A 219,274-nucleotide genomic window follows, 5' to 3' on the forward strand; every position below is an offset into this window, starting at 1 on the left:
ATCTCGACCGTCTCGCCGCCACTCAGCGCCTCGAGGTCGCCATTGGGCATGGTGACGAAGCATCCGTTCGGGCAGAACTCGACGGTCTCGCCCGCGCCAAGCGCCAGTTCCGACTTGCTGCCGCCCTCGGTGACGATGAGGGTGCGCGGCTCACTGTCGCGGTTGACCGCGCTCGCCGCCACGGCGGATGCCACGGCAGCCAGAAGCGCGCTTGTAACGACGATTGATCTCAACATATGTGCACCGGTGTTGCCACCGCCCCTATTTCCAGAACGGGCATCGGAGCCCTTGGTGAGACTCTATAGGGCAAGCAAGCTGAACGGCAACTGAATGCATCGTTCACCTACGGCCTGCCTATTCCGGATCGGGCTTGCGCGACCGGCTGCGGCTCCGGCGTGCCGGCGCGGCGGCCGCCGTACGGCGCTTGCGCTCAACCAGCGCCGCTTCCGCCTGGTCGTCGTCGGTCGGCCAGGGTGCCTTCGGCGCCGGGGTTCGGATGTTGAGATCGCGCTGCGGGAACGGAATCTCGATGTTCTCCTTGGCGAAGGCGTCGAGGATGCCGAAGCGCAGGTCGTTCTGCACGATGCCCAGATTGGTCACGTCGGCAAGGAAGACGCGTAGTTCGAAATCCAGCGACGAATCGCCAAAGCCGCCGAACAGCACGAAAGGCTCGGGGTTCTTCAGCACCAGCGGGTGTTCCTGCGCCAGCGTCATCAGGATCTCGTGCACGCGCCTGGCATCCGAGCCGTAGGCGACACCCACGGGCACCTCGACGCGGCCGAGCTTGTTGCGGTGTGTCCAGTTGCCGACCGCGCTGTTGATCAGGTCCGAATTGGGCAGGATCACCGTCTGGCGCTGAAAGGTCTCGATCTCGGTCGCCCGCACGCTGATCTTCTTGACCGTGCCGGAGAACTGGCCGGCCACGATCCAGTCACCCGCCTTGAAGGGCCGCTCGACGAGCAGGATCAGGCCGGAGACGAAGTTGGAGACGACGTTCTGCAGGCCGAAGCCGATGCCGAGCGACAGGCCGCCGGCGATCAGCGCCAGGTTCGACAGGTCGATGCCAGCCGACGAGATGGCGACGATGGCGGCGAGCGCCAGGCCGGCATAGCCGACGACGGTCTTGATCGAGTTGCGCACGCCGGCGTCCACGCGCCCGCGCGCCATGACAGATCCGTCGAGCCAGCCCTGGAACCAGCGGGTCAGGAAGTAACCGACCACGAAGACCGCGATGCCGGTCAGGATGCCCGTCGGCGAGAACCGGAACGTGCCGATGGTGAAGCCCGAGCCCAGCCTGTAGGCCCAGGCTTCGATGTCGCCGGTCTGGAAGCCCCACATCAACAGGATCAGCGGAAGGAAGATCAGGATGATCATCGCGTTGATCAGGAGGCTGACGACGAGGCCGAACTGGTCGAGCGTTGCATCGTCGGTATTTCCCTTCCGCGCCATCCAGCGGCCAAGAGAAGTCTCGGCAAAGCCGCCTTCCGCGCCGACGGCCCGCGACGACAGGATGCCGATATAGGCCGTGATCAGGATCGTGCCTGTCACGACGATCTGCAGCGAGATGAAGATCGCAAGCCCGATATAGCCGAGCAGCGCGACCAGAATGATGATGGCGCCAAGCGCGATGGACGTGTAGCGCAGCCATACCCGCCATGGCCGCCAGGCCCCCTCCTCGGCCTTCAACAGGCCGATCAGGATCAGCAGCACGCCGACGATGATGGCGGCGAAGAAGCTGCGGATGATGGTCAGCGACAGCGGCGACCCCATCTGGTCGTTGACCACGGTGAGGAAGTTGTTGAAGCCAATCACGATCGCCATTGCCGTCACCAGCAGAACCAGGCGACGCGCAGTACCGGAGCCGATCGACATCAGCCGCCAGTTGGGCAGGCTCGGCGAAAGCACGGCGCGGGCCAGCCGGTTGACGCAGAATACCACCCCGATGACGAGGAAGAGCGCGTTCAGGAAAACGCCGATATCCCCGCGCAATATGTTGAAATAGTTGAAGAAAAAGAGAGTGGAGGCGAGGAATGCGGCCACCGCTGCAGTGGGCAGCAATGTCGACCAGAAGGCGAGCGACAGCCGGCTGAGATAGGACGGGGCCTCTGCCAGCGGATCTGCGTCGAACACCCGGTTGAAGACGCGGCGCCCGCCAACCAACAGGACCGCGGCCGCAGCCAGCGCGAAGAACGTCGCCCCCAGGAAGGACTGCAGCTTGAACTGGAACACGAAGCGCAGCCACGAGGCGACGGCGCTGTAGAGGCTGGTCACCTCGGTACGGATATCCGCCAGCATCTCGCTGCCGAAGGCTTCGGTCAGTTCGTAGCGCTTGGTCAGCATGTTGCGGAACAGGTCGCTGCGCATCACGCCGATGCGGTCGATAAGGTTGCTGACCCTGATCGAGAGGGATTCGGCGACGCCGAGCACGGCGTTGATCTCGGCCTTTTCGGCAACCAGTTCCTGCCTCTCCGAGGCTATGATGTCAGGCTCGGCAGGCTGGCCCTCGGCAGGCGCCGGGCCGAGCTGTTCGAGCCGGGAGCTGATTTCCGCCAGACGCGGCCGGAAGGCGACGGCGGTCGACAGCAGGCTGCGCGACAACTCCTCCAGCTTCAGCCTGATCTCGACCAGGCGGGCATCGTTTTCGGCGTTGGCGACAACCCGCTTCTCGAACTCGTCCGTCTGCTTGGCGATTGCGTCGATGGCCTGGCGCTGGCTGTTGATCAGCGGCGACCCGGTGCTCCCGACGCCTTGCGCAACGGCCGCCATCGGCCAGGCCATGGTCATGGCCAGGAAAAGGACGGCAAGGAGGTTGCGCGGGCGGAAGTCCATTTTTCTCGGGCGACTCACATCGGTTCAGGGCGCAAAACGCGCGCGCCATTGATAGTGACCGCCACGGGAAGCGGCAAGCCGCCTTGCCCAATGCGGTCGGGCGTGCGACACGCGATGGCGCTAAAGTGGTCTTGGCGTGCGGACCTGCGCTATAGGTTTCGCCCGACGGCCAAAACGGACAATGGCAGCAATGCGGGAATACTCGGCGCTTTCTCTCATCAGGAACGCCTTCAGGGGCAACACCGACTGGAAGCCGGTCTGGCGCAAGGCCGAGCCCAAGCCGGCCTACGACGTGATCATCGTGGGTGGCGGCGGGCACGGGCTCTCCACGGCCTATTATCTCGCGAGCGAGTTCGGCATCACCAATGTCGCCGTGCTCGAGAAGGGTTGGCTCGGCTCCGGCAATGTCGGCCGCAACACCACCGCCGTGCGCTCCAACTACCTGCTGCCGGAGAACAACCGCTTCTACGAGTTCTCGATGGATCTCTGGGAGAACCTGTCGCACGAGCTCAACTACAACGTGATGTTTTCGCAGCGCGGCTGCCTCAACCTCGCGCACACGCCGGCGCAGCTCGACGACTACGCCCGGCGCGGCAATGCGCTCCGCCACGAGGGCATCGATTCCGAACTGATGACGCCGGCCGAAATCGCCCGCGAAGTGCCCGCCCTCGACATGTCGCGCAGCGCGCGCTTCCCGATCCTCGGCGGGCTGATGCAGCGCAGCGCCGGCACGGCGCGCCATGACGCGGTGGCCTGGGGCTATGCGCGCGGCGCCGACCGGCTGGGCGTCGACATCATCGAAAACTGCGAGGTGACGGGCTTCCTGCGCGATGGCGACCAGGTTACCGGCGTTCAGACCTCGCGCGGCGAGATCCGCGCCGCCAAGGTCGCGGTGGCAGTGGCCGGACACACTGGCGAAGTCATGAAGCTTGCCGGCATCGACCGCATGCCGATCGAGAGCCAGGTACTGCAGGCCTTCGTGACGGAATCGCTGAAGCCCTTTCTCGACACGGTGCTGACCTTCGGCATGGGGCACTTCTATGTCGCGCAATCCGACAAGGGCGGGCTGATCTACGGCGGCGCGCTCGACGGCTACAACAGCTACGCGCAGCGCGGAAACCTGCCGCTCGTCGAGGAAGTGATGAGCGAAATGCTGGCGCTGTTTCCGAGCCTTGCCAGCGTGCGGCTGCTGCGCTCCTGGGGCGGGGTCACCGACATGTCGATGGACGGCTCGCCGATCATCACGACCGGCCCCCTGCCCGGCATGTACCTGAACTGCGGCTGGTGCTACGGCGGCTTCAAGGCGACGCCGGCGTCGGGCTTCTGCTTTGCCCACACCATCGCGCGCGACGAACCGCACCCGCTCAACGCCGCCTTCTCGCTCGACCGGTTCCACCGCGGCGCCGTCATCGACGACAAGGGCCAGGGCGCGACGCCCAACCTGCATTAGGGGCAAAAGAGCGAGATGATCATCACCTGTCCCTATTGCGGCCCGCGCGACCTCTCCGAATTCGCCTACCAGGGCGACGGCAACCGCAAGCGCCCCGATCAGGCTTCGACCAGCCAGAAGGCCTGGAACGCCTATGTCTACGACCGGCTGAACCCCGCCGGCGAGCATAACGAGATCTGGCAGCATGCCGGCGGTTGCCGGCGTCATCTCGCCGTCACCCGCAACACGCTGACTCATGCAATCTCGAAGGTCGGATTTGCAGGCGCGGGCGCCACCAGGAAGCCGGCACCGCGCCGCAAGCCGAGGCAGAAATCATGAGCCCGCGCCGCACCGCCAGCGGCGGGCTGATCGACCGATCGAGGAGCATCCGCTTCAGTTTCGACGGCGATTTCTACACCGGTCATCCGGGCGATACACTGGCCTCGGCCCTGCTGGCGCAGGGCGTCACGTTGTTCGGCCGCTCGTTCAAGTACCACCGCCCGCGCGGCGTGCTGACGGCGGGGGTCGACGAACCGAACGCGCTGGTAACCGTGCTGCGCGGCGATACGCGCGAGCCCAACATCCCGGCAACCATGCTGGAGATCTACGACGGTCTGACCGTGGTCAGCCAGAACCGCTTTCCCTCGCTGGCCTTCGACGTCGGCGCGGTCAACCAGCTCGGCGGCAAGATCCTGGGCGCCGGTTTCTACTACAAGACATTCATGGGCCCGGTCTTCGGCCCGCTCAAGGGCACCCGCTTCTGGATGTTCTGCGAGCACTTCATCCGCCGCGCCGCCGGCCTCGGCCGCGCCGGCAAGGTTGCCGACCCCTCGCGCTACGAGCGCATGAACGCCTTTTGCGACGTGCTCGTCGTCGGTTCCGGCCCGGCCGGCCTGATGGCGGCGAAACAGGCCGCTTCAAGCGGCGCGCGCGTCGTGCTCGCCGACCTCGAGCCGAGGCTCGGCGGCTCGGCCAACTGGTCGGGCGAGAGCATCGACGGCACGGCCGCCGCCGAATGGGCGGCAGCGACGGTCGCCGAACTGAAGGCAAGGCCGAACGTCCGGCTGCTGCCGCGCACCACCGTCTGGGGCTATTACGACGACAACACGCTGTCAGCCCTCGAACGCGTCACCGACCACAAGCGGACCGCCCGCAAGGGCGAGCCGCGCCAGCGGCACTGGACGATCCGCGCCGGCCGCGTAGTGCTGGCAACCGGCGCCTTCGAGCGACCGATGGTGTTTCCCGGCAACGACCGCCCGGGCGTGATGCTGGCCGCTTCGGCGGCGCGCTACGCGACCGAGTTCGGCGTGCTGCCGGGAGGGAAGATCGCCGTCTTCGCCAACAATGACGGCGCCTACCGCTCGGCGCTGGCGCTGCGCGAGGCCGGCACCTCGATCGTCGCCATCGTCGACGTGCGGGCCGAGGTCTCGACGGCGGCACGCGAACTGGCCACGAAGGCCAAGGCCGAGATCCTGGCCGGACAGGCGGTCGTCGCCACCGAGGGCGGCAAGACCCTTTCGGGCATCAAGGTGCAGACTTTCGATGCCGCGACCGGTGTCGTCAGGGGCGATGCCCGCTCGATCGATGTCGATTTCCTCGCCGTCTCCGGCGGCTGGTCGCCGATCATCCACCTGGCAAGCCAGGCCGGCGCCCGGGCCGTCTGGGACGAGAAGGTGCAGGCCTTCATGTTGCCGCCCGCCACAGAGCGCTGGACCGGCGCCGGCGCCTGCGCCGGAGAGTTTTCGACCGGCGAGGCGCTTGCAGGTGGTGCCGCGGCAGGCTCCTGGGCCGCCGGAGGCGCCAGGGCGACCGACCCGGTACCGGAGGCCGGCGGCGCCGTGCTCGACATCGCCCCCGCGCCGGTCTTCGAAATCCCCGCCGGCGGCAAGGCCTTCGTCGACTTCCAGCACGACGTGACGGCCGACGACGTGCGGCTGGCGCATCGCGAGGGCTTCATCTCGGTCGAGCATCTGAAGCGCTACACCACGCTCGGCATGGCGACCGACCAGGGCAAGACCTCCAACATTCCGGGCCTCGCCATCATGGCGAACGCGCTCGGCAAGCAGATTCCCGAAGTCGGCACGACCCGTTTCCGCCCGCCCTTCGCGCCCGTCTCGGTCGGTTCGCTCGCCGCCGAACGCTATGGCGAAATCAGGCCCGAGCGGCTGACGCCGATGCACGACTGGCATGTCGACAACGGCGCGACGATGTATTCGGCCGGCCTCTGGCATCGCCCGATGATCTACGCCAAGCCTGGCGAGACCGTCGACCAGGCCTATGTGCGCGAGGCCCGCACGACGCGCGAAAAGGCCGGCATCGTCGATGTCTCCACCCTGGGCAAGATTGCCGTGCAGGGGCCTGACGCTGGTGATTTTCTCGACCGCGTCTACACCAACATGTTTTCCACCCTTCCGGTCGGCAAGGCGCGCTATGGCCTGATGCTGCGCGAGGACGGGTTTGCGATGGACGACGGAACCACCTGGCGGCTTGCCGAGGACGATTTCCTGATGACCACGACCACGGCCAATGCCGGCAAGGTCATGCAGCATCTCGAATATCTGCTCGACGTCGTCTGGCCCAATCTCAGGGTCCACCTCACCTCGGTCACCGACCAGTGGGCGGGCGCGGCAATCGGCGGCCCCAGGGCGCGCGAAATTCTCGCCGCCAGCGTCACCGGCACCGCGGTCGACAACGAGACCCTGCCCTTCATGGGCATCGTGCATGGCGAGATCGCCGGCGCGCCGGTCGTCATCTGCCGCCTGTCCTTCTCCGGCGAGATGGCCTTCGAGGTCTATAGCGGCGCCGGCCACGGCACCCATGTCTGGCAGGCGCTGATGAAGGCCGGCAAGCCTTTCGGCCTGGTGCCCTACGGGCTGGAGGCGCTGGGCACGATGCGCATCGAGAAGGGCCACGTGACAGGCGCCGAGATCGACGGCCGCACCACGGCACGCGACCTGCATCTGGACTGGATGCTGTCGAAGAAGAAGCCCTTCGTCGGCTCGATGATGATGGACCGCGAGGGCATGACGTCATCCGACAGGCTGCAGCTTGTCGGCATTGTCGCCCTCGACAACAGGCCGCTCAACGGCGGCGCGCATATCGTCGAGCGTCTCGACCGCGAGACGCCGCGCGATTCCATCGGCCACATCACCGCGGCCTGCTATTCGCCGGTGCTGCGCAAGCATATCGCGCTGGCGCTGGTGCGCGGCGGCAAGAGCCGCCACGGCGACCGTGCCTACGTCTCCGACCCGCTGCGCGACCGTTTCGGCGCGGTCGAGATCGTCAGCCACCACTTCTACGATCCGGAAGGGAAGCGCCTGCATGGTTGACCAGCTGTCGCCGCTCGAACCGGTCCTGCATTCGGGCCGACACGGTCACGTCGCCAACGGCGTCGGCGTGACGCTCTCCGAGACACGCCCGGGCTCGATCGTCCAGCTCGCCGCCTGGCCGGGCAAGGAAAAGGCGCTGATCAAGTCGGTGAAGCAGCTTGCCGGCATCGCCCTCCCCGATGGCGCCGGCGGCGGCATCGCGACCGAGGCGGCAAGCGCCTTCGGCATCGCGCCGGGCCGCTTCCTGGTTATCGGCGAGGAGGAAGGGCTGGCCGCAGCCTTCGCCGCGGCGGTTGCGCGGGACACCGGCACGGTGACCGACCTGTCGCACGGCCGCACCGCGATCCGCGTTGCCGGTCCGAAGGCGGAATGGGTGCTGTCGAAAATCTTCGCCATCGACTTCGCGCTGCCGGCCTTTCCGCTCGGCTCGGGCGTCTCGACGGTGCATCACGACATCTTCGCCCAGATCCAGCGCACTGGCGCCGAACGGTTCGACATCTATGTCTTCCGCTCCTTTGCCCGCTCCTTCTGGCACGCGCTCTGCCGCGCCAGCGAAGAGGTTGGCTACGAGGTCAGGTAACGGACCCCGGCCCAGGCTCGACAAGCAACGAGTCGCTGAGCGCACGCAGCAGCCAGGCTGCGTAGGCCGTCCGGTCAGTCCCCTCGACATTCCGCATCAGCATGAAGAGCTCGGGACTGGCGAGCCGCCAGATCGCCGCCGTGGCCTGCTCCTCGTCCTGTCCGTCGCGCAGCGGCGCGGTTGCCAGCAGCGCACGCGCAACGAACCCGAGATTGCGGCGGCGTCCGTCGTGGAACTCGCGGTAGAGCGCCTGCAGCCTCCGGTCCGTCGCCGCGCCTGCGCGCACCACGTCCATCAGCGGCGCCACCCGTTCGAGCACGCCCGCAATGTCTTCGGTGAAGATGGCAAGCTGGCGACGCTGGTCGCGTGACGCCGCGATGGCGCGCGGCGCCGCCTGTTCGAGCAGCGGCACCTCCGCCTCCGCTCCCCTGACCGCGGCGCGCAGCGTCTCGACCATCAGCGCGCTCTTGCTGCCGAAGGAGGCATAGATCGTCTCCGGCGAGACCCTTGCGCGGGCTGCGATTGCCGCGATCGTCGTGCCGCTCCACCCTTTGGCGACGAAGCAGGCGCGTGCCGCCTTCAGCACGGCTGCCCGCGTCTTCGCCGTGGCGGCGGCGCGCCTTGTCTGCCGGTAGCTTCGCGGGGACTTTACTTCATCCATATTTCGCTACAGTATCACTGTATTCAAATATTGCGCAACCTTCGGCCTTTGCCCCGGGCAGCCGTGGAGACGGATCCTATGGAAAGCTTGCTCAAGCCCACCTTGCAACTCCTGGCCATCCTTGCCGCTGCCATGGTCTCAGGCAGCGTGTTCGGCATCTGGCGGGGCTACGATCCGGCGGGCTATTCGCCGGCCGCCTTCGTCGAGGTTCATCAGGGCGCGGTGCGCGGGCTGAACGTGCTTCTGCCGGCGATCGGTCTCGCCACCATCCTTTTCACCGTGATCCTGACGGTCCAGGCGGGCCGCCAGTCGCGCGCATTTCCGCTCTATCTGCTTGCCCTGCTGGGCTTCCTCGCCGGCGGCATCGTCACCCGCTTCGGCAACCAGCCCATCAATGCCGTGATCATGCAGTGGACGGCCGCGTCCATGCCGGCGGACTGGCAGGCGATGCGCGACAGTTGGTGGACCTGGCACAAGCTGCGGCTCGCAGCCTCGGTCGGCGGATTGCTCTTCCTGGTGGCCGCTGTGCTTGCCGACCGGCCAGGCGCCGGCTAGTCGAGGAAGGTCACCCACTCTTCGAGCGGCGCACGGTCGGTGCGCAGGTCGTTTTCGGGCTTCGAGACGTCCTCGTAGCCGAGCGCCATGCCGCAGACGACGATCTCCTCGTCCGGGATGCCGAGCGCCGGCCTGATCTGGTTGTGATAGGGCGCAAACGCCGCCTGCGGGCAGGTGTGCAATCCCTTGGCGCGCGCCGCGATCATGATGTTCTGCAGGAACATGCCGTAGTCGATCCACGAGCCCTGGTTGAGGCGGCGGTCGATGGTGAAGATCATGCCGACCGGCGCGTCGAAGAATACGAAGTTGCGGTCATGCTGTGCCCGCATCTGGTCGACATCGCGCTTGCCGATGCCGAGATGGCCGTAGAGCGCATAGCCGACGGCGCGGCGCCGCCCGTAATAGGGCTCGAAGAATTTTTCGGGATAGTATTTGTACTCGTCCCACTTGGCCTTCTCGGCCCGGATGCCGGACTCCAGCACGGCGCGCGACAGCCGTTCCTTGGCCGCGCCGGTGGTGACGTAGACGCGCCAGGGCTGCATGTTGGTGCCCGAGGGCGCGCGCGCGGCGAGCTTCAGGATGTCGCTGATGGTTTCGGCATCGACGGGATCGGGCAGAAAAGCCCGCACCGACCGGCGCGAAGCGATAGCTTCCTCTACGGTCTCGGCAATATCGTCCTGTATTGCGTCTTTGTCTCGTGCCAGCATATTTCCCCGCCCGGGTACGGCTATTGCGACCGTGCCCAAGCCAAAGGCCGCATACGCTCACAGCCTTTGCACTGTCACCAACTGGGGGGCAAGTAAATCTTCCCGCGCGGATGAAAAGGAACTTGATTTTTTCAACCGCCTGCGCTCTCGTGAAATTCCAATCGATTTTTTCATGGAACCCGCCCTTTTGCCCGAGTCCGCATCATTCTCACCGGCGCACTGTCTTGATGGCGACCAGATCCTGGCACGCGACCTGCGCGCGCTGCGCAAGGCGCGCGGACTGACGCTGGCCGAAATCGGCGCCAGGCTGAAGCGCTCGGTCGGCTGGCTGAGCCAGGTCGAGCGCGGCCTGTCGGTTCCCTCGCTCGGCGACCTGCGCGCCTTCGCCGAGGTCTTCGGCGTGCCGGTCAGCCTGTTCTTCGGCCATGAGGCCGAAGACAGCGAGCGCGGCGTCGTGGTGCGCGGCGCGAGGCGTCGCTCGCTTGGTACCAGCGAATCCGGGCTGGTGGAGGAATTGCTCTCGCCCGATCTTGGCGGCAGTTTCGAGATGCTGCGCTCGGAATTCGCGCCCGGCGCCGCGCTTTCGGAAACCGCGCTGCGCCAGACCGAGGAGGCCGGCTACGTGGCGTCCGGGCGCTTCGACATCGAGATCGACGGTATCTGGCATCACCTCGCCGAGGGCGACAGTTTCCGCTTCGCGGCGAAGCCGTTCCGCTGGAAGAACCCGCATGCCGAGCCGGCGGTCGTCATCTGGGTCGTGTCGCCACCCGTCTACTAGAATTGCCTGCCCGACGGCAGGATTGGGAGAAGAAATGGCTGGAATTCCTTCGACGGCGCGGGTCGTCATCATCGGCGGCGGCGCGGTCGGCGTCTCGGCGCTCTACCATCTGGCCAAGGCCGGCTGGACCGACTGCGTGCTTCTCGAAAAGAACGAGCTGACCTCGGGCTCGACATGGCACGCCGCCGGCAACGTGCCGACCTTCTCGTCGTCCTGGTCGCTGATGAACATGCAGCGCTACTCGACCGAGCTCTATCGCGGCCTCGCCGAGGCGGTTGATTACCCGATGAACTACCACGTCACCGGCTCGCTGCGCCTTGCCCACACGAAGGAGCGCATGCAGGAATTCGAACGCGCCAAGGGCATGGGCCGCTACCAGGGCATGGACATCGACGTCATCGGCGCCGACGCCATCAGGTCGCGCTATCCTTTCATCGAGACGCATGACCTGAAGGGTGCGCTCTACGACCCCAATGACGGCGACATCGATCCCGCGCAGCTCACCCAGGCGCTCGCCAAGGGCGCCCGCGACATGGGTGCCAAGATCGTCCGCTTCTGCCCGGTGACCGGGGCGCGACGCGAAAACGGCGAATGGATCATCGCCACCCCGGAAGGCGAGATTCGCTGCGAATACGTCGTCAATGCCGCCGGCTACCGCGCCGCGGAGGTCGGAAGACTGTTCGGCCGGAACGTGCCGATGATGGTGATGAGCCACCAGTACATCCTGTTCGAGGAAATCCCCGAACTCGCCGCCTGGTCCAGGGAGGCTGGGAAGAAACTGCCGCTGCTGCGCGACGTCGACACCTCCTACTATCTGCGGCAGGAGAAGAACGGCATGAATCTCGGCCCCTACGAGCGCAATTGCCGCGCCCACTGGGCCGGCCACAACGACCCGATGCCGGAGGATTTCTCCTTCCAGCTGTTCCCCGACGACCTCGACCGGCTGGAGCACTACCTCAACGACGCCATTGCCCGGGTGCCGATCCTCGGCACCGCCGGCCTGTCCAAGGTGATCAACGGCCCGATCCCCTACACGCCGGACGGCAACCCGCTGATCGGCCCGATGCCCGGCGTGCCGAATGCCTTCGAGGCCTGCGTCTTCACCTTCGGCATCGCGCAGGGCGGCGGCGCCGGCAAGGTGCTCGCCGAATGGGTGACCGGGGGACAGACCGAATGGGACATGTGGTCCTGCGACCCGCGCCGCTTCACCGCCTTTGCGTCGGACCCGGACTATTGCGTCGCCAAGGGCATGGAGGTCTACGGCCACGAATACGCGATCCATTTCCCCCACCACGCCTGGCCGGCCGGCCGCGACATGAAGCTGTCGCCGATCCACGACCGCATCAAGGCGCTGGGAGCGCAGTTCAACGCCTATAACGGCTGGGAGCGCGCCACCTGGTATGCAAAGCCGGGCGACGACACCTCGGAGGAATCGACCCAGACCTTCGCCCGCTCAGGTCCATGGGAGAAGCGCGTGCGCGAAGAATGTCTCGCCGTGCGCGATGCCGCCGGCATTCTCGACCTGCCCGGCTTCTCGCGTTTCAACCTCGAGGGTCCGGGTGCTGCCGACTGGCTTGCAGAGCAGATCACCGGCCTCGTGCCGAAGGTCGGCCGTATCGGCCTTGCCTATTTCGCCGACGAGGGCGGCCGCATCGTCACCGAGATGTCGATCGTGCGCCACGAAGACAACCTGATGACGCTGATCACCGCCGCGGCGGCGCAGTGGCACGATTTCGAATGGCTGAAGTTGCATATGCCCGACAATGCCGGCTTCACGCTGGTCGACCGCACCGAGGAGTACGCGACGCAGATCCTCTCCGGGCCCAATTCGCGGAAGATACTCGCCGAGGTGTGCGATGCCGACCTTTCGATGCCCTGGCTGACGCATCAGGAGACCACCATCGCCGGGCGCTGGGCAAAGCTCCTGCGCGTCTCCTTCGCCGGCGAGCTCGGTTGGGAAATCCACACCAAGGTAGCTGACACGCCCACCATCTTCGACGCCGTGTGGGAAGCCGGGCAGAAGCACGGGCTGAAACCCTTCGGCATGTTCGCGCTGAATGCGCTCCGGCTGGAAAAGGGCTACCGCGCCTGGAAGGGCGACCTGTCGACCGACTACACCATCCTGCAGGGCGGGCTCGACCGTTTCGTCAAATGGGACAAGCCCGCCTTCCGCGGCAAGGCAGCACTCCTCGGCGAGAAGCAGCAGGGCGTGAAGAAGCGATTCGTGACGCTCGCGGTCGACGCCGGCGAGCATGATGCGCCCTACATGTCGACGCTCTGGCACGACGGCAGGATCGTCGGCGAGACGACGTCAGGAGGCTTCGGCTACCGGCTGGACAAATCGATTGCGCTCGGCATGCTCCGCGCCGATCTCGCTGAACCCGGCACGAAACTCGAAGTCGAGATCTTCGGCGAGCGCTTTCCGGTCACCGTCCAGCCGGACGAGCCGATGTGGGACGCCAAGAACGAGAGATTGAGAGCCTAGAATGCCGAAACCCTCGAACCGACTCTCCGGCATCCTGCCCTCCGGCAAGGATGGCTGGGAGGTACATTTCGCCGCCATGACCCGCAAGGAAGCCGGCGAAGACATCATCATGCTGTCGGTCGGCGACCACGATTTCGACACGCCGGAAGAGACGGTCGAGGCCTGCGTCCGCGCCGTGCGGGCGGGCTACCACCATTACACGCAACTGCCCGGCATACCGCGCCTTCGCGCGGCGATGGCGAAGATCTCGACCCGCTGCACCGGGGTCGAGACGGGTGCAGACAACATCATCGCCACGCCGGGCGGCCAGCTTGCGCTCTACGCCGCCGTGCAGGGCACCCTCGACAAGGGCGATCACGCGGTGGTCGTGGCGCCCTACTACGCCACCTATCCGGGCACCTTCCGCGCCGCGGAGGCCGACTTCACCGTCGTCGAGGCCGATGCCGCCGACGGCTTCCAGCCGCGCGCCGAGGCGATCGAGAAGGCGCTGAGGCCGAACACCAGAGCCATCCTGCTCAACACACCGAACAACCCGACCGGCGCGATCTATTCGCGCGAGAGCCTGGAAGGCATCGCCCGACTCTGCGTCGAACGCGACCTGTGGCTGCTGTCGGACGAGGTCTACTGGGCGCTCGCCGAGGGCCATCACGTCTCGCCCCGCGCCCTGCCCGGCATGGCCGAGCGCACGCTGGTCATCAACTCGATGTCGAAGAGCCACGGCATGACCGGCTGGCGCATCGGCTGGCTGACCGGACCCGAGAGCATGATCACGCAGCTGACCAGCCTCAATCTCGTGACCACCTACGGCCTGACCGACTTCGTCTCGCGCGCCGCCGCCGAGGCGCTGGAAAACGACTATGGCGTCGAACAGATCGCCGGCATCTACAACGGCCGCCGAAAACTCTTCCTCGACGCCATCAGGGGCGCTAACGAGTTCACGGTGCGCGGCTCTGAGGGCGGCATGTATGTCATGCTCGATGTCTCGGCGATCGAGCCCGACGACGAGAAATTCGCCTGGGGCCTGCTCGACGGCGAACGCGTCGGCGTGATGCCGGGTTCGAGCTTCGGCGAGGCCGCTGCCGGCCACATCCGCATCAGCCTCTGCCAGCCCGACGAGATCCTGCTGGAAGCGGCGGCGCGGCTGCGCCGCTTCGCCTCGGCCTACCGCAGCAAGGCCGCATAATCGTTCAACACTCCCCTCGCCCGGCCGCGACTTTGGCCAAGCCGGCCGAGGGCCTCTCTTTCCGGAGCACCGAGAGCCGATGGTAGAACTTCCCAAGAGGGCCCGCGCCGTCATCATCGGCGGCGGCGTATCCGGCTGCTCGGTCGCATATCACCTCGCAAAGCTCGGCTGGACCGACATCGTGCTGCTGGAGCGCAAGCAGCTGACGTCGGGCACGACCTGGCATGCCGCCGGCCTGATCGGCCAGCTGCGCGGCTCACAGAACATGACGCGGCTGGCGAAATATTCGGCCGACCTCTACGTCAAGCTGGAGGAAGAGACCGGTGTTGCCACCGGCATGCGCCAGGTGGGCTCGATCTCGGTGGCGCTGACCGAGGAGCGCAAGCACGAGCTCTACCGCCAGGCGACGGTGGCGCGCGCCTTCGACGTTGACGTGCGCGAGATCTCGCCCGCCGAGGTCAAGCAGATGTATCCGCATCTCAACACCGACGGCGTGGTCGGCGCCGTGCACCTGCCGCTCGATGGCCAGTGCGACCCGGCCAACATCGCCATGGCGCTCGCCAAGGGCGCCCGCCAGCGCGGCGCAAGAATCGTCGAGGGCGTCAAGGTGACCGCCGTTCACCAGAAGGACGGCCGCGTCAGCGGCGTGTCCTGGGCACAGGGCGGCGAAGAAGGCACCATCGACACCGACATCGTCATCAACTGCGCCGGCATGTGGGCGCGCGAGCTCGGCGCGAAATCGGGCGTCTCGATCCCGCTGCATGCCTGCGAGCACTTCTATCTCGTCACCGAGGCGATCCCCGGGCTCGGACGCCTGCCGGTACTGCGGGTGCCCGACGAATGCGCCTACTACAAGGAAGACGCAGGCAAGATGATGCTCGGCGCCTTCGAGCCGGTTGCAAAGCCCTGGGGCATGAACGGCATTTCGGAGGATTTCTGCTTCGACCAGTTGCCCGAGGACATGGACCATTTCGAGCCGATCCTCGAAATGGGCGTTAATCGCATGCCGATGCTGGCGACCGCCGGCATCCATACCTTCTTCAACGGGCCCGAGAGCTTTACGCCCGACGACCGCTATTATCTCGGCGAGGCGCCGGAACTGGCCGGCTACTGGATGGCGACCGGCTACAATTCGATCGGCATCGTCTCGTCGGGTGGCGCCGGCATGGCGCTGGCGCAGTGGATCAACGACGGCGAAGCGCCCTTCGACCTCTGGGAAGTCGACATCCGCCGCACCCAGCCGTTCCAGAAGAACCGCTCCTATCTGAAGGCGCGGGTGACCGAGACGCTCGGCCTGCTCTACGCCGACCATTTTCCCTACCGCCAGATGGCCTCGGCGCGCGGCGTGCGCCGCTCGCCGCTGCACGAGCATCTGAAGGCGCGCGGCGCGGTGTTCGGCGAAGTCGCCGGCTGGGAGCGCGCCAACTGGTTCGCCGGGGAAGGCCAGGAGCGCGAATACCGCTACTCGTGGAAGCGGCAGAACTGGTTCGACAACAACCGCGACGAACACCTGGCGGTTCGAAACGGCGTCGGCCTGTTCGACATGACCTCCTTCGGAAAAATCCGCATCGAAGGCCGCGACGCGCTGGCCTTCCTGCAAAAACTCTGCGCCAACGATCTCGACGTGGCGCCCGGCAGGATCGTCTACACGCAGATGCTGAACGCCCGCGGCGGCATCGAAAGCGACCTCACCGTCAGCCGCCTGTCGGAAACGGCATTCCTCGCCGTGGTGCCCGGCGCCACCCTGCAGCGCGACCTCGCCTGGCTCAGAAGGCATGTCGGCGACGCCTTCGCCGTCATCACCGACGTGACGGCCGCCGAAAGCGTGCTCTGCCTCATGGGACCGCGCTCGCGCGACCTGATTCAGAAGGTCAGTCCGAACGATTTCTCCAACGAAACCAATCCGTTCGGCACGTTCCAGGAAGTCGAGATCGGCATGGGGCTGGCGCGCGCCCACCGCGTCACCTATGTCGGCGAACTCGGCTGGGAGCTCTATGTGCCGACCGACCAGACCGCCCACGTCTTCGAGGCCATCGAGGAAGCCGGCGCCGACTTGGGCCTGAAACTCTGCGGCCTGCACGCGCTCGATTCCTGCCGCATCGAAAAGGCGTTCCGGCATTTTGGCCACGACATCACCGACGAGGACCATGTGCTTGAGGCCGGCCTCGGCTTCGCTGTGAAGACCGGCAAGGGCGATTTTCTCGGCCGCGACGCCGTGCTGAAGAAGCACGAAAAGGGGCTGGAGCGCCGGCTGGTGCAGTTCCGCCTGCGCGATCCCGAGCCGCTGCTCTTCCACAACGAAGCGATCGTCCGCGACGGAAAAATCGTCGGCACCATTACCTCGGGCAATTACGGCCACCATCTCGGCGGCGCCATCGGACTCGGTTACGTGCCCTGCAAGGGCGAAGGCGAAGCCGATGTGCTGGCCTCGTCCTACGAGATCGAGATCGCCGGCGAGCGCCATGCCGCCGAGGCCTCGCTGAAGCCGATGTACGACCCGAAGGCGGAAAGGGTGCGCGCCTAGGTGCGGTCGAAGGATGCGGGATCTCGCCGCCCGGCGCGATCCTCAAATCGGCGAGACATGCTCGCGCAGCCACGCTTCGAGAACCTGCTTCTGGAACGTGCCGGCTTCAAGGTGCTGGTAAATGAAGGCAATGACGTCGTCCGGCTCGGCTTCCAGCCTCGAACCGTTAAGGCCGAGAAAGATGTCCATGCAGGCAAAGGCGACGCGCTTGTTGCCGTCGACGAAACCATGATTCATGGCCAGGCTTTCCCACAGAGCAGCGGCCTCCTCGATGAGGTCGGAATAGTAGCCGGTCTGGGGACGAAGCAGTGCCGACTCTATCAAGCCTAGGTCACGAACGCCCTCCGCTCCACCAAAAAGCCGCAACTGTTCAGAGTGGATGTAGAGCGCATCCTCTAGCGCCAGGTAGTCCACCTACTGGGCCAAGGCCTTATAGACCTTCGTCCAACGACGGGCGCTGTCGGCGTGCAGCTTTCGCACGGCCAGGCTGACCTGGCCGCCGGCCGCATCCGACAGACGTCGGAATTCTTCCGGCGACAGCACGACAGCAACGTCCCGCCCCTGGCGCTGGACTCGCACAGGTCCAGACTGCGCCATGTCGATCATTTCACCGAAGCGGTTCTTTGCGTTTGATGCGGACAGGGTCTTCATGGGGGCTAATTTAGCCGAATTGTCTAAAATAGACAAGTCTCCATCTAAAACCTCGCCAGCCTGCGCTTCACCTTCTTCAGGAATGCCGCGCGGCTTTCCGCCGTCGAGCGGTCCATGTCGTAGTGCGCGAGGTAGAACGTCCGGCAGCGTCCGGCGCAGAGCGCCCGCAGGCCGCGCAGGATCGTCTTTCGCCCCGGCTGGCCGATCATCACCGACCACCACCACGGCGCGCCACAAGTGGTGACGATGCCAACACGACCGATATGCGGGACGAGCGAAACGATACGGCCGCCGTCGGCCGGGAGCTTGAAGGCAACGTCGGTCGCCCAGACGCGGTCGAGCCAACCCTTCAGCATGGCCGGCAACCCGTACCACCACGTCGGATAAACGAACAGGATCGCCTGTGCCCATTTGAGATTTTCGATATGAGGCGCGAGTTTCGGATCGGTCGGCGCGCGATCCATCTGGCGGCGTTCCTCGGCGCTGAGGACCGGATCGAATCCCTCGGCGTAGAGGTCGACCAGCCTTATCTCCCAGCCGCGATCGGAAAGCGCGGCGACGGCCGTATCGCGCAGCGCCGCACCGAAACTTTCCGGCACCGGATGGCAGTAAACGACGAGGCACCTCACTGGTGGCATCAGAAAGCGTCCATTTTCGCCGCCACCTTGGCCGTGAATTTTTCGCGTGTCTCCGGTGTGGAAAGATTCATGGAATAATGCGCCAGATAAGATACCGGTGCGCCTGGCTTCACGGTCAAGCGCAGCGTGCGGCTGACGAGCTTTTTCGGCGGATTGCCCATCAATACCGCACGAAACCAGCTGCCGCCATAGGTGGTGACGGCCGCAACCTTGCGAATGTTGTGAAGATTGGGTGTCGCCTTGCCGTCGACCATCCGGAACGAAACGCCGGGCAGAAACACGCGGTCGAAAAATCCTTTGAGGATGGCCGGAAACCCGTAGTTCCAGACGGGGAAGGAAAGCACCAGCGCTTCGGCGTCGAGCAGGCGGCGGACATAGGGATCGACCGCGTCTTGAGGCCCACGCGGATCATGATACGCGAGCCGCTCGGCACGGGTAAGGCGCGGATCGAAATCCTCAGCGTAGAGATCGCAATCGTCGACGCTGTGGCCGGCAGCCGTCAGCCTCTCGACGATCAACCGGTGCAGCGCCGCGTTGAAACTCGTCTCGACCGGGTGCGCGTAGAGAACGAGGATATTCATGCCAAAGCCACTAGGACGCCCTCTGCAGGCCCTTGAACAGGAAGGTCTTGCCCGTCCGAAAATCGTAGTCGGGGTTCTCCCAGGCAATCATCTTGCCAGGGTTGAGAAGGCCCTGCGGGTCGGCCTCCCGCTTGAAGGCTAGCTGCACCTCGTCGGTCTGCTTCATGCCGCCTTCCTCCAGCGTGTAGCGGTGCGGGTTGAAGATCGGGCAGCCATTCGCCTCGAAAGTGCGGATGATCTCGTCGAGACGCTCCTCCGTCGTGAAGCGGACGAGGTTGAGGCCGAAGCAGGTGATGTTGCCGTCGAAGCGCACGAATTCGAGATGCGAAAACACCTCACCGGGGAAGAGCCCGTCGATCTTCTCGACGAGTTCCATGTGGCCGGGAAACGGATAGAGCGACTGCAGGTAGGTCATGGCAGGATCGACGCGCAACGCCCTCAGCGTGGTGTGGTTCCAGGCAAGCTCGTAGGCCGGCGGCAGGCCCTTCCTGTCGGCGTCCGGGGCGGTGGCAGCGTTATAGAGGACGGCACCGCCCACGCGCCTTGTGAAAGCGAGGAAGGCGTCGAGCGAATGCGGCGCGACCATAACGGCGCAGATGCTCTGCCCCTCGCTGAGGAATTTCTGGTGGCGCTTGAAATAGAGCCAGGGCACGGGCGCGGCGATCGGTGTGATCAGCTTGGTCAAGAGCCCGTCCTGACAGGCCAGCGCATTGCCGTAGCGCGCGGCATCCATGAAGCTGTCGAAGCCGACGATCACGTCGACCCAGTCATAGGCGGCCGTCAGCGGCATCTCGACCTCGGTGATGATGCCGTTGGTGCCATAGGCATGCGTGACCTTGTGCAAATCCTCGCCGGTCAGGTCGAGCACCCTGGGTTCTGCCTCCATGGTGACGACGCGCAGCCTGAGCACGTTGCCTAAGTCGCGCAGGCCGCCGAAATTGATCGATCCGACGCCGCCCGAGCCGCCCGCGATGAAGCCGCCGATCGAGGCGGTGTGATAGGTCGAAGGGTGCATGCGCAGTTCCTGGCCCGAATGCGCCCGCGTCGCCTTGTCGATGTCTGCGATGATGGCGCCGGGACCGCAGGTGACGCGGCCGGGTGAAAACGCCGTTACCGAGTTCATGTCGGCGAGCGACAGCACGACGCCGCCCGACAGCGGCATGGCCTGGCCGTAATTGCCGGTACCGGTGCCGCGCGGCGTCACCGGCACGCCGTGCCGGTGACAGGCGGCGAGCACGCGGATCACTTGCGCCTCGTCCTTCGGCGAAACGACGATGTCGCCGGTGACGTTGTCGAGCTGGCGCTTCAGCACCGGGCTGTACCAGTAGAAGTCGCGGCTCTTCTGCTGCACGATCGCAGGATTGTCCTCGATCCTGATACCCTCGAGGTCCTGTTTCAGGGCGGCTACATCCATTCCGTCACACCATCAAATCGTCGAGTTCGGCATAGTCGGGTATCTCGCGCAGGATCGCCCGGCCGTCGCGAACGACGATGCGATCGGATTCGGGCCGCGACAGCAGTTCCGTCCAGCTGCGGCCGCGAAAGACGACGAAGTCGGCCGGCCCGCCCTCAGTCAGGATACCCACCCCGTCAAGTCGCATGATCTCGGCCGGCGTGGCGGCGACCGATCGCGGCCAGTCGGCCACAGGATGGTCGAAATGCAGGATGCGCGTCGCCATGCGGTAAACCTCCAGCATGTCGAGATCGCCATAGGCATAGAAGGGGTCGCGCGTATTGTCGGAAGCCACGGCGACAGGAATGCCGCGCGCCTTCATTTCGTGCAGAAGGGTCACGCCTCGCCAGCGCGGCGTCGTGCCGTCGGCGCGCCGGTCCTGCAGATAGAGATTGCACATCGGCAACGACACAACGCCGAGCCCGGCACGCGCCACCTTGTCAAGCGTGTCCAGTACCTCGCGGTCGGGCTGGCGCGCCAGCGAGCAGCAATGGCCGACAAGGATCCCGCCCTTGAACTCGTTCCAGATCGCCGCCTCGGCGATCTTCTTCAGCGATACCGCCGCCACGTCGTCGGTCTCGTCGGCGTGGAAATCGAGGTCGAGCCCGTGTTCCTTGGCGGTCGCGAAGACATGGTCGACCAGTTCGTCGAGGTCAGGCAGCATGTAGGTGACGACGCCGAGCACCCCCTTCGCAGCCGCCACGCGTTTCGCCAGCCTGGCGAACCACTTTCTGTCGCGCACGCCCTCGATGCCGAGCAGGCAGGCACCCTGCAGCTCGATCCGGCCGCGCCATTTCTCGCGCATCATCTCGAAGACCGGCCAGGAGATTTCCTCCTGCGGCGCCACGCTGTCGATATGGGTGCGCAGCGCCTTGGTGCCGTGCGCATAGGCCGAGCACAGCGAGAAATCCATCCGCCTTGCCACGTCGTCGGCGTTCCAGCGTGCCGCGCGGTCTTCGCCGGTCGCGTCGAGCGCGCCCATGAACGAGCCGTCGGGATTGGGCTTGCGCGGCCAGATATGGCCCTTGTCGATATGGGTATGGCAGTCGACGAAACAGGGCAGCACGATGCTGCCCTTCAGCGCAATGCCGGCGGACTTCGGATCATGCGGCGCGATGGAGGCGATCTTGCCGTCATCGACGGCGATGTCGGCAAGAAGGAATCCGTCGGCATCCCGCTCCGCCGTCAGTCCCGGCGTCAGCGAGCCATGCACGCGCGCACCAAGGAGCGTGTAGGAACCGCTTGTCGGAAATTCGAGCACGCTCACCCTCACCGCTCCTGCTTCAGCGCGCTTTCGTGCCAGCGACGCAGCACGAGATGCGAGATCAGCGACAGCACGAGAAAGATCACGATGCCGGTGAAGGAGATCAGGATCAGCGCCGCGAACAGCCGTGGCGCATTCAGCCGGTAGCCGGCCTCGATGATGCGCGATGCCAGCCCCGAGGACTGGCCGGTCGAGCCGGCGACGAACTCCGCCACCACCGCGCCGATCAGCGACAGGCCTCCGGCGATCTTCAGCCCGCCGAGGAAATAGGGCATGGCGGCCGGAAGTCTCAGATGCACGAGCTGTTGCCAGCGCGTCGCGCCGTTGAGCTTGAAGAGGTCGAGCAGGTTGCGGTCGACCGAGTTGAGGCCGAGCGTGGTGTTCGACAGGATCGGGAAGAAGGCGACGATCCAGGCGCACAGCAGCAGCTTTGCCGTCTGGTTGTCGACATAGATGTTGATCAGCGGGAAGATCGCCACGATGGGCGTCACTTGCAGCACGATGGCGAAGGGGAAGAACGACATTTCCACCCATTTCGACTGCGTGAAGAGCACCGCCAGCCCGACGCCACCGGCAACAGCCAGCGCCAGTCCGAGGAAGGTGATCTTCAGCGTCACCAGCAGCGAGCCGAACAGCAGCCCGGCATCGGCGTGGAGCGTGTAGAGCACCTCGCCGGGTCGCGGCAGGATGTAGCGCGGGATCTCGTTCCACACACAAATGCGGTCCCACAACCAGATCGCCACCACCATGATGGCGAGCGGCAGCAGCCATTTGCCGATGCGTTCGAAGCGCTGAGCGCGCACCCGGCGCGCCTCCTCCGGGTCGAGTGCGAGCGACACGGCGGGGCGATCAAGGGCGGTCATCGTCGGCCCTTGCGTTCATCGCGTCGACAAGCACCTGCGACGTGTCGCGGCAGAGCGCCGCGTAGTCGGGCGACGTGCGGAACGCCTCGTCGCGCGGATAGGCGGCATCGACCGCGATCTCGCCGAAGACGCGTCCCGGCCGCGCCGCCATGACGACGATGCGGTTGGAGAGGAACACGCTTTCGAAGACACTGTGCGTGACGAAGATCACGGTGAATTTTTCCTCCTGCCAGAGCTCCAGCAGGTCATGGTTGAGCCGGAAGCGGGTAATCTCGTCGAGCGCGGCGAAGGGCTCGTCCATCAGCAGCAGGCGGGGCTTGGTCACCAGGCCGCGGGCGATCGACACCCGCATCTTCATGCCGCCCGAAAGCTCGCGCGGCATGGCTTCTTCGAAGCCGGTCAGGTGCACCCGTTCGATCATCTCGCGGATCGCCGGTGTCGCCTCGGCCCGCGAGACGCCGCGCAGCCTGAGCGGCAGCCAGACATTGTCGAAGACATTCGCCCAGGGCAGCAGCGTCGGTTCCTGAAACACGAAGCCGGTGTCGAAGCGTCCGCCGGCACCCTCGCCGCGCCAGTCGAGCAAACCGGTCGTCGGCGTCGAAAGCCCAGCAATCAGCCGCAGCGCCGTCGACTTGCCGCAGCCCGACGGCCCGAGAAGGCTCAGGAAATCGCCTTCCCGGATCGTGAGGTCGACCCTGCCCAGCGCGGTGACGCCGTTGGAGAACGTCTTGCCGACGTCTCGCAGCATCAGGAGGGGTTTTCCCCCCGCGGCCTCGGCCGTCTTGGGCTCCATCGTCTGCAGCATGCGGCCGGGCTTACTTCTTCAGGTCGAGCCCGACACCCTTGTTGACGAAGTCGAGCGTGTAGGACTTCTTGATATCGATGCCCTCGGGCAGAACCTTCGCCTTGACCATCTTGTCGTAGAAGCTCTGCACGCGCTCGTCGGTCATGGCGCCGATGCCCAGCTTCTCGGTATCGCCGGAATCGACGATGCCGAACTTCTTCATCTGCGCAATGGAGAAGGCGATCTGCTCGTCGGTGATGTCAGGATTGTCCTTCTTGATCATCTCGTTGGCGGCGGTGTTGTCGCCGTAGAGGTAATTGTACCAGCCCTTGGCCGAGCCATCGACGAAGCACTGGACCACCTCAGGCCGCTTGTCGATCGTCTCCTGCATCGTCTCGATGGTCGTCGAATAGGTGTCGTAGCCATAGTCGGCGAGCAGGAACTGGTTCGGCATGAAGCCGGCTTCCTTCTCGATGGCATAGGGCTCGGAGGTCACATAGCCCTGCTGGATCGACTTCTTGTTGGCGATGAAGGGCGCCGGGTTGAATGTGTAGGGCACGCGCTTGGAAACGTCGAAGCCGTATTCGGTCGCCATCCACAGCAGGAAGCTCTGCACACCCTCGTCGGCGATGATGTATTGGTCCGCCTTGGGCAGGTCATCCCAGGTGTCGAGTCCCTCGCCCGGATGCGACATCACCACCTGCGGTTCCTTCTGGAAGGAGGCGGCGACGACGCGCAGCGGAATGTCCTGCGCCACCGCGTCGAAGGCCTGCTGCATGTTGCCGCCCATGTAGAAGTCGATCTTGCCGGCAAGCAGCAGCGGCCGCCCGCTGACCTGCGGTCCGCCCTGCATGATGGTCACCTCGAGACCGCAGTCCGCATAGGTACCATCGGCCACTGCCTGATAATATCCGCCGTGCTCGGCCTGGGCGAGCCAGTTGGTACCGAACGTCACCGGCTCGGCAAGAACGCTGGTCGCGGAGACCGCCGCAAGCGCTACAGCGCCGGCCGGGATCGTCAGAAACTTGTGCATCGACACCACCCTCAGTTTGTCCCTCGCTCCATGCGCGGGAAATGTTGTTCACCACCGATTTGCGAAGCAAGACGCGTGCCACCGGGCTCCCTGCCACGGGACGGCCCTCAGGCGATGTGCGGTGCCGAAACAGCCAACAGGCAAGCCGTTATCGTGCCTATTTTTTAATCTCCTGTCCACGCCGCAAAGATGCCTGGCGAACATCTTGAAGAGGTGGACGGTCCGGCCCTACGATGCGCCGATGTTCAAGTACCTCACGCCGAAATCGATCCGCCCTCCCTTCGCGAAATACAGCCATGGCGTGGAGGTGCCGGCAGGCAAGCGACTGGTGCTCTGCTCGGGCCAGCTCGGCGTCGGCCCCGACGAGGTGATCCCGGAGGATGCCGGTGCGCAGGCCGAGCTTTGTTTCGCCAACATCGCGGCGATCCTTGCCGAGGCGGGACTTGGGCTCGGCGACATCGTTCGCATCAACGCCTATGTCACCGGCCGCGAGCACCTGAAGCCTTACATGGTAGTGCGCGACCGGCTGTTTTCCGAACCGGCGCCGGCATCCACGCTGATGATCGTCTCGGGCTTCGCGCGGCCGGAGTTCAAGGTCGAGATCGAGGTGACGGCCGCCGGCTAGCGGCCTGCCGCCCTGCCACGATCGTTGCGTGACCGGCTGCGGCAATCTACAAGTCGGGCCTTGTCGGAGAGCAGAGCGTGATGCCCAGAAAAGTCTGGTGGGGCGATTACCCCACCACCGAATTTGCAGGGATCGACCCGGAGGCGACCATCGCGGTGCTGCCGGTGGCGGCGATCGAGCAGCATGGCCCGCATCTTCCGGTCTCCACCGACACCACGATCATGCATGGCATGCTCGACACGGTCATCGCCCGTCTGCCGGACGATCTCGACGTCAGGATCCTGCCGGTGCAGGCCGTCGGCAAGTCGAACGAGCATCTTCACGCGCCGGGCACGCTGACGCTGCCGGCCGCCACGCTGATCGATGCCTGGACTGAGCTTGGCGCCTCGGTGGCACGCGCCGGCGTCAGGAAGATTGTTGTTGTCAATTCGCATGGCGGCAACGAGGAAATCATGGGCATCGTGACGCGCGAACTACGCGTCCGCTTCGGCATGCTGGGGGTCAAGACCAGCTGGTCGCGCTTCGGCCGGCCGGCCGGACTCTACAGCGACATCGAGGACCGCTTCGGCATCCACGGCGGCGATTTCGAGACCTCGGTGATGCTGCATTTCCGCCCGGACCTCGTCGACATGACGAAAGCCGAGGATTTCGCCTCCAGCGTGCAGCGCGCCGAGCAGGAACTCGAACTCTTGAGGCCGACCGGCACGCATGCGTTTGCCTGGATCGCCTCGGACCTCAACCCGCATGGCGTGGTCGGAGAGGCCTCGCGCGCCACCGCCGAGAAGGGCCGGCTGACGGCGGAGTTCCAGGCCGACGGCTTCGTCCGCCTGCTTCAGGATGTCCGCAAGGCAAAACTCGCGGACTGGCTCGCCCCGACCGCCTGACTTGAAGGCTCAGCCGTCGATCGGCAGCGCGAAGGGCACGCCCTCGAAGGCATCGGCCCCGCGACCGATCGCCTTGATCGCCTCGACCATGCGACCCTGGCGCCCGAGCATGGCGTCGGCCAGCGTCACCAATCGGATGTTCGGCGTCGCCGAGGGCGACAGCCAGCGCAACGTCTTGGCCAGTTCCGCCTCGTCGCGCTTCGGTGCCAGTGCCGCCGCGATGATGTAGGCCGACGCGGTAGAGCGGCTGATGCCGGCATAGCAGTTGATGACCAGCGGCCGCTCGCGGTCCCACTCTCCCGCAAAGTCGAGCAGCGTTCGGACATGCGCTTCGCCGGGCGGCGTCATGCCCTCGCGCGGCTCGGCAATGTCGTGCAGCGACAGGAAAAGATGGTGCTCCTCCTTGATCGCGGCAGGCCGCGTCATCGCAGTGCCGGCGGCAAGCAGCGAAACCAGCCTCTCGGCCCCGGCCGATGCAACCGTCGCATCGACTTTCGACAGTGGACAGACATGGATCATCGCGAACCTCCCTCGCCGGCTGAAAATGCCGCAAGCCCGGCCTCGAGCCTAGCCCATTCCTCTTCCGAGCCAGGCAGGCCCGCGCGCAGCACGTTCGGGCGCCCGTCGAAGCTGCGGATCAGAATGCCCTGACTGCCGAGCGACTTGAACAGGGGCTGCGAGAGCGGCGTGGTGAGATGGCGGAACAGGTCGGTGCCGCCATCGACCTCGAAAGCGAAGGACGAAAATAGCGCGTCGAGCCGCTCGGCGCCCTTTCGTAGCCGCGCCCGCATCATGTCGGCCCAGGCCGCGTCGCCGAGCGCCGCGATGCCGTACTCGAGCGCCGGGCCGGCAACCGACCAGGGCCCTAGCCGCTCGTCGAGCTGCTTCGCCATGTCGGGAGATGCGACGGCAAAGCCCAGCCTAACGCCGGCAAGCCCGAAAAACTTGCCGAAGGATCTGAGCACGACGATGCCGCCCTCCCCGACATCGCCGCAGAGCGATTCTTCGCGCGGTCCGACATCCATGAAGGCTTCGTCGACGACCAGCAGGCCACCCTTGCCTTTCAGCACCGCGGCGAGATCCAGCAGGCGCGCGCGGGAAACGACCCGTCCGTCCGGGTTGTTCGGGTTGACGACGATGGCGAGGTCGGCCGCAGCCAGGTCCTCGAAGTCGGTTACCTCCTGCGCGTCGTGGCCGCAGAGCGCGGCCGCGCGGGCATGCTCGGCATAGGTTGGGCCGAGGATCAGTGCACACCCTGGCATGCGCAGCGCATAGACCAGCGGCAAAAGGATCTGCGTTCCCGGCGCCGCAACGACGTGCGCGGCGGAGGGCGCACCATAGGCGCGTGCCGCGATGGCTGCGAGTTCGCGATGGCGCGAGGGTTCCGGAAGCCGGGTCAAGGCGGTGGCGGGCAGGTCGAAAAGCGGATAGGAGTGCGGGTTGATGCCGGTGGACAGGTCTATCCATGGCTCGGGCGCATCCGGAAACAGCGCGCGCGCCCGGCCGAGGCTGCCGCCATGATCCACCACCGCCGAAATATCGCGCTTCGGGAACCCCATGTCAGTACTGCTTGCCTTCCTGTCGCTCGTGCTCGAGTCGCAAACCGGCTATCCCGACCGGCTCTACAAGGCCATCGGCCATCCGGTTAGCTGGATCGGCTGGCTGATATCCTGTCTCGACCGGATGCTCAACCGCGCCACCGAGAGCGACCGCAGGCGTCGTCTTTACGGCGTGCTGGCGCTGGTCGCCATTGTCGGCCTCCCAGCAGCCATTGCAGGCAGCCTGGAGTTCCTGCTCTCTCCCTATCACGCCGGGCTTGCCGTGCTGGTGATCGCCGGTAGCACGCTGCTGTCGCAGCAGAGCCTGGCCGAGCACGTCAAGGCGGTTGCCGAGGCGCTCGAAACGGACGGGCTGGCGGGTGGCCGCGAGGCCGTCTCGAAGATCGTCGGCCGCGACCCAGAGCAGCTTGACGAGGCCGGTATCTCGCGCGCTGCCATCGAGAGCCTGGCCGAGAACTTCTCCGACGGCATCGTGGCGCCGGCCTTCTGGCTGGCGCTCGGCGGGCTGGCCGGCGGCGTTGCCTACAAGGCCGCCAACACCGCCGATTCCATGATCGGGCACCTGACCCCGACCCACCGGGCCTTCGGCTGGGCCGCGGCCCGCTTCGACGACCTGATCAACCTACCGGCTTCGCGGCTGACGGCGCTGCTGCTGGTCGCCGCGGCCGCGCTGATGCCCGGCGCCAACGCCGGTGCTGCGTGGCAGGCCGTCCTGCGCGACGCCGGCAAGCACCGTTCGCCCAATGCCGGCTGGCCGGAGGCGGCGATGGCCGGCGCGCTCGGCCTCGAACTGGCCGGCCCGCGCGTCTATTCCGGCAAGATGGTCAGGGACGCCTTCATGGGCGAAGGCGGCCGGCACATCGCGACCGCCGCCGACATCAGGCGGGCGCTGAGGCTGTTCTGGCTGGCCGACATGCTGCTGATCGGCCTGCTCGGCCTCGTGACCTTGCTGTTCGCCGTCCTGTAGGCGCGCCGGCAAAGGCCAGGACTGCTAGAACTCGATGCCCTGCTGGGCCTTCACCCCGGCGGCGAAATGGTGCTTCACGGCGCCCATCTCGGTGACGAGGTCGGCAGCCTCGACGAGCGCCGGCTTGGCGTTGCGGCCGGTCACCACGACATGCAGGTCGGGCCGCCGCGCCTTGAGCGCCGTAACCACGGCATCGAGATCGAGATAATCGTAGCGCAGCGCGATGTTGAGCTCGTCGAGCACGACGAGGCTGATCGTCGGATCGCCGAGCAACTCCAGCGCCTTGGCCCAGGCGGCTTCGGCTGCCGCAATGTCGCGCTTCACGTCCTGCGTCTCCCAGGTGAAACCCTCGCCCATCGTGTGCCAGACGATGCGGTCGCCGAACGCCGCGAAGGCATCCTTCTCGCCGGTGTGCCATGCGCCCTTGACGAACTGCACGACGCCGACGCGCTTGCCATAGCCGAGCATGCGCAGCGCCAGCCCGAAGGCGGCGGTCGTCTTGCCCTTGCCCGGACCGGTGTTGACGATCAGCAGGCCCTTTTCGGCGACCGTCTTGCCGGCGACTTCTGCGTCCTGCACGGCCTTTCGCTTGGCCATCTTGGCGCGGTGCTTTTCTTCCGCTTCCTTGTCGATGTTCTTCATGTCACTTCACCTTGAGCGGCAGCCCCGCCACCATGAAAAGCACGTGGTCGGCGCGCGCCGCGATGCGCTGGTTGAGGCGGCCGGCCGCGTCGCGGAACCGCCGGGCCAGCCTGTTGTCGGGCACAATTCCGAGACCGACCTCGTTCGACACCACGAACCATGGCCCGCGCGGCGCGGCAAGCACGGTCTCGAGTTCGCTCGAAGCCGCATCGAGATCGTGTTCGGCAAGCAGATGGTTGCTCAGCCACAGTGTCAGGCAGTCGACCAGCACCGGATGCCCGTCCGGCACAGCGCGCAATGCCCCGGCAAGATCGAGCGGCGCATCGACGGTCGTCCATCCCTCGCCGCGCCGGTCGCGGTGAAGCGCGATGCGCTCGACCATCTCCTCGTCATAGGCCTGCGCCGTGGCGATATAGCGCCAGGGCGCAGGATGGGCGACGACCAGCGTCTCGGCATGCACGCTCTTGCCCGAGCGCGCGCCGCCGAGAACAAGGGTCAGGCTCGGGGCGTCAGGCAAAGCTCTTGCTGGGCCCGCCCGCCGTTGCGAGCAGGTGCTGACGAACCATGCCCACCATGCCGCCGAGCAGCACCCAGAATATCAGGCTGGTGACGGTCGCCGCGACGACGAACTGGTGATGCAGGCCATCCGGCAGCGGGGATTCATGGCTGGCCGGCTGCGGCGCGCCGATGAGGTGCGGCGTGACAATCAGTGCCACGCCGACCAGCGAGAACACGACAGACCCGCGAAACGCAATCAGCGCCAGCCCGCCGGCCGTTGCGGCGACAGTCGCGATCCACCAGACCTGCCGGTCCATCAGGTCGGCGGTCGGCATGGTCGGTAGTTCCGGCGGCAGGCCGAGGCCGGGCGCCAGAGTAAAGACGGCGAAGCCCGCAAAACCCCAGAAGACACCCTGGCGCCAGCCGGCGATGCCGCCGGCAAATTCCGAGGCTGCAACGAGAAGCAGCGCGAAGCCTATGCCGGTGACGATGTTGGCGAGCGCAGTGAAGGCGAAGCGCTCGAAGCCGTCGGCGGGCGCCCAGGCGCCGCCGTCATGATCCTCGGCGGCGGCCGGTTCAACCTGCGCCCCGGCAGTCGCTGCCGTCGCCGTACCATGGTGATGGCCCGACATGCCCGCGCCTTCGAAGGTCTCGGCCTGGAGAATCAGCGGCACGGTGGCGAAGGTCTGCATGGCCGTCATGATGAGACCCGCAAACAGCCCCGCGATCGCCGCGGCGAACACGGCGTTGCGAAACAGGTTCATGATGTCAGATCCCGTTTAGTGGCAGGGAAAAGCCATTGAATGCCGATAGTCGTGACCGGCATTGTGGACGATCTCGGCATGCGAGAAGCCGACGAAGCCGACGACGAAAAGGCCGAGCAGCGCAACGGCGCCAAGCTGGACGGCGCGCGAAGCCGAGGAGGTGGCCGTGGCGAGAGAAGAAGCAGCGGTATTCATCCAATTGTCCTTTCGCCCTCCACCCGAGGGCACCTCGTTGACTTCCGTCGCCGGCAGGTCTCCTGGCTCGCGGAGTGTCGCCCTACCCCGCCTTCCCGAGGCGGATGCCTCAGTGGCCTTTGGGGAGAGCTACCGCTTACAGTTGCGGGGGCAGCCACGGCTTTGGGCAACAGGCCCGCACCGCATTCCCTCTCGGTCCTTCCGGAACCGACGACAGCGGTGACTATAGAGGAGAATGAAAATCCCGGCAAACTAATTAACCGACAAACACGGCGCTCTGAATGTCGCAACCGGGGCATTCATCGGCTACTGGCGCCGCCGTCCAAGGGTACGAATCGTATGATCCGGATGCGGTGAGCGCGCGGGAATTGACAAATTATCCGCCCCCGTATCCCCTGCCAGGCAGGGAGTGTGGCCATGCAACACGACATCGCCGAAAGTGACCTCTATGCCGGGCTTCGCCGCGCCGAGGCGACGCTTCCAGCCAGCGCCTATCTCGACGCCGGCGCCTACCGGCGGGATCTCGAGGCGATCTGGTATCGCCGCTGGGTGCATGTCTGCCGCGAGGCCGAAATCGCCGAGCCGCTGGCCTACCGGGTCTTCACCATCGGGGACCAGGAAATTCTCGTCCTGCGCGACGAGACCGGCACCTTGCGCGCCTTTCACAACACCTGTCGTCACCGCGGCTCGCAGCTTTGCGCCGCCGAATCGGGCCGCCTGAAGGCCCGGCTTCTCACCTGCCCCTACCACGCCTGGTCCTACTCGCTGCGCGGCGACCTCGTCCGCGTGCCCTCCAAGGTCCTGCCGGAGGGGTTCGACAAGGCCGACTTCCCGCTGCACGCCGTTTCGCTGTCGGTCTGGCGTGGCTTGGTTTTCGTCAATCTCGACCCCGGCGCCACGGATAACGTGCAAGACACCTTCGACCGCGACTCCGCCGACCTGACGAACTGGCCGCTCGAAGACCTGGTCTCGGGCCACGTCTTCACGAAGGTGATGAACTGCAACTGGAAGATCTTCTGGGACAATTTCAACGAATGCCTGCATTGCCCGGGCGTCCACAAGCACCTGTCGCAGCTGGTGCCGATCTACGGTCGCGGCATGATGGCGAGGCACGACGACCCCGACTGGGCGCGCCACGCCGACAATGACGCCCCCGAGTTTTCCGGCCGCCTTCGCGCCGGCGCCGAGACCTGGTCGGCCGACGGTCACGCGCACGGACCGCAATTTTCCGGCCTGACCGACGCCGAGCGGGCCGTCGGCCAGTCCTATGCGATGAACCTGCCGTCGATGTTCATCGTCGGGCATGTCGACTATGTCCGCATCGTGCGCCTGCTGCCGCTCGGACCGGAAAAGACGGAACTGACGGCCGAATGGCTGTTTCCGGAGGCGCCGTCTGCCGAGGCGCTCGACAACATCGTCTCGTTCGGCACCCAGGTGCTTGAGGAGGACGCCGGCGTCTGCGAGATCAACCAGAAGGGCCTGCATTCGCGCCGCTTCGAAGCGGGCGTGCTGATGCCGGAGGAATATGAACTTTACCGCTTCCACGAGTGGGTGCGAACGCAGCATCGAGGCCTGGACGCTGTCACATCGACTTCGGCAGATAGCGCCAGGTGAGAAAGCCGCAGATCGCGGCGAAGACGCCGAGAGTCACGAACACACCGCCAAGCCCGAAGAAGGCCAGCACGATCGAATAGGCAAGCGGCGGCAACAGTTCGGAAAAGTCGAGATAGGTGCGGTAGACCGCCGACATCTGCGGCCGCTCGTAGGAGCGCACGGCGCGCATGAAGGCGGTCGAGCCGAGCGCGTCGAGCGCGATGGCAAAGCAGGCGCAGCAGAGCAGGAAGAAACCGGCGACGAGCGGAAACGGCTCGCCGCAGAGCCCGGCAGCCAACAGCGTCCCGGTCATGGCGAAGAAGGCCAGCGACATGATGTTTCGCGCGCCGAAGCGCTTTCCCGCCCGGCCCCAGAACACCGCCGTGAACAGCAGCGCATTGCCGGCCGAAACCAGCAGGCCGCCAGCCAGTGCGCCCTGCCCGGTCACCACCATGAGGATCGGCGAATAGACGAAGAAGGTCGTCCAGAAGCAGGACCGGCCGAAGGCGATCAGCCAGGCGAGCCTCAGCCGCGGCTGGGCGACGAAGCGCCCGATATTGGCGAGCGGGTTGGCCGGCCTTGTCTTGCCGGGCCGGATCAGCTTGTTGTCGCCGAGCCGGTAGTACCAGAACAGCGCCAGAAGCACGCTGCAGAAGGCGATGACCGCGGCGTGCGGCGCGATGATGCCGAAATGCGTGTAGAGCAGGATGCCGAGCGTCGGCCCAGCCGTCCAGCCGAGCATCGACCAGGCCATGCGCAGCGATTCGGAGCGCATGAACTCGGTCTTCTTGATGTGGTCCATGATGTAGAGGTTGAGCGTGATGCCGAGCGCGCTGGCGCCCATGACCCGCGACAGCATGCCGAGCAACTGCCCGGTCAGCGTGCCGGTCAGAAACAGCACCGAACCGAAGGCCAGCAATGCCACGCCGGCCGTATAGACCCAACGCCGCGAGAAGCGGGCGATCAGCATCGGCATGAACAGCGTCGCCGAAAGCCCGAGCAACGCCACCACCGTATAGAGGATCGAGACGCCCTGCTCGCTCTTCAGGATCTCATAGGCCTGGATCGGGATGACGCTGGCAATCGACGCGCGGGCGAAGGATTCCAGGCCATAGAGGCTGGCAAAGGTGCGCGCCCCAGCCGGCGGAACGGCGGGAAGCCAGATGGGATGCCGGACCTGAGTTGCCATGTGCCTGCGAGAATCGTGCGACCGGACAAGATATGCAGGCGCGAGCCCCGGCCGATAACAGGAAACCGACCTGAAAGCGGCGCAAATCCGGGCTGGCTATCGTTTGGTGCATTCTGGCCCAAGGCCCGGCGCAGAATTCAAGGCGGCGATCCCTTGCAGGCGCTCGCGCCCACCATCCATTTCCTGTATTTCGTTCTAGCCCGCTCGTGCTAACGGTGATTCAACAGATCAGCCGAATCCAGCAACTGCCGGATAGATAAGTCAAAGTGCCAGACAAGCCGCAGCCCAGACAGCGCATCAACGCCATCGACATTGCGCGCGGTGTCGCGCTGCTCGCCATGGCGGTCTACCATTTTGCCTGGGATCTCGAATTTTTCGGCTATGTCGATCCGGGAATGACGGCGGTTGGCGGCTGGAAGATCTTTGCCCGCTCGATCGCCTCAAGCTTCCTTTTCCTCGCTGGCGTCAGCCTGTTTCTGGCCCATGCCGACGGCATCAGGTGGCGTGGTTACTGGCGCCGGCTTGCGATGGTCGCCGGCGCGGCGCTGGCCATCTCGATCGCGACCTATTTCGCCACGCCCGACAGCTTCATCTTCTTCGGCATCCTGCACCAGATCGCGCTCGCCAGCGTGCTTGGGCTAGCCTTCGTCCGGCTGCCCGCCGTGCTGACCCTGGTTGCCGCCGGCCTGGTCGTCGCCGCGCCGCACTTCCTGCGCGCCGCCTTTTTCGATGCGCCCTGGTGGTGGTGGACCGGCTTGTCGGAGGCCTACCCCCGTTCCAACGACTATGTCCCCGTCTTCCCGTGGTTCGCAGCCGTGCTGGCAGGCATCGCAGTGGCGAAACTCGCCAGGAGCAGCGGCCTGCTTGACCGCCTCGCCGCGATCCGCAGCGGGCGCTGGGCTCAACCGGCGGCCTTTGCCGGCCGCCACAGCCTTGCCGTCTACCTGATCCACCAGCCCGTGCTGATCGCTTGCGTCTGGATCTTCGCGCAGGTCGCGCCGCCCGCTGTCGAAAGCCCCGACGTGCTGTTCCTGAGGTCATGCGAGCGCGCCTGCAATGACAGCCGCGACAGCGAATTCTGCACGCGCTACTGTGTATGCATGATCGAAAAGCTGCAGACCGAGGGGACTTTCGATAGGGTGATTGCCGGGGACGAGGACCCCGACCTGCGCTCCAGGGTGGAGGGTTCCGCGGAAGCCTGCACCGTCGAGACGGACAACGCCATGCCTGAGGGGGAGTTACGATGAGCGAAGCCGGCAAGAAGCCAAGCATCATCCCGTTGCCGCCGCTGATCTTCATGGCGGGCATCGCGGTCAGCCTGATCCTGCACGCCTTCTACCCCCTGCCGTGGTTCAACTCGCCCTTCTCCGACATTCTGGTCGGCGCGGGCTGGCTGTGCCTGCTCGGGTTCGCCGCGCTGTTCTACACGGCCGTGCGGACGATGATGCGCGCCAAGACGACGATCAACCCGAATGCGACGCCCGACCATCTCGTCATCAGCGGGCCTTTCTCGATCACCCGCAACCCGATCTATCTCGCCGACGCGCTGCTCCTCATTGGCGTCGGGCTGGTCTCAGGCATCGCCTGGTTCCTGGTGCTGGCCATCGTCTGCGCGTTCATCACCCAGAAGGTCGCCATCGAGCGCGAGGAAAGGATCCTGCTCGAGAAATTCGGCAAGCGTTTCCACGATTATTCGAAGCGGGTGCGTCGCTGGATCTGAACCGCGCCTGTCGGCTCAGGTATTGACGCCGAGTTCGGCAAGCCGCTCGACGCAGGACTCCTCGGCCTGGTCGAGTTCGGCCAGCGTCTCCTCGAGGTCGCGGCGTTTCTGGCGCAGGTCCTCGCGCTTTTCCTCGATCCGCCGGATCATCAGCTTGAGTTGCCCCACCTCGCCCGGCGGCGCCTTGTACATCTGGATGATTTCGCGGATCTCGTTGATCGAGAAACCGAGCCGCTTGCCACGCAGTATCTGCCGCACAAGATGCCGGTCTGACGGCTTGAACAGGCGCGTGCGCCCCCGCCGCACCGGCTGGATCAGCCCCTCGTCCTCGTAAAACCTCAGCGTTCGCGTCGATATGCCGAACTCACGGGTCAATTCCGTGATCGAATAATATTCCCGCATCGTGTTTCGTGTCCCCAACGTCCCCAGCGCGCGGACTTTGGCATTGCATTTACGTCAAAGTCAAATTTTGGGAAATTGCGCAATCGAATCCGTATGATGCGCTCAGCCTATGCCGAGCCACCAGCTCGCCAGCCCAAGGAAAGCGAAGAAGCCGACGACATCGGTCACCGTGGTCACGAAGACCGAGGAGGCGATTGCCGGATCGATACCGAAACGGTCGAGCACAAGCGGGATCAGGATGCCTGCAAGTGCTGCCGCCATCATGTTGATGATCATGGCCACGGCGATGATCTGCCCGAGGCTGGGGTCGGCGAACCAGAGGCCCGCGACGATACCGACGACGACGGCGAAGAAGACGCCGTTCAGCGCGCCGACGGTCGCCTCGCGGCGGATGATGCGGCTGGCATTGTAGATGTCGATGTCCTTGGTCGCCAGCGCGCGCACCGTGACGGTCATTGTCTGGGTGGCGGCGTTGCCGCCCATGGAGGCGACGATCGGCATCAGGACGGCCAGGGCCACCATCTGCTGGATCGTGGCGTCGAACAGCCCGATCACCAGCGAGGCGAGGATCGCCGTCGCCAGGTTGACGGTCAGCCAAGGCAGGCGCGCGCGCGAGGTCGTCATCACGGTGTCGGACAGTTCCTCGTCGCCGACGCCGCCCATGCGCATCAAGTCTTCTTCGGCCTCCTGCTGGATCACGTCGACGACGTCGTCGATGGTCAGCACGCCGACCAGCCGCTCATTCTCGTCGACGACGGCGGCCGACAGGAGATCGTACTGCTCGAATTCGCGGGCGGCCTCTTCCTGGTCCATCGTGGCCGGGATGGCATGCCTCGTCTCGTGCATGATGTCTTCGATCTTGACCGTGCGCTTGGCACGCAGCACCTGGTCTAGATCGATGGCGCCGAGCAGCTTGAAGGTCGGGTCGATGACGAAAATCTGGCTGAAGCGCTCGGGCAGGTTGTTGTCCTCGCGCATGTAGTCGATCGTCTGGCCGACCGTCCAGAATGGCGGCACGGCGACGAATTCGGTCTGCATGCGCCGACCGGCGCTCTCTTCCGGATAGGCCAGCGAGCGGCGCAGCCGGATGCGTTCCGTGAACGGCAGCTGCGCCAGGATCTCGTCCTGGTCTTCCTGGTCGAGATCCTCCAGGATGTAGACCGCGTCATCGGAATCGAGTTCCTGGACGGCCTGCGCGATCTGCTCGTTGGGCAGGTTGTCCACGATGTCGAGGCGGATGGCCTCGTCGACCTCGGTCAGCGAGGAAAAGTCGAAGTCCTTGCCGAGAAGTTCGACCAGCGCGCGCCGTTGCTCCGGCAGCAGCGCCTCGAGCAGGTCGCCGAGCTCCGACTGATGCAGGTCGCCGACATCCTGCTTGAGCACGAGGATGTCGCGGTTGGCGATCGCCGCGCCGACATGGGCCAGGAACGTGGCGAGGATGACGCCGTCTTCGCCATAGATTCCGGTATCGGGCGCCTCGGCCGTTTCGTCGGCGGGCGTCGTGTCGTGCTGTTCGTCCAACGGCGCCTCCCTGATCCGGATTCCGCGAAAGATTCGAGGTCAGGTCTAGCGCGCATACCGCCTGATTACCAAACGAAATACGCTCCAACAGGCAGCTGCGCGGGGCGACGCACGCCCTCGGGCGCGGCCGGACGCCGGTGCCCGTGGGGTCAGCGGGCGAAGATGACGAGGCTGCCCGAAGCGTCCATCTCGGCGGCCACGACGCCGGCCGGCGCAAGACCTCTTTCGGCGAGGACTTCTGACAGGCGGCTGTCATTGCGGACGGCTTCCCTAAGCCGCTCGATTTCGTCTGCATGGACGGCGAGCGAAGCGTTGATCACTGCCGCGTCTATGCCGTCGAACAGGATCGATATGTCGCGCACCTCGATGGACTGCGCCTCGCCCGTTTTCAGCCTGTCGGCCATCGTGCCCGCCGCGCCGATAGCGTCGACGATATGCCCGGCACTGTAGCTCGCAGCACTCTCCGGCGCCGCCTCGCCATTGCCGTTCCGGTCCTGCTGCTCTGGCAGTTCGGCCGGCGGAATCACCGGCGTTTCACCGACGTCGGGTGCCTGCTCAACCATGTCCGGATCGCCTACTGCAGGCGGCTTCAGCACGCCGTTGCATTCGTCGAGCGTGTCCGTCAGCGAGCCGCCGTCCGGTTGTTCTCCGGGCGTCACCTGGCAGGGTGAGCCGGGCGCCTCTTCGGTCGGTCCGGTCGTCTGTGCGGACGCCGACTGCACACAGGCCATCGACGCGAACATCATCGGTATCAGGGCGGTCTTGCTTAGAGACATGGGTCCTTCCTGTCATTCTCACTGTGCCTCCGGTCGGAGGTGCTTGAGAAAGCAACAGGTTTTCGGACCGAATGTTCCCGCAAAGCGCCACATGCTGGCCAAGAGATCCATCGCCTCGGGGCGAGACGGAACGGCCTGGCATCATGAAGGCCCCCGCTTTGGCGTCCACACGAACGCCAGCCTGCCCCTCCCGGCAGTGCCGGATGGCCGCTGAAACCTCTGAGGGAATGAGCTGGAAAAATGGTGCGGTCGAGAAGACTCGAACTTCCACGGGTTGCCCCACAGCGACCTCAACGCTGCGCGTCTACCAATTCCGCCACGACCGCACGTGGTAGGCCGGAACGAACCGGCTCGCGGCGTGTAGCAAATAGCATCCGGCGAAACAAGTGAGCATCCGGCATTATTCGGCGGGACGCGACAATGCGGCCCGCACCCGCCGCCCGGCGGTAGAAAAGCTGCAAAACTTTACCTTTCTGCGGCCCGTCGCCATATGATGACAACGCCACGGAGACCACCCCATGCAACGCAGCCAGATCGCGGCTTCCTTTATGCCGTCGCCCGGTTCCCACCCGGTCGAATGGCGAATCGAACCGGGGCTCACCGCCTATGCTGAAGCGCTGGCCTTCATGGAGGCGCGCGCCGACGCCATCCGCAAGGGCGAGGCCGGCGAGCTGGTCTGGCTGGTCGAGCATCCGCCGCTCTACACGGCAGGCACCAGCGCCCGCAGCGACGACCTCGTCGAACCCGACAGGTTCCCCGTGTTCGAGGCCGGCCGCGGCGGTGAATACACCTATCACGGCCCCGGCCAGCGGGTGGCCTATGTCATGCTCGACCTCAAGCGGCGGCGCGAGGACGTCCGCGCCTTCGTCGCCGCGCTCGAAGAGTGGATCATCGCCACCCTCGACCGCTTCAACGTCAGGGGCGAGCGGCGCGAGGACCGCGTCGGCGTCTGGGTCGTGCGGCCCGACCGCCCTGCATCACCGGACGGCTCGCCCGCCGAAGACAAGATCGCGGCGATCGGCATAAGGCTGAGGCGCTGGGTCAGCTTCCACGGCATCGCCATCAACGTCGAGCCCGACCTGTCGCATTTCTCCGGCATCGTGCCCTGCGGGGTCGCCGATCACGGCGTCACCAGCCTGGTCGACCTCGGCCTGCCGGTCACCATGGCCGACCTCGACCTGGCCCTGAAGTCGGCCTTTGCGGAGGTCTTCGGCCCGGCGCGGGAAACGGCGCCGTCCGCGGCCAGGAAGGCAGGCTAGCGGCATGATCAGACGGCTCGAAAGACTGTCCGCGCTGGCGGCACTCATCGCGCTCCTCGCCGGGCCAGCCGCGGCCCAGCAGGCCGCCGACGCCGTCGCGCCAGAGGCGCCCTCCGCCGTCACCGAGCGCCAGGCGGTCAAGGCCAGAAGCCATATGGTCGCCGCGGCCAACCCGCTTGCCGCAGAGGCGGGACTTGACGTGCTGCGCAACGGCGGCAACGCCGCAGACGCGCTGGTCGCCGTGCAGACCGTGCTTGGCCTCGTTGAGCCGCAATCCTCCGGGCTAGGCGGCGGCGCCTTCCTCGTCTGGTACGATGCGGCAAGCGGCACCGTCACCACCTTCGACGGCCGCGAGACCGCGCCGGCCTCGGCGACGCCCGACCTCTTCATGGGCCCGGACGGCAAGCCGCTCGGCTTCTTCGAGGCCGTCGTCGGCGGCCGCTCGGTCGGCGTGCCGGGCGTGCCGCGCCTGCTCGAGACGGTGCAGGCGAAATACGGCAAGCGCGACTGGGCCGGGCTGCTGCAGCCCGCTGTCGAGCTTGCCGAGAAAGGCTTTGCCGTTTCGGCGCGGCTCCACACGCTGATTGCGGGCGATGCCGGCAAGCTGGACAGCCAGCCCGCCGCCCGCGCCTATTTCTACGCTTCCGATGGCGCCCCCCTCGCCGAGGGGACGATCCTGCGCAATCCGGATTACGCTGCCACGCTGAAGGCCATGCAGGCGGGCGGCGCCGACGCCTTCTACAGCGGCGGGGTAGCCGACAGCATCGTAACGGCGGTGCAGGGTCACGAAACCAATCCCGGTGGTCTCTCAGCCGGCGACCTTGCCGCCTACCAGGTCAAGGAGCGCCCGGCCGTCTGCGCGCCCTATCGCGGCCTGTCGGTCTGCGGCATGGGTCCGCCCTCCTCCGGCGCGCTGACCATCGGCCAGATTCTCGGCATGGTCGAGCCTTTCTACCTGGCGGCACTCGGCCCGGACGATCCCGAGAGCTGGCGCATCATCGGCGACGCGACGCGGCTCGCCTTCGCCGACCGCGGCCGCTACATGGCCGACAGCGACTTCGTCTCCATCCCCAAGGGGCTTCTGAACGCCGGCTACCTGCAATCGCGCTCGGCCCTGCTGCGCCGGCCTACCGCCCTGCCCGACGAAGCGGTGACCGCCGGTTCGCCGCCCTGGGACAAGGCCGAGCTGCGCATCGACGGCGTCTCGCTCGACATGCCCTCGACCAGCCACTTCACCATCGTCGACGATGCCGGCAACGTCCTGTCGATGACAAGTTCGGTCGAGAATGCCTTCGGCTCGCGCCAATTCGTGGCCGGCTTCCTGCTCAACAACCAGCTGACCGATTTCTCCTTCGCGCCCGAGCAGGACGGCGAAGCCGTCGCCAACCGGGTGGAGCCCGGCAAGCGGCCGCGCTCATCCATGTCGCCGACCATCGTTCTGGCCGACGGCAAGCCGGTCTACGCGCTCGGCTCGCCGGGCGGCTCGAGCATCATTCCCTACGTCGCGACCACGTTGATTGCGCTGATCGACTGGAAGCTCGACATGCAGCAGGCGATCGCGTTGCCGCATCTGCACAACCGCTTCGGCACCTACGACCTCGAGGCGGGAACCTGGGCAGAAGGCCTCGCGCCCGAACTCGAGGCGCTCGGCTACAAGACGCGGATCGGTGACCAGAATTCCGGCCTGCACGGCATTGCCATCGGTCCGGACGGACTGACCGGCGGCGCCGATCCACGCCGCGAGGGCGTCGCTGTCGGCGACTGAGGCAGGCTCAGGCGATCTTCGAGACGGCCCAGATCAGGCCAAAGCCGTGGATGGCGAAGACGGCGAGCAGTGCTGCGCCGATGGCGAAGCGGTCGAACACGCCGATCGGCTTCAGTTCGTAGCGCGGCTTTATGCCGCCGCCCGCCGTCAGCAGGCTGAGGATCGCGAACACCGCGCCGACGGCGGCGATGAACCATGTCTGCATGCCGGCCCAGCTTGCTACCGCCAGGAAGCCGCCGAGCAGCAGGAACGAGGCGAGCGCCAGCAGCGGAGGGCTGGGGCAGATCTGGCGCAGCACCTGTCCGCCGTCGAATTTCCACACCGGGACCAGGTTGGCGATGTTGAACAGTGCCATGCAGCCGGCAAGTGCAGCGAGCAGCATGGCGGCAAGGCTCCATCCGGCGGCCGAGGCATAGCTGCTGGAGGCAATCGCCAGCGGCACGAGAAAGGCCGAAAAGCCCGCCCCCATCAGCGCGACGAAGGCCACCTCGAAGCGGCTGTCATAGGGCCTGCCGCCGATGGCGATGCCGCCAAGCAGCGGCAGGAAGATCATCCTCACCCGCCGGTGCCCCATCAGGCGGAAGGCCGCCATGTGACCGAGCTCATGCAACGCCACCACGCTGGTCATCACGAAGGCGAGCACCAGCCCGCCGGGCGTCAGGCCGAACAGCGGCCACAGCAGGAAGGCCGACAGCACGGCAAAGCCGACCTGGCTTGCCGGATGCTCGAACAGCCCGCCCGAGCGGTACTTGCCCGTCTCGGCCCAGATCTTCAGCTTGCGCATCTCGCGCCTCAGCGCGAAGTAGCGGAACACCAGAAAGGCAAGGCCGCGGTAGCGGTCGGTGCGCGTCAGCGTCACCAGCACGCCGTCGTCGCGCAGCGCAAGATCGGTTGTCTCACGGTAATTCGACCAGAAGGACGGGTCGAGCGAGCTGTCGTCGACCACGCGCATGGCAAACCGCCTGCCCTGCACGACATCCTCGAGCCTGACGGTGCGCTCGATCGGGCTGCCATCGCGGCTCTCCCATCTGAGCTTCAGGCGCGCGAGTCCGGAATCACCCTCGACCGGCTCCGCGCCGATATATTCGCCCGACCAGTCGGCATTGTCGCCGAGCGGCCAAAGCGCGCTCCACAGCCGCTCGCGGCCGACCGGAATGAGTTTTGATATCCTGAACGTCCTGACGCCGACGGGCGCCGCCAGCAACAGGAAAATCAGGCCTATGTTGAGCGCCACCAACAGCGCCGACACGAGAAGCGTCAAGGACATCACTCCGCAGGATCGCGGAAAACCTATCGGCGTCGGTGAGAAGAAAGACTTAATGACGGCGCAAGGGCGCGCGCCGTCCGAGGGCCAGAGGCCGTTTTAGAAGGCGCCAATCCACAGCGCGACAGAAACGAGGAAGGTGCTCATGCACACAAGCGAGACGACATCCTGGATCAGGTCGGTCATGGGAATCTCTCCTGTTGTTGATCTATTCCTTGTTTGTTCTCATTTTGTTCAAATGTCAAACGCTGCGTTAACCGCAGGGTTAAGCATTGGTTACCGGGCGCTTGAGGCCGCCGCGAGACGATCCGCCGTCCCGGTCATGTTTTCGTGATGGGAAGAATGTCGCCGGGCAACGAGCGCCAGGCGCAGGCGCTAGGCCTTTTCCAGCGGCACCACCTTGCCGTCCTGCAATGTCACGCGCCGGTCCATGCGCGAGGCAAGCTCGTGGTTGTGCGTGGCGATCAGCGCCGCCAGGCCCGATTGCTTGACCAGCGCCGCCAGTGCGTCGAACACGTAGGAGGCGGTGACCGGATCGAGGTTGCCGGTCGGTTCGTCGGCGAGCAGGATAAGCGGCGCGTTGGCCACCGCGCGGGCGATCGCCACGCGCTGCTGTTCGCCGCCCGAAAGCTCGGACGGCCGGTGATGCGCTCGCTTGCCGATCTGCATGTAGTCGAGCAGCTGTTCGGAGCGCGCCTTCGCCTCGGCCTGCGGCAGGCCCTTGATGATCTGCGGCATCATGATGTTTTCGAGCGCCGAGAACTCGGGCAGCAGGTGATGGAACTGGTAGACGAAGCCGATGTCGTTGCGCCGGATCGCCGTGCGCTCGTCGTCGGAGAGCCGCCCGCAGGCGCGTCCGGCCAGGATCACGTCACCGGCGTCCGGACGCTCCAGCAGGCCTGCCGTGTGCAGCAGCGTCGACTTGCCGGCGCCGGACGGCGCAACCAGCGCCACCATCTCGCCGGGCACCAGCGAAAAATCGGCGCCGTTCAGGATCGTCAGCTTGCGCTGGCCCTGCACATAGTGGCGCTCGACGCTCTTCAGTTCGATGATGGGGTCGCTCACTCGTACCTCAGTGCTTCGACCGGATCGAGCTTTGCGGCGCGCCAGGCCGGGAAGATGGTCGCGATGAATGACAGAACCAGCGCCATCAGCACCACCGACAGCGTCTCGCCAAGGTTCATCTCGGCCGGCAGCTGGCTGAGGAAGTAGAGTTCCGGATTGAACAGGATGGTCCCCGAAATCCAAGAGAAGAACTGGCGGATGGATTCGACGTTGAGGCAGATGACGATGCCGAGCAGCACGCCGGCTATCGTGCCGGTCACGCCGATGGCCGCTCCTGTCATCAGGAAGATGCGCAGTATGGCGCCGCGCGAGGCGCCCATGGTGCGCAGGATGGCGATGTCCCGCCCCTTGTCCTTCACCAGCATGATAAGGCCGGAGATGATGTTGAGCGCCGCCACCAGCACGATCAGCGTCAGGATCATGAACATCACGTTGCGCTCGACCTGTAGCGCGGAAAAGAAGGTCTGGTTGCGCTGCCGCCAGTCCGAGATGAAGACCTGGCGCTGCGTCGCAACCTCGACGTCGCCGCGCAGCGAGTCGACATCGTCCGGACGGTCGACGAAGACCTCGATGGTCTGGGCGCGGCCTTCCATGTTGAAATAGAGCTGCGACTCGGCGAACGGCATGAAGATGACCGAGGAATCGAATTCCGACATGCCGACGTCGAAGATCGCAATCACAGGGTAGCCCTTCACCCGTGGCGACGCGCCGAGCGGGGTGACGTCGCCGTCTGGCGAGATCAGCGTGATCGTGTCGCCGAGGATGAGGCCGAGATTGTTGGCCATGCGCTGGCCGATGGCGACGCCGCCCGAATCGTCGAAGCCGACGACCGAGCCCTGCTTGATGTTGCCCGACACCACCGACAGCTTGCTGAGGTCGTCGCCGCGAATGCCGCGCACCAGCGCGCCTGTGCCGGCTCCGACACTTCCCGAGGCCAGCACCTGTCCGTCGATCAGCGGGATGGCGTATTTGACGCCGGCCACGCCGTTGATGCGGTTTGCGATCTCGGCATAGTTCTCGAGCGGGGTGTCGAGCGGCTGCACGATCAGGTGACCGTTGATGCCGAGGATGCGGGTCAGGAGTTCCGTGCGAAAGCCGTTCATCACCGCCATCACGACGATCAGCGTGGCAACGCCCAGCATGATGCCGAGGAAGGAGATCGAGGCGATCACCGAGATCACCGTCTCCTTGCGGCGCGAACGCAGGTAGCGCCAGGCGACCAGCCGCTCGAAGGCGGAAAAGGGTCCGGCGCCGGCAGGCTTGGCGACAGCGCTCATTTCGTGCTGCCGAACCGCTTCGCCACGTCCGCGATCGGCAGCGTCTCACGCTCGCCGGTCTTGCGGTTCTTGATCTCGGCCTCGCCGGCGGCCGCGCCGCGCGGCCCGATGATGACTTGCCAAGGCAGGCCGATCAGGTCGGCAGTGGCGAACTTGCCGCCCGGCCGCTGGTCGGAGTCGTCGTAGAGCACGTCCTTGCCGGCTGCCGTCAGCGCGGCCTCGAGCTCGCCGCAGATGCGGTCGCACTCGGCATCGCCTGCCTTCATGTTGATCAGGCCCACATCGAAAGGCGCCACGGCTTCCGGCCAGATGATGCCGTTGTCGTCGTGGCTCGCCTCGATGATCGCCGCGATCAGGCGTGACGGGCCGATGCCGTAGGAGCCCATGGAGACGCTATGGTCCTTGCCGTCCGGCCCGGTCACCTTGGCGCCCATCGGCTTGGAGTACTTGTCGCCGAAGTGGAAGATGTGGCCGACTTCGATGCCGCGCGCCGACAGCCGGTCGTCGCCGGCAATGGTTTCCCACGTCGTCTCGTCATGCATCTCGTCGGTCGCCGCATAGGGCGTCGTCCAGGCGTCGACGATGCCGCCGATTTCCGCATCGTTGGCAAAGTCGGTGTCCTCGCCGGGCACCGGCAGGTCGAGGAAGGCGCGGTCGCAATAGACCTGGCTTTCGCCGGTGTCGGCCAGGATGATGAACTCGTGGCTGAGATCGCCGCCGATCGGCCCGGTGTCGGCCCGCATCGGTATCGCCTTCAGCCCCATCCGCGTGAAGGTGCGCAGGTAGGACACGAACATGCGGTTGTAGGCAGCCTTGGCGCCTTCGAAATCGAGATCGAAGGAATAGGCGTCCTTCATCAGGAACTCGCGAGAGCGCATCACGCCGAAGCGCGGACGGACCTCGTCGCGGAACTTCCACTGGATGTGGTAGAGGTTGAGCGGCAGGTCCTTGTAGGAGCGCACGTAGGAGCGGAAGATCTCGGTGACCATTTCCTCGTTGGTCGGGCCGAACAGCATGTCGCGGTCGTGCCGGTCCTTGATGCGCAGCATCTCCTTGCCGTAGTCGTCGTAGCGGCCGCTTTCGCGCCACAGATCCGCGCCCTGGATTGTCGGCATCAGGATCTCGAGCGCCCCTGCCCGGTTCTGTTCCTCGCGCACGATCTGGCAGACCTTGTCGAGCACGCGCTTGCCGAGCGGCAGCCACGAGAAGCTGCCCGCTGCCTGCTGGCGGATCATCCCGGCGCGCAGCATGAGGCGGTGAGAAACGATCTCGGCCTCGCGCGGATTTTCTTTCAGGATAGGCAGGAAGTAGCGCGAGAGCCGCATGATTGATCCGTCAGAAGGGGTCGAGAATGTTGCGCCGGAATCGGCAATGCCATGCGCGATGCATGCACGCGCTTCATAGCCATTTCGTGGCCGGTTGGAAACCCGCACAAAAGCGAGCCGGATCGGGATTTTCAGACTGTCCGTTTGGCAAGCATCTGCTGTCCAGAAATTGTGCAGTGCAGCACAATGAAGCCCCCAATGTGACAAATTTCCGCGTGACATTGCGCGCGGCGTTGGTCTAATGTCTGGCGATAAACGAGGGAGCGAAGCTCAATTTGCTCTCCTACGCGGTCAAAGTCTTGGGAGGATGCGATCTAGGCGCGTGAATTCGCTGCCGCCGGTTACCGGAAAACAGATCGGACGCGTTCATTTTGCAAGGCTTCGTGCCTTGCATTTTTTTTGTGCAATCAGATGTTTGCAGCCGCGATGTGACTCGTTGCGCGAGCTCGCCTGCTCAGAGGTCGGGCACCAGCCGCGGTATGTCGTCGAAGCCGTAGCCTAGCCCCTTGGTCAGGCCGTAGAAGACCCCGATCAGGATCGCCGTCACCAGCGTCGTCCACAGCATGGCACGCACCACATGCGGCCCGCGCGGTGCGCTCGACACGGTGCCGAGCGTCACGTCGTCTTCCTCGTGCTGCGTCTTCAGGCCGAAAGGCAGGATGGCGAACAGCACCAGCCACCAGACGACGAAGAAAAGCGCCGTCATCGATACCCAGTTCATTTCTGCTCCAGTTCGACCAGTGTGCCCATGAAGTCCTTGGGATGCAGGAAAAGCACCGGCTTGCCATGCGCGCCGATCCTGGGCGTTCCGTCACCCAGCACGCGCGCGCCCGCGTCAGCCAGGCGATCCCTGGCAGCCAGGATGTCGTCCACCTCGTAGCAGACATGGTGCACGCCGCCGGCAGGGTTCTTGGTCAGGAAGGCTGCGATGGGCGAGGCTTCGCCCAGCGGCTCCAGCAGCTCGATCTTGCTGTTGCCGGTATCGACGAAGACCACCGTCACGCCATGCTCGGGCAACGCCTGCCTGTCGCTGACGGCAGCACCGAGCGTGTCGCGATAGACCGCCGTTGCGGCCTCGAGATCAGGCACGGCAATGGCGACGTGGTTGAGGCGCCCGAGCATCAGATGGCCGGCGAAGGGTGAGTGGTGAACGGCGAATGGTCCGCGATCGCGCTTGTTACCGCGCGCCTGCGGCGACTCCGCCCGCTATCCTTCACCATCTTGCCATTCTCCATTCGCTGCTACCGCGTCACGAAGACGGTCACCAGCGGCTTCTTGCCCCAGGCTTCGTTGGCAGCACCGCGCACGGCGCGACGCACCGACTCCTGTACCAGGTCGAGATCTTTTCGCCTCTGGCGGGGTATGCTTTCAAATGCGCCAATCGCCGCATCCAGCATCACGTCTTCCATGTCGTCGCCCTTGGCATTCACCATCGCGACGCCGATCGCCACGATGTCGGGATCGCCGGCCAGCTCGTAGCGCTCGTCGAGCACCACGTTCACCGCCACATGCCCGGCAAAGGACAGCTTGCGGCGGTCGCGGATACCCATCGTTTCGTCGTCGCCGATCAGCCGGCCGTCCTTGTAGACCCGGCCGAACGGAACTTTGCGGAGAATTTCAGCCGCACCCGGCGCCAGCCGGAGCATGTCGCCGTCGCGCACCTGCGCCACCTGCCCGATGCCGGATGCCGACATCAGCGAACCTTGCGCGACGAGATGCGCCGCCTCGCCATGCACCGGCACGCCGATCTGCGGCCGGGTCCACTCGTACATCTTGCGCAATTCGCTGCGGCGCGGATGGCCCGAGACGTGCACCAGCGCGTCGCTGTCCTCGATGATCCTGATGCCCTGGTCGATCAGCTGGTTCTTGATCTCGAGAATCGCCTTTTCGTTGCCGGGAATGGTCCGCGAGGAAAACACGACCGTATCGCCGGGCGACAGCGCCACCGACTTCATCTCGTCGCGCGCCAGCTTGGCAAGTGCCGCGCGTCCCTCGCCCTGGCTGCCCGTGCAGATGACGACGAGGTTCTCGCGCGGGATGAAGCCGTAATCCTCTTCCGCGATGAAGGGCGGAATTCCCTCCATGTAGCCGAGTTCACTGGCCACTCCGATCATACGCTTCAGCGAGCGGCCGAGCACCAGCACCTGGCGGCCGCTGTCGCGTGCCGCCTCGGCGATCGAGCGCACGCGACCGACATTCGACGAGAAGGTGGTGATCGCTACCCGGCCCGCCGCCTTCTGGATGACGCCGCGCAGGCCCTCGCCCACCGCCTGCTCGGACGGAGATTCGCCTTCACGCATGGCATTGGTGGAATCGCAGATCAGCGCCAGCACGCCGGCGTCGCCGATGGCGCGGAAGCGCGCCTCGTCCGTCATCGGGCCGATCTCCGGCGCCGGGTCGAGCTTCCAGTCGCCGGTATGGACGATGGTGCCGAGCGGCGAGGTGATCGCCAGCGACATCGGTTCGGGGATCGAGTGGCTGACCGGAATCGCCTCGATCTTGAAGGGACCGACCTCGAACGTGTCGCCGCCGCGGTAGACAGTCACCGGGATTTTCGGCGCGCCGCTCTCGCCCTGGCGCTTGGCCTCGAGCAACCCGGCCGCGAAGGGCGTCATCCACACCGGCGCCTTCAGCTTCGGCCAGATGTCGAGCAAGGCACCGTAATGGTCCTCATGCGCATGCGTGATGACGATGCCGCGCAGATTTGGCAGCTGCTCCTCGATGAAGCGCGAGTCGGGCAGCACGAGGTCGACGCCGGGCAGTGTTGCGTCCGGAAAGGTCACGCCGACATCGACGATCAGCCATTCGCGCTTGTCGGCCGGCCCGTAGCCGTACAGCGCGAAGTTCATGCCGATCTCGCCGACGCCGCCGAGCGGAACGAAGACCAGTTCCGCGCCCTTGGATTTAGCCATGGATGTTCACCTTTCCTGGCGCCTCACGCAGCGCCGGCGGATGCGACCGCGCCGAAATGCACGTCGCCCGCTGCAATTTTCACGATGTCGCCACCGTTCGCCCTTATGACGAAGCGGCAGTCCTCGTCGATCGTCTCGAACACGCCGCGCACGACATTTCCGTCGACGCGCACGGCAACCTCAGAACCTAGTCCTGCCGCGCGAGAAAGCCAGCGCTGGCGGATGCGCGACAGGCCCTGCCCCCGGTCCCAGTCGCGGCTGTTGTCTGTCCAGGCGTCGGACAGCGCCAAAAACAGCGTCTCCGCGTCCACCTTCGCCCCGAGCGCCTTCAGCGACGTTGCCGGGTAAGGCACACCGTCGGGATGCGCCACGACGTTGACCCCGATGCCGATCGCCAGTGCGAAGCGCCCGCCGCCGATGAGCGAGGATTCGAGCAGGATCCCGGCGAGCTTTGAACCGTCGGCCAGCACGTCGTTCGGCCATTTCAGCTCGAAGCGTGCGCCTGCGCCGGCCCCCTGCCCGCCATCGACGCCGACCGAGATCCGCGCGTTGGGAATGACCGCGTTCAGCGCGTCCGACAGCGCCAGCCCGGCGACGAAGCCGAGTGTCGCGGCAAGTCGGAGATCGTGGCTGTCTACGACGAGAAGCGTGGCGGCGAGATTCCCGGTCGGCGTGTCCCAGGCCCGACCGCGCCGGCCACGCCCGCTTTCCTGACGGCTGGAAACCACCCAGAGCTTTCCGGGATCACCCGCCCGCGCATGCTCGAGTGCCAGCGCGTTGGTCGAGCCGACACTCTCATGCGCTTCGAGCCGGTATCCATCCGACAGGGCCGTCGGAGCCAGCGCGAAGCCCATCGCCTAGAAGAAGGTCCTTGCCGCGGCTTCTGCCATCGTGCCGATCGGACCGATGATCAGGACGTAGAACAACACGAAGGCGCCCGACACGCCGAGCACCAGCCGCAGCGAGCCCGCCATCGGCACGAAGCTGCCGGCCGGCTCGTCGAACCACATGAGCTTGATGATGCGCAGGTAGTAGTAGGCGCCGACCACCGAGGCCAGCACGCCGATCACCGCCAGCGCGTAGAGCCCGGCATTGATGGCGGCGAGGAACACGTACCACTTGGCCCAGAAGCCGGCGAGCGGCGGGATGCCGGCCAGCGAGAACATCAGGATCGTCAGGATCGTCGCCATGATCGGATTGGTGCTCGACAGGCCGGCGAGATCGCCGATCTGTTCGACGCTGCCTTCCTTGCGCCGCATCGCCAGGATGCAGGCGAAGGTGCCGAGCGTCATCACCAGGTAGATCAGCATGTAGATGACGACGCCGCGCACGCCGTCCTGGCTGTTGGCGGAAAGACCGACAAGGGCGAAGCCCATATGGCCGATCGACGAATAGGCCATCAGCCGCTTGATGTTCTGCTGCCCGATCGCCGCGAAGGAGCCGAGCACCATTGAGGCGATCGAGATGAACACCACGATCTGCTGCCAGTCGGCGGCGATCGGCTCGAAGGCCTGCATGGTGATGCGCACGATGAGTGCCATCGCCGCCATCTTGGGCGCCGCGGCCAGGAAGGCGGTAACCGGCGTCGGCGCACCCTCGTAGACGTCCGGCGTCCACATGTGGAACGGCACGGCCGAGATCTTGAAGGCCAGTCCGGCCAGCACGAAGACAAGGCCGAAGACAAGGCCGAGCTGGCGTTCGGCACCCGAGAGCGCGGCGGCAATCTGCTCGAAGCCGACGCTGCCTGTATAGCCGTAGACGAGGCTGATGCCATAAAGCAGCATGCCCGACGACAGCGCGCCGAGCACGAAATACTTCAGGCCGGCTTCCGACGAACGCAGATTGTCGCGGTTGAAGGCGGCAAGCACGTAGATGGCCAGCGACTGCAACTCGAGCCCGAGATAGAGCGCGATCATGCTGTTGGCCGAGATCATCAGCATCATGCCGAGCGTGCACAGCAGCACCAGCACCGGGAACTCGAACTTGTCGAAGTTGAGTTCCCTGGCGAAGACGCCAGACATCAGCAGCGCCGCGGCCGAGCCGGTCAGCGCGAGAATCTTCATGAAATGCGCGAAGGGATCGACGAGGAACGCACCACCGAAGGCCTCGCCGCTGCCGCCCTGCAGCGCCATCCAGCCGCCTGCGGCGATCAGGATGGCGATAGCCAGCCCGTTGATCATGCCGTAGGCGCGCGCGCTCGAGAACACGCCGATCATCAGCAGGGCCAGGGCGCCGATCACAAGGATCAGCTCCGGCATTGCGAGCGACAGGCTTGAGCTAAGTTCCGGCGTCATGGTTCGCCCCTAAATTCGCCACCGCGCTATGCGCGGCGTCGAGCGATATGCTGATTGTGTTGACGAGCGCCTCGACCGAAGTGGCCGTCGCGTCGAAGATCGGCGCCGGGTAGACGCCGAAGAAGATGACGAGCACGACCAGCGGATAGAGGATCAGCTTCTCGCGCGCGGACAGGTCGAGCATGCCCTCGAGGCTCTCCTTGGTCAGCGCGCCGAACACCACCTTGCGGTAAAGCCACAGCGCGTAGGCCGCCGACAGGATCACGCCGGTCGTCGCGAACAGCGCCACCCAGGTGTTGACCCGGAAGATGCCGAGCAGCGTCAGGAACTCGCCGATGAAGCCGCTGGTGCCGGGCAGCCCGACATTGGCCATCGTGAAGATCAGGAAGGCGACCGCGTATTTCGGCATGTTGTTGACCAGGCCACCATAGGCCGCGATCTCGCGGGTATGCATGCGGTCGTAGACGACGCCCACGCACAGGAACAGCGCGCCCGATACCAGGCCGTGCGACAGCATCTGGAAGATCGCGCCCTGCACGCCTTCCTGGTTCATGGCGAAGATGCCCATGGTCACGTAGCCCATGTGGGCGACCGACGAATAGGCGATCAGCTTCTTCATGTCCTCCTGCATCAGCGCCACCAGCGAGGTGTAGATGATGGCGATGACCGACAGCGCGAAGACCAGGGGAGCGAGGTCGATCGAGGCAAGCGGGAACATCGGCAGCGAGAAGCGCAGAAGGCCGTAACCGCCCATCTTCAGCATGATGCCGGCCAGAATGACCGAACCGGCCGTCGGCGCCTCGACATGCGCATCGGGAAGCCAGGTGTGCACCGGCCACATCGGCATCTTCACCGCGAAGGAGGCAAAGAAGGCGAGCCACAGCCATGTCTGCATGTTGGCCGGGAAGTCATGTGTCAGCAGCGTCGGGATATCGGTCGTGCCGGACTGGTAGAACATTGCCATGATGGCGAGCAGCATCAGCACCGAGCCGAGCAGCGTGTAGAGGAAGAACTTGAACGAGGCATAGACGCGCCGCTTGCCGCCCCACACGCCGATGATGATGAACATCGGGATCAGGCCGCCCTCGAAGAAGACGTAGAACAGCACGATGTCGAGCGCCGTGAAGACGCCGATCATCAGCGTCTCCAGCAGCAGAAACGAGACCATGTAGGCCTTCACGCGCTTGTCGATCGATTCCCAGCTCGCCAGGATGCAGAACGGCATCAGGAAGGTCGTCAGGATGACGAACAGCATCGAGATGCCGTCGACGCCGACATGGTAGGAGATGCCGGAATCCATCCAGTCGGCCTTCTCGACCATCTGGAATCCGGGATCGGCATTGTCGAAGCCGATCCAGATCAGCAGCGAGAGCACGAAGGTCAGGATCGTCGTCCACAATGCGATGGCGCGCATGTTGCGCTTGGCGCTCGCGCCGTCCTCCCGGATCAGCAGGATGAACAACGCGCCAGCCAGCGGCAGGAACGTGACCGTGGAGAGAATGGGCCAGTCGGTCATGGTCTAGAACGAGCTCCCGAACATCATCCAGGTGACGAGGCCGGCAACGCCGATCAACATGGCAAAGGCATAGTGGTAGAGGTAACCGGTCTGCAGCTTGACGACGCGGTTGGTCACGTCGACCACGCGCGCCGAGACGCCGTCGGGGCCGAAGCCGTCGATGATGCGGCCGTCGCCGGTCTTCCACAGGAAGCTGCCCAGCCGCTTGGCCGGATTGACGAACAGCATGTCGTAGAGCTCATCGAAGTACCACTTGTTGAGCAGGAACCGGTAGAGGAAGCGGTGCTGCGAGGCCAGCGTCACCGGCGTCTGCGGCGAGCGGATATAGAACTGGTAGGCCACCAGGAAGCCGAGCACCATGGCGACGAAGGGCGACAGCTTCACCCACATCGGCACCTCGTGGATGGCATGCAGAATGTGGTTGTCCGGCAGCGTGAACAGCGACGCCTTCCAGAACTCCGCATAATGCTCGCCGACGAAATATTCGTGGAACACGACGCCCGCAAAGAGCGCGCCGGCAGCCAGGATGAACAGCGGCACCAGCATCACCATCGGCGACTCATGCACGTGGTGCATCACGTCGTGGCTGGCACGCGGCGCCCCGTGGAACGTCATGAAGATCAGCCGCCAGGAGTAGAAGCTGGTGAACGCAGCGGCGATCACCAGCAGCCAGAAGGCGTAGAACGCCACGGTGCTGTGACCGGCGAAGGCGCCTTCGATGATGGCGTCCTTGGAGAAGAAGCCGGCCGTGCCGATGATCGTGCCCGGAATGCCGACGCCGGTCAGCGCCAGCGTGCCAATGATCATCATCCAGTAGGTCTTGGGGATCAGCTTTCGCAGGCCGCCCATCTTGCGCATGTCCTGCTCGTCGGAGACGGCATGGATCACCGAGCCGGAACCGAGGAACAAGAGCGCCTTGAAGAAGGCATGCGTGAACAGGTGGAAGATCGCCGCCGAGTAGAAGCCGAGGCCCAGCGCCACGAACATGTAGCCGAGCTGCGAACAGGTCGAATAGGCGATGACGCGCTTGATGTCGTTCTGCACCAGGCCGACGGTCGCGGCGAAGAAGGCGGTGATGGCGCCGACGCAGACCACGACGGTGAGTGCTGTATGCGACAGTTCGAAAATCGGCGACAGGCGCGCCAGCATGAACACGCCGGCCGTCACCATGGTGGCGGCATGGATCAGCGCCGAAACCGGTGTCGGGCCTTCCATGGCGTCGGGCAGCCAGGTGTGCAGCGGCACCTGCGCCGACTTGCCCATGGCGCCCATCAGGAGCAGCAGGCAGACGATCGTCAGCGCCGACTGCTTGTCGAGCGCGTAGCCGAGGAAGGTGAGGACCGCCTCGCCATGGGCGGCTGCTTCGGCAGCCACGCCCTCCGCGCCATGTCCGCCAGCCGGCAGGAAGGTCGACGCATTGGCGAAGATGGTGCCGAGATTGACCGAGCCGAACAGCACGAAGACACCGAAGATGCCGAGCGCGAAGCCGAAGTCGCCGACGCGGTTGACCACGAAGGCCTTGATGGCGGCGGCGTTGGCGGACGGCTTCTTGTACCAGAACCCGATTAGCAGGTAGGAGGCGAGGCCGACGCCCTCCCAGCCGAAGAACATCTGCACCAGGTTGTCGGAGGTCACCAGCATCAGCATGGCGAAGGTGAACAGCGACAGGTAGGCGAAGAAGCGCGGCCTGTGCGGATCGTGGTGCATGTAGCCGATCGAGTAGATGTGGACCAGCGTCGACACCGTGTTGACGACGACCAGCATGACTACCGTCAGCGTGTCGATCCTCAATGCCCAGTCGGCCTGCAGGCCGCCCGATTCGATCCAGCGCATCACCGGCACGACAAAGGCTTCGCCCTCGCCGAAGGCGACGGTGAAGAAGGCGATCCACGACAGCACCGCAACGACGATCATCAGACCGCTGGTGATGTACTCGGACGCCTTGGCGCCGAGCGAGTTGCCGAACAGTCCGACGATCAGGAACCCGACAAGGGGGAGAAAGACGATGGCCTGGTACATCTCAACCCTTCATCATGTTCACGTCTTCGACCGCGATGGAGCCGCGGTTGCGGAAGAATACGACGAGAATGGCAAGGCCGATCGCGGCTTCCGCGGCGGCCACCGTCAGCACGAACAGGGCGAACACCTGGCCGACAAGGTCGCCGAGCGCTGCCGAGAAGGCGACGAAATTGATGTTAACGGCGAGCAGGATGAGTTCGACCGACATCAGGATGACGATGACGTTCTTACGGTTCAGGAAGATGCCAAACACGCCGAGCGTGAACAGGATCGCCGACACCGTGAGGAAATGTGCAATATCAACCGTCATCGTCAGATGCCCTTGCCCGTCTCGACCTTCTTGACCTCGATCGCGGTGGCCGGCGTGCGCGCAACCTGGGCCGAGATGTTCTGGCGCTTGACGCCCGGCTTGTGGCGCAGCGTCAGCACGATGGCGCCGATCATGGCGACCAGCAGAACCAGTCCGGCGATCTGGAAGTAGAAGAGGTAGTCCGTATAGAGGATGTCGCCGAGTGCTGCCGTGTTGTGGCGCGTGGCGATGTCCGGGGTCGGCTGCGAGATCGTCGAGGCAAGCTGCGGCGCAAACGCGTAGCCGCCAGTTACCACGATCAGTTCTGCCGCCAGAATCAGCCCCACCACCGCGCCGATAGGCGCATATTGCAGCGCGCCGCTCTTCAGTTCAGCGAAGTCGACGTCGAGCATCATGACGACGAACAGGAACAGCACCGCCACCGCGCCGACATAGACGACGAGCAGGATCATAGCCAGGAACTCGGCCCCGGTCAGCAGGAACAGGCCGGCCGCGTTGACGAAGGTCAGGATCAGGAACAGCACCGAATGCACGGGGTTGCGCGCGGAAATGACCATGAAGGCCGATCCGATCGCGATAAAGGCGAAGAGGTAGAAAAATACCGCTTCCAGTCCGTTGAGCATGGGTTCCCCCGGTTATCCTGTTCGGTCAAGACGCGAAGCACGCCCTGTCCGTTTGTGGTCCTTGCCCCCGCCTCCGGTCGACAAAGCCGCGTGTTCCTTAGACGAGGCGTCCCGCCCCGTCCATCGTTCAAACTTCAGCGATACGGCGCATCCAAAGCGATGTTGCGCGCCAGTTCCCGCTCCCACCGGTCGCCATTGGCGAGCAGCTTGTCCTTGTCGTAGTAAAGCTCTTCGCGCGTCTCCGTCGCGAACTCGAAATTCGGCCCCTCGACGATGGCGTCGACCGGGCAGGCTTCCTGGCAGAAGCCGCAATAGATGCACTTCACCATGTCGATGTCGTAGCGCACGGTGCGACGCGTGCCGTCGTTGCGGCGCGGTCCGGCCTCGATGGTGATCGCCTGCGCCGGGCAGATCGCCTCGCACAGCTTGCAGGCAATGCAGCGTTCCTCGCCGTTCGGATAGCGGCGCAGCGCGTGCTCGCCGCGAAAGCGCGGGCTGAGCGGCCCCTTCTCGTGCGGATAGTTCAGCGTCGCCTTCGGCGCGAAGAACTGCCGCATCGACAGGAAGAAGGCGCCGACGAATTCGGCGAGCAGCAGCGACTTGGCGGCTTGTGCGAGTGCGCTCATTTGTCTGCTCCGAACAATATTGACCCACCATTCCATCCGACAACTGCCCCGGCACAAACGGCGGCGGCAACCAGATATTTGAAGTTTTGCCGCAGGTCATCTGCGGTGAGGCCGAAATTCATGGGCGCCCTGTCCAAAAGCTTCGTCTTGTGAAGCAGGAACCAACCGATCAAGGTGCCAAAGCCCAACCAGGCAGCGCCCAGAATGTTTGCGCTCATCAGGCAAGCCCCGTGATCTTGAGGAAGGCCGCGGTGGCGATGACCATGAACAGCGAGATCGGCAGGAAGACCTTCCAGCCCAGCCGCATCAGCTGGTCGTAGCGGTAGCGCGGCACGAAGGCCTTCACCATGGAGATCATGAAGAACACCATGCAGACCTTGAGCACGAACCAGATGACGCCCGGCACCCAGGTGAAGGGCGCGAAGTCGAACGGGGGCAGCCAGCCGCCGAGGAACAGGATCGTCGTCAGCGCGCACATCAGCACGATCGCCACATACTCGCCGAGGAAGAACAGCAGGAACGGCGTCGAGGAATATTCGATCATGTGGCCGGCGACGAGTTCCGATTCGGCCTCGACAAGGTCGAAGGGCGGCCGGTTCGTCTCGGCCAGCGCCGAGATGAAGAAGATGACGAACATCGGGAACAGCGCCAGCCAGTGCCAGTCGAGCAGCGTGTTGGGCAGGCCGAGCATGGTGCCGAGCCCGTCGCGCTGCGACAGCACGATGTCGGTCAGGTTGAGCGAGCCGACGCACAAGAGCACGGTGACGATGACGAAGCCGATCGAGACTTCGTAGGACACCATCTGTGCGGCCGAGCGCAGCGCACCGAGGAACGGGTATTTCGAGTTCGACGCCCAGCCGCCCATGATCACGCCATAGACCTCGAGCGAGGAGATGGCGAAGACGTAGAGGATGCCGACATTGACGTTGGCGATGCCCCAGCCCTCGTCGACCGGGATCACCGCCCAGGCGGCAAGCGCCAGCACGGCCGACACCAGCGGTGCCAGCAGGAACACGCCCTTGTTGGCGCCTGACGGGATGACCGGTTCCTTGAAGACGAACTTCAACAGGTCGGCAAAGGCCTGCAGCAGGCCCCAGGGACCGACCACGTTCGGTCCGCGGCGCAACTGCACCGCCGCCCAGATCTTGCGGTCGGCATAGAGGATATAGGCGACGAAGATCAGCAGGACGACGATCAGCACGACCGACTTCAACAGGATGATCAGTGCCGGCAGCACGTAGAATGAGAAGAAGGATTCCATCGACCTACTCCGCGGCCTGCTTGAAGCCGCCCCTGGCCAGGGCCGAGCATTCGGCCATGACCGCGGAAGCCCGCGCGATCGGGTTGGTCAGGTAGAAATCCTTGACCGGTGAAGCGAAGACGCCCTTGTTCAGGCGGCCGCCGGTGCGCGCGAGCCTGGCGATGTCGCCGCCCTCGCCTGCCGCGATCTGGTCGATGCGGCCGAGATGCGGGAATTCGCCGTAGAGCTTGCGCCTGAGTTCGGCAAGCGAATCGAACGGCAGCTTGTGGCCAAGCGCATCCGACAGCGCGCGCAGGATCGCCCAGTCTTCCTTGGCCTCGCCCGGCGCGAAGCCGGCTCGGTTGGTCTGCTGCACCCGGCCCTCTGTATTGACGTAGGTGCCGGATTTCTCGGTGTAGGCTGCGCCCGGCAGGATGACGTTGGCGCGGTGCGCGCCGGCGTCGCCATGCGTGCCGGTATAGACGACGAAGGCGCCGCCGGTCTGGCCCATGTCGACCTCGTCGGCGCCAAGCAGGAACAGCACGTCGCTGTCGCCCAGCATGCCGGAAACGTTCTTGCCGCCCTTGCCGGGCACGAAGCCGACATCGAGGCCGCCAACGCGCGCAGCCGCCGTGTGCAGCACGGCAAAGCCGTTCCACGCGTCGGTCACCGCTTCGACTGCCTGGGCGAGCTTCGCCGCCTGGCCGAGAATGGCCGCGCCGTCGGAGCGCGAGATGGCGCCCTGCCCGACGATGATCATCGGCCGGCTTGCCGCCTTCAGCTTCCTGAAGAAGCTGCCGCTGCCGTCTGCCAGCGTCTTCAGCGATTCAGGCCCGGCACCGAGCTGCTCGTAGTCGTAGCGCAGGTCGCCGACCTCGCCGATCACGCCGACCGGCAGGTCGCCCTGCTTCCAGCGCTTGCGGATGCGTGCATTGAGCACCGAGGCCTCGAAGCGCGGATTGGCGCCGATGATCAGCACCGCGTCGGCCTGCTCGATGCCCTCGATGGTCGGGTTGAAGATGTAGCTGGCGCGGCCAAGCGCCGGGTCGAGAGCGGCGCCGTCCTGCCGGCAGTCGATGTTTTCGGAGCCGAGCGACTGCATCAGCAGCTTCAGCGCGTACATTTCCTCGACGGTTGCGAGATCGCCGGCGATCGCGCCGATGCGCTCCGGCTTGGCCTTGCCGACGGCCTTGCGAATGGCGTCGAAGGCTTCCGGCCAGCTTGCCGGCACCAGCTTCGATCCCTTGCGCACATAGGGCCGGTCGAGGCGCTGCGAGCGCAGCCCGTCCCAGATGAAGCGGGTCTTGTCGGAAATCCACTCCTCGTTCACCTGCTCGTTGATGCGCGGCATGATGCGCATCACTTCGCGGCCGCGCGAGTCGACGCGGATGGCGGACCCGACCGCGTCCATCACGTCGATGGATTCGGTCTTGGTCAATTCCCAGGGACGCGCCTGGAATGCGTAAGGCTTGGAGGTCAGCGCGCCGACCGGGCACAGGTCGATGACATTGCCCTGCAGTTCCGACGTCATCGCGCTTTCGAGATAGGTGGTGATCTCGGCATCCTCGCCGCGGCCGATCAGGCCGAGCTCGGAAATGCCCGCCACCTCGGTGGTGAAGCGAACGCACCGCGTGCAGTGGATGCAGCGGTTCATGATCGTCTTGACCAGCGGGCCGATGTACTTGTCCTCGACCGCGCGCTTGTTTTCCTGGTAGCGCGAGGAGTCGACGCCGAAGGCCATCGCCTGATCCTGCAGGTCGCACTCGCCGCCCTGGTCGCAGATCGGGCAATCCAGCGGATGGTTGATGAGCAGGAACTCCATCACGCCTTCGCGGGCCTTCTTGACCATCGGCGTGTTGGTGAAGATTTCCGGCGTCTCGCCGTTCGGGCCGGGGCGCAGGTCGCGCACGCCCATGGCGCAGGAGGCCGCCGGCTTGGGCGGTCCGCCCTTCACCTCGACCAGGCACATGCGGCAATTGCCGGCGATCGACAGCCGCTCGTGGAAGCAGAAGCGCGGAATCTCCGCGCCCGCATCCTCCGCTGCCTGCAGCAGCGTGTAGTGATCGGGTACCTCGATCTCTTTCCCGTCGACCTTCAGCTTCGCCATATCGCCTCAAACCCCTGCGGTCAGCCCGCAAACTCCGTCACCGGGTGCCCGTCCGGCACCCGGAATGTCAATTCACTGCTTCGGTCCGGCCGCAAGCGCCTTCGCCTGCCCCAGCCAGTTGTCGCGGGCGATCCTGCCCTTGAACGAAAGATAGTCGTCGACCCAGGCAATCTCCGGCTCGCTCCAGCCGGCGATCTGGTCGTAGGTCCAGACGCCGAGCCCGTTCAGCACCGCCTCAAGCTTCGGACCGACGCCCGAAATCGCCTTCAGGTCATCCGGCGCCGCGGGCTTTTCCATCGCCTTGGGCTGATGGAAATCCTCCGGCATCAGTTCGGCCGCGGCTGCCTTCGCCTCGACCGGCACCTCGACCGTTCTGGTTTCGACATCGGCTGCCGGCTTCAGTTCCACGACGTCAGCGCCGCCGACGATCTCGTCCGCCGCCGAGCGCGCCTCGTCCATCATCTTCCTGGTCGTCGACTTCGCCTTGGTGGCGGGCGACCGTGGCTTGCCGGCGAACGACTTGGCATCGCCCGGCAGGTCGTCATAGATCGGCGAATAGAGCCGCTGTGCGGCTTCCGTCGCGCCCTGGAACGCGCCCATCCATACGCCGAGCGCATGGAACGCCAGCCCGGTCCCGAGCGCCGACATGGCGGCAGCACCGGCCATGGGATGCGCCAGCAGGTTGACTGCGCTGCTCATCTCCTTGGATAGCTTTTCCGACATTTCGCTTCTCATCGTCTCCAGCGTCTTCAATTCGCTCTGCAACTCATCGGGTGTGGAAAACATCGACATTGGTCTCTCCTCGTCGTGTTGGTTCCGTATCCCCGCCTTGCTTCGTTTCCAGATCGGACCTTGTGGCCCGCACTTTCGCTTATTCTATTCCGCCGCCACCAGAACCGGTTCGGCGTTGTGCGCGTTGCGCGAGAACTCGTCGATGCGCCGCTCAACCTCGCCGCGGAAATGCCGCATCAGGCCCTGGATCGGCCAGGCAGCCGCGTCGCCCAGCGCGCAGATCGTGTGGCCTTCCACCTGCTTGGTGACGTCGAGCAGCATGTCGATTTCGCGCTTCTGCGCCTCGCCGCGCACCAGCCGTTCCATCACCCGCCACATCCAGCCGGTGCCTTCGCGGCACGGCGTGCACTGGCCGCAGCTCTCGTGCTTGTAGAAGTAGGAGAGCCTGGCGATGGCCTTCACGATGTCGGTCGACTTGTCCATCACGATGACCGCCGCCGTGCCGAGGCCCGACTTCAGGTCGCGCAGCGCGTCGAAATCCATCGGCGCGTCGATGATCTGCTCGGCCGGCACCAGCGGCACCGAGGCGCCTCCCGGGATGACCGCCAGGAGATTGTCCCAGCCGCCGCGGATGCCGCCGCAATGCGTTTCGATCAGCTCGCGGAACGGGATCGACATCGCCTCCTCGACGGTGCACGGATTGTTGACGTGCCCGGAGATGCAGAACAGCTTGGTACCGACATTGTTCGGACGGCCGAAGGACGAGAACCATGAAGCGCCGCGGCGCAGGATGGTCGGCGCCACCGCGATCGACTCGACATTGTTGACCGTGGTCGGGCAGCCATAGAGGCCGACATTGGCAGGGAATGGCGGCTTCAGGCGCGGCTGGCCCTTCTTGCCCTCGAGGCTTTCCAGCAGCGCTGTCTCCTCGCCGCAGATATAGGCGCCCGCGCCATGGTGGACGTAGATCTCGAAGTCGTAGCCGTTGATGTTGTTCTTGCCGATCAGCCGCGCCTCGTAGGCCTCGTCGATGGCGCGCTGCAGCGCTTCGCGCTCGCGGATGAACTCGCCGCGCACATAGATGTAGGCCGCGACCGCGCCCATGGCGAAGCCGGCGAGCAGGCAGCCTTCGACCAGCGTGTGCGGGTCGTGGCGCAGGATGTCGCGGTCCTTGCAGGTGCCGGGCTCCGACTCGTCGGCATTGAGGACCAGATAGCTCGGCCGACCGTCGCTCTGCTTGGGCATGAACGACCACTTCAGGCCGGTCGGGAAGCCGGCGCCGCCGCGGCCGCGCAGGCCCGACGCCTTCATCTCGTTGACGATCCAGTCGCGCCCCTTGGCGACGAGGCCGGCCGTGCCGTCCCAGTGCCCGCGCGCCATCGCGCCCTGCAGCGAACGGTCGAACATGCCGTAGATATTGTTGAAGATGCGGTCTTTATCCTGAAGCATGATCGTTCCTCAGACCGGTTTCTTGCCGAAGACGCGGAGATATTCGTCTTCGCCCTTGGCGAGCGCATCAGCCTGCTTGACCCAGTCGTCGCGGTCGATGCGGCCCTTGAAATTCAGATAGCCGTCGACCCAGTCGCGCTCGGCCTTGGTCCAGGCGGCGACCTGCGCAAACGTGTAGATGCCGAGCGAATGGAGAATGCCCTCGAGCACCGGGCCTACTCCCGAAATCAGCTTGAGATTGTCAGGCGTGGCGGGCGCATCGATCTTCGGTGGACGGTTGGCGTCCGACAGCGACGGCTTGTCGCTCGCCACGGACTTCTTGCGGGCAGCGCCGATCGGCTCGCCGCGCAGCAGTTCCGGCGACTTGTGTGCCACCTCTCCCGACTTGGTGATCGGCGACTTGCGCTGCTTGTCGACCTTCTCGACGGCCGGCGACGCCTTGTTGGCGGCCACCGGGTCGAACAGCGGCGCTGCGACGCTCTCCTTCTTCTCGGTCTGCTGGTTGGCCTTGACCGGCGACGGGGACTTCACCGCCCCGTTGGTCTCGGCAGCACGCGTCTTCGGCTTGGCCGCCTTTGACGGCGGCACTGCGGCCGAATCCTCGGCGGCTGCCGGCTTCGCGGCCTTCGCCTTGCGGCCCTGCTTGGTCACGGCCTTCTCGTCAGTCAGCGACGTCAGGCCCGGCAGCGGCTCCGAAACCTTGCGGCCGCTCTGCGGTCCGACCGGCACGTGCACGCCCTTGCCCATCGCAAACTGGTCGATGATCTCTTCCAGCCGTTCCGGCGTCAGGTCCTCGTAGGTATCCTTGAAGATCATGACCATCGGCGCGTTGACGCAGGCGCCGAGGCACTCGACCTCTTCCCAAGACAGCATGCCACGCTCGTTGGTATGGAACTGCTCGGGATGGATCTTGCTGCGGCAGACGTCCATCAACCCTTCGGCGCCGCGCAGCATGCAGGGTGTCGTGCCGCAGACCTGCACATGGGCGCGCCGGCCGACCGGCTTCAGCTGGAACTGCGTGTAGAAGGTCGCGACTTCCAGCGCCCGGATGTAGGGCATGTCGAGCATGTCGGCGATCGCTTCGATCGCCGGCTTGGTCAGCCAGCCTTCCTGCTCCTGGGCGCGCATCATCAGCGGGATGACCGCCGACTGCTGGCGTCCCTTCGGATACTTCTTCACCGTCTCGGCAGCCCAGGTGCGGTTCACGCGGTTGAACGCGAAACCTTCAGGCTGTTCGGATGCATCTGCTAGTCGGCGTACTGACATTTAACGATCGACCTCACCAAACACGATGTCGAGGGAGCCGAGAACGGCGGAGACGTCTGCCAGCATGTGGCCGCGGCAGATGAAATCCATCGCCTGCAGGTGCGCAAAACCCGGCGCCCGCAGCTTGCAGCGATAGGGCTTGTTCGTGCCGTCGGCGACCAGATAGACGCCGAACTCGCCCTTCGGCGCCTCGACCGCGGCGTAAACCTCGCCGGCCGGCACGTGGTAGCCCTCGGTATAGAGCTTGAAGTGGTGGATCAGCGCTTCCATCGACCGCTTCATCGCGGCGCGGTTCGGCGGCACGACCTTGCCGTCGAGGTTGGATACCGGTCCGACCTTCTCCTTGCCGAGCAGCAGGTTGACGCACTGGCGCATGATCTCGGCCGACTGGCGCATCTCCTCGACGCGGATCAGGTAGCGGTCGTAGCAGTCGCCGTTCTTGCCGATCGGGATGTCGAAATCGAGTTCCGAATAGCACTCGTAGGGCTGCGACTTGCGCAGGTCCCAGGCAGCGCCCGAGCCGCGCACCATGACGCCCGAAAAGCCCCAGGCCCAGGCATCTTCCAGCGTCACCACGCCGATATCGACGTTGCGCTGCTTGAAGATGCGGTTTGGCGTCAGGAGATTGTCGAGATCATCGACCGTCTTGAGAAACGGGTCGATCCACTTGCCGATGTCCTCGACGAGCTTCTCCGGCAGGTCCTCGTGGACGCCGCCGGGGCGGAAATAGGCGGCATGCATGCGCGAGCCGGAGGCCCGCTCATAAAACACCATCAGTTTCTCGCGTTCCTCGAAGCCCCAGAGCGGCGGCGTCAGCGCGCCGACGTCCAGCGCCTGCGTGGTGACGTTGAGCAGATGCGACAGGATGCGGCCGATCTCGGAATACAGCACGCGGATCAGCTGGCCGCGCTTCGGCACGTCGATGCCCATCAGGCGCTCGATGGCGAGCGAGAAGGCATGTTCCTGGTTCATCGGCGCGACATAGTCGAGGCGATCGAAATAGGGGATCGCCTGCAGGTAGGTCTTCTGCTCGATCAGCTTCTCGGTGCCGCGATGCAGCAGGCCGATATGCGGATCGACGCGATCGACAACCTCGCCGTCGAGCTCCAGCACGAGGCGCAGCACGCCGTGCGCCGCCGGATGCTGCGGTCCGAAATTGATGTTGAAGTTGCGGACGGAAGTTTCAGCCATCACTGCTTCGCCTTCTCGTCGCCCGGCAGCACGTAGTCCGTGCCTTCCCATGGCGAGAGGAAATCAAAATTGCGGAACTCCTGCTTCAGCTCGACCGGCTCATAGACGACGCGCTTCACCTCGTCGTCGTAGCGGACCTCGACGAAACCGGTGAGCGGGAAATCCTTGCGCAGCGGGTGGCCGTCGAAGCCGTAATCGGTCAACAGGCGCCTGAGGTCCGGATGGCCCGAGAACAGGATGCCGTAGAGGTCGTAGGCCTCGCGCTCGAACCAGTCGGCGCCGGGGAATACGCCCGTCACCGACGGCACCGGCGTCTCCTCGTCCGTCATGGCCTTGATGCGGATGCGCGTGTTCTTGGTCGGCGACAGCAGGTGGTAGACCACATCGAAGCGCTGCGGGCGCGACGGGTAGTCGACGCCGCAGACGTCGATGATCGAGATGAAACGGCATTTCGTGTCATCGCGCAGGAAGGTCAGCACGGGAACGATGTTCTCGGCGCCCGCATGCAGCGTCAGTTCGCCATAGGCGATGTCGGCGCTGACGATCTTGTCGCCGAGCTTGCCGGTGATATGCGCCGCAAGGCTGTTCAGCACGTCGCTCATCCCCTCACCGCTCGATCGTGCCGGTGCGGCGGATCTTCTTCTGCAGCATCAGGATGCCGTAGAGCAGCGCCTCCGCGGTCGGCGGGCAGCCGGGCACGTAGATGTCGACCGGCACCACCCGGTCGCAGCCGCGCACCACCGCGTAGGAATAGTGGTAGTAGCCGCCGCCATTGGCGCACGAGCCCATCGAGATGACGTAGCGCGGCTCCGGCATCTGGTCGTAGACCTTGCGCAGGGCCGGCGCCATCTTGTTGGTCAGCGTGCCGGCAACGATCATCACGTCCGACTGGCGCGGCGAGGCGCGCGGCGCGATGCCGAAGCGCTCGGCGTCGTAGCGCGGCATCGAGATGTGCATCATCTCGACAGCGCAGCAGGCGAGGCCGAAGGTCATCCACATCAGCGAGCCGGTGCGCGCCCACGTGACCAGGGCTTCCGACGAGGTAACGAGAAAGCCCTTGTCGGACAGTTCCTCGTTGAGGTCGCCGAAGAAGCGGTCGTCCGACCCGATCGGCTTGCCGGTGGTCGGATCGATGATGCCCTTCGGCTTGGGGGCGACCAGCGTGTTGGGGCTCAATCCCATTCGAGCGCTCCCTTCTTCCATTCGTAGATGAAGCCGATGGTCAGCACACCAAGGAAGACCATCATCGACCAGAAGCCCAGCATGCCGATCTTCCCGAACGACACTGCCCATGGAAACAGGAAGGCCACTTCGAGATCGAAGATGATGAACAGGATCGACACCAGGTAGAAGCGCACGTCGAACTTCATGCGCGCGTCGTCGAAAGAGTTGAATCCGCACTCGTAAGCGGACAGCTTCTCAGGATCGGGATTGCGGTAGGCAACAAGGAAGGGCGCCGCGATCAGCGCGATGCCGACCACGAGGGCGACGCCGATGAAGATGACGATGGGCAGATATGAAACCAGAAGTGAATTCATGCCGCGGTTCCGTTGGTACCACTCCAACCTGATCTACAGCACGATACCCTAATCTGGAAGCGTGACAGATTACCCCTGGGGCAGGCCCAAGGGTTCATGCTGCATTGCGGCGAGGGTTAGCGCAGCGCTCCGGGTGAAGCAAGTCAAACCTTGTCCGAAATGGGACCTCGGCACGGCCGCCGCACGGCATTTTCGATAACGCACGCATTGGCGCTTTCTCTACAACCTTTTTCCACTTATCTCTCCTGACACATCCTTGCCGCGCCGCTGCTAGTCTCGGCGCCTCGGGAGGCGATTCTCCCGCGTCTCCGACAGCAGAACAGGTCCGATCCGAAAGCCCGTGCCGCCGATGAAGGAAACCCTCCCGCTCCCGCTCGTTCGCCGCATCGCGCTCGCCGCGCAGGGTTTTGGCGAAGCCCGACCGACCGGCGAGATCAACCGCCGCCACCTTAACCGCGTGCTTTCCCGACTCGGCCTGCTGCAGATCGATTCGGTCAGCGCCGTGGTGCGGGCCCACTACATGCCGCTCTTCTCGCGTCTCGGGCCCTACCAGATGGCCGTGCTCGACGAGGCCGCCATCGGCCGCAAGCGGCGTCTCTTCGAATACTGGGCGCACGAAGCCTCCTTCCTGCCGGTCGAGACTTGGCCGCTGATGCAGTGGCGCATGCAGCGCGCCGCCGGCAACGAGGGCATCTATGGCGGGCTGGCGAGATTCGGCCGCGAGCGCGCCGGCCTGATCGAAGAAATCTACCGCCATGTCGCCGACCGCGGACCCATGGCCGCTTCCGAGATCGACGGCGCGAAGGGCTCCGGCGGCTGGTGGGGCTGGAGCGACGAGAAGCACGCCTTCGAATGGCTGTTCTGGGCCGGCCGCATCACCACCCATTCGCGCCGCGGCTTCCAGCGCCTCTACGACCTGCCCGAGCGTGTCATCCCAAGGGACATCTTCGACGCCCCCGTCCCCGCCCCCGCCGACGCCCACCGCGAATTGCTGCGCATCTCGGCCCGGGCGCTGGGCATCGCCACCCACAGCGACCTGCGCGACTATTTCCGCCTCTCGCCGGCCGACATGAAGGGGCGGCTGGAGGAACTGGTCGAGGAAGGCGAACTCCTGCCAGTCGCCGTTAGGGGCTGGAAGCAGCCCGCCTACCTGCACAAGGATGCCCGCCTGCCGCGCAGGATTCGCGCCCGCGCCCTGCTCGCCCCCTTCGACCCGCTGGTCTTCGAGCGCTCGCGCGCTGAGCGCCTGTTCGATTTCCGCTACCGCATCGAGATCTACACGCCGGCGGAAAAGCGGCAGTACGGCTACTACGTCCTGCCCTTCCTGCTCGGCGACACCATCGTCGCGCGCGCCGACGTCAAGGCCGACCGCCCGGCCGGCGTGTTGCGCGTGCTCGCCACCTACGCCGAGCCCGGCGCGCCGCCCGAGACCGCCGCTGAAATGCTGGAAGAGTTCCGCCTGATGCAGGCATGGCTCGGCCTGGAACGCATGGAGATCGTGCCGAAAGGCGACCTCGGACCGGCGCTGGCGGCATTGGCCTAAACCGTCCACGGCCGGATTGCGATGTCCGAGGTCGCTTCCGCGCGTTGACACGCACGGGCCGCCAAGCCTAAATCCCTGATCGACGGTCTCCTCTCCGCAACGGGAGGAGCTAAGAGGGAATGCGGTGCGGGCAAACTGCCCAACGCCGCGGCTGTCCCCGCAACTGTAAGCGACGAGCCTGCGCCGAAAGCCACTGGAAAAGTTCCGGGAAGGCGGCAAGGGCTGAGACCCGCGAGCCAGGAGACCTGCCGTCAACGATACTGATCCGACCGTCCGGCGGGTGTCCCGGACAAGGAGCGCGTTTTGAAGATCGACCCGATTTCCCCGCAAGGGGTACCCGCAGCCGCATCCGCCGACCAGGCGGAGGTGACCATTGTCGTCTGCGCCTCCTGCCGCAACGAGACCGGCTCCGATGCCCACCCGCGCGCCGGCGCCCTGCTTGCCGAAAGCACGCTGGCCGCCGCCGACGAGAGCGTCACGGTGCGCCAGGTCGATTGCCTCGGCAACTGCAAGCGCCGGCTCAGCGCCGCCCTGCTGCGCGACGGCCACTGGAGCTATGTCTTCGGCGACCTCAACGCCGACAGCGGCCCGGACCTGATTGCCGGCGCAAAACTCTTCGCCACTTCCGATGACGGCCTTATCCCGTGGCGCGGCCGCCCCGATTCGCTGAAGCGCGGCCTCGTCGCCCGCATCCCTCCCCTCGACGCCCTCAAGGACATTTCATGACCGCTTCCACCGCCCGCGTTCCCTGCACCGTCATCACCGGCTTCCTCGGCGCCGGCAAGACGACGCTGATCCGCCACATCCTCGAAAATGCCGGCGGCAAGCGGCTTGCCCTCATCGTCAACGAATTCGGCGATGTCGGCGTCGATGGCGAGATCCTCAAGGGCTGCGGCATCGACGCCTGCCCGGAGGAAAACATCGTCGAACTGGCCAATGGCTGCATCTGCTGCACCGTGGCCGACGACTTCGTGCCGGCGCTCGACCAGATCCTGTCGCGCACGCCGAAGGTCGATCACATTCTTATAGAGACCTCCGGCCTGGCTTTGCCCAAACCGCTGGTCCAGGCCTTCCAGTGGCCTACGGTAAAGAGCCGCGTGACCGTGGACGGCGTCATCGCCGTGGTCGATGGCGCAGCCCTTGCCGACGGCAAGGTTGCTTCCGACATGGATGCGCTGACAGCCCAGCGCGCCGCCGACGAGTCGCTGGACCATGACGATCCGGTGGAGGAAGTCTTCGAGGACCAGGTCGCCTGCGCCGATCTCATCATCCTGTCCAAGAGCGACCTCATCGACGCCGCCGGCGCGGCGCGCGCCAATGCGATCATCGGCGAACATCTGCAGCGCGCCGTCAAGATCGTGCCGGCCTCGAACGGCATCATCGATCCCTCGATCCTGCTTGGCCTCGGCCTGGCCGTCGAGGACGACATCGAGAACCGCAAGACGCATCACGACGACGAACTCGACCACGAGCACGACGATTTCGACAGCTTCATCATCGACATTCCCTCGATTTCCAGCCCCGACGACCTCGCTTCGCGCGTCTCGGCGGCCGCCGAGCAGGAAAACGTGCTGCGGGTGAAGGGTTTCGTCGAGGTCGGCGGCAAGCCGATGCGCCTTCTCGTCCAGGCCGTCGGCCCGCGCGTCAATCACTATTACGACCGCGCCTGGACCGCCGCCGACGACCGCCGCTCGCGACTCGTGGTGATCGGCCTCAAGGGCCTTGACCGCCCGGCCATCGAGAAGATCCTGGTGGGGTGAACGGCGTGAGAGCCTGGCGCTCCTCCATACGCGATTGGCTGATCTCCCCCCTTGTGGAGGAGATGTCCGGCAGGACAGAGGGGGGCAACGTAAAGCGCGACCTTTCCCAACCCGGCATCCGAGCGGGGTGTCCATGCACATCCTGACCACTTCCTCCGCCTCGCTCGACGACCTCGCCGAACCCATCGACCTGCGCCAGACGCCGGCCGACATTCTGGCGCTCTCCTTCACTGACAGTGACCTTGCCGGCATGGCCGCCGCCTGGAACGCCGGCGCGGACTCGCTCCCCTCCATGCGGCTTGCGGCCCTGCGCAACCTGCGCCACCCCATGTCGGTCGATCTCTGGATCGACAGCGTCGCCTCGCGCGCCAAGGTCATTCTGGTGCGCATTTTGGGCGGCTATGAATGGTGGCGCTACGGCTGCGACCAGCTCGCTGCCGTCGCCCGCGCCAGGGGCATCAAGCTGGCCCTGCTGCCCGGCGAATGCCGCGACGAGGATCTGAGGCTGATCGAGGCCTCGACCCTGCCGCGCGCCGAGCTCGACGCTCTGCTCGACTATTTCCGGGAGGGCGGCCCCGACAACATGCGCGCGCTGGTCAACCGGCTGGCCGGGCTGGCGGGCACGGAGACTACCCCGGCAGCGCCCGTTTTGGTACCCAAGGCCGGCTTCTACGATCCCATGCACGGCGTGGTGGCCAAGGCTCCCGAGCCGGCCACGGGAAGCGCCATCATCCCCATCCTCTTCTACCGCTCGATGCTGCTGGCCGCCGACGTCGCCCCCATCGACGCGCTGGTCGCCGCGCTCCGCGCCCGAGGCCTCGTCCCGGTGCCTGTTTTCGTCGCCAGCCTCAAGGACCCCGCCTCGCTCGCCTTCGTCGAGCAGGCCATCGCCGTCCTAAAGCCCGCCGCGATCGTAACCGCCACCGCCTTCGCCACCGGCGCCGAGCCGGGCAGAGAGACGCTGTTCGACCGCGCCGGCGTGCCGGTCTTCCAGGTCATCGTCGCGACCACCCGCCGCGAGGCGTGGGAGGAGAGCCAGCGGGGTCTGGCGCCAGCCGACCTCGCCATGCATGTCGTGATGCCCGAACTCGACGGCCGCATCGTCGCCGGCGCCATCTCCTTCAAGGCCGAGAGCGAGCCGGACTCCGCTCTCGCCTTCCGCGCCATGGGCAACCGCGCCGAGCCCGACCGCGTCGAGCAGGTGGCCGCCCGCATCGCCGCGATGATCGAGCTGCAGCGCACGCCGCGCGCAAGCCGAAAACTCGCAATCCTGATCCCCGACTATCCGAGCGCCCCGGGCCGCACCGGTTATGCCGTCGGCCTCGACGTGCCGGCAAGCGTGCTCGCCATGCTGCACGACCTCAAGGAGCGCGGCTACGCCGTTGACGCGATTCCACAATCGCCGCGCGCCCTGCTCGATCTGCTGGAGACGCCGGGCCAGGGACTAAGCCTCGCCGATTACCGCGCCGGTTTGGAGAGCGTGCCCGCCGAATCCCGCGCGGCCGTCGAGGCTGCCTGGGGATCGCCCGCCAGCGTCGGGTCTGGCACACCCCCCTCTGGCCTGCCGGCCATCTCCCCCACAAGGGGGGAGATCAGCAGCTCCAGCCCCGGCGATCATTCGGCAACGTCGACAACTGGCGAGGCGGCCGATGACGAATCAATCTCCCCCCTTGTGGGGGAGATGTCCGGCAGGACAGAGGGGGGTGTCATGGAGCGCGACACTCACCCCCCCCACTTCCCCTTCCGCGCCGCCACCTTCGGCAATGTCACCGTCACGCTCGCCCCCGACCGCGGCCGTTCCGCCGACCGCCGTACCGACTACCACGACCCGACCTTGCCGCCGCGCCATGAACTCGTCGCCTTCGGCCTCTGGCTGCGGCAAGCAGTCGGCTGCCACGCGCTGGTCCATGTCGGCGCGCACGGCACGCTCGAATGGCTGCCCGGCAAGACGGTGGCGCTGAGCAGCGCCTGCTTCCCCGAAATCGTCGCCGGCCCGCTGCCCGTCGTCTATCCCTTCATCGTCAGCAATCCCGGCGAGGCCGCCCAGGCCAAGCGCCGCATCGCCGCCGTCACGCTCGGCCACCTACCGCCGCCGCTGACGGAGGCCGGCCTCGACGAGAACCAGCAGAAACTCGAACGGCTGGTCGACGAATATGCCCAAGCCGACGGGCTCGACCGCCGCCGCCGCGACCAGCTGGCCAAGCTGATCGTCGAGACGGCCGCAACAACCGGGCTCGCCAGCGAGGCCGGCGTCGGCCGGGCCGACGCGCCCGACGAGGCGCTGCGCCGCATCGACGCCTGGCTCTGCGACCTCAAGGATTTCGCAGTCAAGGACGGGCTGCACGTCTATGGCCGCACCGAAGCGGATGAACCGGACGCCATGCGCCGCCTGAGCGCCGGCAACGAGCGCGATGCGCTTCTTGCCGCACTCGACGGGTGCCACGTCGCCGCCGGCCCGTCCGGCGCGCCGTCGCGCGGCCGCACCGACGTGCTGCCGACCGGCCGCAACCTGTTCACCGCCGACCCGCGCACCATGCCGACGCCGACCGCCTTCGACATCGGTCAGGCCGCCGCCGACGAGGTGCTGCGCCGCTACCAGCAGGACAATGGCGACTGGCCGCGCTCGCTGGTCATCGACCTGTGGGGCTCGGCCTCGCTGCGCACCGGCGGCGAGGAGATCGCCCAGGGCCTGTCGCTGATGGGCTGCCGGCCGCAATGGGATGCCTCGACCGGCCGCGTCACCGGAATCGAGGTGCTGCCGCCCGCCACCGTCGGCCGCCCGCGCGTCGACGTCACCTGGCGCATATCGGGCCTGTTCCGCGACATGTTCCCGACCCAGATTGCCCTGATCGACGCCGCCGCCCGGGCTGTTGCCGCGCGCGACGAGGAGCCTTCCGAGAACCCGCTCGCAGACTCCGCCCGGCAGGCGGGCGCCATCCCGTCGCGCATCTTCGGCTCCTCGCCGGGCACCTATGGCGCGGGCCTGGAAGACCTGCTCGCATCAGGCGACTGGAGCGACCGCGACAAACTCGGCCGCGCCTATCTCGATGCCGCCTCGCATGCCTATGGCGGCGCCGGCGGCGAAGGCGTTGCGGCGCCCGGCGCCTTTGCCGAGCGCATCGCCGGTGCCGACCTGCTCGTCCATTCCGGCGACGATCCCGGCCGCGACATTCTGGAAGGCTCGGCCGACGTCGCCTTCATCGGCGGCTTTTCGGCAGCGATTGCCCTTCTGGGCGGCAAGGCCGACGTCATCGTCCTCGACACCACCGACCCCAATCGCCCGAGACCCCGCTCGGTCGGCGAAGCGGTCACCCGCGTCGTGCGGGCGCGCGCCGTCAACCCGCGCTTCATCGAGGGCCAGATGCGGCACGGGCCGCGCGGCGCCTCCGAATTCGCCGAGACGGTCGACCGACTGATCGGCTTTGCCGAGACCACCGCCGCCATTCCCGGCGCGCTGATCGAGGCGCTCCACGACGCCTATGTCGGCGACGACAAGGTGCGCGCCTTCATGCTGCGCGAGAACCCGGCCGCCGCGAAATTCGTCGCCGAGCGCTTTGCCGGCGCGCTGCGGCGCGGCCTCTGGCACCCGCTCAGGAACAGCATCGGCGACGACCTCGAGGCGCTGGTCGCCGAGGCGCGCGCCCTGCAGGTGGCGGCATGAGCGCGCTGGCCGCCAAGGCACCGCCACTTGCCGGCGGCTTCACGCGGCGCGGCGCCTGCCCGGCGCTGTCGGCGCCCATGCAGACCGGCGACGGCCTGCTGGTCAGGCTCAACCCGGTCGCTGGAGGATTGTCGCCCAACGCCTTGATCGGACTCTGCAAAGCCGCCTCGGCGCATGGCAACGGCATCATGGAGGTAACCGCGCGCGGCAGCCTGCAGATCCGGGGCCTGACGGAGAGTTCCGCCCAGCAGCTCGCTGCCGAGGTCGACGCGCTCGGCATCGCCGTGCGCACCGGCGTACCGGTCGCCACCGGCGCTCTGGCCGGTCTCGACCCCGACGAAATCGCCGACCCGACGCCGCTTGCCGAGCGCATGCGCGCCGCTATCGCTGCCGCCGGGCTCGACGGCAAGCTCGACCCGAAAGTATCGGTCGTCGTCGACGGCGGCGGCCGCTCCTGCCTCGATGAGGTTTCGGCCGATGTCAGGCTGACGGCCCGTCGGGCGGGCCCTGAGACGCATTGGCAGGTCGCCCTCGCGGGCGACGCCCGCTCGGCGACTCTTTTCGCGGTCGAGAACGAGCAACAAGCGCTTGAGACCGCAACCTCCCTCCTCTCCGCCATCGCCGCCCTCGGCCCGACTGCCCGCGCACGCGATCTGTCGCCATCGGCAAAGCTGCCGATCTCCCCCTTGTGGGGGAGATGGCCGGCAGGCCAGAGGGGGGTACTGACGCCGCCACCCTCCTCGGCATCTTCCCCCTCGCCGACGCCCGCATTGCCCTCGGCATCGCCCTGCCGTTCGGCCACGCCGACGCCGCCGAGTTGGTGGCCTTCGCCCAGCAGGCCGCATCCCTCGGCGTCGTCGACATCCGCCTCGCGCCGAAGCGCACCATTCTGGCACTCTGCCCCACCCACGAAGCCGCCGAGACGCTGCAGCACGCGGCCCGGACCCTCGGTTTCGTCGTCGCATCGACCGATCCACGCACCGCCATCTCCGCCTGCCCGGGCGCGCCTGCCTGCGCCTCCGGCCACATCGCGGCCAGGGAGCTTGCCGCCGCTGTCGCACCCGACCTCGCCGATCTCCTCGGCACCACGCTCCACCTCCACATCTCCGGCTGCGCCAAGGGCTGCGCGCATCCCGGCAAGGCCGCGCTGACCGTTGTCGGCAGCGAAATCGGGGCGGGAATTGTCGTTGACGGGACGGCGCGCGATCGTCCGCTTGCCTACACGGCTCCCGAGGGTGCTCGCGACGGTCTTGCCCGGCTGGCACAGGCGTTGCGGAAGGGCGGATCAACCTCCCGGATACGCGATGCAGAACAACTCGCCGAGGCGTTTGGAAAAGAATGACGATGACGGCTTACGACTACATCCACGACGGCAACGCGATCTACGAGCGCTCCTTCGCTATCATCCGCGCCGAGGCGGACCTGTCGCGATTCTCCGAGGCAGAGGCCGATGTCGCGGTGCGCATGATCCATGCCTGCGGGCTGGTCGAGGCCGCACAACACTTTGTCTTTTCGCAAGGATTTGTCGCGGCGGCGCGCAATGCGCTGCTCGCCGGCGCACCGATCCTGTGCGACGCCGAGATGGTGTCGCGCGGCGTGACGGTGGCCCGGCTGCCCGCCGGCAACGAGGTGATCTGCACGCTGCGCGATCCGCAAACCGCTGAAATCGCAAAAGAAATCGGCAATACGCGCTCCGCCGCCGCCATGCGGCTCTGGGGTGAAAAACTCGGTGGCGCGGTCGTCGCCATCGGCAATGCACCGACCGCGCTGTTCTACCTGCTCGAGATGCTGCGCGACGGCGCACCGAAGCCCGCGGCGATCGTCGGCATGCCGGTCGGCTTCGTCGGTGCCGCCGAATCGAAGGAAGCGCTGGCCGAAAGTGGGCTCGGCATTCCCTATGCCATCGTGCGCGGACGCATGGGCGGCAGCGCCATGACGGCGGCCGCCATCAACGCTCTTGCGAGGCCAGGCCTTTGAATACTTTGGCAAAAGGCCGTCTGGTCGGCGTCGGCACGGGTCCCGGCGACCCGGAACTGATGACGCTGAAGGCGGTGCGGGCGCTGAAAGAGGCCGACGTCGTGGCGCATTTCGCCAAGCGCGGCGCCAACGGCAATGCGCGCACGATAACCGGCGCACACTTTCGGCCGGGGTTGATCGAATTGCCCTTAATTTATCCGGTCACCACAGAAATAGACAAGAATAACAATGACTACCGCCAGGCGATCACCGATTTCTACGAAGAATCGGTACACAAGGTCGCCGAGCATCTCGAGTCAGGCAGAAATGTCGCCGTTCTCTCCGAAGGCGACCCGCTTTTCTACGGTTCCTACATGCATCTCCATGTGCGGCTGTCGCACCGCTATCCGACCGAGGTCATTCCGGGCGTCACCGCGATGTCGGGTTGCTGGTCGCAGACCGGCGTGCCGATCGTCCAGGGCGACGACGTGCTGACCGTACTGCCGGGTACGATGAGCGAGTTCGAACTGACGCGCCGTCTCGCCGATACCGACGCGGCGGTCATCATGAAGGTCGGCCGCAACCTGCCGAAGATCAGGAAGGCGCTCGCCACGGCCGGCCTGCTCGACCGGGCTATCTATGTCGAGCGCGGCACCATGGCGAATACGAGTTCGGTGCGGCTGGCGGAGAAGGCCGACGACGAAGCGCCCTATTTCTCGATCGTACTGGTGCCCGGATGGAGCGGCAAGCCGTGAGCGGCCATGTCGCCGTCATCGGGCTCGGACCCGGCAACGCCGATCAGGTGACGCCGGAGGCGAGCCGCGCTGTCGCGGAAGCCAGATGGTTCTATGGCTACGGACCCTATGTCGACCGCCTCGACCTCAGGCCTGACCAGGTCAAGGTCGCCTCTGACAACCGGGAAGAGATTTCGCGCGCCTCGGCTGCACTCGAAAAGGCGGCAGGCGGCGAGCGCGTCGCCGTCGTGTCGGGCGGCGATCCGGGCGTCTTCGCCATGGCCGCCGCCGTCTGCGAGGCGATCGAGGCGGGGCCGGCGGAATGGCGCGCCATCGACCTGACAATCGTGCCGGGCGTTACCGCCATGCTGGCGGTCGCCGCACGGATCGGCGCGCCGCTCGGCCATGATTTCTGCGCCATCTCGCTGTCCGACAATCTGAAGCCGTGGGAACTGATCGAGAAGCGCCTCGACGCGGTATCGGCCGCAGGCTTCGTCATCGCGCTCTACAACCCGATCAGCAAGGCACGCCCATGGCAGCTTGGCCGTGCCTTCGAGACGCTGCGCAAGAACCTGCCGGCGACGACGCCGGTGATCTTCGGCCGCGCCGCCGGACGGCCCGACGAAAGGATCGAGGTTTTCCCCCTCGCCGAGGCCGATCCCGAAAAGGCCGACATGGCGACCTGCGTGATGATCGGCTCGCGAGAGACACGCATCATCGAGCGCGGCGACAAGCCAGCGCTGGTCTATACGCCGCGCTTTTCGGCCGGAGCCAGCGCATGATCGACGAGCGCCAGGACTTCCGCGACGCTGGTCCCGGACGGCAGGTCCGGCAGCATGGGCCGGCGGAACAGAAACACGTCGATGCCGAGCTTTCGCGCCGCGGCGATCTTGCCATAGGTCGCCTGCCCGCCGCTGTTCTTGGCGACGATGGCGTCGATGCCATGCGTGACGAGCAGCGCCCGGTCGTCTTCTTCGGAAAACGGACCGCGCGCCAGAATGTAGGTCGCATCGGGTACGGCAAGCGGCGGCTCGACCGGATCGACGCTGCGGATGACATAGCCGTGCTGCGGCGCGGCCTCGAAGCCGGCGATTTCCTGCCGCCCGAGCGCCAGGAATACCTTCCTGCGCGCCGGACCCAGCGCCGCCACGGCTTCGCCGGCATTTTCCACCGTCGTCCAGCGGTCGCCTTCGACAGGTTCCCAAGCCGGACGGCGCAGCGCCAGCGCGGCGACGCCGGCAAGCCGGGCACCCTCGGCCGCATTGGCCGAAATCTGCGCCGCATAGGGATGCGTCGCGTCGATCAGCAGATCGACGCTTTTGTCTCTCAGATATCCGGCCAAGCCTCCGGCTCCGCCAAATCCGCCGCTGCGCACCGGCACGCCCTGCGCGACCGGGCTTTCGGTGCGGCCGGCAAGCGACAGGGTGATCGCACAATCGCCACGCGCCGCGAGCTTCGCAGCGAGTTGCCGCGCTTCCGTCGTGCCGCCGAGGATCAGGATAGTGTGGGTCATCATGCCTGCTGAAGCGCTCAATCACGCCGGCCGGCCATGGCTCTCCATCGTCGGCATCGGCGAGGACGGTGTAGCGGGCCTTGGCGACGAGGCCAAGCGCCGCATCGCCGGGGCCGAGTTCGTCTTTGGCGGCAGCAGGCATCTGTCTCTGGTGGAAACACTTGTCACCGGCGAGGCCCGCGCCTGGCCGAGCCCCTTCGACAGTGAAATGTGCGACGTGCTGGCGCTGCGCGGCAAAAAGGTCTGCGTGCTGGCGTCAGGCGATCCCTTCTTCCACGGCGTCGGCGTGACGCTGGCGCGCCATGTCGCGGCGGATGAGATGCTGGCGCTGCCCGCCCCCTCCTCCCTGTCGCATGCCGCCGCGCGGCTCGGCTGGGCCCTGCAGGAGACCGAAACAGTTTCGCTGCACGGCCGCCCGCTGGACCTCATCCGGCCGCTTCTGCATCCGAAGCGCCGCATCCTCGCGCTGACGTCCGACGCTGAAGGCCCGGCAGCAATTGCCGGACTGCTCGCCGAAAGCGGGTTCGGCGCTTCGCGGGTCACCGTTCTCGAAGCGCTCGGCGGCCCGGATGAACGCGTCAGGCAGGCGCGCGCCGACGCCTTCGACCTCGAAAACATCAATCCGCTCAACGTGCTGGCGCTCGACTTGGAATCATCCCGCGAGGCCAGGGTCCTGCCGTTGACGCCGGGACTTGCCGACGATCTCTTCGAGCATGACGGCCAGATCACCAAGCGCGAGGTACGCGCCGTCACGCTCTCGACACTGGCGCCGCGCCGCGGCGAACTGCTGTGGGACATCGGCGCCGGTTCCGGCTCGATCTCGATCGAGTGGATGCTGGCCGACCCGTCGATGCGCGCCATCGCCATCGAGGCAGACGCGGAGCGCGCCGCCCGCGCGGGCCGCAACGCATCGGCCTGCGGCGTGCCGGGCCTCAGGATTGTCGAGGGCGCGGCCCCCGCCGCCCTGACCGGCCTGCCTGCGCCCGACGCCATCTTCATCGGCGGCGGCGGCACGGACCAAGGCGTCATGGAGGCGGCGATTGCAGCACTCCCGTCAGGCGGCCGGCTCGTCGCCAATGCCGTGACGCTGGAGACCGAGGCGCTGCTGCTTGCCGAACAGGCGAAGCGCGGCGGCGACCTCGTCCGCATCGGCATTTCGCGCGCCGTGCCGGTCGGCTCGATGCAGGGCTGGCGGCCGGCGATGCCGGTGACGCAATGGTCATGGGTGAAGCCGTGATCGCGGCGGGCATAGGCTGCAGGCGGGGCGCCAGCGGCGTCGAGGTTTCGGCCGCCGTCGAGACCGCGCTGGAGACGCACGGGCTGGAGATGACGGCGCTCTCGGCGCTCGCCACCGCCCGCATGAAACAGGGCGAGGCCGGCATCATCGTCGCCGGCGCAGCCCTCGGCCTGCCGGTCATCCTGGTCGACGAAGCCGCCCTCAAGGAGATGGAGGCGAGGACGCTCAGCCAGTCGGCGCAATCGCTTGCCGCTGCCGGCACGCCGTCGGTGTCCGAGGCCGCGGCACTCGCGGCTGCCGGCGAAGGATCGCGCCTGCTCGGCCCGCGCATCGTCGTCGGCAACGTCACCTGCGCGCTGGCAATCGGCGGAGACGGCGCATGAGCGTGCACTTCATTGGCGCGGGTCCGGGCGCCGCCGACCTCATCACGCTGCGCGGCGCAAGACTGCTCGCCGCTTGCCCGGTATGCCTCTATGCCGGCTCGATCGTCGCGCCGGAACTGCTGAAACATTGCGGACCGGAGGCGCGACTGGTCGACACGGCACCGATGTCGCTCGACGAGATCGAGGCAGAATATCTCGCCGCCCACGCCGCCGGACAGGATGTCGCGCGGCTGCATTCGGGCGATCTGTCTGTGTGGAGCGCGGTCGCCGAGCAGATCAGGCGGCTGGAGAAGCACGGCATACCCTACACGATGACACCGGGCGTCCCTTCCTTCGCAGCGGCCGCGGCGGCGCTTGGGCGCGAACTGACCATTCCGGAGGTGGCGCAATCGCTGGTGCTGACGCGCATTTCCGGCCGCGCCTCGAAGATGCCGCCCGGCGAGACGCTGGCCGGTTTCGGCCGCACCGGCGCGACGCTGGCGATCCATCTCGCCATCCACGCCATCGACCGGATCGTCGAGGAACTGACGCCACTCTATGGCGCCGAATGCCCGGTCGCCATCGTGTTTCGCGCCTCGTGGCCGGAGGAACGCATCATTCGCGGCACACTGGCCGACATCGCCGAAAGGCTCGCCGCCGAGCCGGTCGAGCGCTCGGCCATCGTGTTCGTCGGCCCGTCGCTTGGTGCGGAGAACTTCCGCGAAAGTTCGCTTTACGACGCCTACTACCAGCGCCGCTTCAGGGGGCGCGACGGGTTATGACGCGCGCATCCGCACCCAGGATGGAATCGGGATCTGCCCTAACCGGTCGGCTTGAAATCCGCGTGGCCCATCAGCTCCCCGTCGCGGTTGAAGATCAGCACTTCGAGCTCGATTTCGGGACTCTTCAGCACGCCCGCCGCCGTCTTCCAAGCGCCCTCGGCGATTGCCCTGCCGACCGGAACGCCGGCCGCCGTCGCCTCGGCAAAGGCCTGCGCCACCGTGTTGGCGCCGCGTATGCTTTCGGCCAGCGCCGCGTCGGCTCCGGCCGAGACGGCGACCTCGGCCAGGGCGTCGAGATCGGCCGGGCCGCGCTTGGAGTGCAGGTCGAGCATGCCCTGCGCCAGCTTGGTCATCTTGGCGACGCCGCCGGCCACGGTGACGCGCGGCACGGGATGGTCGCGGATGTATTTCAGCATGCCACCGGCGAAATCGCCCATGTCGATGAGTTGCACCTCGTCGAGGCCGTAGCGCTTCTGCGCGGCGATCTCGGAGGCATTGCCGGTAGCGCCGGAGACATGGGTGTAGCCCATGGCGCGCGCCACATCGATGCCGCGATGGATGGAGTGAATCCAGGACGAGCAGGAATAGGGAATGACGATGCCGGTCGTTCCGAGGATGGAGATGCCGCCGAGAATGCCGAGCCGCGGGTTGAGCGTCTTGACCGCCATCTTCTCGCCGTCGGGCACCGAGATCTCGACCTCGAAATCGGCGCCCTGGCCCGCCACCTCGGCGATGGCCTGAGCGATCATCTGGCGCGGCACGGGGTTGATAGCCGGTTCGCCGACCGCGATGGGAAGGCCGGGCCGCGTCACCTCGCCGACGCCGGGTCCCCGCCTGAAGGTCACGCCGGAGCCGGGTTTGCCGGGCCGCACCGTGGCAATGACCAGCGCGCCATGCGTGACGTCGGGATCGTCGCCGGCATCCTTGACGATGCCGGCCATCGCCTCGCCGGCGCTCAAGTTCGACTGCGCCAGCGCAAAGCCGACGCGCTGGCCGGCGGGCAGCGTGATCTCGACCGGATCGGGAAATTCGCCTGCTACAAGCGCCGCGCAGGCGGCCTTGGCCGCTGCGGTGGCGCAGGCGCCGGTGGTCCAGCCGCGTCTGAGGGGACGGTCTTCTTCAATCATCAGCCGATCTATACGGCGGCTGCCGCAGCAAGTCATGAACGAAAGCGTCGCGCGTGAGTCTCGAACAGGCCATCGGCAACCTCAACTACCGGCAGAAGGAGCTGCAGCCCGGCCATGTCTGGCTGGTCGGCGCGGGTCCGGGCGATCCCGGCTGCCTGACCCTCGACGCGCTGTCGGCGCTCTCCCAGGCCGACGCGCTGGTGCATGACGCGCTGGTGTCGGATGAGATCATCGCGGTGGCGACGCAGGCCGAGAAATTCTATGTCGGCAAGCGTGGCGGCCGCCTGTCGATCCCGCAGCACGAGATCAACGCGCTGCTGGTGAAACTGGCGAAGGAAGGCCGCAAGGTGGTGCGCCTCAAGGGCGGCCACCCCTTCGTCTTCGCGCGCGGTGCCGAGGAAGCGCTGGCGTTGGTCGCCGAAAACATCCCCTACCGCGTGGTTGCCGGCATCACCTCGGCCTTCGGCGGCCTGACGGCGGCCGGCATTCCGGCAACGATGCGCGGCGTCAATGGCGCGATCATCCTCGCCACCGGCTTTGCCGCGACCAGCGACGACCGCCCGGACTGGGCAGCGCTGGCCCGCACCGGCCAGCCGATCGTCATCTATATGGGCCTGACGCATATGGCCAAGACCGTCGACAGCCTGCTGTCGGGCGGGCTGGCGCACGACACGCCGGCGGCGATGATCGAGAACGCCACGCATGCGCATGAGCGCACCGTGGTGGCGACGCTCGGCACGCTGGTCGAGGCGGCGGAGCGCGAGCACATCGTGTCGCCGGCGCTGATCGTGGTCGGCCACATCGTCGCCAAGCGCGAAAAGCTGCGGGGACCGGAATGACCGCCCGCGCCATCATCATCGGCGCACCGCGTTCGGGCTCGGGAAAAACCTCGGTGACCATCGGGCTGCTGCGCGCACTGGCGCGCCGGGGGTTGCGGGCACGCGGCGCGAAATCGGGGCCGGATTATATAGACCCCGGCTTCCATACGGCCGCCACCGGCCTGCCCGGCGTCAATCTCGACAGCTGGGCAATGGCGCCCGGCCTGCTCGGCGCGCTGGCCGGCGAAGCCGCGAAGGACACCGACATCGTCGTCATCGAAAGCGCCATGGGCTTGTTCGACGGCATCCCGGCCGGTCCGGGCCGCTCGGGGGCTGCCGCCGATCTCGCGCGGCTCTACCGCCTGCCGGTGCTCCTGGTGCTCGACGTGTCGGGGCAGTCGCAGACGGCGGCAGCGGTCGCCAAGGGCTTTGCCTGCTACGATCCGGCCGTGCGCATCGCCGGCGTCGTGCTCAACCGGCTGGGCAGCGAACGCCACCGCAAGCTGGCCGGCGAGGCTATTCGTGCGCTCGGCCTGCCGGTCGTCGGCGGCATCCTGCGCGACCCGACCCTGTCGCTGCCCGAGCGCCATCTCGGCCTGGTGCAGGCCGGCGAACATGCCGATCTGCAAAAGCATCTCGACCGGCTGGCCGACATGGTCGAAGCCTCGCTCGACATCGACGCCATTCTGGCGCTGGCAACGCCGCTCGAGCCGCCGCATGCCGATCTAAACAACGCCCTGCCGCCGCCCGGCCAGCGCATCGCGCTCGCCTCCGACGCCGCCTTCACCTTCCTCTATCCGCATCATGCGCTGACCTGGCGCGCCGTTGGCGCCGAGATCGTGCCCTTCTCGCCGCTTGCCGACGAGCCGCCGCCGCCGGATTGCGACGTCTGCTGGCTGCCGGGCGGCTACCCGGAACTGCATGCGGCGCAACTCGCGGCAGCGTCGAACTTTCGCGCCGGCGTACAAAAATTCGCGGAAACCAGGCCGGTCCATGGCGAGTGCGGCGGCTTCATGGCGCTGGGCGAAAGCCTCACCGACGCCGAGGGCGCGAGCCACGCCATGCTCGGCCTGCTCGGTCATTCGACGAGCTTCGCCAAGCGCAAGATGAATCTCGGCTACCGCCAGGCGACGCTGCGCGCCGACGGGCCGCTGGGCGTGGCCGGCAGCGTGGTGCGCGGCCATGAATTCCACTACGCGCAGATGACCGAAGCCGGTTCCGACGAGCCCTTCGCCGACCTCGCCGACGGCCTCGGCAATCCACTACCAGCCTCGGGCGGCCGGCGTGGCAACGTGTCGGGCACCTTCTTCCATGCCATCGCTAAGGGCTGAGCCATGACGCTGCCGCCGCTTCGCCAGCTCATGCAGGACATGGCGCTTGCCCTCGTCTTCTTCACGCGGCTGCCGCTGCCGCAATTCGATTTCGGCACCCGCACGCTGGCGCAGGCGATCTGGGCGGCGCCGCTCGCCGGGCTGGCAGTCGCGTTGATATCGGGCGTCGTGTTTGCGGTTGCCGGCATGGCCGGGCTGGCACCAAATGTCGGGGCGGCACTGGCGCTCGCCGCCGCCATGCTCGCCACCGGCTGCCTGCACGAGGACGGCCTGTCCGACGTCGCCGACGGATTCGGCGGCGGCAAGACGGCCGAACGAAAGCTCGAGATCATGCGCGACAGCCGCATCGGCGCCTATGGCGCCACGGCGCTGGTCATGTCGGTGCTGATCCGCTGGAGCGCGCTGTCGGAGATCGGCAGCTCCGATTTCGCCTTCTCCGCCCTCGTCGCCGCCCATGTCGGCTCGCGCGCGCTGATGCCGGCGCTGATGCACCTGACGCCGCCGGCGCGCAGCGACGGACTGGCCGCCGGTGCCGGCGGCGTGTCTCAGGAAGCGGCGATGGCGGCGGCGGCAATCGGCGCTGTCGCCCTGCTCTTCTGCCTCGGTCTCTCCGGCGCGCTTGTCGCCACCCTCCTGCTTGCCATGATCTTCTCGCTCTTCCGGCTCGCCTGCCTCGACCAGATCGGCGGCCACACCGGCGATACGGCCGGCGCCCTGCAGCAGGCCGGCGAAATCGCCATTCTCGTCACCGCTTCCGCCATTTTATCCTGACTCGTTTTCGGAGATTCTTCCCCATGGCCTTCAAATCCTTCGATGAACTGCGCGCCGCCTGCCAGAACCTGCAACAAGGCAGCGACAGCGCTGCGGCGACCGTCGCGCGCCGCCAGGATACGCTGACCAAGCCGCAGGGCAGCCTCGGCAAGCTCGAGACGATCGCCGCCTGGCTGGCCCGCTGGCAGGGCCGCGACATGCCGAAACTCGATCACGTGCAGGTCGTCGTCTTCGCCGGCTCGCATGGCGTCACCGCGCAGGGCGTCTCTGCCTTTCCGGCCGAGGTGACGCACCAGATGGTGGCGAACTTCTCGGCCGGCGGCGCGGCGATCAACCAGCTGGCACGCGCGGCGGGTGCCGAACTCTCCGTGGTGCCGCTGGAGGTGGAGCGCCCGACCGGTGATTTCACGCAGGAAGTGGCCATGGACGAGGCCGACTTCCTCGCCGCCGTGTCGGCCGGCTACGATGCCGTTGGCAAGGACACCGACCTGATCTGCTTCGGCGAGATGGGCATCGGCAACACCACGACGGCGGCGGCGCTTGCCGCAGCCCTGTTCGGCGGCGATACGGCAGGCTGGGTGGGGCGCGGCACCGGCGTCGACGACGAAGGCCTTAAGCGCAAGGTGACGGCCATCGACAAGGGCCTGGCGCGCCACAAGGACGCGCTCGGCGACCCGCTGAAGATTGCCGCTGCACTTGGCGGGCGCGAGCTTGCGGCGATCATGGGCGCGACGCTCGCCGCCCGTCATCAGAATGTGCCGGTGCTGCTCGACGGTTTTGTCTGCACCGCGGCGATGGCGCCGCTGCAAAAGCTTGACCCGACCGGTCTGGACCACGTGCTGGCCGCCCATGTCTCGGCCGAGGCCGGGCATCGGAACCTGTTGAAGGCGCTGGACCTCGCGCCGCTGTTCGATCTCGGCATGCGGCTTGGCGAAGGCTCCGGCGCCGCCCTCGCCATCAACATCGTCCGCGCCGCGCTCGAATGCCACGCCGGCATGGCAAGCTTTGAAGAGGCAGGTGTGTCAGAGGGGTAGTCTACATCCCCCACCGCAACGCCGCCGTGTGCACAGGCGCGTCCCAGAGTTTTTCCATCTCGGCGTCGAGCATGGTCAGCGTGATCGAGCAACCGGCCATGTCGAGGGAGGTGACGTAGGAGCCGACCAGCGAGCGGGCGACCGTGATGCCGTGCGCCTCGATGAATTTGCGCGCGCTGTTGTACATCAAATAGAGCTCGACTGCGGGCGTCGCACCAAAGCCGTTGATGAACAGCAGCGCCCTGCCCTCGGCGGCGCTGCCGAGGTCGCCGACGATTGCCGTGCAGATTTCCTCGGCGATCGCATCGGCCGGCTCGAGCTTGGCGCGGCGGCGGCCGGGCTCGCCGTGAATGCCGACGCCGAACTCCATCTCGTCTTCGGCGATCTCGAAATTCGGCTTGCCGGCGGCGGGCACCGTGCAGCTGGTGAGCGCCACGCCCATCGAGCGCGTCGCCTTGTTGACGCGGTCGCCGAGCGCCTTGAGGTCGGCGAGGTCCATGCCGGCCTCGGCCGCAGCGCCGACGATCTTTTCGACCACCAGCGTGCCGGCAACGCCGCGCCGCCCGGTGGTGTAGAGCGAGTCCTCGACCGCCACGTCGTCATTGGTGATGACGCTGAGCGTGCCGTCGGCCATTTCGGCGGCCATCTCGAAGTTCATCACGTCGCCCTCGTAGTTCTTGACGATGAACAGCACCCCGGCGCCGGTGTTGACGGCCTCGGCCGCCTCCAGCATCTGGTCGGGCGTCGGCGAGGTAAAAATCTGGCCGGGACAGGCGGCGTCGAGCATGCCGTGTCCGACAAGCCCGCCATGCAGCGGCTCGTGGCCCGAGCCGCCGCCCGAGATCAAAGCCACCTTGCCCTGCTTGAGTTCCTTGCGCTGGATGAACTTGTGGCCGCCGCCAAGCGCCAGGATGTCGGCGTGCGCGGCGGCAAAGCCGTCGAGGCTCTCGGTCAGCACGTCGTCGACGGCGTTGATGAATTTTTTCATGGAAATATCCTCCCGAGGCGATGGCTAGCTGCTTTTGCCGGTAATGCTGGTGATGCGCTGGATGAACTCGTTGACGGCGCGGTCGAGCGCGGCGTTCTGCTTGTCGTCGCCGAGATCCGGCACGGTGAGCGACAGGTGCCTTGTCTTGCGCATGCCCCCTGCTGCCGGAGTCTTGCCGGGATGCGCCACGTGGTAGGCGGCGAGGAACTGGTCGCGCTCCGCGGTGCTGAAATGGCAGACCGAAAAGATCTGCGGAAGATGCTTGGACGGGATCGCCATCGTGTAGGACGGGCTGCAGATCTGCGTCACGAAACTGCGATGTTTTCCCAGCGCATCGGCCAGCCGCTGCCGCATGCCCGACGGCCGCTGGTCGATCACCGCCGACAGGATGGTCTTGTAGGCGCGGATCGCCGCATCATTGTCGGACTCCGCCATGGCTAGACAGCCACCTCGGCGATGGCGGCCTTGGCCATCGCCAGTTGCGCCGGCGCGACCGAGAGGTCGCGGAGACCGGCTGCCAGCAACGCCGGGATCGCCGCCGGGTCGCCGCCCGCATCGCCGCAAAGGCTGACCGAAATGCCGTTGGCCTGGCCGAAGGTCGCCACCTCGCCGATGAGCCTCAGCACCGCCGGGTTGTGCACGGAGTTCAACGCCGCCACAGTGCCGTTGTCGCGCGCCGCCGCCATTACGTATTGCGTCAGGTCGTTCGAGCCGATGGAGAAGAAGGCGACCTCGGCGAAAAGCTCAGGCGCGATCGCTACCGACGGCACTTCCACCATGATGCCGAGCGGCGGCATCATGTGCGCCACCCCGGCAGCGGCGAGTGCCGCCGCCTCTTCCACGAACAGCGCGCGGGCGCGGGCATATTCCTCCGGCACCGCGATCATCGGGAACATCACCTTGAGCGTGCCATGCATGCCGGCGCGCAGCAGGGCCCGCACCTGCACCCGGAAGACATCGGGCCGCGCCAGCGACAGGCGAATGCCGCGCAAGCCGAGGAAGGGGTTGGTTTCCTCGACCGTATAGCCCGGCACGGGCTTGTCGCCACCGGCGTCCGCCGTGCGGATCGTCACCGGCTTGCCGCCGGCCCATTCCAGCACCCTGCGGTAGGCCGCGTATTGCGTTTCCTCGTCGGGAAGCACCTTGCCGAACAGGAATTCCGTGCGCATCAGGCCGACGCCGTCGCAGGTCGCAATGTCGATGCGCTCGACGTCGGACGGATCGGCGACATTGACCTGCACCCTGACCGGCACGCCGGACTTCGTCGCCGCCGGCCGGCCGAGGAAATCGCCGGCCTTCTCGCGGCGCGCCGCATAGGCCTCTGCAGCCGTCCTGAAACGCCGACGCTCGGCATCGGTCGGCGCAAAGACGATGCCGCCATGCTCGGCGTCGAGCAGCGCCTCGCCAGAAACCCCGTTTGCCGCTGGTCCCAGCCCGACCACCATCGGCACGCCGCGGGCGCGCGCCAGCATGGCGACATGGCTCGCAGAGCTGCCGGATTTCAGCGCGATGCCGCCGCCGGCGGACCAGTCAGTCTGCAAGAAGCGCGTCGGCGCGATGTCGTCGCCATGCAGGATGGCGCCGGCCGGAACGGAAGCGCCGCCTTCGGACACCAGCGCGCGAAACACCTGGTCGCGAATGTCGCGTATGTCGGCAGCGCGGGCGCGGAAATATTCTTCGTCGGAGGTCTCGTAGCCGGTGATTTCGGCGTCGAGTGCGCTGGTCCAGGCAGCATCGGCGGGCAGACCCGTTTCGATCGCCGCGAAGGCCGGACGTGTCAGCGCGTCGTCCTCGATCATCGCAAGCTGGAATTCGAGAATCTCGCCCGCCTCGCCCTCGGCGGCGGCGATCAGATCAGCCAGGCTTGCGCTGGCAGCGGCAATGGCGTCTTCGAGCGCGGCCTTCTCGGCCGCGGGAGAACCCTTGGCCGCATAGGCGCCGAGCGGCCGGTCGAGGTCGAACACCGGACCCGCAGCATAGCCCGGCGAGGCGGCAATGCCTTTCAGTTCAAGCGGTCCGGGCATGCACCCCGTCCTCGTCGAAATCGCGCTCGACAAGGGCTTTCAGCGCGGCGACTGCCTCGGCGGCGCCCTCTCCTTCGCCACGCAGATAGAGCGTCGTGCCCTTCGGCGCCTTGGCGGCCATCACTTTGACGATGCTCTTGGCGTCGAACCACGGGCCCTCGGCGGCGAGCGCCATCTCGACCCTGGCGGCGAATGTCTTGGCGAGCTTGGTGAACTTCACCGACGGACGCGCATGCAGGCCCACGTCGTGGGTGATCAGGACCGTCGCTTCCGCAGATGTCGTCATTCTCGCTTCCAATCTCCGGGCCATTCGGCCCGGCCTTTCAATCCGTTCCCGCCTGCGCCCCGATACCGAGGCCATGCGGTCTTGTCCTAGGCCGGCGACAGTTCCTGCGCCGTTGCCACCACCTGTTTGAGCGTCGCGCCGCCAGATGCCTCGGTGGCGGCCATCACCGCCCCCTCGACCACCGGCGCGTTGCAGATCACTATCCTGCCCGAGCGCGGCTCACCGATCATCTCGATCGCCATCTCGCTGTTGGTCTCCGCACCGCCGAGATCAACGAGGATCGCCACGCCCGCATCCGACCAAGCTTCCTCGATGGCATCCATGATCGCGCCGACCTGCGTGCCGAGCCCGCCTTCGGCGTTGCCGCCGCACCAGGCAAGCGGCACCTCTTCGCCGACCATCTGGCGTACCATGTCGGCGGTTCCCTCGGCCACCAGCGGCGAGTGCGACACGATGACGATGCCTACGTTGCTCATGCATTTCCCCCAAGCGCTTCAGCCACGCTGCGCAGCAGCAGCGCCGAGGAGCGCGCGCCGGCATCCATGTGCCCAATCGAACGGTCGCCGAGAAACGAGGCGCGTCCGCGCGTCGCCTTCATCGGCACGGTAGCCTCCGCCGCCTTGTCGGCCGCGGCTGCGATATCGGCGGCCGTGGAACCCGCCGCCAGCGCCTGCGCCACGGGGTAGAGCACGTCGAGCATCGTCTTTTGCCCGGCCTGCGATTTTCCCCGCGCCGCCACCGCATCGACCGCCTTGGCAAAGGCGGCGTTGAGTTCGGCCCTCCCCGGCTCGGCCGGCAGTTCCTTGCCGAGCGCCATGAAGAAGGTGCCGAACAGCGGGCCGGACGCCCCGCCGACCGTCATCACCAGCTTGGTGCCGATGGCCTTCAGCGCGTCGGGCAGCGGCTTGGCGGCGATTGCAGCCGCGTCGGCGCGCACGCCCTCCAGGCCGCGCCTCATGTTCAGCCCGTGGTCGCCATCGCCGATTGCCTGATCGAGCGCCGTCAGTTCGTCGGCATGCGCCGCGATCGTGTCGGCGCAGGCTGAAATCAAAGTGCTGAGGTCCAGTTGCTGCATGTCCGTCATTATCCCGAAATCCTGTTGCCGGCGCCGTCGAAGAACAGCGGCGCGCGGTAGCGCACGGTGACCGCATCGCCCTTGCGGAACGGCGTGTCGGTATCGGTCAGCGTGATCAGCTTGCGGTCCTTCACGGTGAGATGAAGGTGGTTCTGGTCGCCGAGATGCTCGACCCAGTCGATCGTCCCGTCGCCATGGCCGTTGGCCGATTTCTCGATGGTCAGATGCTCGGTGCGCGCCCCGATCGTCTTGGTGCCGGTCGGTACCGCCGCGTCGGGCAGCAGGCCGACGGGGATCAGGTTGATCGCCGGCTGGCCGAGGCGCGCCGCGACATGCAGGTTGGCGGGCTCCATGTAGATCGCCCGCGGCGACCCGATCTGCACCAGCACGCCCTCGGCCAGGATGCCGATGCGGTCGGCCATGGTCATCGCCTCGATCTGGTCGTGCGTGACGTAGAGAACGGTCGAGCCGAGTTCGGCCTGGATGCGCTTCAGTTCGAGCCTGAGCTCGGCGCGCAGCTTGGCGTCGAGCGAGGACAACGGCTCGTCCATCAGGTAGATCGCCGGCTTGCGGACCAGTGCGCGGCCAATGGCGACGCGCTGCATCTCGCCGCCGGACAGTTTCGTCGAGCGGTTGTCGAGCTTGTGGTGGATGCGCACCATCCTGGCTACTTCCTCGACGCGCCTGCGGATCTGGTCATCGGGCATGCGGCGCGCCGGGGAGCGCAGCGGAAAGGCGAGGTTTTCGTAGACGCTGAGATGCGGGTAGAGCGAATATTGCTGGAACACGAAGGCGACGTCGCGCTCGGCCGGCTCCAGCCTGGTGGCGTCGTGCCCGCCGATCTCGATGGTGCCGCTATCCGGCTTTTCGAGGCCGGCGACGAGCCTGAGCGTCGTCGTCTTGCCCGCACCCGTCGGCCCGAGCAGCACGACGAATTCGCCATCCGCGATCTTGAGGTCGAGATTGGCGACGGCCTGGTGGTCGTCGAACGCCTTGCTGACGCCGTTCAAGAATACATCAGCCATGCTGCTGGCCCCCGTCATGGATGGAGGAGCGCACGACGCGGCCCGAGGCCTTGTCGAAGATCGACAGCCGCGCGCCGTTGAGCGCCAGACCGACCGGCTCGCCCATCGCAAGCCGCATGTCGGCCGGCACGCGCGCCTTGATCATGCCGTCGGCGGTCTCGACCGCCACGATCTGCGTGGTGCCGAGATATTCGGTGCCATAGACCGAGCCGCGCAGCTTGGAATTCTCGTCGAAGCGTATGTGCTCGGGCCTGATGCCGAGCGCCATTTCGGCGGGCGCCATGTCCTCGCGGATTTCGGGCACCTCGACACCGGCGCCCTGCACGGTGACTTCGCGCGCGCCCCTGGCCAGTCCGCTCTTGAACGACAGAAAGTTCATCGGCGGCGAACCGATGAAGTCGGCGACGAACATCGAGGCCGGACGGTCGTAGATTTCCTGCGGCGTGCCGAACTGCTCGATCAACCCGTTGCTCATCACGGCGATCTTGTCGGCCATCGACATGGCCTCCATCTGGTCGTGCGTGACATAGACCGTGGTGGCGTGGATGCGGTTATGCAGCTCGCGCAGCTCGTGCACCATCAGGTCGCGGAACTCGGTGTCGAGCGTTCCCAGCGGCTCGTCCATCAAGAAGCATTTCGGCCGCCTGACGATGGCACGTCCGAGCGCGACGCGCTGGCGGTCGCCGCCGGCGAGCCCCGACACCGGCTTGTCGAGAAGATGGTCGATGCGCAGGAGTTTCGCCGTCTCCTCGACGCGCTCCTTGATCTCGGCACGCGGCATGCCCTGCGCCAAAAGCGGGAAGCCGATGTTCTTGCGCACATTCATGTGCGGATAGAGCGCAAAGAGCTGGAACACGAAGGCGATGTCGCGTTCGCGGGCGCGCCGCATCGAGACGTCCTCGCCGTCGAGCAGGATCTGGCCGGAGGTCGGCAGTTCCAGCCCGGCGATCATTCGAAGCGTCGTCGTCTTGCCGCAGCCCGACGGCCCGAGCATGACGAAGAACTCGCCATCCTCGACGGTGAAGGTGGAGTTCTGGACCGCGACGAACGATCCGAATTCCTTTCTGAGATTTTCGACCCTGATCTCTGCCATCGCCCTACTCCGGAAACTTCGAGACGATGATGAACATGACCGTGCCGACCAGCATGGTGATGAAGGAGTAGGTGTAGAGCACCAGGGCAAAAGGCTGGAACAGCATCAAGAATCCAAGTCCGATCAGCGCGATGGCGATGTTCTCGAGCAGGCCGCGGCGCAGGAAGACCGGCCAGTTCGACTTGCGTTTGACGATGGGCTGGTTGCTCATTTGCGCACCGCCCCGAACGTGATGCCGCGCAGCAGCTGCTTCCTGAGCAGGATGGTGAAGACCAGGATCGGCACCAGGAACACCGTCGTTCCGGCGGCCACCGCCGGCCAGTCCTGACCGCCCTCGCCGATGATGGTCGGGATGAAGGGAGGTGCCGTCTGCGCCGTGCCGGAGGTCAAGAGCGAGGCGAAGGCGTATTCGTTCCAGGCGAAGATCAGGCAGAATATCGCCGTCGCGGCAATGCCGGTGGTGGCCTGCGGCAGCACGACCTTGAAGAAGGACTGCATGCGCGTGTAGCCGTCGATCATCGCCGCTTCCTCGTATTCGCGCGGTATCTCGTCGATGAAGCCTTTCAGCAGCCACACCGCCAGCGAGACGTTGACCGCGGTGTAGAGCAGGATCATGCCAAGCGCGGTGTCGGACAGGCCGAGTTCGCGGTACATCAGGTAGATGGGGATCGCGACGGCGATCGGCGGCATCATGCGCGTCGACAGGATGAAGAACAGGAGGTCGTCGGCGAGCGGCACCTTGAAGCGCGAAAAGCCGTAGGCCGCCAGCGTGCCGAGAAACACCGCGCAGAAGGTCGAGCCGAAGGCGATGATCAGCGAATTGACGAAGCGCGGCAGGAAGTTGGACTGGCCGGCGATCACCATGTTGCGCTTGCGCGTTGTCTCGTCGCAGAAGGTCTCCGCAGGCGGCAGCGAGGCGATGTACTCGGCGGTCTGCCGCGTGCGCGTGGTGAACAGGTTGCAATAGCCCTCGATCGACGGCGTGAAGATCACCTTCGGCGGGTAGGAGATCGAGTCCGGCGGGGTCTTGAAGCTCGTGGCGAGAATCCAGAAGAGCGGGATCATCGACACGAGCGCATAGACCACCACAACGGATCCGGCGATGCGCCTGGAAACCTTGCTCGGCTCAACGACTGAGTGGGCCGTGGCGCTCATCGGTTCTTCACCTTGTTCAGCACTTTGACGTAGATGTTGGCGAGCCCGAAGACCGCGACGAAGAGGATGATGGCGAAGGCGGAAGAATAGCCGGTTCGCCACTTCTCGAAGGCTTCGCGTTTCAGCGTGATCGAGGCGACCTCGGTGGTCGAGCCCGGTCCGCCGCCGGTCAACAGGTTGACCATGTCGAACATCTTGAAGTTCTCGATGCCGCGAAACAGCACCGCCAGCATGATGAAGGGCAGCGCCATCGGCAGCGTGATCGACCAGAACTGCCGCCAGGGCGAGGCACGGTCGACCTCGGCCGCTTCATAGATGTAGTCGGGAATGGAGCGCAGCCCGGCCAGGCAGATCAGCATGACGTAGGGCGTCCACATCCAGGTATCGACGATGATGATCGACCACGGCGCCAGCGAAACGTTGGACAGCATCTCGATCTCGGTCGGCGGAATGCCGGTGAAGAAGGAGATGATGTAGGTGAAGAGGCCGATCTGCGGCTGGTAGAGGAAGCGCCAGAAATTGCCGACCACGGCCGGCGACAGCATCATCGGCACAAGAATGACGGTCGTCCAGAAGGCGTGGCCGCGGAACTTGCGGTCGATGAGATAGGCCAGCGTGAAGCCGATCAGCGTCTGCAGCGCGATCGTCCAGAAGACGAAGTGAGCGGTCGCCTGCATGGCGATCCAGGTGTCGGCATCGCTGAGGATGCGCGAGTAGTTCTGCAGGCCGATATTCTTGATATCGGCGTTCGGCCGGTTGGCGCGGTAATTGGTGAAGGAGAGCTGGATCGCCCAGATCAGCGGGAAGATGTTGATCGCCAGGAGCAGCAGGATCGTCGGCGCGATGAAGATCCACGCGACCATCCTGTCGGAGAGGCCGCGGACCTTCTTGGCCAGAGGCTCCGGCGTCGCGTGCGCCGCGGCAGTTGCCGCCCGGTCGAGTATCGATGAGTTGGTATCGGTCACGAGGGGCTTTCCGCTGGGCATGTCAGACATTGTTCGAGGTTCCGTCCCGCGTCGATATTACACGACGCGGGGCGGGCTTGGGAGGCGCGGGCCTGTCAGGCGCGCCGGTTCCCGGAAGGTGGTCCACCCTCCGGGATAGGCCGTCACATCTTGCCGTCGTCCTCGAACACTTCGGTCCAGTCGGCGACGAGCGAGTCGAGCGCTTCCTTGGCCGTACCCTGGCCGGCGACGACATAGTCGTGGAAGCGCTTCTGCGATGCCTGCAGCAGCGAGGCGTAGCTCGGCTCGGCCCAGAAATCCTTCACGATGGCCATCGAGTCGAGGAAGGTCTTGGCGTAGGGCTGGCTGGCCTCGAAGGTCGGGTCTTCGACCACCGACTTCAGGCAAGAGAAGCCGCCGAGCGACCACCACTTCTTCTGCACGTCTGTGGTGGCGAACCACTTGATGTACTGCAGCGCGGCGTCCTGCTTGTCGGAGTAGGCCACCACCGAGATGCCCTGGCCGCCAAGCTGTGCGAACTTATCACCGTCGGGACCCGCCGGGTTGGCGAAGAAGCCGACCTTGTCGCCGCCCACCGCCTCGTCCTTGTGCAGGCCGGGCCATGTGAAGGCGAAGTTCATGTGCATCGCCACCTGGCCGGATTTGAAGGCGTCGATGCCCTCGCCCATGTAGCTGTTGGATGCGCCTGGAGGCGTGCAGCAATCGTAGAGCGACTTGTAGAATTCGAGGCCGGCTACCGACTTGTCGGAATTGACGAAGCCTTCCATTTCGTAGGGCTTGTCCGGGTTCTCGTACTTGAAGCCGTAGGAATAGAGCACGTCCATGACGCCCATCGTGACGCCTTCGGAGCCACGCTCGGTATAGATCGACGCGCCATAGACGGTCTTGCCGTCGATCTCGCGCTTCTGGAAGAACTCGGCGATTTCCTTGAGCTCGGCAAAGGTCGCCGGCGGCGCGAGGTCACGGCCGTACTTTTCCTTGAACTCCGCCTGAATTTCCGGCTTCTCGAACCAGTCCTTGCGGTAGGTCCAGCCGACGACGTCGCCAAAGGCCGGCAGCGACCAGTAATTCGGCGTGTTCTTCGGCCACTCCGAATAGCCGACGACCGTTGCGTCGACGAAGTCGCTCATCTTGATTCCTTCCTTGTCGAAGAAATCGTTGAGCTTGACGTAGTGGCCGTTCTCGGCCGAGCCGCCGATCCACTGGCTATCGCCGATGATCAGGTCGCACAGCTTGCCCTTGGAGTTCAACTCGTTGAGGAAGCGGTCCGCATAGTTGGTCCAAGGCACGAATTCGAACTTCATGCCAATGCCGGTTTCGGTGGTAAAATCCTTCGACAGTTCGACCAGCGCGTTGGCCGGATCCCAGGCGGCCCAGCACAGCGTCAGGTCTTCGGCCTGCGCAACGCTGGTAATGGCCGTCGACGCGAACAGCGTCGATGCCAGCCCGATCGTCATCTTGGTCAGTGATTTCATGCCTACCTCCCATTTGCGAAACACGCCCCGATGGCGGCTTCAAAATAATTCGACCCCGCTCCTCCGGGGCACCAAACAATGCCGGCGCGCAGCCGTCGATTTGTTTAGTAACTTGTTTAGTGATGCAAAAATTACTAAACAACGCAAGGCCAATTTTTGCTGCAATGCAGCGCAAGCGCATTCGCAAAACCATCCCGCTTTAGACAGCATCCATGACATTTCTCGCGGTTTGTGGCGCAGATTCAACGAAATTTGCCGAAGTTGACGCCATGCTGCACTGCAACCTCTGCCGGTTCCGAAACCGGCGGATAAGGGCTCACAGCCGGATTCTTACTAAACAATCCGATGCTCCCTGCCTTGGCTCGGGGCGCCCGGGTCGGCCACTCGGCTCCACCCGCCCCCCTTCGCGCGGCCAGCCAGCTGCCACCCCTCCATGCCCTTCTCCCGGCAAGCCATCCCACCGGGGCCAACAGTGCCGACCGAACCGTCCCGCGCCCGGCTGCAATACGGCGCGGTTGCCAGAAGGATTCCGGGCGTATTCAATGCTGATTCAGGCAGGGAGCCCGACATCCATCTCGGCGGGGCGCCGCTGGCCGTTGCCGACTGAGAAAAACAAGAAACCAATGGAGGAAACCACAATGATGTTCACCCCACGCAGACTGGCCTTCGCCGCTGCATTGCTGTTGGCGACGCCCTTTGCAGGCAGCGCGCAGGCATTCGAGCCCGAGGCCACCGAATGCATCGCTCCGGCAAACCCGGGCGGCGGCTGGGACTTCACCTGCCGGCAGGTCGGCAAGGCCATGCAGGACCTGAAGCTTGTCGAAGGCACCGTACAGGTAACCAACATGGCCGGCGGTGGCGGCGGCGTTGCCTATGCCGAGGTCATCAACAAGCGCAATGACGACAACGGTCTGATCATCGCCGCCTCGTCCGCCACCTCGACGCGCCTTGCCCAGGGCGCCTTCCCCGGCAACACCATGGACCAGGTGCGCTGGGTCGCCTCGGTCGGCGCCGACTACGGCGTCATCGCGGTCGCCAAGGATTCCCCGATCAACACGCTTCCCGAGCTGATGGAGAAGATCAAGGCCGACCCGACCTCGGTGTCGGTTGCGGGTGGTTCGGCGGTCGGTGGCTGGGATCACCTGAAGGTGCTTATCGCCGCCCGGAAGGCCGGCATCGACGATGTCCGCCAGATCAAGTACGTGGCCTTCGATGGCGGCGGCGAGGCTGTCACGCAGTTGCTGGCCGGTTCCGTCCAGGCATTCACCGGCGATGCCTCCGAGGCCAAGGGCTTCGTCGATTCCGGTGACATCAAGGTGATCGCCGTCCTGGCACCCGAACGCATGCCCGGCGACTTCGCCAACTTCCCGACCGCCAGGGAACAGGGCATCGACGCCGTCGGCGCCAACTGGCGCGGCTTCTATGCGCCGGGCGGCATGTCCGAAGACGCCTACACCTTCTGGGTCGACACCATCGGCAAGGTCTACGATTCCGAGGAATGGAAGGGCATCATGGCCGCCAACGGCCTTGCACCGCTCGATCTTCGTGGTGAGGAGTTCCAGAAGTTCGTCGCCGAAAACGTCCAGGAAATCCAGGACCTGTCCAAGGAAATCGGCATCCTCCAGTAGGTCGCTTACTTCGCCATCGGCCCGCGCGCACAGGCTGCGCGGGCCGTCTACCGCGCCGTCTTGGGAGGGATTGCGATGAGTGACCGCATTTTGGGCGGCATATGCGTGGCGCTCGCCGCGTTCTACATCTGGGGTGCGACCCAGATCCAGCTGAGCTTCATCTCCGACCCGGTCGGACCGCGCACATTTCCGATCATCATCGCCGTGCTGGTCGGGCTTTCCGGCCTCGCCATCATGCTGCGCCCCGACCCCGAGCCGGAATGGCCGGCCATGGGCCGTTTTCTCGAGATCGCGGCCGCGGTGGTCGTGCTCGTCGCCTATGCCCAGGTGCTGCCCGAGCTCGGTTTCGTGATCTCCACCGCCTTCGCTGCCGCCTTCCTGTCATGGCGGCTCGGCGCCGGGCCGATCCAGGCGACCATCGCCGGCATCCTCATCGCGGTCGGCATCTATGTCGTCTTCCACCTGATCCTCGGCCTGTCGCTGGCCCGCGGACCCTTCGGCTTCTGAGGAGTGTGATCCATGGACGTGTTCTCCTCGCTCGGTGACGGATTTCTCATCGCCTTCACGCTGCAGAATCTCGGCCTTGCCCTGGTCGGCTGCTTCCTCGGCACCATCATCGGCGCACTGCCCGGACTGGGGCCGTCGAACGGCGTCGCCATCCTCATCCCGCTGGCCTTCACGCTCGGCCTGCCTGCCACCCCGGCGCTGATCCTGCTCACCTCGGTCTATTACGGCGCCATGTATGGCGGCCGCATCTCGTCGATCCTGCTCAACATCCCCGGTGACGAGCCGGCCATGATGACGACGCTGGACGGCTTCCCCATGGCCAAGAAGGGCCAGGCCGGCGAGGCGCTCGCCATTTCCGGCATCGCCTCCTTCGTCGGCTCCTTCTTCGCGACCTGGGGCCTGGTCTTCCTCGCGCCGCAGCTCGTCAAGGTCGCGCTGCTGTTCGGCCCCGGCGAGTATTTCGCGCTCTTCGCGCTGGCCTTCGCGACGCTTGGCGGCATGGCCAGCCGCAACCAGGCCAAGGCGGCGCTTGCTGCCGGTCTCGGGCTTGGCATCGCCATGATCGGCGTCGACGGGCAGACCGGCGTGCCGCGCTTCGCCTTCGGCGAGGTGCATCTCTATGACGGCATCGATTTCCTTGTCGCCATCGTTGGCCTCTTCGCGCTGTCGGAGGTCTTCCTCTTCATCGAAAGGCGCGGCACGCCCGAGGCCAGCGATGCGGCCGGCAAGGTCAAGATCGGCCGCATCACGCCGCCGATCGCCATGCTGAACCGCACCTGGTGGGCGATGGCGCGCGGCACCGTGGTCGGCTTCGTTGCTGGCGTGCTGCCGGGCGCCGGCGCCTCGCTCGGCTCGTTCATGGCCTATGCGCTGGAAAAGAAGGTCAGCGATAAGGACGGCACCTTCGGCAAGGGCGACCCGCGCGGCGTGGCCGCACCCGAAGCCGGCAACAACGCCTCGGCCGGCGGCGCGCTTGTGCCGATGCTGGCGCTGGGCGTGCCGGGCTCCGGCACCACCGCGGTGCTGCTGGCCATGCTGCTGGCACTCAACATCACGCCAGGGCCCCTGCTCTTCACCAAGAACCCCGATGTCGTCTGGGGCCTGATCGCCGCGCTCTTCATCGGCAATGTCATGCTGCTCCTGATGAACATCCCGCTGGTCGGCCTGTTCGTTCGCGTGCTTCTGGTGCCGACCAAATACCTGATGCCGGCCGTCGCCATGATCTCCTTCGTCGGCATCTACGGCATTTCGGGCTCGACCTTCGACCTGATGGTGATGATCCTCTTCGGCGTCGTCGGCTGGGCCCTGCGCAAGCTCGACGTGCCGCTCGTTCCCGTCATCCTGGGCGTGCTCCTCGGCAACCAGATGGAGGTCAATCTCAGGCGCGAGATGACGATCGCCAACGGCGAGTGGCTGGCGCTGTTCGATTCCTGGCTGTCCATCGGCCTGTGGACCTTCGCGATTGTCGGCTTCCTGCTGCCAATCGTGATCGGCAGGAGGGCCCGTTTCCGGCCCGCGCGCAGCACGGCGACAGAAGGCATCGATCCGGACTGACGGCGCATCCGCGCTGCTTGCGGGACATGCCGCCCACCCGCTACGGTGGGCGGGTGAAATTTCCCGAATCCGAACGTGATGGCCCCGACTTCGTGCCACGCCCGCATCAGGTCGCGGCGCGCGATGCGATTATCGCTGCGCGCCGGGCCGGAAAGCCGGGATTCCTGCTCGGCGACCTGACCGGGCTGGGCAAGACGCTGTCGGCCTGGCTGGCGATTTCGGCCATGCCCGATACCGAAGTGCTGATCGTCTGCCCGAAGGGCGCCATCCCTCAATGGCGGCGCACCATCGCCCGCTCGCCCGACACCGGCAAATCGGTGACCCTGATGAACTTCGAGCGCACCAAGACGCTGATGGCGCCGCCGGCCGTCAGCACGAGGCGCTCGACGCGGGCAAAGAACAACGAGCTGGCGCGGCACGGCGCGCCGAAGCGCACATGGCCGCTGGTGGTGATCGACGAGGCGCACCGCATCCGCAACCCGAACTCGCAGCAGGGCATGGTCTGCCGGCAGGTGGCGGCAGCTGCCGATTTCACCACCTACATGAGCGCCACGGCCGGACAGGCGCCGCACGAACTCTCCTACCTCGCCAATCTGCTGGCGCATGCGACGGGCGATCCGGGTGGCGGCCTCGACGCCTTCCGCGTCCTGATGAAGCGGCTGAAGATCGGCCGCGCCAAAGGGCGCTGGAAGAACTGGTCCTGGGAGCCCAACGACGCCGACCGCAAGATGATGTCGGACCTGCTCTACAAGGGCAAGGACGCCATCGGACTGCGCCGCCGCCCCGAAGACATTGCCGGCTGGCCGGAGGTGCAGCGCGAGCTGGCCCCGATCGGGCTCGATGCGCCGTCGCGGCGCCTTTACGACGCCACCTGGCGCGAGTTCCGGCGCGAGTTGGGCCTGGCCGGCGGCTCGACCCGGAAACCCGCCGGCTGGGCGGCCGACCTGCGCTTTCGCCAGAAAGCCAGCCTGCTCAGAACCGCAGGTACCGCCGACTTCGCCGACGATCTTTTGCGCAACGGCCAGCAGGTTGCCCTCTCCGTCGCTTTCCTCGAAACAAGCACCATGCTGTTGGAAAAGCTCGCGGCGCGCGGCTGGCGCGTCGGTGAAATCAACGGCACGCAATCGGGCGACCGCAACGAGGCGGTCCGCCTCGCCTTCCAGTCCGGCGAACTGGACGCCGTCATCTTCACCGTCACCGAATCGATCTCCCTGCACGAGGGCGAACTCGCCGGCGGCGAACGCGAACGCTCGCTGGTCGTGCATGACATGCGCCACAGCGCCATCCAGCTGCAGCAGATCGAGGGGCGCTGCCACCGCGACGGCAAGCGCGCGGTGATCTACTACGCCTACGCCGAGGACACGGTCGAGGAAAGGATCGCGGGCACGGTGGTCGGCCGCATGGCCTCGATGGAGGGCATGGCCGGCGACGACACCATGCTGCTCGACCAGATCGCCTCGGAGGTAGAGGCTTCGATCGGCAACGCCTGAGGCCTGTTGAAGCCCCCCGTCAGTTGACGATCGGCTGGCGGTAGCCGACGCGCGGGCAAAGGCCGTTGTCCACGGCATGGTAGCCGCAGGGCGGGCCATAGACGACGCCGCTGTCCGGCGGCGAGGCCGACTGGCAGCCGGCAAGCGGAACTCCGGCGAGCGCCAGGACGATCAGAAGATACCGCATCGCAATCTCCAGTTTGTGGCTCCGTGCCTACCATGGCGCACGCCGGGGCGCCACATCCGCGCCCGCCGGCGTCGTGCCTTGCCGACAGCTCAGCTTGCGAAGACCGACCAGTTCATCGTCCGGGCGAGCCTTTCCAGAGCGATCGAGCCGAGCTTGGAATTGCCGTTCTCGTTGAGCCCCGGCGACCAGACGGCAAGCGATGCGACGCCCGGCACGATCCCCATGATGCCGCCGCCGACGCCGCTCTTGCCCGGGATGCCGACCCGGAAGGCGAAGTCGCCCGAGCCGTCGTAGTGGCCGCAGGTCAGCATCAGCGCGTTGATGCGCCGCGCGCGCTGCGTCGAGACGACCGAGTGGCCGGTCAATGGGTTGCGGCCGTCGAAGGCGAGGAAGCGCGCCGCCTGCGCCAGCTGGCGGCAGGTCATGGCGATGGCGCAATGGTGGAAATAGACGCCCAGCGCCAGCTCCGCCTCGTGGTGCAGGTTGCCGAAGGAGCGCATGTAATTCGCGAGCGCCATGTTGCGAAAACCCGTCGCCCGCTCGGACGCCGCCACCTCGCGGTCGATGAAGACGCTGTCGTCATCGGCAAGGAACTGGATGAAGCGCAATATCTCGCCGATCGCCTCGCGCGGCTGGTGGCCGGCGAGCAGCACGTCCGAAACGACGATCGCGCCGGCATTGATGAACGGGTTGCGCGGAATGCCGTGCTCCATCTCGAGCTGCACGATGGAATTGAACGGGTTGCCGGACGGCTCGCGCCCGACCCGCTTCCACAGCGCGTCGCCGATCTTGCCGAGCGCCAGCGTCAGCGTGAACACTTTCGAGACGCTCTGGATCGAGAAGGCCTCGTCGGCGTCGCCGGCTGAGAGCACCTGACCGTCGGCCAGCGCCACGGCGATGCCGAACTTGCCGGCGTCGATCGTGCCGAGCTGCGGAATGTAGCTGGCGACAGCGCCGCGGTCGGTGCGCTCGGCCATCTCTGCCGCGAGCTCGCGCAACACGCCGTCGAGCTCGGCCATGCCCGCTACTTCAGCCAATTGCCGATCCTCTCGAGCGCCAGCTTCATGTCGTCATGGCTGCCGGCATAGGAAAACCGCATCGTGCGGTGGCCGGCCAGCGGATCGAAGTCGCGCCCCGGGGTCGCCGCCACATGCGCCTCGGCAAGCATGCGACGGGCGAATTCCATGCTGTCATTGGTCAGCTTCGACACGTCGCAATAGGCGTAGAAGGCGCCGTCCATCGGGGCGGCGAGCGTGAATCCGAGCGCCGGCAGCCGCTCCATCAGGAGTCCGCGGTTGAGCGCATAACGCGCCTTCACCGCCTCCAGCTCCGCCGTCGCGCCGAAGGCCTCGACCGCCGCGACCTGCGACAGTTCGGGCGCCGAGATGTAGAGGCTCTGCGCGATGCGCTCGACCGGCCGCACCAGCTTTTCGGGCAACACCATCCAGCCGATCCGCCAGCCGGTCATGCAGTAGTATTTCGAGAACGAGTTGATCACCGTCACGTCGCCGTCGATGCCAAGCGCGGTGACGTCGGCGCCCGCATAGGTCAGCCGGTGGTAGATCTCGTCGGAGATCACCGCGATGCCGAGCTCCCGCGCCGTCTCGATCAGGGCCCTGAGTTCCGTCTCCGGCACCACGGCGCCGGTCGGGTTGGCGGGACTGGCAAACAGCACGCCCTTCAGCGGCTTTTGCGCGTGCGCGTCGCGCAGGTGCCCGGCATGCAGGTAAGCATCGCCGGCAAGCTCGATCTCCACCACCTCGAGGCCGAGCGCGGCCATGATGTTGCGGTAGGCCGGGTAGCCGGGCGACGAGATCGCCACCCGGTCGCCGGGGTCGAACATCGCCAGGAAGGCCAGGTTGAAGGCCGCCGAAGAGCCGGTCGTGACGGCGATTCGCGAGGCCGGCACGCCAAGCCCGTAATGATGGAAGTAGTGTAGCGAGATGGCGCGGCGCAATTCGGCGATGCCGAGCGTGTCCGTGTAGCCGATCCTGCCCGCCGAGAGCGCCTGTCGGGCGGCCTCGCGCACCGCCTCCGGCGCCGGGTCGGACGGTTGGCCGACCGCCATCGAGATCACCGGGTGGCCCTGTGCCTTGAGGGCATTCGCCTCGGCCAAGATGTCCATCGCATGGAATGGCTCGATATTGCTGCGTCTGGAAATCGCTATGGCCAAATCAGTCCCCTCGCTTCCCGCGCCGCGGGTCTTGCGCCGCACAAATGCCCGAATGATGTGGGGATCACAAGTTCATGAACTTCCTGATGCCGCCTTTCCATCGCCTGTTTGCTCGTTTACCTGTGATTTCCACCATGCCAACCATGACCAGACCCCTTTCCGGCCACTTCCGCTCCGCGGCAACGCTGCTGCTCGCGCTGTTCGTCCTCTCGTCGACGGTCGTGCGTTCCTATGCCCAGAATATCCCCGTCGTGCGCGACGCGGAGATCGAGGCGCTGGTCGCCGATTACGCGCGTCCGATCTTCAAGGCCGCCGGCCTGTCGAAGTCGGGCATCGACATCATCCTGGTCAATGACGCGAGCTTCAACGCCTTCGTGGCGGGGCGACGCATGTTCATCAACACCGGCGCGCTGCTGCAGGCCGAGACGCCGAACGAGATCATCGGCGTCATCGCGCACGAGGCCGGGCACATCGCCGGCGGCCACCAGGACCGGCTGCGCCAGCAACTGGCGCGCGCCCAGACCATGACGGTCATTGCCACGCTTCTCGGCGTCGGTGCGGTTGTCGGCGGCGCGGCGGCCAACCAGAGCGGCCTCGCCCAGGCCGGCGCCGGCATCGCCGCCGGCGGTTCGGAGTTTGCCCGCCGCGGCCTGCTCGGCTACCAGCGCTCGGAAGAATCGACCGCCGACCGCTCGGCGATTTCCTATCTGGAGGCCACCGGCCAGTCGGCCAAGGGCATGCTGGCGACCTTCGGCCGCTTCCAGAATGCCCTGTCGCTGTCGGGCGCGCGCGTCGACCCCTACCAGGTCAGCCACCCGATGCCGCGCGACCGCATCGCCAACCTCGAACAGCTGGCCAAGAAGAGCCCCTACTACGACCGCAAGGACCCCGAGGCCCTGCAGCTGCGCCACGACATGATGCGCGCCAAGATCGCCGTCTACATGAAGGGCCAGGCCGCCGCCTCGCGGCTGTTCCGCAACGCGCCCAAGGGCCTTGCAGCGAAATATGGCGACGCCCAGGCGACCTTCCTGTTCGGCAACCCGAAGGCAGCGCTGAAGAAGGCCGACGCGCTGCTCGAGGCGCAGCCCAACAACCCCTATTTCCACGAGCTGCGCGGCGACATCCTGTTACGCGGCAACCGCCCCGCCGAAGCCGCGCAGGCCTATGCGCGCGCCGTGAAGCTCGATCCGGCCAAGTCCGGCATCCTGCCGATCGCCTACGGCCAGGCGCTTATAGCAACCGGCAAGCCGGACGAGCTCAAGCAGGCAGTCAGCGAGATCAAGCGCGGTCTCGGCCGCGACAAGGAGAACTTCAACGGCTACGCCTACCTGTCGCAGGCTTACAACCAGCTCGGCCAGGTCGCCGACGCCGAACTGGCAACGGCCGAAGGCTATTATTACAGCGGCAACTACCAGCAGGCGAAGATCTTCGCCATGCGCGCGCAGCAGAAGATGAAGCGCGGCTCCCCCGCCTGGGTGCGGGCGCAGGACATCGTCAACTACAAGGCGCCGAAGAAAAAGAACTGAACCTTTTCGGCGCGCATCGCGACACAGGGTCGACAATGCTGAAGGACATGAGGACGGAAACGAGATGAACAGGGCAATCTATTTGGGCGCGGCCGGTACGGTCGCCGCAGTCGCAATGCTGGCCGTCGGCTTCGGCGCCGGTCGGCCGCAGATCGCAAGCGCCAATGCGGCGCAGCAGCAGGTCGCAACGGCGGACGTCGACCGCTCCCAGATCGAGCTGATCATCCGCGACTATCTCGTCAACAATCCCGAGGTGCTGCTGGACATGCAGCAGGCACTCGAGGCCAAGCAGGCCGAAGAGCAGCGCGTCGCCCATCTGGAGGTCATCAAGGACGCCAAGCAGCAGATCTTCAATGCGTCCTACGATGGCTATGTCGGCAACCCCGACGGCAAGACCACCATCGTCGAGTTCTATGATTACAATTGCGGCTACTGCAAGCGTGCGCAGGAAGACATGCTCGCCCTCACCGAGGCCGACCCCGACCTGCGCTTCGTACTCAAGGAATTCCCCATTCTCGGGCCCGATTCCCAGAAGGCCAGCATCGTTTCGATGGCCGTCCGCACGCTGATGCCCGAGAAGCACGGAGAATTCCACAACCTGCTGATCGGCGCCCCCGGCCGCGCCAGCGAGGCGGCAGCCATCAAGATCGCACTGCAGCTCGGCGTCGACGAGGCAAAGCTGCGCGAGGAAATGAAGAACCCCGCCATCACCGAGGCCTTCTCCGAGACCTACGATCTCGCCAACAAGCTGCAGATCACCGGCACGCCCTCCTACGTCGTCGGCAACGAGGTCGTCTTCGGCGCACTTGGCAAGGAAGTCCTGGGCGAGAAGATCGCTGCGGCCCGCGCCTGCATGGCCGACGCCACCTGCTGACCGCGACATCCGCGACCCTGGCCGGCCTGTGGACAGAAAAAGAAGGCGCTTGCGCTCTTTTCGCAGCCGGTTAAGCCCACTATAGAGGTCGCGGCGCGCCGGAACTTGCCGGCGCGGGAAAAGGTGCACTTCTTGAAGACGGTATTCGTTCTGAACGGCCCCAACCTCAACATGCTCGGCAAGCGCGAGCCGGGCATCTATGGAACCGGGACGCTTGACGACATCGCAGCCAGCTGCCGCGCGGCCGCCGAGCCGCTTGGCCTGGAGGTCGACTTCCGGCAATCGAACCACGAAGGCGATCTCGTCAGCTGGATTCAGGAAGCGGGCGGGAAGGCCTTGGGCGTCGTGCTCAATGCCGGCGCCTACACCCACACCTCGATCGCCATTCACGACGCCATCCGCGCCAGTGCGCCCATGCCGGTCGTGGAGGTGCATCTCTCCAATATCCATGCGCGCGAGGAATTCCGCCATAAATCAATGGTCGCTCCCCATGCACTCGGCATGATCTGCGGCTTCGGCCCTCTCGGCTACACGTTCGCCCTGCAGGCGCTCGCTGCGCGGATCTGACGAACCGGACAATGAAAAAGGCGTTGAAATGACAACAAAGAAGACCGGCATTGACCAGCAGATGATCCGCGATCTCGCAGGGATCCTGAACGACACCAACCTGACCGAGATCGAGGTCGAGCTCGGCGACATGAAGGTTCGCGTCTCGCGCCAGTCGCAGGCAGTGCACGCCGTGGCCGCACCCGCGCCCTATGCGCCGCCGCCGGCCCCCTCGGCAGCCGCCGCGCCCGTCGCCGCTGCCGCAGCAGCCGCCGAGGTTTCCAAGAACGCCGTTTCCTCGCCGATGGTCGGCACCGCCTACATATCGCCCTCGCCCGATTCCAAGCCGTTCATCGAGGTCGGCCAGACCGTCAAGGAGGGCCAGACCCTGCTCATCATCGAAGCGATGAAGACCATGAACCAGATCCCGTCGCCACGTGCCGGCACGGTCAAGGCGATTCTGTTCGAGGATGCTCAGCCGGTCGAGTACGGCATGCCTCTCGTCGTGATCGAATAGCGCCGGGATAGCCAGCGCATGTTTCACAAAATCCTCATAGCCAATCGCGGCGAGATTGCCCTCCGGGTCCTGCGGGCCTGCAAGGAACTCGGCATCCAGACCGTCGTCGTGCATTCGACCGCCGACGCCGACGCCATGCATGTGCGTCTCGCCGACGAAAGCGTCTGCATCGGCCCCCCGCCGGCGCGCGACAGCTATCTCAACATCCACCAGATCGTCGCGGCCTGCGAAATCACCGGCGCCGACGCGGTTCATCCCGGCTACGGCTTCCTGTCGGAGAACGCCAAGTTCGCCGACATCCTGGCCGCCCACAACATCACCTTCATCGGTCCCTCCGGCGACCATATCCGCATCATGGGCGACAAGATCGAGGCCAAGCGCACCGCCAAGCGCCTCGGCATCCCGGTCGTGCCCGGCTCGGACGGCGCCATCACCGACGATGTCGAGGCGCGCCGCGTCGCCATCGAGATCGGCTTTCCGGTCATCATCAAGGCTTCCGCCGGCGGCGGCGGCCGCGGCATGAAGGTGGCGCGCACCGAAGAAGAGCTTTCCGAAGCACTCTTGACGGCGCGCTCGGAAGCCGGAGCCGCCTTCGGCGACGACGCCGTCTACATCGAGAAGTATCTCGAGAAGCCGCGTCACATCGAGGTCCAGGTGTTCGGCGACGGCATGGGCCGCGCCATCCACCTCGGCGAGCGCGACTGCTCGCTGCAGCGGCGTCACCAGAAGGTCTGGGAAGAGGCGCCCTCGCCGGCTCTCAACGCCGAGGAGCGTGAACGCATCGGCTCGACCTGCTCCAAGGCGATCGCCGACCTCGGCTATTCCGGCGCCGGCACGATCGAGTTCCTCTACGAGGATGGCAATTTCTACTTCATCGAGATGAACACCCGCCTGCAGGTGGAGCATCCGGTCACCGAGGCGATCACCGGCATCGATCTCGTGCACGAGCAGATCCGCGTCGCCTCCGGCGGCGGCTTGTCGGTGACGCAGTACGAGATCAAGTTCAACGGCCACGCCATCGAGTGCCGCATCAACGCCGAGGACGCGCGTACCTTCGTGCCCTCGCCAGGCACCATCACGCATTTCCACACCCCGGGCGGCCTGGGCATTCGCGTCGATTCCGGCGTCTATTCCGGCTACAGGATCCCGCCCTATTACGACAGCCTGATCGGCAAGCTGATCGTGCACGGCCGCAACCGCGTCGAATGCATGATGCGACTGCGCCGCGCGCTCGACGAGTTCGTCGTCGACGGCATCAAGACCACGCTGCCGCTGTTCCAGGACCTGGTCGGCAATCCCGACATCGCCAATGGCGACTACGACATCCATTGGCTGGAGAAGCATCTGGCAAAAACGGAGTAGCGCCCGCGCGCGTCAGCCGCCATGACCCGCCCTTACGCACCAGGCTACCGCATCCCGACCGAGCTGCTGCTCAAGGCCTATGCCTCGGGCGTGTTCCCGATGGCCGAGAGCGCGGCCGACCCTGAAGTCTTCTGGGTCCGCCCGGAAACCCGCGGTGTCATCCCGCTCGACGACTTTCACGTTCCCAAAAGCCTGCGCAAGGCGATCCGCCAGCGTCACTTCGAGATCCGCTTCGACCATGACTTCGAGGCGGTCATCGACGCCTGCGCCGAGAAGCGCGAGGAGCGCAGCTCGACATGGATCAACGCGCCGATCCGGGAAGCCTATGTCGAGCTTCACCGCCGCGGTCATTGCCACTCGGTCGAGGCCTGGCGCGATGGAACGCTTGTCGGCGGCCTCTATGGCGTCAGCCTGGGGCGGGCCTTCTTCGGCGAAAGCATGTTCTCGAAGCAGACAGACGCATCGAAGGTCTGCCTGGTGCATCTCGTCGAGCGGCTGCGCGAGCGCGGCTTCGTGCTGCTCGACACGCAGTTCACCACCGAGCACCTGAAGCGCTTCGGCGCGGTCGACGTGCCGCGCGGGCGTTACGAGAAGATGCTGGCCGAAGCGATCGGCGGCGAGCCCGTCACCTTCGCCTGACACGGGTCTGACGGCCGAGAGCCGTCACAGACCGTCGAGCATTGCCGGCAGGTCCGCAAGCATCGCGTCGCGCGCACCAAAGCCTGGCGTCAGCTCCTGCCGCCTCGCATGCTTCTTCATGCGCGCGAAGACGATCGTTCGCCCGTCCTTCTGCGCCCAGCCGACATACCAGCCGATCGGCCGGTTGCGATCCCGCTTGCCGTTGGCCTGGGACGCGAAGGCAGCGCCCGTCTTGCCGCGAACCGTCCATCCGCCCGGCAGGTTCGCGACAGGCAGGATCGCCTTCGTCATCTCATGGGCATGGGCACTGACCGGAAGCTCTCCCTTGACCAGCCCGGTCAGGAAGTCGACCTGTTCGAGCGGCGAGATCCTGAGCGACGAGCTCAGCCAGGCGCGTTCCAGCCCGTTATCCTTGCCGGCATCGCCCGACACGTCGGAATTGCCGTAGCCGAAGGCCGCCGCATAGCCCGCAAAGCGCGCCATGCCGAGCGACAGCGTCACCTGCTGCGAGTACCAGACCACCGAATCGCGCATCCAGACGGTCGGGCCGGTATCGGCGCGCCACGACTTGATCCAGTCGGCGTAGCCTTCCTTGAAGGACAGCGTCGGGTCTTGAGCGTCCTGCAGGATGCCGGCATCGTAGCCCATCAGGGCGATCGGGATCTTGAAGGTCGAGGCCGGCGGCACGCGCTCGTCGCAGATGCCTTCCTGCAGCAGCACCCTGCCCGTATCGGCATCGGCCAGCACGGTGCATTGAGTGTCGGCGGCAAGCGCCGGCATGGCCGACAGCGCAGCGATGGCCAGCAGCGACAGGGCGCCCGCCAGTCTGTTCACAACAGCCGGCAGCATCTAGGGCGTGACGCGCGTGCTCTTGGGCGCCGGGACGTCGGAGCTCTGCTTGCAGCTCTTCAGCCAGACGTCATAGACCGCGTGCTCGACGGCATTGAGCCCGGGACTCTCGGCGAACATCCAGCCGGAAAAAATCCGCCTGATCTTGCGGTCGAGCGTGATCTCGTCGACCTCGACGAAGGAATCCGTGCGCGGCGCTTCTTCGACCGGCCGCGAATAGCACACGCGCGGCGTCACCTGCAGAGCGCCGAACTGCACTGTCTCGTCGATATAGACGTCGAAGGTGATGATGCGGCCGGTGATCTTGTCGACGCCGGTGAATTCGGCGATCGGGTTGCTGACGCGCTCCGCCCGCGCGGGCATCAGCCCGGCCGCAAGGCCCGCCGCCAGCACAGCCGCGAGGCCCGCCATTCGCCTGATCCGACCTGTTCTATCGTTGAAAACCATACGGAAGGCACCGGAATATTCGCCCGCCCCTTTGGGGTTCGGGCATCTCGTCGCTAATGGAACAGCTACGCAACTAGATGGCAATTGTGGCGACATCAAAACCCGGCCACCCTGCCGTCGGCTTGCCGCAAACGCTAGTTTCCCGGCGTCCAGGCGTCGTAGTCTCCGGTCACCTGCGGCCGCTTGGTATCGCTCAGCACGGAGCCCTTCGGCCGGTAGGCGGCCGACGTACCCGTGTGATTCGGCTCGTGCGGCTTCTGCCAATCGCGCCGGCGGTAGTTTTCTTCTGTCGGTGCGACGTCGACCCGGTGGTGCATCCAGCCGTGCCAGCCGGGCGGGATCATCGAGGCCTCGGCATAGCCGTTATAGATCACCCAGCGCCGCGTGCGGCCTTCCGAATCCGTGCCGCCCTCGTAATAGACGTTGCCGAACTGGTCCTGACCGACCTTCGTGCCCTTGCGCCAGGTATGGAAGCGCGTGCCGAGCGTCTGGCCGTTCCACCAGGTGAAGAACTGGGTCAGGAAGGTTTTCATCGAGATCCTCTTGGCGGGCGAAGGGCGGTCGGCGCGGCCGAAATGACAGCGGCTGCGCGAACGGGGAACTTATGGCTTTCCGGGCGTTGCATTGCAAGGCCCGATGGCGGCCGGCAGCCCGTTCGCATGCGTCCTCATCCAGCGCCCGGCACCGCGCGCTCGAAGATCAGCGCCGGCAGGCCGGAATCTTCGGTGCCGCAATTGCTGGTCCGCCCGACCTCGACGAAGCGTTGCGACAGGTAGAAGCCGATCGCCTTCTCATTGGCCTCCTCGACCTCGAGGCGGAAGCGTTCCGCATCGGGAAAGCTCTCGATCACTTCATCAAGCAGCGCGCCACCGATGCCGCGCCCCTGCATGGCGGGCGCCACGTACAGCTGGTGCAGCATCACCGTCTTGCCGTCGGCCTTCGCTTCGGCATAGGCGACGCCGCCCAGCTGCTCGCCGTCGTCGGCCACGAGAAAATCCGAGTTCGGCACCGTCAGACGACGCTTCAGCGCGGCGATCGAATGCCACTCGTCGGTGATTTCCGTGACTTTGTCGGCGCCGTAGATCGAATCGTAGGTCGCGTGCCAGGTCTCGACCAGCAGCGCCCTGATGGCGTCGAGGTCGGGTTCGCTGGCGGTGCGGACGAACATCCGGACCTACTCCTCGATGCCGAGCTTGGCCTTCACCAGCTCGTTGACCGACTTCGGGTTGGCCTTGCCGCCGGTCGCCTTCATCACCTGGCCGACGAACCAGCCGGCCATGGTCGGCTTCGCCTTCGCCTGCTCCACCTTGTCGGGATTGGCCGCGATGATCTCGTCTACCGCCTTCTCGATGGCGCCGGTGTCGGTCACCTGCTTCATGCCGCGGCTCTCGACCAGTTCGCGCGGGTTCCCGCCCTCGTTCCAGACGATCTCGAACAGGTCCTTCGCGATCTTGCCGGAAATCGTGTCTTCCTTGATCAGGTCGATGATCTCGCCGAGCTGCTCGGGCGAGACCGGCGCCTCCTCGATGTCCTTGCCGGCCTTGTTCAGCGCGCCGAGCAGGTCGTTGATGACCCAGTTGGCGGCCGTCTTGCCGTCGCGGCCTGCCGCCACCTTCTCGAAATAGTCGGCGATCGCCTTTTCCGACACCAGGATCGACGCGTCGTAGACCGACAGGCCGAGGCTCTCGACCAGCCGCTGCTTCTTGACGTCCGGCAGTTCCGGCAGGCCGACCGCCAGCGCGTCGACATAGGCCTGGTCGAACTCCAGAGGCAGCAGGTCAGGATCGGGGAAATAGCGGTAGTCGTGTGCCTCTTCCTTGGAGCGCATCGAGCGCGTCTCGCCCTTTCCGGGGTCGAACAGACGCGTTTCCTGGTCGATCTTGCCGCCATCTTCGAGGATGGCGATCTGCCGCCGCGCCTCATAATCGACGGCCTGGCCGATGAAGCGGATCGAGTTGACGTTCTTGATCTCGCAGCGCGTGCCGAAATCCTCGCCCGGCCGGCGTACCGACACGTTGACGTCGGCGCGCAGCGAGCCCTCGTCCATGTTGCCGTCGCACGTGCCGAGATAGCGCACGATGGTGCGAAGCTTGGTGACATAGGCCTTGGCCTCGTCGGCCGAGCGCATGTCGGGCTTCGACACGATCTCCATCAGCGCCACGCCCGAGCGGTTGAGGTCGACATAGGAGAGCGTCGGGCTCTGGTCGTGGATCGACTTGCCGGCATCCTGTTCGAGATGCAGCCGCTCGATGCCGACCTCGATGTCCTCGAACGCGCCCTTCTTGTCGGGACCGACCGAGATGGTGACGGTGCCCTCGCCGACGATCGGCTGCTTGAACTGCGAGATCTGGTAGCCCTGCGGCAGGTCGGGATAGAAGTAGTTCTTCCGGTCGAAGACCGACTTGTGATTGATCTGCGCCTTCAGCCCGAGCCCGGTGCGGATCGCCTGGCGCACGCATTCCTCGTTGATGACGGGCAGCATGCCGGGCATCGCCGCATCGACCAGGCTGACATTGGAATTGGGTGCCGCGCCGAAGGAAGTGGACGCGCCAGAAAACAGCTTCGATTCCGACGTCACCTGGGCGTGCACCTCCAGGCCGATGATGATTTCCCAGTCGCCGGTGGCTCCGGGGATCAGGCGTTTCGGATCGGGTGTGCGTGTATCGATGAGCATGGCGGCCTGCATTCTGGCTCACGTGCGGCCACGTGAGCGACTGTCCGGGGTTCGCCCCTTCGCTAGTCCAAACCGCCAGGAGAGACAAGACCCGCGGCGCTGGCTGGATTCAGCAGGCCAAACCGGGGTAAAGGTCCCCATCCTTGGAGATTGGATGTTTAGTAGCGCTGAGACCCGGTAAGGCCCTGACCTCTCAGGAGGCAGGGCAGGAAACCTGAAACACCGTGCCGCGATCGCTCGCGGCGGCGGATTTCTGTGTTTGGCCGTCTGGCCATCTTTCCGGGACTTACACCAATGGACATATCGCGCGTCGAACAACGCGTTCTGCACCTGCTTGCCCAGGGCGGGTGGATTGAAGTCGAGAAGAACCACAAGAAGCGCATTGCCGAGGTCAGCTGTCGCACCCGCGACGGCTGGCGTTACCCAGGCATCGACCTCGAGCTTTTCAGGAAGCTGAGGCGCAGGAAGGCAGTCGCCTCCTGTCGTGGCGAGCCCTATCGCATCACGCGCCGGGGCCTCGAACTCGTGCGCTCGCAACTCGACAACAGGTAACGTCGAAGAAGGCCCCTTCGCCGGCCGTCGGCCGGCGGAGGGGCTGCGCGAGCGTGAGGAAGCGTCCCGCCCGCTTGATCCTGGTCAAGGCGGCGATGTTCCAGCATGGCAATCTCCCCCAAAACAGGGAACGGCATGATGGGAATTTTCGGCTTCCTGGCTTCCGGCGCTTCGTCCGGCGGCCTGATGCACCGCATGATGCAGGCGCTCGGCGTAGACCGGCAGCTGAAACTCCTGCCCGGCCATGGCGCGGTGGAAACCCGCGCAACCGAGCGCTGCAGCCGTTGCGAGCATGAGACGGAATGCGCGGGCTGGCTAGCCGCGAACGAGAATGCAAATCCCGACGAGCCGCCGGAATTCTGCGCCACCCGCGATCTCATCGCCCGCCTGAGCAAGCTGCCGCCAGCCCCCTGAAGGGCGGCAGCCGCCTTCTGCTACGCCGTGGCGATGTAACTGCGGATTTCCTCGGCTTCCCGCTCGACGTCCTCGATGCGCCGCTTGACCACATCGCCGATCGAGATGATGCCGTCGAGATGGCCGTCCTTTTCGACCGGCAGGTGACGAAAGCGTCCCTTGGTCATGATTTCCATCACTTCGTTGATGGTGTGGTGCTCGTTGCAGATCTTGACCTTGGGCGTCATTACCTGGCGCACGGTCTGGTCAAGCGAGGCTGCGCCGTCCTTGCCGATCACCCGCACAATGTCGCGTTCGGAAATGATGCCGACGATCTTGCGGTCGCCATTGGTGACGACAAGTGCACCGACGCGGTGCTCGGAGAGAATCCGGATGGCTTCGGACAGTGGTTCGTTGGGCCCGAGCGTGAAGACATCGTGCCCCTTGGTCTCGAGAATGGCTTTAACCGTCATGGCGTCCTCCTCCTGAACCGGTCGGGCGCCCACCTCCAGGGCGTCTGCCCGATCATTGCAGCAATGGTGCTACCGGAAGGGCCGCATTTCAAGTGACGAGTGGCAAATGCCGCGCCGCCGCGGTCGCGGCGCCTGTTTCAAGCGGCCCTGCGGCGCCGGTCGCGGTCGAACGCCGAGATGCCGAAGAATCCGAGCAGAAAGCCACCGATATGCGCCTCCCACGCTATCTGGCTGGTTTCCCCGGGCACCAGGCCGACCAGCCCGGTAATCAGGTTGATGACCATCCAGACGGTGAGGAAGGTCACCACGCCGCGCGACATCAGCACCACGCGCACCGGCAGCACCGGCCCGCCGAAGGCCGCGCGTCCGGAGCTGCGGTCGATCCGGAAGCCGAAGCGCGCCGCAGCGCCCATCATGCCTGAGATCGCGCCCGAAGCGCCGACCAGCGGCGACTGGTCCTGCATGTGCAACATGTAGTGCAGCGCCACCGCAGCAATCGAGGCGGCGACCCAGAACAGGACAAAGCGTGCCGTGCCGAGACGGTTTGCCAGCGGTGAACCGAAGGCGCCAAGCCAGACCATGTTGACGGCAAGGTGCGCGAAGCTGCCGTGCAGCAGCGAATAGGTGACCGGGCTGGTGAAGGTGTAGATGTCGATGGGCACCGCGCCGGAATAGCGGATCGGGATGAAGGCGCCCCGGATCAGTACGGCATAGTCCTGCGCCATCGTCAGGACGTGGAACTGCAGCACGTAGATGCCGACGCACACCGCGATGAAGAACATCACCACCCGGGGCAGGTTGAACACCGGCTCGCGGCGCGGCGGCGGCGCTTCCTGTTCGCTTTGTTCGGGTGCCGCGGGCGGCGGGGCATCTGTGTTGGTCATGGCGAGGCCTGTAGCCGACGCCTGCCCGAATCACAAAAAGAAAAACCGTCCGAAGTTTCCTTCGGACGGTTGGTCGAGCCCCCTGCTCTCCCCAAGATTTTGACTGAAGTGCTGCTCACTTCGTGCATTTGGTGTGCCACGGACCCATTTGGCGCGCAACGTATACCATTCGTTAACCTTAACGTACCCGCGCCGTGAACAACCCGAAACCGGACTGGCATGCATCCTGCTGCGGACCGCATGTAGGTCATCGGAGGGTGCGATTCTGTTCACCGATGGCACAGCAGAAACAGAACGCGGAGCCAGGTATTGTCATGTTGAAGGGATCGGTTGAACTTTTTCGGTACTGGAACCGCCTGCGCAATGGACGGCCGGCGCCCACCCGCACGGAAATCGAGCCGGCCGACATCAAGACGCTGCTTGCCGACACTTTCATCCTCGAGAAGGATACCCGCGGCGAAGCCGTCTTCCGGCTCGCCGGCACGCGGCTCTGCGCCGTCTACGGCCGCGAGCTCAAGGGGTTCTCCTTCCCTTCCCTGTGGCGCGAGAAGGACCAGCGCCTCGTAGCGAGGCTGGCGCACGGCGTTTTCGAAACCAAGTCCGTCGTCGTCATCGCCTTCGAGGGCATCAGCCGCAATGGCCGTTCGAACCCGTTTGAAATGCTGATCCTGCCGCTCGACGGCGGCGTCGCCAATCCGCGCTGCCTGGGTGTCATGTCGGCCGCCGCCAAGCCGTTCTGGCTCGGTGCCGATCCGGTTGAGGCCGCCGACATCGAGTCTGTTCGCGTCATCGATCCGGATCGCGAGGCGCAGGTTGTCGGAAGCCGTCAAGAGATTGATGTGCCTGCGCTTTCGCCGAACGAATTGCCACCGGAAGGCGAACGCCGCAAGATCGGCGGCTCGCGCCGCATTCGGCACCTCGTCGTGCTCGACGGCGGTCGCGAGGAGTAACCGCGAAAGAAGCCCCTCCGGGGCCTGCGGCTTACGCCTTGTTAACCTATTTGGGGCTAACTGAACTCGACACACTTCGTGCGTGGCGAAGATCTTTCAGCGAGGATACAGCAACGATGAGGTCAGCGGCGATCAATTATGCGCCGTCAACGGCTGAAAGGCGTAATTTTCAACGCGTCCGCGTGAAGATCTACGGCCGTTTCATGCTGGAGGATCGTACGGAGCACCCCTGCCAGGTGATGGACATGTCGCCCGGCAACGTGTCGCTTCGCACCGACCGCATCGGTCAGCCCGGCGAAAAGGTGATTGCCTATATCGACCATATCGGCCGTGTAGAGGGCGTGGTCACGCGCACCCTTCAGGACGGCTTCGCCATGACGGTCGTCGCCTCCGACCGCAAGAAGGACAAGCTGGCCGCCCAGCTGACCTGGCTTGCCAACAAGCACGAACTCGACCTGCCGGAAGACCGCCGCCACGAGCGCGTCGCGCCGCGCAATCCGACGAGCGTCCTGCAGCTTACCGACGGCCGCCAGTACGAGTGCCGCATCATCGACCTGTCGCTCTCCGGCGCCGCGATCGAAATTGACGTCAAGCCAGCACTCGGCGTCCAGGTCACGCTCGGTACCATGCGCGGCCAGATCGTGCGCCATTTCGAGGATGGCCTGGCGATCGAGTTCGCCGTCATCCAGCGACCCGAGACACTCGACAGCGAATTCAGCGGCGCCCCGCGTTCCTGACGTCCGCAAGGGCGGCGCTTCAGCTTCCAGTCAGGCCCGGTCTGCTTTGCAGCCGGGCCTTTTTCATGACCTGGCGCGACCTACCTGCCTGCGTCGCGCCGCAACCGCTGCGCACGCTTGCGCTTCCCGTACTGCCTGATCGCTAAAATTTTAGTCAAATGAGTTTTATGTTTTAGTCTTCTTTTCCGCAAACTAGACGCAGGTTTTACTCAACATCTACTGCGTAACTTTGCGTGACATAAATCGACCCGTGTCATTGTCTCCTCGAACGGGGAGACTTGCTATGACGCAAAAGAAGGGGACGTCATTGCTTCTGGCAGTGACCATCTGGCTCGGCGCTTGGGGAAGCGCTCATGCCGGACAGGCATTCATGCATACCGGTGGACGTACCACCCAGCCGATCGGCCACTACGAATTCTGCCAGCGCGAACCCATCGAGTGCCGCCAGAAGACGGCGCGCCAGGCGCCGACGGTCCTGTCGCGGCCGCTCTGGGCCGAGATCGTCTCGATCAACAACGCGGTCAACATGGCCGTCGCGCCGCGCACCGACATGGAGATCTGGGGCAAGGAAGAGCTCTGGTCCTATCCGACGAGCGTCGGCGACTGCGAGGACTACGTGCTGGAGAAGCGCCGCCGCCTGATGGCGCTCGGCGTTCCGGCCGGCGACCTCCTGATCACCGTGGTGCGCCAGCGCAGCGGCGCCGGCCATGCGGTGCTGACGGTGCGCACCAGCCGCGGGGAGTTCATTCTCGACAACCTCGAGACGCGCGTCCTGCCATGGGCCGATACCGAATACAGCTACCTGAAGCGCCAGTCGGAGGTGAACTCCGGCGCCTGGGTCGCGATTGACGACGGCCGCAGCGCTGTCGCGGTCGGCTCGGTCAACTAGGCGAGGCAAGAATCGAGGCTCCCTCAAGGGGGCCTCCAGTGAAAACCCGGTCGGTCCCCACCTCCCCGTCCCCAACGATCGGGTCCAGGAGCCGGTCCCTGTCCCCGGGGCCGGCTCCGCCTTTTTCAGGCCTGCCGTGCCTTGCCGGAAGCAGCAGGAACGTCGGCAACCTCCGTCAGCCCTGCCGTGAAGCGCCTGCCGTTCGCGGCATAATGCGCCGCCGACGCCCGCAGTCCTTCGATTGCCGCCTCGTCGAGCGTCCGCACCGCCTTGGCCGGGGCACCGACGATCAGCGAGTTGTCCGGGAATTCCTTGCCCTCGGTGACCAGTGCGCCGGCGCCGACCAGCGAATTTCGGCCAATCCTGGCGCCGTTGAGGACGATCGCCCCCATGCCGACCAGGCTGTTGTCGCCGATCGTGCAGCCATGCAGGATGGCCCGGTGGCCGATGGTGCAGCCGCGCCCGACCGTCAGCGGATAGCCCGGGTCGGTGTGCATCACAGTGTGCTCCTGCACGTTGCTGCCCTCGCCGATGGTGATCGCGTCATTGTCGCCGCGCATCACCACGCCGAACCATATCGAGACATCGCGCCCGATCGAAAGTTTCCCGATCAGCGTCGCGTCGGGCGCCAGCCAGTTGCTCGAGCGGTCGTCGAAATGCGGCGCGACGTCGTCGATGGCGTAGATCGGCATGTCAAGAATCCTTCCCTGGAGCGGTCAGGATAGGAGAGCGGCGGCGCGCTGCGCAAGGTCGACGGCCACGATGCCCGTCGCCAAGGCCCAGCCGCCGGCCAGCAGGATGCAGATCAGCATGAACAGCGTCGGCACGTGCTCGCGCCGCCAGGCGGCCAGCGCCTCGTTGACCAGCATGAAGGGCCCCGCCCCCGCCGTCGCCGCCAGCGAGCGCAGCACATGCCCGTTGGCCACGAAGGGCTCGCCGAAGGACACCCGGCGGCCCGTCACCAGTTCCAGTGTCGAGCCAACCAGCCCGCACAGCGTCAATCCGGCCAGAAACGTGAAGCAGATCGGCACCAGCGCCATCATCTTTACCATCCGTTTACCATGAAAAAGCAAAGTCGCTTTTGACGGGGCCTCGCAAGATGCGTGCCGCGACAGGCTGTGCCGGAGGGGGACACCGATGCCGGTCATGAGGGCGATGCGATGACGCACACCACGGGGGCGGAAGAGCCCACCTTCCGCACGGTCGATTCGTCGCTGATGATGAAGGTCTTCTACGCCTTCCTGGCGCTGGCCCTGCTGTCGGCGGGAATCAGTGCGGCGGGCAAATGGTACGGGCGCTCGATCGCGCTGGCCGGACACACCGATTCCACCGCGCTGCGCGAGATCGTGATCGGCAACAACGTCGTGTCGGCGCCCGAAAACATGATCCGCTTCGAGCGCGCCCGCCATGACGGCACCGCGCCGCGCCTCGACCTCTATCTGCGCTGGCCGGGGCTCGACGGCTACACCGACGCCGCGCGCGCCGACTTCAACCATGCCGGCGAGACGCGCCGCATCATCTTCTTCTCCTTCGAGGAGCGCATGATGACGCGCGACATGAGCGGTCGCCTGGCGCCGATCTATTCGCCGATGCTGGTCAAGCCCGGCAAGCCGGGGCCTGCCGGCATCACCTTCTATCGCTTCTCGGAAAAGTCGGGTTACCTGAACGAGGTGCTGGCCGTGGCGGCCGAGCCGGGCCGCGAGCCATTCGTCGCGCGCTGCCTGAGCGGCGCGAGTGCCGTGGAATCGCTCGCGCCCTGCGAGCGCGACGTCCATGTCGGCGACAATCTCAGCCTGACATACCGCTTTCCGCAGGAACTGCTCGGCGAGTGGCGCGAGTTGGACGCCGCCCTGCGGAAGAAGGCGGCGGCGATGTTGCGGACCGGCCTCTAGCGGCCGGCCGGCGCAGGACGCCCGGGCGTCACGCGATCAGTCGAGGTCGATGTCGAGAATCGCCATCGAGAAGTTGTAGTCGCCCTCTTCCTCGTCCTTGTATACTAGGCCCAGGAACTCGTCGCCGATATAGACCTCGCAGGAATCCTCCTTGCGCGGCCGGGCCTTGATCTCGAGATTGGGGTTCTGGAAGACCCGCTTGAAATAGCGGTCCAGCTTGAGGATTTCGTCCGGCTTCAATGCATCTCTCCGGTTGGCGGGTTCGGCGCGCTTCTGACACGGCAAGGATGGCGATGTAAAGGCGACAGGACGATTGCCCGCCCCTGCCGCACGACGCAGCGCTGCGAAAGCAAGCCGCCCGAACGCAGCCCGGTTCAGATGTCGAAGCTCGCCACCTGGTCGAGATTCTGCGACGACAGCAACTGGTCCATCTGGCGCGACGGGTGGTCGCAGCCGGTCTCGCCGACGACGCGCGCCGGCACGCCGGCCACCGTCTTGTTGTGCGGCACGGACGCCAGTACCACAGAGCCCGCCGCCACCTTGGCACAATGGCCGACCTCGATGTTGCCGAGAATCTTGGCGCCAGCGCCGATCAGCACGCCGTAGCGGATCTTCGGGTGGCGGTCGCCGCCCGCCTTGCCGGTGCCGCCGAGCGTCACGCCGTGCAGCATCGACACGTCGTCCTCCACCACCGCCGTTTCGCCGACCACCAGCCCGGTGGCGTGGTCGATGAAGATGCCCTTGCCGATGCGTGCGGCCGGGTTGATGTCGGTCTGGAACACCGAAGAGGAGCGGCTCTGCAGGTAGAGCGCGAAATCCTTGCGTCCCTCGTTCCACAGCCAGTGCGCCAGCCGGTGCGTCTGGATGGCGTGAAAGCCCTTGAAGTAGAGTACCGGCATCAGGAAGCGGTCGCAGGCCGGATCGCGGTCGTAATAGGCCTGGATATCGACCCGCACGGTCGAACTCCATTCCGGATTGGCCTTCAGCATCGCCTCGAAGCTCTGGCGGATGATGTCGGCGCCGATGTCCTGATGCGCCAGGCGTTCCGCCAGGCGGTGGATCACCGCCTCCTCGAGGCTGCCCTGGTTCAGGATCGTCGCATAGAAAAACGTCGCCAGCGGCGGATCGCGGTCGACCGCCTCGGCGGCTTCCGTCCTGACCGCGTCCCAGATCGGGTCGATCGGTTCGGGCCTCTGGCTGCGCGCCACGCTCAGCGTATTCATCGGCGGACTCCGTTGTCGGTCTGCTACGTGTGACGGTGATATAGGTGACACCATAGCATTATTGAACTCAATTTTCCTTAGTGCTCGATCAAATGAAATTGGTTCACCGCGAAAATGCCCGGCATGGAAAACGAAACTTTGCTCGATGACGACATCAGGAAAGAGCTGACGGTGCTCTATCGCGGGGCCGACCGCCACTACCACGGCCTCGACCATGTCGAGGCCCTGCTGGCGCTCTGGCGCGAGCACCGCGCCCTGATCGACGACCCCGCGGCGGTCGAGGCCGCGATATGGTTTCACGACGCCGTCTATGACAGCCAGAGGAACGACAACGAGCATCTGAGCGCCCTGCTGGCGCGCGAGAAGCTGGCCGGCCGCGTGCCGGAAGCGCGGCTGGAGCGCATCGTTGCAATGATCGAGGCGACGGCGATCCACACGCCGCCGGTGGCCGGCGATCCGCAAGGCTTTGGCGACGCGGCGCTCTTTCTGGACATGGACCTGTCGATCCTCGGCGCCCCGCCCGCCGCCTTCGACGCCTACGAGGAGGCCATCCGCCGCGAATATGCCTGGGTGGACGACGCCGCCTGGCGCAAGGGCCGCGCCGGCGTGCTGCGCCGCTTCGCGGAGCGTCCCCGCCTCTATCTGACCGATACGTTCAGGCAGAATCTCGAGGCGCCGGCGCGCCGCAACATCGAACGGTCTCTCGCGAGCCTTTCGGGCTGACTACGGGTTCCTGCGCCACCGCTTGCCCCAGCGCACCGCGCCGCGCCTTCTGAGCCGCCTGATCCCGGAATGGTCGTGCGACAGGACAAGCAGTCCGAGCGGAATCATCCAGAAACCGAGCACCGGCAGGAAGCCGAGCGTGCCGCACAGCACCAGCGTGACGCCGAGCGAGATTCGCGCCGCGCGCGAAGCCGGGATGCCGATCTTGCGTCCGAAGACGTTGATCGTGCGCCGGCGTGGCATCTCGGCGGGCTCGGCCTCGTCGATCACGGGTGGTTCTTTCTGCACGCTGCCGCCGTCCGCCTTCGCTAAAGCCTTGGATCGGGCGCATCCGCGCCCCATATCGTGGGATATGATGCCCGGCCACGGCCTTTGCGAGTAGGGACGCAAAACAAAAGGCGAAAAAAAGGTTGTCGCCTCTTTGCAAAGCCGAAAATGGTTTGCTATAGGCAGCCCTCGCTCACGCGAGCCCTGTTCCCCGATAGCTCAGTTGGTAGAGCATTCGACTGTTAATCGAATTGTCGCAGGTTCGAGCCCTGCTCGGGGAGCCACTTCCTTCCAAACGTCGAGATTTCCGCGGAAAGCGCCTTCCGCCGCCGTTCCCGCTCGACCGCAGCCCCACCCCCCGGTGATCCAATCCCCGCCCGCGCCCGTATTCCCTCCAAACACGTCCCCTGGATGGAGAATGCCCCGTGAAGACCTACCTCGTCGCCTATGCCGCCACCGGCCTCGCCTTTCTCGTGCTCGATGCGCTGTGGCTGTCGAAGATGGGGCCTACCTTCTACAAGCCGGTCATGGGCGACGCCGCGCTCGAGGGCTTCCGCATGGCGCCGGCTGTGGTCTTCTACTTTCTCTACCTCGTCGGCATCATGATCTTCGCCATCTCGCCGGCGCTCGACGACGGCCGCTGGACGACAGCGCTCGTCTATGGCGCGTTGTTCGGCTTCTTCGCCTACGCAACCTACGACCTCACCAACCAGGCGACGCTGAAGAACTGGAGCACGGCGCTGTCGGCCGTCGATATCGCCTGGGGCACCTTCGCCACGGCGATGGCGGCCACCGCCGGCTATCTCGCCACCGGCATCTTGGGCCGCTGACGCGCTTCAGGCTTCCCGCGCGGCGGAAAACTGCAACCCGACAATGACGAGCAGCGACCCGGCGCTGACCGCGTTGAGCGTCAGCAGCCGCGCCAGCACGTCCGCCGGCATGGCGACGACGCCTGACGGATCGAGTGCCCCGACGGCGAGCCAGGCGGCGCCCGCCAGCGCCGCGAGCAACAGGCCGAGCCAGGTCTCGCCGCGCCGGAACTGCAGCGTCGCGATCATCAGCACCGGCCCGAGAAACAACAGGACACCCGTTCCGGGCGGCATCAGCAATGCGGTCATCGTCGTGTTGGCGATGCCGGCAACCGGCAGCAGCGCCCGGCCGGCCAGCGCGTGGCGGCGCGACAGGAAGGGAACGGCGAGAAAGATCGGCGTCGTCAGCAGCGTGAACAGCGTCGGCCAGGCGGCCGGCCCAGCGATCCACCAAACATAGACCGGATAGAAGGGCTGGCTTGCAGCGACGATCAGCGCGAGAGCATTGCTGGCGCGCGCCAGCGGATCCGGATGGGCGACCAGTCGGTCATAGGCAGCGGCGTAGCTCACCGCGCATCCTCGGCCGAGCGCGGGATCGGCCAGAAGGCCCTCACCCGCCGCTTGTAGTCCTCGAATGCCTGACCGCGCGTCTCTTCCATGTGCTTTTCGAGCGGCGGGATGCCCGACACCCTGACCAGCAGATAATACATCAGCAGCGGCGCGAGCAGCGCCAGCCAGCCCTGCCAGTAGCCGCCGGCAATGCCGATCGCGACCAGCGGATAGGCAACCCATCCGAGCCATTCGAAGAAATAGTTGGGGTGACGAGACAGAGCCCACAGGCCCCGATCCATGATCTTGCCCCTGTTGGCCTCGTCGTCGCGGAAGCGCTGCATCTGGTGGTCGGCAATCGCCTCGCCGGCAACCGCGGCGGCAAACAGCGCCAGCGCCAGGATGTCCTGCAGGCGCAGGTCAGGCGCCGCATTGCGCGCCGCGACATAGACGGCAAGCACCAGCACGAAGCCTGCAGCCGCCTGGCTCTGCAGGAAGCCGAACATGCGCAGCTCCGCCCCCTCGCCCCATTCGCGCCGCAGCGCCTGGTAGCGCGGATCGAAGCCGTGCCTCAGCGTGCGCCGCGCCAGATGCAGCACCAGCCGCGCCGACCATGTCGCCACCAGCACGGCAACGAGCGCCTGTCGCCACCACTCGGCGCCAGCCGACGGCAGCAGCGCGGCAACCACGCCGACCGCCCCCACCGCCGCCGACCAGGTCACGTCGACCCAGCCGGATTTCCCGGTCCGGCTTTCGTAAAGCCAGGCGCTGCCCATCGCGAGCGACAGCAGCGCGGCAAGGACGAGCAGATGGAGTGCGGTCATGGAGACTTCCTGACTGTTTCACGCCCGCGCCCGGAGCGCGGGCGAAACTGATTGTCACCCGGATACGTGGCTCCACCTGCGGCGGATCACCGGTTGTCACGAAATGCACCGCTCGACTGATCCGCCGGCGGCACCGGCCCGTATACCAACCCGACTGACACCAGGACGCCCATTGCATGAACACCGTCACGCCCATCCACGGAACCCGCCGCCACCTCAAGATCGCCGTCGTCGGCAGCGGCATATCCGGGCTGTCCGCCGCCTGGCAGCTCAGCCGCTCGCATGACGTGACGCTGTTCGAGGCCGACGACCGGGTGGGCGGCCACAGCCACACCGTCGATGTGGGCGGCGTCGCCGTCGACACGGGCTTCATCGTCTTCAACGAGGTGACCTACCCGAACCTCACGGCGCTGTTTGAGCATCTCGGCGTTGCCACCAAGCCGTCCGACATGTCCTTTGCCGTCTCGCTCGACGACGGCGCCTTCGAGTATTCGGGCTCGAGTGCCGGGCTGTTCGCCCAGAAGCGCAACCTGTTGCGCCCCGCCTACTGGTCGATGATGCGCGACATCATCCGCTTCTACAAAACCGCACCGCGCGACGTGCCGACGCTCGGCCTGACCTCGCTCGAGGACTATCTCGACAGCAAGGGCTACGGCACCTCCTTCCGGCGCAACCATCTCTACCCGATGGCGGCGGCCATCTGGTCGACGCCTGCGGCCGAGGTTTCGCGCTTTCCGGCCCGCGCCTTCATCCGCTTCTTCGACAATCACGGCCTGCTGAACCTGGGCTCGCGGCCGACCTGGAAGACGGTCGACGGCGGCAGCCGCAACTACGTGGAAAAGATGACACGCGCCTTTTCGGCCGGCGTCAGGACGGCCAGCGGGGTCAGAACGGTCCGCCGGCTTGGCGACAGCGTCATGATCGAGGACAACAACGGCGCCATCGAAGGCTTCGACCACGTCGTCATCGCCACCCATGCCGACGCCGCGCTGAAGATGCTGGAACGGCCGACGGCCCGGGAGCAAGAACTGCTCGGCGCCTTCCGCTACATCGACAACGAGGCGGTGCTGCATGCCGACGACAGCGTCATGCCGAAGCGCCGCGCCACCTGGTCGAGCTGGAACTACACCGCCACCCGCGACGGCGAGCGCTGCCGCGACCTGTCGGTGACCTACTGGATGAACGCGCTGCAGGGCATTCCGGCCGACAATCCGATGTTCCTGACGCTGAACCCGATCCGCGATCCGGACCCGAAGAAGGTCTACCACAGCCAAGTCTACAGCCACCCGGCCTACGATTCGACGGCGGTCGCGGCACAGGAAAGACTGTGGTCGCTGCAGGGCAACCAGAACACCTGGTTCTGCGGCGCCTATTTCGGTGCCGGTTTCCACGAGGACGGCCTGCAATCGGGTCTCGCCGTTGCCGAACAGCTTGGCGGCGACCGCCGGCCATGGGACGTCGCCGAGGAATCTGGCCGCATCACGCTGGGCAGCCCCGCGGCCCGGCCCGACCTGGCGGGGGCGCTGGCATGAAGAAGACCCTCTCCGCGCTCTATGCCGGCTCGGTGATGCATCTCAGGCTTCGCCCGCGCCGCCACCGGCTGAACTACAGCATCTTCCAGCTGCTTCTCGACCTCGACGAGATCGACGCGCTCGACGGCAGCCTGCGGCTGTTCTCGCGCAACCGCTTCAACCTGTTCAGCTTTCACGACCGCGACCATGGCGACCGTAGCGGCGGCAACTTGCGCTGCCATGTCGAGCGCGCCCTCGGCGCCGCCGGCATCCGGCCCGCCAGTGGGCGCATCGCGCTGCTCACCATGCCGCGCATCCTCGGCTACGTCTTCAACCCGCTCAGCGTCTATTTCTGCTACGACCGCGGCGGCAGCCTGCACGCCATACTCTACGAAGTCGCCAACACATTCGGCGGCCGCCACGACTACGCCTTCCAGGTCGGGCGGCCCTCCGAGGACGGCTGGCTGGAGCATGGCTGCGACAAGCGTTTCTTCGTCTCGCCCTTCATGGACATGGATCTCGGCTACGCCTTTCGTGTCCGCCCGCCCGAGGGAGGTTTCAACCTGTCGATCACGGTCGGCGACGCTGAAGGCCCGATGCTCTCCACCGTTCAGACTGCCGAGCGGAGGACGCTGTCGGACGCCACGCTGGCGCGCGTCGCGCTGGCCTATCCGCTGATGACGCTGAAGGTCATCGCAGGCATTCACTGGGAGGCCGTCCGCCTGTGGCTGAAGGGCGTGGGCCTGCGCCCGATCCCGCGCAATCCCAAGCCCCGCGCCGCGGCCGAGGGCGGCGTCGGCCAGGCCGTGCCCGAGCAATGACCGCCTTGTCCGCCCCCGCAATGATTGCGATGATGCGGCCTGTCGCGACGGCTTCGAGGAAGGTCCATCATGCAACATTCTGGTCCGGCGCCGGACCCGACCGCCTGCGGCGCCTGCCCGGGAAACGGCTCGTGACGGGACGGGACGAACTCGCCGCGCCGACGGCGGCCGAGCTGTCGCATCTTGTGATGCGCGTCGCCAGGTCCGACCGCCAGGCCTTCGAGCAGTTGTTCCGCCACTTCGCGCCGCGCGTGAAGGCCTATATTCTGCGCGGCGGCGCCGAGCCCGGCCTCGCCGAGGAGGTCGCGCAGGAAACGCTGCTCGCCGTCTGGCGCAAGGCGTCGGGCTTCGATCCGGCCAAGGCCGGTGCCGCGACCTGGATCTTCACCATCGCGCGCAACCTGCGCATCGACCGTGCCCGCCGCAAGGGCCCGCCGCCGACCTTGGGCGAAGACCCTAGCCAGCAGGCCGAGGCGCCGCCACCCGCCGACGAGGTGATCGCCGCCGCCGAGCGCGACGACCGCGTGCGCCGGCTGGTCGAAACCCTGCCCGCTGAGCAGGCAGAGGTCCTGCGCCTCTCCTTCTTCGCCGAGGAGCCGCAGACCGAGATCGCCGCGCTACTCGGCATTCCGCTCGGCACCGTCAAATCCCGCGTCCGGCTGGCCATGGCCCGCCTGCGCACCGCACTGGAAGATCTGGAGCGATGATAGAATTTCACCCCACCGATGACTCTCTAGCCAGGCTTGCCGCCGGCACGCTGGAGGCCGGACCGACCATCGTCGTGCGCACCCATGTCGACGGCTGCGAGCGCTGCAGAAATGCCGTCGGCCGCTTCGAGGCGGTCGGCGGCGCGCTGCTCAACGCCATCGAGCCGGTCGCCATGCAGGCCGACGCCTTTGCCCTCGTCGCGGCGCGCCTCGATCGCCCGGCCCCCGCCACTGGCACCCCGACGCCGACCCGCGCCGTTCCCGCCAACGGGCCGATAGAGCTTCCGGCGGCGCTCGACGGCCTGGAGATCGGCCGCTGGCGCTGGCTGGCTCCCGGCGTGCGCCGCAGCCGCGTCACCATTCCCGGCGCGCCCAACGCCGACCTCGTGATGTACCGCATCGGCCCCAACAGGCGCCTGCCGCATCACGGCCATGCCGGCTCGGAATACACCCAGGTCCTCTCCGGCTCCTTCTTCGACGAGACCGGCCACTACCGCCCCGGCGACCTCGTCGAGGCCGATGGCGACGTCGACCACCAGCCGCGCGTCGGCCCGGAAGGCGAGTGCATCTGCCTCGCCGCCGTCGAGGGCCGCATGCTGCCCAACGGCTTCTTCGGCCGAATGATGCGTCCCTTCGTCTGACCGGCCGCCGGCCCGGCTAGTAGCTGTGGCGGGTCGCCTTGACCCGCCGCACCAATGCCGCGTCGTAGGGTTCGCCGAGAAACTCGAACAGCTGGCGTGGATAGTCCGTGTCGGCCTGCCATGCGTCGTAGCTGAACAGCAGCCCGTTCGGCATTTTCTCGGCCTGCCGCGCCATCCTCACTCGAGCGTGCACCAGAATCTCGGTTCTCCGCGCCGACTGGAACCCCGGCCACCAGCCGCTCTTGCCGGTTCCCTCGATCGAGCGGACGTTGAATATGAAGCCGGCGCCCGGAAAGCCCCGCTCGATGAAGTGCAGGTAGCCGGAGAAATCCTCGTCGCTCATATCGGTCAAGAGGTGGCGGATTTCCTTGAAGCCGCAGCAGCGCGTAGCGGCCGGTGGCGCGACGACCTCGTCGAGGAAGCCGTCGAGCCAGCGACGCGCGATCCTCTCGGTGTCGAGGTGGTCGGAGCCATACCATGGCGACGTCGGGCTTTTCGCGCCGCTGTGGAAGCGCCGTGCACGATCGATCGCCGCGCTCGCCTTGTAGAGGTGGAACAGCGTCGCTCCGTTCTCTCCGCGGATGCAATAGCCGTCGATCGCGTTGAGCAGCCCCTGCAGCAAGGTTGAGCCGCTGCGCCCGTAGGTGACGACAAAGAGGAACGGAAACCGGGCCGGGTCCCGACCCGCAAGATAGCTGTCGATAGACATGCTCCCCCTGCCCGTCTAGCGACCGCTCGCCGCCGACGGCCATCTTCGTTCGCTGCGGCCATCGGTACAAGACCCGCCCCGCTAGCTTTCCATTGGCAGTCGCAACACCGCCTCAGCCGCCTGTTTTTCCTTGCCATGGCAACAGATGGATGGTGACTTGGCAGGGGTTCGGGACCGCCAGAAATGATATTCAAGGACTACGGCGCAATATTCCTGCATCCGGGAAAGACAGCGGGTACCGCCATCGAGGGATATTTCGCCCCGGAGGGCCGCGACCCGCTGGTCGCCGACCGATCTTGCGCCTTCGGCTTCGACCCTGGCCTCGGCATCTTTCTGCAGCACGCAACGCTTGCGGTCGTGCGCGACCTGGCCGGCAATGAGACCTGGGAGCGCAGCTTCAAGTTCGCCATCGTGCGCAATCCCTATGCGCGCATGGTGAGCGTCTTCAACTACGGTCTGAAGAGCCACCTCGCTCGGTTCGGCTCTTTCGACGGCTTCGTCCGCGCCCTGCCCGCCCTGTCGCGCAGCCCGGCCTCCCGCCTCGGCAACCACCTTTCGCCCCAGATACTCTACACGCACGACCGCCAACGCCAGGCTATCGACTATGTCGGACGCTTCGAGGCGCTCGATCTGGCGCTGTCCGACGTCGGCCAGCACTTGCGCCTTGCCGACCCGATCCGTCTGCGCCCGCCGCCCGCAAAGTCCCCGCAGCCCGGCAAGGCGGCCATCGGCTCGCTAGATCCCGAACTCGCAGCGATCATCCTCGACACCTATCGCGAGGATTTCGAGGCTTTCGGCTACGACACCGCGCTTCCCGTCATCGAGCAGAACGCGAGCCGGACCTTGTCGGCCGGAGGCTTCGCCGCCGAGAGCGACCCGGTCAGGCGCCGCGGCTTGCCGGGCCTTGCAGGCCGCAATGCCGACAACTGGCTTCTCTGGGCCGCCGACCCGCTTGCCGATCAGCGGTCGCCGCCGGCCGTGGCGCTCGATGCCGGCAGCGCTGCCGGCCTGCTCGCCCAGGCGGAATTGCATGGCGTGCTGCCCGCCGTGGTCGGCAACCTCGCGATCCTCGACGGCGACCCTGCCCTGCGGACACTTCTGGATGAGGCCGGCGCCGGTCTGCGCGCCGCGCGCGCGCTTGTCCTCATGCTGCGCAGCGAGCTCTCCGCCATAGAGGCTGCAACAGAGGGCCTGCCCTTCACTGCAATCAAGGGCCCGGTCTTCTCAGCCGCCATCTATCCAAGTCGCGCCCTGCGCTCCTATTCCGATATCGATCTCCTGGCCGCGCCGGACGCGCTGGCGCCTCTCGGCACCCTGCTTGCCGGGCGCGGCTATCGCCTTGCCGACGAAGCCGGGGCGAGGCTGCGCGGAGAATGGGTCTGGGTGCATGCGGAGAACCCCCTGCTAATGGTCGAGGTCCACTCCGACCTGGTACACTCCCCGGGTCTCAAGAGCGGCTTCTCCTTCACCTACGACGACCTGACGCAGGACAGCCGCACGCCTGCCGGCTGCCTGCTGGTGGCATGCGTCCACGGCGCCTACCACTACTTCGAGCGGCTGCAGCATGTCGTCGACATCTGCCAGGCGGCACGTGCGCTCTCGTCTTCCGACGAGGCCCGCTTTCAGGCGCTGGCGCAGGCGCCCGGCGCGCGCTTTGCGGCCATCACCGGCCTCAACCTCGCAGGCCGTCTGTTTGCCGAGCCGCGCTGCTTCGAGATCGCCGCGGCACTGCGCCCGGTGCGCGGCACGCGCCGCGCCGGTTGGCTGATCGGCCGCCGTACCGTGTTGACCAGCAGGACCGAAGCGCGAAGTGTTCATTCATGGCGCCGCCAAGCCTACCGGCAACTCCTCAAGCACCGCGGCTGACGCAGCGACAAGGCGGCCGGCTCCTGCTATGATCGACCGCCACCTACGGAGTAGCCCATGTCGCCAGATCCCATGCCCAGGAAAAACGGCTTCGTCGAAGTCGAGGAGATGGACAGCGAGAGCCTGCTCTACCGCAGGCCGTCGAAGACTGCCTCCTATCTCAACGAAACGGCCACGGTGATCTGGAAGCTCTGCGACGGCACGCGCAGCACCGACGACATCGTCGCCATCCTGAGCAAGTCCTATCCCGAGGCTGCCGACCAGATCAGGGCCGACGTCAGGATCACCATCGACCAGCTTATCCAGGCCGGCGCACTGCGCATGGCAGAACCCGGCGACGTCGCCCGTTCCAATGTCGAGATCGAGGAAGAGACCGACTAGTTGCTGTCCTCGGCAATATCGGCCTCCGCGGCGGCCAGCAGACGGTCGGCGACGTCCTTGCCCAGCAGCTCGCGGAAATGCGCGATCATCGGCTCGGTCGGCAGCCCGACCTCGCGGAAGCCGATCAGGTAGTTGCGGATCCTGTCGTCCCAGCGGTTCGGATAGGGCACGCCGAGCGGTCGGTTGAAACGATGCACCCAGCGCAGGAACGGCAGGCACAGCGTACGCTGGCCGGCATTGCGGAACTTCTGGTGGATGTAGCCTTCTTCGCCCCCGAACCCCCTGAATTTAGGGTTGAAGCCGAGCCATGCTTCGCGCCGGCAGGCGAACAGCCCCAGGCCTTGCATCGGGATGTCGAAGGGTTCGCCGTCCGGGTCGTCGGCGCGCGGGTCGGGCTCCCAGGCCCCGTACATGCCTGAGCGCCAGCCCGGCTTGAATTGCGGCGACCAGCTGTCGAGATTGTCGTAGACCAGCGGTCCCTGCAGCAGGTCGCCCGTCTCGGGATTGGCGTCGAAATAGTCGAGCAGGCGCGCGATCGCTCCCGCCTGCACCAGGACATGGCAATCGAGGCACAGCACGAAGTCGCTGTCGGCCTCCTCGAACACGACGTTGCGGATAGTTGTTCCCGTCGGCGTGACAGCCGGCACGTAGCGATAGTTCGGCGCCATCGTGTCCAATTGCTTGAGGGGTGCCGCGCAAGGCCCATCGGGATGGTTGTCGATGACCAGGAAATTTGTCCTGTCGAGTATCTCCGGATGGTAGAGGCGCAGCGCCTGCAGCGTGAAATAGACACCATCGTAATCGTCATAGGTCGCCATGCCGATGGTCAGCGGGCGTCGCTCGCGCGCCGGCGTCGGCGGCAGGATGTCGAACGTCTTTGCTGGCGCCATCGGCTTCGGCGTTGCCTCGCCGCCCGCGTAGCCGGACAGGAAACGCCGCGCCTCCTCCGCCCCGCCAAGCTCGTCGAGCACGAGGCGCACCAGCGTGTCGACCACGCCGTCGAGCTGCGAGAGATCGCCATAGTGCAGAACGAAGGCCGGTGCGCGGCGCGCCAGCTGGGTGACGGCACGAAACCCCTCATCCGCAAGGTTGCGGGCATTGAGGTTGCACTCCATCAGCCGCATGCCGGCCTGTGCGGCAGTAAGCGGCGCGATGCGCAGCGCCGCGCCGGCAGAATAGACCGGAAAGACGGTGAGTCCGCATTCGCGCGCGGCGGCTGCATCCACCTGTTCCACAGGCCGTAGCATCAGGCGTTCGCCCGCTTCCACCGAGGCTGCCGCCTTGAATTGCGGCACTGGCGACGGACTATCGTCGTTTCCCCCCTTGACGACCATGGCACGCGGGAAGCCGACCACCTTCGAAGCATGGTCGATGAGCACCACCACTTCGTCAGTCAGGTAGCCGAACCCCTTGCCAACGAGCCAGCCGGTCAGCGTCGTCTTGCCGGAACCCGTCGGTCCGGCGATCAGGATCGCCCTGTCGCCGTGACTGACGGCGCCCGTATGCAGCGCCACGGCGTGCGCCGCATCGACGATCAGCGCATGGACGACGGCGTCCTGCAGGTGGATGAGAAGCTCGCCGCGCGCCAGTCCCTCAAGGAGCGGTTCGTCTTCGGTATTGAGGGTAAAGAGGCCGTCGGACCCGGTGGAAACATATATCGTGCGACGCGCCGGAGAGTCGCCCGCAATGGCTGCGCCGAACAGCGACCCGATGTCGTCGTGCAGCGTGTCGGGATAGGACAGAGCGACCGACTGGTCATGCAGCGCAAGGGTGATCTCACGCATGGCCAGCGCACCGATACTGGATCTCTGGCGAGACCTGGGGGACGATCATGTCGTGCTGTACTGTCGGGGCACAAGCGCGGCGGACATTCCCAAGCGCCAGCGTTTCGGATCGCTGAGAAACTGTGGCTATTCGGCAGTCGTAAGCGTCGTGAAAGTCGTTCCCGTGCCGGTGGTCGGCGTCGGAGAAGCCTGCGCATGGGCGGGAACGACGATCGACTCGACGACCGGCCGCGTCCATTTCGACGGAAGAGCGATGGTGGCGACGACCGCGCCGCTTGCAACGATCTTCAGCGCCCGACGGCGGCTGACCTTGTTGTTTTTCATTCTGGCACCCTCTCACCGGAACGGCACACCGCGAACGGCTATGAAAATAACCAGTGAACTTCCCCTAAGTCAATCGAGATCAGCGAACGGGCTGCCGGTTGCACGATCGCAGAGCAGTTGTCTGTCAACCTTCAGATCAGGCGCGAAAGTTCCGTCCAAACTCATCGAATGCACGAGGAGATGAGGCCGATCAAACCGGCGTAGTCGGGGTGGGGGTGGTTGTGGTTGCCGTCGTCGTGGTCGCGGTCGTCGTACCCGTGACAGTCGACGTCGTGCCAGTCGTGGGGGTCGGCGAAGCCTGTGCGTGGGCGGGCACCACGATCGACTCGACGATCGGGCGGGTCCACTTCGACGGCAGGGCAATTGTCGCGACGACCGCGCCGCTTGCGACGATCTTGAGAGCCCGCCGGCGGGTGACGTTCTTGTTCTTCATGCAAATCCCTCTCACCGGCCGCTCGTACGAACCTGCGTCAACGTACCGGGCAGGCTTCCGTGAAGTCAACCCGCAGTCTGGCACCCTGTGCCTCGAACCGGCGCATTCGGCCGTTCGAACCTTGCCGATCATGGTTTTGGGCAGTGCTTCGCAGCGTCGGCGACGTAAGGGATCTGGACGACCGCAACCGTCCTCTAGAGCCCCAAGCGCTTGCGGTTGGACTCCCAGTCGGTCTCGCTGACCAGATGCCTGGTCCCGTCCAGAAATTGCTGCCAGCGCCCCTTCATGTCCGCCGGCACGAGGTGGCCGCCGAGGCGAAAATCGGTGCTGCGCTCACGCCAGCTTTCGAGGTTCCTGCTCTGCACCGTCTCGTCAATCCTCCTGCCGTAGCCGCTGACGTGCTCCGTGCCGGTATCCCAGCGGTAGATATAGGAGATGCGGCCGCCGAGGTTAGTGGTCGCCAGCCTGCCGGTTTCGATCAGTTGCTGGTGGAGCGGGTGGTCGGTGTAGAGCGGATGCGTGTCGAGCGGCGCTGCATGTGCGAAATCCGCTCGCATGAGCCAGGAACCCTCGAAGACACCGTCGAGAAGCGAATACTCGGTGTTGCGCTGCGAAATCCAGCAGAGCGTCGGCTTCCAGGCCAGGCTTTCACCGATATTGTCGAAGCAGTCTTCGAGATGCCAGGGCAGATAGAGGTCGTCATCGTCTATCCAGTGGACGAAGTCGGCTCGCGGGTCGGCAAGTTCCAGCATCCGTTTGCGGATGTGGCGCAGCGACCCCTGCGGTGGCTTCTCGTTGACGATGCGCACCCTCGGGTGGTCGAAGCGCAGCGGTATAGGGTGCTGGTTGTGGATCAGAAGCGTGGCGTCGCCAAGCCGCGTCTGCTGCAGGAAACAGGCCAGCGCCTCGCAGACCAGGCCATAGCGTCCATATGTCCCCATCAGGCAGTCGACTTTCATGCCCGCAGTCTAGAACCGGGCATTGCCCGGCGCCAGCCATGCTGTCGGGCACGAGAGCTGCGGCTTCCCTTGGCATTGCCGACCTGCAGCCCTATCTGTCCGGTTCGCGCCGCCTCCGGCAACGTCCCACCCCGCCAGCCCGCTGCCGGGCAGCATACCGTCAGGGTCCACCATGATGACTGCAGCCGCCCAGAACTCTGCCGCCGAACCGCGCTGCCCGATCTGTGGCGGGGTCGAGTTCGGCCCCGGCCCCAAGGGGCGCATGGCGCCGAATGGCAAGGCTCCGCGCTGCGCCGGTTGCCAGTCCCTCGAGCGCCACCGCATCTTCCGCGTCATGTTCGACCGGCTCGGCCCGCAGGATTTCGCAGCGTGGAAGGCAATCCAGTTCAGCCCGGATCCGACGGCCGACCCGGCCTGGTTCGCCGAGCATGAGCTGTCCGTCTATGGCGAGCCCGGCGGCCTCGACATCCAGTCGATCGACCGGCCCGAGGCCGCCTACGACCTCGTCATCTGCTCGCACGTGCTCGAGCATGTCGGCGACGACCGCAAGGCGCTGCACGAACTCCTGCGTATTGCCGGGCCCGACGGGCTGCTTTACCTCGCCTTCCCCGATCCGTTCCGTGAAGACGTGACGCGCGACTGGGGTTTTCCGAAACCGGAAAAGCACGGCCATTGGCGGGTTTACGGCGGCGATGTCGTCGAGCGCTTCAAAAAATACCTGCCCGACCAGCCGGTACTCGCCTATCGCGGCGAGGATCCGGTCACCGGCGAGTGGGAAGGCGCCTTCCTGCTGCCGAAATCGCCCCGGCGCCACAGGTGGATCGCCGAGCGGCTGGGCAGCGCGCTGACGCTGTTTTCGGGCCCGGCCCTGTAACCGGCGGCCGCTAGGCTCCCACCATGGCCGTCAGGCGCTTCAGTTCGAACACCGCATAGCTGACGTAGCGGCCCTCGTTATAGGCGCCGTCCCAGATCAGAAACCCGGTCACGATGCATATGCCGATAACGTATCGCATCTCAGCTCCTCCATTGCGGGAATCATCGGCCTTTTTATGCATTCAAGCAACGGCCAATTGCCTGCCGTCCGCCGTGAATCTAACGCAGCGTGACGTTGACCTGGCCCGCGACGGCCCGCGGGTCGGTCACGGCTGTGCGCCGGCCTCCCTTGATATTTTCGCCAATAGTGCCAGATTTCCCGGCAAACGACCCTGAAACAGGGGCCGACTTCGCCGAAACCGGGATGTTCCGGCGCAGACAGGCCGCTTTTTCGGCGATTTTCCGGGCCGTTTCCGGTATATTCGCGCCACGGTCGAGCGATTGAGGGAGGAGAGATCGTGGCAGGCAGGCTTGACGATGGCGCGACGATTCAGCCGGACGACGCCGTCAGGCTCGACGCGCGAAATTTTTCCGAGATCGCTCGCGGCCTGCCAGCCAAGGCGCGCATGGTGCTGTCGGCGGCGCTGAACCTCGAGCGCGGCTCGCTCAAGATCACCCTGCCCGACCTGCGCAAGATCCTCGTCGTCGGCAAGGCGCCCGGCCCCGATGCCGAGGTGACGCTGAAGAACTGGAAGCTGCCGTCGCGCGCCTTTGCCGGCGGCACCATCGGTGTTGCCGAGTCCTACATGGACGGCGACTGGGAAAGCCCCGACGTCACGAGTTTCCTTGAGCTTTTCGTCGTCAATGTCGAGGCCGGCGAGACCGTTGCCGGCACCTCGAGCTGGATCATGGCGACCATCCATCGCGTGCATCACTGGCTGAACCAGAACACCCGCCGCGGCTCGCGCAAGAACATCTCCGCCCATTACGATCTCGGCAACGCCTTCTACAAGGAGTGGCTCGACCCGACGATGACCTATTCCTCGGCGTTGTTCTCGACCGGCGCCAACGATCTCGAAAGCGCCCAGACCGCGAAGTACCGGGCCCTTGCCAAGGACCTCGACATCGGCGCAAGCGACCACGTGCTCGAGATCGGCTGCGGCTGGGGCGGCTTTGCCGAATTCGCCGCGCGCGAGATCGGCTGCAGGGTTACCGGCCTGACGATCAGCAAGGAGCAGCACGACTTCGCCGTTGCCCGCATGGCCAAGGCAGGCCTGTCCGACAAGGTCGAGATCAAGCTGCAGGACTACCGCGACGAGACCGGCAAATACGATCGCATCGCATCTATCGAGATGTTCGAGGCGGTCGGCGAGAAATACTGGCCGGTCTTCTTCGGCAAGGTGAAGGACTGCCTCAAGGCCGGCGGCAAGGCCGGCATGCAGATCATCACCATCAACGAGCAGGCCTTCCCGATCTATCGCAAGCGGCCGGACTTCATCCAGCGCTATGTCTTTCCGGGCGGCATGCTGCCGACGCCAGCGATCCTGAAGTCGCTCGGCACCGACCACGGGCTTTCCTACCTGCGCGAACGCGTCTTCCCGCAGGACTACGCCCGCACGCTCGCCGAGTGGCGCAAGCGCTTCTGGGCGTCGTGGGAGAATATCAACCCGCTCGGCTTCGACGAGCGTTTCAAGAAACTGTGGGAGTTCTACCTGTACTACTGCGAAGCGGGCTTCCGCGCCGAGTACATCGACGTCCGCCAGGTGATCTACAAGGCCTGAAGCTGGCAGGGCAAAGGTCCTGTCGAGAGGCCGGCATGTTCCAACAAGGCAGGAGACGAGCCATGCGAACCCTCATGATACCCGCACTGCTTCTTTCGATGACCGCAGCGGCGAGCGCCGACCGACAGGCGGCCGACAGCTGCGCGGCGGGCCTCGATCCGGCGGCCAAGACCATCTACGACGAGACGATGTCCAGCAATCCGACGCCCGCAACCGCCAAGGACATCGTCGTCAGCGAGGTGAAGAAGCAGATCTCCGCCGGGACGCTGACCATGTCGCAGGGCAGAGCCGCCGGCGAGGCCGCCGGCGTCTGCCTCAAGATGCTGCCGCAGTAGCCGGGCTGCCCGACCAGCCTAGAGCGTAATCCGGTACCTGGCGAAGCCGTCGGCGCCCTCGCCCGCCGACTCGATCGTCACGCCCTTCACCTCGGCGAGGTGCTCCTTCGCCTTCGGCCCGGTCTCGAAGATCACGCTGGTGCCGTCGAGCGGCGCGAAGCTCCAGTTGGCGTCGGCCGTCGGGTTGATCGTTCCTTTGTCGACGATGTAGCGCACGATCACGTCGCGGTTGGTGTCGGGCGCCTCGAAGATCACCTTCGACTGGTTGATCTCGGGGAAATTGCCACCGCCGCCGGCGCGGTAATTGTTGGTGGCGACGACGAATTTCTGCGCCGGGTCGATCGGCTTGCCGTCGAACATCAGGTCGACGATGCGGTTTGAGCCAGCGTTCAGCACGGCGCCCTTCGGGTCGTATTTAGGCGGCTGCGACAGGTCGATCCTGTAGGTCACGCCGTCGATGACGTCGAAATTGTAGGACGGGAAGTCCGGGTTGATCAGCGGCTGGTCGGCCTTGCCCTTCTCGATCTGGTTGAAGATGCCGGCCGACATTTCCAGCCACTCCTTCACCTGCGCGCCGGTGATCTCCACTGCCCGCACCGTGTTCGGATAGAGGTAGAGGTCCGAGACGTTCTTGATGGCGATGTCGCCCGCCGGCACGTCGGTGTAGTAGCCGGCGCCGCCGCGCCCGCCCGACTTGAAGGGAGCTGCTGCCGAAAGTACCGGCAGGTCCTTCCACTGCGTCTCCTTCAAGAGGTCCTTGATGTACCAGGTCTGCGCCTGGCTGACGACCTGCACCGAAGGATCGTCGGCCACCAGCGCGAAATAGGAATAGAGCGGCGCCGAACTCTTGCCGACCGGGCGGCGCACATATTCCAGCGTCGCCTCGTGGTCGTCCTTCACAGCTGCGACCACCTTCGGGTCGTCCTCGACCGTCGGCACGTTCTTCTTGTCGACGCGCTCGTAAATCGGCCGCGCCTCGGAAGTCGCCGAGACCACCTTCCACGTGCTGCCGTCGCGCTCCAGCAACAGGTCGATGAGGCCCATATGCGAGCCCCAGAAGCCGCCCATGACAGCCGGCGTGCCCTGCAGCGTGCCCTTGGTCGCATCGACGCCGGCAAGATCTTGGAAATCCTTGTTGCCCGGGAAGACGAGGTGCTGGTGCCCGGTGAACACGGCGTCGATGCCCTCGACACCGGCGACGAAGAAGGACGCGTTCTCCATCATCGTGTCCTCTTTGGTGTCGATGCCCGAATGCGACAGCACGACCACGATGTCGGCGCCCTCCTCGCGCATCTGCGGCACCCAGGCCTTCGCCGCCTCGACGATGTCGCGTGTCACGACATTGCCGGTCAGGTTCTTGGCGTCCCAAATCATCACCTGCGGCGGCACGAAGCCGATGATGCCGATGCGGATCGGCTGCTCGCTTCCCGCGCCGTCCTTGATCGTGCGGTCGAGAATGACGTAGGGCTTGAGGTAGAGCTTGTCGTCGCGCGGGTTGGACGCCAGCTGCGTGCCGCGCACCAGATTGGCGCAGACGAAGGGAAAATTCGCCCCGGCGATCACCTTGTCCATGAAGGACAGGCCGTAGTTGAACTCGTGGTTGCCGAGCGTCGAGCATTCGTAGCCGAGAAGGTTCATGCCCTTCATGATCGGGTGGACGTCGCCCTCCTTCATGCCCTTCTCATAGGCGATGTAGTCGCCCATCGGGCTGCCCTGCAAAAGGTCGCCATTGTCGATCAGCATGGCGTTGCCGGCCTCGGCGCGGATCGCGTCGATCAGCGAGGCGGTGCGCGACAGGCCCATCGTGTCGTTCGGCTTGTCGGCGTAGTAGTCGTAGGGAAGCAGGTTCACATGGATGTCGGTGGTTTCCATGATCCTGAGATGTGCCTGGTTGGCCTGCGCGCGGGCGGCGAAGGGATGCAGCATCACCAGCGCGCCGGCAGCGGCAGAACCGGACAGGAAGGACCGGCGCGAAAGCGGGAGAACGACATGGGACATGATTTTCCTCGTGAACTGAAGCGATACCCCGAGCCAGAGACAGCAAGTTTCGCGCCGAAGTCATGGCAAGTCCAGCAGGAAGCAATGACACCACAATGACTGTCCTTGCGTCATCAGCTTGTGCGGAAGGCTTGGCGACTACTTTTGCCTGCATCGCCTCGGGTGATCAGCGGGGCGCTGCACTGGCCCGCGGCATGGATCCAAGGGCAGCTCGGCGAGACCGGCCGGTCGGCTCTGCACCCATCGATAGCCGCGCCTTGTCGCAATACCCGGCCGGCGTTTCAGTCGCAGCATGTCGCGATCGCGCGTGCCGGCCGGCTGCAGGCGCACTAACCTTCCCCGCCCAGGAGAGGAGCAAGCAGGTGACTGACGAGACCGAAGCTGACGAAGGCGCGCACTACGCCTCGCCGCCCTGTTTCATGCACGAGCTCGACGCCAGTGGTGCCACGCGGCCCGTCGACGCCGCGCCCTGGGCGGATGTGGCGCGCTGGCGCAAGGCCGAGCGGGCGCGACTGATCGAGGCGCGGCTTGCAATCCCGGCCGATGTGCGCGCCTCGATGGCGCAGAAGATCGCGGCAGGGCTGGACACCGCCATCGGTGACGTTGCCGGCCGCCTGGTCAGCCTCTACTGGCCGTTTCGCGGCGAACCGGACATGCGCCCCTGGATGGCCTCGGTGATCGATCGCGGCGGCGCCGTCGCCCTGCCCGTCGTGGTGGAGAAGGCGCAACCGCTGGTCTTTCGTGCCTACAAGCCCGGCGACCGGCTGGAAAAAGGCGTCTGGAACATCCCCATTCCCGCCGAGGGCGATCCGGTGCTGCCGGACGTGGTTATATCGCCGATCGTCGGCGTCGACCCGCAGAACTACCGGCTCGGCTATGGCGGCGGCTTCTTCGACCGCACCCTGGCGGCGATGCCGAAAAAGCCGCTGGTCATCGGCATTGGCTACGAGATGCAGCGCATCGCCACCATTTACCCGCAGACGCACGACATCCCGATGGACCGGATTGTTACGGAACAGGCCTAGGCGAGCTCGGGCTTCATGCCTACGGAAGTGCGGTCGACGACCTCGCGCAACGCAAAGGAGGAATTGATCTTGGTGACGTGCGGCATGGCTGTCAGCCATTCCTTGTGGATGCGCTCGTAGTCCTGCAGGTCGCGCGCGGCAATCCGCAGGATGTAGTCGTACTCACCAGACATCAGGTGGCAGGAGAGGATGTTGGGGCAGCGCTTCACGGCAGCCTCGAAATCCGACAGCGTCTTTTCGAACTGGCCTGACAGCGAGATATGCACGATTGCCGTCATCTGGTGTCCGAGCGCGGCGTTGGAGAGTTGCGCGTGGTAGCCGCGGATCACCCCGGACTTCTCGAGATTGTCGAGCCTGCGCGAGCAGGCCGACTGCGACAGTCCGACCCTTTCGGCCAGCGCCGCATTGGGCATCCTGCCGTCTCGCTGCAGCCAGTCGAGAATGGCGATATCGATCCTGTCCAATGACATTCGTCGAATTTCCTTCGAATAATCGTCTCAGATGAACAACGATTAGCGAATCGCGCGTCTCCACGCAACGACATATGCAAACACGTTCGGTGCCCAATCTGGTACATTCTGCGGATGGAGAAAGCGGCTGCATTGCCGCAGAGGAGAGAGAACGATGCGCGTCGGCTGCCCCAAGGAAATCAAGAACCACGAATATCGCGTCGGCCTGACCCCGGGCGCGGTCCGCGAATACGTCGCCCACGGCCATGAAGTGCTGATCGAGACCGGCGCCGGCGCCGGCATCGGCGCTGACGACAATGCCTACCGTGCGGCCGGAGCGACGATCGCCAAGACCGCCGCCGACGTGTTTGCCAAGTCGGACATGATCGTCAAGGTCAAGGAGCCGCAGCCCGGCGAGTGGGTGCAGCTGCGCGATAACCAGATCCTCTATACCTATCTGCACCTGGCGCCCGATCCGGAGCAGACAAAGGGCCTGCTCGCCTCCGGCGTCACCGCCATCGCCTACGAGACCGTGACCGACGACCGCGGCGGCCTGCCGCTGCTCGCGCCGATGTCCGAAGTCGCCGGTCGCCTGTCGATCCAGGCCGGTGCGACCGCGCTGCAGAAGGCCAATGGCGGCCGCGGCATCCTGCTCGGCGGCGTGCCGGGCGTGCTGCCGGCCAAGGTCGCCGTGCTCGGCGGCGGCGTCGTCGGCCTGCATGCCGCCAAGATGGCGGTCGGCCTCGGCGCCGACGTCACCATCATCGACCGCTCGATCCCGCGCCTGCGCCAGCTCGACGATATCTTCAACGGCCGCGTCCATACCCGCTACTCGAGCATCGAGGCTCTGGAGGAGGAGTGCTTCTCGGCCGACGTCGTCGTCGGCGCCGTGCTGATCCCGGGCGCCGCAGCACCGAAGCTCGTTACCCGCGAAATGCTGTCGGGCATGAAGAAGGGCGCAGTGCTGGTCGACGTCGCCATCGACCAGGGCGGCTGCTTCGAGACATCGCACGCCACGACCCATGCCGAGCCGACCTACGAGGTCGACGGCATCATCCACTATTGCGTCGCCAACATGCCGGGCGCAGTGCCGATCACCTCGGCCCAGGCGCTCAACAATGCGACCCTGCATTACGGCCTGCAGCTTGCCGACAAGGGCATCAAGGCGATCCTCGACGACCAGCACCTGCGCAACGGCCTGAACGTCCACAAGGGGCGCATCACCAACGGCGCCGTCGCCGATGCGCTGGGCTACGAACTGGCCGAGCCGAAGGTCGTGCTGGCCGCCTGAGCGGTTCGCAACCCTTCAAAAAGAGCAGTTTCCCAGCAGCCGCGGGGTGCCCACGAATGGGCAGCTCGCGGCCCTTTTTGCCCGTCGAACGCCATTTCCCCAACGTTTTCCGACTTCTGCGGCAATCTGTTGCGCGTTTGCTACAGAAACAGCGACGACGAACTGATAAGCTTCCCCCGCGTTAATCGTGGGGGTGGGTAAAGTGTTGTTGAAAAAATTCAGTGGTCTTCTGCTTGGAGCCGTCTCAATCGCGACCGTGGCAACGGCGGTGCATGCCGCAGATGCTGTGATCCCGGAACAGCCAGTCGAGACCGGCTTCAACTGGAGTGGATTCTACGTCGGACTGGGCGGTGGGTTCGGCGCCAACGTGCCGAAACTGAGCACAGCGCTCGTTCCCGGTGGCTCATTCGACGGTATCGGGGCCGAAGGCCTGTTTGGCGAAGTCACGGTCGGTTACGACTACATGGTTTCGCCCCGCTTCCTGGTCGGCGCCTTCGCCGACGCCCACTACGGCAACATCGAGACCACGCTGGATATCCCGGCACTTCCGCTCAACGTCGATGTGACGGACAAGTACGGCTTCGATGTCGGCTTGCGGCTCGGCTATCTCGTTACGCCGACAACGCTGGGCTACGTGCTCGGCGGTTATGCCTGGCAGAAGGCGGAACTCGACGCGGGTGGCCTCGGCGGCGAATTCGACTGGGACCGCGACGGCTATTTCCTTGGCGTCGGCATGGAGAGCGTGATCACCGGCAACTGGACGCTGAAGACGGAATACCGCTTCACGCAGTTCAGTTCGTTCAACGCGCTTGAGGAGTTCGGCGCACCGCCCGGATTTCTCGACAGCGCCTCGTCGAGCCATACCTTCCATGTGGCAGCCAACTACCGTTTCGGCGCGGAGAATGGCGGCGGATCCAGCTTTGAGGTCCCGTTGTACAACTGGACCGGCTTCTATGCAGGCGGTGCGCTCGGCGCCGGCGCGGTGGTGCACGAGTTGAACTCGAACATCGCGCCCGGCGGTATAACGTTCAACGGTCTCGGCGGCGAAGGTGTGTTCGGCGAACTGAGCCTTGGCTACGACCATGACTTCGGCAACTGGGTCGGCGGCATCATGGTGGACGGCCGCTACTCGGGTATTTCAACCGAGCTCAACACCGGTGCGTTCGGCGCCGGCACCTTCAGCATCGACGCCGACTATGGCTTCGATGTCATTGCCCGGGCCGGCATGAAACTGAACGACGGCACCCTGGCCTACGCGCTGGCCGGTTACAGCTGGCAGCACTTCGACCTCGACGCCTCGAGCATCGGCTTCTCCCACGACTGGGACTCGCACGGCTTCTCGGTCGGCGGAGGCCTCGAGACGGCGGTGAACGAACACGTCACGGTCAACCTCGAGTACCGCTATGCGCAATTCGACAGCGAGGACTTCTCGTCGCTGCTCGGCGCCGATCCCGGCAGCCTCGAAAGCGAGGCGTCCTTCCACACCGTCCGTCTCGGCGCCAAGTACAAGTTCAACTGAGCCACAGACCTTGCGTTGAAAAAGGCCCGTCGCAATCGAGCGGCGGGCCTTTTTTCATTGCGTGCCCCGCTGACCGGTATGGCAGCGAATGCGGCAGATTCCGGCGCCGGTTAGCGCCTACTGCAGGAAGTCGTCGAAGCGGCGCAGCGTGACGCGGCGGTTGCGCCAGTTCTCGTTCTGCGTCGGGACCAGCAGGAAGTCCTCGCCGTAGCCAACCGTCTCGAGCGCCCGGCGCGGGATGCCGAAATCCCGGACCAGCGTCCGCTTGAGCGAGGCGGCGCGATCTTCTGAAAGCAGCAGGTTGGCGGACTGCGAGCCGACCGCGTCGGTATGGCCCTCGATCAGCACCCTTGTGCCGGGCCGGCGGCTGAGCAGTCGATCGAGCGCATCGGCGATGTTCTCGACCTTGCCGTATTGCGAGCGCGGGATTTCCGACGAGCCGAAGGCAAAGTTGATCGACTGGATATCGATCGAGGGCGCCATGCGGCGCAGGTCGGGCCGGCGCTTGAATTCCCGCACCGTGGCCCTCTGGTCCGGGCGGATCTTCATGCGTGGCGCCACTTCGAGCTGTCGTTCGATCTGGCTCGCCGAAGGTGTGGCTGACTGGGCCCCGGCCAGCGACGGGAACGCGAGGGCCGCAAGTGCAAGGGCAGCGAAAGAGCGGCGGGTAAGCATGGTCGGTCTCCATTGTTTCGGGCCATCGGCCGCATCGACTGGACCCACATTTGCAGAGCCAAGCTGAAGCCGCGGTGAACGCCGCATTCAGGCGGCATTGCCAGCCAGGGAGCTTCGGCGCCTAGCCGCGCATGACGCTCTTCGAGCGTTCCGCCAGCGTCAGCGGCTGTACCATTTCCTTCTGCTGGCCCACCGGAGAGAAGCCAAGCTTCTGGTAAAGCGGCAGCGCGGCCGGATGGTCGAGCGTGCAGGTCTGGACCGAAATCTGCTTCGGCCCGGTCGACCAGGCCGCCTCGATGGCGGCACCGAGGAACCAGCGGCCGAGCCCGAGGCCCGTGGCATGCTGCATCATGCCGAAATAGGCGATTTCTGTCTCGTCAGGCTGGTGCGGATTGATGTCGAAGAAGCCGGCAGGCACGCCGTCGAGATAGAGCACCCGGATGTCCCGGCCCTTGGCATGGATCTTTTCGGCGAGTTCCTCGTCGCTCAGCCGAAGGACGTTGACCCAGTGCCATTTCCGGCCGACCCGATCCATCAGGTAACGGTAGAAGTGCAACGGCATGTCGCGCGTCTTCATCAGCGCGATGTGGCGGTTCATCGGTGGATGCGCGTAGTGCGCCGGCTGCCGGGTCATTTCGAGGAAGGTTACCGTGACGGGGATCGCCTCGGGCCGCTTTGCTGCTTTGGTCATTCCTTGCCTGTCTCCACCGGCGTGTCCGATCTGCTGCCCCATTCGCTCCACGAGCCGTCATAGAGGCGGTTCGCCGAATGGCCGAGTGTCTCGAGCGCCAGCGTGATGATCGCGGCGGTGATGCCCGATCCGCATGACGTGACGACGGGTCTTTCGAGATCGACGCCGGCCGCCTCGAAACGGGCGCGCAACTGGTCCGGCGGCAGCAGGCTGCCATCGCGCGAGAGCAGCGACGCAGGCAGGCTGCGGGCGCCCGGCATGTGGCCGCCGCGCACGCCTTGCCGCGGCTCCGGGTCGACCCCGGCGAAGCGGCCGGCCGGCCTGGCGTCGGCGATCTGGCTCTCGCCGGTTTCGACGATCCGCCGCATGGCGTCGAGAGACGCCACGCGCGTCTTGTCGAGAACCGCGTCGAAGAGGTCGGGCGCGATCCTGGTGGCCTCGTCGGTGACCGGACGGCCCTCGCTCTTCCAGCGGTCGAAGCCGCCATCGAGAATGAACACCTTCTGCGCCCCCATGACGCGGAACATCCACCAGACCCGTGGCGCCGAGAACAGCCCGGGACCGTCGTAGACGACGATCGTGTCGCTGATGGCGATGCCCATCGATCCGGCATGGCGGGCGAAGGTGCGCGCGTCGGGCAGCGTATGCGGCAGGGCAGAGTCCGGATCGACCACCGCGTCGTGGTCGAAGAAGATGGCGCGCGGGATGTGGGCGGCCTCGTATTCGGCGCGCGCGTCCCGACCCTGCGCCGGCAGGTACCACGACCCGTCGACGACGCTGAGACCCGGATCCTTCAGATGCGCCTCGAGCCAGTCGCCCGTTACGAGGAATGGGGAATCTTCTTTCATGTCTTCTCCCTTGCGCAGATTGGAGGCCGAAAACCACTCCATCCACGTCGCATTTTTCGTACCGCGCCCAAAACAGCAAAGCTACTAAAAGTGAAGATGTTTCGAGAGCGGTAGCATGAACACGTCGCTGGACTTCACGGCCTCACCGGCGGACGAACTTGCCGCTGCCATCGAAACCCTCGTGGCCAATGCCGCGATCGCCTATGCCGCATCCGGCGTCGATGCGGCGGCCGACCTCGTCCCCTTCCGGGCAACCGCAGCACGCGCTGCCGTTACCCAGCCGCCCGCCCTGGTCAACATAGCAGCGGCGCTTGAGGGGATGCCGCACGGCGCGCTGCGCACGGCGCTTGAGGCCTGCGCGTCACGCCTGCCATGGACCGCCGGCGACCTGCCCAAGAGCAGCGCCATCGTGGACCGGTTCACTTTTATCGAGATAGCCGGCCCCGATGGTCTTGGCGGCTCCGACGCGATGCGCTTCGGCCTCTACCTTCAGGCGCCGATGACCGACTATCCGCCGCACGATCACGAGGCGGAGGAATTCTATTACGTGCTGTCGGGCGACGCGCAGTGGCAGAAGAACGACGGCCCGTTCGCAACCATGCTCCCCGGCACGATGATCCATCACCTGCCGCGCGACCGCCACGCGATGCGCACGCTCAATGCACCGCTGCTGGCGATGTGGATATGGACGGGCGACATCGACATGGCCACCTACCGGCTCGACGGGGCTATGGAAGCCTAGCGATTCTGGGCGCAGAGGCCGGCGAACGCGTCACTCCGCGGGCAACGGACCGAAGCGGATGCGGAAGCGGCGGTTCTCGCGCCCCTTCTTCTCGATCTTGCCGATGTGAATCTCACCGACTTCGCCGGTCGACTTCACATGGGTGCCGCCGCAGGGCTGGCTGTCCACCCTGCCCTCCTCGCCGATGCAGACCAGCCGGATGCGGCCGGTGCCGGACGGCGGACGCACGTTCTTCGACTTCACCAGGCCCGGATTGTCCGCGAGTTCCTCGTCGGTGATCCAGCGCGTGAAGATCGGATGGTCCGCACTCACCAGTCCCATCAGTCTTTCGGTAGCATCGGCCTTGTTGAAGGCGGCATCCGGAATATCGAAATCGACGCGCGACTCCTCCGGACCGACCGCAGCGCCGGTGATCGGATAGGGGCAGATGACGGTGAGCAGGTGGCAGGCCGTGTGCATGCGCATCAGCCGGTGGCGCCGTTCCCAGTCGATCGCCAGCCGCAGGGTCTCGCCCACCTTCGGCACGGTCTCGTCGGCCACCGGCACGTGGATGATCTCGTCCTTGGTCTCGCCGGTGATCGTCGCAGCGATCTCGATATTGCCGCCACGCGGAAAATGCAGGTGCCCGGTGTCGCCCGGCTGGCCGCCGGAGGTGGCGTAGAAGATGGTGCGGTCGAGGACGATTCCGCCACGATCGTTTACGTGGAGCACCGTCGCCTCGGCCGTCCTGAGATAGGCATCGTCCCGAAACAGGGTCTCCGTCGCAAAGCTCATTGCGGAACGGTCTCGAAGGGCACCGATATATCGGAAACCCTTTCCATCCAGCCGGGCACGGGCAGGCTCTTGCCACGCAGGAACTCCGGATTGAAGAGCTTCGACTGGTAGCGCGTGCCGTAGTCGCAAAGGATGGTCACAATGGTGTGCCCCGGACCAAGTTCGCGCGCCAGCCGGATAGCGCCGGCGATGTTGATGCCCGACGAGCCGCCGAGGCACATGCCCTCCTCCTGCACCAGATCAAAGACGATCGGCAGCGCCTCAGGATCGCTGACCTGAAAGGAGAAGTCCGGCGTGAAATCCTCAAGATTGGCGGTGATGCGGCCCTGGCCGATGCCTTCGGTGATCGAACTGCCCTCCGATTTCAGCACGCCCTCGGTATAGAAGCTGTAGAGCGCGGCGCCGAGCGGGTCGGCTAGCGCGATCTTGACGGTCGGCTTCTTGCCCTTCAGCCCGGCAGCGACGCCGGCCAGCGTGCCGCCCGTGCCCACCGCCGAAACGAAACCATCGACCTTGCCGTCGGTCTGCGTCCAGATTTCCTGCGCGGTGGTGCGGATATGGCCGTCGCGGTTGGCGACATTGTCGAACTGGTTGGCCCAGATGGCGCCGTTCGGCTCGGTCTTCGCCAGTTGCTCGGCCAGCCGGCCCGACACCTTCACGTAGTTGTTGGGGTTCTTGTACGGCACCGCCGGCACTTCGATCAGTTCGGCGCCGAGCACGCGCAGCGCATCCTTCTTCTCCTGGCTCTGCGTGTCGGGAATGACGATCACGGTGCGGTAACCGAGCGCCTTGGCGACCACGGTGAGGCCGATGCCGGTATTGCCCGCAGTTCCCTCGACGATGACGCCGCCTGGCCGGAGCAGCCCCCTCGCCTCGGCGTCGCGGATGATGAACAGGCCGGCGCGATCCTTGACGGACTGGCCGGGGTTCATGAACTCGGCCTTGCCGAGGATTTCGCAGCCGGTTTCCTCCGAGGCGCGTCTCAACCGGATGAGCGGCGTGTTGCCGATCGTGTCGATCACCGAACGGTGCATGGATTCGTTCCTTCTTTGTCGAGCACGACCCTAGAAACCGCCGCGCAGCCTTTCAAGGGAGGAATTTTCGCTCCGCCGGGCATATCCGGACGCCAAGTCTCAGCAACTGCGCCGGCGCGCCATATTGCATTCGCCGTCACCATCGTTAATGACGGACGGCAGCATTCACGGGTGGCACAATGGCAATCTACAGGGCCGGCCCAAGCGACGGCGTGGCCTGGCTTACAGGCGGAAGCACCGGCATCGGCCGGGCGCTGGCACTGGACCTTGCCCGCGATGGCTGGACGGTGGCCGTCACGACCCGCGAGCAGGACCGGCTCGACGATCTTGTCGACGAGGCCTCCGGGGTCGCAGGAAAGATCCTGCCATTCTATTGCGACGTCACCGACGAGGCCGGCATGGCGCGAACGGTCGAGGCGATCGAGGCGAATGCAGGAAAAGTCGTGCTCGCCATCTTCAACGCCGGCACCTACTTCCCCGTCCACGGCGAGGCGCTCAGCCTGTCGGCTTTCAGAAAGACCTACGACGTCAATCTGTTCGGCGCGCTGCACGGCATGATACCGGCGGTCGAAGCCATGCGGAAGCGCGGCCGCGGCCAGATCGTGCTCGTCGGCTCGGTGACCGCCTATTTCGGCTGGCCGAGCACCGGCGCCTACGGCGCCACCAAGGCAGCGCTCAACCTGATGGCCGACTCACTGCGCTTCGACTTCGACAAGATGAACATCCGCCTGCAGATCATCAATCCGGGCTTCGTCGACACGCCGCTGGCGGCCAAGAACAGCTTCGTGATGCCCGCGCTGATGCCTGTCGAGCAGGCCTCGGCGCGCATGATGAAGGCGATCCGGTCAGGCGGCTTCGAAACGACCTTCCCGCGCCGCCTGACCTGGGGCCTCAAGCTGCTGCGGCTGCTGCCGCGCGACGTCGTCCACCACTTACTGTCCTACGTGACGCGCTGGAAGGGCCGCCCGCTCATGCCCGGCAGGTCATGGGAGGATGACGGGCTGGAAAACCTGCGTCCGCACATGCGTGAACTGCCGGACCACGGCAAGCTGGCAAAGCGCGCGCGCAAGGGCAAGAAACCCGGGCACTGAGCACCTTACGGCGTGGCCGGCTCCGGCATCGCCTCGTCCTGGTAGACCGGGACACCATCGATCAGCGTCGCCAGCACCTTGCTTGATGCGATCTCGGTCGGTGGCACCTTGGTGATATCGCTGGCGAGCACGACGACGTCGGCACGCTTGCCGACCGTCAGCGTACCGGAATTGGCCTCGTCGAAGGCGGCATAGGCGCCGTTCACCGTATAGGCCTTCAGCATGTCCATCAGGTCGAGCTTGTGCTGAGGCGTCAGCACGCGGCCCTCGGCGTCTTCGATGTCCTGCCGTGTCACGCCGGTCTGGATCGCCTCCAGCGGGTTCATCGACGAGACGCTCCAGTCGCTGCTGCCGACGATCGTGGCGCCCGCCTGCTTCAACGCGCCGAAGGGATAGAGCCATTCAGAGCGTTCCGGCCCGATCTTTGGCTCGGTCAGGTCGACGATATAGGTGTCGGGATAGGCCCACAGCGCCTGGATGTTGGCCAGTACGCCAAGCTCCTTGAAGCGCGGAATGTCGGTCGGGTCGATCAGCTCGAGATGCGTGATCTGGTGGCGGCTGTCGCGTGCGCCATTGGCCTTCTGCGCCGCCGCATAGGCGTCGAGCGCCACGCGCACGGCGCGGTCGCCGATGGCATGGGCGTGCAGCTGCAGCCCGGCCTTGTCGGCTTCAACGGCGATTGCGTCGAGCTGTTCTGGCGTGAACAGCAGCTCGCCGCTCTCGTTGCTGCCGACATAGGCCTCGAGCAAGGCGGCTGTGCCGGTCTCGATGACGCCGTCGATGAAGAGCTTCAGCGAGGTGATCTTGAGATGCGGCGTTGCATAACGCTGCTTGAACTCAAGCGTTCGCGCCACGCCGGCGGTCCCCTCGTCCGCCTCGACCTTGACCGCGGCCTCGACCCGAAGCGCCAGATTGCCGGCCTCATCGGCGCGCTTGTAGCCGTCGAGCATCCAGGCTTCGGCGGATGGGTCGATGATGGCGGTGATGCCGTAGCTCAGCGCCTCGGCCTGCGCCGTCTCGAAGCCGGCATCCACCTGGCTGTGCGGGTATTCGGGCAGCAGCTTGCTGACCAGTTCCATGGCACTTTCGCGCAGCAGGCCGGTCGGGTTGCCGGCGGCGTCACGCTCGATGCGGCCGCCTTCGGGATCCTTGGTGCTGGCGTCGACGCCCGCGGCCTTGAGCGCCGCCGAGTTGGCCCATCCGGAGTGGCCATCTACCGCGCTGATGAACATCGGCCGGTCGCCGGTCACCTCGTCGAGCATGGCGGCATTGCCCTCCGGAAAGGCCGCGATATCCCAGCCGGCACCGCGAATCCAGGCGCCCTCGGGCATGTCGTCGATGTTGGCGGCCTCGATCGCCTCGCGAACGCCTTCCTTGTCGACGACTTCCCACAGGCCGACGTCGAGCGCCTCGGTGGCGCTCCAGATCAGGTGGTTGTGGGAATCCTGGAAGCCCGGCAGCACCAGCGCGTCGGCCGGCAGGTCGTAGACGGTGGCGCCGTCGAGGTAGGGCGCGACATCCTCAGCCGAGCCGACCGCGGCAATGCGCCCGTCGACCAGCGCGATGGCGCTGGCTTCCGGCCGTGCCTCGTCCATGGTGAGGATGCGCGCGCCGCGCAGGACGACGGTCCCGTCTGCGGCGAAGGCTGCAACCGAGCTCAAAAGGAGCGCAAAACCAGCGGCGCCGAGGCCGGACCTAGAGAGCAAACCAGCCATGACGATCATTCCCGCCTGTTGTTGATGTGGCGCCAAGTTATCCGGCGCAATGGCGGCGTCAAGATACTGTTTTCATGTCGCGATCCGGCATGTCGCGCGGCTCGTGCGGACGCCCGGATTCAGGTCGTTTCCGGCTTAGCGTCGCGCGCCAGCAGGTACACCAGCAGGCTTGCCCCGAGCGTCAGAACGTAGAAGCCGAACAGCGCCGCATAGCCCGACCCAGGCGAACCGGGCACCGAGGCGGCGGTGACGACGCCACCGGTGGCAAACTGCATCGCGCCGACCCCGCCGATCGCGAAGAAATTCATCAGCGTCACGCCCCGTCCGGTCAGGTGTGCCGGCACGAAGGCGCGCGCATGCGCCATCAACAGCCCGTAGGAACTGCCGCACAGGCCGACAATGACGAAGAGCACTGTCGTGCCGACGATGCCCGGAACCGGAACGAGCGTGAGATAGACAAGCGCCAGCAGGCTCATCGCGTTGCCGCCTGCCGCGACCCATTTGCGGGTTCGGAAGATGGTGTCGAGCGGTCCATAGAGGAACGACCCGGCAACCATGGCCAGTGCCATGAAGAGCGTCACCTGGCCGATGACGATGGCGTCCGCGCCATAGACGTCGGCAAGATAGGGTCCGGCCCAGAGCCCGCGGATGCCGGAAGTCGGCGCGTAGTTGAGCATGGTCAGCGGGATGATCGGCCACAACATGCGCAACCGCAGGAGTTCGCGATAGCCGGCAAATCCGCTCGACGGCCCGCTGCTTCCCGCGGGCTCGGACGGATCGCGCACCAGAAGCGCGACGGCGAGCGCAGTCAGGAGCGTGAACACGCCAAGCCCCGCCATTACCGGGCGCCAGCCGAAAGCCTCCGCCGCGCCAGCGAGCGGCGACGCGCCGATGACGTTGCCGGCCGTGCCGAAGGCGACCATCCAGGAGGCCAGCACGGCAAAGCGGGCCGGCGAATAGCTCCTGGCGAAGATGAACAGCGAGCCCATCAGCACGGGCGCGCAGCCGATCCCGATCAGCGCCATCGCGGCAATGATCATCCAGGGAGATGTTGCCAGCGCGAACAGGAAGGCGCCGAGGCCGGCGCCGGCGGCCAGCATCAGCGAGGCTGTGCGCCGCGGCCCGAAACGGTCGAGCGAGACGCCGACGGCGAACTGCGCCAGCGCGAAGGCGATGAACCAGGCGCCCGAAGCCGCCGAGAGCTCGGCCTTGCTCATTCCGATTTCCGTGGTCAGCGCAGGCGTCAGCACCGCCATGAAGGACCGGTAGAACTGCGACAGCACGTATCCGATTGCGAGCGCCGCTATGCCGGCCATGAAAAGCTTCCCGAGAGACGTGTTGCGGCCTAGCGCATCGTCCGCCCGGCGGCAATTGGGCCAGACCCGCGTGCCTGTTCTCGCAAACGAAAAAGCGCCGCGGTCTCTCGACCGCGGCGCTCACAATCGTCAGGTGGCTTTAAGGTCAGGCCGCGCGAGGCGCCCTGTTGCCGCCGAAGCGGCGCTTGCCGCCATAGTTCCTGCCACCGCCGGGCTTGCCCGACACAGCCTTCTTGCCGCCGCCGGGCTTCTGGTCGCCGCGCGGGCGGTTGCCGTTGCGGTAGCCGCCGCGGTCGTTGGCGGCCTCCTGGACACGCTCGTTGCGCTCCTTGGGATCGCGCACGGGGTCAGGCTCGCCGGTATGGTCGGCCGTGATCGGCAGCTTCGCGCGGATGATCCGCTCGACCGAGCGCAGCTTCGAGCTCTCGGACGGATCGCACAGCGTGATGGCGATGCCGTCGGCACCGTTGCGGCCCGTACGGCCGATGCGGTGGACATAGCTCTCCGCCTCGTCGGGCAGGTCGAAATTCACCACGTGGCTGATGCCGGGAACGTCGATGCCGCGCGCGGCGATGTCGGTCGCCACGAGGATGCGCACCGAGCCGTCACGGAAGCCGTTGAGCGCCTTCTGGCGGGCGTTCTGGGACTTGTTGCCGTGAATGACGGCGGCGTTGAAGCCGTCGCGCTCGAGATCGCGAACGACGCGGTCGGCGCCGTGCTTGGTGCGCGAGAAGACGATCACCGAGCTCATCGCCGGGTCGGCGAGCATGGTCGACAGCACCTTGCGCTTCTGCTTGGTGCGGGCAATCACCACGCCCTGCTTGATCTCGGCCGCGGCCGTGCCCTGGGGCGCAACCTCGATGTGGACCGGGTCCTTCATGATGCCGCGGGCAAGCTGCTCGATCTCCGTCGGCATGGTGGCCGAGAAGAGCGCTGTCTGCTTGTCGCGATGCACCGCCTTGGCGATGCGGCGGACGTCGTTGATGAAGCCCATGTCGAGCATGCGGTCGGCCTCGTCGAGGACGAGCCAGCGCGTCTCGGCAAGGCTGATCTCGCCTTCCCGCACCAGATCGGTCAGACGGCCGGGCGTGGCGACGAGAATGTCGACGCCGGGCGCCATCTTGCGAACCTGGCTGGAACGCGAGACGCCGCCGAGCACGAGGGCGGTGGCGACATGCAGGCCCTTGGCCAGGATGCGGATCGTGTCTTCGATCTGCACCGCGAGCTCGCGGGTCGGCGCCAGGATAAGCGCACGGCAGGTGCGCGGCGAACGCTTGGTGCCGAGCGCGATGATCTTGGTCAGGATCGGCAGGCTGAAGGCAGCCGTCTTGCCGGAGCCCGTCTGGGCAACGGCCAGCACGTCGCGGCCGGCGAGATGTGGCGGAATGGCACCGATCTGGATCGGCTTCGGCGTATCAAAGCCTGCAACAACGGTCGCCTTGAGCAGCGGACCGGTGATGCCGAGCTTGGCAAAGTCGGTCAGTTCAGCAGTATTTTCAGCGGTGTTTACCGCAGTGTTTTCTATCGTCAATTTATTCTTCTTTCGCGCGGGCATAGCCGCAAAACAGCCCTCACGCGGGGCGCAACCCGCGGCGGACGAAAATTCATGAAACGACAAGGCGGCGGACACTTCAGTGTCCGCGCGGCTGCGCTGTCGTGCCCGCGGACATTCTGTCCGTGGGGCTTTTCCGCCACTTGCCGATCTTCGGTAAGGGAGAAAACAGACGCAACCAGTCCTGTTGAGGAAAGCCGGAAATCCAGCCTACGCGCCTATTGCGCCGCATATGGGCCATCCCGGTCGAAATAGCAAGGTAATTCGCTGCACTGCAGCAAACCGGTTCCGGGACCGGCGCGTTCCGGAGCAGGGTTGCATTGCCCTCGCCCGCGACGGTTATGTCCCGCCAGCAGGTGCTTGCGCTGGCGCGACGCCATGTTACGACAGGCTCGTAAAACGTGCGGGGGGAATGCCCACTATGAAAGACGTGCTCAGCGAACTCGAGCGGCGGCGCGAGAATGCCCGCATGGGCGGCGGCCAGGCCCGCATCGACGCTCAGCACAAGCGCGGCAAGTTGACCGCCCGCGAGCGTATCGAGGTTTTTCTCGATGAAGGCTCGTTCGAGGAGTTCGACATGTTCGTCGAGCATCGCTCCACCGATTTCGGCATGGAGAAGCAGAAGATCGCCGGCGACGGGGTCGTCACCGGCTGGGGCACCGTCAACGGCCGCACGGTCTTTCTGTTCGCCAAGGATTTCACGGTGTTCGGCGGCTCGCTGTCACAGGCGCATGCCGAAAAGATCCAGAAGGTGCAGGATATGGCGCTGAGGAACCGCGCGCCCATCATCGGCATCTACGATGCCGGCGGCGCCCGCATCCAGGAGGGCGTGGCCGCACTCGGCGGCTATGCCGAGGTGTTCCAGCGCAACGTGCTGGCCTCGGGCGTCATTCCGCAGATTTCCGTCATCATGGGTCCCTGCGCCGGCGGCGACGTCTATTCGCCGGCGATGACCGACTTCATCTTCATGGTGCGCGACACCTCCTACATGTTCGTCACCGGGCCGGACGTGGTGAAGACCGTAACCAACGAGACGGTGACGGCAGAACAGCTCGGCGGCGCCTCCATTCACACGACGAAATCGTCGATCGCCGATGGCGCCTACGACAACGATGTCGAGGCGCTGCTGCAGATGCGCCGCCTCGTCGACCTGCTGCCGGCCTCCAACACGGCCGAAATTCCGGAAATCGCCTGCAGCCAGCCGGCCGACGCCAACGACATGTCGCTCGACCGGCTGATCCCGGACAATGCCAACAAGCCCTACGACATCAGGGAACTGATCCTGAAGACCTGCGACGAGGGAGACTTCTTCGAGATTCAGGAAAGCTTCGCCAAAAACATTGTCATCGGCTTCGGCCGCGTCGAGGGACGCACCGTCGGCTTCGTCGCCAACCAGCCCATGGTGTTGGCCGGCGTTCTCGATTCCGACGCCAGCCGCAAGGCCGCGCGATTCGTGCGCTTCTGCGACTGTTTCTCGATCCCGCTGGTGACGTTCGTCGACGTCCCGGGCTTCCTGCCGGGTACGGCGCAGGAATATGGCGGCCTGATCAAGCACGGCGCAAAGCTGTTGTTCGCCTATGCGGAGGCCACGGTGCCGAAAGTCACCGTCATCACCCGTAAGGCCTTCGGCGGCGCTTATGACGTGATGGCGTCAAAGCACCTGCGCGGCGACATGAACTATGCCTGGCCGACCGCGCAGATCGCCGTGATGGGCGCGCGCGGCGCGGTCGAGATCATCTATCGCAAGGATATCGGCGACGCGGAGAAGATCGCGGCCCATACCAAGGCTTACGAGGACCGCTTCCTGTCACCCTTCGTGGCGGCGGAACGCGGCTATGTCGACGAGGTGATCATGCCGCACTCGACCAGGCGCCGCGTGGCGCGTGCGCTGCGCATGTTGCGCAACAAGAACCTCGAGAACCCCTGGAAGAAGCACGACAACATCCCGCTTTAGGCGGAAAGACCGATCAGCTCAGGGCCGGCCGGTCGAACTCCATGGCGGCGCTGTGCATCTGCGCCTGCGCCATGACCTGCGCCGTGATGTCTTCGAGCGCGACGTTCTCGCCTTCGTGGCGGGCGCGGATCTCTTCAGCCAGCAGCGGGATGTTCACGACCCCGTAGCGATGCAGCGCGGACTGTACGGTCGCAGACAGATCGTCCAGGAGTCGGGGTGAAAATAGTACTTTCATGGTGTTTCTCGCTCTGATTTCGCGTGACCCCACTCACGACATTTCCATGCCAGAGACTATGCACCCAACAAGCCCGGAGCACAACAGCAAAATACGGTTTTCCGTAATATTTTCAAATAGTTAGTAGATTGCCTGCTTGCGTAATTGACAGCAAGGAACGTCGTGTTAGCAGCTACCGCCGGAGACAGGCTCGGCTCAGCCTGCGACCTTGATTAAGAATACACATCATGCCAAGAATGATTGGAACTAGTCGCTTACTCATTCGTTTGGACCTGACTTTCGTTGCGTTCCGCTTCCACAGGTCGAGGGCATTGTGATGGCTGAACTTGAGCGTCCCGAGAGACTTCAAATCATGCTGAGCGCCTCGGAACTCGAGGCCTTGGAAAACTGGCGTTTTGACAAGCGGATGCCCAGCCGCGCGGCAGCCGTGCGCGAGTTGCTGCGCCGCGGCTTGGCGTCGGACGGATTTCTGGTGGCGGAGACAGGCGCGAAATCACAGGATTTCGGGGTTGTTAGTCAGCAGGACAGCAAGGACGGCGCCTGAGGGTTCGGGCGGCGCCGGTCGCTGCCCTGCCCTTCAATAGCCCCCTCAGCCGATAGCAGGCGACTTGGACCTCAGTGCCTCTTGGCCTGCACCAGATAGGCCTCGATCTCGGTCTCGCCGAGCCACTTTGCCGCTTCCAGCCGATGCAGGCCCTCTACCAGCACATGGCGCTTGCCGTCGTGACGCACCTGGATCGGCGTATTCATGCCGTTCTCCAAGATGTCCTCTGCCAGAATCCGCACCGTTTCGGGATGCAGCGTCTTCTTGCGCGCAGTCGGCACGTAGATGTCCTCGACGGGTACCTTGGTGATCCGCAGCATTGTGCACCCCGCGCAGGAATTGCGCCCTGCCCTTGGTAGAAGCTTTGACTGCCCGCGCCAAGCCTTGGCGCAGCCAGTCAGGGACAGGGGTTGCCGAAGCGCTGGTGGATGGCATCGACGGCCTTCAGCATCTCCTCGGTAAAGTCCACCTGGGCCGAGGACAGCGCCATGTCGAGCTGCGCAATGCTGGTCGCACCGATGATGTTCGAGGTCATGAAGGGACGGCTCGTGACGAAAGCGTTGGCAAACAGCGCCGGTTCCATGCCGAAGCTGCGCGCCAGTTCGTTGTAGGCAAGCAGCGCCTCGGCGGCATTCGGTGTCTGGTAACGCTGGCCTCGATTGAAGAGGGTCGTGCGGGCGCCTGCCGGACGCGCGCCGTGATCGTACTTGCCGGTCAGGTAACCCTGCGCCAGCGGCGAATAGGCAAGCAGCCCGACGTCTTCCCGGTCGCAGACCTCGGCGAGGTTCACTTCGAAGGTTCTGTTCACGAGGTTATAGGCGTTCTGGACTGAGACCGGGCGCGGACCCGCGCCGCGATTGGAGTCGGCCACATACTGCATGACGCCCCACGAACTCTCGTTGGACAGTCCGAGATGGCGGACCTTGCCGGCCTTGACCAGATCGTCGAAGACGCCGAGCGTCTCGGCGATCGGCGTTTCGTCGGCGTCGCGTTGGGCGGGCCATGACCCCACCCGCGTCGGGTTTCCGCCCCAGGCGATCTTCCGGTCCGGGAAATGAATCTGGTAGAGGTCGATACGGTCGGTCTGCAGCCGCTTGAGCGACTTGTCGATGGCATCGAGGATGTCGGCGCGAACGAGCTTGGAGGGGCGGCCACCGCGGAACCACTCGTTTGCGGTGCGTCCGACCACCTTGGAAGCGAGGACGACGTCGTCGCGGTTGCCGCGCGCCTTCATCCAGTTGCCGATGATCTCCTCGGTGCGGCCCTGCGTCTCCGGCTTCGGCGGGATGGGATAGAGTTCGGCCGTGTCGAGGAAGTTGACGCCGCGCGAAAAGGCCAGGTCCATCTGCTCGTGGCCTTCCTGCTCGGTGTTCTGCTGGCCCCACGTCATGGTTCCGAGACAGATTTTCGAGACAGAAAGGTCCGTCCGGCCAAGGCGGCGTTTTTCCACGGGGCAACTCCGGGTGTTCTGCTGAAGCGCAGGGCGCAGGTGAGAATCCCGTTCTAAACGCCTGTCCGGAAAATGAAAGCTCGGCCGGTTTCCCGTCCGCGCGATCGACGCGACGGGCTGCAAATATCAGCGGGCTGATGCCCTCTCGGCCCGACGCCGGGCTTCGTCGATCAGGCCGTTGGCGACCTGCATTCGGGCCAATGCGCGCGAACGCAGATGCGGCGCCACCCGGTCGGGATGGTTCTTCATCGCAAAACTGCGGCGCAACCGGCCAAGCTCGGCGGCACGCACGGAGGAGAGGCCGAGTTCGGCGGCGATGACATCGGGATCGACCGAAAGCGGCGGCTCGGGCTCGGAAGCGCGGACAGGTTCGGGTTCTGCCTCGTCATGCGGCAGGTCGGTGTCCGACTGCTCATCGGCTAGCGCGTCACGGTAGGTGGCATCGGCATCACGACCCGAAACACGGATGCGCCCGGAATGCAGCTCATCGACCACAGCGAGATAGTCGAACGGGATCGTCGGCCGGGCGGCCGAGTCTTCCTGCTCGTCGCGGGCAACGAACAGATCGTCCAGCAACGCGCTGAAATCGCTATGCGTCTTGCTTCCCGTGGTCGCCTCCATGCCGGCGCCTGAAGCGCCGTGTCAGATGGCGACAGTAGCGCGTGGAGCGTTAAAAATGCCTGTCTCGAAAGCACTGCAATTTAGTCGAAAAAAGCCGGGCTACACCGAAGGGTGCAGCCCGGAAGTGGATGCCCGGCTGCAAAGTCCCGGACATCGCCAGCAAATACGGCGCGGCCGGCCCGGAAGTTTCACGGCATGCCAGTCTTTGCCGGATGATGACAACAGCCGCGGCGCAACGGCCTTGCGGAGCATGGCTGCCATGCAGATGCTGCACTGCACAATTCGCGAGAATCACCTACATTCAGCGTCGGGAGGAAAACAGGAAGGGGCTATAGCTCATGGGTTTCCGAACAGAATTCTTCTCCCGACCACGCCCGCAGGAAGAGGCGAAATACCGCGCCGCACTGGCGTTGCTCCATGCGATGAGCAATGCCGACCGCGCGGATATCGGCGTCAAGCCTGCCGACTTCCCGCGTCTCGCCCGCGAGATGGCGCTGAAATAGCCGGCCCGGCCCGGCTCCTTCAGTCGGCGCCGAAAAAGCTCTGCTTGCCGAGCGGCACACCGTTGTGACGCAGGATGGCGTAGGCCGTCGTCACGTGGAAGTAGAAATTCGGCATGGCGAAATTCAGCAGGTACTGCGCGCCCGCGTATTTCAGTTCGCGCTGGCCGACCTTCAGTTCGATAGGCCGTTCTTCCGATCCCTCGATATCGCCGGGAGTAAGGCTTTTCAGATAGTCGATGGTTTTCGCGATCCGAGCGTGCAGTTCCGCAAAGCTCGCTTCCGTATCGTCGTAGGGCGGCGCCTCCTTGCCGGCCAGGCGGGCCGAGGCGCGCTTGGCGTGGTCGGTGGCGATCTGCACCTGTCGGGTCAGCGTCAGCATGTCCGGCGCAAGCCTGGCCTGCAGGAAGACCTGCGGATCGATCTTGCGTTCCGCTGCGTTGGCCTCCGCCTTGGAAAGCACGTGGCCAAGGGCCCTGAGCCGCTCCGAAAACACCGGAACGGAAATATCATACATCGATAGCGCCACGAAAATTCTCCCTGCGCGCGGTATGCGTGCACTGGCTGAGATAGTGATGGCTACCGCGCCTGCGCAAGGCCATGCGCGCGCCGCAATCGATGCTAGATTGGGCCAGACGCGGTTTCGAGGAGGCAATCATGTTGAAGGCGATTTTTCTGGCGGTGCCGGCCGCCCTGTTCGCAACGGTGCTCGCCACCGCTTCGGCCGGCGCCGCAGAGCCAGCCTATCTCGACGACCGCACGGATGCGACTTCCCTCGTCCGCTCGCTCTACAACGCGATCAACCGCCACGAATATGCGCGTGCATGGGATTACTTCGGCGACGAGAAGCCGGCCAGCGATTTCGCGGCCTTCGCCCAGGGCTATGAAGCCACGGCGGAAGTGAAGGTCCTGACCGGCAGCCCGGCGTCGGAGGGAGCCGCCGGCAGCACCTTCGTCTATGTGCCGGTCGCCATCCTCTCCATCGACACGGATGGCCGTGAAAAGGTCTATGCCGGCTGCTACACGGCGCGCTTCGTCAACCCGCAGATCCAGGAGCCGCCCTTCAACCCGCTGCATATCGAGAAGGGCAGCCTGCAGGCAGTCGAGACGGCCTTCGAGGATTCTGTCCCGGCGCAATGCCCGGACGCGCCGGTCCCTGAAGCGACCGATGCGCTGCTGCAGCAGGCCCAGGCGGCTTTCGATGCGACGCATGCTGACTGCGAGCCCGACCTGGCGCCCGAAGGCGAGGAGGCGCCGGTCTCCTACCCCATCCCCTACCGCTACAAGACGGACGGCGACGAGCAGCCGATGCGTGAGGCGCGGCTCTTCCGCTTCTTCTGTTCGATGGGAGCCTACAACATCACCCACGTCTACTACCTGCACAACGAACTGGACGGGCTGCGCGAGTTGCAGTTCGCCACACCCGACATCGACGTCCGCTATGTTGACGACAATCCCGACGGCCAAGTGGATTCGGTCAACATCATCGGCTTCCTGGCCGCCGACCGGCTGGTCAACTCGGCCTTCGATGGCGCAACGCAGTCGATTTCCGCGCACAGCCTTTGGCGTGGTATCGGCGATGCGTCGTCGAGCGGGCTGTGGATCTTCCGCAACGGCGATTTCTCTTTGGTGAAGTACGAGGTCGACGCCTCCTACGATGGCGAGATCAACCCTGAAACCGTCCTCGACTACGACACCGCGCCCTGAGCGCTAGCGCCCGGCCGACAGCATCCAGTTGAGCGTCTCGCGCCAGTCGGTCATGCGGATCGGCGTGCCGTGGGTGCCGCTTTCGAAGCGCACGAAGCGGGCCGGGTAGCCCGGCGCCTTCTTCAGAATGGAGCGGTAGAAGGCCTCCTGGCTGTCGACAGGAAACACCGTGTCGCGGCTGCCCTGGCCGAAGAAGACAGGAACCCTGCGCTTGAAAGCCGCGCTCGACGCGAAGCCGTCGTCCCAGAGCGAGCCCAAGAGCAGGAGCCCGGACAGGCGCGGCGCGACGGTCTTGTCGTTGGCCAGCGACCAGCACAGCGCGCCGCCCATCGAGCCGCAGGCGACGAACACCGGCGCACCGGGAGATTTTTCCGCGTAGTGGCCGATCAGTGCGGCGATCTCGGCTGTGCCGCCGGCGCCGAAATCGGAGAAATCGGGCGACAAATAGAGCCCGCCATTGTCGGCCATCAGGTTCTTGATGCGGTTGAAATTACCGCCGAACGTATAGTCGTCGACACCCTGCTTGCGGCTGCCGCCCTGCCCGTGCAGGTAGATCGTGACGACGCGCGCGCCGTCCGTCTTGCCGACGGCGACGAAGCGGATCGTGCCGGCATCGGTCTTCAGCGCCAGATCCTGCTGCATCTTGCGCACGCCGGTCGAGACGTATTTCGCGTGAACGCGCCGCTCGGGCACCTTGTCGCGCCTGTCGATGTCGCGCGCTTCGCTGTAGTCGACAACTCGGTAGGCGCCGCCATCCTCAGACGCGATGATGCCCGGATAGGCGAAGAGCTCGTCCTTGAAGGGTTTGAGCGTCAGCTCGGCGGCATGCGCCAGGGCAGGCAGAACGAGGAAGGCCGCAGCAAGCAGCAGGCGGGCGCAGACGGCGCCGGCTCGCGCCATGGGCTCAGAAGTCGCTGCAATCATCACGTCAATCCTGCAGCACGCCACCGGCGCTTTCCATGGCATCGCGCGTATCGACGTCGATGCCTGCCCCCTCGCCGATCTCGACGTCGATGACCGGCATCAGCTCCGCCTCGACAAGGTGGCGGGCACCGGTATCGCCCTGCAGCTGCGCCACGGCGCCGAACAGCGAGCGCGGCAAGAGCACGGGATTGCCGCGCTTGCCATTGTGGGTGGCGCGCACGACGGTCTGGCCGCCGGCCTTGCGAAATGCCGAAATCAGTCGGTCGAGGTCCGCTGCGGAAATCACCGGCATGTCGCCAAGCACGATCAGCGCGCCCGCCGCCTCCTGCGGCACGGCGGCGATGCCGGCCTTCAGCGAACCGGACAGGCCGTCGGCAAAGTCCGGGTTGTGGGCGAACTGCACGTCGAGGCCGGCTAGCGCCTCGCGGATGCGTGCCGCCTGATGGCCGGTGACGACAGTGGTGCCGGCCACACCCGAGGCGAGCGCACGCTCGGCCGACTGGCGGATCAGCGGCTTGCCGTCGAACAGGGCCATCAGCTTGTTGGGCCCGCCCATGCGGCTGGAGCGTCCGGCGGCGAGCACGATGGCGTGGACATCGGTGGCTGCAGGCGGCGCTGCAATGTCGCGCGGCTGTGGCCGCGTCGGGATTTCCATCAGAAGGCCGCCGACGCCCATGCCGGCAATATCGTTCGACGTCACGTCGAGCCCCGCGATCAGTCGGTCCAGGACCCAGTCAAAGCCGTTCTCCTTGGGGCTGCGCGCGCAGCCCGGCGCGCCGATGACGGAGGTTTTGCCGAGCCGGCCGAGCACCAGCAGATTGCCCGGATCGACCGGCATGCCGGCGCGCAGCACTTCGCCGCCGGCCGCACGGATCGCCGCCGGGATGACGTCCTCGAAATCGCACAGCGCAGACGCTCCAAAGACGATCACCATGTCATGGTCGGCGACAAGCGATGCGATGGCCTTCGCGACCGGTCCGGCTTCGTGCGGCGTGCGCAACTCGTTGCCGATGCTGCTGCCCGAACGGGCAAGCCTGGCCTGCGTGATGCGGATCGTCTTGGCGAGTACACTGTCCTTGACGCTGGGCAGGACGGTCTGGACTACGCCGACGCGCATCGGGCGAAACGGGTGAACGGCGAGGGTCTCGCCCGCCTCAAGGATCGCGGCCGCCTGCCCGACCAGGCCTTCTGCGACGGCGAATGGAATGATCTTGACCGTCGCCACCATCTGGCCAGCCTCGACGGCGGAGTACTGGGCAAGTGTCGCGACCGTGATTGCCGGGTCGACGCCGTTGACGCGGTCCACCATCGCCTTGTCGACGGTGAAGACACCGGTTGCCACCGCGTGCAGGTTGACGCGGCCGGTTGCGGCGGGCCTTGCCTCGACGCCGGCATGGCGCATCGCCTCAGCAACCCGCGTTGCCGCGGCATCCTCGCCGAGATCGTCAGCCGACAGCCGCGCCGCCACCACCGTCTCGATGCCGGCGGCCTTCAGGACGGCGATATCGTCGACACCGATCACATGGGCCTTGCGGAAACGCTTGTCGCCGGCGGTCGTGGCATGCGCCAGGACCGCCCCGACTGCGTCCGAAACAGCGACCGGACCGAATTTCATGCCGCCTCGCCCTTGGACTTGAAGCCGGAGCCGCGTGCATGGAAGGCGCGGATCATCTGCGCCAGCACCGCCACGGCGATCTCGGCGGGGCTTGCCGCACCGATGTCGAGCCCGATCGGCGCATGGATGCGCTCGATCTCCTCGGCCGTTGCGCCGAGCGCCAGCAGGCGCTCCACGCGCTTGGCGTGCGTCTTTCGGCTGCCGAGCGCGCCGACATAGAAGCATTTCGCGTCGAGCGCCGCCTTGAGCGCGAAATCGTCGATCTTTGGATCATGCGTCACCGCGGCGAGCGCGGTGTAGCTGTCGAGCGGATGTTCGGCCAGAACGGACTCCGGCCATTCGGCGTGCAGCGTGACATCCGGAAAGCGGTCAGCGCTGGCGAAGGCTGTGCGGGGATCGATGATCTCCAGCGGGTAGCCGGCAATGCGCGCCATCGGCGCCAGCGCCTGGCTGATGTGGACGGCGCCGACCACCACCAGGCGCGGCTGCGGTAGGTGCACGTTGAGAAAATAGCTACGTCCGCCGGCCTCGGCTGCCCCGGAATTGCCGGTGCGAAAGGCTCTCGCAACCGCTTCCCCCAGCTCGCCGGCAACCTCGTCATGCTCGTGCACGATACGGCTGCTGCCGTCGCCGAGATCCGTCAGCAGGATCGCGGCGCGGCGCGCGCGGCGTTCGGCGTTGAGGGTCTTGAGCGAAGCGATATCCATGGCTCAGGCCCCCTGCACCAATGGCTCGACATAAACCCTGATACGGCCGCCGCAGGACAGGCCGACCTGCCAGGCAGTCTCGTCGGCAACGCCGAAGTCCAGCATTTTCGGCCTGCCGCTGTCTATCACGTCGACCGCCTCGGTGACGACGGCGCCTTCGACGCAGCCGCCCGACACCGAACCGTGGAAATTGCCGTCTGAGTCGATCACCAGATGGCTGCCGACCGGCCGGGGCGCCGAGCCCCAGGTTTCCACCACGGTTGCGACCGCAACATTGCGGCCGTCATTCATCCAGCCTTCGGCGATGAGCAGCGGATCGCGGGCATCATCGAGATGTGCGGAATTTTCCATGACGAAGTCTCCTTCAGGACTCAGGCTGCGCGGCCTTCCAGCCACAGTCGCGGATCGACATTGCGCGCGCTCGACTTGTCGAGGGAAGCGCACAGATCGGCCAGGGCATTGAGATTGTGCACGGCGCGGAACTCGTCGACATGCGGCAGCATCGCCTTGACGCCGCGCGCACGCGCCTCGAAGCCGTCGAAGCGCAGGAGCGGGTTCAGCCAGATCAGACGCCGGCAGGATTTTCTCAGCCGCTCCATCTCCTCCGACAGGCCGGCAACGTCGTCGCGCTCGAGCCCGTCGGTGATCAAGAGCACGACGGCGCCCTGCCCCAGCACCCGTCGCGACCACAGTCGGTTGAACTCGTGCAGCGTGTCGCCGATGCGCGTGCCCCCCGACCAGTCCTGCACGGCCGCCGAGCAATCGGCGAGCGCGTCGTCCGGATCGCGGTGGCGCATCTGGCGCGTCAGGTTGGTCAGCCGCGTGCCGAACACGAATGTATGCACGCGACGCCGCTTCTCGGTCAGCGCATGCAGGAAATGCAGGAAGATGCGCGTGTACTGGCTCATCGAGCCGGAAATGTCGGCGAGCACGACGAGCGGCGGATGCACCTCGCGCGGCGAGCGGAATTTCGGCAGGATCAGTTCGCCACCGGTGCGCGAGGCGTGGCGCATCATGGCGCGCGGGTCGATGCGTCCGCCATGCGCATCGGCGCGGAAGCGGCGCGTCCGCACCGTGTCGAAGGGCAGCCTGAGCGCGGCGATCTCGCGCTTGGCGTCGGCGATTTCGGCCGCGCTCATCTGGGCGAAATCCTTGCCGCGCAGCATTTCGTTTCCCGACACGGTAAAGCGCGCGTCGATGTCGATGTCCGGCACCTCACGCGGCGGCTGGTTCTTCTCGTGGCCCTCAAACATCGCCTGGGTGACGCGGTTTTCCGCCGCGCGCGGCTTTTGCCGTTCCTTGTGGTCGGGGGCGACGGGCGAAAACATCGCCAGCATCTTCTCGATCAGCTCGCGCGACTTCCAGAACAGGCGGAAGGCCTCGTCGAAGGTCGCGTGGTCCTCGTGCCGCGAGACGAGAACCGCGTGCAGGGTCCAGTAGAAATCGTCGCGGTCGCCGATGCCGGCGGCGAGCACTGCCTCGATGGCATCCATCACCGAGGCCGGTCCGACCCGCATGCCGGCCTTGCGCAGCGCCCGGGCGAAATAGACGATGTTGTCGGCAATGCGCCCGTCTGGCCTGGCGGAATTGGATACGGCGGCGTCCATCGCCCCTACTCCGCCGCGGCCGAAAGCTCCGCCTGAACCTCCTTGAGGATGCGGCGGCCTTCGCCCTGCTCGATGCGCGCGATGTCGTCCTGGTATTTCAGCAGCACGCCGATCGTGTCCGAAACCGTTTCGGGGTCGAGCGCGACCTTGTCGAGCTCGGTCAGCGCGCTTGCCCAGTCGATGGTCTCGGCAACGCCGGGAACCTTGAACAGCTCGATCTCGCGCAGCTTCTGGATGAAGCGCACGACCTCGGCCGACAGGCGGCTGTTGGCCTGCGGCACCTTGCGCGAGACGATTTCGAGCTCGCGCGCGGCGTCGGGATAGTCGACCCAGTGGTAGAGGCAGCGGCGCTTCAGCGCATCGTGAATCTCGCGCGTACGGTTGGTGGTGATGATGACGATCGGCGGTTCCTTGGCCTTGATCGTGCCGAGCTCGGGCACCGTGACTTGGTAGTCGGAGAGAATCTCCAGCAGGAAGGCCTCGAAAGCCTCGTCGGTGCGGTCGAGTTCGTCGATCAGGAAGACGGGTGCCGCCCCCTCCTCGCCGGTCAGCGCGTCGAGCACCGGACGCCGGATCAGGTATTTTTCGGAAAAGACGTTCTTTTCCATGTCCTTGCGGTCGACGCCTCCGGTCGCCTCTTCCATCCGGATCTCGATCATCTGGGCGGCGTAGTTCCACTCGTAGACCGCCGAGGAGACATCGAGGCCTTCGTAGCACTGCAGCCGGATCAGCCGGCGCCCGAGCGCCTGCGCCAGAACCTTGGCGATCTCGGTCTTGCCGACGCCGGCCTCGCCCTCGAGGAACAGCGGGCGCTTCATGCGCAGCGCCAGGAACAGCACGGTCGCCAGCGAACGGTCGGCGACGTAATCGGCACCGGTCAAAAGCTCGAGCGTCTCGCCAATGGTCTGCGGCACCGCGCGCGGTTTCAGGTCGCTCATGAGGTCTCCGTGCTTCCGGCCGCGGCTCAGGAGATGCGGTAGTCGCGGTTGAAATAGATCAGGGGATGAAGGGTATCGCCGATGCGAATCCCTGTCACCTTGCCAAAAAGGACACGATGGGTGGCATGGTCCTTGGTGTCGATGATCTGGCAGTCGAACACTGCAAGCCCGCCGAGCAGGGTCGGCGCGCCGGTGGCAATCCTGTCCCATTCCGCGAGCGCGAAACGCTCCTCGGCCGGCAGGCCGGTCTGGCCCGAAAAGGCCTCGGCCAGCGCTTGCTGGTCGCTGGCAAGCGTGTTCAGCGCGAAATTGCCGTTCTGGACGAAGGCTTCGTTCTTGGCGTTCTCGCGGTTGAGGCAGACCAGGACGGTCGGCGGCGCGTCGGAAACCGAGCAGGCGGCGATGACCGTGGCGCCGCGCCTGCCGGCCGCGCCATCGGTCGTGATGACGTGGACGGCTCCGGCAAAGCGCGCCATCGCATCGCGGTATGTCTGCGGCCCGACTTCATTCTTCTTCAGCACAGAAAATTCCCATGTTCGACAATTCGTATATATGGCCCGAAGGCAGGCGCAACAAGCAAGGGCCAAGGCCGGACAGGCCTGAATTCGCATGTTGCGCTCTCCCGGGGCAGCCTTTACCTCTTTGACCGACATTGCCGCCGTCCGCCGGACCGGCCATTGGGGAACGAACGCCGCCGCATGCGAATTCCGATCCGAATACTGGTCACCCTTGCAGGAATGGTGTTGGCCGGACAGGCCGCCGCCGAGATTCGCATCGGCCTGGCGGCACCGCTGAGCGGCCCCTCCGCTCTGCTCGGCGAACAGATGCGCGCCGGCGCCGAAACCGCGGCTCAGGCGCTGAAGGACCCGGCCGTCACCCTCGAGATAGCCGACGATTCCTGCACCGCCGCCGGCGGTGCGCGGGCGGCGCGGCAATTCGTGGCGGCGCGCGTCCAGGCCGTCGTCGGCTTCCTGTGCGGCGAAGCGATCGAAGCAGCCCTGCCGATCCTCAAGGAGGCAGGCATTGCAACGATCGCCGTCGGCGTGCGCCTCGACAGCCTTACCGACCGCAAGGTCCGCACCGGCTGGAGCGTCTATCGGCTGGGCCCACGCGCCGACAGCGAGCGCGAGGCCGCCGGCAGGCTTCTGTCGCGGCTGTGGCAGAAGGACCTCTTCGCCATCGTAGACGATGGCACGATCTATGGCCGCGAGATTTCCGAAAGCGTGCGGCTTGCCGCCGAACAGGCCGGACTGAAACCGGTCTTCGTCGACACGTTCCGGCCCCAGGCCGACAACCAGATCGGCATGATCGGACGCCTGAAGCGCGCCGGTGCGACGCATGTCTTCGTCGGCGGCGATGCCGGCGACGTTGCCGTGATGGGACGTGACGCCGCCGAACTCGAGGCCGATCTGGTGATCGCCGCCGGCGAGACCCTGCGCGCCCTTCCAGGCGACGTGCCGCTTGCCGCCGGCACGCTGATGGTGGCGCCGCCCGAATGGCGCGAGACTGCCGACCCTGTGGCGTCAGCCGCCTTTGCCGAGGGCAACGTGCTGGTGCTGGGCTACGTGCTGCCGGCCTACGCGGCAGTCGAGGTTGCCCGGCAGGCAATCATGGAGTCCGGCACGCCCGACGCGGCGCTGTCGGAGGACCTGTCGAACCGCGAATTCTCCACCGCGCTCGGAGCCGTGAAGTTCGACGCCAAGGGCGACCTCGCGGAAAATCCCTACCGGCTGTTCCGCTTCGATGGCACCGGCTTCAAGCCAACAGTCTATCCCTGATGTTCAGGACCGGCCCGCGCAATCTCATAACCGACGTTGCGGGCCTGCGCGTCGGCAACGCTGCGGATGAGCGGCTGAAGTCAGGCGTCACCGCGATCATCTGCGACGAGCCGGCTGTTGCCGGTGCGCAGGTGCTGGGCGGCGCACCCGGCACACGCGAGACCGACCTGCTGGAACCGCACAATTCCGTCGAGACCGTCAATGCCGTGGTGCTGTCGGGTGGGTCGGCCTTCGGGCTGGATGCCGCATCGGGCGTACAGGCAGCGCTCCGCGAATCTGGCGTCGGCTTCGAGGTGCGCGGGCTGCGCATACCGGTCATCCCCGCGGCCATCCTGTTCGACCTCGTCAATGGCGGCGACAAGGGCTGGGCGCGCTACCCGCCCTACCGGGAACTCGGCTACGACGCCGCGAAGGTGGCAGCGACCGACTTCGCGCTTGGCACCGCCGGCGCCGGCGCCGGCGCGCTGACGGCCGGGCTGAAGGGCGGGCTGGGCTCGGCTTCGACGGTGCTCGACAGCGGCGTCACCATCGGCGCGCTGGCTGCGGTCAACGCGGTGGGATCCGTCACGGTCGGCCGCACGCGGCACTTCTGGGCCTCTCCCTTCGAGATCGGCGAAGAATTCGGCGGCCTCGACTACCCCTCGCCGATGCCGGACGACGTCCGACGCATATTGCTGAAATTCCGTGACAAGGCGGTTGGCGCCAACACCACGATCGCCGTCATCGCCACCGACGCCGTGCTCACCAAGGCTGCCGCCAAGCGGCTGGCGATGGCAGCCCATGACGGCTTTGCCCGCGCCATCTGGCCGACCCACACGCCGGCCGACGGCGACATCGTGTTTTCGCTGGCGACAGGACGCAGTGGAGTGGAAATGTCGGGTGACGAGGCGATCGACCTCTACGCCGCCGCCGGCGCGACAATGGCCCGGGCCATTGCGCGCGGCGTGTTTGCCGCGACGCCGGCGGAGGGCGACCTGTTTCCGGTGTGGTCCGCCCGCGCCGGTTGATCGACGCCGGCGTCAGGTCGGGTCGGATTTTTCTTCCTCGAAGCTCACCGCCACGTCGCTATTGGCCGACAGGCGGACCTTGTTTCCTTCGACCTCCGCGATCAGCGCGGCCGGAATGTAGTGGTGATGGCCCTTGTGGGAGCCCTCGCCGCTGTCCTTCTTGGTCAGCTTGATGCGGTCACCCTCGATGCCGTCGACCGTGCCGACATGAACCCCGTCAGCACCGATGACTTCCATATGTTCGCGGATCTTGCTGGTGTCGCTCATGCTCGTCTCCTTCGGTTGATGGCGGTCAACGGGCCGGCGGCCGATTGGATGCCTGCCCGCGATAAAACGCAACATTAAGACTCTGTTATGATACTGGGCCGAATTGGTCGCTCCCCAGTGCGGAAAGAATCATGAATGTCGGCGCTTGCCCGGCCGCGCCGCGCAGCATGCGGCTGGCACAGAGACTGAGGCAGGCGCTTCCGCCTGTCCTGCCGACGCTTGGCGGCGCGATCGGCTGGGGCATCGCCGCTGGTGTCTGCGCCCTGAGCGGGCTGATGCTCGACGACTGGCAGACACCGGCAAAGATCCGCGCCGTCTTCCTGCTCTTCGCGCTCGGCGGCTTCGTCGCCTTCCCCTTCGGCCTCTATCTCGCGCGACTGCTGGCGCAATGGCGCCAGACCGGCGAGACAGCCTTCGCCGCTGCCTTCGTCGCGCTGACACTGACGACGATAGCCGCGACCGCCGCGCTCTACGGCCTGCAATATAGGGAATATTACGCGCAGTGGCACGAGGACGCCTTCACCCGCATCTGGTTCCTGCAGTTCATCCACACGCTTGCGGCCGCCGCCTACCAGTTCGCCGTGCTTGGCGTGAGACTCTATTTCCCGCTCGGCTTCCTGGCTCTCCTTGCCGCCTCGCTGTGGTTTGCGCGCCGTCCGCGTTGAGGAATTGCGCCGGCTCTGTTAGGGAGCGGCGACATCAATTGCCGGACTGGAACCGCTCAACATGATCCCCCGCTATTCTCGCCCGGAAATGGTCGCCATCTGGTCGCCCGAAACGCGTTTCCGCATCTGGTTCGAGATCGAGGCGCATGCCTGCGACGCGCTGGCCGAACTCGGCGTGATCCCGAAGGACGCCGCGAAGACCATCTGGGAGAAAGGCGGCGCCGCCACCTTCGACGTCGAGCGCATCGACGAGATCGAGCGGGTCACCAAGCACGACGTCATCGCCTTCCTGACGCACCTGGCCGAATTCGTCGGACCCGACGCCCGCTTCATCCACCAGGGCATGACCTCGTCGGACGTACTCGACACCTGCCTCGCGGTGCAGCTGGCGCGGGCCAGCGACCTGCTGCTCGCCGACATCGACGCGCTGCTGGCCGCGCTGAAGAAGCGCGCGTTCGAGCACAAGGACACCGTCACCATCGGCCGCAGCCACGGCATCCATGCCGAGCCGACAACTTTCGGCATCAAGATGGCGCTGGCCTATGCCGAATTTTCGCGTGCTCGCGAACGGCTGGTCGCCGCGCGCAAGGACGTCGCCACCTGCGCCATTTCGGGTGCCGTCGGCACCTTCGCCAACATCGACCCCTTCGTCGAGGAGCATGTCGCCGAAAAGCTCGGGCTGACGCCGGAGCCAGTCTCCACGCAGGTTATCCCGCGCGACCGGCATGCCATGTTCTTCGCCACGCTCGGCGTCATCGCCTCATCCGTCGAGCGGCTGGCCACCGAGATTCGCCACCTGCAGCGCACCGAGGTGCTGGAGGTCGAGGAATATTTCTCGCCCGGCCAGAAGGGCTCGTCGGCCATGCCGCACAAGCGCAACCCGGTGCTGACCGAGAACCTGACGGGGCTCGCCCGGATGGTCCGCGCCTTCGCCACGCCGGCGATGGAGAATGTCGCGCTGTGGCACGAGCGCGACATCTCGCATTCCTCGGTCGAGCGAATGATCGGGCCGGACGCCACGGTGACGCTCGACTTCGCGCTGGCGCGGCTGACCGGCGTCATCGACAAGCTGCTCGTCTATCCCGACAACATGCTGAAGAACATGAGCAAGTTCCGCGGCCTGGTGCATTCGCAGCGCGTGCTTCTGGCGCTGACCCAGGCCGGTGTGTCGCGGGAGGACGCCTACCGGCTGGTCCAGCGCAACGCCATGAAGGTCTGGGAACAGGGCGCCGATTTCCTTGAGGAACTGCTTGCAGACCCGGAGGTCACCGCGGCGCTGCCTGAGGCAGAGATCCGCGAAAAATTCGACCTCGGCTATCACACCAAGCATGTCGACACGATCTTCCGGCGCGTCTTCGGCGAGGCCTGACGGAACTGCGAAGCCTATCCCGGCGTTGTGGCGCAGAATGTCATTCCGGGGTAGCGACGATGTCTGAAGATCACATGATTCCAGAGACTTCGGTCGAGGAACAAAGCAGCCGGGTAGGCTGGTTCGCGTCCGGCTTTCTCGTTGCGGCCGTGCTGATCGGCCTGCTGCTCTTCACCGACGGATTCTTCGGCGGCAACGGCACGGAGGCCATGGCTGACACCCCGGAAAAGATTATCGAAGCAAAATAGCCCCGTCGGTCTTCACTAGCCGGGCTTGCCCGGCACGGTCCTGATGACCGTGCCCCAAGGGTCGGAGCGTTCCGACGCCGCATTCGCCGCGGAGGAACGCATCTCCACCCAGCTCAACCCGCTGAGAGCGGGATCGCGGGGACCAGCACCCGCGCTGCTCCAGGAATTGGCACCGATGTGATGGTGATAGCCGCCTGAGCTCAGGAAGACCGCGCTCGGCCCGTACTTCGCCATCGTATCCAGCCCGAAGGCATCGCTCCACCAGGCTTCGGCCTCTGCCGGATTGCCGGCCCGCAGATGGACATGGCCGATGACCGTGTTTTCGGGAGCGCCCTGCCATCCTGCGTCGCCGGCGGGCACGGTGCCGACAACGTCGGGAATGTTCAGCCTCTCGGTCGCCATGGCGATCTGATTGCCGTTCATCTTCCAGGCCGCGCGCGGACGGTCGGCATAGATCTCGATCCCGTTGCCCTCGGGATCGCTGAGGTAGAGCGCCTCGCTGACCAGGTGGTCGGATGCGCCGTCGATGCCGATCCGGTTGGCGATGGCGAAATTGATCCAGCGGCCCAGATCGGCGCGCGACGGCAGCAGGAAGGCGGTGTGGAAGAGGCCGGCCGCCTTGGGATCGTCGGGCCTCGCCGCACTGTCCGCCTCGATCGCCAGCAGCGGCCGCTCGCGGGCGCCGAGCAGGATCGTCCCGCCGTCACGCGACAGTTCCTCCAGCCCGAGCACCGTTCGGTAGAACGCCGCCAGCCCCTCGGCATCGCGTGCCTTCAGACCGACGCGCGAGACGCTGATCGGCGTCGTCGCGGCAAATGGCAGTTCACTCATGGCATGCTCCGGCGCTGTTCCATCGGCTTCGCCGGATAGATCGCCCTTGGCGCCCGCGCGCACAAGTGCGCCAATGGCGAACACCGTGTTCAACGTTCGCGCGAACAAGGTCGCATGGCCCCGGTTGAACCTTGGAGGTGCGATGGCTAAATGCGCGGCATGAAAGTCAAAGACGCAGATATACTGATCGTGCCGGGCTACACCAATTCCGGCCCCGAACACTGGCAGACCCGCTGGCAGGAAAAGCTCTCGACCGCGCGCCGCGTCGAGCAGGCCGAGTGGTCGAAGCCCGTGCGCGAGGACTGGACGGCGGCGATGGCCGAGGCGGTCAACCGGGCCGAGAAGCCGGTCGTCGTGATTGCCCATTCGCTCGGCGTACCGACCTTCATCCAGGCGATCCCACAATTTACCAGGCCGGTCGTCGGCGCCTTCCTGGTGGCGCCGCCCGATGTCGCCAATCCGGAGATCCGGCCGCGTCACCTGATGACCTTCGGCCCCTACCCGCGCGATCCTCTGCCCTTTCCGTCGATGACGATCGGCAGCCGCAACGATCCCTATTGCCCGAGCGGCGTTGCAGAGGACATCGCCGCGGCGTGGGGATCGCTCTACCTCGACGCCGGCGAGGCCGGGCACATCAACGCCGATTCGGGCTTCGGACCTTGGCCCGAGGGCACGATGGCCTTTGCCAAGTTCATTTCAGGCCTGCAGGCCTGATCACTTCACCGTGGCGCGCGCCTGCCTGAGCAGGCTCTCCGCGCCGTGCTTGATGATGGCGTGCTCGGAGCCGAGCGCGAGCAACTGATAGCCCATCGAGACGAACCGGCCGCTGATTGCCGGGTCTACGACGTAGATCGCCGCGAACTTGCCGGCCTTGCGGGCGCGCGCAGCGACTTCGCCCACCGTGTGCATCATGTCCTCGAGCGACGGGTTGACCGTCTCGCCGCTGCTCCAGGCGATCGAAAAATCCGACGGCCCGAGGAAAATGCCATCGATTCCCGGCGTGTCCAGGATGCCGTCGAGTGCCTCGACCGCCGCGCGCGTCTCGACCATGGCAAAAGAAATGGTGTCGGCGTTGCTGTCCCTCAGCCACTCGGCATGCGAGGACTTTCCGTGGCGTGGAAAACCGTAGGTAGGTCCCCATGATCGTTCGCCGACCGGCGGATACTTCATCGAGGCGGCAAAGCGCTTGGCATCCTCCACCGAGTTCACCATCGGCGCGATGACCGCCTCTGCGCCGAAATCGAGCGCGCGGCTCGCCATGTCGAAGCGGCCGACGGGAACCCGCACCAGCGCTGCCTTGCCGGCACTCAGCACCGGCGCCAGGCTGCGCAGCACGCTGTCCTCGTTGTGTCCGCCGTGCTGCATGTCCAGCGTCACGGCGTCAAAGTCCTGGGCCGCCACGACCTCCACAGTGAGCGCGTCGGGAATGCCCGACCACGCCGTGTAGAGCGTCTCCCCAGCCGCCAGCCTAGAAACCAAGGACATGTCTTCCTCCCCCTCGTCGCCGCAATAATCGGCCGCAAAATACACGATAATGCAAAGAAAAACCGCCCGGAGGCCGGGCGGTCAGGACTTCTTGGGGCTGGCCGGCCTCAGCCGGCGTTGATCTGCTCGACCGCGACGACCATCAGCTCGTCCATCGTCTTGCGGATCTCCTGCTCGCTCTGGCCGACACCGGCGGCGTCGAGGTCGCCCTTGACCTTGCGCAGCACGTCATTGTCACCGGCCTCGACCATGTCGGAGGCGACCACTTCGCGCGCATAGGCTTCCGCATCGGCGCCCGACTTGCCGAGCTTTTCGGCCGCCCACATGCCGAGCAGCTTGTTGCGGCGCGCCGCAGCCTTAAACCGCGTTTCCTCGTCGAGGACGAACTTGCGTTCAAATCCCTGCTCGCGGTCTTTCATGTTGCTCATCGGTGGTCCTCCGGGTGGGTACGACTGTGTCGGACTGGATATGGTGGTTCAGCAGCACAAACCAAAACCCGACGCTGCGGTCAATACGCTCCCGACCTTAGCGCGCTGCGGCATTTCCGCAAGGAAACCGGTTGATCGTCGGTATTGCCGATTGAGGAATGGCGGCGATTGGGATAGACACCGGCGTTGAAACCTATCGTCACCGCATATATGTGTCGCGGGTGGCTATATGGTTGCCGCCCCGCCAGAAAATCCAGAGAATCAAATGAAAAATCGCCGCCGCATTTATGAAGGCAAGGCCAAGATACTCTATGAGGGGCCGGAACCGGGCACGCTGATCCAGTTCTTCAAGGACGATGCGACCGCCTTCAACAAGAAAAAGCATGACATCGTCGACGGCAAGGGCGTGCTCAACAACCGCATTTCCGAGCACATCTTCAACCATCTGAACCGGATGGGCATCCCGACCCACTTCATCCGCCGTCTCAACATGCGCGAGCAGCTGATCAAGGAAGTCGAGATCATCCCGCTCGAGGTGGTGGTTCGCAACGTCGCCGCCGGCTCGCTGTCGAAGCGGCTCGGTCTCGAGGAAGGCACAGTGCTGCCGCGCTCGATCATCGAATTCTATTACAAGGCAGACGCGCTCGACGACCCGATGGTGTCGGAAGAGCACATCACGGCCTTCGGCTGGGCGAGCCCGCAGGAGATCGACGACGTCATGGCGCTCGCCATCCGCGTCAACGACTTCCTCTCCGGCCTGTTCATGGGCGTCGGCATCCAGCTCGTCGACTTCAAGATCGAATGCGGCCGCCTCTACGAGGGCGACATGATGCGCATCGTGGTCGCCGACGAGATTTCGCCCGACTCCTGCCGTCTGTGGGACGTCGCCACCCAGGACAAGCTCGACAAGGACCGTTTCCGCCGTGACATGGGCGGTCTCGTCGAAGCCTACCAGGAAGTCGCCCGCCGCCTCGGCATTATGAACGAGAACGAGCCCGTGCGCCCCTCGGGCCCCGTGCTCGTGGCGTCGACGGACGGCGTCAAGGGCAAGCCGCACTGAGGCTTGCTCCAAACCGCAGCAAGGAAGACAGAGTTGATCAAGGCCCGCATCACCGTAACGCTCAAGAACGGCGTGCTCGACCCCCAGGGCAAGGCCATCGAACACGCGCTGACCGCCATGGAGTTCGGCGGTGTCGGCTCGGTTCGCCAGGGCAAGGTCTTCGACGTCGAGCTGGCGGAGAGCGACCGCGCCAAGGCCGAGGCCGACCTCAAGGCGATGTGCGACAAGCTGCTCGCCAATACCGTCATCGAGAACTACCAGGTGGAGATCGCCTGACGTGAAGTCCGCCGTCGTACTGCTTCCCGGCCTCAACCGCGACCGCGACATGATCGCGGCACTAACCAAGATCTCCGGCAAGGCGCCGGTCACGGTCTGGGAGACCGACACCGAGATTCCCGACGTCGACCTGATCGTCATCCCGGGCGGCTTCTCCTATGGCGACTACCTGCGCTGCGGCGCCATCGCGGCGCGCATGCCGGTGATGCGCGCGGTCGCCGAGAAGGCTGCAAAGGGCGTGCAGGTCATGGGCGTCTGCAACGGCTTCCAGATCCTGCTCGAAACCGGCCTGCTGCCCGGCGCGCTGATGCGCAACCAGTCGCTTAAATTCGTCTGCCGCGAGGTCAAGCTGCGCGTCGAAAACGCCAATACGAGTTTCACCCGCCAGTACCAGCCGGGCCAGGTCATCCGCACGCCGGTGGCCCATCACGACGGCAACTATTTCGCCGATCCGGACACGCTCGCCCGCCTCGAAGGCGAAGGTCAGGTGGTGTTCCGCTATGCCGAAGGCACCAATCCGAACGGTTCGATCAACGACATTGCCGGCATCGTCAGCGCCAAGGGCAATGTTCTCGGCCTGATGCCGCACCCCGAAAACCTTATCGAGGATGCGCATGGCGGTAGCGACGGCCGCGCCCTCTTTGTCGGTGCGCTCGGTCTGCCGTACACACAGCCGGCGCATGCCTGAGGCATCCGCCAAGGCCGCGTCGCCGGACAATACCAAAATCCAACTCCTGCCCGAATGGCGACCGTCAAGATGAACAAAACCGGGCTTTTCGTAGCGCTTGCGCTGGCCGCCTTCGGGCTCTCCGCCTGCCAGTCGGATGACAAGCCGGGTGCCTCGCACGGCTCTGGGAAAAGCGCCTCTCTGCGCGCCATGGAGCAGGTGACGATCGCCGCCCACAAGTGCTGGATTGCCAGCAAGGACCCGGCCTTCAAGGGCTACAGCCTGGCCAACGAACTGAATTCCTTCAGCGGCACGCCGCGCTTCCTGCTGGTGCCGAAGAACAATTACGGTGGTAAGCCGCTGCTGGTGGTGCAGGCGCGCGGCCATTCCAGCCGCGTCGAGGTATTCGGGCCGCTCATGGACGACACGCTCGGCTCGCGCATCGGCTCGGACCTGCGCCGCTGGCAGACCGGCGACGGCAGCTGCAGCGCCGCAGCCTGACGGAAGGCTGGTGCTGCAGGCCCGGCTCCTGCAGCCGAGCCAGGCCGTATTTGTTGTGCCGAGACGACGCCCAAGGCTTGCGGCGCGGCGCATTTCACGTTTTACGAGGCACTCGAGGCCGAACGGACCGGACGGACAGATGACCATTCCCAACAAGGTGAAGATCACCGACGACATGATCGCCGCGCACGGCCTGAAGCCGGACGAGTACCAGCGCATACTCGATCTCATCGGCCGCGAGCCGAGCTTCACCGAACTCGGCATCTTCTCGGCGATGTGGAACGAGCACTGCTCCTACAAGTCGTCGAAGAAGTGGCTGCGCACCCTGCCGACCAAGGGGCCGCGCGTCATCCAGGGCCCCGGCGAGAATGCCGGCGTGGTCGATATCGGCGACGGCGACTGCGTGGTCTTCAAGATGGAGAGCCACAACCACCCCTCCTACATCGAGCCCTACCAGGGCGCGGCGACCGGGGTCGGCGGCATATTGCGCGACGTCTTCACCATGGGCGCACGCCCTGTCGCGGCGATGAACGCCCTGCGCTTCGGCGCGCCGGACCACCCCAAGACGCGCCATCTCGTAGCCGGCGTGGTGTCGGGCGTCGGCGGCTACGGCAATTCATTCGGCGTGCCGACCGTCGGCGGCGAAGTCAATTTCGACGCCCGCTACAACGGCAACATCCTGGTCAACGCCTTTGCCGCCGGCATTGCCAGGACCGACGCAATCTTCCTGTCGGAGGCCAAGGGCGTCGGCCTGCCGGTCGTCTATCTCGGCGCCAAGACCGGACGCGACGGCGTCGGCGGCGCGACCATGGCCTCGGCCGAGTTCGACGACAAGATCGAGGAAAAGCGTCCGACCGTGCAGGTCGGCGATCCTTTCACCGAGAAATGCCTGCTGGAAGCCTGCCTCGAACTGATGGCGTCTGGCGCCGTCATCGCCATCCAGGACATGGGTGCGGCCGGCCTCACCTGTTCGGCCGTCGAGATGGGCGCCAAGGGCGACCTCGGCATCCTGCTCGACCTCGACAAGGTGCCGGTTCGCGAGGAACGCATGTCGGCCTACGAAATGATGCTCTCGGAGAGCCAGGAGCGCATGCTGATGGTGCTGCGCCCCGAAAAGGAGGCCGAGGCCGAGGCGATCTTCACCAAATGGGGCCTCGACTTCGCCATCGTCGGCGAGACAACCGACGACCTTCGCTTCCGCATCATGCATCAGGGCGACGAGGTCGCCGACCTGCCGATCAAGGATCTTGGCGACAAGGCGCCGGAATACGATCGCCCCTGGGTCGAGCCGAAGAAGCCCGCGCCGCTTGCTGCCAACGACGTGCCTCAGGCCGACGTCGCTGCTGCTCTGCTGAAGATGCTGGGCGGTGCCGACCTCTCGTCGCGCCGCTGGGTCTGGGAACAGTACGACACGCTCATCCAGGGCAATTCGCTGCAGCTGCCGGGCGGCGATGCCGGCGTGGTGCGCGTCGACGGCCATCCGACCAAGGCGCTCGCCTTCTCCTCCGACGTGACGCCGCGCTACTGCGAGGCCGATCCCTACGAGGGCGGCAAGCAGGCGGTGGCCGAATGCTGGCGCAACATCACCGCGACTGGCGCCGAGCCGCTCGCCGCGACCGACAATCTCAATTTCGGCAATCCCGAGCGCCCCGAGATCATGGGCCAGCTGGTCGCCGCGATCAAAGGCATCGGCGAAGCCTGCACGGCGCTGGAGTTCCCGATCGTCTCGGGCAACGTCTCGCTCTACAACGAGACCAACGGCCAGGGCATCCTGCCGACGCCCACCATCGGCGGCGTCGGCCTGCTTCCCGACTGGGCGACCATGACGCGCATCGGCTTTGCCGCGGAAGGCCAGTCAATCCTGCTCCTCGGCGCCCCCGAGGCCTGGGGCAGCCACCTCGGCCAGTCGATATACCTGCGCGACATCCACGGCCGCGCCGACGGTCCGCCGCCGCCGGTCGATCTCGTCCATGAGAAGCGCGTCGGCGACTATGTCCGTGGCCTGATCCGCGACGGGGTCGCGACCGCCGTCCATGACGTCTCCGACGGGGGTCTCGCCGTTGCGCTCGCCGAGATGGCGATGGCGTCCGGCATTGGCGCCGACGTCAGCCTGCCTTTCCCGACCGATCCGATTCCTGTCTGGTTCGGTGAGGACCAGGGCCGTTACATCGTCACGGTCGACCTCGACGGCGAGGAACTGCGCATGCTGATGGACGAGGCCACGCAGGCCGGTATTTCGGCGCCGCGCATCGGCCGCACCGGCGGCGTTGAATTGAAACTGCACGGAGCGCGTGGCATACCGGTTGCAGATTTGAAGGCTGCGCATGAAGGCTGGTTCCCCCGCTTCATGGACAGCTGAGCGAGGAAAAACAGCATGGCAATGGACGCTCACGAGATCGAACGGCTGATCAAGGAAGGCATTCCGGATGCCCAGGTGACGATTCGCGATCTCGCCGGCGACGGCGACCACTACGCGGCGGAAGTCATAGCCGAGAGCTTTCGCGGCAAGTCGCGCGTGCAGCAGCACCAGATGGTCTACGAAGCGCTGAAGGGCAACATGGGCGGCGTTCTGCATGCGCTGGCCCTGCAGACGAGCGCGCCGCAATAGTGGCCGCGGGCGTTCTAGAGAACCTTGTCGAAAGCGTCGTTGACAGCGCGCTGAACGAGATCCTCAAGAAATTCGGCGGAACCAAGCGACGCAGCCGCCGCCGCAAGACCCGTTCGACGACGTCCCGGCGCAAGACGACACGCTCGCGGCGCAAGACGGCAAAGCCCGCGAGAAAGCCTGCCAAGCGGCAGACCAGCCGCAAGCGCACGACACGAACCCGTTCAAAGACGCGGCGCAAGTCTTAACAATTGCGTGCGGCGACTTGTTTCGGGTCGCCCCAAGGTCTATTTGGGAGTCATGTTTCGAGCCTGCCTCCCACGGGCATGAAAGGACGTTCAATGAGCGGAATCAGCGAGTACATCGACAACGAATTGAAGAGCAACGACGTTGTCCTGTTCATGAAGGGCACGCCCGGCTTCCCGCAGTGCGGGTTCTCGGGTCAGGTCGTCCAGATCCTCGACTACGTCGGCACCGACTACAAGGGCGTCAACGTTCTCGATTCGAACGAACTGCGCCAGGGCATCAAGGAATACTCCAACTGGCCGACGATCCCCCAGCTCTACGTCAAGGGCGAGTTCGTTGGCGGGTGTGACATCATCCGCGAGATGTTCCAGGCCGGCGAGTTGCAGACCTTCCTCGCCGAGAAGGGCGTCAGCGTCAAAGCTTCGGCCTGACGACAGAACACCGCTGCGGCCCGATCCTGGGCCGATCTGTCGAATGCGCCGGCTGCCGGCGCATTCCTTTTTGCGTCCGCATTTGATTGGAAGCGCGACATGGACCAGCAGGCCTCCCCTACAGGCCGCGCGAGCGGCCTCTCTCTTTCGCGCTTCGAGTTCATCGCGCTTGCCGCCGCCCTCATGGCGCTCAACGCGCTCGCCATCGACATCATGCTGCCCGGCCTGCAGCAGATTGGCGCCAGCCTCGGCGTCGAGAACGAGAACCACCGGCAGTATGTCATCAGCGCCTACGTCGGCGGCTTCGGCATTGCCCAGCTGTTCTTCGGCCCAATCTCGGACCGCTTCGGCAGGCGCGCGCCCCTGCTGTTCGGCCTCGCGGTCTATGTCGCGGCGGCCTTCGCCGCAGCCTTCGCGCCGAGCTTCGAGGCCCTGCTCATCCTGCGCGTCATCCAGGGAGCGGGCGCAGCGGCAACCCGCGTCATCACCGTCTCGGTCGTGCGCGATACGTTTGGCGGCAGGGCGATGGCCGAGGTCATGTCGCTGGTCTTCATGGTCTTCATGATCATTCCCGTGGTCGCGCCCGGCATCGGCCAGGTCATCATGCTGTTTTCGGAATGGCACATGATCTTCGTCGCCATGGCCGGCATCGCGCTCCTCTTCACCATCTGGACGGCCGTGCGCCTGCCCGAGACGCTGCACCCGGAATACCGCCGCCCCTTCACCCCGAAGGTCATCGCCGACGGCTTCCGTATCGTGCTGACCACCCGCGTCTCGCTGCTCTACATGCTGGCGACGACGGCGATCTTCGGTTCGCTCTTCGGCTTCATCAACTCCGCACCGCAGATCTATGTCGGCATCTACGACCTCGGCGTGTGGTTCCCGGTCATCTTCGCCGCCGTCGCCGGCATGATGGCGGTCTCCTCCTTCGCCAATGCGCGGCTGGTCGGCCGCTTCGGCATGCGCCGGCTCTCGCACGGCGCGCTGCTCGGCTTCTGCGGCGTCACCACCTTGTGGTTCGTGCTGTCGCTGCTCGGCCCCCTGCCGCTCTACGTCTTCGTGCCGCTGTTTGCGATCGCCATGCTGCAGTTCGGCTGGATCGGCTCCAACTTCAATTCGATCGCCATGGAGCCGCTCGGCCACATTGCAGGCACCGCCTCATCGGTACAGGGCTTCACCCAGACCTTTGGCGGCGGCGTCATCGGTGCGGTGATCGGCCAGGCATTCGACGGCACCACGACCCCGCTGGCCGCCGGCTTCTGCGGCGTCGGGATCGCCGCGCTGGTCTTCGTGCTGATTGCCGAGAGGGGCAAGCTGTTCCAGGCCCACCACGCACCGCCGGCGAAACAGGCCGCCTAGCGGCCGTCGCTGTCGGACGGCGCACCGGCGCCCGGCAGGCCGGCTGTGCCGGCAAGCCCCGGAAAATCGAACAGCTTCGTGTCGAGCAGATGCGACGGGCGCACATTGGCCAGCGCGCGGATCATCGTCTCCTTGCGGCCGGGCATGCGCGCCTCGATGTCCGAGAGCATCGCCTTCATGGCGTTGCGCTGCAGGCCGTCCTGGCTGCCGCACAGATCGCAGGGAATGATCGGGAACTGCATCGCTTCGGCGAATTTCTCGAGATCGGCTTCCGCACAGAGGCTGAGCGGCCGCAGCACGAAGACATCGCCCTCGTCGTTGAGCAGTTTCGGCGGCATCGCCGCCAGCCGGCCGCCATGGAAGAAGTTCATGAAGAAGGTCTCAAGGATATCTTCGCGGTGGTGGCCGAGCACCAGCGACGAACAGCCCTCCTCCCGCGCGATGCGGTAGAGGTGGCCGCGCCTGAGCCGTGAGCATAGCGAGCAATAGGTGCTCCCCTCGGCGAGCTTCTCGGTCACCACAGAATAGGTGTCGCGGTACTCGATGCGGTGAGGAACGCCATGGCTTTCGAGATAGGCCGGCAGGATGTGCTTGGGGAAGTTCGGCTGGCCCTGGTCCAGGTTGCAGGCCAGCAGTTCGACCGGCAGCAGGCCGCGCCATTTGAGGTCGAGCAGGATGGCCAGAAGCCCGTAGGAATCCTTGCCGCCCGACAGCGCCACCAGCCAGCGGTCGCCCGGCCTGACCATGCCGTACTGCTCGATCGCCTCGCGCGCCTGACGCACCAGCCGCTTGCGCAGCTTGTTGAACGACACCGACGAGGGCACATCGCGAAACATAGCGTGGCCAGCCTCGTCGATGGCGTCGCTGATCGGCTCTGGCATCACGTTCATGGCGCGGGTTCCGGCTTGTTCGTGACCGGCTTAGCGGACCGGACCACCAAAGAAAAGGCCGCCCCGAAAGGCGGCCTCGATATCGTCGGAAGGCGAAAGCCTGTTAGCGCGAGTAGAACTCGACGACCAGGTTCGGCTCCATCTGCACCGCGAACGGTACGTCGGCAAGCGCCGGGACGCGGGCGAAGGTAGCGACCATCTTGTTGTGATCGACCTCGATGTAGTCCGGCACGTCGCGCTCGGCGAGCTGGACGGCCTCGAGGACGACGACGAGCTGCTTCGACTTCTCGCGCACCTCGATGACGTCGCCGGCCTTGCAGCGATACGAGCCGATGTTGGTGCGGCGGCCGTTCACGTTGACATGGCCGTGATTCACGAACTGGCGGGCCGCGAAAATGGTCGGCACGAACTTGGCGCGGTAGACGACCGCGTCGAGGCGCGACTCGAGCAGGCCGATCAGGTTCTCGGAGGTGTCACCCTTGCGGCGGTTTGCCTCTTCATACGTCTTGCGGAACTGCTTTTCGGAGACGTCGCCGTAATGGCCCTTCAGCTTCTGCTTGGCGCGCAGCTGCAGACCGAAGTCGGACAGCTTGCCCTTGCGGCGCTGGCCATGCTGGCCGGGACCGTATTCACGCTTGTTGACCGGGGACTTCGGACGGCCCCAGATGTTTTCGCCGAGACGGCGGTCGATCTTGTACTTTGCGGATTCGCGCTTGCTCATCGCATTCCCTTTCAAAAAGATACACCCGGAACATCATGCTCCAGGTGAAGGAAACGCGCCCTCCTCTGGCCTCCGTTTTCGAAGCCTGACAGGATTTTCCACGCACGCTTTGCGGAAAAAATCCACGGGACACGTCAAATGAAACACCGGGCATTGCTGCCCGGTGCTGGCGGGTGAATAGGCGAAGAACCGTGAGAAGTCAACGCTTCTGACGTGGAAGCGTCCGGCGACGCCAGAGACGCCGGGGATGCCTCAATCGCCGGATTTCTTGTTCGGCAGGCCCTTTCGCTTCGTCTCGGCGAACTCTTCGAGTTGGTCTTCGCTCATCGACTCGTACATTCCCTTCGATGCGCCCTTGAGTTCGGACTTCTTTGTCTCGCCGCGCTTCGCCGACAGGGCGGCGCCGGCGGCCTTTTGCTGTGCCTTCGATTTTGCTGGCATGGAACGTCTCCCGTTATCCTGGTCCGGGAAAACGCCCTACCCCGTGGCGGGTTCCGGGCGGGAGAAAGGGTCCGGTCAGGCGACCTGCAGACCAAAACCCTGCATCAGGCGGCGGGTCGGAAAATCGGGCGCGCCGGAGGTGAAGACCGCCCGATCGGCGGACTGGGCGATTTCCGAGTCGTGCGAGGCCGGAAGCAGCGACAGCGCCCGCCGGGCGATCGCCTCGGCGGGATCGAGCCAGTCGACCGGCCACGGCGCGGTCTTGCGCATGCGGTTGACCAGGAACGGATAGTGCGTGCAGGCGAGCACCACGATGTCGGTGCGCTTCCCCTCGCGTTCTACGAAACAGGGGGCAATCTCCGCGCGAACCGCTTCCTCGTCGACGAAGCCCTGGCGCATGTAGATCTCGGCCAAGCCCGCAAGATTGTCGCTGCCGACCAGCCGGACATGGCATTTCGAGGCCCATTGCGTGATCAGGTCGCGCGTGTACTGCCGTTTCACCGTGCCCGGTGTCGCGAGCACCGAGACGAGGCCCGAGCGCGTCCGTTCGGCGGCCGGTTTGATCGCCGGCACGGTGCCGACGAACGGCGTGTCGGGAAAGGCGACGCGCAACGCGTCAAGCACAAGCGTCGAGGCGGTGTTGCAGGCGATCACCGCGATTTCGGGATCATGTTCCTCGATCAGGCGGTCGAACAGCTCGACGATCCGCTGCTGCAGGGCGGCTTCCTCCCATGCGCCATAGGGAAAGCCGGCATCGTCCGCGACATAGACGAAATGCCGCCCCGGCATCAGGACGCGCGCCTCGCGCAGCACGGTCAGCCCGCCAATGCCCGAATCGAAGACGAGCACCGGACGCTCAGTCATTGCCGTCCTCGCCCTTCAGTACCGCCGGCTTGCGGCGGTAGTCGCCATCGCCATGAAGGGCTTCGTCGGCCTCTGCCTTGCGGTCCGGATAGCCGGCGCCGCGCGGTTTTCGCGGCGAGAAGTAGTCGAGGGAAGAAATCACGCCGCGCAGCACCTTGATCTCGGCCAGGCCGAAGCCCGGCCGGGTCAGCACAGCGCGCAGATTGTCGAGCATCTTGGGCTTCTTTGCGGCCGGCCTGAAATAGCCGCGCGCATCGAGCGCCGACTCCAGGTGGTCGAGCAGGCCATGCAGGTGCTCCTTCGGCGCGGGCACGACCTCGGGCGAGGTGAAGGCGGTGTCGGTCTCCGCCTCGAGCCCGGACTTCATCCACTCGTAGGACATCAGCAGGGTCGCCTGGGCGATGTTGAGCGAGGCGAACTCCGGATTGACCGGAAATGTCACGATCTCGTCGGCGAGCGCGACCTCCTCGTTGTAGAGGCCGAAGCGCTCCCGCCCGAACAGGATGCCGGTCCTTTGCCCTGACCTGCAGCGCGAGCGCAGCACCCTGCCCGCTTCGACGGGACTGGCGACGCGCTTGAAGCCGTCCCGCTGGCGCGCCGTGGTCGCGACCACGAAGTTGAGATCGGCGAGCGCCTCCGCAAGCCCTTCGAACACCTGCACCGCGTCGATCACGTGGTCGGCCTTGCTCGCCGCGGCACGCGCCTTCTCGCTCGGCCAGCCGTCACGGGGATTGACGAGCCTGAGCTCGGCAAGGCCGAAATTGGCCATGGCGCGCGCCACCATGCCGATGTTCTCGCCAAGCTGCGGCTCGACGAGAACGATCACCGGCCCGTTGCCCACGCTTCCCGTGCTGTCGTCGTCGCCGTTCATTTCCAGAAGTCTCTCCCGCTCAGGACTGCGCGTCCCTGCCACAACTGGGCGCGAAATTGAAGAAGCCGCGGCCGGATACTGCAAGGACCGCACAGAACCGACGCTCGGCGTTTGCGCGCTTCCATGGGCTTTGCTATAGGGCTCGAACTTCCAATCACGCGGCAGCGGAACCGACCGCGCCATTCCCGACAAGAGGCAATTGCATGGCAAAGATCAAGGTGGACAATCCGGTCGTCGAGCTCGACGGCGACGAGATGACCCGCATCATCTGGCAGTTCATCAAGGACAAGTTGATCCATCCCTACCTTGATATCGACCTCAAATATTACGACCTCGGGGTCGAGCACCGCGACGCCACCAACGACCAGGTGACGATCGATGCGGCGAACGCCATCAAGAAATACGGCGTCGGCGTCAAATGCGCCACGATCACGCCGGACGAGGGCCGCGTCGAGGAATTCGGCCTCAAGAAGATGTGGCGCTCGCCCAACGGCACGATCCGCAACATTCTCGGCGGCACCATCTTCCGCGAGCCGATCATCATGAAGAACGTGCCGCGCCTTGTGCCGGGCTGGACCAAGCCGATCATCGTCGGCCGCCACGCCTTCGGCGACCAGTACCGCGCCACCGACTTCCTGTTCCCCGGCAAGGGCAAGCTGACGGTCAAGTTCGTCGGCGAGGACGGCACCACCATCGAGCACGAGGTCTTCGACGCGCCTTCGTCGGGCGTCGCCATGGCGATGTACAACCTCGACGATTCGATCCGCGAATTCGCCCGCGCCTCGCTGAACTACGGCCTGCTGCGCGGCTACCCGGTTTATCTCTCGACCAAGAACACCATCCTCAAGGCCTATGACGGTCGCTTCAAGGATCTCTTCCAGGAGGTCTTCGAGGCCGAGTTCGAGGAGCAGTTCAAGGAAAAGAAGATCTGGTACGAGCACCGGCTGATCGACGACATGGTGGCGTCGAGCCTGAAGTGGTCGGGCGGTTATGTCTGGGCCTGCAAGAACTACGACGGCGACGTCCAGTCCGACACCGTGGCTCAGGGTTTTGGCTCGCTCGGCCTGATGACCTCGGTCCTGATGACGCCGGACGGCAAGACGGTGGAAGCCGAGGCCGCCCACGGCACGGTGACGCGTCACTACCGCCAGCATCAGAAGGGCGAGGAAACCTCGACCAACTCGATCGCCTCGATCTTTGCCTGGACGCGCGGCCTCGCGCACCGCGCCAAGCTCGACAACAACGACGCGCTCAAGCGCTTCGCCGACACGCTTGAGAAGGTCTGCATCCAGACCGTCGAGTCCGGCTACATGACCAAGGACCTGTCGCTGCTGATCGGCCCCGACCAGCCCTGGCTGTCGACCAGCGGTTTCCTCGACAAGATCGACGAGAACCTGCAGAAGGCGATGGCCTGAGCGGCCGTCCCAACGCAATGAGAGAGGCCCCGGAGCGATCCGGGGCTTTTTTTGCCCATCAGCGGCCAGAATCGATGCGGTCCTGGCGGGCGATCAAATCCTGGCGAAAACGGGCCATCCAGTCCGCGCTGGTGCTGTCGGCGAGCTTTCTGACACCGGGTTCGATACCATCGGCCGCCGCGCGATCGAGGCCCAGTTTCTCCAGGACAAGCAGCAGGGTCCCGACCGGATCGGCCGACAACTCGTCATAGGAGATGCGGAAATGGGTCGATCTCCTCGCGCCTGAACCACGCCTCCCAGTTGCGGTCATAGGCGGTCATCGTCTCGACGCAGGCCCTTAGCCTGTCGAAATCGTAGGCAGGTTCGCGATGCGGCGCCAGGCGCTCCAGTTCCGTGCCGTCAGGCGCCACGTGCCAGAGTCCGGACTGTTCCGCCTTCAGGTAGGAGACGGCCTGGGCCAGCTTGTCCGGCCGCGTCAGGTGAATGAAAAGGGTGGTGCCGAAGCGGCGCGCGAACCGCTCGCTGTGCGGCATCTCCCCCGGTTCGACGACAGCAAGCTTGTCGCAGAGGAGGTCCAGGCCGGGCTGCTGCTGGCGAAGCCCGAACAGACCCGTGCCATAGCGCCCCTGGCGCATCGCCTCGCTGAATGCTGCGTCAAGGACCTCGCGCTCCGAGCTGCCAGCGTCGGGTACGATGCCGAGCTCTTCCAGCCAGTCGGCGACGGAGCTGCCGTAGAAGTAGGAGGCAGGCCTGCCGGCAACGCCCGTTGCCGCAAGCAGTGTGCACAGCAGCGTGCTGTCGCTGCGCGGCGACGTGCAGATCACATAGGACTGAAACGCTGTCATTGCCCTGTCATCGCCTCCTGCCGGTGCGGCTAGGCCCCGTCGTCGCGGTCCTCATCGAGGCGAAGTTCTTTCGACGCCAGATCGCCGTTCTTGCCGATCCCCTCCGAACTTAGCCGCTGCAACGCGACCCGTTCTATCACCTCGCCGATATGTGGCTTGCGCTCGATCAGGCCCTGCATGTCAGCGGCGTCGAGAACCAGCAACTTGGTCTTCGATACGGCGCGCACCGTAGCCGAGCGCTTCGATCGCTTCAGCAGCGCGATTTCGCCGAAGAAATGCCCCTCGCCGAGCCGCACTGGCTGTCCGGGTACCTCGACCGCTACTTCTCCGGTGGCGATGAAGTACATGCTGTGTGCGGCGTCGCCCTTGCGCACGATGACTTCACCCGCTTCGGCCGAAAGCGAATTGAGGTAGCGCATGATATCGGCAATGTCGGCGGCCGGAAGCTCGTTGAACAGCGGAACGCGCGCCACCATGCTCCAGGTGACGACGAAATCGCGGCGCTGGATAACCTGCGCGAAGGAGGTCGCCAGGATGCCGACCGGCAGTGCCAGCATGGCAATGCCGAATACAGCCGTCAGCGAAGCAACCATCTTGCCCATCGTGGTGATCGGCACCACGTCGCCATAGCCGACGGTGGAAAGCGTGATCATCGCCCAGTAGAGCGCATCCGGCACCGTGCCGAACTTGTCGGGCTGCGCCTCATGCTCTGCCCATTGCATGAATGAGGCGCTGATCAGCGCCAGCCCTATCAGGAACATCAGGCAGGACAGCAGTGCCGTCCGCTCGCTCTGCACGGCGTCGGCCAGCGACCGCATGCCCGGCGAATAGCGGGCGAGCTTGAGGAAGCGCAGGAGCCTCAGCACCAGCAGCGCCGGCAGGTCGATCACCCCGGCGAGTTCGAGGTAGAAGGGCGCAATGGCCACGAGATCGATGAGCGCCCCGGCCGAGAAGACGTAAGCGAGCCTCGCCCGCCAGGGCGCCATCTCGCGGTAAGGCGGATGCTCTACCGCCACCCACAGCCGCGCCAGATATTCGACGCTGAAAGCCACCACCGCGGCGAACTCGATGGTGGCAAAGAGGCCGTCGAATCGTGCGTCGAGCGCCGGCACGGTTACCAGAACGGAGCCGGCCACGCTGACGACGATGAGCGCAATGATGACGCGCTGGAGCACCATCCCGACTGGATGGTCGCTGCCCTGGTCGAGCAGGTCGTAGACCTGCCGGCGCATCCGGCGTGAACCCAGCCGCTTCAGCAGCCACTTCGGCCTGGCGCGACGCCGCCGCTTTGCTCGTTCCGGCGGGGCGCTTGTCATGGTTTGCCTCGGTTCAGCTCTCGCTGATCGCCGACCGCACCGCGGCAATCGCCTCGTCGGCCTTGGACGCGTCGGGGCCGCCGGCCTGGGCCATGTCGGGCCTGCCGCCGCCACCCTGCCCGCCGAGCGCGGCTGACGCCACGCGCACCAGCTCGACGGCGCTGAAGCGGCCGGTCAGGTCGTCGGTGACCGCAACCACGACGCTTGCCTTGCCGTCCTCGCTGGCGCCGACGAAGACCACCACGCCCGAACCGAGCGAGGTCTTGCCGGCGTCGGCCAGCGACTTCAGGTCCTTCGGCGCGACACCCGACACTGACTTGCCGAGGAAGCCGACGCCGGCGACTGTCTCGCTTGCGGACCCGCCGCTGTCGCCGGTACCGCCGAGCGCCAGCTTCTTGCGCGTCTCGGAAAGTTCGCGTTCGAGCTTCTTGCGCTCTTCGAGCAGCGCCTCGACGCGGCCCGGCACATCGGCGGGCGCAACCTTGAGCACGGCCGCCGCGCTCTTCAGGCGGCGGTCCTGTTCGTCGAGATACTGGCGCGCCGCCTCGCCTGTCAGCGCCTCGATGCGGCGCACGCCTGCGGCCACCGCGCCTTCGTGCACCAGCCGGACCAGCCCGATGTCACCGGTCGCCGAAACATGCGTGCCGCCGCAGAGCTCCACCGAATAGGGCTTGCCTGCCTTGTCGCCCTCGAGCCCCGTGCCCATCGACACGACGCGTACCTCGTCGCCGTATTTCTCGCCGAACAGCGCCATGGCGCCCTCGGCGATGGCGTCGTCGACCGTCATCAGCCGGGTCGAGACGGGGCTGTTCTGCACGACGATGGCATTGGCCATGGCCTCCACCCGCTCGAGTTCGGCGTCCGAGATCGGTTTCGGGTGCGAAAAGTCGAAACGCAGCCGCTCGGGCGCGACCAGCGAGCCCTTCTGCGCGACATGCGGACCGAGCACCTCGCGCAACGCCTCGTGAACCAGGTGCGTCGCCGAATGGTTGGAGCGCAGCCGGGTGCGGCGACGATGATCGACTTTCAGTTCGACCGGCACGCCGGTCTTGACCGCGCCCTTCAGGATTTTTCCTGAATGGACGAAGAGGCCATCCGCCTTCTTCTGCGTATCGGTGATCTCGATCACGAAACCTTCGCCCGACATGGTCCCGGTGTCGCCCATCTGGCCACCGGACTCGCCATAGAAGGGCGTCTGGTTGACGATGACCGCGACCGCGTCGCCCTCGCCCGCGCTGTCGACGACGGCGCCGTCCTTGACCAGCGCCTGCACGATGCCTTCGGCCTGCTCGGTGCCGTAGCCGAGGAATTCCGTCGCGCCGGCCTTTTCCTTGACGGAGAACCAGACGGTTTCGGTCGCCGCGTCGCCGGAACCCGCCCAGGCTGCACGTGCCTCGGCCTTCTGGCGCTCCATCGCCTCGTTGAATCCGTCGAGATCGACCGAGACGCCACGCTGGCGCAGTGCATCCTGAGTCAGGTCGAGCGGAAAGCCGAACGTGTCATAGAGCTTGAAGGCGGTCGCCCCATCGAGCCGGTCGCCGCTGGCCAACCCATCCGTGGCTTCTTCCAGCAGGCCGAGCCCGCGCGCCAGCGTCTTGCGGAATCGCTTCTCCTCGAGCTGCAGCGTCTCGGTGATCAGGCTCTCGCCGCGCACCAGTTCCGGATAGGCCTGGCCCATCTCGCGCACCAGCGCAGGCACCAGGCGCCACATCAGCGGATCGGCGGCGCCGAGCAATTGGGCATGGCGCATGGCGCGGCGCATGATGCGGCGCAGCACGTAACCGCGACCCTCGTTCGACGGCAGCACGCCATCGGCGATCAGGAAGCTCGAGGCGCGCAGATGGTCGGCAATGACGCGGTGGCTTGCGCGGTTCTTGCCCTCGGCGCGCACCCCCGTGGCATCCTCGGAGGCACGGATCAGCGCCTTGAAGAGGTCGATGTCGTAATTGTCGTGTTCGCCCTGCAGAACGGCGGCGATGCGCTCGAGCCCCATGCCGGTGTCGATGGACGGACGCGGAAGGTCGACGCGCTCCTCCTTCGTCACCTGCTCGTACTGCATGAAGACGAGGTTCCAGATCTCGATGAAGCGGTCGCCGTCCTCGTCCGGGCTGCCGGGAGGGCCGCCGGGAATCTCGTCGCCGTGGTCGTAAAATATCTCCGAGCACGGGCCGCAGGGACCGGTGTCCCCCATCGCCCAGAAATTGTCGCTGGTGGCAATGCGGATGATCTTCTCGTCGGGCAGGCCCGCGATCTTCTTCCACAGCGCCGCGGCATCGTCGTCGGTGTGGTAGACGGTGACCAGCAGCTTGTCGGCTGCCAGCCCGAACTCCTTGACCAGGAGGTTCCAGGCCAGCTCGATGGCGTTCTCCTTGAAATAGTCGCCGAAGGAGAAGTTGCCGAGCATCTCGAAGAATGTGTGGTGCCGGGCCGTGTAGCCGACATTGTCGAGGTCGTTGTGCTTGCCCCCGGCACGCACGCATTTCTGCGAGGTGACCGCGCGCGAATAGGGCCGCTGCTCGAGTCCGGTGAAGACATTCTTGAACTGCACCATGCCCGCATTGGTGAACATCAGCGTCGGGTCGTTGCGCGGCACGAGCGGGCTCGAGGCCACGGCCTCGTGACCATTCTTCCTGAAATAGTCGAGGAATGCCGACCGGATCTCGTTTACGCCACTCATACGGAAGCCTTCTGGTGAAAAACCGCCTGTAAACGGCGGGAAATTGGACAGCGCCTTTTAGCTGTCGCGCCCTACCCTGTCCAGAAACTCGACATGCGTCGAGTGCCGGAAGGACCGGACGGGCCGCGGCACATGGCGCGGGCCGGCCGGCAGCGCCAAAAGCAAGACCGCCGGCCAAGCGGCCGGCGGTCTCCAAACGCGGTAAAAATCTGCGCTGTCGGCTACATTGCGCCGGCTTCGCCATCGCTGTCGGCGTCGTCCTCGAAATCGTCGCGCGAGCCTTCCTCGAGGAACTTCTCGGCAATCAGCCCGGCATTCTGCCGCAACGCTAGTTCGATCTCGTTGGCGGTGTCGGGATTATCGCGCAGAAACAGCTTGGCGTTCTCGCGACCCTGGCCGAGGCGCTGCGAATTGTAGGAGAACCAGGCGCCCGACTTCTCGACCACGCCGGCCTTGACGCCGAGGTCGACCAGTTCGCCGGTCTTCGACACGCCCTCGCCATACATGATGTCGAACTCGACCTGCTTGAAGGGCGGTGCAAGCTTGTTCTTGACCACCTTGACGCGGGTCTGGTTGCCGACCACCTCGTCGCGGTCCTTGACCGAGCCGATGCGGCGGATGTCGAGCCGCACCGAGGCGTAGAACTTCAGCGCGTTGCCGCCGGTCGTGGTTTCGGGCGAGCCGAACATGACGCCGATCTTCATGCGGATCTGGTTGATGAAGATGACCATGGTGTTGGAGCGCGAGATGGAGGCGGTCAGCTTGCGCAGCGCCTGGCTCATCAGGCGGGCCTGCAGGCCGGGCAGCGAATCGCCCATCTCGCCCTCGATCTCGGCGCGCGGCGTGAGTGCGGCGACCGAATCGACCACCAGCACGTCGACGGCGCCCGAGCGCACCAGCGTGTCGCAGATTTCCAGCGCCTGCTCGCCGGTATCCGGCTGCGAGATCAGGAGGTTTTCCAGATCGACGCCCAGCTTGCGCGCATAGACCGGGTCAAGCGCATGCTCGGCGTCGACGAAGGCGCAGATGCCGCCCTTCTTCTGGGCTTCGGCCACCGTGTGCAGCGCCAGCGTCGTCTTGCCCGAGCTTTCCGGTCCGTAGATCTCGACGATGCGGCCGCGTGGCAGCCCACCGACGCCGAGCGCGATATCGAGGCCGAGAGAGCCGGTCGGCACCGTCTCGATCTCGACGATCTTCTCGTTGGCGCCGAGGCGCATGATCGATCCCTTGCCGAATGCGCGTTCGATCTGCGAAAGCGCAGCATCCAGGGCCTTAGTCTTGTCCACCGATTTATCCTCTACGAGCCGCAATGAATTCTGAGCCATGATATCACCCCTTGGTCGCCAATGAAGGCTGGAACGTCCGCTGTCCTCGTAATTGTGTACCTGTTTTGTTCCAATTTTGCAAGGGGATGCAAGCCCTTGAAAAACCAGATTATATCGATTTTGTTCTATTTTTATTCCAGCCAATGAGGCCATGATGCGCGCCGCCGGGCCTGAAGACGCCGCCCCGGCGAGCCGGCCCGCGCTGCATATCCGGGCGATGATTCGGCCCAGGCAGTTGCCGCCCCGGTGCGCCGGACCTATTGTCCGCGCGAAGCATCAGCCCCCGAGCCGCCGGAAGCACAATGACCCAGCCTGAGATCCTCGCGGTCGGCGGCGCCCATATCGACCGCCGCGGCCAGGTGAGCGGCGCCTTCGTGCCCGGCGCCTCCAATCCCGGCATCATGCGCGAAGAGGTCGGCGGCGGCGCCTTCAACGCGCTGCGCAACGCCGTCCAGCGCGGCGCGGCGGGCGCCATCCTGTCGATGCGCGGCGGTGACACCGCAGGCGACGCGGTGGCGCGCGCCATCGCCGAGGCGGGCATATCCGACCTGTCTGCGGTGTTCCTAGACAGGGCAACGCCGAGCTATACCGCGCTGCTGGACAAACATGGCGACGTCGTCGCCGCGCTCGCCGACATGGCGCTCTATGATCTCGCCTTTCCGAAGCAGATGCGCCGCTCGAAGGTGCGCGAGGCGGTCGATGCAGCCGACGCGCTGCTGTGTGACGCCAACCTCCCCGCCACGGCCCTGGAGAAGCTGGTGCCGCTCGCTGCCGGCAAGCCGGTCTTTGCCATTGCCATCTCGCCGGCCAAGGCGGTGCGGCTCACAGGGGTGCTGCCGTTGCTGACCTGTCTCTTCATGAACCCGCGCGAGGCGGCCGCCCTTGCCGGAGCTCAGACGGGCGGCGCGGATGCGATGGTCGGGCGGCTGCGCGATGCCGGCCTTGCGGCGGGCGTCGTCACGCAGGGGCCGGGCCCGGTGCTGGGCTTCGACCCGAAGGGCATCGTCGCCATCGAGCCGCCTGCCCCGCGAACAATCGCCGACGTGACCGGCGCCGGCGATGCGCTTGCCGGCGCGACGATTGCCGCCATGCTGCGGGGCCTGGAACTCGCCGAGGCCCTGCGCGAGGGCATGGCCGCCGCCATGCTGGCGATCGAGACCCCGGCCTCGGTCCCGAAACTCCCGGCGGACGCTTTCGCCGAGGCGCTGGCCCTTGTGCCGCAGCCGGTCGAAATGCGATGACAGCGGCATTCCGGAGAGAGAAATGACGCCAGCTTCCGCCCGCCCCTTCGTCGATGTCCTGCCCGCCGTCGCCAAGGCGCTTGCCGCCGGCAAGCCGGTCGTTGCGCTGGAAAGCACCATCATCACGCATGGCATGCCCTATCCGCACAACAGCGCCATGGCGGCCGAGGTCGAGCGCATCATCGCCGAGGAAGGCGCAGTCCCGGCGACGATCGCCGTCATGGACGGGCGCATCCGCATCGGCCTGTCGGACGGGGAGCGGGAATCGCTTGCGGTCACCGACGGCGCGATGAAGCTGTCGCGTGCCGACCTTGCCTATGCCGTGGCCGAAAAGCGTACGGGCGGCACCACGGTCGCAGCCACGATGATCGCCGCGCACATGGCGGGCATCAAGGTTTTCGCGACGGGCGGCATCGGCGGCGTGCACAAGGGCGCGGAAGCGAGTTTCGACATCTCGGCCGACCTCGACGAACTGGCGCGCACGCCGGTCATCGTCGTCTCGGCTGGCGCCAAGGCGATTCTGGATATCGAGAAAACGCTGGAAGTGCTTGAAACAAGAGGCGTTCCGGTCGTCGCCTATGGCTCGGACGTGATGCCGGCCTTCTGGTCGCGGCAGTCCCCCTATGCCGCGCCGCTCAGGCTCGACGATCCGAAGGCGGTGGCAAAATTCTTCGCCACGCGCGCAGCACTTGGGCTTGCCGGCGGCATGCTGGTCGCCAATCCGGTGCCGGCCGACGAGGAAATCCCGGCGGAGCGGATGGCCGGCTTCATCGAGGCCGCGCAGAAGGCGGCGGTAGCGCAGCGGATATCAGGCAAGGCGGTGACGCCGTTTCTGCTGGCAAAGCTGTTCGACCTGACCGACGGCGCCAGCCTGAGGACCAACATCGCGCTGGTCGAAAACAATGCGCGGCTGGCGGCGCGCATCGCCCGGGCGCTCTAGCCGCTACTTTCCGGCCCGAAGCCCCGCCTCATAGGCCTTTCGCGCCCAGACAGTCATCTCGTCGGGATCGTCGAGCGCGCCGTCGGGCACCGTCCAGTAGGGCATGGCGACCGTCTTGCCGTGGCGCGAATGGACATAGGTCCACTGCTTGCAGCCGGCGCTCTCATAGTCGGCCGCAACGACCGCATCGCCCTTCAGCATCAGTTCGCCGCGCAGCTCGAGGGCGAAGATCGTCCCCTCGAAATAGATGCCCTTGCCGCCGAACATGCGGCGGATGCTGATTGGCCCCAGCCCGGCAAAAAGATCTGAAATGGCATCGTGACCCATGCGCCGACTATGGCAGCAGACACCGGGCCTGTCATTGCCCGGCCAAGGCCCGCGCCCTATCCTCCTGACACACAGGGAGCGCTGACATGCCGCTATTGCTGAAAGGTTCGTGCCGCTGCGGCGCGGTCGAATTCGAGGTCGAGAGCCACACGCCGGCACCGTTCATGCTCTGCTACTGCTCGATCTGCCGCAAGCAACAGGGCGGTGGCGGCTACGCCATCAACCTCGGCGGCATCTCGGATACGCTTAAGGTGCAAGGCAAGGAAAATCTCGGCGTCTATCGTGCCGAAATCGTCGACGAGGAACGCCCGAAAGGCAAAGTCTCGACCGGCGAGCGCAATTTCTGCACGAAGTGCGGCTCCGCACTCTGGCTCTACGACCCGACATGGCCGGAACTCGTGCATCCCTTCGCCTCGGCCATCGACAGCGAGTTGCCGAAGCCCAAGGAGCGGGTGCACATCATGCTGAAGTACAAGCCGTCATGGGTCGAGCCGGACATCCGCGATGGCGACAGGGCTTTCGACCTCTATCCGGAAGAATCCATCGCCGACTGGCACAAGCGCACGGGAATGTGGGTCGAATAGAGCCTCAGGCGGCGCCGGAAGCGCGGGCTTCGGCCAGCGCCTTCAGGTCGGCGGGCTTCAGTTCGACGGATTCGCCGCAGCCGCAGGCCGAGCTCTGGTTCGGGTTGCGGAAGGTGAAGCCGGTGCGCAGCGTGGTCTTTTCGAAGTCCATTTCGGTGCCGAGCAGGAAAAGCGCTGCCTCCGGTGCAACATAGACATGCGCGCCGGCATGCTCGATATGGTCGTCTCCCGGCTTCGGCTCGGTTACCAGGTCGACCGTGTATTCCATGCCGGCGCAGCCGCCCTTCTTGATGCCGAGGCGCACGCCCTTCGCGCTCTCGCGCGTGGCCATGATTTCATTGACGCGCTCGGCGGCAGCGTCGGTCATCGTGATGACGGCAAAGCGTCCCATTGTCTCACTCCGATCCCTGCGGGTTAAAGGCCCGCCGGATTGTCATACAGCCAAGATGGTGAAGATTCGGCGCATGTGCAAGGCCGAGGCTCAGTACCACCCCACCGCGACCTGCGCCTCTTCCGACATGCGGTCGGGCGTCCAGGGCGGGTCGAAGGTCATGTTGACCTCGACATCCGAGACGCCTTCGACGGTGCTGACGGCATTCTGCACCCAGCCGGGCATCTCGCCGGCGACCGGGCATCCGGGTGCGGTCAGCGTCATGTCGATCTTCACCGAGCGGTCGTCCTCGATGTCGATCTTGTAGATCAGGCCGAGCTCGTAGATGTCGGCCGGGATTTCCGGATCGTAGACCGTCTTCAGCGCCGAAACGATGTCGTCGGTCAGGCGCGCCAGGTCGTCGGCGGGAATGGCCGAAACAGGCGCGGCCTTCGCTTCCGCCGTGGTCGCAGGCGCCTCGGCCGGACTTTCGGCGGCTGTCGTGTCGGTCGTCAGCTTTGCGTCTTCCATGATGCTCACCCGAAGAACTTTCGTGCCTTTTCCAGCGCCTCGACCAACGCGTCGACCTCGGCCCTGGTATTATACATGCCGAACGATGCCCTGCATGTGGAGGTAACGCCGAAGCGTTTCAACAGCGGCTGGGCACAATGGGTGCCCGCGCGGACGGCCACACCTTGCCGGTCGATGACCATCGACACGTCGTGGGCATGGATGCCCTGCAGTTCGAACGAGACGATGGCGCCCTTGTCCGGCGCGTCCCCGAAGATGCGCAGGGAATTGATGGAGCGCAGCCGCTCATGCGCATAGGCCTTGAGGTCCGCCTCGTGAGCGGCGATCCGCGCACGACCGACGCCTTCCATATACTCAAGGGCCGCTCCAAGGCCGATCGCCTGGACGATCGGCGGCGTGCCTGCCTCGAAGCGGTGCGGCGGATCGTTGTAGGTGACCACGTCTTCCGTCACTTCCTCGATCATCTCGCCGCCGCCCATGAAGGGCCGCATGCTCTCCAGCATCGCCTTTTTGCCGTAGAGCACGCCGATGCCGGACGGGCCGTAGACCTTGTGGCCGGTAAAGACGAAGAAGTCGCAGTCGAGATCCTGCACGTCGATCGGCATGTGGACGGCAGACTGGCTGCCGTCGACCAGCACCGGAATGCCGCGCTCATGCGCGATGCGGCAGATTTCCTTGATCGGCGTGACAGTGCCCAGCGCATTCGACATCTGGGTGATCGCGACCAGCTTGGTGCGGTCGGTCAGGCGCTTCTCGAACTCTTCGATGTGGAAGGCGCCCTGATCGTCGACCGGCGCCCAGATCAGCTTGGCACCCTGCCGTTCGCGGATGAAATGCCACGGCACGATGTTGGAGTGGTGCTCCATGATCGACAGCACGATCTCGTCGCCCTCGCCGATGTTGGGCATGCCGAAGCCATAGGCGACCGTGTTGATCGCCGCTGTCGTGTTGGAGGTGAAGACGATCTGATCGACGCTCGGCGCGTTGAGAAAGCGGCGAACGCTCTCGCGCGCCTTCTCGTAGGCGTCGGTCGCGGCGTTCGACAGGAAGTGCAGCCCGCGGTGGACGTTGGCATATTCGTACGAATAGGCGTTCGTCACCGCGTCGATGACCACCTGCGGCTTCTGCGCCGAGGCGCCATTGTCAAGATAGACCAGCGGCTTGCCGTAGACCTCGCGCGACAGGATCGGGAAATCCCGGCGGATAGCCTCGACGTCGTAGGGTGCGTCCGTCACTTTCTGGTCCATCTCTAGCCTGCTACCCGTGTGCCGCGAACCAGCCGTCGAGCATCGCCTCGAGGGCTTCGACAAGCGCTTCGTCCTCGAGGTCCTCGATGACCTCGGCGACAAACGCCTTGACCAGCAGTCCGCGTGCCGCCTTCTCGTCGATGCCGCGCGCCATCAGGTAGAACAGATGGTTGTGGTCGATCTCGGTGACGGTGGCGCCATGGCCGCACTGCACGTCGTCGGCGAAGATTTCGAGTTCCGGCTTGGTCGAGAACTCGCCTTCGTCCGACAGCAGCAGCGTGTTGCAGGCCATCTTGGCGTCGGTCTTCTGGGCATATTTGGCGACGTTGATGCGGCCCTGGAAGACGCCGCGCGCGCGGCCGGCGACGACGTTGCGGATAATCTCCGTCGAGGTCGTCTCGGGCACGGCGTGGTCGAGCACCATGGTGACGTCGGTATGCGTGTCACCGGCGAGCAGGTTGACGCCACGCAGCGTAAACGAAGCGCCCTCGCCCGCTGCCTTCACGTTGATTTCCTGGCGTACCAGCTTGCCGCCGGCGTTCATCACGAACAGCGTCAGCTTCGAATTCTTGCCGAGTTCGGCATTGAACTGGCCGAAATGGCTGCTGCCCTCCGGCTGGTCCTGCACGATCAGCCAGGTCAGTTCCGCGTCGTCGCCGAGGGTGAGATGGCTGATGGAGCTGACCAGCGCCGGGGCACTTCCGCTCTGGCGTTCGATGATCGTCGCCTTCGCGCCCTTGCCGACGCGCACCGGCAGGCGGACATGCGCCTGGCCGCCCGCATGCAGGTTCTGCACCTCGACCGGGGCGGCGAGCGCCGCGCCATCGGCAATGTCGAGCATGTAGCCGTCGGCGACGAAGGCCGTGTTCAGCGCACCGACGGCGTCGTCGCTCTCGCGCGCGCCCAGTGCTGCCGAGAACGAGCCGTCCTCCAGCATGTCCTTGAGGCGGCGTATGTCGAGGCCGTCGACCTTGGGCAGCTTGGCCGACGAAGCGCCGTTGAGCAGCGAGATCGCGGTCGCGTCGGCTACCAGCGGCGTTATCGGTTCGGCAATTGCCGTCCCGTCATACGTCTGGACCGTCGTCAGCAGCCGGCGAAGGTCGGTGTAGTGCCAGGCTTCGATGCGCCGTGTCGGCAGACCGGCCTTGATCTGCTCGATCGCATTGTCGCGCTTGATCATCACGTCGCCGTCGCCCGGCAACAGCGAAAGCCGCTCGCCGAAAGCATCGATCAGGGCCGTTTCGGCCGGCGTTCGCTGTGGTGCTGCATGCATGTTCATGACGATCACCTATGCCGCCTCGCCGATGATCCCGGCGTAGCCATTTGCCTCGAGCTCCTGCGCAAGGTCCTTGTCGCCGGACTTGATGACCTGGCCCTTGTAGAGAACGTGCACGCTGTCCGGCACGATGTGATCGAGCAGGCGCTGGTAATGCGTGATGACGATGATCGCGCGGTCTGGCGAACGCAGGGCGTTGACGCCGTCCGAGACGATCTTCAGCGCGTCGATATCGAGCCCGGAATCGGTCTCGTCGAGCACGCAGAGTTTTGGCTCCAGCAGTTTCATCTGCAGGATTTCGGCGCGCTTCTTCTCGCCGCCCGAAAATCCGACATTCAGCGGCCGCTTCAGCATCGCCATGTCCATCTCGAGGCCGCCTGCGGCTTCCTTCACGCGGCGGATGAAATCCGGGATCTTCAGGGGCTCCTCGCCGCGCGCCTTGCGCTGGGCGTTCATCGCGACCTTGAGGAACTCCATTGTCGCGACGCCCGGTATCTCCATCGGATACTGGAACGCGAGGAAGATGCCGGCGGCTGCCCGCTCGGCCGGGTCCATCTCGAGGATCGACTCGCCGTTGTAAAGGATGTCGCCTTCGGTAACCTCGTAGTCGTCACGACCGGCGAGCACATAGGACAGCGTCGACTTGCCCGAGCCGTTCGGCCCCATGATCGCGGCGACTTCGCCGTTCTTCACGGTGAGGTTCAGCCCGCGGATGATTTCAGTGCCTGTCGAAGCGATGCGGGCGTGGAGGTTGCGTATTTCAAGCATTTGTTCTTCCTGAATATCTTGTCGCCGGTCAGCCGACCGAGCCCTCGAGCGAAATGCCGATCAGCTTCTGCGCCTCGACGGCGAATTCCATCGGCAGCTGCTGGATGACGTCCTTGACGAAGCCGTTGACGATCAGCGCGATCGCTTCCTCTTCGGGAATGCCGCGCTGCATGACGTAGAATTTCTGGTCGTCCGAGATCTTCGACGTCGTCGCCTCGTGCTCGAACTGCGCGGTCGAGTTCTTGGCCTCGATGTAGGGCACGGTGTGCGCGCCGCATTCCTCGCCGATCAGCAGGCTGTCGCACTGCGTGAAATTGCGTGCGTTGGTCGCCTTGCGGTTGGCCGAGACCTGGCCGCGATAGGTGTTCTGCGAGAAGCCGGCTGCGATGCCCTTGGAGATGATGCGGCTCGACGTGTTCTTGCCGAGATGGATCATCTTGGTGCCGCTGTCGATCTGCTGGTGGCCGTTCGACACGGCGATCGAATAGAACTCGCCGCGTGAATCGTCGCCGCGCAGGATGCAGGACGGGTATTTCCAGGTGATCGCCGAGCCGGTCTCGACCTGGGTCCAGGAAATCTTGGAGCGGTCGCCGCGGCAGTCGCCCCGCTTGGTGACGAAATTGTAGATGCCGCCCTTGCCGTCGGCGTCGCCGGGGTACCAGTTCTGCACCGTCGAATACTTGATCTCCGCGTCGTCGAGCGCGACCAGTTCGACGACGGCCGCATGCAGCTGGTTTTCGTCGCGCTGCGGCGCCGTGCAGCCTTCGAGGTAGGAGACATAGGCCCCTTCCTCGCAGATGATCAGCGTGCGCTCGAACTGGCCGGTGTTCTTCTCGTTGATGCGGAAATAGGTCGACAGCTCCATCGGGCAGCGGACGCCCTTCGGCACGAACACGAAGGAACCGTCGGTGAAGACCGCCGAATTCAGCGTCGCATAATAATTGTCGGTCGTCGGCACGACGGTGCCGAGATACTTCTTCACCAGCTCGGGATGCTCGCGGATGGCTTCGGAGATCGAGCAGAAGATGACGCCGGCTTCCGCCAGCTCCTTCTTGAAGGTGGTCACCACCGAAACGGAATCGAACACTGCATCCACGGCGACGCGGCGCGGCGCGGCATTGTCGTTTACCTCGTCGGGATCGGCATCGTCATTGGCGGGCTTCTGCACGCCGGCCAGGATTTCCTGCTCGCGCAGCGGAATGCCGAGTTTTTCGTAGACCTTCAGGAGTTCCGGATCGACCTCGTCGAGCGAGGTCGGGCCCGGCGTCGAGGTCGGCGCGGCATAGTAGTGAATGTCCTGGAAGTCGATCTTCGGGTAGTCGACACGCGCCCAGGTCGGCTCGTCGAGCGTCAGCCAGCGGCGGAACGCCTCAAGACGCCACTCAAGCATCCACTCGGGCTCATCCTTCTTGGCGGAAATAAACCGGATGATGTCTTCGTTCAGGCCCTTGGGGGCCTTGTCCATCTCGATGAACGTCTCGAACCCGTACTTATACTGGTCGACGTCGATCTTGCGGACCCGATCGATCGTGTCCTGCACTGCAGGCATATCGCGTTCTCCATCCTTGCAAGGTTCAAGGCCCTGCAGTTTTCAAACTATGGCGCCGCCGCAGCGGCACAGTTCATATAGTGCGCCCTGTCCGGAAATTCACCCGGCAAGACTGCATGATGCAGTCCTGAAAACGCACTTCTCTTCGGCCTCTCGGCCAATTCATCTGCAATCAGGCGGCTTGCGTCGCCCTGCCGTGCAGTCTTTGCAGCATTGCCGCCAGCGCCGACCGGAACATGTCGATCTCCGCAACGGTGGTTCGCTCGCCGACAGAGACGCGCAGCGCGCCTTCATTGTCGTCGAAACCCATGGCCTTCAGCACATGGCTGGGACCTGTACGCCCCGAGGAACAGGCTGATCCGGCGGAAACCGCTACGCCGGCCAGATCGAATCCGATCTGCGCCGTTTCCGCCTTGAGGCCGGGAATAGCAAAAAACGTCGTATTGGCAAGGCGCGGCGCGCCGCGCCCGAAGATTTCCGCGTCGGGCGCCAGTTCGAGCACGGCGGCTTCGATGCGGTCACGCATCGACCGGACGGCGCCGGTTCCCGCCAGCCTTTCGCGGGCCATCCGTGCCGCGGCGCCAAAGCCGGCGATCGCCGGCAGGTTTTCGGTGCCGCCGCGATGACCGCGTTCCTGCCCGCCGCCCGAGACCAGGGGAACGGGCATCATCAGGTCGGAAGCCGCGACGATGGCGCCGGCGCCGAGCGGACCGCCGATCTTGTGCGACGACAGGATGAGATAATCGGCGCTGCCTTCTGCAATATCGAGCGGAAGTCGGCCCGCAGCCTGCACGGCGTCGACCACGAGGACGCCGCCGGCGGCCTTCACCAGCGCGGCAATGGCCGCGACCGGCTGGATGACGCCGGTCTCGTTGTTGGCGAGATGGGTCACCACCAGCGGCAGGCCTTCGGCGCGGTCATGCTGCGCCAGAGCGGACTGCAGCGCATCAAGGTCGCACAGACCATTGCCGTCGACGCCGACGCGAACGACCTGGTCGGCGCCAAAGCGGCCGCCATTGAGCAGGCAGGGATGATCGGCGGCCGAAACGTAGAGCCGCGACATGCGGACTGGGCCCCGCCCCATCTTCCAGTCGGGAGAAAGCAGCGTCGCGGCGGCCTCGGTGGCGCCCGACGTGAAGACGACATGGTCTGCCTTGCCGTTGACCAGCGCGGCCACGGCCGCCCTTGCCTCCTCGACGACGCGCCGCGCAAGCCTGCCCTCGGCGTGCACCGAGGAGGGGTTGGCCGAGGCATCCAGCGCGGCAAGCATCGCCGCCCGCGCCTCGGGAAGCAGCGGCGCGCTCGCATTGTAGTCGAGATAGGCGCGAAGGCCGGTCATTTCGGCTGCAGATGTCCCGTTGTCTGGCATTCTGGCTTCAAGGCGCTTTATTTCCTTGAATTTGCAGGGTCAGGCGTCCTATTTAGCCGCTTTGCCGGCCGGGTGGAAACGCCGCCCAGTTTTGAACAATTCTAAACTAGCTTTTAAGAAGGCGCGGGTTCCGCGTCAAGGCTGGCCCAGAGTTGATCCTGCCGGCTTGATGCTGTTGCGCGGCGATTGGAGTTACTTATGCCTGAGGTTATTTTTGCTGGTCCTGCGGGTCGCCTGGAGGGTCGCTACCAGCCGTCGAAGGAGAAGAGCGCCCCGATCGCCATCATCCTGCATCCGCACCCGCAGTTCGGCGGCACGATGAACAACAAGATCGTCTACGATCTCTTTTACATGTTCCAGAAGCGCGACTTCACCACGCTGCGCTTCAACTTCCGCGGCATCGGCCGCAGCCAGGGCGAGTTCGACCACGGCACCGGCGAGCTGTCGGACGCCGCGGCAGCACTCGACTGGATCCAGTCGCTGCACCCCGATTCCAAGACCTGCTGGGTCGCCGGCTATTCCTTCGGCGCCTGGATCGGCATGCAGCTCCTGATGCGCCGGCCGGAGATCGAAGGCTTCATGTCGATTGCCCCGCAGCCCAACACCTACGACTTTTCCTTCCTCGCGCCCTGCCCCTCGTCGGGCCTTATCATCCATGGCGATGCCGACAAGGTCGCGCCGCCGAAGGACGTCCAGGGCCTGGTGGACAAGCTGCACACGCAGAAGGGCATCACCATCACCCAGAAGACGCTGCCCGGCGCCAACCACTTCTTCTCGAACGACGCCGAGTTGCTGATCGAGGAGTGCTCCGACTATCTCGACCGACGGCTTGCCGGCGAACTGTCCGACCCGCGGCCGAAGCGCCTTAGATAGTTCTGCCGACGCGCTTTTCCTGAGCGCGAACGCGACAAGACAACCCCAAGTCTGATTCTGCATGTCAAGTGCCGGTGGATACTGTCCACCGTCACTCGACAGCCGATTTGCTGCGTGCAAGCTTTTTTGTGTGACCGAATCACTACCTCACACGGGGGAACCAGCACGTGAGCAAGTTCGAGATCTACAAGGACAAGAAGGGTGAGACGCGGTTCCGTTACCGCGCCGGCAATGGCGAGATAGTATTCAGTTCGGAAGGCTACAAGCAGAAGGCATCGGCGACCAAGGCGATCGCGTCGATCAAGAAGGACGCCGCCGGCGCGGCGGTCGAGGAAATCGCCCCGGCGGCCAAGAAACCGGCGGCAAAGGCGAAGTCAGCGGCCAAGCCCGCCAAGGCAGCTGCAAAGCCGGCGGCAAAGACGACAGCCAAGCCCAAGGCCGCCGCCAAACCAAAGACGGCTGCGAAACCGAAGGCAGCCGCAAAGCCCAAGGCAGCCGCCAAGCCCAAGGCAACTGCGAAACCCAAAGCCGCCGCCAAGCCAAAGACGGCCGCCAAGAAGTAGAACGCCACGACGGCCGGATCGCCGGGCGCATCGTAGACGGAAGGTCTACCGAACGCCCAGCGTCGGTCGGGCGAGAACACCGCCTGTCGCCGGTTGGCGGCAGCCGGTCGTGCCCGGAAACGTCAGCGGAAGCCCTTTGATGGACCTCACCGCGAGGTAGGCCCACGCTTCCGCTTCGGTCGCGTCGCCATTGAGACCAGCGTCTTCGGCGACGATCACCTCGGCCCCGCTCTCTGCCGCCCCCGCGCGCAGGTCGCCGACGATATGCGGGTTCTTGCGCCCGCCGCCGCACACCACCCAGAGCTTCGGCCTTTCCGGCAGATGGGCGACCGACTTCAGGATCGCCTCGGCCGAAACGGTGGCCAGCGTGCGGGCGCCGTCGGACAGTTCCATCCCTTCGGCGAGTTCCAGCGTGAAGTCGTTGCGGTCGAGCGATTTTGGTCCGGCCCTGGCGAAGAACGGATTGTCCAGGTAGCGCAGCACGACCTGCGCATTCACGCCGCCCTCGCTGGCGATCGCGCCGCCGGCATCGAACGGCACCCCCCCTTCGCGCGACACCCACTGGTCGATGAGCGTGTTGCCGGGGCCGGTGTCGAAGGCGACCGGATCGCCTTCGGCCGGCACGTAGGTGATGTTGGAAATGCCGCCGACATTGACATAGACGACCGGATAGCTGCCGCCGAAGGGAGCCGGCAGCGATCGGGCGAGCGCGGCGTGGTAGGCCGGCACCAGCGGGGCGCCCTGCCCGCCGCAGGCCATGTCGTTGGCGCGCATGTCGAAGACCACCGGCACGCCCGTCTCCTCCGCCAGCAGCGCGCCGTCGCCGAGTTGGACGGTGACGCCCTTTGCCGGCCGGTGCAGCACCGTCTGGCCGTGAAAGCCGATGACATCGGGCGCCCCCGAGGCGCCGGCCGGACCGGCGAGGAATTCCGCGACGGCGCGCGCGTGTCTCAGCGTGATCTCGTTTTCCAGCGCCGCCAGGCCGTCCGGCCGGTCTCCCCGCTCGACGATTGCCTTTGCGGTTTCGAGCGACTTCTCGAGCGTGCGGCGAAAGGCGGCCTCATAGGGAATGAAGGCCGAGACGCCGGTCTCGATGAAGTCCAGCCCGTCGGTGCGCAGCATCGCGAGGTCGATGCCGTCCATCGACGTGCCGCTCATCAGGCCGACCGCGCGCAAAATGGTCATTTTCTCTGCCGTTCTTGTGATTCCCTAGCGACGGATGCTAAACGCCCGCGACCATCCATGCCACGGTTCGGCGCGAAAGCCTGGGCCACTCCGGGAATCGAAGACATGTCCGCCTACAAATCCGACTTCCTGCGCGTGCTCGACGAGCGCGGCTTCATTCATCAGCTTTCCGATCCGGAAGGGCTGGACGCCGCCGCCAAGGCCGGACGCATCACCGCCTATGTCGGCTACGACGCGACGGCCACCAGCCTGCACATCGGCAACCTGATCTCGGCGACCATGCTCTACTGGCTGCAGGAGACCGGCCACAGGCCGATCACGCTGATGGGCGGCGGAACCTCGATGATCGGCGATCCGTCCTTCCGCGACGACCAGCGGCAACTCCTCACGCCGGACACGATTGCCGGGAACATCGAGGGCATCAAGAAGATCTTTTCGCGCATCCTGGACTATGGCGACGCGGCTACAGACGCCGTGATGGTCAACAATGCCGACTGGCTGATGAAGCTGAACTACGTCGAGTTCCTGCGCGACGTCGGCCGCCACTTTTCGGTCAACCGCATGCTGACCTTCGACAGCGTCAAGCTCCGGCTCGACCGCGAGCAGTCGCTTTCCTTCCTCGAATTCAACTACATGATCCTGCAGGCCTACGACTTCGTCGAGCTGAACAAGCGCTACGGCTGCGTGCTGCAGATGGGCGGCTCGGACCAGTGGGGCAACATCGTCAGCGGCATCGACCTCGGCCACCGCATGGGCACGCCGCAGCTCTATGCTCTGACCACCCCACTGCTGACCACCGCGTCCGGCGCCAAGATGGGCAAGTCGGCAAGCGGTGCGGTCTGGCTCAATGCAGAGAATTTCTCGGCCTATGATTTCTGGCAGTACTGGCGCAACACCGAGGACGCCGATGTCGAACGCTTCCTGAAGATCTTCACGCGCCTGCCGCTCGAGGAGATCGCCAGGCTGGCGGCACTCGGCGGCGCCGAGGTCAACGAGGCCAAGAAGGTTCTGGCGACGGAGGCCACGGCCATCGTGCATGGCCGCGAGGCGGCCGAGCAGGCTGCCGAGACGGCACGCAAGACTTTCGAGGAAGGTTCGACCGCCGACACGCTGCCGACCGTCTCGGTAGACAGGCGGGCGCTGTCGGAGGGCGTCGGCATCCTGTCGCTGTTCGTGACGGCCGGGCTTGCCGCCTCGAATGGCGAGGCTCGCCGCCACATCAAGGGCGGCGCCGTGCGCCTCAACGACCAGCCGGTGAGCGACGAGCGGTTGATGGTCACCGAGGCCGACATGTCGTCCGAGGGCGCGGTCAAGCTCTCGCTCGGCAAGAAGAAGCACATCCTCGTCCGGCCGGCCTGAATCAGCCGGACTTCTGCGGCTACCGGAACTCGAAGATCGACCGGAAGATTCCCGGTGCGACGATCGACAGCGGGTTGATGCTGACGTCCGGAGAATCCGCGTCGCCTTCCAGCTTGAAGGTGACGCCGAGCAGGCCGCGGTCGCGGCCGTTGCCGAGCAGCAGCCCGACGATCGGCAACTCGCCGAACAGGCGGTTGATGCCGTAGGCCGGCATGAAGGTGCCGGTCATGTCCATGTTGCCCTGCTTGTCGTAGAGCGTCCCCTGGAAGGTCGCGCCGATCACCGGTCCGCGCAGCACGCCGTTGGCGAGTGTCAGTTCGCCGGTGCCCTTGCTGATCTGCGTGAAGCCGCGGTCGAACTTGACCCGCGAGGTGTCGATGTCGCGTTTCACGGCCTCGTTCAGGCTCATGCTGCGGCCGTTTTCGGTCGGCGCCTTGGTGGCGACGATCGAATTCATGCGGGGCTCGTTGACGATGAAGAAGTCGCGCGCGTCGACCTGGCCGGTCATCTGCCCGTCCGACGCGCCGTTGAGCGCAAGCGCGATCTTGCCGCCTTCCATGTGCTCGTAGATGTCCAGGAACCTCAGGACCGCGCCGGCATCGTCCGATTGCATCTGCATCGAGCGCGAGCCGCCGTCGGCTATGTTCCGTATCTGCACGCCAGCGCCCGAACTCGCCTTGGCCGTGACCACCAGGCTGTTCACCTTGTCGCCCGAGCCGCTGTAGTCGAGTTTGACGCCCGAGAAGCGCTCGCCGTGGAACCCGGTCAGCGTGTCGACATCGAGATGAACCGCAACCGAGCCGGTGTTCGAGGCCTTCGTGGCAGTGCTGGTATCGGCGGTGAACTGGCGCACGACCGATCGCGCATCGAGCGAAGCGCCGCGAATATCGACCGAGAGGCCCTTGCCGGAGCGCTTGATGGCCACGGCGACACTATCGTCGCGGTTCAGCCGGACCTTGGCGAACTTGGCAGACGACAATCCGCCACCAGACAGCGCGATGTCGCCATTGATTCCGAACGTGCTTCCCGACAGGAAGAAGTCGGACAGCGTCACGGAGTCTCCGTCGGCCTCGAGCAGGAAACTGACGTCGGACGCGATGCCCGGCCCTTTTGTCCATCCCGCCCAGGGAATGTCGAGTTGCGCGCCGGTGAGATCGGCCTTGATCTGCTTGCGGCCGGGCTCGGTCGCGTCGACTGTGACCTTCACGGTTCCCTTGACCAGGTCGGAAATGCCGGGGGCCATGACTTCGCGTGTCTTGTCGGTGAGCGCCATGGTGATCAGGCGCTGGCGCTGCGTACCGCTCTTGCCGACCGGTTCCGTCGCCTCGATCTGGGCAGGCACGCCGTTGAGCTTTGCCTTGGCGTCAATCACCGCCTTGGTCCGGTCGACGGTGATCGTGCCGGCTGCCTCGGTCACCATCTGGCCGTCGATCGGCTCCGAGATCGCCAGGTTTTCGTAGTCGAGGGCGACGTTCCAGGCCAGCGTCGAGGCGTCTATGCCCCGCTGGAGCGGAATTTCGGCGGTCACATGGCCCGACACGTCTCCCGAAAAAGCCTGCGGCGGCAGCCCGACAAAGCGCATCGCGTTGATCGGGTCGTATGAGGCCAGTTCGGCGACTGCCGGCGCATCGCCGACCACGTCGATGTCGAGAGAACCGATGACCGGCGGGACGTTCGCCTGCTTGACCGCCAGCGTGCCGTTGCTCGCGGCCACCGTCCTGCCGCTCGGCAAGTAGACGGTGCCCGAGGACAGCGCGATATCGACGTCGTTGCCCTTGAAGCCGACGACGCCTGTGGCGTCGCGCACCGGTGGGATCAGCCCGGCGGTGTCGAAGCGCGTACCCTCTACCGCGAAGGTCCCGAAGACCTCGTCGCCGGTCAGCGGCACACCGTTGCCGAGGCGCCTCGGCTCAACCTGGAACTGCAGGGTCGCGTCGGTGATGCGTCCACCGAAGAGGTTCTGCATCACCCATTCGCGCGCCTTGTTGGCCGAGAACCAGGGCCACAGTTGCTTGACGTGCGAGACCGACATGTCATGCACGGAAAAGGCGGCCGACATACCGGGCGCGCCGTCCTCGACCATCTGCACCGAGGCGGTTCCCAGCACCTCGCCGCGCCCGGTCTGCACCACGATCTGGTCGGCCGAAAGCCGGCGCTCGGTTTCGCTGAATTGCCCGGTCAGCCGGACAGAAGTGGTCATTGCCGGCTCCGGGGAGCCCTCCGGCGCGATCAGCGACCGCGCGCTGGCGAGTTCGTAGCGATAGGCCCCGTCCGTGCCGTCGGTCGTCGGGGCGGGATCGATGACACCGCGGAAATCCACGATGGTCCGGCCGACCATGGCGCGCAGCCTTTCGATGCCGATCCGTCGGCTGCCCGCCACGAAGGCGGCGCGCAGTTCCAAGTCGCCTTCAAGCACGCCATGCTTGCCGAGGTCGATCCCGGACCCCTTCAGGGCGACGCCGAGCCGCAGGCCTGCGGGATTGCCCCCGCCCCCCTCGGAGCCGCCCATGACGACGTCGATCAGGCCGAGGCGGCTGCCGCTGTCGAGGACGGCACCATCTGCCGCGGTTTCGCGCGCCCTCATCTCGAGCGCGGCGATGCGCTGCGTGGCAAGGTCCCTCGTCGCCGAAGCTTCGAAATGCAGGCTTCGGCCCGCAACTTCGACCTGCGCGTCGAGCGCGAGTTTGCCCGGCGACGTCTCCGACAACAAGGCGGTGGCAACCCGCAGCCTTCCCGCTTCGCCCTTGCCCGGCAAGACCAGGTCGACATCCTGCAACGAGATGCGCCGCATGGCATTGCTGCTGATCCGGTCGAACGCCTTGTGGACGCCGCCAAACACGATGTCGATGATCCTGTCAGTCGACAGAAGGCCGTCGTCGCCGCGCAGCATCGCGGACCAGTCGGCCGTATCGCTTTGCGGCGTGTCGGGCGCGACGATCCGTGCGTCGGAAAGCCGCGCGCTCGACAGCCTTAGTTCGCCCGACAGGAGCGGCAGCAGGCGCACGCCGAAGCGCACGAGGCCGGCATCGGCGATAGCGCTGCCGTCGGCCGCGTTCTTCAGGCTGACGTCGCGGACCTCGAGCGCCAGGAAGCGCGAGGCGTCGAAGGTGATGCGTGCCGGACCGACGGACGCGTCGATGTCGTAGCCCGCGAACTCTTCCAGTCCCTGTTCGGCAGCGACGCGCAGCCGCTCCGAGCCGATTCCGGACACGCCGATTGCGTAGACCGCGACGGCGGCCACGACCAGCAGGCCGACAAGGCCCGCCAGCGTGTAGCCGACAACTTTCTTCAGCCGCGCCGGAACCCAGCGCTTCCGCGGTTTGGGGTCGAGATTGCCAGCCGACGGAAGGGTCTCGAGATCGGTGATCTCGTCACGTCTGAACCTAATCTTCTCGTGCTTGAGGTGCTCGTGGTCCACCCGATCTTCCGATTTGACGCTTCAAACGTGGACGAATCCGCTGATTACGATATATGCCTGCGACCCCCATGTAACCTTAAACAAAGGCTTAGAAATGGCTGATCTGGATGCAGGACGACCGGCCCCCGACTTCGAGCTGCCGAGGGATGGCGGCCAGACCGTCCGGCTTTCAGACTTTCGCGGCAAAATCGTGGTGCTGTTCTTCTATCCCAAGGACGATACGACCGGCTGCACGGCGGAAGCCATCGACTTTACCCGCAACCTGCCGCATTTCGACAGCGCCGGCGCGACAGTAATCGGCATGTCGCCAGACAGCGTCCGGCGCCACGAGCGCTTCAAGACAAAGCACAATCTCGGCATGCCGCTTGTGTCCGACGAGACGCACGCGACACTCACCAGCTATGGCGTGTGGTCCAAGAAGAACATGTTCGGCCGCGATTACATGGGCGTGGTGCGCACCACCTTCCTGATCGACCGCGCCGGCGTGATCGCCCGCATCTGGCGCAATGTCCGGGTTTCGGGCCATGCTGCCGAGGTGCTCGCGGCAGTCAGGCAAATGTAGCCGCCTTCAATCCCGTTCGGAACCTTCGCCCCCCTGCCTGCATTGTGGGGTGGAGTTTCACATCCAGCGGGAGAGCAACCATGCGCAGTCTGATTCTTTGGCTTATCGGCATTCCGATCCCGGTCATCATCCTGATCTGGCTGCTCACCTGACCTGTTGACAGCTTGCCTTACGAACGCGCCCGGTCGGCCTCGCCGCCCGGGCGTTTTCTTGTGCGGTCTACACGGTTTGCAACTGCCCTTTCCGGAGTCGATCGGGACCGAAAACCAGAGGCAAAGCTTTGTTAACCCTAACAATGTGTAATGCGTCCTGTCGCACATCACGCGGTATGGAAAAGCAGTCCCGTGAAAAACGCAGGTCAGTCCACCGTCTTCGGAAAGCGCAGAGAGCCGCACACGGTCATCATTGCGCGTGGCGATGAAATTCGACATTTCACGATCAGGCCCTGGGTGGCTGCCTTTCTCGGCTCCGCCCTCGCCGCCATTGCCATCGGCTACCTGCTCGCCACCTCGTATCTCGTCCTCAGGGACGACCTTATCGGCGCCGCTTCCGCCCGCCAGGCCCGCCTTCAGCAGGCTTACGAGGACCGCATCTCCACCTTGCGCGCGCAGGTTGACCGAATCACCAGCCGCCAGATGCTCGACCAGCAGCTGATGGAGACCAAGGTCGGTGAACTGCTCGAGCGCCAGACGCAGCTGACGCAGCGCCACGGCCGTCTGGGCCCGCTCATCGACCGCGTCGAACATGGCGATTCGCCGCTGCCCGCCTCCGCACCGGTGCCGTCAGGCAAGCCCGACCAACGCGCCGCGCTCGTTCCCGACACCGTGCTGGCCCTTGCCGACACCGTTTCGCCCGGCAACGTCGCGACGCCCTTCTCCTTCTGGTCGACGCGCCAGGCCATCTCGTCCGGCTCGACCTCTGCCGACCAGGCCGACCGGCTGTTCGTCGCCATCAACAAGTCGCTGCGCTCGATAGAGACCGAGCAGATCAGCCGCATCAACACGCTGGCCGAGGATGCCTACCAGACCGCCGACGCGATCTCCGAGGCTCTCGAGGCCGCCGGCCTGCCGGTCGACAAGGACGATTCCAAGACCGGCATCGGCGGTCCGCTGGTCGCCATCGACAGCCCGGAAATGTTCGAGAGCAAGGTACGCGAACTGGACGAGGCGCTCGACATGCTGGAGCGATTGAAGGCCGAGGCGCGCAGTTTCCCTATCGCCAACCCGGCGCCAGGCCGGTCCATCTCAAGCACATTCGGTGTCCGCAAGGACCCGTTGATCGGCACGCCGGCCATGCATTCGGGCATGGATTTCCGTGCGCCGGCCGGTTCACCCGCGCGCGTCACCGCCCCCGGCAAGGTCATCAAGGCTGGTTGGTACGGCGGCTACGGCCGCATGGTCGAGGTGGAACACGCAAACGGCTTCAGCACGCGCTACGGCCATCTGAGCAAGATCCTCGTCAAGGAAGGCCAGTCGCTCGCCGCCGGCGACACCATCGGCAAGGTCGGCAGCAGCGGTCGTTCGACCGGCCCGCACCTGCATTACGAGGTGCGCCGCAACGGCGATGCGCTGAACCCGGTACGCTTCCTGAAAGCCGGCAAGAAGGTCAGCAACTACCTCTAACCTGCCGGAACCCGGCTATGCGGCAGCGCCTGCGCCGCGCTACCGGTTGCCCGATCCGCTCACCCTCACGCATTTGCGCACCTGGCAGGCCTTGTTGTCCGCGGTCGGCACGCTGAACAGCCGTGCCCTCTGGGTGCTGCTGCATTGCCGGTTGTCCCGCACAAAGCGGTCGTAGAGCTGGATCGACGGGTTGTTTGGCGCCGGGTAGCGCAGGATGGCGGCCCCATCGGCATCGAGCGCGGCGACGACCCTGGCGCAACTCATCGCCGTCGTCTGGTAGCGTGAAATGGCGGCGGCTTCGTTCGCGATGAGCAGCGCCGGCACGAGAATCGCAACATGCTTCATGAAACCGCTCCGATATCCTCAGGACGGAAGATATCACAGCGCCGCCCCGGAAGCGCGTGAACTTGTCGTGAGCACAGGCGCCAGAAAGACAACGCGAGACCCGGCGACGACAGGCGTCGATGAAGCGGACTTTCAATGGAGCGGACATTCAGGCGAAGCGCCGGAGCGGATGGCTCAGGCCGACGTCAAAATGGCGCGAGTGACGGGACTCGAACCCGCGACCTCCGGCGTGACAGGCCGGCACTCTAACCGACTGAGCTACACCCGCGCACTGACGCCGTGCAAAGGGGCAAGGCGTCGTTGGGCGCTGGATAAGGGGTTCGATGGGGAGTGTCAAGCGCGCGGTGAGACCTATTCTGCAAGTCTTTCGATGTTTCGCCGACTTGCCGGGCAAACCATCCGGCAACCGCCCTAAAACACCGCACCGGCCGGCCGATTTTCCTTGCGGACGCGGCGCGAACTGCTTAAACGTCCGCACCCTGTCGGGCGATTAGCTCAGTTGGTAGAGCGCTTCGTTTACACCGAAGATGTCGGCGGTTCGAGCCCGTCATCGCCCACCAGATTTTTCCATGTCAACGCCAGTGTGCCGGACGGCCATCCGCATCAGTCGAGCGCCACCGTCTTGGTCGCGTCGGTGACGAGATCGGCGATCGCACCAAGGTTCTCGATCAGTTCCTGGCGACGGGCGGCCGGCAGCGCGGCCAGGCGCTGCACCAGCCCTGCACCGAACAGGCCGCGCGTGCTGTTTACCAGTTCCGCTCCCTTGGCCGTCAGCCGCGTATAGACGATGCGGCGGTCGCTGGTCGAACGGTAGCGCTCGACGATTGCCCGCTGCTCCAGCTTGTCGAGCACCATCACCACGGTCGCGGCGCTGAGGTCGGCATGATCGGCCAGCGCTTGCGTCGTCACTTCGCCGAGCTCCGCCACGCCGGTCAGGATGACCAGTTGCGGACCGGTAAGGCCGGTTGCCTTGGCAAGCGCGCGCGACTGCAGGTCGTTTGCCCGAACAATTCTTCGGATCGATTTCAGGAGCAAACGCGTTTGGTCGGCGGGCGCGGAGCCCGCCGATGGCGCTGTGTCGGAACTGTCTATCATCGAATTATTTGACATCTAATCATTCGAACTCTAACTACTAACGCATCCCTTTGCAAGTTTGACAATCTGATATGGAGGCTCCTGCCCGAGCATGTGCGGAATTTGCGGCGAAGTAACATTTGACGGGTCGACCCCGTCTGTCCTGGCCATTTCGAGAATGTCCGACACCCTGGCGCCACGCGGTCCCGACGATTCGGGCATCGTGTCCTACGGCAATGCCGGCTTCGGTCACCGCCGCCTGCGCATCATCGACCTGTCGGAAAAGGCCAGGCAGCCGATGGTCGACGGCATGCTCGGCCTGACCATCGCCTTCAACGGCTGCATCTACAATTACCCGGAACTGCGGCGCGAACTCGAAGCCGCCGGCTACAGCTTCTTCTCCAATGGCGATACTGAAGTCATTCTGAAGGCATGGCACGCCTGGGGCGAAGCCTGTGTCGAGCGCTTCAACGGCATGTTCGCCTTCGTCATCCAGGAGCGTGACAGCGGCCGCATCATCATGGCGCGCGACCGTTTCGGCATCAAGCCGCTCTATCTGTCGCAGAGCGGCAAACGGCTGCGCTTCGCCTCGTCGCTCCCCGCCCTGCTCAAGGCCGGCGACGTCGACACCTCGATCGACCGCGTCGCGCTGCACCACTATATGAGCTTCCACGCCGTCGTGCCGCCGCCGCGCACCATCATCAACGGTGTCAAGAAGCTGCCGCCAGCGACGATGCGCATCATCGAGGCCGATGGCCAGTTCGAGGATCGCCGCTACTGGGACCCGCCCTTCGGCCGCGCCGCCGACGAGAGCACGATGTCTGCCATCGACTGGCGCGATCGCCTGCTCGAGGAACTGCGGGCCGCCGTCAAGCGCCGCATGGTGGCTGACGTCCCGGTCGGCGTTCTGCTCTCGGGCGGCGTCGATTCGAGCCTTATTGTCGGCCTGCTCGCCGAAGCCGGCCAGACCGGGCTGATGAGCTTTTCCGTCGGCTTCGAGGAAGCCAATGGCGAAAAGGGCGACGAGTTCGTCTATTCCGACCTGATCGCCAAGGAGTTCGGCACCGACCACCACAAGATCTTCGTGCCGTCCGCCGGACTCATGGACGCCCTGCCCGGCACCTTCCAGGCCATGTCGGAGCCGATGGTTTCCTATGACAATGTCGGCTTCTACCTCCTCTCCAAGGAGGTCTCCAAGCACATCAAGGTCGTGCAGTCCGGCCAGGGCGCCGACGAGGTCTTCGGCGGCTACCACTGGTACCCGCCGCTTGCCGACAGCAACGATGTGGTCGGCGACTATGCCCGCGTCTTCTTCGACCGCAACCACGAGACGCTGAGGCGCCAGCTCGGCGCCGACTGGACCGACGAGCGCGATTACAGCCGCGAACTCGTCGCCCACGAACTGCAGCGCCCCGGCGCCGACACGCCCGTCGACCGCGCGCTCAGGCTCGATTCGACCGTCATGCTCGTCGACGACCCGGTCAAGCGCGTCGACAACATGACCATGGCCTGGGGCCTGGAGGCGCGCGTGCCATTCCTCGACCACGAACTGGTCGAGCTGGCGGCCCGTATCCCGCCCGAGCTGAAGCTCAAGGATAATGGCAAGGGCATCCTCAAGGACGTCGCCCGCATGGTCATCCCGAGCGAGGTGATCGACCGCAAGAAGGGCTACTTCCCGGTGCCGCAGCTGAAATATGTCGATGGCCCCTACCTCGACATGGTGCGCGATGCGTTGCAGTCTCGTACGGCGCGCGAACGCGGCCTGTTCCGCGAGGACTACCTGGCGCAACTCTTCCAGGCGCCCTCGCAGCACATCACCCCGCTGCAGGGGTCTGAGCTCTGGCAGGTCGGCCTGCTGGAAATGTGGCTCCAGACGCATGGAATCTGACACCATGGCCAAGGCGGTCGGACACAAGAAGAAATCCGGTGCATCGCGCGGCGAGCGTCCGCTCGATCACCGCCTGCAGCGGCTGCGCGTCAATTCGATGAAGGAACAGCCGGGCGGCGAAAGGACGGTGCGGTCCGAGGACGTCACGCTCGACTGCGGCTGGGGACGGCTGCTGTTTGCGCAGACCTTTACCTCCGACGCCGCGCTCGTGGCGGCGCTTCGCGACGAAAGGCCCGGCCAGCGCGACATCGCCTTCTATGTGCGCGATCCGCATGTGCTTCTGACCCTGGCGCCGCAGGAGACGTTTCTCGATCCTTCGCACACCTATCGGCTCAACCTCGCGACATACCGGCCCGGGCGCAGGCAGCCGCAGGGCTTCTTCATCCGCCGACTGACCTCCGAGGCCGACGCCGAGGCGGTCAATGCCATCTATGCCGCGCGCGGCATGGTGGCGGTTCTGCCGGAATTCTTCTGGTCGAAGCGCGACAGCCGATCGCTGACCTATTTTGTCGCCGAGGAAGAAGCCACGGGCGACATCATCGGCACGGTGACGGGCGTCGACCATCACCGCCTGTTCCAGGACCCGGAGCACGGCTCCTCGCTCTGGTGCCTGGCGGTCGATCCGCAGTCGAGGCATCCGGGTATAGGCGAAATGCTGGTGCGCCGGCTTGCCGAATATTTCCAGGCGCGCGGCGCAAGCAGCCTCGACCTGTCCGTGCTGCACGACAACGAGCCCGCGATCGGGCTATACGAGAGCCTCGGCTTCCGCCGGATTCCGCTGTTTGCGGTGAAGCGCAAGAACCCCATCAACGAGAAGCTGTTTTCCGCGCCCATCGCCCAGTACGACGCGCTGAACCCCTATGCGCGCATCATCATCGACGAGGCGCGCCGCCGCGGCGTCCATGCCGAGGTGACCGATGCCGAGGGCGGCTTCTTCCGCCTCTCCTATGGCGGCCGTTCCATCCACTGCCGCGAAAGCCTGTCGGAACTGACCTCCGGGGTCGCCGTCTCGGTCTGCGACGACAAGGCCGTCACAAGGCGCATCGTTGCACGCGCCGGCGTGGCGGTGCCCGAGCAGATCGCCACCGGCGACGACGCCGCGGTCGAGGCCTTTCTGGCCGAGCATGGCTCCGTCGTGGTCAAGCCAGCCCGCGGCGAACAGGGCCGTGGCGTTTCGGTCGGGCTGACCCGCATGGACGATGTGGCAAAGGCAGCCGCCGAAGCCGGAGAAATCTGCGACCGCGTGCTGGTCGAAAGCTGCTTCGACGGCCAGGACCTGCGCCTCGTCGTCATCGACCACAAGCTCGTGGCCGCCGCCATCAGGCGCCCCCCCTCCGTCGTCGGCGACGGCCAGCGCTCGCTGGCGACGCTGATCGAGCGACAGTCGCGCCGCCGCGCCGCAGCGACCGACGGCGAGAGCCGCATCCCGGTCGACGAAGAAACCCTGCGCTGCCTCGCCGCCGGCGGGCGCAGCCTCGACACCGTGCCGGCCGAGGGCGAGGAGGTGATCGTCCGCAAGACGGCCAACCTCCATACCGGCGGCTCGATCCACGACGTTACCGGCATCGTCCACCCTGCCCTCGTCGAGGCGGCCAAGTCGGCAGCGAGGGCAATCGACATCCCCGTCGTCGGCATCGACTTCATGGTCACCTCGCCGACGCAGCCCGACTACGTCTTCATCGAGGCCAACGAGCGGCCGGGCCTTGCCAACCACGAGCCGCAGCCGACGGCCGAGCGCTTCATCGACCTGCTGTTTCCGCAGTCGCGCGCCCGTGTACCGGGCGCAACCGGAGCGCCTGCATGACAGCACTCGAGATCGACACCGAATATCTTCTGCTCAAGCTGCGCCATCTGTTGGCCATCGACAGCCCGACCGGCCTGACCGACAATGTCGCCCGCTACTGCAGCCGCGAACTGGAGCTCCTCGGCCTCAAACCCGAACTGACGCGGCGCGGCGCCATTCGTGCCGTCAGCCAGGGCGGCAGGCGCCATGGCGCCCGCGCCATCGTCTCGCATCTCGACACGCTCGGCGCGCAGGTGAAGGCGATCAAGGCGAACGGCCGCCTCGAACTCGTGCCGATCGGTCACTGGTCGGCGCGCTTTGCCGAGGGCGCCCGCGTGAATGTCTATGCGCGCGACATGGTGTTTCGCGGCACCATCCTGCCGCTCAAGGCCTCGGGCCACACCTATAATGACGAGATCGACACCCAGCCGACCGGCTGGCCCTATGTCGAACTCCGCCTCGACGTCGTGACGACCAGCGCCGCCGAAACGACGGCGCACGGCATCGAGATCGGCGACATCGTCGCCATCGACACGCAGTCGGAATTTCTCGAGAACGGCTTCATCAACTCGCGTCATCTGGACGACAAGGCCGGCGTCGCCATCATGCTGGCGACCATACAGGCTTTCGAGCGCGCGGAATGCCAGTCGCCCGTCGACATCCACTGGCTGTTCACCATCGCCGAGGAAGTCGGGGTCGGCGCCTCGTCGGTCATCGCGCCCGAGATCGCCTCGCTGGTAGCCGTCGATAATGGTACGTCGGCGCCCGGCCAGAACTCCGCCGAGTTCGGCGTCACCATCGCCATGGCCGACCAGTCCGGCCCGTTCGACTACCACCTAACCAAGCAGCTCGAGACGCTGTGCCAGAAGAACGGGATTTCCTACCAGAAGGACATCTTCCGCTACTACCGCAGCGATTCCGCCTCAGCGCTCGAGGCCGGTCACGACATCCGCACGGGCCTCGTCACCTTCGGCGTCGACGCCTCGCACGGCTACGAGAGGATCCATCTCGACGCGTTGCGCTCGATCGGCGAACTCCTGCTGCATTACGTCACCAGTCCGATGGCGATCCAGCGCGACGTCGAGGATTTTGTCGAGGTCCAGGACTTTACCAAGTAGGCGCGCGGCCATCATCGGCCGCAGCCTGGAGGCGTGGCTCAGCGCTGCGCGGCTGCCCAGGTCTCCGCCACCGCCACCACGGCCGCGTTGATGGGCCCGGAGGGCAGCGCCGGAAACACCGACGCGTCGACGACGAACAGGTTGTCGAAGCCGTTCACCTTCAGATCCCGATCGACCACCGCTCCGGCATCCCGTCCCATCCGGCATGTCCCGGCGGGGTGATGATGCGTCGAGGCGGCCCGCGCGATGAAGGCGTCGATTTCGGCGTCCGAGCGGACGCCGGGGCCCGGCAGCACCTCTTCCTCGCGCCAGTCGTCGAGTGCGGCACGGTTTCCGACCGTCCTTGCGGCTCGCAAAGCCACGCGGAACAGGTGACGGTCATCCTCCGTCCCGAGATATTGCGGGTCGATGACCGGCCGGTCAGCCCTGCCCGGCCCGCTGGGCCGGATGCTGCCGCGGCTCGTCGGGTGGGTAACGCCGCAAAGGATCGTGAAGGCCTGCCCGTAGGGCGGCGCCTCCAGGCCCGCTGCCGCCGACGGCGCGACGACGCAGGCCAGCACGATGTCGGGTTGTCCCGAGGCACGGGAGAAATCCGCGCTGTCGAGATACATCAGCGATTCGGAATGCTGCAGCCGCGATGGCGGCACCGGCTGCTTCGACCGGTAGACATTGCCGAGCGCAAGAAGGTGGTCCTGCAGGTTGGCGCCGATTTCGCGCCGCTCGCTGGTGCAGGCAATGCCGGCGCCCCGCAGCACTTCCGGGTCGCCGATGCCCGAGCGCATCAGGATCAGCGGTGACGATACCGCGCCGGCCGAGAGCACGATGCGGTCGGCCGAGATCCGCCGCGTCGCAGCGCCGGCAACGCAAATTGCCGCCACGGCGCGCTGGCCGTCGAGTTCCAGGTGCTCGATCTCGTACCCGGTGAGCAGCGTCAGGTTCGGCCGCGCCAGCACCTCGGGCGTCAGGTAGGCGTCGGCAACACTGAGGCGGCGGCCGTTCCTGATGGTCAGCGAATTCTGCGACGTACCGATCAGTTCGCCGGCGTTGTGGTGGTCGAGCGCCGGCACGCCCAACGCATTGCCGGCGGCCATGTAGGCGCGCACGACCGGGCTGACCTCCTGGTCCGGCAGGTAGACGTCGAGCGGCCCCTCGCCGCAGTCCGCCGTTCCGCGATGCCCGGTCAGCCGTTCGCTGCGCTCGAAGCCGGCCAGCAGTCCCTCGTATGACCAACGCTCGCCGCCGGCCTTTGCCCAGCTGTCGAAATCGCGTGGATGACCGCGCACATGTGCCATGGCGTGCAGGCAGCTGGAGCCGCCGACGATCCGCCCGCGCGGCCACTCATGCACGCGCCCGGCGGTGAATTTCTGCGGCACGGTTCGGTAGGCCCAGTCGAAGTCACGGTCCTGCAGCGCCGGCCATTTCAACGGATCTGCAATGTCGGGATCAGCAGGTATGCCGCCTGCCTCGACGACCCCGACGAGGCAGGCGGCATCCTCGCTCAGCCGGCTTGCGAGCACGCTTCCGGCCGAGCCGGCTCCGACGATAAGGACGTCGAAATGCTGCGTCACGCGCCGACCGTGCCCGGCACAAATTCCATTCGAATGCGGAAAATCATGCCGCGAATGCGCCCGCGTTCGACCTTTCGACAATCTGCTTCTGAACCGACAGGAGATGCGCCCGCATCGCCGTCTCCGCCGCTTCGGGATCGCGCTGCGAAATCGCCTCGGCGACCTGCCGGTGTTCGGCGTCCCGTTGCGCGATGCGCTTTGGACAGGTAGGGGCCGCCGTGCGCGCAACCTTGACCCGCGCATCGA

At 65.6% G+C, this 219,274-nt stretch carries 228 protein-coding genes, 4 tRNA genes, 1 pseudogene and 2 riboswitches (2 of these 235 running past the window's edge); of the genes and pseudogenes, 97 read left to right on the forward strand and 136 right to left on the reverse strand.

What is annotated here, in order from left to right; all coding sequences use genetic code 11:
* A protein-coding gene (locus ACT2BZ_RS21180) for a hypothetical protein (protein ID WP_457937534.1) crosses the window boundary here: on the reverse strand, window positions 1-236 show its 5' portion. 28 nt of this gene lie to the left of the window's left edge; only the first 236 of its 264 coding nucleotides appear in the window; its start codon is at window positions 234-236; its stop codon lies beyond the left edge, outside the window.
* Between the two features lie 118 nt (window positions 237-354).
* Complete coding sequence (locus tag ACT2BZ_RS21185) at window positions 355-2,829, reverse strand: mechanosensitive ion channel family protein (RefSeq protein WP_457937536.1); 2,475 nt, start codon at window positions 2,827-2,829, stop codon at window positions 355-357.
* Between the two features lie 190 nt (window positions 2,830-3,019).
* On the opposite strand from ACT2BZ_RS21185, the gene ACT2BZ_RS21190 reads away from it, so the two are divergent.
* From ACT2BZ_RS21190 to soxG, 4 genes are read left to right on the forward strand one after another with little or no spacing between them, the layout of a single operon-like run.
* Entirely contained in the window at window positions 3,020-4,279 is a 1,260-nt protein-coding gene (locus ACT2BZ_RS21190; protein ID WP_457937537.1) for a sarcosine oxidase subunit beta family protein, read from the forward strand.
* A gap of 15 nt (window positions 4,280-4,294) precedes the next feature.
* On the forward strand, window positions 4,295-4,597 hold the full coding sequence (locus ACT2BZ_RS21195; RefSeq protein WP_457937538.1) for a sarcosine oxidase subunit delta: 303 nt from the start codon (window positions 4,295-4,297) through the stop codon (window positions 4,595-4,597).
* Window positions 4,594-7,587, forward strand: coding sequence for a sarcosine oxidase subunit alpha family protein (locus tag ACT2BZ_RS21200; RefSeq protein WP_457937540.1), 2,994 nt, complete (start codon window positions 4,594-4,596; stop codon window positions 7,585-7,587). Before ACT2BZ_RS21195 ends, ACT2BZ_RS21200 begins: the two co-directional genes overlap by 4 nt.
* Complete coding sequence (soxG, locus tag ACT2BZ_RS21205; protein WP_457937542.1) at window positions 7,580-8,167, forward strand: sarcosine oxidase subunit gamma family protein; 588 nt, start codon at window positions 7,580-7,582, stop codon at window positions 8,165-8,167. Before ACT2BZ_RS21200 ends, soxG begins: the two co-directional genes overlap by 8 nt.
* On the opposite strand, the gene ACT2BZ_RS21210 is transcribed toward soxG, so the two are convergent.
* Complete coding sequence (locus ACT2BZ_RS21210; RefSeq protein WP_457937544.1) at window positions 8,160-8,828, reverse strand: TetR/AcrR family transcriptional regulator; 669 nt, start codon at window positions 8,826-8,828, stop codon at window positions 8,160-8,162. The genes soxG and ACT2BZ_RS21210 overlap by 8 nt on opposite strands.
* Window positions 8,829-8,906: 78 nt before the next feature.
* On the opposite strand from ACT2BZ_RS21210, the gene ACT2BZ_RS21215 reads away from it, so the two are divergent.
* Window positions 8,907-9,383, forward strand: coding sequence for an anthrone oxygenase family protein (locus ACT2BZ_RS21215; RefSeq protein WP_457937546.1), 477 nt, complete (start codon window positions 8,907-8,909; stop codon window positions 9,381-9,383).
* Here the strand turns inward: ACT2BZ_RS21215 and ACT2BZ_RS21220 are convergent.
* Window positions 9,380-10,090, reverse strand: a complete 711-nt coding sequence (locus ACT2BZ_RS21220) for a nitroreductase (RefSeq protein ID WP_457937548.1) — start codon at window positions 10,088-10,090, stop codon at window positions 9,380-9,382. The genes ACT2BZ_RS21215 and ACT2BZ_RS21220 overlap by 4 nt on opposite strands.
* Before the next feature lie 172 nt (window positions 10,091-10,262).
* Between ACT2BZ_RS21220 and ACT2BZ_RS21225 the strand changes: the two genes are divergently transcribed.
* The 4 genes from ACT2BZ_RS21225 to ACT2BZ_RS21240 all read left to right on the forward strand — a co-directional run bounded on the left by ACT2BZ_RS21225 (window position 10,263) and on the right by ACT2BZ_RS21240 (window position 17,060).
* Window positions 10,263-10,868 (forward strand): helix-turn-helix domain-containing protein, encoded by a 606-nt coding sequence (locus ACT2BZ_RS21225; protein WP_457937549.1) that lies wholly within the window; start codon window positions 10,263-10,265, stop codon window positions 10,866-10,868.
* Window positions 10,869-10,902: 34 nt separating this feature from the next.
* The gene (locus ACT2BZ_RS21230; protein WP_457937550.1) at window positions 10,903-13,353 is read left to right on the forward strand and encodes a GcvT family protein; all 2,451 of its coding nucleotides are present in this window, start codon (window positions 10,903-10,905) and stop codon (window positions 13,351-13,353) included.
* A gap of 1 nt (window position 13,354) precedes the next feature.
* Entirely contained in the window at window positions 13,355-14,536 is a 1,182-nt protein-coding gene (locus ACT2BZ_RS21235) for a pyridoxal phosphate-dependent aminotransferase (protein ID WP_457937551.1), read from the forward strand.
* Between the two features lie 79 nt (window positions 14,537-14,615).
* Entirely contained in the window at window positions 14,616-17,060 is a 2,445-nt protein-coding gene (locus ACT2BZ_RS21240) for a GcvT family protein (RefSeq protein WP_457937552.1), read from the forward strand.
* 42 nt (window positions 17,061-17,102) lie between these two features.
* On the opposite strand, the gene ACT2BZ_RS21245 is transcribed toward ACT2BZ_RS21240, so the two are convergent.
* The 9 genes from ACT2BZ_RS21245 to ACT2BZ_RS21285 are packed head-to-tail and all read right to left on the reverse strand — an operon-like array spanning window position 17,103 to window position 24,327.
* Window positions 17,103-17,474, reverse strand: coding sequence for a type II toxin-antitoxin system death-on-curing family toxin (locus tag ACT2BZ_RS21245; protein WP_457937553.1), 372 nt, complete (start codon window positions 17,472-17,474; stop codon window positions 17,103-17,105).
* Complete coding sequence (locus ACT2BZ_RS21250) at window positions 17,475-17,711, reverse strand: type II toxin-antitoxin system Phd/YefM family antitoxin (RefSeq protein WP_457937555.1); 237 nt, start codon at window positions 17,709-17,711, stop codon at window positions 17,475-17,477.
* A 44-nt stretch (window positions 17,712-17,755) separates the two neighbouring features.
* On the reverse strand, window positions 17,756-18,340 hold the full coding sequence (locus tag ACT2BZ_RS21255) for an NAD(P)H-dependent oxidoreductase (RefSeq protein WP_457941401.1): 585 nt from the start codon (window positions 18,338-18,340) through the stop codon (window positions 17,756-17,758).
* Window positions 18,341-18,348: 8 nt separating this feature from the next.
* A complete protein-coding gene (locus ACT2BZ_RS21260) occupies window positions 18,349-18,930 on the reverse strand; it encodes an NAD(P)H-dependent oxidoreductase (RefSeq protein ID WP_457937557.1) in 582 nt (193 codons plus the stop codon).
* Between the two features lie 10 nt (window positions 18,931-18,940).
* A complete protein-coding gene (locus tag ACT2BZ_RS21265; protein ID WP_457937559.1) occupies window positions 18,941-20,344 on the reverse strand; it encodes an FAD-binding oxidoreductase in 1,404 nt (467 codons plus the stop codon).
* A 4-nt stretch (window positions 20,345-20,348) separates the two neighbouring features.
* Window positions 20,349-21,650: a cytosine deaminase gene (locus ACT2BZ_RS21270; protein ID WP_457937560.1), complete on the reverse strand. Its 1,302-nt coding sequence runs from the start codon at window positions 21,648-21,650 to the stop codon at window positions 20,349-20,351.
* A 2-nt stretch (window positions 21,651-21,652) separates the two neighbouring features.
* A complete protein-coding gene (locus tag ACT2BZ_RS21275) occupies window positions 21,653-22,510 on the reverse strand; it encodes an ABC transporter permease (RefSeq protein WP_457937562.1) in 858 nt (285 codons plus the stop codon).
* The gene (locus tag ACT2BZ_RS21280; RefSeq protein WP_457937564.1) at window positions 22,497-23,315 is read right to left on the reverse strand and encodes an ABC transporter ATP-binding protein; all 819 of its coding nucleotides are present in this window, start codon (window positions 23,313-23,315) and stop codon (window positions 22,497-22,499) included. The genes ACT2BZ_RS21275 and ACT2BZ_RS21280 overlap by 14 nt, the downstream gene beginning before the upstream one ends.
* A 10-nt stretch (window positions 23,316-23,325) precedes the next feature.
* Window positions 23,326-24,327 carry an ABC transporter substrate-binding protein gene (locus ACT2BZ_RS21285; RefSeq protein ID WP_457937565.1) on the reverse strand — a complete coding sequence of 334 codons (1,002 nt, stop codon included), beginning with the start codon at window positions 24,325-24,327 and terminating at the stop codon, window positions 23,326-23,328.
* 241 nt (window positions 24,328-24,568) lie between these two features.
* Here ACT2BZ_RS21285 and ACT2BZ_RS21290 point away from each other — a divergent pair, with 241 nt between their 5' ends.
* Both ACT2BZ_RS21290 and ACT2BZ_RS21295 read left to right on the forward strand, forming a co-directional pair.
* A complete protein-coding gene (locus tag ACT2BZ_RS21290) occupies window positions 24,569-24,952 on the forward strand; it encodes a RidA family protein (RefSeq protein WP_457941402.1) in 384 nt (127 codons plus the stop codon).
* Between the two features lie 80 nt (window positions 24,953-25,032).
* Window positions 25,033-25,836, forward strand: coding sequence for a creatininase family protein (locus tag ACT2BZ_RS21295; protein ID WP_457941403.1), 804 nt, complete (start codon window positions 25,033-25,035; stop codon window positions 25,834-25,836).
* A 9-nt stretch (window positions 25,837-25,845) separates the two neighbouring features.
* Here the strand turns inward: ACT2BZ_RS21295 and ACT2BZ_RS21300 are convergent, their stop codons facing one another.
* Window positions 25,846-26,355, reverse strand: a complete 510-nt coding sequence (locus ACT2BZ_RS21300) for a tyrosine phosphatase family protein (protein WP_457937566.1) — start codon at window positions 26,353-26,355, stop codon at window positions 25,846-25,848.
* Window positions 26,352-27,395: a threonine-phosphate decarboxylase CobD gene (cobD, locus tag ACT2BZ_RS21305; protein WP_457937567.1), complete on the reverse strand. Its 1,044-nt coding sequence runs from the start codon at window positions 27,393-27,395 to the stop codon at window positions 26,352-26,354. The genes ACT2BZ_RS21300 and cobD overlap by 4 nt, the downstream gene beginning before the upstream one ends.
* On the opposite strand from cobD, the gene cbiB reads away from it, so the two are divergent.
* Window positions 27,394-28,362, forward strand: a complete 969-nt coding sequence (gene cbiB / locus ACT2BZ_RS21310; RefSeq protein ID WP_457937568.1) for an adenosylcobinamide-phosphate synthase CbiB — start codon at window positions 27,394-27,396, stop codon at window positions 28,360-28,362. The two genes, cobD and cbiB, sit on opposite strands and share 2 nt — an antisense overlap.
* Window positions 28,363-28,386: 24 nt before the next feature.
* On the opposite strand, the gene cobO is transcribed toward cbiB, so the two are convergent.
* From cobO to ACT2BZ_RS21330, 4 genes are read right to left on the reverse strand one after another with little or no spacing between them, the layout of a single operon-like run.
* Window positions 28,387-29,004, reverse strand: coding sequence for a cob(I)yrinic acid a,c-diamide adenosyltransferase (cobO, locus tag ACT2BZ_RS21315; protein ID WP_457937569.1), 618 nt, complete (start codon window positions 29,002-29,004; stop codon window positions 28,387-28,389).
* Window position 29,005: 1 nt separating this feature from the next.
* Window positions 29,006-29,521, reverse strand: a complete 516-nt coding sequence (gene cobU / locus ACT2BZ_RS21320) for a bifunctional adenosylcobinamide kinase/adenosylcobinamide-phosphate guanylyltransferase (RefSeq protein ID WP_457937570.1) — start codon at window positions 29,519-29,521, stop codon at window positions 29,006-29,008.
* Window positions 29,514-30,266, reverse strand: a complete 753-nt coding sequence (locus tag ACT2BZ_RS21325) for a CbtA family protein (RefSeq protein WP_457937571.1) — start codon at window positions 30,264-30,266, stop codon at window positions 29,514-29,516. Before ACT2BZ_RS21325 ends, cobU begins: the two co-directional genes overlap by 8 nt.
* 15 nt (window positions 30,267-30,281) lie before the next feature.
* Window positions 30,282-30,461, reverse strand: a complete 180-nt coding sequence (locus ACT2BZ_RS21330; protein ID WP_457937572.1) for a CbtB domain-containing protein — start codon at window positions 30,459-30,461, stop codon at window positions 30,282-30,284.
* 35 nt (window positions 30,462-30,496) lie between these two features.
* Window positions 30,497-30,688: riboswitch (cobalamin riboswitch) on the reverse strand.
* 190 nt (window positions 30,689-30,878) lie between these two features.
* On the opposite strand from ACT2BZ_RS21330, the gene ACT2BZ_RS21335 reads away from it, so the two are divergent.
* Window positions 30,879-32,075 (forward strand): aromatic ring-hydroxylating oxygenase subunit alpha, encoded by a 1,197-nt coding sequence (locus tag ACT2BZ_RS21335; RefSeq protein ID WP_457937573.1) that lies wholly within the window; start codon window positions 30,879-30,881, stop codon window positions 32,073-32,075.
* On the opposite strand, the gene ACT2BZ_RS21340 is transcribed toward ACT2BZ_RS21335, so the two are convergent.
* Window positions 32,044-33,243 carry an MFS transporter gene (locus ACT2BZ_RS21340; protein ID WP_457937574.1) on the reverse strand — a complete coding sequence of 400 codons (1,200 nt, stop codon included), beginning with the start codon at window positions 33,241-33,243 and terminating at the stop codon, window positions 32,044-32,046. The genes ACT2BZ_RS21335 and ACT2BZ_RS21340 overlap by 32 nt on opposite strands.
* Window positions 33,244-33,509: 266 nt before the next feature.
* Here ACT2BZ_RS21340 and ACT2BZ_RS21345 point away from each other — a divergent pair, with 266 nt between their 5' ends.
* Both ACT2BZ_RS21345 and ACT2BZ_RS21350 read left to right on the forward strand, forming a co-directional pair.
* Window positions 33,510-34,490, forward strand: coding sequence for a heparan-alpha-glucosaminide N-acetyltransferase (locus ACT2BZ_RS21345; RefSeq protein WP_457937575.1), 981 nt, complete (start codon window positions 33,510-33,512; stop codon window positions 34,488-34,490).
* Window positions 34,487-34,963: a methyltransferase family protein gene (locus ACT2BZ_RS21350; RefSeq protein ID WP_457937576.1), complete on the forward strand. Its 477-nt coding sequence runs from the start codon at window positions 34,487-34,489 to the stop codon at window positions 34,961-34,963. The genes ACT2BZ_RS21345 and ACT2BZ_RS21350 overlap by 4 nt, the downstream gene beginning before the upstream one ends.
* A 15-nt stretch (window positions 34,964-34,978) precedes the next feature.
* Here the strand turns inward: ACT2BZ_RS21350 and ACT2BZ_RS21355 are convergent, their stop codons facing one another.
* The 4 genes from ACT2BZ_RS21355 to ACT2BZ_RS21370 all read right to left on the reverse strand — a co-directional run bounded on the left by ACT2BZ_RS21355 (window position 34,979) and on the right by ACT2BZ_RS21370 (window position 37,988).
* A complete protein-coding gene (locus tag ACT2BZ_RS21355; RefSeq protein ID WP_457937577.1) occupies window positions 34,979-35,365 on the reverse strand; it encodes a MerR family transcriptional regulator in 387 nt (128 codons plus the stop codon).
* A 102-nt stretch (window positions 35,366-35,467) separates the two neighbouring features.
* On the reverse strand, window positions 35,468-36,886 hold the full coding sequence (gene mgtE, locus ACT2BZ_RS21360; RefSeq protein ID WP_457937578.1) for a magnesium transporter: 1,419 nt from the start codon (window positions 36,884-36,886) through the stop codon (window positions 35,468-35,470).
* A gap of 149 nt (window positions 36,887-37,035) precedes the next feature.
* Window positions 37,036-37,662, reverse strand: coding sequence for a hypothetical protein (locus tag ACT2BZ_RS21365; protein WP_457937580.1), 627 nt, complete (start codon window positions 37,660-37,662; stop codon window positions 37,036-37,038).
* A gap of 241 nt (window positions 37,663-37,903) precedes the next feature.
* Window positions 37,904-37,988 (reverse strand) — tRNA-Leu (locus ACT2BZ_RS21370).
* Window positions 37,989-38,180: 192 nt separating this feature from the next.
* On the opposite strand from ACT2BZ_RS21370, the gene lipB reads away from it, so the two are divergent.
* Window positions 38,181-38,921 (forward strand): lipoyl(octanoyl) transferase LipB, encoded by a 741-nt coding sequence (gene lipB / locus ACT2BZ_RS21375; RefSeq protein ID WP_457937581.1) that lies wholly within the window; start codon window positions 38,181-38,183, stop codon window positions 38,919-38,921.
* Window positions 38,922-38,925: 4 nt separating this feature from the next.
* On the forward strand, window positions 38,926-40,686 hold the full coding sequence (gene ggt, locus ACT2BZ_RS21380; RefSeq protein WP_457937583.1) for a gamma-glutamyltransferase: 1,761 nt from the start codon (window positions 38,926-38,928) through the stop codon (window positions 40,684-40,686).
* Window positions 40,687-40,693: 7 nt separating this feature from the next.
* Here the strand turns inward: ggt and ACT2BZ_RS21385 are convergent, their stop codons facing one another.
* From ACT2BZ_RS21385 to ACT2BZ_RS21500, 24 genes are all read right to left on the reverse strand, one after another.
* Window positions 40,694-41,947: a site-2 protease family protein gene (locus ACT2BZ_RS21385; RefSeq protein ID WP_457937585.1), complete on the reverse strand. Its 1,254-nt coding sequence runs from the start codon at window positions 41,945-41,947 to the stop codon at window positions 40,694-40,696.
* Window positions 41,948-42,325: 378 nt separating this feature from the next.
* Window positions 42,326-43,015 (reverse strand): ABC transporter ATP-binding protein, encoded by a 690-nt coding sequence (locus ACT2BZ_RS21390; RefSeq protein WP_457937586.1) that lies wholly within the window; start codon window positions 43,013-43,015, stop codon window positions 42,326-42,328.
* Window positions 43,012-44,292: a lipoprotein-releasing ABC transporter permease subunit gene (locus ACT2BZ_RS21395; RefSeq protein ID WP_457937587.1), complete on the reverse strand. Its 1,281-nt coding sequence runs from the start codon at window positions 44,290-44,292 to the stop codon at window positions 43,012-43,014. Before ACT2BZ_RS21395 ends, ACT2BZ_RS21390 begins: the two co-directional genes overlap by 4 nt.
* On the reverse strand, window positions 44,289-45,617 hold the full coding sequence (gene proS, locus ACT2BZ_RS21400; protein WP_457937588.1) for a proline--tRNA ligase: 1,329 nt from the start codon (window positions 45,615-45,617) through the stop codon (window positions 44,289-44,291). The genes ACT2BZ_RS21395 and proS overlap by 4 nt, the downstream gene beginning before the upstream one ends.
* Before the next feature lie 454 nt (window positions 45,618-46,071).
* Entirely contained in the window at window positions 46,072-46,338 is a 267-nt protein-coding gene (locus ACT2BZ_RS21405; protein ID WP_457937589.1) for a DUF1467 family protein, read from the reverse strand.
* Window positions 46,335-46,739 (reverse strand): methylmalonyl-CoA epimerase, encoded by a 405-nt coding sequence (mce, locus tag ACT2BZ_RS21410; RefSeq protein ID WP_457937590.1) that lies wholly within the window; start codon window positions 46,737-46,739, stop codon window positions 46,335-46,337. Before mce ends, ACT2BZ_RS21405 begins: the two co-directional genes overlap by 4 nt.
* 119 nt (window positions 46,740-46,858) lie before the next feature.
* Complete coding sequence (locus ACT2BZ_RS21415) at window positions 46,859-48,529, reverse strand: ribonuclease J (protein ID WP_457937591.1); 1,671 nt, start codon at window positions 48,527-48,529, stop codon at window positions 46,859-46,861.
* A gap of 23 nt (window positions 48,530-48,552) precedes the next feature.
* Entirely contained in the window at window positions 48,553-49,383 is an 831-nt protein-coding gene (locus tag ACT2BZ_RS21420; RefSeq protein ID WP_457937592.1) for a biotin--[acetyl-CoA-carboxylase] ligase, read from the reverse strand.
* Window positions 49,384-49,386: 3 nt separating this feature from the next.
* A complete protein-coding gene (gene nuoN / locus ACT2BZ_RS21425; RefSeq protein ID WP_457937593.1) occupies window positions 49,387-50,823 on the reverse strand; it encodes an NADH-quinone oxidoreductase subunit NuoN in 1,437 nt (478 codons plus the stop codon).
* Entirely contained in the window at window positions 50,807-52,339 is a 1,533-nt protein-coding gene (locus ACT2BZ_RS21430) for an NADH-quinone oxidoreductase subunit M (protein WP_457937595.1), read from the reverse strand. Before ACT2BZ_RS21430 ends, nuoN begins: the two co-directional genes overlap by 17 nt.
* 3 nt (window positions 52,340-52,342) lie before the next feature.
* Window positions 52,343-54,358 carry an NADH-quinone oxidoreductase subunit L gene (gene nuoL / locus ACT2BZ_RS21435; RefSeq protein ID WP_457937597.1) on the reverse strand — a complete coding sequence of 672 codons (2,016 nt, stop codon included), beginning with the start codon at window positions 54,356-54,358 and terminating at the stop codon, window positions 52,343-52,345.
* A 1-nt stretch (window position 54,359) separates the two neighbouring features.
* A complete protein-coding gene (gene nuoK, locus ACT2BZ_RS21440) occupies window positions 54,360-54,668 on the reverse strand; it encodes an NADH-quinone oxidoreductase subunit NuoK (RefSeq protein WP_457937599.1) in 309 nt (102 codons plus the stop codon).
* Between the two features lie 2 nt (window positions 54,669-54,670).
* On the reverse strand, window positions 54,671-55,291 hold the full coding sequence (locus ACT2BZ_RS21445; RefSeq protein ID WP_457937600.1) for an NADH-quinone oxidoreductase subunit J: 621 nt from the start codon (window positions 55,289-55,291) through the stop codon (window positions 54,671-54,673).
* A 134-nt stretch (window positions 55,292-55,425) separates the two neighbouring features.
* A complete protein-coding gene (nuoI, locus tag ACT2BZ_RS21450; protein ID WP_457937602.1) occupies window positions 55,426-55,917 on the reverse strand; it encodes an NADH-quinone oxidoreductase subunit NuoI in 492 nt (163 codons plus the stop codon).
* Window positions 55,914-56,135 (reverse strand): hypothetical protein, encoded by a 222-nt coding sequence (locus ACT2BZ_RS21455; RefSeq protein WP_457937603.1) that lies wholly within the window; start codon window positions 56,133-56,135, stop codon window positions 55,914-55,916. The genes nuoI and ACT2BZ_RS21455 overlap by 4 nt, the downstream gene beginning before the upstream one ends.
* Window positions 56,135-57,178, reverse strand: a complete 1,044-nt coding sequence (nuoH, locus tag ACT2BZ_RS21460; RefSeq protein WP_457937605.1) for an NADH-quinone oxidoreductase subunit NuoH — start codon at window positions 57,176-57,178, stop codon at window positions 56,135-56,137. Before nuoH ends, ACT2BZ_RS21455 begins: the two co-directional genes overlap by 1 nt.
* A 4-nt stretch (window positions 57,179-57,182) precedes the next feature.
* The gene (gene nuoG / locus ACT2BZ_RS21465; RefSeq protein ID WP_457937607.1) at window positions 57,183-59,264 is read right to left on the reverse strand and encodes an NADH-quinone oxidoreductase subunit NuoG; all 2,082 of its coding nucleotides are present in this window, start codon (window positions 59,262-59,264) and stop codon (window positions 57,183-57,185) included.
* Window positions 59,265-59,336: 72 nt separating this feature from the next.
* The gene (locus ACT2BZ_RS21470; RefSeq protein ID WP_457937609.1) at window positions 59,337-60,056 is read right to left on the reverse strand and encodes an NADH-ubiquinone dehydrogenase; all 720 of its coding nucleotides are present in this window, start codon (window positions 60,054-60,056) and stop codon (window positions 59,337-59,339) included.
* Between the two features lie 84 nt (window positions 60,057-60,140).
* Complete coding sequence (gene nuoF, locus ACT2BZ_RS21475) at window positions 60,141-61,445, reverse strand: NADH-quinone oxidoreductase subunit NuoF (RefSeq protein WP_457937611.1); 1,305 nt, start codon at window positions 61,443-61,445, stop codon at window positions 60,141-60,143.
* Window positions 61,446-61,454: 9 nt separating this feature from the next.
* On the reverse strand, window positions 61,455-62,711 hold the full coding sequence (locus ACT2BZ_RS21480; RefSeq protein ID WP_457937613.1) for an NADH-quinone oxidoreductase subunit E: 1,257 nt from the start codon (window positions 62,709-62,711) through the stop codon (window positions 61,455-61,457).
* Window positions 62,712-63,902, reverse strand: a complete 1,191-nt coding sequence (locus tag ACT2BZ_RS21485) for an NADH-quinone oxidoreductase subunit D (protein WP_457937614.1) — start codon at window positions 63,900-63,902, stop codon at window positions 62,712-62,714. It lies immediately after the preceding gene.
* The gene (locus ACT2BZ_RS21490; protein ID WP_457937616.1) at window positions 63,902-64,504 is read right to left on the reverse strand and encodes an NADH-quinone oxidoreductase subunit C; all 603 of its coding nucleotides are present in this window, start codon (window positions 64,502-64,504) and stop codon (window positions 63,902-63,904) included. The genes ACT2BZ_RS21485 and ACT2BZ_RS21490 overlap by 1 nt, the downstream gene beginning before the upstream one ends.
* 4 nt (window positions 64,505-64,508) lie before the next feature.
* On the reverse strand, window positions 64,509-65,084 hold the full coding sequence (locus ACT2BZ_RS21495; RefSeq protein WP_457937618.1) for a NuoB/complex I 20 kDa subunit family protein: 576 nt from the start codon (window positions 65,082-65,084) through the stop codon (window positions 64,509-64,511).
* Window positions 65,075-65,440: an NADH-quinone oxidoreductase subunit A gene (locus ACT2BZ_RS21500; protein WP_457937619.1), complete on the reverse strand. Its 366-nt coding sequence runs from the start codon at window positions 65,438-65,440 to the stop codon at window positions 65,075-65,077. Before ACT2BZ_RS21500 ends, ACT2BZ_RS21495 begins: the two co-directional genes overlap by 10 nt.
* A 349-nt stretch (window positions 65,441-65,789) precedes the next feature.
* Between ACT2BZ_RS21500 and ACT2BZ_RS21505 the strand changes: the two genes are divergently transcribed.
* The 9 genes and pseudogenes from ACT2BZ_RS21505 (at window position 65,790) to ACT2BZ_RS21545 (ending at window position 75,876) form a co-directional block, all read left to right on the forward strand.
* Window positions 65,790-66,983, forward strand: coding sequence for a winged helix-turn-helix domain-containing protein (locus tag ACT2BZ_RS21505; RefSeq protein ID WP_457937620.1), 1,194 nt, complete (start codon window positions 65,790-65,792; stop codon window positions 66,981-66,983).
* 66 nt (window positions 66,984-67,049) lie between these two features.
* Window positions 67,050-67,250: riboswitch (cobalamin riboswitch) on the forward strand.
* A 36-nt stretch (window positions 67,251-67,286) separates the two neighbouring features.
* On the forward strand, window positions 67,287-67,709 hold the full coding sequence (locus ACT2BZ_RS21510; protein WP_457937621.1) for a DUF1636 family protein: 423 nt from the start codon (window positions 67,287-67,289) through the stop codon (window positions 67,707-67,709).
* Entirely contained in the window at window positions 67,706-68,743 is a 1,038-nt protein-coding gene (gene cobW / locus ACT2BZ_RS21515) for a cobalamin biosynthesis protein CobW (RefSeq protein ID WP_457937622.1), read from the forward strand. The genes ACT2BZ_RS21510 and cobW overlap by 4 nt, the downstream gene beginning before the upstream one ends.
* Before the next feature lie 133 nt (window positions 68,744-68,876).
* Complete coding sequence (locus tag ACT2BZ_RS21520) at window positions 68,877-72,404, forward strand: cobaltochelatase subunit CobN (RefSeq protein WP_457937623.1); 3,528 nt, start codon at window positions 68,877-68,879, stop codon at window positions 72,402-72,404.
* 77 nt (window positions 72,405-72,481) lie between these two features.
* Window positions 72,482-72,616: pseudogene (locus ACT2BZ_RS21525) on the forward strand (precorrin-3B synthase); the annotation flags it as partial.
* Between the two features lie 485 nt (window positions 72,617-73,101).
* Window positions 73,102-73,746 (forward strand): hypothetical protein, encoded by a 645-nt coding sequence (locus ACT2BZ_RS21530; RefSeq protein ID WP_457941456.1) that lies wholly within the window; start codon window positions 73,102-73,104, stop codon window positions 73,744-73,746.
* A gap of 2 nt (window positions 73,747-73,748) precedes the next feature.
* Entirely contained in the window at window positions 73,749-74,381 is a 633-nt protein-coding gene (locus ACT2BZ_RS21535) for a precorrin-8X methylmutase (RefSeq protein ID WP_457941404.1), read from the forward strand.
* Window positions 74,378-75,115 (forward strand): precorrin-2 C(20)-methyltransferase, encoded by a 738-nt coding sequence (locus ACT2BZ_RS21540; protein WP_457937624.1) that lies wholly within the window; start codon window positions 74,378-74,380, stop codon window positions 75,113-75,115. Before ACT2BZ_RS21535 ends, ACT2BZ_RS21540 begins: the two co-directional genes overlap by 4 nt.
* Window positions 75,112-75,876: a precorrin-3B C(17)-methyltransferase gene (locus ACT2BZ_RS21545; RefSeq protein WP_457937625.1), complete on the forward strand. Its 765-nt coding sequence runs from the start codon at window positions 75,112-75,114 to the stop codon at window positions 75,874-75,876. Before ACT2BZ_RS21540 ends, ACT2BZ_RS21545 begins: the two co-directional genes overlap by 4 nt.
* Here the strand turns inward: ACT2BZ_RS21545 and ACT2BZ_RS21550 are convergent.
* Window positions 75,840-76,607, reverse strand: a complete 768-nt coding sequence (locus tag ACT2BZ_RS21550) for a cobalt-precorrin-6A reductase (RefSeq protein ID WP_457941405.1) — start codon at window positions 76,605-76,607, stop codon at window positions 75,840-75,842. The genes ACT2BZ_RS21545 and ACT2BZ_RS21550 overlap by 37 nt on opposite strands.
* A 1-nt stretch (window position 76,608) precedes the next feature.
* On the opposite strand from ACT2BZ_RS21550, the gene cbiE reads away from it, so the two are divergent.
* Genes cbiE through cobM form a run of 3 tightly spaced genes read left to right on the forward strand, consistent with a single transcriptional unit; the run spans window position 76,609 to window position 78,988 of the window.
* Window positions 76,609-77,844: a precorrin-6y C5,15-methyltransferase (decarboxylating) subunit CbiE gene (cbiE, locus tag ACT2BZ_RS21555; protein WP_457937627.1), complete on the forward strand. Its 1,236-nt coding sequence runs from the start codon at window positions 76,609-76,611 to the stop codon at window positions 77,842-77,844.
* On the forward strand, window positions 77,829-78,227 hold the full coding sequence (locus ACT2BZ_RS21560) for a cobalamin biosynthesis protein (protein WP_457937629.1): 399 nt from the start codon (window positions 77,829-77,831) through the stop codon (window positions 78,225-78,227). Before cbiE ends, ACT2BZ_RS21560 begins: the two co-directional genes overlap by 16 nt.
* Entirely contained in the window at window positions 78,224-78,988 is a 765-nt protein-coding gene (gene cobM, locus ACT2BZ_RS21565) for a precorrin-4 C(11)-methyltransferase (protein WP_457937631.1), read from the forward strand. The genes ACT2BZ_RS21560 and cobM overlap by 4 nt, the downstream gene beginning before the upstream one ends.
* Window positions 78,989-79,026: 38 nt before the next feature.
* Here the strand turns inward: cobM and ACT2BZ_RS21570 are convergent, their stop codons facing one another.
* The gene (locus tag ACT2BZ_RS21570) at window positions 79,027-80,115 is read right to left on the reverse strand and encodes a cobalt-precorrin-5B (C(1))-methyltransferase (RefSeq protein ID WP_457937633.1); all 1,089 of its coding nucleotides are present in this window, start codon (window positions 80,113-80,115) and stop codon (window positions 79,027-79,029) included.
* A 53-nt stretch (window positions 80,116-80,168) separates the two neighbouring features.
* Between ACT2BZ_RS21570 and cobA the strand changes: the two genes are divergently transcribed.
* Genes cobA through cobT form a run of 4 tightly spaced genes read left to right on the forward strand, consistent with a single transcriptional unit; the run spans window position 80,169 to window position 84,069 of the window.
* Window positions 80,169-80,954: a uroporphyrinogen-III C-methyltransferase gene (gene cobA, locus ACT2BZ_RS21575; RefSeq protein WP_457937635.1), complete on the forward strand. Its 786-nt coding sequence runs from the start codon at window positions 80,169-80,171 to the stop codon at window positions 80,952-80,954.
* A complete protein-coding gene (locus ACT2BZ_RS21580; RefSeq protein WP_457937637.1) occupies window positions 80,951-82,264 on the forward strand; it encodes a cobyrinate a,c-diamide synthase in 1,314 nt (437 codons plus the stop codon). Before cobA ends, ACT2BZ_RS21580 begins: the two co-directional genes overlap by 4 nt.
* 3 nt (window positions 82,265-82,267) lie before the next feature.
* Window positions 82,268-83,035, forward strand: a complete 768-nt coding sequence (cobS, locus tag ACT2BZ_RS21585; protein ID WP_457937639.1) for an adenosylcobinamide-GDP ribazoletransferase — start codon at window positions 82,268-82,270, stop codon at window positions 83,033-83,035.
* Window positions 83,036-83,058: 23 nt separating this feature from the next.
* Window positions 83,059-84,069, forward strand: coding sequence for a nicotinate-nucleotide--dimethylbenzimidazole phosphoribosyltransferase (cobT, locus tag ACT2BZ_RS21590; protein ID WP_457937640.1), 1,011 nt, complete (start codon window positions 83,059-83,061; stop codon window positions 84,067-84,069).
* Window position 84,070: 1 nt separating this feature from the next.
* On the opposite strand, the gene dhaK is transcribed toward cobT, so the two are convergent.
* The 12 genes from dhaK to ACT2BZ_RS21650 all read right to left on the reverse strand — a co-directional run bounded on the left by dhaK (window position 84,071) and on the right by ACT2BZ_RS21650 (window position 94,155).
* Window positions 84,071-85,057, reverse strand: coding sequence for a dihydroxyacetone kinase subunit DhaK (gene dhaK, locus ACT2BZ_RS21595; protein ID WP_457937642.1), 987 nt, complete (start codon window positions 85,055-85,057; stop codon window positions 84,071-84,073).
* A gap of 24 nt (window positions 85,058-85,081) precedes the next feature.
* Window positions 85,082-85,492, reverse strand: a complete 411-nt coding sequence (locus ACT2BZ_RS21600; RefSeq protein WP_457937643.1) for a hypothetical protein — start codon at window positions 85,490-85,492, stop codon at window positions 85,082-85,084.
* A gap of 2 nt (window positions 85,493-85,494) precedes the next feature.
* Complete coding sequence (ptsP, locus tag ACT2BZ_RS21605; RefSeq protein WP_457937645.1) at window positions 85,495-87,081, reverse strand: phosphoenolpyruvate--protein phosphotransferase; 1,587 nt, start codon at window positions 87,079-87,081, stop codon at window positions 85,495-85,497.
* Complete coding sequence (locus ACT2BZ_RS21610; protein WP_457937647.1) at window positions 87,065-87,367, reverse strand: HPr family phosphocarrier protein; 303 nt, start codon at window positions 87,365-87,367, stop codon at window positions 87,065-87,067. Before ACT2BZ_RS21610 ends, ptsP begins: the two co-directional genes overlap by 17 nt.
* A gap of 86 nt (window positions 87,368-87,453) precedes the next feature.
* A complete protein-coding gene (gene dhaM, locus ACT2BZ_RS21615; protein ID WP_457937649.1) occupies window positions 87,454-87,843 on the reverse strand; it encodes a dihydroxyacetone kinase phosphoryl donor subunit DhaM in 390 nt (129 codons plus the stop codon).
* Window positions 87,840-88,442, reverse strand: a complete 603-nt coding sequence (gene dhaL, locus ACT2BZ_RS21620; protein WP_457941406.1) for a dihydroxyacetone kinase subunit DhaL — start codon at window positions 88,440-88,442, stop codon at window positions 87,840-87,842. Before dhaL ends, dhaM begins: the two co-directional genes overlap by 4 nt.
* 8 nt (window positions 88,443-88,450) lie before the next feature.
* Window positions 88,451-89,467, reverse strand: a complete 1,017-nt coding sequence (locus ACT2BZ_RS21625; protein ID WP_457937651.1) for an ABC transporter ATP-binding protein — start codon at window positions 89,465-89,467, stop codon at window positions 88,451-88,453.
* Window positions 89,460-90,560 (reverse strand): ABC transporter ATP-binding protein, encoded by a 1,101-nt coding sequence (locus tag ACT2BZ_RS21630; RefSeq protein WP_457937652.1) that lies wholly within the window; start codon window positions 90,558-90,560, stop codon window positions 89,460-89,462. The genes ACT2BZ_RS21625 and ACT2BZ_RS21630 overlap by 8 nt, the downstream gene beginning before the upstream one ends.
* Window positions 90,561-90,564: 4 nt before the next feature.
* Window positions 90,565-90,771: a hypothetical protein gene (locus ACT2BZ_RS21635; protein WP_457937653.1), complete on the reverse strand. Its 207-nt coding sequence runs from the start codon at window positions 90,769-90,771 to the stop codon at window positions 90,565-90,567.
* Entirely contained in the window at window positions 90,768-91,715 is a 948-nt protein-coding gene (locus ACT2BZ_RS21640; RefSeq protein WP_457937655.1) for a carbohydrate ABC transporter permease, read from the reverse strand. Before ACT2BZ_RS21640 ends, ACT2BZ_RS21635 begins: the two co-directional genes overlap by 4 nt.
* Window positions 91,712-92,578, reverse strand: coding sequence for a carbohydrate ABC transporter permease (locus ACT2BZ_RS21645; protein ID WP_457941407.1), 867 nt, complete (start codon window positions 92,576-92,578; stop codon window positions 91,712-91,714). The genes ACT2BZ_RS21640 and ACT2BZ_RS21645 overlap by 4 nt, the downstream gene beginning before the upstream one ends.
* A 245-nt stretch (window positions 92,579-92,823) precedes the next feature.
* Window positions 92,824-94,155, reverse strand: coding sequence for an ABC transporter substrate-binding protein (locus ACT2BZ_RS21650; RefSeq protein WP_457937656.1), 1,332 nt, complete (start codon window positions 94,153-94,155; stop codon window positions 92,824-92,826).
* Between the two features lie 641 nt (window positions 94,156-94,796).
* Here ACT2BZ_RS21650 and ACT2BZ_RS21655 point away from each other — a divergent pair.
* The 4 genes from ACT2BZ_RS21655 to ACT2BZ_RS21670 all read left to right on the forward strand — a co-directional run bounded on the left by ACT2BZ_RS21655 (window position 94,797) and on the right by ACT2BZ_RS21670 (window position 99,334).
* On the forward strand, window positions 94,797-95,783 hold the full coding sequence (locus ACT2BZ_RS21655) for a Bug family tripartite tricarboxylate transporter substrate binding protein (RefSeq protein WP_457941408.1): 987 nt from the start codon (window positions 94,797-94,799) through the stop codon (window positions 95,781-95,783).
* Window positions 95,784-95,858: 75 nt separating this feature from the next.
* A complete protein-coding gene (locus tag ACT2BZ_RS21660; protein ID WP_457937657.1) occupies window positions 95,859-96,290 on the forward strand; it encodes a tripartite tricarboxylate transporter TctB family protein in 432 nt (143 codons plus the stop codon).
* A gap of 12 nt (window positions 96,291-96,302) precedes the next feature.
* Complete coding sequence (locus ACT2BZ_RS21665) at window positions 96,303-97,844, forward strand: tripartite tricarboxylate transporter permease (protein WP_457937658.1); 1,542 nt, start codon at window positions 96,303-96,305, stop codon at window positions 97,842-97,844.
* 53 nt (window positions 97,845-97,897) lie between these two features.
* Entirely contained in the window at window positions 97,898-99,334 is a 1,437-nt protein-coding gene (locus ACT2BZ_RS21670; protein WP_457937660.1) for an SNF2-related protein, read from the forward strand.
* A gap of 19 nt (window positions 99,335-99,353) precedes the next feature.
* On the opposite strand, the gene ACT2BZ_RS21675 is transcribed toward ACT2BZ_RS21670, so the two are convergent.
* The 3 genes from ACT2BZ_RS21675 to ACT2BZ_RS21685 form a co-directional block, all read right to left on the reverse strand.
* Complete coding sequence (locus ACT2BZ_RS21675) at window positions 99,354-99,521, reverse strand: hypothetical protein (RefSeq protein ID WP_457937661.1); 168 nt, start codon at window positions 99,519-99,521, stop codon at window positions 99,354-99,356.
* 89 nt (window positions 99,522-99,610) lie between these two features.
* Entirely contained in the window at window positions 99,611-100,540 is a 930-nt protein-coding gene (locus ACT2BZ_RS21680) for a glutaminase (RefSeq protein WP_457941409.1), read from the reverse strand.
* A gap of 5 nt (window positions 100,541-100,545) precedes the next feature.
* Window positions 100,546-101,646 (reverse strand): pyridoxal phosphate-dependent aminotransferase, encoded by a 1,101-nt coding sequence (locus ACT2BZ_RS21685; protein WP_457941410.1) that lies wholly within the window; start codon window positions 101,644-101,646, stop codon window positions 100,546-100,548.
* Window positions 101,647-101,837: 191 nt separating this feature from the next.
* Here ACT2BZ_RS21685 and ACT2BZ_RS21690 point away from each other — a divergent pair, with 191 nt between their 5' ends.
* The 6 genes from ACT2BZ_RS21690 to aat all read left to right on the forward strand — a co-directional run bounded on the left by ACT2BZ_RS21690 (window position 101,838) and on the right by aat (window position 107,158).
* Window positions 101,838-103,220, forward strand: a complete 1,383-nt coding sequence (locus ACT2BZ_RS21690; protein WP_457937663.1) for a M48 family metalloprotease — start codon at window positions 101,838-101,840, stop codon at window positions 103,218-103,220.
* A gap of 64 nt (window positions 103,221-103,284) precedes the next feature.
* Complete coding sequence (locus tag ACT2BZ_RS21695) at window positions 103,285-104,094, forward strand: DsbA family protein (protein WP_457937664.1); 810 nt, start codon at window positions 103,285-103,287, stop codon at window positions 104,092-104,094.
* 132 nt (window positions 104,095-104,226) lie between these two features.
* Window positions 104,227-104,661: a type II 3-dehydroquinate dehydratase gene (gene aroQ / locus ACT2BZ_RS21700; RefSeq protein ID WP_457937666.1), complete on the forward strand. Its 435-nt coding sequence runs from the start codon at window positions 104,227-104,229 to the stop codon at window positions 104,659-104,661.
* Window positions 104,662-104,689: 28 nt separating this feature from the next.
* Entirely contained in the window at window positions 104,690-105,157 is a 468-nt protein-coding gene (gene accB / locus ACT2BZ_RS21705; RefSeq protein ID WP_457937668.1) for an acetyl-CoA carboxylase biotin carboxyl carrier protein, read from the forward strand.
* A gap of 18 nt (window positions 105,158-105,175) precedes the next feature.
* Window positions 105,176-106,519 (forward strand): acetyl-CoA carboxylase biotin carboxylase subunit, encoded by a 1,344-nt coding sequence (gene accC / locus ACT2BZ_RS21710; RefSeq protein WP_457937670.1) that lies wholly within the window; start codon window positions 105,176-105,178, stop codon window positions 106,517-106,519.
* 21 nt (window positions 106,520-106,540) lie between these two features.
* Window positions 106,541-107,158 carry a leucyl/phenylalanyl-tRNA--protein transferase gene (aat, locus tag ACT2BZ_RS21715; RefSeq protein WP_457937672.1) on the forward strand — a complete coding sequence of 206 codons (618 nt, stop codon included), beginning with the start codon at window positions 106,541-106,543 and terminating at the stop codon, window positions 107,156-107,158.
* A 24-nt stretch (window positions 107,159-107,182) separates the two neighbouring features.
* Here aat and blaOXA read toward each other — a convergent pair whose 3' ends face one another.
* From blaOXA to gatB, 5 genes are all read right to left on the reverse strand, one after another.
* A complete protein-coding gene (blaOXA, locus tag ACT2BZ_RS21720; protein WP_457941411.1) occupies window positions 107,183-107,938 on the reverse strand; it encodes a class D beta-lactamase in 756 nt (251 codons plus the stop codon).
* 69 nt (window positions 107,939-108,007) lie between these two features.
* Window positions 108,008-108,418 (reverse strand): DUF2155 domain-containing protein, encoded by a 411-nt coding sequence (locus ACT2BZ_RS21725; protein ID WP_457937674.1) that lies wholly within the window; start codon window positions 108,416-108,418, stop codon window positions 108,008-108,010.
* Between the two features lie 170 nt (window positions 108,419-108,588).
* Window positions 108,589-108,987, reverse strand: a complete 399-nt coding sequence (locus ACT2BZ_RS21730; protein WP_457937676.1) for an NADH:ubiquinone oxidoreductase subunit NDUFA12 — start codon at window positions 108,985-108,987, stop codon at window positions 108,589-108,591.
* A 134-nt stretch (window positions 108,988-109,121) separates the two neighbouring features.
* Window positions 109,122-109,622 carry an N-acetyltransferase family protein gene (locus tag ACT2BZ_RS21735; protein ID WP_457937677.1) on the reverse strand — a complete coding sequence of 167 codons (501 nt, stop codon included), beginning with the start codon at window positions 109,620-109,622 and terminating at the stop codon, window positions 109,122-109,124.
* A 6-nt stretch (window positions 109,623-109,628) separates the two neighbouring features.
* Window positions 109,629-111,128 carry an Asp-tRNA(Asn)/Glu-tRNA(Gln) amidotransferase subunit GatB gene (gatB, locus tag ACT2BZ_RS21740; RefSeq protein WP_457937679.1) on the reverse strand — a complete coding sequence of 500 codons (1,500 nt, stop codon included), beginning with the start codon at window positions 111,126-111,128 and terminating at the stop codon, window positions 109,629-109,631.
* Between the two features lie 294 nt (window positions 111,129-111,422).
* Between gatB and ACT2BZ_RS21745 the strand changes: the two genes are divergently transcribed.
* Window positions 111,423-111,680 (forward strand): YjhX family toxin, encoded by a 258-nt coding sequence (locus ACT2BZ_RS21745; RefSeq protein ID WP_457937680.1) that lies wholly within the window; start codon window positions 111,423-111,425, stop codon window positions 111,678-111,680.
* A gap of 135 nt (window positions 111,681-111,815) precedes the next feature.
* A complete protein-coding gene (locus ACT2BZ_RS21750) occupies window positions 111,816-112,094 on the forward strand; it encodes a DUF6455 family protein (RefSeq protein ID WP_457937682.1) in 279 nt (92 codons plus the stop codon).
* A 20-nt stretch (window positions 112,095-112,114) separates the two neighbouring features.
* Here the strand turns inward: ACT2BZ_RS21750 and ACT2BZ_RS21755 are convergent, their stop codons facing one another.
* Window positions 112,115-112,546: a CBS domain-containing protein gene (locus ACT2BZ_RS21755; protein ID WP_457937683.1), complete on the reverse strand. Its 432-nt coding sequence runs from the start codon at window positions 112,544-112,546 to the stop codon at window positions 112,115-112,117.
* Window positions 112,547-112,683: 137 nt separating this feature from the next.
* Complete coding sequence (locus tag ACT2BZ_RS21760) at window positions 112,684-113,430, reverse strand: rhomboid family intramembrane serine protease (protein ID WP_457937684.1); 747 nt, start codon at window positions 113,428-113,430, stop codon at window positions 112,684-112,686.
* A 314-nt stretch (window positions 113,431-113,744) separates the two neighbouring features.
* Between ACT2BZ_RS21760 and ACT2BZ_RS21765 the strand changes: the two genes are divergently transcribed.
* The 3 genes from ACT2BZ_RS21765 (at window position 113,745) to ACT2BZ_RS21775 (ending at window position 116,006) form a co-directional block, all read left to right on the forward strand.
* Window positions 113,745-114,380, forward strand: coding sequence for a PAS domain-containing protein (locus ACT2BZ_RS21765; protein ID WP_457937685.1), 636 nt, complete (start codon window positions 113,745-113,747; stop codon window positions 114,378-114,380).
* Between the two features lie 116 nt (window positions 114,381-114,496).
* The gene (locus tag ACT2BZ_RS21770) at window positions 114,497-115,117 is read left to right on the forward strand and encodes a PilZ domain-containing protein (RefSeq protein WP_457937686.1); all 621 of its coding nucleotides are present in this window, start codon (window positions 114,497-114,499) and stop codon (window positions 115,115-115,117) included.
* A 283-nt stretch (window positions 115,118-115,400) separates the two neighbouring features.
* Window positions 115,401-116,006 (forward strand): transglutaminase-like cysteine peptidase, encoded by a 606-nt coding sequence (locus ACT2BZ_RS21775; protein WP_457937688.1) that lies wholly within the window; start codon window positions 115,401-115,403, stop codon window positions 116,004-116,006.
* A gap of 125 nt (window positions 116,007-116,131) precedes the next feature.
* Here the strand turns inward: ACT2BZ_RS21775 and ACT2BZ_RS21780 are convergent, their stop codons facing one another.
* Both ACT2BZ_RS21780 and ACT2BZ_RS21785 read right to left on the reverse strand, forming a co-directional pair.
* The gene (locus tag ACT2BZ_RS21780; RefSeq protein ID WP_457937690.1) at window positions 116,132-116,698 is read right to left on the reverse strand and encodes a gamma carbonic anhydrase family protein; all 567 of its coding nucleotides are present in this window, start codon (window positions 116,696-116,698) and stop codon (window positions 116,132-116,134) included.
* A gap of 24 nt (window positions 116,699-116,722) precedes the next feature.
* On the reverse strand, window positions 116,723-117,058 hold the full coding sequence (locus tag ACT2BZ_RS21785; RefSeq protein ID WP_457937691.1) for a DUF6949 family protein: 336 nt from the start codon (window positions 117,056-117,058) through the stop codon (window positions 116,723-116,725).
* A gap of 108 nt (window positions 117,059-117,166) precedes the next feature.
* Here ACT2BZ_RS21785 and ACT2BZ_RS21790 point away from each other — a divergent pair, with 108 nt between their 5' ends.
* A complete protein-coding gene (locus ACT2BZ_RS21790) occupies window positions 117,167-117,898 on the forward strand; it encodes a hypothetical protein (protein WP_457937693.1) in 732 nt (243 codons plus the stop codon).
* Window positions 117,899-117,934: 36 nt separating this feature from the next.
* Here the strand turns inward: ACT2BZ_RS21790 and ACT2BZ_RS21795 are convergent, their stop codons facing one another.
* Window positions 117,935-118,138, reverse strand: a complete 204-nt coding sequence (locus ACT2BZ_RS21795) for a DUF3126 family protein (protein WP_457937695.1) — start codon at window positions 118,136-118,138, stop codon at window positions 117,935-117,937.
* A 134-nt stretch (window positions 118,139-118,272) separates the two neighbouring features.
* On the reverse strand, window positions 118,273-119,121 hold the full coding sequence (cysE, locus tag ACT2BZ_RS21800) for a serine O-acetyltransferase (protein WP_457937696.1): 849 nt from the start codon (window positions 119,119-119,121) through the stop codon (window positions 118,273-118,275).
* A gap of 123 nt (window positions 119,122-119,244) precedes the next feature.
* Here cysE and ACT2BZ_RS21805 point away from each other — a divergent pair, with 123 nt between their 5' ends.
* The gene (locus tag ACT2BZ_RS21805) at window positions 119,245-119,844 is read left to right on the forward strand and encodes an HD domain-containing protein (protein ID WP_457937697.1); all 600 of its coding nucleotides are present in this window, start codon (window positions 119,245-119,247) and stop codon (window positions 119,842-119,844) included.
* Here ACT2BZ_RS21805 and ACT2BZ_RS21810 read toward each other — a convergent pair whose 3' ends face one another.
* Complete coding sequence (locus ACT2BZ_RS21810; RefSeq protein WP_457941412.1) at window positions 119,845-120,087, reverse strand: hypothetical protein; 243 nt, start codon at window positions 120,085-120,087, stop codon at window positions 119,845-119,847.
* A gap of 232 nt (window positions 120,088-120,319) precedes the next feature.
* On the opposite strand from ACT2BZ_RS21810, the gene ACT2BZ_RS21815 reads away from it, so the two are divergent.
* Together ACT2BZ_RS21815 and ACT2BZ_RS21820 are read left to right on the forward strand one after the other, a co-directional pair.
* Window positions 120,320-120,395 (forward strand) — tRNA-Asn (locus ACT2BZ_RS21815).
* A 141-nt stretch (window positions 120,396-120,536) separates the two neighbouring features.
* A complete protein-coding gene (locus tag ACT2BZ_RS21820; protein WP_457937698.1) occupies window positions 120,537-120,941 on the forward strand; it encodes a DUF2177 family protein in 405 nt (134 codons plus the stop codon).
* Window positions 120,942-120,947: 6 nt separating this feature from the next.
* Here the strand turns inward: ACT2BZ_RS21820 and ACT2BZ_RS21825 are convergent, their stop codons facing one another.
* Both ACT2BZ_RS21825 and ACT2BZ_RS21830 read right to left on the reverse strand, forming a co-directional pair.
* Window positions 120,948-121,490, reverse strand: a complete 543-nt coding sequence (locus ACT2BZ_RS21825; RefSeq protein ID WP_457937699.1) for a hypothetical protein — start codon at window positions 121,488-121,490, stop codon at window positions 120,948-120,950.
* The gene (locus ACT2BZ_RS21830; RefSeq protein WP_457937700.1) at window positions 121,487-122,293 is read right to left on the reverse strand and encodes a DUF1295 domain-containing protein; all 807 of its coding nucleotides are present in this window, start codon (window positions 122,291-122,293) and stop codon (window positions 121,487-121,489) included. The genes ACT2BZ_RS21825 and ACT2BZ_RS21830 overlap by 4 nt, the downstream gene beginning before the upstream one ends.
* Before the next feature lie 176 nt (window positions 122,294-122,469).
* On the opposite strand from ACT2BZ_RS21830, the gene ACT2BZ_RS21835 reads away from it, so the two are divergent.
* The 4 genes from ACT2BZ_RS21835 to ACT2BZ_RS21850 all read left to right on the forward strand — a co-directional run bounded on the left by ACT2BZ_RS21835 (window position 122,470) and on the right by ACT2BZ_RS21850 (window position 125,973).
* Window positions 122,470-123,825 carry an NAD(P)/FAD-dependent oxidoreductase gene (locus ACT2BZ_RS21835; protein WP_457937702.1) on the forward strand — a complete coding sequence of 452 codons (1,356 nt, stop codon included), beginning with the start codon at window positions 122,470-122,472 and terminating at the stop codon, window positions 123,823-123,825.
* Window positions 123,822-124,625, forward strand: a complete 804-nt coding sequence (locus ACT2BZ_RS21840) for a DUF1365 domain-containing protein (RefSeq protein WP_457937703.1) — start codon at window positions 123,822-123,824, stop codon at window positions 124,623-124,625. Before ACT2BZ_RS21835 ends, ACT2BZ_RS21840 begins: the two co-directional genes overlap by 4 nt.
* 131 nt (window positions 124,626-124,756) lie before the next feature.
* Window positions 124,757-125,332, forward strand: a complete 576-nt coding sequence (locus tag ACT2BZ_RS21845) for a sigma-70 family RNA polymerase sigma factor (protein ID WP_457937704.1) — start codon at window positions 124,757-124,759, stop codon at window positions 125,330-125,332.
* Complete coding sequence (locus tag ACT2BZ_RS21850) at window positions 125,329-125,973, forward strand: ChrR family anti-sigma-E factor (protein WP_457937706.1); 645 nt, start codon at window positions 125,329-125,331, stop codon at window positions 125,971-125,973. The genes ACT2BZ_RS21845 and ACT2BZ_RS21850 overlap by 4 nt, the downstream gene beginning before the upstream one ends.
* Window positions 125,974-125,989: 16 nt before the next feature.
* Here the strand turns inward: ACT2BZ_RS21850 and ACT2BZ_RS21855 are convergent, their stop codons facing one another.
* Window positions 125,990-126,682: a hypothetical protein gene (locus ACT2BZ_RS21855; RefSeq protein WP_457937707.1), complete on the reverse strand. Its 693-nt coding sequence runs from the start codon at window positions 126,680-126,682 to the stop codon at window positions 125,990-125,992.
* 183 nt (window positions 126,683-126,865) lie between these two features.
* On the opposite strand from ACT2BZ_RS21855, the gene ACT2BZ_RS21860 reads away from it, so the two are divergent.
* Together ACT2BZ_RS21860 and ACT2BZ_RS21865 are read left to right on the forward strand one after the other, a co-directional pair.
* Window positions 126,866-128,548, forward strand: coding sequence for a nucleotidyltransferase family protein (locus ACT2BZ_RS21860; protein WP_457937709.1), 1,683 nt, complete (start codon window positions 126,866-126,868; stop codon window positions 128,546-128,548).
* Window positions 128,549-128,605: 57 nt separating this feature from the next.
* Window positions 128,606-128,929, forward strand: a complete 324-nt coding sequence (locus ACT2BZ_RS21865) for a PqqD family protein (RefSeq protein WP_457937711.1) — start codon at window positions 128,606-128,608, stop codon at window positions 128,927-128,929.
* Here the strand turns inward: ACT2BZ_RS21865 and ACT2BZ_RS21870 are convergent.
* The 4 genes from ACT2BZ_RS21870 to ACT2BZ_RS21885 all read right to left on the reverse strand — a co-directional run bounded on the left by ACT2BZ_RS21870 (window position 128,926) and on the right by ACT2BZ_RS21885 (window position 132,429).
* On the reverse strand, window positions 128,926-130,713 hold the full coding sequence (locus ACT2BZ_RS21870; RefSeq protein WP_457937713.1) for a glycosyltransferase: 1,788 nt from the start codon (window positions 130,711-130,713) through the stop codon (window positions 128,926-128,928). The genes ACT2BZ_RS21865 and ACT2BZ_RS21870 overlap by 4 nt on opposite strands.
* 126 nt (window positions 130,714-130,839) lie before the next feature.
* Window positions 130,840-131,037, reverse strand: coding sequence for a hypothetical protein (locus ACT2BZ_RS21875; RefSeq protein ID WP_457937714.1), 198 nt, complete (start codon window positions 131,035-131,037; stop codon window positions 130,840-130,842).
* A gap of 190 nt (window positions 131,038-131,227) precedes the next feature.
* Complete coding sequence (locus tag ACT2BZ_RS21880; RefSeq protein WP_457937716.1) at window positions 131,228-131,470, reverse strand: hypothetical protein; 243 nt, start codon at window positions 131,468-131,470, stop codon at window positions 131,228-131,230.
* Between the two features lie 194 nt (window positions 131,471-131,664).
* Window positions 131,665-132,429, reverse strand: coding sequence for a hypothetical protein (locus tag ACT2BZ_RS21885; RefSeq protein ID WP_457937718.1), 765 nt, complete (start codon window positions 132,427-132,429; stop codon window positions 131,665-131,667).
* Window positions 132,430-132,601: 172 nt separating this feature from the next.
* Here ACT2BZ_RS21885 and ACT2BZ_RS21890 point away from each other — a divergent pair, with 172 nt between their 5' ends.
* On the forward strand, window positions 132,602-133,303 hold the full coding sequence (locus ACT2BZ_RS21890) for a class I SAM-dependent methyltransferase (RefSeq protein ID WP_457937720.1): 702 nt from the start codon (window positions 132,602-132,604) through the stop codon (window positions 133,301-133,303).
* 10 nt (window positions 133,304-133,313) lie between these two features.
* Here ACT2BZ_RS21890 and ACT2BZ_RS21895 read toward each other — a convergent pair whose 3' ends face one another.
* The gene (locus tag ACT2BZ_RS21895; RefSeq protein WP_457937722.1) at window positions 133,314-133,442 is read right to left on the reverse strand and encodes a hypothetical protein; all 129 of its coding nucleotides are present in this window, start codon (window positions 133,440-133,442) and stop codon (window positions 133,314-133,316) included.
* Window positions 133,443-133,760: 318 nt separating this feature from the next.
* Between ACT2BZ_RS21895 and ACT2BZ_RS21900 the strand changes: the two genes are divergently transcribed.
* Window positions 133,761-135,023, forward strand: coding sequence for a class I SAM-dependent methyltransferase (locus tag ACT2BZ_RS21900; RefSeq protein WP_457937724.1), 1,263 nt, complete (start codon window positions 133,761-133,763; stop codon window positions 135,021-135,023).
* Between the two features lie 62 nt (window positions 135,024-135,085).
* Entirely contained in the window at window positions 135,086-135,358 is a 273-nt protein-coding gene (locus ACT2BZ_RS21905) for a hypothetical protein (protein WP_457937725.1), read from the forward strand.
* 18 nt (window positions 135,359-135,376) lie between these two features.
* On the opposite strand, the gene ACT2BZ_RS21910 is transcribed toward ACT2BZ_RS21905, so the two are convergent.
* On the reverse strand, window positions 135,377-137,356 hold the full coding sequence (locus ACT2BZ_RS21910; RefSeq protein ID WP_457937727.1) for a bifunctional 2',3'-cyclic-nucleotide 2'-phosphodiesterase/3'-nucleotidase: 1,980 nt from the start codon (window positions 137,354-137,356) through the stop codon (window positions 135,377-135,379).
* 419 nt (window positions 137,357-137,775) lie between these two features.
* On the opposite strand from ACT2BZ_RS21910, the gene ACT2BZ_RS21915 reads away from it, so the two are divergent.
* Window positions 137,776-138,381: a 5-formyltetrahydrofolate cyclo-ligase gene (locus ACT2BZ_RS21915; RefSeq protein ID WP_457941413.1), complete on the forward strand. Its 606-nt coding sequence runs from the start codon at window positions 137,776-137,778 to the stop codon at window positions 138,379-138,381.
* Here ACT2BZ_RS21915 and ACT2BZ_RS21920 read toward each other — a convergent pair.
* Window positions 138,378-138,851 (reverse strand): Lrp/AsnC family transcriptional regulator, encoded by a 474-nt coding sequence (locus ACT2BZ_RS21920; protein WP_457937729.1) that lies wholly within the window; start codon window positions 138,849-138,851, stop codon window positions 138,378-138,380. The genes ACT2BZ_RS21915 and ACT2BZ_RS21920 overlap by 4 nt on opposite strands.
* Before the next feature lie 154 nt (window positions 138,852-139,005).
* On the opposite strand from ACT2BZ_RS21920, the gene ald reads away from it, so the two are divergent.
* Window positions 139,006-140,121 carry an alanine dehydrogenase gene (gene ald, locus ACT2BZ_RS21925; protein ID WP_457937731.1) on the forward strand — a complete coding sequence of 372 codons (1,116 nt, stop codon included), beginning with the start codon at window positions 139,006-139,008 and terminating at the stop codon, window positions 140,119-140,121.
* Window positions 140,122-140,329: 208 nt separating this feature from the next.
* Complete coding sequence (locus tag ACT2BZ_RS21930; RefSeq protein ID WP_457937733.1) at window positions 140,330-141,640, forward strand: outer membrane protein; 1,311 nt, start codon at window positions 140,330-140,332, stop codon at window positions 141,638-141,640.
* A 117-nt stretch (window positions 141,641-141,757) separates the two neighbouring features.
* Here the strand turns inward: ACT2BZ_RS21930 and ACT2BZ_RS21935 are convergent, their stop codons facing one another.
* The 3 genes from ACT2BZ_RS21935 to sseA form a co-directional block, all read right to left on the reverse strand.
* On the reverse strand, window positions 141,758-142,315 hold the full coding sequence (locus ACT2BZ_RS21935) for an OmpA family protein (RefSeq protein WP_457937735.1): 558 nt from the start codon (window positions 142,313-142,315) through the stop codon (window positions 141,758-141,760).
* 121 nt (window positions 142,316-142,436) lie between these two features.
* Window positions 142,437-143,006, reverse strand: coding sequence for a GNAT family N-acetyltransferase (locus ACT2BZ_RS21940; protein WP_457937737.1), 570 nt, complete (start codon window positions 143,004-143,006; stop codon window positions 142,437-142,439).
* Window positions 143,003-143,854, reverse strand: coding sequence for a 3-mercaptopyruvate sulfurtransferase (gene sseA / locus ACT2BZ_RS21945; protein ID WP_457937739.1), 852 nt, complete (start codon window positions 143,852-143,854; stop codon window positions 143,003-143,005). The genes ACT2BZ_RS21940 and sseA overlap by 4 nt, the downstream gene beginning before the upstream one ends.
* Window positions 143,855-143,969: 115 nt before the next feature.
* Here sseA and ACT2BZ_RS21950 point away from each other — a divergent pair, with 115 nt between their 5' ends.
* Entirely contained in the window at window positions 143,970-144,596 is a 627-nt protein-coding gene (locus tag ACT2BZ_RS21950) for a dimethylsulfonioproprionate lyase family protein (protein WP_457937741.1), read from the forward strand.
* Between the two features lie 30 nt (window positions 144,597-144,626).
* Here the strand turns inward: ACT2BZ_RS21950 and ACT2BZ_RS21955 are convergent, their stop codons facing one another.
* Window positions 144,627-145,370 carry an alanyl-tRNA editing protein gene (locus ACT2BZ_RS21955; protein WP_457937743.1) on the reverse strand — a complete coding sequence of 248 codons (744 nt, stop codon included), beginning with the start codon at window positions 145,368-145,370 and terminating at the stop codon, window positions 144,627-144,629.
* Entirely contained in the window at window positions 145,367-146,404 is a 1,038-nt protein-coding gene (locus tag ACT2BZ_RS21960; protein WP_457937744.1) for a cysteine synthase A, read from the reverse strand. Before ACT2BZ_RS21960 ends, ACT2BZ_RS21955 begins: the two co-directional genes overlap by 4 nt.
* Before the next feature lie 179 nt (window positions 146,405-146,583).
* Here ACT2BZ_RS21960 and ACT2BZ_RS21965 point away from each other — a divergent pair, with 179 nt between their 5' ends.
* Entirely contained in the window at window positions 146,584-147,495 is a 912-nt protein-coding gene (locus ACT2BZ_RS21965) for an SDR family NAD(P)-dependent oxidoreductase (protein ID WP_457937746.1), read from the forward strand.
* A gap of 5 nt (window positions 147,496-147,500) precedes the next feature.
* Here the strand turns inward: ACT2BZ_RS21965 and ACT2BZ_RS21970 are convergent, their stop codons facing one another.
* From ACT2BZ_RS21970 to ACT2BZ_RS21980, 3 genes are all read right to left on the reverse strand, one after another.
* The gene (locus tag ACT2BZ_RS21970) at window positions 147,501-149,210 is read right to left on the reverse strand and encodes an amidohydrolase (RefSeq protein WP_457937748.1); all 1,710 of its coding nucleotides are present in this window, start codon (window positions 149,208-149,210) and stop codon (window positions 147,501-147,503) included.
* A 119-nt stretch (window positions 149,211-149,329) separates the two neighbouring features.
* Window positions 149,330-150,526: an MFS transporter gene (locus ACT2BZ_RS21975; protein ID WP_457937750.1), complete on the reverse strand. Its 1,197-nt coding sequence runs from the start codon at window positions 150,524-150,526 to the stop codon at window positions 149,330-149,332.
* Between the two features lie 145 nt (window positions 150,527-150,671).
* Entirely contained in the window at window positions 150,672-152,057 is a 1,386-nt protein-coding gene (locus ACT2BZ_RS21980; protein WP_457937752.1) for a DEAD/DEAH box helicase, read from the reverse strand.
* Between the two features lie 442 nt (window positions 152,058-152,499).
* On the opposite strand from ACT2BZ_RS21980, the gene ACT2BZ_RS21985 reads away from it, so the two are divergent.
* Complete coding sequence (locus ACT2BZ_RS21985) at window positions 152,500-154,032, forward strand: acyl-CoA carboxylase subunit beta (RefSeq protein ID WP_457937754.1); 1,533 nt, start codon at window positions 152,500-152,502, stop codon at window positions 154,030-154,032.
* Window positions 154,033-154,045: 13 nt separating this feature from the next.
* On the opposite strand, the gene ACT2BZ_RS21990 is transcribed toward ACT2BZ_RS21985, so the two are convergent.
* Window positions 154,046-154,267: a hypothetical protein gene (locus ACT2BZ_RS21990; RefSeq protein ID WP_457937756.1), complete on the reverse strand. Its 222-nt coding sequence runs from the start codon at window positions 154,265-154,267 to the stop codon at window positions 154,046-154,048.
* Window positions 154,268-154,583: 316 nt separating this feature from the next.
* Here ACT2BZ_RS21990 and ACT2BZ_RS21995 point away from each other — a divergent pair, with 316 nt between their 5' ends.
* A complete protein-coding gene (locus ACT2BZ_RS21995) occupies window positions 154,584-154,811 on the forward strand; it encodes a hypothetical protein (protein WP_457937758.1) in 228 nt (75 codons plus the stop codon).
* A 71-nt stretch (window positions 154,812-154,882) separates the two neighbouring features.
* Here the strand turns inward: ACT2BZ_RS21995 and ACT2BZ_RS22000 are convergent, their stop codons facing one another.
* The 3 genes from ACT2BZ_RS22000 to ACT2BZ_RS22010 form a co-directional block, all read right to left on the reverse strand.
* Window positions 154,883-155,131 carry a ParB N-terminal domain-containing protein gene (locus ACT2BZ_RS22000; RefSeq protein WP_457937759.1) on the reverse strand — a complete coding sequence of 83 codons (249 nt, stop codon included), beginning with the start codon at window positions 155,129-155,131 and terminating at the stop codon, window positions 154,883-154,885.
* A gap of 77 nt (window positions 155,132-155,208) precedes the next feature.
* The gene (locus ACT2BZ_RS22005) at window positions 155,209-156,261 is read right to left on the reverse strand and encodes an aldo/keto reductase (protein ID WP_457937761.1); all 1,053 of its coding nucleotides are present in this window, start codon (window positions 156,259-156,261) and stop codon (window positions 155,209-155,211) included.
* A 126-nt stretch (window positions 156,262-156,387) separates the two neighbouring features.
* Window positions 156,388-156,882, reverse strand: coding sequence for a hypothetical protein (locus tag ACT2BZ_RS22010; protein WP_457937763.1), 495 nt, complete (start codon window positions 156,880-156,882; stop codon window positions 156,388-156,390).
* Between the two features lie 338 nt (window positions 156,883-157,220).
* Between ACT2BZ_RS22010 and ACT2BZ_RS22015 the strand changes: the two genes are divergently transcribed.
* Window positions 157,221-157,385, forward strand: a complete 165-nt coding sequence (locus ACT2BZ_RS22015; RefSeq protein ID WP_457937765.1) for a hypothetical protein — start codon at window positions 157,221-157,223, stop codon at window positions 157,383-157,385.
* Between the two features lie 19 nt (window positions 157,386-157,404).
* Here ACT2BZ_RS22015 and ACT2BZ_RS22020 read toward each other — a convergent pair whose 3' ends face one another.
* Window positions 157,405-157,911, reverse strand: a complete 507-nt coding sequence (locus ACT2BZ_RS22020; RefSeq protein ID WP_457937767.1) for a DUF1993 domain-containing protein — start codon at window positions 157,909-157,911, stop codon at window positions 157,405-157,407.
* Between the two features lie 128 nt (window positions 157,912-158,039).
* Here ACT2BZ_RS22020 and ACT2BZ_RS22025 point away from each other — a divergent pair, with 128 nt between their 5' ends.
* Window positions 158,040-159,089, forward strand: a complete 1,050-nt coding sequence (locus ACT2BZ_RS22025; protein WP_457937768.1) for a DUF1176 domain-containing protein — start codon at window positions 158,040-158,042, stop codon at window positions 159,087-159,089.
* Window positions 159,090-159,092: 3 nt separating this feature from the next.
* On the opposite strand, the gene ACT2BZ_RS22030 is transcribed toward ACT2BZ_RS22025, so the two are convergent.
* From ACT2BZ_RS22030 to ACT2BZ_RS22060, 7 genes are read right to left on the reverse strand one after another with little or no spacing between them, the layout of a single operon-like run.
* Window positions 159,093-159,989, reverse strand: coding sequence for an alpha/beta hydrolase (locus ACT2BZ_RS22030; RefSeq protein ID WP_457941414.1), 897 nt, complete (start codon window positions 159,987-159,989; stop codon window positions 159,093-159,095).
* 28 nt (window positions 159,990-160,017) lie between these two features.
* The gene (locus ACT2BZ_RS22035) at window positions 160,018-161,628 is read right to left on the reverse strand and encodes an NTP transferase domain-containing protein (RefSeq protein WP_457937770.1); all 1,611 of its coding nucleotides are present in this window, start codon (window positions 161,626-161,628) and stop codon (window positions 160,018-160,020) included.
* Complete coding sequence (locus ACT2BZ_RS22040) at window positions 161,625-162,335, reverse strand: XdhC family protein (RefSeq protein ID WP_457937772.1); 711 nt, start codon at window positions 162,333-162,335, stop codon at window positions 161,625-161,627. The genes ACT2BZ_RS22035 and ACT2BZ_RS22040 overlap by 4 nt, the downstream gene beginning before the upstream one ends.
* Before the next feature lie 3 nt (window positions 162,336-162,338).
* Entirely contained in the window at window positions 162,339-162,686 is a 348-nt protein-coding gene (locus ACT2BZ_RS22045) for an XdhC family protein (RefSeq protein ID WP_457937774.1), read from the reverse strand.
* Window positions 162,687-162,706: 20 nt separating this feature from the next.
* Window positions 162,707-163,942, reverse strand: a complete 1,236-nt coding sequence (locus ACT2BZ_RS22050; RefSeq protein WP_457937776.1) for a vWA domain-containing protein — start codon at window positions 163,940-163,942, stop codon at window positions 162,707-162,709.
* Window positions 163,943-163,947: 5 nt separating this feature from the next.
* Entirely contained in the window at window positions 163,948-164,880 is a 933-nt protein-coding gene (locus tag ACT2BZ_RS22055) for an AAA family ATPase (protein ID WP_457937778.1), read from the reverse strand.
* A gap of 26 nt (window positions 164,881-164,906) precedes the next feature.
* Window positions 164,907-165,401, reverse strand: coding sequence for a flavin reductase (locus ACT2BZ_RS22060; RefSeq protein WP_457937780.1), 495 nt, complete (start codon window positions 165,399-165,401; stop codon window positions 164,907-164,909).
* A 177-nt stretch (window positions 165,402-165,578) separates the two neighbouring features.
* Here ACT2BZ_RS22060 and ACT2BZ_RS22065 point away from each other — a divergent pair, with 177 nt between their 5' ends.
* Both ACT2BZ_RS22065 and ACT2BZ_RS22070 read left to right on the forward strand, forming a co-directional pair.
* The gene (locus ACT2BZ_RS22065) at window positions 165,579-166,658 is read left to right on the forward strand and encodes a branched-chain amino acid ABC transporter substrate-binding protein (RefSeq protein WP_457937781.1); all 1,080 of its coding nucleotides are present in this window, start codon (window positions 165,579-165,581) and stop codon (window positions 166,656-166,658) included.
* On the forward strand, window positions 166,658-167,665 hold the full coding sequence (locus tag ACT2BZ_RS22070; protein WP_457937782.1) for a P1 family peptidase: 1,008 nt from the start codon (window positions 166,658-166,660) through the stop codon (window positions 167,663-167,665). Before ACT2BZ_RS22065 ends, ACT2BZ_RS22070 begins: the two co-directional genes overlap by 1 nt.
* Window positions 167,666-167,677: 12 nt before the next feature.
* Here ACT2BZ_RS22070 and ACT2BZ_RS22075 read toward each other — a convergent pair whose 3' ends face one another.
* Window positions 167,678-167,932 (reverse strand): DUF2171 domain-containing protein, encoded by a 255-nt coding sequence (locus ACT2BZ_RS22075; protein ID WP_457937784.1) that lies wholly within the window; start codon window positions 167,930-167,932, stop codon window positions 167,678-167,680.
* Window positions 167,933-168,063: 131 nt separating this feature from the next.
* Between ACT2BZ_RS22075 and ACT2BZ_RS22080 the strand changes: the two genes are divergently transcribed.
* The 3 genes from ACT2BZ_RS22080 (at window position 168,064) to ACT2BZ_RS22090 (ending at window position 170,214) form a co-directional block, all read left to right on the forward strand.
* On the forward strand, window positions 168,064-168,597 hold the full coding sequence (locus ACT2BZ_RS22080; protein WP_457937786.1) for a hypothetical protein: 534 nt from the start codon (window positions 168,064-168,066) through the stop codon (window positions 168,595-168,597).
* A gap of 61 nt (window positions 168,598-168,658) precedes the next feature.
* Window positions 168,659-169,966 (forward strand): adenylosuccinate lyase, encoded by a 1,308-nt coding sequence (gene purB / locus ACT2BZ_RS22085; RefSeq protein ID WP_457937787.1) that lies wholly within the window; start codon window positions 168,659-168,661, stop codon window positions 169,964-169,966.
* 59 nt (window positions 169,967-170,025) lie between these two features.
* Window positions 170,026-170,214, forward strand: coding sequence for a hypothetical protein (locus ACT2BZ_RS22090; protein WP_457937789.1), 189 nt, complete (start codon window positions 170,026-170,028; stop codon window positions 170,212-170,214).
* A 15-nt stretch (window positions 170,215-170,229) separates the two neighbouring features.
* Here the strand turns inward: ACT2BZ_RS22090 and ACT2BZ_RS22095 are convergent, their stop codons facing one another.
* A complete protein-coding gene (locus ACT2BZ_RS22095; RefSeq protein WP_457937791.1) occupies window positions 170,230-171,045 on the reverse strand; it encodes a VOC family protein in 816 nt (271 codons plus the stop codon).
* A gap of 159 nt (window positions 171,046-171,204) precedes the next feature.
* Between ACT2BZ_RS22095 and ACT2BZ_RS22100 the strand changes: the two genes are divergently transcribed.
* The gene (locus ACT2BZ_RS22100; RefSeq protein ID WP_457937792.1) at window positions 171,205-171,759 is read left to right on the forward strand and encodes an RBBP9/YdeN family alpha/beta hydrolase; all 555 of its coding nucleotides are present in this window, start codon (window positions 171,205-171,207) and stop codon (window positions 171,757-171,759) included.
* On the opposite strand, the gene ACT2BZ_RS22105 is transcribed toward ACT2BZ_RS22100, so the two are convergent.
* Both ACT2BZ_RS22105 and ACT2BZ_RS22110 read right to left on the reverse strand, forming a co-directional pair.
* Complete coding sequence (locus ACT2BZ_RS22105) at window positions 171,760-172,530, reverse strand: HpcH/HpaI aldolase family protein (RefSeq protein ID WP_457937794.1); 771 nt, start codon at window positions 172,528-172,530, stop codon at window positions 171,760-171,762.
* A gap of 107 nt (window positions 172,531-172,637) precedes the next feature.
* Window positions 172,638-172,958, reverse strand: a complete 321-nt coding sequence (locus ACT2BZ_RS22110; RefSeq protein WP_457937795.1) for a DUF1476 domain-containing protein — start codon at window positions 172,956-172,958, stop codon at window positions 172,638-172,640.
* 265 nt (window positions 172,959-173,223) lie between these two features.
* On the opposite strand from ACT2BZ_RS22110, the gene purC reads away from it, so the two are divergent.
* The 8 genes from purC (at window position 173,224) to ACT2BZ_RS22150 (ending at window position 180,103) form a co-directional block, all read left to right on the forward strand.
* Complete coding sequence (gene purC, locus ACT2BZ_RS22115; protein WP_457937797.1) at window positions 173,224-174,018, forward strand: phosphoribosylaminoimidazolesuccinocarboxamide synthase; 795 nt, start codon at window positions 173,224-173,226, stop codon at window positions 174,016-174,018.
* Between the two features lie 33 nt (window positions 174,019-174,051).
* A complete protein-coding gene (gene purS / locus ACT2BZ_RS22120) occupies window positions 174,052-174,294 on the forward strand; it encodes a phosphoribosylformylglycinamidine synthase subunit PurS (RefSeq protein ID WP_457937798.1) in 243 nt (80 codons plus the stop codon).
* Window position 174,295: 1 nt separating this feature from the next.
* On the forward strand, window positions 174,296-174,982 hold the full coding sequence (gene purQ / locus ACT2BZ_RS22125) for a phosphoribosylformylglycinamidine synthase subunit PurQ (protein ID WP_457937799.1): 687 nt from the start codon (window positions 174,296-174,298) through the stop codon (window positions 174,980-174,982).
* A gap of 69 nt (window positions 174,983-175,051) precedes the next feature.
* Window positions 175,052-175,462 (forward strand): hypothetical protein, encoded by a 411-nt coding sequence (locus tag ACT2BZ_RS22130; protein WP_457937800.1) that lies wholly within the window; start codon window positions 175,052-175,054, stop codon window positions 175,460-175,462.
* Between the two features lie 139 nt (window positions 175,463-175,601).
* Window positions 175,602-177,821 carry a phosphoribosylformylglycinamidine synthase subunit PurL gene (gene purL, locus ACT2BZ_RS22135; protein ID WP_457937801.1) on the forward strand — a complete coding sequence of 740 codons (2,220 nt, stop codon included), beginning with the start codon at window positions 175,602-175,604 and terminating at the stop codon, window positions 177,819-177,821.
* Between the two features lie 15 nt (window positions 177,822-177,836).
* Window positions 177,837-178,070 (forward strand): BolA/IbaG family iron-sulfur metabolism protein, encoded by a 234-nt coding sequence (locus ACT2BZ_RS22140; protein ID WP_457937802.1) that lies wholly within the window; start codon window positions 177,837-177,839, stop codon window positions 178,068-178,070.
* A 338-nt stretch (window positions 178,071-178,408) separates the two neighbouring features.
* Window positions 178,409-178,744, forward strand: a complete 336-nt coding sequence (gene grxD / locus ACT2BZ_RS22145) for a Grx4 family monothiol glutaredoxin (protein ID WP_457937803.1) — start codon at window positions 178,409-178,411, stop codon at window positions 178,742-178,744.
* 99 nt (window positions 178,745-178,843) lie between these two features.
* Window positions 178,844-180,103, forward strand: a complete 1,260-nt coding sequence (locus ACT2BZ_RS22150; protein WP_457937804.1) for a multidrug effflux MFS transporter — start codon at window positions 178,844-178,846, stop codon at window positions 180,101-180,103.
* Here ACT2BZ_RS22150 and ttcA read toward each other — a convergent pair.
* The 5 genes from ttcA to ACT2BZ_RS22175 all read right to left on the reverse strand — a co-directional run bounded on the left by ttcA (window position 180,100) and on the right by ACT2BZ_RS22175 (window position 183,890).
* A complete protein-coding gene (gene ttcA, locus ACT2BZ_RS22155; protein ID WP_457937805.1) occupies window positions 180,100-180,993 on the reverse strand; it encodes a tRNA 2-thiocytidine(32) synthetase TtcA in 894 nt (297 codons plus the stop codon). The genes ACT2BZ_RS22150 and ttcA overlap by 4 nt on opposite strands.
* Window positions 180,994-181,096: 103 nt before the next feature.
* Window positions 181,097-181,714, reverse strand: coding sequence for a 30S ribosomal protein S4 (rpsD, locus tag ACT2BZ_RS22160; RefSeq protein WP_457937806.1), 618 nt, complete (start codon window positions 181,712-181,714; stop codon window positions 181,097-181,099).
* Between the two features lie 252 nt (window positions 181,715-181,966).
* A complete protein-coding gene (locus ACT2BZ_RS22165; protein ID WP_457937807.1) occupies window positions 181,967-182,155 on the reverse strand; it encodes a DUF3008 family protein in 189 nt (62 codons plus the stop codon).
* Between the two features lie 75 nt (window positions 182,156-182,230).
* Window positions 182,231-183,019, reverse strand: a complete 789-nt coding sequence (murI, locus tag ACT2BZ_RS22170; protein ID WP_457937809.1) for a glutamate racemase — start codon at window positions 183,017-183,019, stop codon at window positions 182,231-182,233.
* Entirely contained in the window at window positions 183,012-183,890 is an 879-nt protein-coding gene (locus tag ACT2BZ_RS22175) for an RNA methyltransferase (protein ID WP_457937811.1), read from the reverse strand. Before ACT2BZ_RS22175 ends, murI begins: the two co-directional genes overlap by 8 nt.
* A gap of 203 nt (window positions 183,891-184,093) precedes the next feature.
* Between ACT2BZ_RS22175 and ACT2BZ_RS22180 the strand changes: the two genes are divergently transcribed.
* A complete protein-coding gene (locus ACT2BZ_RS22180; protein WP_457937813.1) occupies window positions 184,094-185,305 on the forward strand; it encodes an NADP-dependent isocitrate dehydrogenase in 1,212 nt (403 codons plus the stop codon).
* Between the two features lie 58 nt (window positions 185,306-185,363).
* Here the strand turns inward: ACT2BZ_RS22180 and ACT2BZ_RS22185 are convergent, their stop codons facing one another.
* The 5 genes from ACT2BZ_RS22185 to recA all read right to left on the reverse strand — a co-directional run bounded on the left by ACT2BZ_RS22185 (window position 185,364) and on the right by recA (window position 191,468).
* Window positions 185,364-185,546, reverse strand: coding sequence for a Stf0 family sulfotransferase (locus ACT2BZ_RS22185; RefSeq protein ID WP_457937814.1), 183 nt, complete (start codon window positions 185,544-185,546; stop codon window positions 185,364-185,366).
* Between the two features lie 4 nt (window positions 185,547-185,550).
* Entirely contained in the window at window positions 185,551-186,150 is a 600-nt protein-coding gene (locus ACT2BZ_RS22190) for a Stf0 family sulfotransferase (RefSeq protein ID WP_457937816.1), read from the reverse strand.
* 29 nt (window positions 186,151-186,179) lie between these two features.
* On the reverse strand, window positions 186,180-187,466 hold the full coding sequence (locus ACT2BZ_RS22195) for a cyclic nucleotide-gated ion channel (RefSeq protein ID WP_457937817.1): 1,287 nt from the start codon (window positions 187,464-187,466) through the stop codon (window positions 186,180-186,182).
* Window positions 187,467-187,479: 13 nt separating this feature from the next.
* Window positions 187,480-190,143, reverse strand: a complete 2,664-nt coding sequence (gene alaS / locus ACT2BZ_RS22200; protein WP_457937818.1) for an alanine--tRNA ligase — start codon at window positions 190,141-190,143, stop codon at window positions 187,480-187,482.
* Window positions 190,144-190,364: 221 nt separating this feature from the next.
* Complete coding sequence (gene recA / locus ACT2BZ_RS22205; RefSeq protein ID WP_457937819.1) at window positions 190,365-191,468, reverse strand: recombinase RecA; 1,104 nt, start codon at window positions 191,466-191,468, stop codon at window positions 190,365-190,367.
* A 302-nt stretch (window positions 191,469-191,770) separates the two neighbouring features.
* On the opposite strand from recA, the gene ACT2BZ_RS22210 reads away from it, so the two are divergent.
* Together ACT2BZ_RS22210 and ACT2BZ_RS22215 are read left to right on the forward strand one after the other, a co-directional pair.
* Complete coding sequence (locus tag ACT2BZ_RS22210) at window positions 191,771-192,709, forward strand: carbohydrate kinase family protein (RefSeq protein ID WP_457937820.1); 939 nt, start codon at window positions 191,771-191,773, stop codon at window positions 192,707-192,709.
* A 22-nt stretch (window positions 192,710-192,731) separates the two neighbouring features.
* Complete coding sequence (locus ACT2BZ_RS22215) at window positions 192,732-193,649, forward strand: pseudouridine-5'-phosphate glycosidase (RefSeq protein WP_457937821.1); 918 nt, start codon at window positions 192,732-192,734, stop codon at window positions 193,647-193,649.
* A gap of 3 nt (window positions 193,650-193,652) precedes the next feature.
* Here ACT2BZ_RS22215 and ACT2BZ_RS22220 read toward each other — a convergent pair whose 3' ends face one another.
* Complete coding sequence (locus ACT2BZ_RS22220; RefSeq protein WP_457937822.1) at window positions 193,653-193,976, reverse strand: TfoX/Sxy family protein; 324 nt, start codon at window positions 193,974-193,976, stop codon at window positions 193,653-193,655.
* An 86-nt stretch (window positions 193,977-194,062) separates the two neighbouring features.
* Here ACT2BZ_RS22220 and ACT2BZ_RS22225 point away from each other — a divergent pair, with 86 nt between their 5' ends.
* A complete protein-coding gene (locus tag ACT2BZ_RS22225; RefSeq protein ID WP_457937824.1) occupies window positions 194,063-194,560 on the forward strand; it encodes a GFA family protein in 498 nt (165 codons plus the stop codon).
* Between the two features lie 4 nt (window positions 194,561-194,564).
* On the opposite strand, the gene sufA is transcribed toward ACT2BZ_RS22225, so the two are convergent.
* From sufA to ACT2BZ_RS22260, 7 genes are all read right to left on the reverse strand, one after another.
* Complete coding sequence (sufA, locus tag ACT2BZ_RS22230; RefSeq protein WP_457937825.1) at window positions 194,565-194,951, reverse strand: Fe-S cluster assembly scaffold SufA; 387 nt, start codon at window positions 194,949-194,951, stop codon at window positions 194,565-194,567.
* 90 nt (window positions 194,952-195,041) lie between these two features.
* Window positions 195,042-195,461: an SUF system Fe-S cluster assembly protein gene (locus ACT2BZ_RS22235; RefSeq protein WP_457937827.1), complete on the reverse strand. Its 420-nt coding sequence runs from the start codon at window positions 195,459-195,461 to the stop codon at window positions 195,042-195,044.
* A gap of 5 nt (window positions 195,462-195,466) precedes the next feature.
* Complete coding sequence (locus ACT2BZ_RS22240) at window positions 195,467-196,708, reverse strand: cysteine desulfurase (RefSeq protein WP_457937829.1); 1,242 nt, start codon at window positions 196,706-196,708, stop codon at window positions 195,467-195,469.
* 10 nt (window positions 196,709-196,718) lie between these two features.
* The gene (gene sufD / locus ACT2BZ_RS22245) at window positions 196,719-197,987 is read right to left on the reverse strand and encodes a Fe-S cluster assembly protein SufD (protein ID WP_457937831.1); all 1,269 of its coding nucleotides are present in this window, start codon (window positions 197,985-197,987) and stop codon (window positions 196,719-196,721) included.
* Between the two features lie 9 nt (window positions 197,988-197,996).
* On the reverse strand, window positions 197,997-198,752 hold the full coding sequence (gene sufC / locus ACT2BZ_RS22250) for a Fe-S cluster assembly ATPase SufC (RefSeq protein ID WP_457937832.1): 756 nt from the start codon (window positions 198,750-198,752) through the stop codon (window positions 197,997-197,999).
* 28 nt (window positions 198,753-198,780) lie between these two features.
* A complete protein-coding gene (gene sufB, locus ACT2BZ_RS22255) occupies window positions 198,781-200,301 on the reverse strand; it encodes a Fe-S cluster assembly protein SufB (protein ID WP_457937834.1) in 1,521 nt (506 codons plus the stop codon).
* A gap of 172 nt (window positions 200,302-200,473) precedes the next feature.
* A complete protein-coding gene (locus ACT2BZ_RS22260) occupies window positions 200,474-201,640 on the reverse strand; it encodes a cysteine desulfurase family protein (RefSeq protein WP_457937836.1) in 1,167 nt (388 codons plus the stop codon).
* Between the two features lie 228 nt (window positions 201,641-201,868).
* Between ACT2BZ_RS22260 and ACT2BZ_RS22265 the strand changes: the two genes are divergently transcribed.
* Window positions 201,869-202,543, forward strand: a complete 675-nt coding sequence (locus tag ACT2BZ_RS22265; protein WP_457937837.1) for an alpha/beta hydrolase — start codon at window positions 201,869-201,871, stop codon at window positions 202,541-202,543.
* Window positions 202,544-202,710: 167 nt separating this feature from the next.
* Window positions 202,711-203,106 (forward strand): YegP family protein, encoded by a 396-nt coding sequence (locus tag ACT2BZ_RS22270; protein WP_457937838.1) that lies wholly within the window; start codon window positions 202,711-202,713, stop codon window positions 203,104-203,106.
* A 45-nt stretch (window positions 203,107-203,151) separates the two neighbouring features.
* Here ACT2BZ_RS22270 and ACT2BZ_RS22275 read toward each other — a convergent pair whose 3' ends face one another.
* Window positions 203,152-204,291 carry an anhydro-N-acetylmuramic acid kinase gene (locus ACT2BZ_RS22275; RefSeq protein WP_457937839.1) on the reverse strand — a complete coding sequence of 380 codons (1,140 nt, stop codon included), beginning with the start codon at window positions 204,289-204,291 and terminating at the stop codon, window positions 203,152-203,154.
* A 105-nt stretch (window positions 204,292-204,396) separates the two neighbouring features.
* On the opposite strand from ACT2BZ_RS22275, the gene tyrS reads away from it, so the two are divergent.
* Window positions 204,397-205,650: a tyrosine--tRNA ligase gene (gene tyrS, locus ACT2BZ_RS22280; RefSeq protein ID WP_457937841.1), complete on the forward strand. Its 1,254-nt coding sequence runs from the start codon at window positions 204,397-204,399 to the stop codon at window positions 205,648-205,650.
* Between the two features lie 19 nt (window positions 205,651-205,669).
* On the opposite strand, the gene ACT2BZ_RS22285 is transcribed toward tyrS, so the two are convergent.
* Window positions 205,670-209,068 carry a hypothetical protein gene (locus ACT2BZ_RS22285; RefSeq protein WP_457937842.1) on the reverse strand — a complete coding sequence of 1,133 codons (3,399 nt, stop codon included), beginning with the start codon at window positions 209,066-209,068 and terminating at the stop codon, window positions 205,670-205,672.
* Window positions 209,069-209,162: 94 nt separating this feature from the next.
* Between ACT2BZ_RS22285 and ACT2BZ_RS22290 the strand changes: the two genes are divergently transcribed.
* Both ACT2BZ_RS22290 and ACT2BZ_RS22295 read left to right on the forward strand, forming a co-directional pair.
* Window positions 209,163-209,630 (forward strand): peroxiredoxin, encoded by a 468-nt coding sequence (locus tag ACT2BZ_RS22290; RefSeq protein WP_457937843.1) that lies wholly within the window; start codon window positions 209,163-209,165, stop codon window positions 209,628-209,630.
* A gap of 344 nt (window positions 209,631-209,974) precedes the next feature.
* Window positions 209,975-211,252, forward strand: a complete 1,278-nt coding sequence (locus ACT2BZ_RS22295) for a M23 family metallopeptidase (RefSeq protein WP_457937845.1) — start codon at window positions 209,975-209,977, stop codon at window positions 211,250-211,252.
* Window positions 211,253-211,291: 39 nt separating this feature from the next.
* Here the strand turns inward: ACT2BZ_RS22295 and ACT2BZ_RS22300 are convergent, their stop codons facing one another.
* Together ACT2BZ_RS22300 and ACT2BZ_RS22305 are read right to left on the reverse strand one after the other, a co-directional pair.
* On the reverse strand, window positions 211,292-211,597 hold the full coding sequence (locus ACT2BZ_RS22300; RefSeq protein WP_457937847.1) for a hypothetical protein: 306 nt from the start codon (window positions 211,595-211,597) through the stop codon (window positions 211,292-211,294).
* Window positions 211,598-211,788: 191 nt separating this feature from the next.
* Window positions 211,789-211,865, reverse strand: a tRNA-Asp gene (locus ACT2BZ_RS22305).
* Window positions 211,866-212,081: 216 nt separating this feature from the next.
* Between ACT2BZ_RS22305 and ACT2BZ_RS22310 the strand changes: the two genes are divergently transcribed.
* Window positions 212,082-212,157, forward strand: a tRNA-Val gene (locus tag ACT2BZ_RS22310).
* A gap of 43 nt (window positions 212,158-212,200) precedes the next feature.
* Here ACT2BZ_RS22310 and ACT2BZ_RS22315 read toward each other — a convergent pair.
* A complete protein-coding gene (locus ACT2BZ_RS22315; protein ID WP_457937849.1) occupies window positions 212,201-212,632 on the reverse strand; it encodes a MarR family winged helix-turn-helix transcriptional regulator in 432 nt (143 codons plus the stop codon).
* A gap of 151 nt (window positions 212,633-212,783) precedes the next feature.
* On the opposite strand from ACT2BZ_RS22315, the gene ACT2BZ_RS22320 reads away from it, so the two are divergent.
* From ACT2BZ_RS22320 to ACT2BZ_RS22330, 3 genes are read left to right on the forward strand one after another with little or no spacing between them, the layout of a single operon-like run.
* Window positions 212,784-214,559, forward strand: a complete 1,776-nt coding sequence (locus ACT2BZ_RS22320) for an N-acetylglutaminylglutamine amidotransferase (protein WP_457937850.1) — start codon at window positions 212,784-212,786, stop codon at window positions 214,557-214,559.
* Window positions 214,549-216,363 carry an N-acetylglutaminylglutamine synthetase gene (gene ngg, locus ACT2BZ_RS22325; RefSeq protein ID WP_457937852.1) on the forward strand — a complete coding sequence of 605 codons (1,815 nt, stop codon included), beginning with the start codon at window positions 214,549-214,551 and terminating at the stop codon, window positions 216,361-216,363. Before ACT2BZ_RS22320 ends, ngg begins: the two co-directional genes overlap by 11 nt.
* The gene (locus ACT2BZ_RS22330; RefSeq protein WP_457937854.1) at window positions 216,360-217,460 is read left to right on the forward strand and encodes an osmoprotectant NAGGN system M42 family peptidase; all 1,101 of its coding nucleotides are present in this window, start codon (window positions 216,360-216,362) and stop codon (window positions 217,458-217,460) included. The genes ngg and ACT2BZ_RS22330 overlap by 4 nt, the downstream gene beginning before the upstream one ends.
* A gap of 38 nt (window positions 217,461-217,498) precedes the next feature.
* On the opposite strand, the gene ACT2BZ_RS22335 is transcribed toward ACT2BZ_RS22330, so the two are convergent.
* Window positions 217,499-219,028, reverse strand: a complete 1,530-nt coding sequence (locus tag ACT2BZ_RS22335) for a GMC family oxidoreductase (protein WP_457937856.1) — start codon at window positions 219,026-219,028, stop codon at window positions 217,499-217,501.
* Between the two features lie 43 nt (window positions 219,029-219,071).
* Window positions 219,072-219,274 carry the 3' end of a FadR/GntR family transcriptional regulator gene (locus tag ACT2BZ_RS22340; protein ID WP_457937858.1) on the reverse strand. 475 nt of this gene lie beyond the right edge of the window, so 203 of the gene's 678 nt are visible here — the last part of the coding sequence; its start codon lies beyond the right edge, outside the window; its stop codon occupies window positions 219,072-219,074.

The sequence above is a fragment of the Mesorhizobium sp. 10J20-29 genome, from assembly GCF_054130485.1.

Coding starts and splice junctions, on each gene's coding strand:
- ACT2BZ_RS21185 (WP_457937536.1), bottom strand. CDS start 2,829: ATGGACTTCCGCCCGCGCAACCTCCTTGCCGTCCTTTTCCTGGCCATG.
- ACT2BZ_RS21190 (WP_457937537.1), top strand. CDS start 3,020: ATGCGGGAATACTCGGCGCTTTCTCTCATCAGGAACGCCTTCAGGGGC.
- ACT2BZ_RS21195 (WP_457937538.1), top strand. CDS start 4,295: ATGATCATCACCTGTCCCTATTGCGGCCCGCGCGACCTCTCCGAATTC.
- ACT2BZ_RS21200 (WP_457937540.1), top strand. CDS start 4,594: ATGAGCCCGCGCCGCACCGCCAGCGGCGGGCTGATCGACCGATCGAGG.
- soxG (WP_457937542.1), top strand. CDS start 7,580: ATGGTTGACCAGCTGTCGCCGCTCGAACCGGTCCTGCATTCGGGCCGA.
- ACT2BZ_RS21210 (WP_457937544.1), bottom strand. CDS start 8,828: ATGGATGAAGTAAAGTCCCCGCGAAGCTACCGGCAGACAAGGCGCGCC.
- ACT2BZ_RS21215 (WP_457937546.1), top strand. CDS start 8,907: ATGGAAAGCTTGCTCAAGCCCACCTTGCAACTCCTGGCCATCCTTGCC.
- ACT2BZ_RS21220 (WP_457937548.1), bottom strand. CDS start 10,090: ATGCTGGCACGAGACAAAGACGCAATACAGGACGATATTGCCGAGACC.
- ACT2BZ_RS21225 (WP_457937549.1), top strand. CDS start 10,263: ATGGAACCCGCCCTTTTGCCCGAGTCCGCATCATTCTCACCGGCGCAC.
- ACT2BZ_RS21230 (WP_457937550.1), top strand. CDS start 10,903: ATGGCTGGAATTCCTTCGACGGCGCGGGTCGTCATCATCGGCGGCGGC.
- ACT2BZ_RS21235 (WP_457937551.1), top strand. CDS start 13,355: ATGCCGAAACCCTCGAACCGACTCTCCGGCATCCTGCCCTCCGGCAAG.
- ACT2BZ_RS21240 (WP_457937552.1), top strand. CDS start 14,616: ATGGTAGAACTTCCCAAGAGGGCCCGCGCCGTCATCATCGGCGGCGGC.
- ACT2BZ_RS21250 (WP_457937555.1), bottom strand. CDS start 17,711: ATGAAGACCCTGTCCGCATCAAACGCAAAGAACCGCTTCGGTGAAATG.
- ACT2BZ_RS21260 (WP_457937557.1), bottom strand. CDS start 18,930: ATGAATATCCTCGTTCTCTACGCGCACCCGGTCGAGACGAGTTTCAAC.
- ACT2BZ_RS21265 (WP_457937559.1), bottom strand. CDS start 20,344: ATGGATGTAGCCGCCCTGAAACAGGACCTCGAGGGTATCAGGATCGAG.
- ACT2BZ_RS21275 (WP_457937562.1), bottom strand. CDS start 22,510: ATGACCGCCCTTGATCGCCCCGCCGTGTCGCTCGCACTCGACCCGGAG.
- ACT2BZ_RS21280 (WP_457937564.1), bottom strand. CDS start 23,315: ATGCTGCAGACGATGGAGCCCAAGACGGCCGAGGCCGCGGGGGGAAAA.
- ACT2BZ_RS21285 (WP_457937565.1), bottom strand. CDS start 24,327: ATGCACAAGTTTCTGACGATCCCGGCCGGCGCTGTAGCGCTTGCGGCG.
- ACT2BZ_RS21290 (WP_457941402.1), top strand. CDS start 24,569: ATGTTCAAGTACCTCACGCCGAAATCGATCCGCCCTCCCTTCGCGAAA.
- ACT2BZ_RS21295 (WP_457941403.1), top strand. CDS start 25,033: ATGCCCAGAAAAGTCTGGTGGGGCGATTACCCCACCACCGAATTTGCA.
- ACT2BZ_RS21300 (WP_457937566.1), bottom strand. CDS start 26,355: ATGATCCATGTCTGTCCACTGTCGAAAGTCGATGCGACGGTTGCATCG.
- cbiB (WP_457937568.1), top strand. CDS start 27,394: ATGTCAGTACTGCTTGCCTTCCTGTCGCTCGTGCTCGAGTCGCAAACC.
- cobD (WP_457937567.1), bottom strand. CDS start 27,395: ATGGGGTTCCCGAAGCGCGATATTTCGGCGGTGGTGGATCATGGCGGC.
- cobO (WP_457937569.1), bottom strand. CDS start 29,004: ATGAAGAACATCGACAAGGAAGCGGAAGAAAAGCACCGCGCCAAGATG.
- ACT2BZ_RS21325 (WP_457937571.1), bottom strand. CDS start 30,266: ATGAACCTGTTTCGCAACGCCGTGTTCGCCGCGGCGATCGCGGGGCTG.
- ACT2BZ_RS21330 (WP_457937572.1), bottom strand. CDS start 30,461: ATGAATACCGCTGCTTCTTCTCTCGCCACGGCCACCTCCTCGGCTTCG.
- ACT2BZ_RS21335 (WP_457937573.1), top strand. CDS start 30,879: ATGCAACACGACATCGCCGAAAGTGACCTCTATGCCGGGCTTCGCCGC.
- ACT2BZ_RS21340 (WP_457937574.1), bottom strand. CDS start 33,243: ATGGCAACTCAGGTCCGGCATCCCATCTGGCTTCCCGCCGTTCCGCCG.
- ACT2BZ_RS21350 (WP_457937576.1), top strand. CDS start 34,487: ATGAGCGAAGCCGGCAAGAAGCCAAGCATCATCCCGTTGCCGCCGCTG.
- ACT2BZ_RS21355 (WP_457937577.1), bottom strand. CDS start 35,365: ATGCGGGAATATTATTCGATCACGGAATTGACCCGTGAGTTCGGCATA.
- ACT2BZ_RS21365 (WP_457937580.1), bottom strand. CDS start 37,662: ATGTCTCTAAGCAAGACCGCCCTGATACCGATGATGTTCGCGTCGATG.
- lipB (WP_457937581.1), top strand. CDS start 38,181: ATGCAACGCAGCCAGATCGCGGCTTCCTTTATGCCGTCGCCCGGTTCC.
- ggt (WP_457937583.1), top strand. CDS start 38,926: ATGATCAGACGGCTCGAAAGACTGTCCGCGCTGGCGGCACTCATCGCG.
- ACT2BZ_RS21395 (WP_457937587.1), bottom strand. CDS start 44,292: ATGAGCGCTGTCGCCAAGCCTGCCGGCGCCGGACCCTTTTCCGCCTTC.
- proS (WP_457937588.1), bottom strand. CDS start 45,617: ATGCGGCTCTCGCGCTACTTCCTGCCTATCCTGAAAGAAAATCCGCGC.
- ACT2BZ_RS21405 (WP_457937589.1), bottom strand. CDS start 46,338: ATGAACTGGGTATCGATGACGGCGCTTTTCTTCGTCGTCTGGTGGCTG.
- mce (WP_457937590.1), bottom strand. CDS start 46,739: ATGCTCGGGCGCCTCAACCACGTCGCCATTGCCGTGCCTGATCTCGAG.
- ACT2BZ_RS21415 (WP_457937591.1), bottom strand. CDS start 48,529: ATGGCTAAATCCAAGGGCGCGGAACTGGTCTTCGTTCCGCTCGGCGGC.
- ACT2BZ_RS21420 (WP_457937592.1), bottom strand. CDS start 49,383: ATGGGCTTCGCGCTGGCTCCGACGGCCCTGTCGGATGGATACCGGCTC.
- nuoN (WP_457937593.1), bottom strand. CDS start 50,823: ATGACGCCGGAACTTAGCTCAAGCCTGTCGCTCGCAATGCCGGAGCTG.
- ACT2BZ_RS21430 (WP_457937595.1), bottom strand. CDS start 52,339: ATGACCGACTGGCCCATTCTCTCCACGGTCACGTTCCTGCCGCTGGCT.
- nuoL (WP_457937597.1), bottom strand. CDS start 54,358: ATGTACCAGGCCATCGTCTTTCTCCCCCTTGTCGGGTTCCTGATCGTC.
- nuoK (WP_457937599.1), bottom strand. CDS start 54,668: ATGACGGTTGATATTGCACATTTCCTCACGGTGTCGGCGATCCTGTTC.
- ACT2BZ_RS21445 (WP_457937600.1), bottom strand. CDS start 55,291: ATGCTCAACGGACTGGAAGCGGTATTTTTCTACCTCTTCGCCTTTATC.
- nuoI (WP_457937602.1), bottom strand. CDS start 55,917: ATGAGCGCACTCGCACAAGCCGCCAAGTCGCTGCTGCTCGCCGAATTC.
- ACT2BZ_RS21455 (WP_457937603.1), bottom strand. CDS start 56,135: ATGAGCGCAAACATTCTGGGCGCTGCCTGGTTGGGCTTTGGCACCTTG.
- nuoH (WP_457937605.1), bottom strand. CDS start 57,178: ATGGAATCCTTCTTCTCATTCTACGTGCTGCCGGCACTGATCATCCTG.
- nuoG (WP_457937607.1), bottom strand. CDS start 59,264: ATGGCGAAGCTGAAGGTCGACGGGAAAGAGATCGAGGTACCCGATCAC.
- ACT2BZ_RS21470 (WP_457937609.1), bottom strand. CDS start 60,056: ATGTCGATGTTTTCCACACCCGATGAGTTGCAGAGCGAATTGAAGACG.
- nuoF (WP_457937611.1), bottom strand. CDS start 61,445: ATGCTTCAGGATAAAGACCGCATCTTCAACAATATCTACGGCATGTTC.
- ACT2BZ_RS21480 (WP_457937613.1), bottom strand. CDS start 62,711: ATGTCAGTACGCCGACTAGCAGATGCATCCGAACAGCCTGAAGGTTTC.
- ACT2BZ_RS21485 (WP_457937614.1), bottom strand. CDS start 63,902: ATGGCTGAAACTTCCGTCCGCAACTTCAACATCAATTTCGGACCGCAG.
- ACT2BZ_RS21490 (WP_457937616.1), bottom strand. CDS start 64,504: ATGAGCGACGTGCTGAACAGCCTTGCGGCGCATATCACCGGCAAGCTC.
- ACT2BZ_RS21495 (WP_457937618.1), bottom strand. CDS start 65,084: ATGGGATTGAGCCCCAACACGCTGGTCGCCCCCAAGCCGAAGGGCATC.
- ACT2BZ_RS21500 (WP_457937619.1), bottom strand. CDS start 65,440: ATGAATTCACTTCTGGTTTCATATCTGCCCATCGTCATCTTCATCGGC.
- ACT2BZ_RS21505 (WP_457937620.1), top strand. CDS start 65,790: ATGAAGGAAACCCTCCCGCTCCCGCTCGTTCGCCGCATCGCGCTCGCC.
- cobW (WP_457937622.1), top strand. CDS start 67,706: ATGACCGCTTCCACCGCCCGCGTTCCCTGCACCGTCATCACCGGCTTC.
- ACT2BZ_RS21520 (WP_457937623.1), top strand. CDS start 68,877: ATGCACATCCTGACCACTTCCTCCGCCTCGCTCGACGACCTCGCCGAA.
- ACT2BZ_RS21530 (WP_457941456.1), top strand. CDS start 73,102: ATGGCCGGCAGGCCAGAGGGGGGTACTGACGCCGCCACCCTCCTCGGC.
- ACT2BZ_RS21535 (WP_457941404.1), top strand. CDS start 73,749: ATGACGGCTTACGACTACATCCACGACGGCAACGCGATCTACGAGCGC.
- ACT2BZ_RS21550 (WP_457941405.1), bottom strand. CDS start 76,607: ATGACCCACACTATCCTGATCCTCGGCGGCACGACGGAAGCGCGGCAA.
- cbiE (WP_457937627.1), top strand. CDS start 76,609: ATGCCTGCTGAAGCGCTCAATCACGCCGGCCGGCCATGGCTCTCCATC.
- ACT2BZ_RS21560 (WP_457937629.1), top strand. CDS start 77,829: ATGGGTGAAGCCGTGATCGCGGCGGGCATAGGCTGCAGGCGGGGCGCC.
- cobM (WP_457937631.1), top strand. CDS start 78,224: ATGAGCGTGCACTTCATTGGCGCGGGTCCGGGCGCCGCCGACCTCATC.
- ACT2BZ_RS21570 (WP_457937633.1), bottom strand. CDS start 80,115: ATGATTGAAGAAGACCGTCCCCTCAGACGCGGCTGGACCACCGGCGCC.
- ACT2BZ_RS21580 (WP_457937637.1), top strand. CDS start 80,951: ATGACCGCCCGCGCCATCATCATCGGCGCACCGCGTTCGGGCTCGGGA.
- cobS (WP_457937639.1), top strand. CDS start 82,268: ATGACGCTGCCGCCGCTTCGCCAGCTCATGCAGGACATGGCGCTTGCC.
- cobT (WP_457937640.1), top strand. CDS start 83,059: ATGGCCTTCAAATCCTTCGATGAACTGCGCGCCGCCTGCCAGAACCTG.
- dhaK (WP_457937642.1), bottom strand. CDS start 85,057: ATGAAAAAATTCATCAACGCCGTCGACGACGTGCTGACCGAGAGCCTC.
- ACT2BZ_RS21600 (WP_457937643.1), bottom strand. CDS start 85,492: ATGGCGGAGTCCGACAATGATGCGGCGATCCGCGCCTACAAGACCATC.
- ptsP (WP_457937645.1), bottom strand. CDS start 87,081: ATGCCCGGACCGCTTGAACTGAAAGGCATTGCCGCCTCGCCGGGCTAT.
- ACT2BZ_RS21610 (WP_457937647.1), bottom strand. CDS start 87,367: ATGACGACATCTGCGGAAGCGACGGTCCTGATCACCCACGACGTGGGC.
- dhaM (WP_457937649.1), bottom strand. CDS start 87,843: ATGAGCAACGTAGGCATCGTCATCGTGTCGCACTCGCCGCTGGTGGCC.
- dhaL (WP_457941406.1), bottom strand. CDS start 88,442: ATGCAGCAACTGGACCTCAGCACTTTGATTTCAGCCTGCGCCGACACG.
- ACT2BZ_RS21625 (WP_457937651.1), bottom strand. CDS start 89,467: ATGGCTGATGTATTCTTGAACGGCGTCAGCAAGGCGTTCGACGACCAC.
- ACT2BZ_RS21630 (WP_457937652.1), bottom strand. CDS start 90,560: ATGGCAGAGATCAGGGTCGAAAATCTCAGAAAGGAATTCGGATCGTTC.
- ACT2BZ_RS21635 (WP_457937653.1), bottom strand. CDS start 90,771: ATGAGCAACCAGCCCATCGTCAAACGCAAGTCGAACTGGCCGGTCTTC.
- ACT2BZ_RS21640 (WP_457937655.1), bottom strand. CDS start 91,715: ATGAGCGCCACGGCCCACTCAGTCGTTGAGCCGAGCAAGGTTTCCAGG.
- ACT2BZ_RS21645 (WP_457941407.1), bottom strand. CDS start 92,578: ATGGTCGCGTGGATCTTCATCGCGCCGACGATCCTGCTGCTCCTGGCG.
- ACT2BZ_RS21650 (WP_457937656.1), bottom strand. CDS start 94,155: ATGAAATCACTGACCAAGATGACGATCGGGCTGGCATCGACGCTGTTC.
- ACT2BZ_RS21655 (WP_457941408.1), top strand. CDS start 94,797: ATGTTCACCCCACGCAGACTGGCCTTCGCCGCTGCATTGCTGTTGGCG.
- ACT2BZ_RS21660 (WP_457937657.1), top strand. CDS start 95,859: ATGAGTGACCGCATTTTGGGCGGCATATGCGTGGCGCTCGCCGCGTTC.
- ACT2BZ_RS21665 (WP_457937658.1), top strand. CDS start 96,303: ATGGACGTGTTCTCCTCGCTCGGTGACGGATTTCTCATCGCCTTCACG.
- ACT2BZ_RS21675 (WP_457937661.1), bottom strand. CDS start 99,521: ATGCGGTATCTTCTGATCGTCCTGGCGCTCGCCGGAGTTCCGCTTGCC.
- ACT2BZ_RS21680 (WP_457941409.1), bottom strand. CDS start 100,540: ATGGCCGAGCTCGACGGCGTGTTGCGCGAGCTCGCGGCAGAGATGGCC.
- ACT2BZ_RS21685 (WP_457941410.1), bottom strand. CDS start 101,646: ATGGACATCTTGGCCGAGGCGAATGCCCTCAAGGCACAGGGCCACCCG.
- ACT2BZ_RS21690 (WP_457937663.1), top strand. CDS start 101,838: ATGACCAGACCCCTTTCCGGCCACTTCCGCTCCGCGGCAACGCTGCTG.
- ACT2BZ_RS21695 (WP_457937664.1), top strand. CDS start 103,285: ATGAACAGGGCAATCTATTTGGGCGCGGCCGGTACGGTCGCCGCAGTC.
- accB (WP_457937668.1), top strand. CDS start 104,690: ATGACAACAAAGAAGACCGGCATTGACCAGCAGATGATCCGCGATCTC.
- accC (WP_457937670.1), top strand. CDS start 105,176: ATGTTTCACAAAATCCTCATAGCCAATCGCGGCGAGATTGCCCTCCGG.
- aat (WP_457937672.1), top strand. CDS start 106,541: ATGACCCGCCCTTACGCACCAGGCTACCGCATCCCGACCGAGCTGCTG.
- blaOXA (WP_457941411.1), bottom strand. CDS start 107,938: ATGCCGGCGCTTGCCGCCGACACTCAATGCACCGTGCTGGCCGATGCC.
- ACT2BZ_RS21725 (WP_457937674.1), bottom strand. CDS start 108,418: ATGGCGGGCCTCGCGGCTGTGCTGGCGGCGGGCCTTGCGGCCGGGCTG.
- ACT2BZ_RS21730 (WP_457937676.1), bottom strand. CDS start 108,987: ATGAAAACCTTCCTGACCCAGTTCTTCACCTGGTGGAACGGCCAGACG.
- ACT2BZ_RS21735 (WP_457937677.1), bottom strand. CDS start 109,622: ATGTTCGTCCGCACCGCCAGCGAACCCGACCTCGACGCCATCAGGGCG.
- gatB (WP_457937679.1), bottom strand. CDS start 111,128: ATGCTCATCGATACACGCACACCCGATCCGAAACGCCTGATCCCCGGA.
- ACT2BZ_RS21745 (WP_457937680.1), top strand. CDS start 111,423: ATGGACATATCGCGCGTCGAACAACGCGTTCTGCACCTGCTTGCCCAG.
- ACT2BZ_RS21750 (WP_457937682.1), top strand. CDS start 111,816: ATGATGGGAATTTTCGGCTTCCTGGCTTCCGGCGCTTCGTCCGGCGGC.
- ACT2BZ_RS21755 (WP_457937683.1), bottom strand. CDS start 112,546: ATGACGGTTAAAGCCATTCTCGAGACCAAGGGGCACGATGTCTTCACG.
- ACT2BZ_RS21760 (WP_457937684.1), bottom strand. CDS start 113,430: ATGACCAACACAGATGCCCCGCCGCCCGCGGCACCCGAACAAAGCGAA.
- ACT2BZ_RS21765 (WP_457937685.1), top strand. CDS start 113,745: ATGTTGAAGGGATCGGTTGAACTTTTTCGGTACTGGAACCGCCTGCGC.
- ACT2BZ_RS21770 (WP_457937686.1), top strand. CDS start 114,497: ATGAGGTCAGCGGCGATCAATTATGCGCCGTCAACGGCTGAAAGGCGT.
- ACT2BZ_RS21775 (WP_457937688.1), top strand. CDS start 115,401: ATGACGCAAAAGAAGGGGACGTCATTGCTTCTGGCAGTGACCATCTGG.
- ACT2BZ_RS21780 (WP_457937690.1), bottom strand. CDS start 116,698: ATGCCGATCTACGCCATCGACGACGTCGCGCCGCATTTCGACGACCGC.
- ACT2BZ_RS21785 (WP_457937691.1), bottom strand. CDS start 117,058: ATGGTAAAGATGATGGCGCTGGTGCCGATCTGCTTCACGTTTCTGGCC.
- ACT2BZ_RS21790 (WP_457937693.1), top strand. CDS start 117,167: ATGACGCACACCACGGGGGCGGAAGAGCCCACCTTCCGCACGGTCGAT.
- cysE (WP_457937696.1), bottom strand. CDS start 119,121: ATGAATACGCTGAGCGTGGCGCGCAGCCAGAGGCCCGAACCGATCGAC.
- ACT2BZ_RS21805 (WP_457937697.1), top strand. CDS start 119,245: ATGGAAAACGAAACTTTGCTCGATGACGACATCAGGAAAGAGCTGACG.
- ACT2BZ_RS21810 (WP_457941412.1), bottom strand. CDS start 120,087: ATGCCACGCCGGCGCACGATCAACGTCTTCGGACGCAAGATCGGCATC.
- ACT2BZ_RS21830 (WP_457937700.1), bottom strand. CDS start 122,293: ATGACCGCACTCCATCTGCTCGTCCTTGCCGCGCTGCTGTCGCTCGCG.
- ACT2BZ_RS21835 (WP_457937702.1), top strand. CDS start 122,470: ATGAACACCGTCACGCCCATCCACGGAACCCGCCGCCACCTCAAGATC.
- ACT2BZ_RS21840 (WP_457937703.1), top strand. CDS start 123,822: ATGAAGAAGACCCTCTCCGCGCTCTATGCCGGCTCGGTGATGCATCTC.
- ACT2BZ_RS21850 (WP_457937706.1), top strand. CDS start 125,329: ATGATAGAATTTCACCCCACCGATGACTCTCTAGCCAGGCTTGCCGCC.
- ACT2BZ_RS21855 (WP_457937707.1), bottom strand. CDS start 126,682: ATGTCTATCGACAGCTATCTTGCGGGTCGGGACCCGGCCCGGTTTCCG.
- ACT2BZ_RS21860 (WP_457937709.1), top strand. CDS start 126,866: ATGATATTCAAGGACTACGGCGCAATATTCCTGCATCCGGGAAAGACA.
- ACT2BZ_RS21865 (WP_457937711.1), top strand. CDS start 128,606: ATGTCGCCAGATCCCATGCCCAGGAAAAACGGCTTCGTCGAAGTCGAG.
- ACT2BZ_RS21870 (WP_457937713.1), bottom strand. CDS start 130,713: ATGCGTGAGATCACCCTTGCGCTGCATGACCAGTCGGTCGCTCTGTCC.
- ACT2BZ_RS21875 (WP_457937714.1), bottom strand. CDS start 131,037: ATGAAAAACAACAAGGTCAGCCGCCGTCGGGCGCTGAAGATCGTTGCA.
- ACT2BZ_RS21880 (WP_457937716.1), bottom strand. CDS start 131,470: ATGAAGAACAAGAACGTCACCCGCCGGCGGGCTCTCAAGATCGTCGCA.
- ACT2BZ_RS21885 (WP_457937718.1), bottom strand. CDS start 132,429: ATGAAAGTCGACTGCCTGATGGGGACATATGGACGCTATGGCCTGGTC.
- ACT2BZ_RS21890 (WP_457937720.1), top strand. CDS start 132,602: ATGATGACTGCAGCCGCCCAGAACTCTGCCGCCGAACCGCGCTGCCCG.
- ACT2BZ_RS21895 (WP_457937722.1), bottom strand. CDS start 133,442: ATGCGATACGTTATCGGCATATGCATCGTGACCGGGTTTCTGATCTGG.
- ACT2BZ_RS21905 (WP_457937725.1), top strand. CDS start 135,086: ATGCGAACCCTCATGATACCCGCACTGCTTCTTTCGATGACCGCAGCG.
- ACT2BZ_RS21910 (WP_457937727.1), bottom strand. CDS start 137,356: ATGTCCCATGTCGTTCTCCCGCTTTCGCGCCGGTCCTTCCTGTCCGGT.
- ACT2BZ_RS21915 (WP_457941413.1), top strand. CDS start 137,776: ATGCACGAGCTCGACGCCAGTGGTGCCACGCGGCCCGTCGACGCCGCG.
- ACT2BZ_RS21920 (WP_457937729.1), bottom strand. CDS start 138,851: ATGTCATTGGACAGGATCGATATCGCCATTCTCGACTGGCTGCAGCGA.
- ald (WP_457937731.1), top strand. CDS start 139,006: ATGCGCGTCGGCTGCCCCAAGGAAATCAAGAACCACGAATATCGCGTC.
- ACT2BZ_RS21935 (WP_457937735.1), bottom strand. CDS start 142,315: ATGCTTACCCGCCGCTCTTTCGCTGCCCTTGCACTTGCGGCCCTCGCG.
- ACT2BZ_RS21940 (WP_457937737.1), bottom strand. CDS start 143,006: ATGACCAAAGCAGCAAAGCGGCCCGAGGCGATCCCCGTCACGGTAACC.
- sseA (WP_457937739.1), bottom strand. CDS start 143,854: ATGAAAGAAGATTCCCCATTCCTCGTAACGGGCGACTGGCTCGAGGCG.
- ACT2BZ_RS21950 (WP_457937741.1), top strand. CDS start 143,970: ATGAACACGTCGCTGGACTTCACGGCCTCACCGGCGGACGAACTTGCC.
- ACT2BZ_RS21955 (WP_457937743.1), bottom strand. CDS start 145,370: ATGAGCTTTGCGACGGAGACCCTGTTTCGGGACGATGCCTATCTCAGG.
- ACT2BZ_RS21960 (WP_457937744.1), bottom strand. CDS start 146,404: ATGCACCGTTCGGTGATCGACACGATCGGCAACACGCCGCTCATCCGG.
- ACT2BZ_RS21965 (WP_457937746.1), top strand. CDS start 146,584: ATGGCAATCTACAGGGCCGGCCCAAGCGACGGCGTGGCCTGGCTTACA.
- ACT2BZ_RS21970 (WP_457937748.1), bottom strand. CDS start 149,210: ATGGCTGGTTTGCTCTCTAGGTCCGGCCTCGGCGCCGCTGGTTTTGCG.
- ACT2BZ_RS21975 (WP_457937750.1), bottom strand. CDS start 150,526: ATGGCCGGCATAGCGGCGCTCGCAATCGGATACGTGCTGTCGCAGTTC.
- ACT2BZ_RS21985 (WP_457937754.1), top strand. CDS start 152,500: ATGAAAGACGTGCTCAGCGAACTCGAGCGGCGGCGCGAGAATGCCCGC.
- ACT2BZ_RS21990 (WP_457937756.1), bottom strand. CDS start 154,267: ATGAAAGTACTATTTTCACCCCGACTCCTGGACGATCTGTCTGCGACC.
- ACT2BZ_RS21995 (WP_457937758.1), top strand. CDS start 154,584: ATGGCTGAACTTGAGCGTCCCGAGAGACTTCAAATCATGCTGAGCGCC.
- ACT2BZ_RS22000 (WP_457937759.1), bottom strand. CDS start 155,131: ATGCTGCGGATCACCAAGGTACCCGTCGAGGACATCTACGTGCCGACT.
- ACT2BZ_RS22010 (WP_457937763.1), bottom strand. CDS start 156,882: ATGGAGGCGACCACGGGAAGCAAGACGCATAGCGATTTCAGCGCGTTG.
- ACT2BZ_RS22015 (WP_457937765.1), top strand. CDS start 157,221: ATGGGTTTCCGAACAGAATTCTTCTCCCGACCACGCCCGCAGGAAGAG.
- ACT2BZ_RS22025 (WP_457937768.1), top strand. CDS start 158,040: ATGTTGAAGGCGATTTTTCTGGCGGTGCCGGCCGCCCTGTTCGCAACG.
- ACT2BZ_RS22030 (WP_457941414.1), bottom strand. CDS start 159,989: ATGGCGCGAGCCGGCGCCGTCTGCGCCCGCCTGCTGCTTGCTGCGGCC.
- ACT2BZ_RS22035 (WP_457937770.1), bottom strand. CDS start 161,628: ATGAAATTCGGTCCGGTCGCTGTTTCGGACGCAGTCGGGGCGGTCCTG.
- ACT2BZ_RS22040 (WP_457937772.1), bottom strand. CDS start 162,335: ATGGATATCGCTTCGCTCAAGACCCTCAACGCCGAACGCCGCGCGCGC.
- ACT2BZ_RS22045 (WP_457937774.1), bottom strand. CDS start 162,686: ATGGAAAATTCCGCACATCTCGATGATGCCCGCGATCCGCTGCTCATC.
- ACT2BZ_RS22050 (WP_457937776.1), bottom strand. CDS start 163,942: ATGGACGCCGCCGTATCCAATTCCGCCAGGCCAGACGGGCGCATTGCC.
- ACT2BZ_RS22055 (WP_457937778.1), bottom strand. CDS start 164,880: ATGAGCGACCTGAAACCGCGCGCGGTGCCGCAGACCATTGGCGAGACG.
- ACT2BZ_RS22065 (WP_457937781.1), top strand. CDS start 165,579: ATGCGAATTCCGATCCGAATACTGGTCACCCTTGCAGGAATGGTGTTG.
- ACT2BZ_RS22070 (WP_457937782.1), top strand. CDS start 166,658: ATGTTCAGGACCGGCCCGCGCAATCTCATAACCGACGTTGCGGGCCTG.
- ACT2BZ_RS22075 (WP_457937784.1), bottom strand. CDS start 167,932: ATGAGCGACACCAGCAAGATCCGCGAACATATGGAAGTCATCGGTGCT.
- ACT2BZ_RS22080 (WP_457937786.1), top strand. CDS start 168,064: ATGAATGTCGGCGCTTGCCCGGCCGCGCCGCGCAGCATGCGGCTGGCA.
- purB (WP_457937787.1), top strand. CDS start 168,659: ATGATCCCCCGCTATTCTCGCCCGGAAATGGTCGCCATCTGGTCGCCC.
- ACT2BZ_RS22090 (WP_457937789.1), top strand. CDS start 170,026: ATGTCTGAAGATCACATGATTCCAGAGACTTCGGTCGAGGAACAAAGC.
- ACT2BZ_RS22095 (WP_457937791.1), bottom strand. CDS start 171,045: ATGAGTGAACTGCCATTTGCCGCGACGACGCCGATCAGCGTCTCGCGC.
- ACT2BZ_RS22100 (WP_457937792.1), top strand. CDS start 171,205: ATGAAAGTCAAAGACGCAGATATACTGATCGTGCCGGGCTACACCAAT.
- ACT2BZ_RS22105 (WP_457937794.1), bottom strand. CDS start 172,530: ATGTCCTTGGTTTCTAGGCTGGCGGCTGGGGAGACGCTCTACACGGCG.
- ACT2BZ_RS22110 (WP_457937795.1), bottom strand. CDS start 172,958: ATGAGCAACATGAAAGACCGCGAGCAGGGATTTGAACGCAAGTTCGTC.
- purC (WP_457937797.1), top strand. CDS start 173,224: ATGAAAAATCGCCGCCGCATTTATGAAGGCAAGGCCAAGATACTCTAT.
- ACT2BZ_RS22130 (WP_457937800.1), top strand. CDS start 175,052: ATGAACAAAACCGGGCTTTTCGTAGCGCTTGCGCTGGCCGCCTTCGGG.
- purL (WP_457937801.1), top strand. CDS start 175,602: ATGACCATTCCCAACAAGGTGAAGATCACCGACGACATGATCGCCGCG.
- ACT2BZ_RS22140 (WP_457937802.1), top strand. CDS start 177,837: ATGGCAATGGACGCTCACGAGATCGAACGGCTGATCAAGGAAGGCATT.
- grxD (WP_457937803.1), top strand. CDS start 178,409: ATGAGCGGAATCAGCGAGTACATCGACAACGAATTGAAGAGCAACGAC.
- ACT2BZ_RS22150 (WP_457937804.1), top strand. CDS start 178,844: ATGGACCAGCAGGCCTCCCCTACAGGCCGCGCGAGCGGCCTCTCTCTT.
- ttcA (WP_457937805.1), bottom strand. CDS start 180,993: ATGAACGTGATGCCAGAGCCGATCAGCGACGCCATCGACGAGGCTGGC.
- rpsD (WP_457937806.1), bottom strand. CDS start 181,714: ATGAGCAAGCGCGAATCCGCAAAGTACAAGATCGACCGCCGTCTCGGC.
- ACT2BZ_RS22165 (WP_457937807.1), bottom strand. CDS start 182,155: ATGCCAGCAAAATCGAAGGCACAGCAAAAGGCCGCCGGCGCCGCCCTG.
- murI (WP_457937809.1), bottom strand. CDS start 183,019: ATGACTGAGCGTCCGGTGCTCGTCTTCGATTCGGGCATTGGCGGGCTG.
- ACT2BZ_RS22175 (WP_457937811.1), bottom strand. CDS start 183,890: ATGAACGGCGACGACGACAGCACGGGAAGCGTGGGCAACGGGCCGGTG.
- ACT2BZ_RS22180 (WP_457937813.1), top strand. CDS start 184,094: ATGGCAAAGATCAAGGTGGACAATCCGGTCGTCGAGCTCGACGGCGAC.
- ACT2BZ_RS22190 (WP_457937816.1), bottom strand. CDS start 186,150: ATGACAGCGTTTCAGTCCTATGTGATCTGCACGTCGCCGCGCAGCGAC.
- ACT2BZ_RS22195 (WP_457937817.1), bottom strand. CDS start 187,466: ATGACAAGCGCCCCGCCGGAACGAGCAAAGCGGCGGCGTCGCGCCAGG.
- alaS (WP_457937818.1), bottom strand. CDS start 190,143: ATGAGTGGCGTAAACGAGATCCGGTCGGCATTCCTCGACTATTTCAGG.
- recA (WP_457937819.1), bottom strand. CDS start 191,468: ATGGCTCAGAATTCATTGCGGCTCGTAGAGGATAAATCGGTGGACAAG.
- ACT2BZ_RS22210 (WP_457937820.1), top strand. CDS start 191,771: ATGACCCAGCCTGAGATCCTCGCGGTCGGCGGCGCCCATATCGACCGC.
- ACT2BZ_RS22215 (WP_457937821.1), top strand. CDS start 192,732: ATGACGCCAGCTTCCGCCCGCCCCTTCGTCGATGTCCTGCCCGCCGTC.
- ACT2BZ_RS22220 (WP_457937822.1), bottom strand. CDS start 193,976: ATGGGTCACGATGCCATTTCAGATCTTTTTGCCGGGCTGGGGCCAATC.
- ACT2BZ_RS22225 (WP_457937824.1), top strand. CDS start 194,063: ATGCCGCTATTGCTGAAAGGTTCGTGCCGCTGCGGCGCGGTCGAATTC.
- sufA (WP_457937825.1), bottom strand. CDS start 194,951: ATGGGACGCTTTGCCGTCATCACGATGACCGACGCTGCCGCCGAGCGC.
- ACT2BZ_RS22235 (WP_457937827.1), bottom strand. CDS start 195,461: ATGGAAGACGCAAAGCTGACGACCGACACGACAGCCGCCGAAAGTCCG.
- ACT2BZ_RS22240 (WP_457937829.1), bottom strand. CDS start 196,708: ATGGACCAGAAAGTGACGGACGCACCCTACGACGTCGAGGCTATCCGC.
- sufD (WP_457937831.1), bottom strand. CDS start 197,987: ATGAACATGCATGCAGCACCACAGCGAACGCCGGCCGAAACGGCCCTG.
- sufC (WP_457937832.1), bottom strand. CDS start 198,752: ATGCTTGAAATACGCAACCTCCACGCCCGCATCGCTTCGACAGGCACT.
- sufB (WP_457937834.1), bottom strand. CDS start 200,301: ATGCCTGCAGTGCAGGACACGATCGATCGGGTCCGCAAGATCGACGTC.
- ACT2BZ_RS22260 (WP_457937836.1), bottom strand. CDS start 201,640: ATGACCGGCCTTCGCGCCTATCTCGACTACAATGCGAGCGCGCCGCTG.
- ACT2BZ_RS22265 (WP_457937837.1), top strand. CDS start 201,869: ATGCCTGAGGTTATTTTTGCTGGTCCTGCGGGTCGCCTGGAGGGTCGC.
- ACT2BZ_RS22275 (WP_457937839.1), bottom strand. CDS start 204,291: ATGACCATTTTGCGCGCGGTCGGCCTGATGAGCGGCACGTCGATGGAC.
- tyrS (WP_457937841.1), top strand. CDS start 204,397: ATGTCCGCCTACAAATCCGACTTCCTGCGCGTGCTCGACGAGCGCGGC.
- ACT2BZ_RS22290 (WP_457937843.1), top strand. CDS start 209,163: ATGGCTGATCTGGATGCAGGACGACCGGCCCCCGACTTCGAGCTGCCG.
- ACT2BZ_RS22300 (WP_457937847.1), bottom strand. CDS start 211,597: ATGAAGCATGTTGCGATTCTCGTGCCGGCGCTGCTCATCGCGAACGAA.
- ACT2BZ_RS22320 (WP_457937850.1), top strand. CDS start 212,784: ATGTGCGGAATTTGCGGCGAAGTAACATTTGACGGGTCGACCCCGTCT.
- ngg (WP_457937852.1), top strand. CDS start 214,549: ATGGAATCTGACACCATGGCCAAGGCGGTCGGACACAAGAAGAAATCC.
- ACT2BZ_RS22330 (WP_457937854.1), top strand. CDS start 216,360: ATGACAGCACTCGAGATCGACACCGAATATCTTCTGCTCAAGCTGCGC.